The organism is Sphingomonas montana, from assembly GCF_001956315.1.
Classification (GTDB): domain Bacteria; phylum Pseudomonadota; class Alphaproteobacteria; order Sphingomonadales; family Sphingomonadaceae; genus Sphingomonas_R; species Sphingomonas_R montana.
Genome location: NZ_MOLY01000042.1, coordinates 1 through 220,781 on the forward strand (window position 1 = coordinate 1; position 220,781 = coordinate 220,781).

At 67.7% G+C, this 220,781-nt stretch carries 229 protein-coding genes, 3 tRNA genes, 1 pseudogene and 1 riboswitch (1 of these 234 running past the window's edge); of the genes and pseudogenes, 127 read left to right on the plus strand and 106 right to left on the minus strand.

What is annotated here, in order from left to right; genetic code table 11:
- Both BKY59_RS17785 and BKY59_RS12160 read left to right on the plus strand, forming a co-directional pair.
- A partial coding sequence (locus tag BKY59_RS17785; RefSeq protein WP_420822094.1) for a PIG-L deacetylase family protein occupies positions 1 to 501 on the plus strand: 501 nt, incomplete at its 5' end.
- Positions 491 to 1,087, plus strand: a complete 597-nt coding sequence (locus BKY59_RS12160; protein ID WP_076071881.1) for a class I SAM-dependent DNA methyltransferase — start codon at positions 491 to 493, stop codon at positions 1,085 to 1,087. The genes BKY59_RS17785 and BKY59_RS12160, both read left to right, overlap by 11 nt.
- Here BKY59_RS12160 and BKY59_RS12165 read toward each other — a convergent pair.
- Positions 1,013 to 2,056, minus strand: a complete 1,044-nt coding sequence (locus BKY59_RS12165; RefSeq protein ID WP_076071883.1) for a glycosyltransferase family 2 protein — start codon at positions 2,054 to 2,056, stop codon at positions 1,013 to 1,015. The two genes, BKY59_RS12160 and BKY59_RS12165, sit on opposite strands and share 75 nt — an antisense overlap.
- A 92-nt stretch (positions 2,057 to 2,148) precedes the next feature.
- On the opposite strand from BKY59_RS12165, the gene BKY59_RS12170 reads away from it, so the two are divergent.
- Entirely contained in the window at positions 2,149 to 3,249 is a 1,101-nt protein-coding gene (locus BKY59_RS12170; RefSeq protein ID WP_076071885.1) for a PAS domain-containing protein, read from the plus strand.
- A gap of 11 nt (positions 3,250 to 3,260) precedes the next feature.
- Entirely contained in the window at positions 3,261 to 3,716 is a 456-nt protein-coding gene (locus BKY59_RS12175; protein ID WP_240500090.1) for a response regulator, read from the plus strand.
- Between the two features lie 177 nt (positions 3,717 to 3,893).
- Here the strand turns inward: BKY59_RS12175 and BKY59_RS12180 are convergent, their stop codons facing one another.
- From BKY59_RS12180 to flgB, 13 genes are all read right to left on the minus strand, one after another.
- Positions 3,894 to 4,823: a flagellar motor protein MotB gene (locus BKY59_RS12180; RefSeq protein ID WP_076071888.1), complete on the minus strand. Its 930-nt coding sequence runs from the start codon at positions 4,821 to 4,823 to the stop codon at positions 3,894 to 3,896.
- Positions 4,824 to 4,827: 4 nt separating this feature from the next.
- The gene (motA, locus tag BKY59_RS12185; RefSeq protein WP_076071889.1) at positions 4,828 to 5,691 is read right to left on the minus strand and encodes a flagellar motor stator protein MotA; all 864 of its coding nucleotides are present in this window, start codon (positions 5,689 to 5,691) and stop codon (positions 4,828 to 4,830) included.
- Positions 5,692 to 5,962: 271 nt separating this feature from the next.
- Complete coding sequence (locus BKY59_RS12190; protein ID WP_076071891.1) at positions 5,963 to 6,805, minus strand: flagellin; 843 nt, start codon at positions 6,803 to 6,805, stop codon at positions 5,963 to 5,965.
- Between the two features lie 14 nt (positions 6,806 to 6,819).
- Entirely contained in the window at positions 6,820 to 8,163 is a 1,344-nt protein-coding gene (gene flgK, locus BKY59_RS12195) for a flagellar hook-associated protein FlgK (RefSeq protein WP_076071893.1), read from the minus strand.
- On the minus strand, positions 8,160 to 8,519 hold the full coding sequence (locus BKY59_RS12200) for a rod-binding protein (protein WP_083672108.1): 360 nt from the start codon (positions 8,517 to 8,519) through the stop codon (positions 8,160 to 8,162). Before BKY59_RS12200 ends, flgK begins: the two co-directional genes overlap by 4 nt.
- A complete protein-coding gene (locus BKY59_RS12205; protein WP_076071895.1) occupies positions 8,516 to 9,622 on the minus strand; it encodes a flagellar basal body P-ring protein FlgI in 1,107 nt (368 codons plus the stop codon). The genes BKY59_RS12200 and BKY59_RS12205 overlap by 4 nt, the downstream gene beginning before the upstream one ends.
- Positions 9,623 to 9,626: 4 nt before the next feature.
- Complete coding sequence (locus BKY59_RS12210; protein WP_076072361.1) at positions 9,627 to 10,277, minus strand: flagellar basal body L-ring protein FlgH; 651 nt, start codon at positions 10,275 to 10,277, stop codon at positions 9,627 to 9,629.
- A gap of 154 nt (positions 10,278 to 10,431) precedes the next feature.
- Positions 10,432 to 11,220, minus strand: coding sequence for a flagellar basal-body rod protein FlgG (gene flgG, locus BKY59_RS12215; protein WP_076071897.1), 789 nt, complete (start codon positions 11,218 to 11,220; stop codon positions 10,432 to 10,434).
- 28 nt (positions 11,221 to 11,248) lie between these two features.
- Positions 11,249 to 12,001, minus strand: a complete 753-nt coding sequence (locus tag BKY59_RS12220; protein WP_076071899.1) for a flagellar basal body rod protein FlgF — start codon at positions 11,999 to 12,001, stop codon at positions 11,249 to 11,251.
- 15 nt (positions 12,002 to 12,016) lie between these two features.
- Positions 12,017 to 13,321, minus strand: a complete 1,305-nt coding sequence (locus BKY59_RS12225; protein WP_076071900.1) for a flagellar hook protein FlgE — start codon at positions 13,319 to 13,321, stop codon at positions 12,017 to 12,019.
- 28 nt (positions 13,322 to 13,349) lie between these two features.
- On the minus strand, positions 13,350 to 14,018 hold the full coding sequence (locus BKY59_RS12230) for a flagellar hook assembly protein FlgD (protein WP_076071902.1): 669 nt from the start codon (positions 14,016 to 14,018) through the stop codon (positions 13,350 to 13,352).
- Positions 14,015 to 14,419, minus strand: a complete 405-nt coding sequence (gene flgC / locus BKY59_RS12235) for a flagellar basal body rod protein FlgC (RefSeq protein ID WP_083672109.1) — start codon at positions 14,417 to 14,419, stop codon at positions 14,015 to 14,017. Before flgC ends, BKY59_RS12230 begins: the two co-directional genes overlap by 4 nt.
- Before the next feature lie 2 nt (positions 14,420 to 14,421).
- Positions 14,422 to 14,775, minus strand: coding sequence for a flagellar basal body rod protein FlgB (gene flgB, locus BKY59_RS12240; protein WP_076071905.1), 354 nt, complete (start codon positions 14,773 to 14,775; stop codon positions 14,422 to 14,424).
- Between the two features lie 238 nt (positions 14,776 to 15,013).
- Between flgB and BKY59_RS12245 the strand changes: the two genes are divergently transcribed.
- From BKY59_RS12245 to BKY59_RS12275, 7 genes are all read left to right on the plus strand, one after another.
- Entirely contained in the window at positions 15,014 to 15,691 is a 678-nt protein-coding gene (locus BKY59_RS12245; protein ID WP_076071907.1) for a MotA/TolQ/ExbB proton channel family protein, read from the plus strand.
- Complete coding sequence (locus BKY59_RS12250) at positions 15,691 to 16,149, plus strand: flagellar motor protein MotB (protein ID WP_076071909.1); 459 nt, start codon at positions 15,691 to 15,693, stop codon at positions 16,147 to 16,149. Before BKY59_RS12245 ends, BKY59_RS12250 begins: the two co-directional genes overlap by 1 nt.
- Positions 16,150 to 16,249: 100 nt before the next feature.
- Positions 16,250 to 16,753, plus strand: coding sequence for a flagella basal body P-ring formation protein FlgA (locus BKY59_RS12255; protein WP_076071911.1), 504 nt, complete (start codon positions 16,250 to 16,252; stop codon positions 16,751 to 16,753).
- Between the two features lie 67 nt (positions 16,754 to 16,820).
- On the plus strand, positions 16,821 to 17,105 hold the full coding sequence (gene flgM, locus BKY59_RS12260) for a flagellar biosynthesis anti-sigma factor FlgM (RefSeq protein ID WP_076072363.1): 285 nt from the start codon (positions 16,821 to 16,823) through the stop codon (positions 17,103 to 17,105).
- Positions 17,102 to 17,431, plus strand: coding sequence for a hypothetical protein (locus tag BKY59_RS12265; RefSeq protein WP_076071913.1), 330 nt, complete (start codon positions 17,102 to 17,104; stop codon positions 17,429 to 17,431). The genes flgM and BKY59_RS12265 overlap by 4 nt, the downstream gene beginning before the upstream one ends.
- 163 nt (positions 17,432 to 17,594) lie before the next feature.
- Complete coding sequence (flhA, locus tag BKY59_RS12270; protein ID WP_076072365.1) at positions 17,595 to 19,718, plus strand: flagellar biosynthesis protein FlhA; 2,124 nt, start codon at positions 17,595 to 17,597, stop codon at positions 19,716 to 19,718.
- Between the two features lie 135 nt (positions 19,719 to 19,853).
- The gene (locus tag BKY59_RS12275) at positions 19,854 to 20,516 is read left to right on the plus strand and encodes a FliA/WhiG family RNA polymerase sigma factor (protein ID WP_276205519.1); all 663 of its coding nucleotides are present in this window, start codon (positions 19,854 to 19,856) and stop codon (positions 20,514 to 20,516) included.
- 319 nt (positions 20,517 to 20,835) lie between these two features.
- On the opposite strand, the gene BKY59_RS12280 is transcribed toward BKY59_RS12275, so the two are convergent.
- Together BKY59_RS12280 and BKY59_RS12285 are read right to left on the minus strand one after the other, a co-directional pair.
- Positions 20,836 to 21,855, minus strand: coding sequence for a flagellin N-terminal helical domain-containing protein (locus BKY59_RS12280; RefSeq protein WP_076071916.1), 1,020 nt, complete (start codon positions 21,853 to 21,855; stop codon positions 20,836 to 20,838).
- A gap of 183 nt (positions 21,856 to 22,038) precedes the next feature.
- The gene (locus BKY59_RS12285) at positions 22,039 to 23,004 is read right to left on the minus strand and encodes a flagellin N-terminal helical domain-containing protein (protein ID WP_076071918.1); all 966 of its coding nucleotides are present in this window, start codon (positions 23,002 to 23,004) and stop codon (positions 22,039 to 22,041) included.
- Positions 23,005 to 23,200: 196 nt separating this feature from the next.
- Between BKY59_RS12285 and BKY59_RS12290 the strand changes: the two genes are divergently transcribed.
- The 18 genes from BKY59_RS12290 (at position 23,201) to BKY59_RS12375 (ending at position 39,520) form a co-directional block, all read left to right on the plus strand.
- Complete coding sequence (locus tag BKY59_RS12290) at positions 23,201 to 24,463, plus strand: sigma-54 interaction domain-containing protein (protein ID WP_076072366.1); 1,263 nt, start codon at positions 23,201 to 23,203, stop codon at positions 24,461 to 24,463.
- A complete protein-coding gene (gene fliE / locus BKY59_RS12295; protein WP_076071920.1) occupies positions 24,460 to 24,828 on the plus strand; it encodes a flagellar hook-basal body complex protein FliE in 369 nt (122 codons plus the stop codon). The genes BKY59_RS12290 and fliE overlap by 4 nt, the downstream gene beginning before the upstream one ends.
- 1 nt (position 24,829) lies before the next feature.
- The gene (gene fliF / locus BKY59_RS12300) at positions 24,830 to 26,566 is read left to right on the plus strand and encodes a flagellar basal-body MS-ring/collar protein FliF (RefSeq protein ID WP_076071921.1); all 1,737 of its coding nucleotides are present in this window, start codon (positions 24,830 to 24,832) and stop codon (positions 26,564 to 26,566) included.
- Positions 26,559 to 27,590 carry a flagellar motor switch protein FliG gene (gene fliG, locus BKY59_RS12305; protein WP_076071923.1) on the plus strand — a complete coding sequence of 344 codons (1,032 nt, stop codon included), beginning with the start codon at positions 26,559 to 26,561 and terminating at the stop codon, positions 27,588 to 27,590. Before fliF ends, fliG begins: the two co-directional genes overlap by 8 nt.
- Positions 27,583 to 28,209 carry a FliH/SctL family protein gene (locus BKY59_RS12310; protein WP_083672112.1) on the plus strand — a complete coding sequence of 209 codons (627 nt, stop codon included), beginning with the start codon at positions 27,583 to 27,585 and terminating at the stop codon, positions 28,207 to 28,209. Before fliG ends, BKY59_RS12310 begins: the two co-directional genes overlap by 8 nt.
- A 119-nt stretch (positions 28,210 to 28,328) precedes the next feature.
- Positions 28,329 to 29,663, plus strand: a complete 1,335-nt coding sequence (locus BKY59_RS12315; protein WP_420822096.1) for a FliI/YscN family ATPase — start codon at positions 28,329 to 28,331, stop codon at positions 29,661 to 29,663.
- Positions 29,660 to 30,082, plus strand: a complete 423-nt coding sequence (locus tag BKY59_RS12320; RefSeq protein ID WP_076071926.1) for a hypothetical protein — start codon at positions 29,660 to 29,662, stop codon at positions 30,080 to 30,082. The genes BKY59_RS12315 and BKY59_RS12320 overlap by 4 nt, the downstream gene beginning before the upstream one ends.
- Positions 30,079 to 31,410 (plus strand): flagellar hook-length control protein FliK, encoded by a 1,332-nt coding sequence (fliK, locus tag BKY59_RS12325; RefSeq protein ID WP_076071928.1) that lies wholly within the window; start codon positions 30,079 to 30,081, stop codon positions 31,408 to 31,410. Before BKY59_RS12320 ends, fliK begins: the two co-directional genes overlap by 4 nt.
- 14 nt (positions 31,411 to 31,424) lie before the next feature.
- Positions 31,425 to 31,985 (plus strand): flagellar basal body-associated FliL family protein, encoded by a 561-nt coding sequence (locus BKY59_RS12330; protein WP_076072370.1) that lies wholly within the window; start codon positions 31,425 to 31,427, stop codon positions 31,983 to 31,985.
- A 7-nt stretch (positions 31,986 to 31,992) separates the two neighbouring features.
- Positions 31,993 to 32,946, plus strand: a complete 954-nt coding sequence (locus BKY59_RS12335; RefSeq protein WP_083672113.1) for a flagellar motor switch protein FliM — start codon at positions 31,993 to 31,995, stop codon at positions 32,944 to 32,946.
- A 5-nt stretch (positions 32,947 to 32,951) separates the two neighbouring features.
- On the plus strand, positions 32,952 to 33,266 hold the full coding sequence (gene fliN / locus BKY59_RS12340; RefSeq protein WP_206362068.1) for a flagellar motor switch protein FliN: 315 nt from the start codon (positions 32,952 to 32,954) through the stop codon (positions 33,264 to 33,266).
- Positions 33,263 to 33,553 (plus strand): flagellar biosynthetic protein FliO, encoded by a 291-nt coding sequence (locus tag BKY59_RS12345; protein WP_076071931.1) that lies wholly within the window; start codon positions 33,263 to 33,265, stop codon positions 33,551 to 33,553. The genes fliN and BKY59_RS12345 overlap by 4 nt, the downstream gene beginning before the upstream one ends.
- A 226-nt stretch (positions 33,554 to 33,779) precedes the next feature.
- Entirely contained in the window at positions 33,780 to 34,550 is a 771-nt protein-coding gene (fliP, locus tag BKY59_RS12350) for a flagellar type III secretion system pore protein FliP (RefSeq protein WP_083672142.1), read from the plus strand.
- Between the two features lie 222 nt (positions 34,551 to 34,772).
- Positions 34,773 to 35,045, plus strand: coding sequence for a flagellar biosynthesis protein FliQ (fliQ, locus tag BKY59_RS12355; RefSeq protein ID WP_076071933.1), 273 nt, complete (start codon positions 34,773 to 34,775; stop codon positions 35,043 to 35,045).
- Between the two features lie 190 nt (positions 35,046 to 35,235).
- Complete coding sequence (fliR, locus tag BKY59_RS12360; RefSeq protein WP_076071934.1) at positions 35,236 to 36,021, plus strand: flagellar biosynthetic protein FliR; 786 nt, start codon at positions 35,236 to 35,238, stop codon at positions 36,019 to 36,021.
- A 3-nt stretch (positions 36,022 to 36,024) separates the two neighbouring features.
- Positions 36,025 to 37,164 (plus strand): EscU/YscU/HrcU family type III secretion system export apparatus switch protein, encoded by a 1,140-nt coding sequence (locus BKY59_RS12365; protein WP_076071936.1) that lies wholly within the window; start codon positions 36,025 to 36,027, stop codon positions 37,162 to 37,164.
- 324 nt (positions 37,165 to 37,488) lie between these two features.
- Positions 37,489 to 39,081 (plus strand): flagellar filament capping protein FliD, encoded by a 1,593-nt coding sequence (fliD, locus tag BKY59_RS12370; RefSeq protein ID WP_076071938.1) that lies wholly within the window; start codon positions 37,489 to 37,491, stop codon positions 39,079 to 39,081.
- A gap of 25 nt (positions 39,082 to 39,106) precedes the next feature.
- Positions 39,107 to 39,520, plus strand: a complete 414-nt coding sequence (locus BKY59_RS12375; protein ID WP_083672114.1) for a flagellar export chaperone FliS — start codon at positions 39,107 to 39,109, stop codon at positions 39,518 to 39,520.
- Between the two features lie 141 nt (positions 39,521 to 39,661).
- On the opposite strand, the gene BKY59_RS12380 is transcribed toward BKY59_RS12375, so the two are convergent.
- Both BKY59_RS12380 and BKY59_RS12385 read right to left on the minus strand, forming a co-directional pair.
- Positions 39,662 to 40,369 carry a fatty acid desaturase CarF family protein gene (locus BKY59_RS12380; protein WP_076071940.1) on the minus strand — a complete coding sequence of 236 codons (708 nt, stop codon included), beginning with the start codon at positions 40,367 to 40,369 and terminating at the stop codon, positions 39,662 to 39,664.
- Positions 40,370 to 40,663: 294 nt separating this feature from the next.
- Positions 40,664 to 41,077, minus strand: coding sequence for a hypothetical protein (locus BKY59_RS12385; protein ID WP_076071942.1), 414 nt, complete (start codon positions 41,075 to 41,077; stop codon positions 40,664 to 40,666).
- Positions 41,078 to 41,420: 343 nt separating this feature from the next.
- On the opposite strand from BKY59_RS12385, the gene BKY59_RS12390 reads away from it, so the two are divergent.
- From BKY59_RS12390 to BKY59_RS12440, 11 genes are all read left to right on the plus strand, one after another.
- On the plus strand, positions 41,421 to 42,161 hold the full coding sequence (locus BKY59_RS12390) for a Sir2 family NAD-dependent protein deacetylase (protein ID WP_076071944.1): 741 nt from the start codon (positions 41,421 to 41,423) through the stop codon (positions 42,159 to 42,161).
- A 52-nt stretch (positions 42,162 to 42,213) separates the two neighbouring features.
- The gene (locus tag BKY59_RS12395) at positions 42,214 to 43,212 is read left to right on the plus strand and encodes an NADPH:quinone oxidoreductase family protein (protein ID WP_206362064.1); all 999 of its coding nucleotides are present in this window, start codon (positions 42,214 to 42,216) and stop codon (positions 43,210 to 43,212) included.
- Between the two features lie 105 nt (positions 43,213 to 43,317).
- Positions 43,318 to 43,641, plus strand: coding sequence for a DUF1476 domain-containing protein (locus tag BKY59_RS12400; RefSeq protein WP_076071946.1), 324 nt, complete (start codon positions 43,318 to 43,320; stop codon positions 43,639 to 43,641).
- Positions 43,642 to 43,643: 2 nt separating this feature from the next.
- The gene (locus BKY59_RS12405) at positions 43,644 to 43,880 is read left to right on the plus strand and encodes a BolA/IbaG family iron-sulfur metabolism protein (RefSeq protein WP_076071948.1); all 237 of its coding nucleotides are present in this window, start codon (positions 43,644 to 43,646) and stop codon (positions 43,878 to 43,880) included.
- 31 nt (positions 43,881 to 43,911) lie between these two features.
- Entirely contained in the window at positions 43,912 to 44,241 is a 330-nt protein-coding gene (grxD, locus tag BKY59_RS12410) for a Grx4 family monothiol glutaredoxin (protein WP_076071950.1), read from the plus strand.
- A 173-nt stretch (positions 44,242 to 44,414) separates the two neighbouring features.
- Positions 44,415 to 45,260 carry an MBL fold metallo-hydrolase gene (locus tag BKY59_RS12415; protein WP_076071951.1) on the plus strand — a complete coding sequence of 282 codons (846 nt, stop codon included), beginning with the start codon at positions 44,415 to 44,417 and terminating at the stop codon, positions 45,258 to 45,260.
- Positions 45,242 to 45,961, plus strand: a complete 720-nt coding sequence (locus BKY59_RS12420; RefSeq protein ID WP_083672115.1) for a DUF4230 domain-containing protein — start codon at positions 45,242 to 45,244, stop codon at positions 45,959 to 45,961. The genes BKY59_RS12415 and BKY59_RS12420 overlap by 19 nt, the downstream gene beginning before the upstream one ends.
- Positions 45,962 to 46,275: 314 nt before the next feature.
- Complete coding sequence (gene nadA / locus BKY59_RS12425; RefSeq protein ID WP_076071953.1) at positions 46,276 to 47,277, plus strand: quinolinate synthase NadA; 1,002 nt, start codon at positions 46,276 to 46,278, stop codon at positions 47,275 to 47,277.
- 144 nt (positions 47,278 to 47,421) lie between these two features.
- Entirely contained in the window at positions 47,422 to 48,264 is an 843-nt protein-coding gene (gene nadC / locus BKY59_RS12430; RefSeq protein ID WP_076072386.1) for a carboxylating nicotinate-nucleotide diphosphorylase, read from the plus strand.
- Between the two features lie 69 nt (positions 48,265 to 48,333).
- A complete protein-coding gene (locus BKY59_RS12435) occupies positions 48,334 to 48,735 on the plus strand; it encodes a hypothetical protein (RefSeq protein WP_076071954.1) in 402 nt (133 codons plus the stop codon).
- Positions 48,735 to 49,451, plus strand: a complete 717-nt coding sequence (locus BKY59_RS12440; RefSeq protein ID WP_076072388.1) for a ribonuclease T2 family protein — start codon at positions 48,735 to 48,737, stop codon at positions 49,449 to 49,451. The genes BKY59_RS12435 and BKY59_RS12440 overlap by 1 nt, the downstream gene beginning before the upstream one ends.
- 267 nt (positions 49,452 to 49,718) lie before the next feature.
- Here the strand turns inward: BKY59_RS12440 and BKY59_RS12445 are convergent, their stop codons facing one another.
- The 9 genes from BKY59_RS12445 to aroA all read right to left on the minus strand — a co-directional run bounded on the left by BKY59_RS12445 (position 49,719) and on the right by aroA (position 58,585).
- Positions 49,719 to 50,159 (minus strand): DUF4112 domain-containing protein, encoded by a 441-nt coding sequence (locus BKY59_RS12445; protein WP_076071956.1) that lies wholly within the window; start codon positions 50,157 to 50,159, stop codon positions 49,719 to 49,721.
- Positions 50,160 to 50,167: 8 nt separating this feature from the next.
- Positions 50,168 to 51,649, minus strand: coding sequence for an ABC transporter substrate-binding protein (locus BKY59_RS12450; RefSeq protein WP_076071957.1), 1,482 nt, complete (start codon positions 51,647 to 51,649; stop codon positions 50,168 to 50,170).
- A gap of 268 nt (positions 51,650 to 51,917) precedes the next feature.
- Positions 51,918 to 52,760 carry a ferredoxin--NADP reductase gene (locus tag BKY59_RS12455; RefSeq protein ID WP_076071959.1) on the minus strand — a complete coding sequence of 281 codons (843 nt, stop codon included), beginning with the start codon at positions 52,758 to 52,760 and terminating at the stop codon, positions 51,918 to 51,920.
- Between the two features lie 289 nt (positions 52,761 to 53,049).
- A tRNA-Leu gene (locus tag BKY59_RS12460) sits at positions 53,050 to 53,132 on the minus strand.
- A 61-nt stretch (positions 53,133 to 53,193) separates the two neighbouring features.
- Entirely contained in the window at positions 53,194 to 53,472 is a 279-nt protein-coding gene (locus tag BKY59_RS12465; RefSeq protein WP_076071960.1) for an integration host factor subunit beta, read from the minus strand.
- Between the two features lie 215 nt (positions 53,473 to 53,687).
- On the minus strand, positions 53,688 to 55,433 hold the full coding sequence (gene rpsA / locus BKY59_RS12470; protein ID WP_076071962.1) for a 30S ribosomal protein S1: 1,746 nt from the start codon (positions 55,431 to 55,433) through the stop codon (positions 53,688 to 53,690).
- 217 nt (positions 55,434 to 55,650) lie between these two features.
- Positions 55,651 to 56,277 carry a (d)CMP kinase gene (locus BKY59_RS12475; protein WP_076071965.1) on the minus strand — a complete coding sequence of 209 codons (627 nt, stop codon included), beginning with the start codon at positions 56,275 to 56,277 and terminating at the stop codon, positions 55,651 to 55,653.
- Positions 56,274 to 57,209, minus strand: a complete 936-nt coding sequence (locus tag BKY59_RS12480; RefSeq protein WP_076071967.1) for a proline iminopeptidase-family hydrolase — start codon at positions 57,207 to 57,209, stop codon at positions 56,274 to 56,276. Before BKY59_RS12480 ends, BKY59_RS12475 begins: the two co-directional genes overlap by 4 nt.
- Entirely contained in the window at positions 57,206 to 58,585 is a 1,380-nt protein-coding gene (gene aroA, locus BKY59_RS12485) for a 3-phosphoshikimate 1-carboxyvinyltransferase (protein ID WP_076071969.1), read from the minus strand. Before aroA ends, BKY59_RS12480 begins: the two co-directional genes overlap by 4 nt.
- Positions 58,586 to 58,691: 106 nt before the next feature.
- On the opposite strand from aroA, the gene BKY59_RS12490 reads away from it, so the two are divergent.
- On the plus strand, positions 58,692 to 59,003 hold the full coding sequence (locus tag BKY59_RS12490; RefSeq protein ID WP_076071971.1) for a TIGR02300 family protein: 312 nt from the start codon (positions 58,692 to 58,694) through the stop codon (positions 59,001 to 59,003).
- Between the two features lie 71 nt (positions 59,004 to 59,074).
- A tRNA-Ala gene (locus tag BKY59_RS12495) sits at positions 59,075 to 59,150 on the plus strand.
- 216 nt (positions 59,151 to 59,366) lie between these two features.
- Here the strand turns inward: BKY59_RS12495 and BKY59_RS12500 are convergent.
- The 6 genes from BKY59_RS12500 to BKY59_RS12525 all read right to left on the minus strand — a co-directional run bounded on the left by BKY59_RS12500 (position 59,367) and on the right by BKY59_RS12525 (position 64,736).
- Positions 59,367 to 60,248, minus strand: a complete 882-nt coding sequence (locus tag BKY59_RS12500; protein WP_076071974.1) for a 2-dehydropantoate 2-reductase — start codon at positions 60,246 to 60,248, stop codon at positions 59,367 to 59,369.
- Positions 60,249 to 60,287: 39 nt separating this feature from the next.
- Positions 60,288 to 61,553, minus strand: a complete 1,266-nt coding sequence (locus BKY59_RS12505) for a multidrug effflux MFS transporter (RefSeq protein ID WP_240500092.1) — start codon at positions 61,551 to 61,553, stop codon at positions 60,288 to 60,290.
- Between the two features lie 75 nt (positions 61,554 to 61,628).
- A complete protein-coding gene (locus BKY59_RS17790) occupies positions 61,629 to 62,090 on the minus strand; it encodes a hypothetical protein (protein ID WP_076071979.1) in 462 nt (153 codons plus the stop codon).
- Between the two features lie 74 nt (positions 62,091 to 62,164).
- A complete protein-coding gene (gene pgmG / locus BKY59_RS12515; protein ID WP_076071980.1) occupies positions 62,165 to 63,550 on the minus strand; it encodes a phosphoglucomutase/phosphomannomutase PgmG in 1,386 nt (461 codons plus the stop codon).
- Positions 63,547 to 63,954 carry a J domain-containing protein gene (locus tag BKY59_RS12520; protein ID WP_076071983.1) on the minus strand — a complete coding sequence of 136 codons (408 nt, stop codon included), beginning with the start codon at positions 63,952 to 63,954 and terminating at the stop codon, positions 63,547 to 63,549. Before BKY59_RS12520 ends, pgmG begins: the two co-directional genes overlap by 4 nt.
- Entirely contained in the window at positions 63,954 to 64,736 is a 783-nt protein-coding gene (locus BKY59_RS12525) for a division plane positioning ATPase MipZ (RefSeq protein ID WP_076072391.1), read from the minus strand. Before BKY59_RS12525 ends, BKY59_RS12520 begins: the two co-directional genes overlap by 1 nt.
- Positions 64,737 to 64,838: 102 nt before the next feature.
- On the opposite strand from BKY59_RS12525, the gene panC reads away from it, so the two are divergent.
- Both panC and BKY59_RS12535 read left to right on the plus strand, forming a co-directional pair.
- Entirely contained in the window at positions 64,839 to 65,687 is an 849-nt protein-coding gene (panC, locus tag BKY59_RS12530; RefSeq protein ID WP_076071985.1) for a pantoate--beta-alanine ligase, read from the plus strand.
- Between the two features lie 352 nt (positions 65,688 to 66,039).
- Positions 66,040 to 66,336, plus strand: a complete 297-nt coding sequence (locus BKY59_RS12535; RefSeq protein WP_076071988.1) for an SEL1-like repeat protein — start codon at positions 66,040 to 66,042, stop codon at positions 66,334 to 66,336.
- Between the two features lie 194 nt (positions 66,337 to 66,530).
- Here BKY59_RS12535 and BKY59_RS12540 read toward each other — a convergent pair whose 3' ends face one another.
- The 5 genes from BKY59_RS12540 to BKY59_RS12560 form a co-directional block, all read right to left on the minus strand.
- A complete protein-coding gene (locus BKY59_RS12540; protein ID WP_083672116.1) occupies positions 66,531 to 67,688 on the minus strand; it encodes a GNAT family N-acetyltransferase in 1,158 nt (385 codons plus the stop codon).
- Entirely contained in the window at positions 67,685 to 68,413 is a 729-nt protein-coding gene (locus BKY59_RS12545; RefSeq protein ID WP_076071990.1) for a glycerophosphodiester phosphodiesterase family protein, read from the minus strand. The genes BKY59_RS12540 and BKY59_RS12545 overlap by 4 nt, the downstream gene beginning before the upstream one ends.
- Before the next feature lie 12 nt (positions 68,414 to 68,425).
- Positions 68,426 to 68,887, minus strand: a complete 462-nt coding sequence (locus BKY59_RS12550; RefSeq protein ID WP_076071993.1) for a RidA family protein — start codon at positions 68,885 to 68,887, stop codon at positions 68,426 to 68,428.
- A 109-nt stretch (positions 68,888 to 68,996) separates the two neighbouring features.
- The gene (locus tag BKY59_RS12555) at positions 68,997 to 69,620 is read right to left on the minus strand and encodes a hypothetical protein (protein ID WP_076071996.1); all 624 of its coding nucleotides are present in this window, start codon (positions 69,618 to 69,620) and stop codon (positions 68,997 to 68,999) included.
- On the minus strand, positions 69,617 to 69,874 hold the full coding sequence (locus tag BKY59_RS12560) for a DUF3572 domain-containing protein (RefSeq protein ID WP_420822095.1): 258 nt from the start codon (positions 69,872 to 69,874) through the stop codon (positions 69,617 to 69,619). Before BKY59_RS12560 ends, BKY59_RS12555 begins: the two co-directional genes overlap by 4 nt.
- Positions 69,875 to 69,926: 52 nt before the next feature.
- Here BKY59_RS12560 and BKY59_RS12565 point away from each other — a divergent pair, with 52 nt between their 5' ends.
- A complete protein-coding gene (locus tag BKY59_RS12565) occupies positions 69,927 to 70,289 on the plus strand; it encodes a response regulator (RefSeq protein ID WP_076072001.1) in 363 nt (120 codons plus the stop codon).
- Between the two features lie 239 nt (positions 70,290 to 70,528).
- Here the strand turns inward: BKY59_RS12565 and rpmG are convergent, their stop codons facing one another.
- Positions 70,529 to 70,696, minus strand: a complete 168-nt coding sequence (gene rpmG / locus BKY59_RS12570; RefSeq protein ID WP_025560997.1) for a 50S ribosomal protein L33 — start codon at positions 70,694 to 70,696, stop codon at positions 70,529 to 70,531.
- Positions 70,697 to 70,894: 198 nt separating this feature from the next.
- On the opposite strand from rpmG, the gene BKY59_RS12575 reads away from it, so the two are divergent.
- From BKY59_RS12575 to BKY59_RS12610, 8 genes are all read left to right on the plus strand, one after another.
- Positions 70,895 to 71,230 carry a hypothetical protein gene (locus tag BKY59_RS12575; RefSeq protein ID WP_076072004.1) on the plus strand — a complete coding sequence of 112 codons (336 nt, stop codon included), beginning with the start codon at positions 70,895 to 70,897 and terminating at the stop codon, positions 71,228 to 71,230.
- Positions 71,231 to 71,250: 20 nt separating this feature from the next.
- A complete protein-coding gene (locus tag BKY59_RS12580) occupies positions 71,251 to 71,820 on the plus strand; it encodes a TMEM165/GDT1 family protein (protein WP_076072006.1) in 570 nt (189 codons plus the stop codon).
- A 101-nt stretch (positions 71,821 to 71,921) separates the two neighbouring features.
- Positions 71,922 to 72,422 (plus strand): Dps family protein, encoded by a 501-nt coding sequence (locus tag BKY59_RS12585; protein ID WP_076072010.1) that lies wholly within the window; start codon positions 71,922 to 71,924, stop codon positions 72,420 to 72,422.
- Between the two features lie 85 nt (positions 72,423 to 72,507).
- The gene (gene hisG / locus BKY59_RS12590; RefSeq protein ID WP_076072013.1) at positions 72,508 to 73,170 is read left to right on the plus strand and encodes an ATP phosphoribosyltransferase; all 663 of its coding nucleotides are present in this window, start codon (positions 72,508 to 72,510) and stop codon (positions 73,168 to 73,170) included.
- 21 nt (positions 73,171 to 73,191) lie between these two features.
- On the plus strand, positions 73,192 to 74,484 hold the full coding sequence (gene hisD, locus BKY59_RS12595) for a histidinol dehydrogenase (RefSeq protein WP_076072015.1): 1,293 nt from the start codon (positions 73,192 to 73,194) through the stop codon (positions 74,482 to 74,484).
- A gap of 1 nt (position 74,485) precedes the next feature.
- A complete protein-coding gene (gene nusB, locus BKY59_RS12600) occupies positions 74,486 to 74,941 on the plus strand; it encodes a transcription antitermination factor NusB (RefSeq protein ID WP_206362065.1) in 456 nt (151 codons plus the stop codon).
- A 50-nt stretch (positions 74,942 to 74,991) separates the two neighbouring features.
- A complete protein-coding gene (gene thiL, locus BKY59_RS12605) occupies positions 74,992 to 75,963 on the plus strand; it encodes a thiamine-phosphate kinase (RefSeq protein WP_076072018.1) in 972 nt (323 codons plus the stop codon).
- Between the two features lie 82 nt (positions 75,964 to 76,045).
- Positions 76,046 to 76,303: a GlsB/YeaQ/YmgE family stress response membrane protein gene (locus BKY59_RS12610; RefSeq protein ID WP_076072020.1), complete on the plus strand. Its 258-nt coding sequence runs from the start codon at positions 76,046 to 76,048 to the stop codon at positions 76,301 to 76,303.
- 105 nt (positions 76,304 to 76,408) lie between these two features.
- On the opposite strand, the gene BKY59_RS12615 is transcribed toward BKY59_RS12610, so the two are convergent.
- On the minus strand, positions 76,409 to 77,155 hold the full coding sequence (locus tag BKY59_RS12615; protein ID WP_076072023.1) for an SIMPL domain-containing protein: 747 nt from the start codon (positions 77,153 to 77,155) through the stop codon (positions 76,409 to 76,411).
- Positions 77,156 to 77,386: 231 nt separating this feature from the next.
- Between BKY59_RS12615 and BKY59_RS12620 the strand changes: the two genes are divergently transcribed.
- The 4 genes from BKY59_RS12620 (at position 77,387) to BKY59_RS12635 (ending at position 84,725) form a co-directional block, all read left to right on the plus strand.
- Positions 77,387 to 78,595: an efflux RND transporter periplasmic adaptor subunit gene (locus BKY59_RS12620; RefSeq protein ID WP_076072025.1), complete on the plus strand. Its 1,209-nt coding sequence runs from the start codon at positions 77,387 to 77,389 to the stop codon at positions 78,593 to 78,595.
- Positions 78,596 to 78,605: 10 nt separating this feature from the next.
- Complete coding sequence (locus tag BKY59_RS12625) at positions 78,606 to 81,749, plus strand: efflux RND transporter permease subunit (protein WP_076072028.1); 3,144 nt, start codon at positions 78,606 to 78,608, stop codon at positions 81,747 to 81,749.
- Positions 81,750 to 82,059: 310 nt separating this feature from the next.
- On the plus strand, positions 82,060 to 83,316 hold the full coding sequence (locus BKY59_RS12630) for a DUF445 domain-containing protein (protein ID WP_076072031.1): 1,257 nt from the start codon (positions 82,060 to 82,062) through the stop codon (positions 83,314 to 83,316).
- 95 nt (positions 83,317 to 83,411) lie between these two features.
- Entirely contained in the window at positions 83,412 to 84,725 is a 1,314-nt protein-coding gene (locus BKY59_RS12635) for a methyl-accepting chemotaxis protein (protein WP_083672117.1), read from the plus strand.
- A gap of 187 nt (positions 84,726 to 84,912) precedes the next feature.
- Here the strand turns inward: BKY59_RS12635 and BKY59_RS12640 are convergent, their stop codons facing one another.
- Both BKY59_RS12640 and BKY59_RS12645 read right to left on the minus strand, forming a co-directional pair.
- On the minus strand, positions 84,913 to 85,257 hold the full coding sequence (locus BKY59_RS12640) for a hypothetical protein (RefSeq protein WP_206362066.1): 345 nt from the start codon (positions 85,255 to 85,257) through the stop codon (positions 84,913 to 84,915).
- Positions 85,254 to 85,931 carry an acyloxyacyl hydrolase gene (locus tag BKY59_RS12645; protein WP_076072034.1) on the minus strand — a complete coding sequence of 226 codons (678 nt, stop codon included), beginning with the start codon at positions 85,929 to 85,931 and terminating at the stop codon, positions 85,254 to 85,256. Before BKY59_RS12645 ends, BKY59_RS12640 begins: the two co-directional genes overlap by 4 nt.
- Positions 85,932 to 86,086: 155 nt before the next feature.
- Between BKY59_RS12645 and BKY59_RS12650 the strand changes: the two genes are divergently transcribed.
- A complete protein-coding gene (locus tag BKY59_RS12650) occupies positions 86,087 to 86,641 on the plus strand; it encodes a hypothetical protein (RefSeq protein WP_240500094.1) in 555 nt (184 codons plus the stop codon).
- Positions 86,641 to 86,877: a helix-turn-helix domain-containing protein gene (locus BKY59_RS12655; protein ID WP_076072040.1), complete on the plus strand. Its 237-nt coding sequence runs from the start codon at positions 86,641 to 86,643 to the stop codon at positions 86,875 to 86,877. Before BKY59_RS12650 ends, BKY59_RS12655 begins: the two co-directional genes overlap by 1 nt.
- A gap of 134 nt (positions 86,878 to 87,011) precedes the next feature.
- Here BKY59_RS12655 and murA read toward each other — a convergent pair whose 3' ends face one another.
- From murA to BKY59_RS12670, 3 genes are all read right to left on the minus strand, one after another.
- Positions 87,012 to 88,295, minus strand: a complete 1,284-nt coding sequence (murA, locus tag BKY59_RS12660) for a UDP-N-acetylglucosamine 1-carboxyvinyltransferase (protein ID WP_076072044.1) — start codon at positions 88,293 to 88,295, stop codon at positions 87,012 to 87,014.
- A gap of 187 nt (positions 88,296 to 88,482) precedes the next feature.
- Positions 88,483 to 88,812 (minus strand): ATP-dependent Clp protease adapter ClpS, encoded by a 330-nt coding sequence (gene clpS / locus BKY59_RS12665; protein ID WP_076072405.1) that lies wholly within the window; start codon positions 88,810 to 88,812, stop codon positions 88,483 to 88,485.
- Positions 88,813 to 88,986: 174 nt separating this feature from the next.
- Positions 88,987 to 89,676, minus strand: a complete 690-nt coding sequence (locus BKY59_RS12670; RefSeq protein WP_240500095.1) for a phasin family protein — start codon at positions 89,674 to 89,676, stop codon at positions 88,987 to 88,989.
- Between BKY59_RS12670 and BKY59_RS18130 the strand changes: the two genes are divergently transcribed.
- A complete protein-coding gene (locus BKY59_RS18130) occupies positions 89,675 to 89,884 on the plus strand; it encodes a hypothetical protein (RefSeq protein ID WP_129586380.1) in 210 nt (69 codons plus the stop codon). The two genes, BKY59_RS12670 and BKY59_RS18130, sit on opposite strands and share 2 nt — an antisense overlap.
- A gap of 53 nt (positions 89,885 to 89,937) precedes the next feature.
- Here the strand turns inward: BKY59_RS18130 and BKY59_RS12675 are convergent, their stop codons facing one another.
- Positions 89,938 to 91,602 carry a PHA/PHB synthase family protein gene (locus BKY59_RS12675; protein WP_240500109.1) on the minus strand — a complete coding sequence of 555 codons (1,665 nt, stop codon included), beginning with the start codon at positions 91,600 to 91,602 and terminating at the stop codon, positions 89,938 to 89,940.
- A gap of 328 nt (positions 91,603 to 91,930) precedes the next feature.
- Between BKY59_RS12675 and BKY59_RS12680 the strand changes: the two genes are divergently transcribed.
- The 6 genes from BKY59_RS12680 (at position 91,931) to BKY59_RS12705 (ending at position 98,437) form a co-directional block, all read left to right on the plus strand.
- On the plus strand, positions 91,931 to 92,614 hold the full coding sequence (locus tag BKY59_RS12680) for a hypothetical protein (protein WP_129586381.1): 684 nt from the start codon (positions 91,931 to 91,933) through the stop codon (positions 92,612 to 92,614).
- A 399-nt stretch (positions 92,615 to 93,013) separates the two neighbouring features.
- Positions 93,014 to 93,268, plus strand: coding sequence for a hypothetical protein (locus tag BKY59_RS12685; RefSeq protein WP_076072052.1), 255 nt, complete (start codon positions 93,014 to 93,016; stop codon positions 93,266 to 93,268).
- A 135-nt stretch (positions 93,269 to 93,403) separates the two neighbouring features.
- The gene (locus BKY59_RS12690) at positions 93,404 to 94,816 is read left to right on the plus strand and encodes a calcium-binding protein (protein ID WP_076072055.1); all 1,413 of its coding nucleotides are present in this window, start codon (positions 93,404 to 93,406) and stop codon (positions 94,814 to 94,816) included.
- Positions 94,817 to 95,006: 190 nt separating this feature from the next.
- Positions 95,007 to 96,215 carry an LL-diaminopimelate aminotransferase gene (locus BKY59_RS12695; protein ID WP_076072410.1) on the plus strand — a complete coding sequence of 403 codons (1,209 nt, stop codon included), beginning with the start codon at positions 95,007 to 95,009 and terminating at the stop codon, positions 96,213 to 96,215.
- 226 nt (positions 96,216 to 96,441) lie between these two features.
- Entirely contained in the window at positions 96,442 to 97,842 is a 1,401-nt protein-coding gene (locus tag BKY59_RS12700) for a sugar transferase (RefSeq protein ID WP_129586382.1), read from the plus strand.
- A 112-nt stretch (positions 97,843 to 97,954) separates the two neighbouring features.
- Positions 97,955 to 98,437 (plus strand): PilZ domain-containing protein, encoded by a 483-nt coding sequence (locus tag BKY59_RS12705; protein ID WP_076072059.1) that lies wholly within the window; start codon positions 97,955 to 97,957, stop codon positions 98,435 to 98,437.
- A gap of 109 nt (positions 98,438 to 98,546) precedes the next feature.
- Here the strand turns inward: BKY59_RS12705 and BKY59_RS12710 are convergent, their stop codons facing one another.
- On the minus strand, positions 98,547 to 98,810 hold the full coding sequence (locus BKY59_RS12710) for a hypothetical protein (protein ID WP_076072061.1): 264 nt from the start codon (positions 98,808 to 98,810) through the stop codon (positions 98,547 to 98,549).
- A gap of 345 nt (positions 98,811 to 99,155) precedes the next feature.
- On the opposite strand from BKY59_RS12710, the gene murB reads away from it, so the two are divergent.
- Genes murB through BKY59_RS12735 form a run of 5 tightly spaced genes read left to right on the plus strand, consistent with a single transcriptional unit; the run spans position 99,156 to position 106,879 of the window.
- Positions 99,156 to 100,124: a UDP-N-acetylmuramate dehydrogenase gene (gene murB, locus BKY59_RS12715; RefSeq protein ID WP_076072064.1), complete on the plus strand. Its 969-nt coding sequence runs from the start codon at positions 99,156 to 99,158 to the stop codon at positions 100,122 to 100,124.
- Complete coding sequence (locus BKY59_RS12720) at positions 100,099 to 101,415, plus strand: UDP-N-acetylglucosamine 1-carboxyvinyltransferase (protein ID WP_083672119.1); 1,317 nt, start codon at positions 100,099 to 100,101, stop codon at positions 101,413 to 101,415. Before murB ends, BKY59_RS12720 begins: the two co-directional genes overlap by 26 nt.
- 40 nt (positions 101,416 to 101,455) lie before the next feature.
- Positions 101,456 to 103,324, plus strand: a complete 1,869-nt coding sequence (locus BKY59_RS12725) for a type I secretion system permease/ATPase (RefSeq protein WP_076072066.1) — start codon at positions 101,456 to 101,458, stop codon at positions 103,322 to 103,324.
- Positions 103,321 to 104,700: an HlyD family type I secretion periplasmic adaptor subunit gene (locus BKY59_RS12730; protein ID WP_076072069.1), complete on the plus strand. Its 1,380-nt coding sequence runs from the start codon at positions 103,321 to 103,323 to the stop codon at positions 104,698 to 104,700. The genes BKY59_RS12725 and BKY59_RS12730 overlap by 4 nt, the downstream gene beginning before the upstream one ends.
- Positions 104,701 to 104,743: 43 nt before the next feature.
- On the plus strand, positions 104,744 to 106,879 hold the full coding sequence (locus tag BKY59_RS12735; RefSeq protein WP_165374851.1) for a GumC family protein: 2,136 nt from the start codon (positions 104,744 to 104,746) through the stop codon (positions 106,877 to 106,879).
- A 676-nt stretch (positions 106,880 to 107,555) separates the two neighbouring features.
- On the opposite strand, the gene BKY59_RS12740 is transcribed toward BKY59_RS12735, so the two are convergent.
- Positions 107,556 to 108,965: an outer membrane beta-barrel protein gene (locus BKY59_RS12740; RefSeq protein ID WP_076072072.1), complete on the minus strand. Its 1,410-nt coding sequence runs from the start codon at positions 108,963 to 108,965 to the stop codon at positions 107,556 to 107,558.
- A 34-nt stretch (positions 108,966 to 108,999) separates the two neighbouring features.
- Positions 109,000 to 109,593: a polysaccharide biosynthesis/export family protein gene (locus BKY59_RS12745; protein WP_240500096.1), complete on the minus strand. Its 594-nt coding sequence runs from the start codon at positions 109,591 to 109,593 to the stop codon at positions 109,000 to 109,002.
- Positions 109,594 to 109,786: 193 nt separating this feature from the next.
- Here BKY59_RS12745 and BKY59_RS12750 point away from each other — a divergent pair, with 193 nt between their 5' ends.
- Genes BKY59_RS12750 through BKY59_RS12760 form a run of 3 tightly spaced genes read left to right on the plus strand, consistent with a single transcriptional unit; the run spans position 109,787 to position 113,527 of the window.
- Positions 109,787 to 110,908 (plus strand): glycosyltransferase, encoded by a 1,122-nt coding sequence (locus tag BKY59_RS12750; RefSeq protein ID WP_076072074.1) that lies wholly within the window; start codon positions 109,787 to 109,789, stop codon positions 110,906 to 110,908.
- Positions 110,908 to 111,852: an endonuclease/exonuclease/phosphatase family protein gene (locus BKY59_RS12755; RefSeq protein WP_076072077.1), complete on the plus strand. Its 945-nt coding sequence runs from the start codon at positions 110,908 to 110,910 to the stop codon at positions 111,850 to 111,852. The genes BKY59_RS12750 and BKY59_RS12755 overlap by 1 nt, the downstream gene beginning before the upstream one ends.
- Positions 111,853 to 111,904: 52 nt before the next feature.
- Positions 111,905 to 113,527, plus strand: coding sequence for a TolC family outer membrane protein (locus BKY59_RS12760; RefSeq protein WP_165374852.1), 1,623 nt, complete (start codon positions 111,905 to 111,907; stop codon positions 113,525 to 113,527).
- A gap of 30 nt (positions 113,528 to 113,557) precedes the next feature.
- Here BKY59_RS12760 and BKY59_RS12765 read toward each other — a convergent pair whose 3' ends face one another.
- Complete coding sequence (locus BKY59_RS12765; RefSeq protein ID WP_076072082.1) at positions 113,558 to 114,643, minus strand: acyltransferase family protein; 1,086 nt, start codon at positions 114,641 to 114,643, stop codon at positions 113,558 to 113,560.
- 378 nt (positions 114,644 to 115,021) lie between these two features.
- Here BKY59_RS12765 and BKY59_RS12770 point away from each other — a divergent pair, with 378 nt between their 5' ends.
- The 4 genes from BKY59_RS12770 to BKY59_RS12785 all read left to right on the plus strand — a co-directional run bounded on the left by BKY59_RS12770 (position 115,022) and on the right by BKY59_RS12785 (position 121,392).
- On the plus strand, positions 115,022 to 116,983 hold the full coding sequence (locus BKY59_RS12770; RefSeq protein WP_076072084.1) for an Ig-like domain-containing protein: 1,962 nt from the start codon (positions 115,022 to 115,024) through the stop codon (positions 116,981 to 116,983).
- A gap of 124 nt (positions 116,984 to 117,107) precedes the next feature.
- Positions 117,108 to 117,374: a spike base protein, RCAP_Rcc01079 family gene (locus BKY59_RS12775; RefSeq protein ID WP_076072087.1), complete on the plus strand. Its 267-nt coding sequence runs from the start codon at positions 117,108 to 117,110 to the stop codon at positions 117,372 to 117,374.
- On the plus strand, positions 117,374 to 118,975 hold the full coding sequence (locus tag BKY59_RS12780) for a hypothetical protein (RefSeq protein WP_076072089.1): 1,602 nt from the start codon (positions 117,374 to 117,376) through the stop codon (positions 118,973 to 118,975). Before BKY59_RS12775 ends, BKY59_RS12780 begins: the two co-directional genes overlap by 1 nt.
- 194 nt (positions 118,976 to 119,169) lie before the next feature.
- Positions 119,170 to 121,392: a cadherin-like domain-containing protein gene (locus BKY59_RS12785; RefSeq protein WP_076072092.1), complete on the plus strand. Its 2,223-nt coding sequence runs from the start codon at positions 119,170 to 119,172 to the stop codon at positions 121,390 to 121,392.
- Positions 121,393 to 121,489: 97 nt separating this feature from the next.
- Here BKY59_RS12785 and BKY59_RS12790 read toward each other — a convergent pair whose 3' ends face one another.
- From BKY59_RS12790 to BKY59_RS12800, 3 genes are all read right to left on the minus strand, one after another.
- On the minus strand, positions 121,490 to 122,323 hold the full coding sequence (locus BKY59_RS12790) for a hypothetical protein (protein ID WP_129586383.1): 834 nt from the start codon (positions 122,321 to 122,323) through the stop codon (positions 121,490 to 121,492).
- A 458-nt stretch (positions 122,324 to 122,781) separates the two neighbouring features.
- On the minus strand, positions 122,782 to 124,161 hold the full coding sequence (locus BKY59_RS12795) for an oligosaccharide flippase family protein (RefSeq protein WP_076072097.1): 1,380 nt from the start codon (positions 124,159 to 124,161) through the stop codon (positions 122,782 to 122,784).
- 36 nt (positions 124,162 to 124,197) lie between these two features.
- The gene (locus BKY59_RS12800) at positions 124,198 to 126,138 is read right to left on the minus strand and encodes an acyltransferase family protein (protein WP_076072100.1); all 1,941 of its coding nucleotides are present in this window, start codon (positions 126,136 to 126,138) and stop codon (positions 124,198 to 124,200) included.
- 189 nt (positions 126,139 to 126,327) lie between these two features.
- Here BKY59_RS12800 and BKY59_RS12805 point away from each other — a divergent pair, with 189 nt between their 5' ends.
- Complete coding sequence (locus BKY59_RS12805) at positions 126,328 to 127,323, plus strand: glycosyltransferase family 2 protein (RefSeq protein ID WP_165374853.1); 996 nt, start codon at positions 126,328 to 126,330, stop codon at positions 127,321 to 127,323.
- The gene (locus BKY59_RS12810) at positions 127,313 to 128,329 is read left to right on the plus strand and encodes a glycosyltransferase (protein WP_076072104.1); all 1,017 of its coding nucleotides are present in this window, start codon (positions 127,313 to 127,315) and stop codon (positions 128,327 to 128,329) included. Before BKY59_RS12805 ends, BKY59_RS12810 begins: the two co-directional genes overlap by 11 nt.
- A gap of 36 nt (positions 128,330 to 128,365) precedes the next feature.
- Here BKY59_RS12810 and BKY59_RS12815 read toward each other — a convergent pair whose 3' ends face one another.
- The gene (locus tag BKY59_RS12815) at positions 128,366 to 130,396 is read right to left on the minus strand and encodes an autotransporter outer membrane beta-barrel domain-containing protein (protein WP_076072105.1); all 2,031 of its coding nucleotides are present in this window, start codon (positions 130,394 to 130,396) and stop codon (positions 128,366 to 128,368) included.
- A 201-nt stretch (positions 130,397 to 130,597) separates the two neighbouring features.
- On the opposite strand from BKY59_RS12815, the gene BKY59_RS12820 reads away from it, so the two are divergent.
- Together BKY59_RS12820 and BKY59_RS12825 are read left to right on the plus strand one after the other, a co-directional pair.
- The gene (locus BKY59_RS12820) at positions 130,598 to 131,719 is read left to right on the plus strand and encodes a glycosyltransferase family 4 protein (RefSeq protein WP_076072107.1); all 1,122 of its coding nucleotides are present in this window, start codon (positions 130,598 to 130,600) and stop codon (positions 131,717 to 131,719) included.
- 83 nt (positions 131,720 to 131,802) lie between these two features.
- Positions 131,803 to 132,495, plus strand: a complete 693-nt coding sequence (locus BKY59_RS12825; protein ID WP_076072109.1) for an LbetaH domain-containing protein — start codon at positions 131,803 to 131,805, stop codon at positions 132,493 to 132,495.
- Here BKY59_RS12825 and BKY59_RS12830 read toward each other — a convergent pair.
- The 4 genes from BKY59_RS12830 to BKY59_RS12845 are packed head-to-tail and all read right to left on the minus strand — an operon-like array spanning position 132,492 to position 137,217.
- On the minus strand, positions 132,492 to 133,880 hold the full coding sequence (locus BKY59_RS12830) for an O-antigen ligase family protein (protein ID WP_076072111.1): 1,389 nt from the start codon (positions 133,878 to 133,880) through the stop codon (positions 132,492 to 132,494). The two genes, BKY59_RS12825 and BKY59_RS12830, sit on opposite strands and share 4 nt — an antisense overlap.
- A gap of 35 nt (positions 133,881 to 133,915) precedes the next feature.
- On the minus strand, positions 133,916 to 134,929 hold the full coding sequence (locus BKY59_RS12835; RefSeq protein ID WP_076072112.1) for an acyltransferase family protein: 1,014 nt from the start codon (positions 134,927 to 134,929) through the stop codon (positions 133,916 to 133,918).
- Positions 134,907 to 136,634, minus strand: coding sequence for an AMP-binding protein (locus BKY59_RS12840; protein ID WP_076072114.1), 1,728 nt, complete (start codon positions 136,632 to 136,634; stop codon positions 134,907 to 134,909). The genes BKY59_RS12835 and BKY59_RS12840 overlap by 23 nt, the downstream gene beginning before the upstream one ends.
- Positions 136,627 to 137,217: a serine acetyltransferase gene (locus tag BKY59_RS12845; RefSeq protein ID WP_129586384.1), complete on the minus strand. Its 591-nt coding sequence runs from the start codon at positions 137,215 to 137,217 to the stop codon at positions 136,627 to 136,629. Before BKY59_RS12845 ends, BKY59_RS12840 begins: the two co-directional genes overlap by 8 nt.
- 174 nt (positions 137,218 to 137,391) lie before the next feature.
- Between BKY59_RS12845 and BKY59_RS12850 the strand changes: the two genes are divergently transcribed.
- The 3 genes from BKY59_RS12850 to BKY59_RS12860 all read left to right on the plus strand — a co-directional run bounded on the left by BKY59_RS12850 (position 137,392) and on the right by BKY59_RS12860 (position 140,116).
- Positions 137,392 to 137,646, plus strand: a complete 255-nt coding sequence (locus tag BKY59_RS12850) for a hypothetical protein (protein ID WP_129586385.1) — start codon at positions 137,392 to 137,394, stop codon at positions 137,644 to 137,646.
- Positions 137,647 to 137,768: 122 nt separating this feature from the next.
- Positions 137,769 to 138,938, plus strand: coding sequence for a glycosyltransferase family 4 protein (locus tag BKY59_RS12855; RefSeq protein WP_165374854.1), 1,170 nt, complete (start codon positions 137,769 to 137,771; stop codon positions 138,936 to 138,938).
- Positions 138,935 to 140,116, plus strand: coding sequence for a glycosyltransferase family 4 protein (locus BKY59_RS12860; RefSeq protein WP_076072118.1), 1,182 nt, complete (start codon positions 138,935 to 138,937; stop codon positions 140,114 to 140,116). Before BKY59_RS12855 ends, BKY59_RS12860 begins: the two co-directional genes overlap by 4 nt.
- Here BKY59_RS12860 and BKY59_RS12865 read toward each other — a convergent pair.
- Complete coding sequence (locus tag BKY59_RS12865; protein WP_083672126.1) at positions 140,068 to 141,261, minus strand: glycosyltransferase; 1,194 nt, start codon at positions 141,259 to 141,261, stop codon at positions 140,068 to 140,070. The two genes, BKY59_RS12860 and BKY59_RS12865, sit on opposite strands and share 49 nt — an antisense overlap.
- Before the next feature lie 492 nt (positions 141,262 to 141,753).
- On the opposite strand from BKY59_RS12865, the gene BKY59_RS12870 reads away from it, so the two are divergent.
- The 4 genes from BKY59_RS12870 to BKY59_RS12885 all read left to right on the plus strand — a co-directional run bounded on the left by BKY59_RS12870 (position 141,754) and on the right by BKY59_RS12885 (position 146,002).
- Positions 141,754 to 143,055, plus strand: a complete 1,302-nt coding sequence (locus tag BKY59_RS12870; RefSeq protein WP_076072122.1) for a UDP-glucose dehydrogenase family protein — start codon at positions 141,754 to 141,756, stop codon at positions 143,053 to 143,055.
- Complete coding sequence (locus BKY59_RS12875; RefSeq protein ID WP_076072125.1) at positions 143,052 to 144,035, plus strand: SDR family NAD(P)-dependent oxidoreductase; 984 nt, start codon at positions 143,052 to 143,054, stop codon at positions 144,033 to 144,035. The genes BKY59_RS12870 and BKY59_RS12875 overlap by 4 nt, the downstream gene beginning before the upstream one ends.
- A 149-nt stretch (positions 144,036 to 144,184) precedes the next feature.
- Positions 144,185 to 144,982, plus strand: a complete 798-nt coding sequence (locus tag BKY59_RS12880) for an FkbM family methyltransferase (protein WP_083672127.1) — start codon at positions 144,185 to 144,187, stop codon at positions 144,980 to 144,982.
- 144 nt (positions 144,983 to 145,126) lie between these two features.
- Complete coding sequence (locus BKY59_RS12885) at positions 145,127 to 146,002, plus strand: hypothetical protein (protein ID WP_129586386.1); 876 nt, start codon at positions 145,127 to 145,129, stop codon at positions 146,000 to 146,002.
- A gap of 18 nt (positions 146,003 to 146,020) precedes the next feature.
- On the opposite strand, the gene BKY59_RS12890 is transcribed toward BKY59_RS12885, so the two are convergent.
- A complete protein-coding gene (locus BKY59_RS12890) occupies positions 146,021 to 146,347 on the minus strand; it encodes a hypothetical protein (RefSeq protein WP_076072130.1) in 327 nt (108 codons plus the stop codon).
- 168 nt (positions 146,348 to 146,515) lie between these two features.
- Between BKY59_RS12890 and BKY59_RS12895 the strand changes: the two genes are divergently transcribed.
- A complete protein-coding gene (locus BKY59_RS12895; protein WP_076072132.1) occupies positions 146,516 to 146,890 on the plus strand; it encodes a Lar family restriction alleviation protein in 375 nt (124 codons plus the stop codon).
- A 158-nt stretch (positions 146,891 to 147,048) separates the two neighbouring features.
- On the opposite strand, the gene galU is transcribed toward BKY59_RS12895, so the two are convergent.
- Together galU and BKY59_RS12905 are read right to left on the minus strand one after the other, a co-directional pair.
- The gene (gene galU, locus BKY59_RS12900) at positions 147,049 to 147,918 is read right to left on the minus strand and encodes a UTP--glucose-1-phosphate uridylyltransferase GalU (RefSeq protein ID WP_076072135.1); all 870 of its coding nucleotides are present in this window, start codon (positions 147,916 to 147,918) and stop codon (positions 147,049 to 147,051) included.
- Positions 147,919 to 148,917: 999 nt separating this feature from the next.
- Positions 148,918 to 149,748: a metallophosphoesterase family protein gene (locus BKY59_RS12905; RefSeq protein WP_240500097.1), complete on the minus strand. Its 831-nt coding sequence runs from the start codon at positions 149,746 to 149,748 to the stop codon at positions 148,918 to 148,920.
- 346 nt (positions 149,749 to 150,094) lie between these two features.
- Between BKY59_RS12905 and BKY59_RS12910 the strand changes: the two genes are divergently transcribed.
- Entirely contained in the window at positions 150,095 to 150,712 is a 618-nt protein-coding gene (locus BKY59_RS12910) for a hypothetical protein (RefSeq protein ID WP_076072138.1), read from the plus strand.
- Between the two features lie 58 nt (positions 150,713 to 150,770).
- Here the strand turns inward: BKY59_RS12910 and thiC are convergent, their stop codons facing one another.
- The 5 genes from thiC to BKY59_RS17125 form a co-directional block, all read right to left on the minus strand.
- A complete protein-coding gene (gene thiC / locus BKY59_RS12915; protein ID WP_076072431.1) occupies positions 150,771 to 152,651 on the minus strand; it encodes a phosphomethylpyrimidine synthase ThiC in 1,881 nt (626 codons plus the stop codon).
- A gap of 38 nt (positions 152,652 to 152,689) precedes the next feature.
- Positions 152,690 to 152,799, minus strand: a riboswitch (TPP riboswitch).
- A 26-nt stretch (positions 152,800 to 152,825) separates the two neighbouring features.
- Positions 152,826 to 153,350: a hypothetical protein gene (locus tag BKY59_RS12920; RefSeq protein ID WP_076072140.1), complete on the minus strand. Its 525-nt coding sequence runs from the start codon at positions 153,348 to 153,350 to the stop codon at positions 152,826 to 152,828.
- Positions 153,347 to 153,697, minus strand: coding sequence for a DUF2141 domain-containing protein (locus BKY59_RS12925; RefSeq protein WP_240500098.1), 351 nt, complete (start codon positions 153,695 to 153,697; stop codon positions 153,347 to 153,349). The genes BKY59_RS12920 and BKY59_RS12925 overlap by 4 nt, the downstream gene beginning before the upstream one ends.
- A 7-nt stretch (positions 153,698 to 153,704) precedes the next feature.
- Positions 153,705 to 154,505, minus strand: a complete 801-nt coding sequence (locus tag BKY59_RS12930; RefSeq protein ID WP_076072437.1) for a sterol desaturase family protein — start codon at positions 154,503 to 154,505, stop codon at positions 153,705 to 153,707.
- A 38-nt stretch (positions 154,506 to 154,543) separates the two neighbouring features.
- Positions 154,544 to 155,284 carry a hypothetical protein gene (locus tag BKY59_RS17125; protein ID WP_129586387.1) on the minus strand — a complete coding sequence of 247 codons (741 nt, stop codon included), beginning with the start codon at positions 155,282 to 155,284 and terminating at the stop codon, positions 154,544 to 154,546.
- A gap of 154 nt (positions 155,285 to 155,438) precedes the next feature.
- On the opposite strand from BKY59_RS17125, the gene BKY59_RS18245 reads away from it, so the two are divergent.
- Positions 155,439 to 155,564, plus strand: coding sequence for a hypothetical protein (locus tag BKY59_RS18245; protein WP_276205516.1), 126 nt, complete (start codon positions 155,439 to 155,441; stop codon positions 155,562 to 155,564).
- Between the two features lie 43 nt (positions 155,565 to 155,607).
- On the opposite strand, the gene BKY59_RS12940 is transcribed toward BKY59_RS18245, so the two are convergent.
- The 4 genes from BKY59_RS12940 to BKY59_RS12955 form a co-directional block, all read right to left on the minus strand.
- Complete coding sequence (locus BKY59_RS12940; RefSeq protein WP_083672130.1) at positions 155,608 to 156,996, minus strand: glycosyl transferase family protein; 1,389 nt, start codon at positions 156,994 to 156,996, stop codon at positions 155,608 to 155,610.
- A 161-nt stretch (positions 156,997 to 157,157) separates the two neighbouring features.
- Entirely contained in the window at positions 157,158 to 157,616 is a 459-nt protein-coding gene (locus tag BKY59_RS12945; RefSeq protein WP_076072143.1) for a nucleoside deaminase, read from the minus strand.
- Between the two features lie 50 nt (positions 157,617 to 157,666).
- On the minus strand, positions 157,667 to 157,852 hold the full coding sequence (locus BKY59_RS12950) for a YqaE/Pmp3 family membrane protein (RefSeq protein WP_076072144.1): 186 nt from the start codon (positions 157,850 to 157,852) through the stop codon (positions 157,667 to 157,669).
- A gap of 24 nt (positions 157,853 to 157,876) precedes the next feature.
- The gene (locus BKY59_RS12955) at positions 157,877 to 158,179 is read right to left on the minus strand and encodes a hypothetical protein (RefSeq protein WP_076072147.1); all 303 of its coding nucleotides are present in this window, start codon (positions 158,177 to 158,179) and stop codon (positions 157,877 to 157,879) included.
- A 176-nt stretch (positions 158,180 to 158,355) separates the two neighbouring features.
- On the opposite strand from BKY59_RS12955, the gene rpmB reads away from it, so the two are divergent.
- Positions 158,356 to 158,637, plus strand: a complete 282-nt coding sequence (gene rpmB / locus BKY59_RS12960; RefSeq protein ID WP_076072150.1) for a 50S ribosomal protein L28 — start codon at positions 158,356 to 158,358, stop codon at positions 158,635 to 158,637.
- A gap of 81 nt (positions 158,638 to 158,718) precedes the next feature.
- Here rpmB and BKY59_RS12965 read toward each other — a convergent pair whose 3' ends face one another.
- On the minus strand, positions 158,719 to 159,687 hold the full coding sequence (locus BKY59_RS12965; RefSeq protein ID WP_076072446.1) for an esterase-like activity of phytase family protein: 969 nt from the start codon (positions 159,685 to 159,687) through the stop codon (positions 158,719 to 158,721).
- Positions 159,688 to 159,809: 122 nt separating this feature from the next.
- On the opposite strand from BKY59_RS12965, the gene BKY59_RS12970 reads away from it, so the two are divergent.
- Positions 159,810 to 160,301, plus strand: coding sequence for a hypothetical protein (locus BKY59_RS12970; RefSeq protein ID WP_076072449.1), 492 nt, complete (start codon positions 159,810 to 159,812; stop codon positions 160,299 to 160,301).
- 315 nt (positions 160,302 to 160,616) lie between these two features.
- On the opposite strand, the gene cobT is transcribed toward BKY59_RS12970, so the two are convergent.
- The 3 genes from cobT to BKY59_RS12985 all read right to left on the minus strand — a co-directional run bounded on the left by cobT (position 160,617) and on the right by BKY59_RS12985 (position 164,214).
- Positions 160,617 to 162,440, minus strand: coding sequence for a cobaltochelatase subunit CobT (gene cobT / locus BKY59_RS12975; protein WP_076072152.1), 1,824 nt, complete (start codon positions 162,438 to 162,440; stop codon positions 160,617 to 160,619).
- Positions 162,441 to 162,448: 8 nt separating this feature from the next.
- On the minus strand, positions 162,449 to 163,453 hold the full coding sequence (gene cobS, locus BKY59_RS12980) for a cobaltochelatase subunit CobS (RefSeq protein ID WP_076072153.1): 1,005 nt from the start codon (positions 163,451 to 163,453) through the stop codon (positions 162,449 to 162,451).
- Between the two features lie 158 nt (positions 163,454 to 163,611).
- Positions 163,612 to 164,214 (minus strand): J domain-containing protein, encoded by a 603-nt coding sequence (locus BKY59_RS12985; protein WP_076072155.1) that lies wholly within the window; start codon positions 164,212 to 164,214, stop codon positions 163,612 to 163,614.
- Positions 164,215 to 164,253: 39 nt separating this feature from the next.
- Between BKY59_RS12985 and BKY59_RS12990 the strand changes: the two genes are divergently transcribed.
- The 3 genes from BKY59_RS12990 to BKY59_RS13000 are packed head-to-tail and all read left to right on the plus strand — an operon-like array spanning position 164,254 to position 166,638.
- Positions 164,254 to 164,541 carry a BolA family protein gene (locus BKY59_RS12990; protein ID WP_076072156.1) on the plus strand — a complete coding sequence of 96 codons (288 nt, stop codon included), beginning with the start codon at positions 164,254 to 164,256 and terminating at the stop codon, positions 164,539 to 164,541.
- Position 164,542: 1 nt separating this feature from the next.
- Complete coding sequence (locus tag BKY59_RS12995) at positions 164,543 to 165,265, plus strand: glutathione S-transferase (RefSeq protein ID WP_076072158.1); 723 nt, start codon at positions 164,543 to 164,545, stop codon at positions 165,263 to 165,265.
- A gap of 59 nt (positions 165,266 to 165,324) precedes the next feature.
- On the plus strand, positions 165,325 to 166,638 hold the full coding sequence (locus BKY59_RS13000; protein ID WP_076072159.1) for a lipopolysaccharide biosynthesis protein: 1,314 nt from the start codon (positions 165,325 to 165,327) through the stop codon (positions 166,636 to 166,638).
- Positions 166,639 to 166,742: 104 nt separating this feature from the next.
- Here the strand turns inward: BKY59_RS13000 and BKY59_RS13005 are convergent, their stop codons facing one another.
- Both BKY59_RS13005 and BKY59_RS13010 read right to left on the minus strand, forming a co-directional pair.
- Positions 166,743 to 167,048, minus strand: a complete 306-nt coding sequence (locus tag BKY59_RS13005; RefSeq protein WP_076072161.1) for a hypothetical protein — start codon at positions 167,046 to 167,048, stop codon at positions 166,743 to 166,745.
- A 119-nt stretch (positions 167,049 to 167,167) separates the two neighbouring features.
- On the minus strand, positions 167,168 to 167,353 hold the full coding sequence (locus tag BKY59_RS13010) for a hypothetical protein (protein ID WP_076072163.1): 186 nt from the start codon (positions 167,351 to 167,353) through the stop codon (positions 167,168 to 167,170).
- A 158-nt stretch (positions 167,354 to 167,511) separates the two neighbouring features.
- On the opposite strand from BKY59_RS13010, the gene BKY59_RS13015 reads away from it, so the two are divergent.
- On the plus strand, positions 167,512 to 167,841 hold the full coding sequence (locus BKY59_RS13015) for a polyhydroxyalkanoic acid system family protein (protein WP_076072164.1): 330 nt from the start codon (positions 167,512 to 167,514) through the stop codon (positions 167,839 to 167,841).
- 81 nt (positions 167,842 to 167,922) lie between these two features.
- Positions 167,923 to 168,870 (plus strand): cation diffusion facilitator family transporter, encoded by a 948-nt coding sequence (locus tag BKY59_RS13020; RefSeq protein ID WP_076072451.1) that lies wholly within the window; start codon positions 167,923 to 167,925, stop codon positions 168,868 to 168,870.
- A 159-nt stretch (positions 168,871 to 169,029) separates the two neighbouring features.
- Here BKY59_RS13020 and BKY59_RS13025 read toward each other — a convergent pair whose 3' ends face one another.
- The 5 genes from BKY59_RS13025 to BKY59_RS13045 all read right to left on the minus strand — a co-directional run bounded on the left by BKY59_RS13025 (position 169,030) and on the right by BKY59_RS13045 (position 175,762).
- Positions 169,030 to 169,896, minus strand: a complete 867-nt coding sequence (locus tag BKY59_RS13025) for an SDR family oxidoreductase (RefSeq protein WP_076072167.1) — start codon at positions 169,894 to 169,896, stop codon at positions 169,030 to 169,032.
- 11 nt (positions 169,897 to 169,907) lie between these two features.
- Positions 169,908 to 171,707 (minus strand): glycoside hydrolase family 15 protein, encoded by a 1,800-nt coding sequence (locus tag BKY59_RS13030; protein ID WP_076072170.1) that lies wholly within the window; start codon positions 171,705 to 171,707, stop codon positions 169,908 to 169,910.
- On the minus strand, positions 171,704 to 172,702 hold the full coding sequence (locus tag BKY59_RS13035) for an alpha/beta fold hydrolase (protein WP_076072172.1): 999 nt from the start codon (positions 172,700 to 172,702) through the stop codon (positions 171,704 to 171,706). Before BKY59_RS13035 ends, BKY59_RS13030 begins: the two co-directional genes overlap by 4 nt.
- 105 nt (positions 172,703 to 172,807) lie before the next feature.
- Entirely contained in the window at positions 172,808 to 175,216 is a 2,409-nt protein-coding gene (locus BKY59_RS13040) for a ligase-associated DNA damage response DEXH box helicase (RefSeq protein ID WP_076072175.1), read from the minus strand.
- 324 nt (positions 175,217 to 175,540) lie between these two features.
- Positions 175,541 to 175,762: a hypothetical protein gene (locus BKY59_RS13045; RefSeq protein ID WP_076072177.1), complete on the minus strand. Its 222-nt coding sequence runs from the start codon at positions 175,760 to 175,762 to the stop codon at positions 175,541 to 175,543.
- 106 nt (positions 175,763 to 175,868) lie between these two features.
- Here BKY59_RS13045 and BKY59_RS13050 point away from each other — a divergent pair, with 106 nt between their 5' ends.
- The gene (locus tag BKY59_RS13050; protein WP_076072179.1) at positions 175,869 to 176,867 is read left to right on the plus strand and encodes a ligase-associated DNA damage response exonuclease; all 999 of its coding nucleotides are present in this window, start codon (positions 175,869 to 175,871) and stop codon (positions 176,865 to 176,867) included.
- 406 nt (positions 176,868 to 177,273) lie between these two features.
- On the opposite strand, the gene glnA is transcribed toward BKY59_RS13050, so the two are convergent.
- Both glnA and BKY59_RS13060 read right to left on the minus strand, forming a co-directional pair.
- Positions 177,274 to 178,686: a type I glutamate--ammonia ligase gene (glnA, locus tag BKY59_RS13055; RefSeq protein ID WP_076072181.1), complete on the minus strand. Its 1,413-nt coding sequence runs from the start codon at positions 178,684 to 178,686 to the stop codon at positions 177,274 to 177,276.
- Positions 178,687 to 178,752: 66 nt separating this feature from the next.
- A complete protein-coding gene (locus tag BKY59_RS13060) occupies positions 178,753 to 179,091 on the minus strand; it encodes a P-II family nitrogen regulator (protein WP_076072183.1) in 339 nt (112 codons plus the stop codon).
- Positions 179,092 to 179,272: 181 nt separating this feature from the next.
- Between BKY59_RS13060 and BKY59_RS13065 the strand changes: the two genes are divergently transcribed.
- From BKY59_RS13065 to BKY59_RS13110, 10 genes are all read left to right on the plus strand, one after another.
- Positions 179,273 to 179,977 carry an endonuclease V gene (locus BKY59_RS13065; protein WP_076072185.1) on the plus strand — a complete coding sequence of 235 codons (705 nt, stop codon included), beginning with the start codon at positions 179,273 to 179,275 and terminating at the stop codon, positions 179,975 to 179,977.
- A gap of 60 nt (positions 179,978 to 180,037) precedes the next feature.
- A complete protein-coding gene (gene dxs / locus BKY59_RS13070; protein ID WP_076072188.1) occupies positions 180,038 to 181,975 on the plus strand; it encodes a 1-deoxy-D-xylulose-5-phosphate synthase in 1,938 nt (645 codons plus the stop codon).
- Positions 181,976 to 182,313: 338 nt separating this feature from the next.
- Positions 182,314 to 183,246 (plus strand): hypothetical protein, encoded by a 933-nt coding sequence (locus BKY59_RS13075; RefSeq protein WP_129586388.1) that lies wholly within the window; start codon positions 182,314 to 182,316, stop codon positions 183,244 to 183,246.
- Entirely contained in the window at positions 183,243 to 183,788 is a 546-nt protein-coding gene (locus BKY59_RS13080) for a TIGR02594 family protein (protein ID WP_076072193.1), read from the plus strand. The genes BKY59_RS13075 and BKY59_RS13080 overlap by 4 nt, the downstream gene beginning before the upstream one ends.
- Positions 183,789 to 183,856: 68 nt before the next feature.
- Positions 183,857 to 184,603: a TlyA family RNA methyltransferase gene (locus BKY59_RS13085; protein WP_076072196.1), complete on the plus strand. Its 747-nt coding sequence runs from the start codon at positions 183,857 to 183,859 to the stop codon at positions 184,601 to 184,603.
- Positions 184,604 to 184,691: 88 nt separating this feature from the next.
- Positions 184,692 to 185,246, plus strand: coding sequence for a TspO/MBR family protein (locus BKY59_RS13090; RefSeq protein WP_076072199.1), 555 nt, complete (start codon positions 184,692 to 184,694; stop codon positions 185,244 to 185,246).
- Between the two features lie 22 nt (positions 185,247 to 185,268).
- Complete coding sequence (locus BKY59_RS13095) at positions 185,269 to 185,637, plus strand: accessory factor UbiK family protein (protein ID WP_083672133.1); 369 nt, start codon at positions 185,269 to 185,271, stop codon at positions 185,635 to 185,637.
- A gap of 99 nt (positions 185,638 to 185,736) precedes the next feature.
- Positions 185,737 to 186,246, plus strand: coding sequence for a type III secretion system chaperone family protein (locus tag BKY59_RS13100; protein WP_076072201.1), 510 nt, complete (start codon positions 185,737 to 185,739; stop codon positions 186,244 to 186,246).
- Positions 186,243 to 187,052: a pyrroline-5-carboxylate reductase family protein gene (locus BKY59_RS13105; protein ID WP_076072204.1), complete on the plus strand. Its 810-nt coding sequence runs from the start codon at positions 186,243 to 186,245 to the stop codon at positions 187,050 to 187,052. Before BKY59_RS13100 ends, BKY59_RS13105 begins: the two co-directional genes overlap by 4 nt.
- Before the next feature lie 333 nt (positions 187,053 to 187,385).
- Positions 187,386 to 189,149: a M14 family metallopeptidase gene (locus BKY59_RS13110; RefSeq protein ID WP_076072207.1), complete on the plus strand. Its 1,764-nt coding sequence runs from the start codon at positions 187,386 to 187,388 to the stop codon at positions 189,147 to 189,149.
- Positions 189,150 to 189,252: 103 nt separating this feature from the next.
- Here the strand turns inward: BKY59_RS13110 and BKY59_RS13115 are convergent, their stop codons facing one another.
- Genes BKY59_RS13115 through pyrE form a run of 5 tightly spaced genes read right to left on the minus strand, consistent with a single transcriptional unit; the run spans position 189,253 to position 192,933 of the window.
- Positions 189,253 to 190,305 carry an AI-2E family transporter gene (locus BKY59_RS13115; protein ID WP_076072210.1) on the minus strand — a complete coding sequence of 351 codons (1,053 nt, stop codon included), beginning with the start codon at positions 190,303 to 190,305 and terminating at the stop codon, positions 189,253 to 189,255.
- A complete protein-coding gene (gene lepB / locus BKY59_RS13120) occupies positions 190,302 to 191,159 on the minus strand; it encodes a signal peptidase I (protein ID WP_076072454.1) in 858 nt (285 codons plus the stop codon). The genes BKY59_RS13115 and lepB overlap by 4 nt, the downstream gene beginning before the upstream one ends.
- A gap of 17 nt (positions 191,160 to 191,176) precedes the next feature.
- The gene (gene acpS / locus BKY59_RS13125; protein WP_076072212.1) at positions 191,177 to 191,596 is read right to left on the minus strand and encodes a holo-ACP synthase; all 420 of its coding nucleotides are present in this window, start codon (positions 191,594 to 191,596) and stop codon (positions 191,177 to 191,179) included.
- A gap of 24 nt (positions 191,597 to 191,620) precedes the next feature.
- On the minus strand, positions 191,621 to 192,349 hold the full coding sequence (locus tag BKY59_RS13130) for a pyridoxine 5'-phosphate synthase (RefSeq protein WP_129586400.1): 729 nt from the start codon (positions 192,347 to 192,349) through the stop codon (positions 191,621 to 191,623).
- 2 nt (positions 192,350 to 192,351) lie between these two features.
- On the minus strand, positions 192,352 to 192,933 hold the full coding sequence (gene pyrE, locus BKY59_RS13135) for an orotate phosphoribosyltransferase (RefSeq protein WP_076072218.1): 582 nt from the start codon (positions 192,931 to 192,933) through the stop codon (positions 192,352 to 192,354).
- Between the two features lie 190 nt (positions 192,934 to 193,123).
- On the opposite strand from pyrE, the gene coxB reads away from it, so the two are divergent.
- The 8 genes from coxB (at position 193,124) to BKY59_RS13170 (ending at position 199,912) form a co-directional block, all read left to right on the plus strand.
- Complete coding sequence (coxB, locus tag BKY59_RS13140) at positions 193,124 to 194,380, plus strand: cytochrome c oxidase subunit II (RefSeq protein WP_083672134.1); 1,257 nt, start codon at positions 193,124 to 193,126, stop codon at positions 194,378 to 194,380.
- Positions 194,377 to 196,023 (plus strand): cytochrome c oxidase subunit I, encoded by a 1,647-nt coding sequence (gene ctaD / locus BKY59_RS13145; protein WP_076072220.1) that lies wholly within the window; start codon positions 194,377 to 194,379, stop codon positions 196,021 to 196,023. Before coxB ends, ctaD begins: the two co-directional genes overlap by 4 nt.
- 58 nt (positions 196,024 to 196,081) lie before the next feature.
- A complete protein-coding gene (locus tag BKY59_RS13150) occupies positions 196,082 to 197,029 on the plus strand; it encodes a heme o synthase (RefSeq protein ID WP_076072223.1) in 948 nt (315 codons plus the stop codon).
- A complete protein-coding gene (locus BKY59_RS18250) occupies positions 197,026 to 197,160 on the plus strand; it encodes a hypothetical protein (protein ID WP_276205517.1) in 135 nt (44 codons plus the stop codon). The genes BKY59_RS13150 and BKY59_RS18250 overlap by 4 nt, the downstream gene beginning before the upstream one ends.
- Positions 197,157 to 197,726 (plus strand): cytochrome c oxidase assembly protein, encoded by a 570-nt coding sequence (locus BKY59_RS13155; RefSeq protein ID WP_076072226.1) that lies wholly within the window; start codon positions 197,157 to 197,159, stop codon positions 197,724 to 197,726. Before BKY59_RS18250 ends, BKY59_RS13155 begins: the two co-directional genes overlap by 4 nt.
- A 39-nt stretch (positions 197,727 to 197,765) precedes the next feature.
- Positions 197,766 to 198,587 (plus strand): cytochrome c oxidase subunit 3, encoded by an 822-nt coding sequence (locus tag BKY59_RS13160; RefSeq protein WP_076072229.1) that lies wholly within the window; start codon positions 197,766 to 197,768, stop codon positions 198,585 to 198,587.
- Positions 198,588 to 198,905: 318 nt separating this feature from the next.
- Positions 198,906 to 199,301 (plus strand): DUF983 domain-containing protein, encoded by a 396-nt coding sequence (locus tag BKY59_RS13165; RefSeq protein WP_076072231.1) that lies wholly within the window; start codon positions 198,906 to 198,908, stop codon positions 199,299 to 199,301.
- Positions 199,298 to 199,912, plus strand: coding sequence for an SURF1 family cytochrome oxidase biogenesis protein (locus BKY59_RS13170; protein WP_240500099.1), 615 nt, complete (start codon positions 199,298 to 199,300; stop codon positions 199,910 to 199,912). The genes BKY59_RS13165 and BKY59_RS13170 overlap by 4 nt, the downstream gene beginning before the upstream one ends.
- A gap of 285 nt (positions 199,913 to 200,197) precedes the next feature.
- Here the strand turns inward: BKY59_RS13170 and BKY59_RS13175 are convergent, their stop codons facing one another.
- Positions 200,198 to 200,950, minus strand: coding sequence for a ZIP family metal transporter (locus BKY59_RS13175; RefSeq protein WP_076072234.1), 753 nt, complete (start codon positions 200,948 to 200,950; stop codon positions 200,198 to 200,200).
- A gap of 316 nt (positions 200,951 to 201,266) precedes the next feature.
- On the opposite strand from BKY59_RS13175, the gene thrC reads away from it, so the two are divergent.
- The 3 genes from thrC to BKY59_RS13190 are packed head-to-tail and all read left to right on the plus strand — an operon-like array spanning position 201,267 to position 204,822.
- On the plus strand, positions 201,267 to 202,667 hold the full coding sequence (thrC, locus tag BKY59_RS13180; RefSeq protein ID WP_076072237.1) for a threonine synthase: 1,401 nt from the start codon (positions 201,267 to 201,269) through the stop codon (positions 202,665 to 202,667).
- Positions 202,664 to 203,911 (plus strand): M16 family metallopeptidase, encoded by a 1,248-nt coding sequence (locus BKY59_RS13185; RefSeq protein WP_076072240.1) that lies wholly within the window; start codon positions 202,664 to 202,666, stop codon positions 203,909 to 203,911. Before thrC ends, BKY59_RS13185 begins: the two co-directional genes overlap by 4 nt.
- Positions 203,908 to 204,822 carry a class I SAM-dependent methyltransferase gene (locus BKY59_RS13190; RefSeq protein ID WP_076072243.1) on the plus strand — a complete coding sequence of 305 codons (915 nt, stop codon included), beginning with the start codon at positions 203,908 to 203,910 and terminating at the stop codon, positions 204,820 to 204,822. The genes BKY59_RS13185 and BKY59_RS13190 overlap by 4 nt, the downstream gene beginning before the upstream one ends.
- A gap of 149 nt (positions 204,823 to 204,971) precedes the next feature.
- On the opposite strand, the gene BKY59_RS13195 is transcribed toward BKY59_RS13190, so the two are convergent.
- The 3 genes and pseudogenes from BKY59_RS13195 to BKY59_RS13205 all read right to left on the minus strand — a co-directional run bounded on the left by BKY59_RS13195 (position 204,972) and on the right by BKY59_RS13205 (position 206,743).
- Positions 204,972 to 205,622 carry a heme exporter protein CcmB gene (locus BKY59_RS13195; RefSeq protein WP_083672148.1) on the minus strand — a complete coding sequence of 217 codons (651 nt, stop codon included), beginning with the start codon at positions 205,620 to 205,622 and terminating at the stop codon, positions 204,972 to 204,974.
- A gap of 165 nt (positions 205,623 to 205,787) precedes the next feature.
- Positions 205,788 to 206,342 (minus strand): annotated as a pseudogene (gene ccmA, locus BKY59_RS18135) (heme ABC exporter ATP-binding protein CcmA); the annotation flags it as partial.
- Positions 206,339 to 206,743 (minus strand): metallopeptidase family protein, encoded by a 405-nt coding sequence (locus tag BKY59_RS13205; protein ID WP_076072245.1) that lies wholly within the window; start codon positions 206,741 to 206,743, stop codon positions 206,339 to 206,341. The pseudogene ccmA and the gene BKY59_RS13205, both read right to left, overlap by 4 nt.
- Positions 206,744 to 206,797: 54 nt before the next feature.
- Here BKY59_RS13205 and BKY59_RS13210 point away from each other — a divergent pair, with 54 nt between their 5' ends.
- From BKY59_RS13210 to BKY59_RS13220, 3 genes are read left to right on the plus strand one after another with little or no spacing between them, the layout of a single operon-like run.
- Positions 206,798 to 207,088 (plus strand): 4a-hydroxytetrahydrobiopterin dehydratase, encoded by a 291-nt coding sequence (locus tag BKY59_RS13210; protein ID WP_076072249.1) that lies wholly within the window; start codon positions 206,798 to 206,800, stop codon positions 207,086 to 207,088.
- A 24-nt stretch (positions 207,089 to 207,112) separates the two neighbouring features.
- The gene (locus BKY59_RS13215) at positions 207,113 to 207,871 is read left to right on the plus strand and encodes an ATP-binding cassette domain-containing protein (RefSeq protein ID WP_129586390.1); all 759 of its coding nucleotides are present in this window, start codon (positions 207,113 to 207,115) and stop codon (positions 207,869 to 207,871) included.
- Positions 207,868 to 209,409 carry an ABC transporter permease/substrate-binding protein gene (locus BKY59_RS13220; protein ID WP_076072254.1) on the plus strand — a complete coding sequence of 514 codons (1,542 nt, stop codon included), beginning with the start codon at positions 207,868 to 207,870 and terminating at the stop codon, positions 209,407 to 209,409. The genes BKY59_RS13215 and BKY59_RS13220 overlap by 4 nt, the downstream gene beginning before the upstream one ends.
- Here the strand turns inward: BKY59_RS13220 and BKY59_RS13225 are convergent.
- The 12 genes from BKY59_RS13225 to BKY59_RS13275 form a co-directional block, all read right to left on the minus strand.
- Entirely contained in the window at positions 209,367 to 209,558 is a 192-nt protein-coding gene (locus tag BKY59_RS13225; protein WP_076072257.1) for a PspC domain-containing protein, read from the minus strand. The two genes, BKY59_RS13220 and BKY59_RS13225, sit on opposite strands and share 43 nt — an antisense overlap.
- 151 nt (positions 209,559 to 209,709) lie before the next feature.
- The gene (locus BKY59_RS17795; RefSeq protein ID WP_165374855.1) at positions 209,710 to 209,847 is read right to left on the minus strand and encodes a hypothetical protein; all 138 of its coding nucleotides are present in this window, start codon (positions 209,845 to 209,847) and stop codon (positions 209,710 to 209,712) included.
- A 397-nt stretch (positions 209,848 to 210,244) separates the two neighbouring features.
- Complete coding sequence (locus tag BKY59_RS13230) at positions 210,245 to 211,036, minus strand: SDR family NAD(P)-dependent oxidoreductase (protein ID WP_076072259.1); 792 nt, start codon at positions 211,034 to 211,036, stop codon at positions 210,245 to 210,247.
- 5 nt (positions 211,037 to 211,041) lie between these two features.
- On the minus strand, positions 211,042 to 211,818 hold the full coding sequence (locus BKY59_RS13235; protein WP_076072261.1) for an SDR family NAD(P)-dependent oxidoreductase: 777 nt from the start codon (positions 211,816 to 211,818) through the stop codon (positions 211,042 to 211,044).
- 139 nt (positions 211,819 to 211,957) lie between these two features.
- Complete coding sequence (locus tag BKY59_RS13240) at positions 211,958 to 212,974, minus strand: phosphotransferase family protein (protein WP_076072264.1); 1,017 nt, start codon at positions 212,972 to 212,974, stop codon at positions 211,958 to 211,960.
- A gap of 117 nt (positions 212,975 to 213,091) precedes the next feature.
- On the minus strand, positions 213,092 to 214,336 hold the full coding sequence (locus BKY59_RS13245; protein ID WP_076072267.1) for an acyl-CoA dehydrogenase family protein: 1,245 nt from the start codon (positions 214,334 to 214,336) through the stop codon (positions 213,092 to 213,094).
- A 248-nt stretch (positions 214,337 to 214,584) separates the two neighbouring features.
- Positions 214,585 to 215,295, minus strand: coding sequence for an ATP12 family chaperone protein (locus BKY59_RS13250; RefSeq protein ID WP_076072269.1), 711 nt, complete (start codon positions 215,293 to 215,295; stop codon positions 214,585 to 214,587).
- Positions 215,296 to 215,305: 10 nt separating this feature from the next.
- On the minus strand, positions 215,306 to 215,539 hold the full coding sequence (locus BKY59_RS13255) for a hypothetical protein (protein WP_076072272.1): 234 nt from the start codon (positions 215,537 to 215,539) through the stop codon (positions 215,306 to 215,308).
- Positions 215,536 to 216,207 (minus strand): HAD-IA family hydrolase, encoded by a 672-nt coding sequence (locus BKY59_RS13260; protein ID WP_076072274.1) that lies wholly within the window; start codon positions 216,205 to 216,207, stop codon positions 215,536 to 215,538. The genes BKY59_RS13255 and BKY59_RS13260 overlap by 4 nt, the downstream gene beginning before the upstream one ends.
- Positions 216,208 to 216,283: 76 nt before the next feature.
- The gene (locus BKY59_RS13265) at positions 216,284 to 217,390 is read right to left on the minus strand and encodes an RluA family pseudouridine synthase (RefSeq protein ID WP_076072277.1); all 1,107 of its coding nucleotides are present in this window, start codon (positions 217,388 to 217,390) and stop codon (positions 216,284 to 216,286) included.
- Entirely contained in the window at positions 217,387 to 217,761 is a 375-nt protein-coding gene (gene crcB / locus BKY59_RS13270; protein WP_076072279.1) for a fluoride efflux transporter CrcB, read from the minus strand. Before crcB ends, BKY59_RS13265 begins: the two co-directional genes overlap by 4 nt.
- Positions 217,762 to 217,806: 45 nt before the next feature.
- On the minus strand, positions 217,807 to 218,202 hold the full coding sequence (locus tag BKY59_RS13275) for an MAPEG family protein (protein WP_076072282.1): 396 nt from the start codon (positions 218,200 to 218,202) through the stop codon (positions 217,807 to 217,809).
- A 154-nt stretch (positions 218,203 to 218,356) separates the two neighbouring features.
- On the opposite strand from BKY59_RS13275, the gene BKY59_RS13280 reads away from it, so the two are divergent.
- From BKY59_RS13280 to BKY59_RS13290, 3 genes are all read left to right on the plus strand, one after another.
- Positions 218,357 to 218,578 carry a hypothetical protein gene (locus BKY59_RS13280; protein WP_076072470.1) on the plus strand — a complete coding sequence of 74 codons (222 nt, stop codon included), beginning with the start codon at positions 218,357 to 218,359 and terminating at the stop codon, positions 218,576 to 218,578.
- A gap of 38 nt (positions 218,579 to 218,616) precedes the next feature.
- Positions 218,617 to 219,486 carry an EamA family transporter RarD gene (gene rarD, locus BKY59_RS13285; protein ID WP_276205521.1) on the plus strand — a complete coding sequence of 290 codons (870 nt, stop codon included), beginning with the start codon at positions 218,617 to 218,619 and terminating at the stop codon, positions 219,484 to 219,486.
- Between the two features lie 113 nt (positions 219,487 to 219,599).
- Positions 219,600 to 219,676, plus strand: a tRNA-Pro gene (locus BKY59_RS13290).
- A 14-nt stretch (positions 219,677 to 219,690) separates the two neighbouring features.
- Here the strand turns inward: BKY59_RS13290 and BKY59_RS13295 are convergent.
- A protein-coding gene (locus tag BKY59_RS13295) for a zinc-dependent alcohol dehydrogenase family protein (protein WP_338056544.1) crosses the window boundary here: on the minus strand, positions 219,691 to 220,781 show its 3' portion. It continues 37 nt past the right edge of the window; the window shows 1,091 of its 1,128 coding nt (coding positions 38–1,128); its start codon lies off the right edge, out of view; the stop codon is at positions 219,691 to 219,693.

Below are 220,781 nucleotides of genomic sequence, written 5' to 3' on the forward strand. Positions count from 1 at the left end.
GGGCGGGAGGCGGGGCATGCGGTGCGCGTGCTGGGCGTGCGGCCGGCGGAGCATCTGGGGTGGCGCGACGCGGCCCCGCCGGCGGTGGGTGACGCGACGTTCCGGGCGGGGGCGCGGCGGCTGGCGATCCTGGTCGCGCGGCACCGGATCCGCGCGCTGGCGGTCTGCTGGTCTGGCGAGGCGCATTGCGACCATGCCGCCGCCGCGGCTCTGGCCCGGGCGGTCGTGCGCGCAGCAAGGGGACGCGTGCGGCTTTACGAGTATCTGGTGTGGGGCTGGACCGATCCGGCGCTGGGGGCGAAGCTGGCCGGGCGACGGACGCTGTCGGTAGACGTGGCGAGGGTACGCGGCGCGCATCGCCGGGCGATCGATTGCCACCGCAGCCAGACGGGAACGCGGATCCGCGGGGCGACCGACCCCTTCCGCCTGCCGCGCGCGATGATCGCGCTGACCCGCCGGCCGCGAACGGTGTTGCTGGAAGGAACCGGACATGCGGCGTGAGACGACGATCGGCGCGGACTATTTCGAGCAGATGTACCGCGATGATGCCGATCCGTGGAAGTTCGCGACGAGCGACTATGAGGCGGCGAAATATGACCGCACGCTGGCGGCATTGCCGGCCGGGCGGTTCGCGCGCGTGCTGGAGGTGGGTTGTTCGATCGGCGTGCTGACGCAGCGCATCGCACCGCGGTGCGATGCGCTGGTCGCGGTGGACGTGTCGGCGACGGCGCTGGCGCAGGCGGCCGAACGGTGCGCCGACCTGCGGCAGGTGACGTTCGCGCAGATGGCGGTGCCGGACCGGGTGCCGGACGGCGTGTTCGACCTCGTCCTGCTGTCGGAGGTCGTCTATTATCTGGACAGCGCCGATATCGTCCGGCTGGCGGACTATCTGCGCGGGGCCATGGCGGCGGGCGCGCACCTGCTGCTGGTCCATTGGACGGGCGTCACCGATTATCCGAAGACGGCCGATGCGGCGACGGAGGAACTGCGCGCGGCGCTGGGACCGGCGGTGTCAGCCGTCCATGCCGAGCGCCACGACGCCTACCGGCTCGACCTGTGGCGCGGGACGGAGCGGGACGCCGGTTGAGGCGGCGTCCGCCGCGTGACGGCGGGCACGGACGATGCGGCGCGCGGTCGCCACCGCGGTGGGCAGGGTCGCGAAGGTCAGCGGCCGGCGGTCGTCATGATCCTGCGGCGCGATCATGACATGGACCGGGTAGGTTTCGTGGAGCGGCATCTGCGCATCCTGCGATATCCAGGTGCGCAGCGTATCGGCCATGCCGCCGGGCGCGCGGCCGTGCGTGCGGCATGAGGTGAAGACACGGACGTCGCGGGCGTGACGGATGCGCCCGCCGGCGGCGCGGACAGCGGCGAACAGCGCGCGATCCTCGCCGACCGGCGGTGTGGGCGCGCCGCCGATCCGGCGATAAAGGCCGCGGGTCAGCGCCATGCTGGCCCCGCCCTCATAGCCGTGACAGGGCCAGGGATCATGCGCGGCGGCGGGCGCACGGAGATAGTCGACGGCGGTGAAATAGCGCCCGAGCAGGTTCAGCCGCGCGGCCGCGGCGGGGCCGAGCGCCGCCCGTTCGGCGCGTAGCGTCAGCGCGAGACCCGCGACGGCGTCGTGCCCGCCATCGATATGCGCGACCGTCCGCACGATCCAGTCCGGCGCGACGAGCGTATCGGCATCCGTGCCGAGCAGCAGGTCGCGATCGTCGGTCAGCCGGTCCGCCGCGGCATCGAGCGCGAGCCGCCGGGCCCAGCCGGCATGTGCCGCGCCCGGCAACATCGATGCCGCGCGGGCGTCCAGCCGGAAATGGCGCGGGCGATAGCCGGCAAGGATGGCGACGCTGTCGTCCGTGCAGCCATTGGCGAAGGCGACGACGGTGACGTGGCCCCGATACCGGGCGGCGGCGCGATCGATCGCGTCGAGACAGGCGGCGATCGTCTCGGCCTCGTCCCGCAGCGGGATGGCGACGGCGACGTTGCGGATCGCGACCGGGGCCGATTCCATCATGCCGCGGAGAATGACCGGCGGCAGGGTTCGTTCCGGCATGTTGACCTATGTTGGAACCGAGCGGTTCATCATCGGGTTCTAGACCGTTCAGGTAGGGAAATGGGCCGGCCAGGGCACGGAAACGAGTATCGATGCAGCAGAAAGAAGACTGGCGCCTGACCGAGCGCATCCTGCACGAAGTGGGCCGGGGCGATCCGTTCGCCGCGGCGATCCGCGGCACCCGGATGCCGATGGTCATCACCGATCCCCGCCAGCGGGACAACCCGATCGTGTTCGCCAACGAGGCGTTCCAGGACCTGTGCGGTTATGCGCGCGACGAGATCATCGGGCGCAACTGCCGGTTTCTGCAGGGGCCTGACACCGACCGCGATGCCGTTGCCCGATTGAGGGACGCGATCCGCGCGGAGGAACCGATCAATGTCGACCTGCTGAATTACCGGCGCGACGGCAGCACGTTCTGGAACGCGCTGTACGTCAGCCCCGTGCGCAGCGAGGACGGCGAGATCCAGTTCTATTTCGCATCGCAGATGGACGTGACCCACCGGGTGGAAGCGCAGGACACCATCGCGGCGCAGAAGGCCGACATCGAGGAACAGGTCCGCCGCCGGACCGCGGACCTGGAAGCCGCGCTCGAGACCAAGACGCTGTTGCTGCACGAGGTGGACCACCGCGTGAAGAACAACCTGACGATGGTCGGGTCGCTGTTGCGGTTGCAGGCGCGGGCCATACCGGACCGGTCGCTCAGGACCACGCTGGAAACGATGCTGGAACGGGTGGACGCGCTGGCGACGGTCCACCGCCGGCTGTATCAGAACCGTGATATCCACCGGTTCGATGCCGGGGCGTTCGCGCATGATCTGACCAGCGACATACTGGCGGGCACCGGGCGCGACGACATCGTGCTGGAAACCGATGTCGCGTCGGTCGAGATCCGCGCGGCGGACGCGACTGCGCTGGGGCTGATCCTGAACGAACTGGTGGTGAACGCGGTGCGCCACGCCTTTGCGGACGATCGGCCGGGCACGCTGGCGTTGAAGGTGTACCGCGACGGCGAGACGGGCCGGATCGAGCTGCGTGACGACGGGCCGGGGTTCGACGTGGATGCCGCGGAAGGCGGCACGATCGGGCGGACACTGGTCGCGCGCCTGTCGCGCCAGTTGCGCGCCGAGACCGTGTGGCGGAACGCGAACCCCGGCACATGCGTATTGATGTCCTTCCCCGTCGCGACATGAAGGACAAACGGTTGCCCCATCCCCCGTTGCGCGTCCTGATCGTGGAGGACGAAGCGTTGCTCGCGATGGATATCGAGGCAATCGTTGCGGATTGCGGGCACGACGTGGTTGCGGAGGCGGCGAGCCTGGTCGAGGTCGGCGCGCTGCATGGGCTGGCCCCGCCCGACTTGGCATTCGTGGACATCCAGCTGGCCGAAGGGTCGAACGGGCTGGACGTGGCGGCACTCATCAGGCGGCAGTGGACCGACACGGCGGTGGTGTTTGTCACCGCAAACCCGAAGAAGGTGCCTGACGATTTCGCGGGGGCCTACGGGATCATCCCCAAGCCCTTCTCGCGATCCGGGCTGATGGCGGCGATGCGCTATATCGAGGAAGGTCTGTGCGACCCGCCGCCGGTGTCGCAGCCACCGCGCAGTTTCCTGACGTCGCCCGCGGTGCGTGCGGACTGGGCCGCGGCAGGCGGATAGGTTGGAGGCCTTGGTTTTGTCGAGGCTTGCCAACCCATCCCAGAGTTCGGTCCATGCCGAGCGCAGTCGAGACACCTTACCCCTGAGCTTAGCCAAGGGCGATTACAGCCGCCTCGGCTGTGCTCGACGGGTCCCTCGACTGCGCTCGGGATCGGCGGTTCAGGGTAAGCGTTGCGCCTAATGCGCTGCCGGTGCCGGCGTGGCGTCCGCCATGTGGATGGGTTCGTCGACGGGGGCGGCGCCCCTGGACCAGGCGAGAGTGATCGACATGCGGCGGTTGCGCGGGTCGTACAGGTTGCCGGGGACATAGGGTTCGCGTTCGGCGACCCCCTCGATCCGGGCAAAGCGGGCGGGGCCGACGCCGGAGTCCGCCAGCGCCTTGCGCGTCGCTTCCGCCCGCGCGCTCGACAGCGTCCAGTTGTTGACGGTGCGGCCCGCGGTATAGGGCAGCGCGTCGGTATGGCCGCGGACGATGACGTCGTTGGGCGTGGCCGCGATGACGGTGGCGACCTGCTGCATCAGCGCCTGCGCGGCAGGCAGCAGCGCCTGCGTGCCGAGCGCGAACATCGCGAAATCTGATTCGTCGACCAGGTCGATCCGCAACCCTTCGCGCGTGTCGGTAAAGCGGACGTTGCGCCGCAGCCGCGCGAGTTTCGGGTCGCGCTTCATCCGGTCGTCCAGCTGGCGTTTCAGCCGGGCGAAGCGCGCCTGGTCCTTCGCCTTGATTCCGTCGCCCTCCTTCGTGCCGCCGGTGGCACCCTTGGGGATGGTGATGCTCTTGGTGCCGCTCTGGTGTGCGCCGTGCGCGTATTTCTCCTTCGCGGTCAGCGAATCACCGCCGAACGGGCCGTTGGCACCGGCCGACTTCGACCGCAGTTCGACCAGCGTGGGGGCGAAATAGTCGGCGATGCCCTTGCGCTGTTTCTCCGTCGTGGCGCCCAGGATCCACATCAGCAGGAAGAACGCCATCATGGCGGTTACGAAATCGGCATAGGCGACCTTCCACGCGCCGCCGTGATGGCCGCCATGGTTCGCCTCGATGATCTTGCGGACGATGATCGGGCGGACGGGTTCCGGATCCCGGCTCCGCTTGGCGTGGGAGGCCACCGGCTCAGCGCCCGCGCATGCCGTCGAACACGTCGGCGAAGGCCGGCTGGTTCGAATGGGTGATGCCGGACCGCGCGGCCTCGATCACCAGCGGCAGCGGGTGGCCGTGAAGCGAGGCGATGATGATCTGCTTCACGACCTGATAGATCGCGGCGTCGCCCTCGACCACCTGGCGGCAGCGGCCGGCGAACGGCCCGACGATGCCGTAGGCGAGCAGGATGCCGAGGAAGGTGCCGACGAGCGCCGAACCGATCATCGCGCCCAGGATGGCCGGCGGCTGGTCGATCGAGCCCATCGTTTTCACCACGCCCAGCACGGCTGCGACGATGCCGAGCGCGGGGAGCGCGTCGGCCAGGTTCTGAAGCATGTCGGCCGGGCGGATGGCATCATGGTGGTGCGTCTTCAGCGCATTGTCCATCACGTCCTCGACCGCCATCGGATCGAGCGTGCCGGACGACACGACGATCAGCCGCAGCGTATCGCAGATGAGGTGGACGAGCGTATTGTCCTTCAGCAGGCGGGGATATTCCGCGAAGATGGCGGAGGATTTGGGATCCTCGACATGCGCCTCCAGCGCGACCGGCCCTTCGGTACGGAGCTTCTTCATCAGGCCCGACACCAGGAAGATGACGTCCAGATAATCCTTGCGGTTGAACCGGTTGCCCTTGAACACCGTGACGAAGCCGCCGCCGAACTGCTTCAGCTCCTTCATCGAATTGCCGGCCACGATCGCGCCGACCGCGGCCCCGCCGATGATGAGCATCTCGTGCGGCATGGCGTGCAGCACGGGGCCGAGATCGCCGCCGGTGAGCGCGAACCCCCCGAACACCATCAGCAGCAATATGACGAGGCCGATGCCTGCGAACATGCGATTCTACCCTTGGAACAGTATGCGGCCGACGGGTGCGATCATGGACCTGCACTTGCCTCAATCAGGTTAACGGCGCGGGGGTGGGGGGTTTATGATTGATGGCGCATTAGGGGTTATTGGGGGGGGCTCTCATCCCTGTCCGTCCGTCCCGAGCGCAGTCGAGGGGCTTCTTCGAGCGTAGTCGAGAAGCGCGAAGGAAGGAGACCTCGGCTGCGCCCGGTCGGTCCCTCGACTGCGCTCGGGATGGGCGGTTTTCAGGTGACTTCGATCAGCCCAGGACGTCGAACAGGCTTTTCGCGTTGATCTTGCCAAACACCTGGTTGGCGATATCGAGCGTGGTCATCTTCTGCTGGATCAGCGTGATGAGCGCGGCGGTGTCGACGCCCTCGACGCCGGCGCGGGCGTCGGTCAACGACAGGTCGGCTTCGGCGATCGTTTCGCGGGTCCGGTCGATCCGTGCGGCGTCCATGCCCTGTGCGGCGTGCGCGTCGATGACGTGGGCAGAGGCGGCGGCGACCGCGACGACGGCGGCGCTGCGGTCGGACGGCGATCCGCTTTCGGCGGCGACGGCAGCGGCCTCCAGGATGTCGGCGATGCTGGCCGGGCCGGCGGCGGTGGCGACGCCGGCAAAGACCGTGTCGCGCGAAACCGTGCCGCTGGCCAGCGTGCCGGCGGCGATCGGGAAGCGCGCCGGCGCGCCGGCGGGGAAGACGTCCTGCCCGCGGCTGTCCTTCTGCACGGTGGCGGCGGCGATGTCGGCCGCGATCCCGCGCAGTTCGGTGGCCATTCCGGCGCGCTGTTCGGGTGTGTAGGTATCGGTCGCGGCCTGCAGCGTCAGTTCACGCGCGCGGTCGAGCCGGGTGGTGACGTTGGCCAGGCCGGCATCGGCGCGGGTGGCGAGCGTGGCGGCGGTGTCGGCATTGGCGGCATAGGCGGCGTTGTTCGCCTGATCCCGCCGCAGGCCGGAGATCCGGACCGCGGCCTGCGGATCGTCCGAAGCGACCTGGACCGATTTCTGCGTCGCCAGCTGCGTCGACAGCCGGTCGATGGTCTGGCGGAGCTGGGCCGACCGGTTGAGGTCCGGGCTGAACCGGTTGCGCGGGGTTATCATGCAGGTTCTCCCGGTCAGAACAGCTGGAGGATGGTGGCGAGCGTATCGCGCGCCGTCTGGAGGACCTTGGCCGAGGCGCTGTACGCCTGCTGGTAGCGAAGCAGGTCGCTCGCCTCGCGGTCGAGGTCGACGCCGGACACGGCATCGCGTGCGGCGAAGGCGCTGTCGCTGCGCGTGGCGGTGGCGGCGGCTTCCGACCGGCTGGCGGACAGCGTCTGCGCGTTGAGGCCGATCAGCGATTCGATGCGCGCCTCCGCCCCGTCCGGGCCGCGGAAGCCGGCGAAGGCGACCGCATTGCCGTTGGCGATGCCGTCCTTGCCCGCGGCGATCGCGTTGCCGGTGACGCCCGCGATCAAAGTGAGCGAGGCGGCGTCAGTGCCGGCGAGCAGTGCGCCGCCCGCCGCGCCGGACGGCGTGGTGCCCGCGGCGTTCCAGCCGTTCACCTGGGCCGCGAACCCGGCGGCGATCCCGTCGAGGGCGGTGCGGCTGCCCGCGACCTGGCGTGCGGCATCGACCAGCCCGGCCATCGCGCCGCCGGTGGGGACGACCGCGACGACCGTATCGCCGCGGACCGAAAGCGCGAGGCGGCCGTCGGCGGCGCGTTCGACGGCGACTGCGTTGCGCGTGCCGCCGGACAGGAGGGGCGTGCCGGCATTGCCGGTGAGTGCGACGGTGACGGCACCCTTGGCATCGAAGCTGGTGTCTATGCCGATCCGTTCGGACAGCCCGTCGAGCAGCCGGTCGCGTTCGTCGGCCAGGCTGGCGGCGGCGCCGGTGCCGGGCGTGGCGCGGGCCAGCGCGAGATTGACCTTTCCGAGCGCGGTCAGATCGTCGTTGATCCCCTGCGCCATCGTGTCGGCCTGATCGCCGATGCCCTTGCCGACGCGGGTCAGCGCGTCCGCGGCGGTACGGATGCCGGTCGCCGCCTGGTCGAGCGTGGACACCATGGTCTGGCGCGCCAGCATGTCGTTCGGGCCGGCGGACAGCGCGGTGGCAGCGGAGAAGACCGCGGTGAGTTTCGCGCCGACGCCCCGATCGTCGTCCGGTAGCGCGGTTTCGGCAGCGGACAGCCATTCGGTGCGGGTGGCGGCGCGGGCGGCGTCGGACGACGACAGCCGGGCGTCGGCGGCCTTGAAATCATCCCACACCCGCGCGATCGCGCCGACCGCGACGCCGCCCTGCCGCGCGGACCCGGTGCCGTACGGATCGCCGCCGGTGGTCGCGCCGATATCCTTCAGCTGCGTCTGGCGGCGGGTGTAGCCGGGCGTGTCGACGTTGGCGGTGTTTTCCGCGACGGTCGACAGCGCGGTGCGGTACGCGCGGATGCCCGAGGCACCAATGCCGATCAGATCGTTCATTCGGGCAGCGCCGGGGTGGGCGGCACCGGTGCGGCCGGCGCGGGCGCGACGAGGCCGGCGGCGCTGGCGGGATTGGCGTCGAACTGTTTCAGCAGCATCTGCGCCACGCCGAAGCCGCCGGCGTCGGTCATGCTGTCGGCCAGCCGGCCGTCCTGCATGTCGCGAAATTGCGCGGAGGCCGAACTGTCCAGCGCCCCTTCGGCCAGCGATGCCTGGCGCATCGATCCGATGATCTGGCGGAGGAAGACCGCTTCGAACTGCTTGGCGACCTTGGCCAGCCCGTCCTTCTGCGCGGCGAGCGAGACGTTCGCGGCGCTGGTGCCGGCGGCGGGGGTGGTGTTCGATATGGTCGTCATAGCACCACCAGCTCTGCCTTCATGGCGCCGGCCTGTTTCAGCGCCTCCAGGATGGCGACGAGGTCGGCGGGGGAGGCGCCGATCGCGTTCACCGCCTTCACGATGTCGGCCAGCGACGCACCGGGGCGGAAATTGACCATCGGGTTGCGGCGTTCCTCGACCGTGATGGTGCTGGCCGGTTCGAGCGCGGTCTGGCCGCGCGAGAAGGGCGCGGGCTGGACGATGCGGGGGTCCTCGTCGACCTTCACCGTCAGCTTGCCGTGCGCGACCGCGGCGGGCGAGATGCGGACCGCGCCGTTGATGACGACCGTGCCGGTGCGCGCGTTGACGATGACGCGGGCGGCGGCGTCGGCCGGGTCGACCGGCAGGTTTTCGATCTGCCCCATCAGCAGCGTGCGGCCTTCCGCGCCGCGCGGCGCGTCGATCGCGACCGACACGGCGTCGATGGCGTGTGCGCGCTGGCCGGCGAAGGCCAGGTTGATCGCGGTCGCGACGCGGCCGGCGGTGGTGAGGTCGGCCTCCGACAGGTTGAACACCAGCGCGTTGGACGCGAAACCGGTGTCGACCGCGCGTTCGACCGAGGCCCCGCCGGGGATACGCCCGGCGGTGGGGACGTTGACGGTGAGTTTGGATCCGTCGGCGGCATCGATGCCGAGCCCGCCGACCGCGAGGTTGCCCTGCGCCATGGCGTAGAGCTGACCATCCGCACCCAGCAAGGGCGCGGCGATCAGCGCGCCGCCGCGCAGCGACTTGGCCTTGCCGAGCGCCGACACGGTGATGTCGAGCCGCTGGCCGGGCTTGGCAAAGGCGGGCAGTTCGGCGGTGATGAGGACGGCGGCGGCGTTCTTCAGCGACGGGTTGATGCCCGGCGGAAGGGTAAGGCCGAAGCGCTGGACGGCGCCCTTCATGCCCGCGACGGTATATTCGAGGCCGTCGTCGCCGGTGCCGGCGAGGCCCACCACGATGCCGTAGCCGGTCAGCTGGTTGGAACGGACGCCCTGGAAGGTGCCGAGATCCTTGATCCGGTCGGCCCGCGCGGGGGCGGCGAGCGCCCACGGACCGGCAAGGGCAGCAAGCAGCAGGATGAGTCGGCGGATCGTCATGCCGTCAGAATGGGCTGAGCATCGTGAAGAAGCGGTTAAGCCAGCCGGCGCGGCTGGCGCGTGCGATCTCGCCAGATCCGGAATAGGTGATGCGCGCATCGGCGACGCTGGTAGAGGCGACGCGGTTGTCGGGCAGGATGTCCGCCGGCCGGACGATGCCGGAGATGCGGATATATTCGTCGCCGCGGTTCAGCGTCACCTGCTTTTCGCCGCGGACCATGAGGTTGCCGTTGGGCAGCACGCGTTCGACGGTGACGGTGACCTCGCCGGTCAGCGCGTTCGCCTGCGTCGCGGAACCGGTGCCGGCAAAGGTGCTGCCGCCGCCCACGCTGGCCTCCGCCGCGCGGAAGAAGGACAGCGGGCCGACGGCGGGCGGGGTGAGGCCGATATTGCCGTTGCGGTCGGTGGAGGCCGAGTTGCTCTTCACCGCCTGCGTCCGTTCGACCAGCACGATCGACAACGTATCGCCGATGCGCGCGGCGCGGGCACCGGAGGTGAGCGCGGCATAGCCGGTCGATGCCTGGTAGATGCCGCCGTTCGCGACCGGGGCTGCGGCCTCGACCGGCATGCTGGCCGCGTAGCTGACCGGCGGCGTCTTCGGCCGGCGCGCGTCGACCGGATTGGCGTGGACCGCGAAGGCGAGGCCGGCCGCCATGGTGAGCGCCCAGAGGCCCGCGCCCTGCCGCGCGATGCGGAGCGACACGGCGTCGGGGTCCGACGGCATCGCGTGCGTCGAGGTCGACAAGCGTTCTCGACAGGCTCGAACCAAGCGGAGAGGGGCGGAATGAAACGGCGCGGTCATCACCGGGTCAGAGCTGCTGGTTGACATATTGCAGCATCTCGTCGGTTGCCTTGATCATCTTGGAATTGACCTCATAGGCACGTTGCGTCTCGATCATGTCGACCAGTTCCTCGACCACGTTGACGTTGGATGCCTCCAGGCTGTTCTGCTGGATGAGGCCGCGCCCTTCGAGGCCGGCATCGCCGACCTGCGGTGCGCCCGATGCGGCGGTTTCGGTGAGCAGGTTGTTGCCCGCGGCCTGGAGACCGGCGGCGTTGGTGAAGCGCGCGAGCTGGATCTTGCCGAGTTCGCTCGTCTCCGTCTGCCCGGCCAGCATCGCGGACACCGTGCCGTCGGTGCCGATCGTGATCGCCGTGGCGCCTTCCGGTATCGTGATTTCGGGCAGGACGGACATGCCGTCCGCGGTCACCAGCCTGCCATCGGCGGACTGGTTGAAATCGCCTGCGCGGGTGTAGCCGGTCTTGCCGTCGGGCATCTGGATCTGGAAATAGCCGCCGCCCTCGATCGCGAGATCGAGCGGGTTGCCGGTGACCTGTGTCGACCCCTGCGTGTCGATGCGCGCGGTGCCGTTGATCTGGACACCGGTGCCGAGGTTCGTGCCGATCGCATATTTGTCGTCGCCCGACGACGTGGCACCGGCGGCGGTGATCGCCTGGTAGGCAAGCGTTTCGAAGGAAGCGCGGTCGCGCTTGAACCCGGTGGTGTTCACGTTGGCCAGGTTGTTGGCGATGACGCGCATCCGGGTGGACTGCGCATCGAGCCCGGTGCGGGCGACGTGGAGGGCGGCGTTGGTCATGGGAGGCTACTCCGGAGAGAGAAGGGGATCAGTCGAGGCTCATCAGCTTGGTCGCGTCGGTGTCGATTTCCTTGGCGGAGGCCAGCATCTTCACCTGCGAATCCCAGGACCGGCTGGCGTCGATCATCTCGATCAGCGCGGTCGATGCGTTGACGTTCGACCCTTCGAGCGTTTCGGTGGCGAGCTTCGCTTCCGGATCGGACGGCAGCGTGCCGCCGCCGCGGACGCGGAACAGGTTGTCGGTGCCCTTCACGATCGTGGAGCCGGCGGGCGACACGAGTTTCAGCCGATCGACCTGGACCAGTACGGTGTTCGGCTGACCCGCGGGGACGATGCGGACGACGCCCTGGTCGTCGATCCGGACGTCGTCGTACGGGGGCAGCGTGATCGGGCCGCCTTCGCCCAGCACGGGCGTGCCGTCGCCATTGGTCAGCAGGCCGCTGTCCGACACCGCCAGATCGCCGCGGCGGGTGTAGGATTCCTCTCCGTCGGCGGCCTGCACCGCGAGCAGCGCATCGCCGTGCAACGCGACGTCGAGCGCGCGGCCGGTATGGTTGAACGCGCCCTGCGTCATGTCCGACGTCATCAGTTCCTCCGATGCCATCGCGCGCGCGGTGAGGCCGGGCGTGCTGCCCGTCGACTGGATGTAGAGCGCGGTCGACGCCGACCGATCGCCGCGGAAACCGACGGTGTTGGCGTTGGCCAGGTTGTTGGCGATCGTGGTCTGGCGGGCCATGGCGGCCCGCATGCCCGATGCGGCGGAATATCCGAGCCGGTCCATGGATCAGCGCCCCCCTTAGCTGCTGCGCAGATTGACGGCGATCGACGTCATCTGGTTCGCGGTGTCGATCGCCTTGGCGTTCGCCTGGAAATTGCGTTGCGCGGTGATGAGCGCGACCAGTTCCTCGGTGATGTCGACATTGGCGGTTTCGAGCTGGCCGGTGCTGATCGACCCCAGGCCGCCGGCGCCCGCCTCGCCCACGGTCGCGGCACCGGATTCACCGGTCTGCGTCCAGGCGGCGTCGCCCAGCTGACGCATGCCGGCCGGGTTGGCGAAGGTGGCGATGACCAGCTTGCCCAGTTTCCGGTCGTCGCCGTTGGAGTAGGTGGCGGTGACCAGGCCGTCCTTGCCGATCGACACATTGTCGAGCTTGCCGACCGGCACGCCGTCCTGCGTCAGGTTGGTGGTCGAGAAGGCGGCGGTCGACTGCCGCGTCGCGGTGCCGAAATCGACCGAGAGGTTTAGCGGGCCGGCGGCCCCCCGCGGCGTCGCCGCGCCGTAGCGGACCGCGGTGGTGGGGGCGGTCATCCGCCCTTCGGCATCGAAGGTCAGCCGCGCCGCGACGGCGGGCACGGTGGCGGCCCCGTCCGCGCTGAGTTCGGTATCGCCGACGAAGGTGCGCGCCGACCAGCTGCTCGACTTGTCCGTCTCGGTCGGTGCGGTGTCGCGGCTGTAATAGGTCGTCGCCTGGAACGCGGCACCGGCGCTGTCGTAGACGGTGGAGGTGGCCGAGAAATTATAGCTGTTCGGATCGAGCCGATCGAACGTGTAGCCATTTGCATATTGCGCGCGCGACGCGGGCACGATGGCGTCGGACGGCAGGTTGACGGTCTGGCTGACGCGTTCGGTGGCGCGTGCGGTGCCGCTGATCTGCGGAATCGTCAGGTTGCGGGTGGCGGACAGGCCGGTCGCGGTGACGGCGCCGGTGGTGTCGACCGGCAGGACCTGGAGATAGGCGCCGCGACTGTCGATGACGTTGTTGTCCTTGTCCGTGCCGAACGCGCCGTTGCGGGTGTAGCTGGTCTGGCCGCCCGACTGCTCCTGATGCGTGACGAAGAAGCCCTGGCCCGAGATCATAAGGTCGAGGCCGCGTTCCGACGTCTGGATGCCGCCCTGGCTGAATTCCTGGTCGATGCTCTGCAGCCGCGTGCCGCTGCCGGCCATGTTCGCGGACTGGAACGGCGAGGCGGACATGATGTCGCCGAAATCCGCCCGGCTCTTCTTGAATCCGGTCGAGCCGACGTTGGCGACGTTGTTGGACACGACCGACAGGTTGGTCTGCGCGGCCTTCAGGCCGGAAAGCGAGGTGTAGAAGGACATGGATTGCTCCGGATCTTGAAAAGGGGGCTCAGCCGAGTTTCAGCGCGGCGTCGGGCGCGATCAGCCCGAGCGGGGTGACGAGGCGGGTGGTGGCCCCGCCGGCGGGCGACTGGACCCCGCCGATCGCGGCCCAGCTGGCGGTGGTGGCGGCGATCGCGCCGTCCGGCCCGCGCGCCGAGACGCGGATCGTGAGCGGGCCGCCGGCCGCGGGGGTGCCGTCCGCGGCCTTGCCGTCCCACGAGAAGCCGACCGTACCGGCATTCTGTTCGCCCAGTGCGCGCGAATGGACGACGGTGCCGTTGCCGTCGATCAGGTCGAGCGTCACCGCCGACGCGTCGTCGGGCAGGGCGATCTCGCCGGCATAGCGACCGTCGGACAACGGCGTGGCGGTGTCGGTCGCGACGAGCGCGTTGCGGCCGATCCAGCTGGCGGCGTCGCCGATCCGCGAGGCGGACAGGCTTTCCTTGATCGCGCTGAGGCTTGTGTTCATCTCCGATATGCCGGCGACCGAGCTGAACTGCGCCATCTGGGCGACCATCTGGGTGTTGTCGACCGGGCTGAACGGGTCCTGCGTCTTCAGCTGGGTGGTCATCAGTTTCAGGAAGGACGACTGGTCGAGCGTGCTGCTCTTGGCCGTCTTGGCCGCGGCGGTGTTGGCGATCGACAGGGAATCGGTCGAAAGGGCGGTAACGGTCATTTGCCGATCCTCAACGTGTCTAGGGTGAGCGTCTTGGCGGTCTGCATGACCTGGACGTTGTTCTGGTACTGGCGGGCGGTTTCCATCATCTCGACCATCTCGGCCGCGCTATCGACGCCGGCATCCCACACATCGCCGTTCTGGTCGGCCAGCGGGCTGTCCGGTGCATGGCGGCGGGTGGGCTCGGTCGCGGCGGCGACGACCCGGTCGACGCGGACGGTGGCGACGCCGGCGCTGGCCGTCACCGCGCTGAACACCGGTTTCAGCGATCGGAACGCGCCTTCCTTCGTGGTCGACACGGTGCCGGCATTGGCCAGGTTGGACGCGGTGGTGTTGAGCCGCAGCATCTGCGCGGACATGGCGCGCCCGGCGATATCGTAGACGGACAGGGGGCCGGTCATTTTCATTCGCCTTTCAGGGCCTGCATCACGGTCTGGATGCGGCCTTCGAGGAAGGAGAGCGTCGTCCGGTACTGGACGGCGTTTTCGGCAAAGGCGGTCTGTTCGGTCGTGAGTTCGACCGTGTTGCCGTCGAGCGAGCTTTCGAGCGGCACGCGGTACTGGACCGCCGCATCGGCCGCGCCGTTGACGCTGGACCCGGCCGACGCGGCGGCGAGCGCCTTGCCGAAATCGATGTCGCGCGCCTTGTAGTTCGGCGTCGCGGCATTGGCGATGTTGGACGCCAGCATGGCAAGCCGCTGGCTGCGGAGCGCGAGCGCATTGCCGTGCATGCCGAACAGGGGGTCGATGCCGGCCATGAACTGCCTTTCCTTCTAAAGTTTGGTGCGGACCGGTCGTTCCCTTTGGTGAGGGGCGGCTGGTCCGGGTGCGATGGCGCTGTCTATGCACGGGCATATGCAGAGGTCGTGCCAAGTTGGACCCGGCGGTCGCCGAAACGCCGGACACTTAGGTGTTGCCGGCCGACCGGCAGGATTTTGCCGGGACCGGCAGAAATTTGCCGGTCGTTGCCGGTGGTGCGGCGGAACGTGGGGAAATATGGGCTTTCTGGACAGTATCGGCCGCTTCATCGATCTGCTCGCGATCCTGATCGTGTTCGGCGGCACGCTGGCGATCACGGCGTTGCGTTCGACGCGTGCCGATCTGGGCGCGGCGGGGGCGAGCCTGGCCGTGCTGTTCCGCGCGGACCCGGCGGCCGACGCACTGGCGGCGCGGGTGGCGGTGGGACGGATCGAGGCGCTGGCGCAGGTCCGCACGATCGCGTGCGTCGACCGGGTGACGACGGCGGGGCCGTTCCTGCGGCAGGCGGCGCTGGAACTGGCCAATGCGGCGAGCGCGCGCGGTTTCGCGCTGTGGGCCGAGGATGCGATCGCGGCGCGGCGGGCACGGCACGACCGGGTCGCGGCGGTGTGGCGCGCGGCGGCGGACGGTGCGCCGGCGATGGGGATGGTCGGGACGGTCGTGGCGCTGATCGCGATGTTCGGCGCGATGGACGATCCCGCCGCGATCGGCCCGGCGATGGCGGTGGCGATGCTGACCACGCTGTACGGGCTGGTGCTGGGCAATGTGGTGGCGGGGCCTATCGCGGCGCGGCTGGAACGATTGTCGGAGGAGGAAGCCGCGTGGCAGGACTGGGTGGTGCGGCGGCTGGCGCTGCTGGCGCAGGCCGAGCTGGACACGCCGTCGCGCGTGGTGCCGTTGCAGGCGGTGGCATAATGCGACCGGTCCGCCGAGCCGGCGGGCGGTGGCTAATGAGCTTTGCCGACCTGTGCCTGTTGCTGCTGGGGTTCTTCGTGCTGCTGCAGGCGCAGCGCGGGCAGGCGGGGGCGGTGAGCGCGGGCATGCGCGCGGCGTTCGGCGGCGTGACGGGTGCTTCGAACGCGTCAGACGCGGCGGCGGACTGGTTCGAGCCGGGCGAAGCGGTGTTTCGCGCCGGCGTGGCGGACCGGTTGCGGGTGCTGGGCGCGCAGGCCGGGACGCGGCGGGTGACCGTGGAAAGCCGCGGGGCCGACCGGTCGGGGCGGCGGTTCGACGCGTGGGAACTGGCCGCGGCGCGCGCGGCAGCGGTGGCGCGCGCCGTGGCGGCGGGCGGGGTGGATCCGGCGCGGGTGGATCTGGTGATGACTCCGTCGCACGAGGCCGGGGCGCAGGTGATCGTGGTGCGGATGCGGTGAAATTTCCCAGCCCCCGCGTTCAGGGAAGGGGCTTACTGGTGTGCGTTGCAACTGGCGCGGGGATTGCAACGTGCCTGCCGATACCATCGGAGTTGCCCCCATGACGCCCATCCTGTTCCTCGCGCTGCTGGTCGGTCCTGCGTTCCAGAATCTGGATGCGGTGGAGCGCGCGGTGGTGATCGCGGCGGGGGCCGATATCGGGGCGCCGGGCGGGCCTGTCGCGCCCATTGACCGGCGGCTGAAGCTGGCGGCATGCCCGCAGGTAACCGCCGATCCGCCGTATCAGAATGCCATCACGGTACGCTGCCCGGCGATCGGCTGGCGGTTGCGCGTGCCGTTGTCGCGGGGGCCGCAGGCGGCGGAGGATGCGCCGGTGCGCGGTGTCGCATACAGCCGGCCGGAGCGGGCCGAGCCGGTAATCCGGCGCGGCGATCCGGTCGACCTGGAGGCCGGATCGGGCGCGTTCGTGGTAAGTACGCAGGCGGTGGCGCAGGAAGACGGTGCACCGGGTGCGCGGATCCGCGTGAAATCCGACGGGAAAGCGGCGGTCATCCTGGCCGAGGTCGTTGAGTCGGGACGGGTCAGGATTCCCGGATTTAAATGATCCCGAAACCTGCCGTTATAGGGTTATGAAGCCGGCGGCCCTCACGGCCGGCGGCACGGGACCCAGGATGATGATCAACGGTATCGCACCCGCATCGAACGCACGGACGGAGACCGCCCGCACCAGCACCGCGCGCGCCGCGGCTTCGGCCAAGGTGGAGGCGAAGCTGGATCGGCCGGCCGGTCTGACGCCGCCGTCGCTGGCCGCCGACATGGTGAGCGCGATGGGCCCGCCGCTGGACCTGGCGAAGATCGAGGCGATCCGCAGCGCCATCGCCGAGGGGCGCTACGCGATCGACCCGACCGCGATCGCGGACCGGATGGTCGATACCGACCTGCCGGTGCAAGGGTGAGCGGCGCGGCGATCGACCGGCTGATCGAGACGCAGCGCGCATTGGTCGCGGCGCTGGACAGCGGCCATCCCGACGATATCGAGCGCGCGACCGCGCTGGTGCAGGCGGCGGTCGACGGTGTCCGCACGGTGGGCAGCTGGCATGCCGACGCGGACCTGCGCGAACGGTTGCGGACCGCGCTTGCCACCAGCGACGCCGCGCGGATGCGGACCGGATATCATGCGGACCGCACGCGGCGGCGGCTGGCGATGGTCGCCTCGCTCCGCCGCCCGGCGGCGGTGGCGAGCTATGGCCGCAACGGGGGGTTCCGGCTGGCGGGGCTTTGAGAGGCCTGCGGTCGGATTTGATCGGATGACGGGTTGGGGCGGCACCGTACCCCTTCCCCGTCATCCCAGCGTCCGCTGGAATGACGGTGGATCTGCCAGCACCTAAGTCCTCCAGAAGCTGGCATGACCTTTGCTTGTTTGCGTCCGTACAGGAGACGTGGACGTGGCGACCGGGGCGATCAACAAGGCGGTATGGCTGAACGCGGGGCGCGGGGCGATCCTGCCGTTCGCGACGCTGATGCTGGTGGGCCTGATGGTCGTGCCGGTGCCGGCCGCGCTGCTGGACGTCGGATTCATCGCCAACATCATGATCTCGCTGGCCGTGCTGATGGTCGCGTTGAACGTCACCAAGCCGCTGGATTTTTCCGCGTTCCCGACGGTGCTGTTGTTCACCACGCTTCTCCGGCTGGCGCTGAACGTCGCGTCGACGCGCGTCGTGCTGGTGAACGGGCATGAAGGCGAGGCGGCCGCCGGCCATGTGATCGAGGCGTTCGGATCGTTCCTGATCGGCGGCGACTATGCCGTCGGGCTGTTCGTGTTCATGATCCTGATGATCATCAACCTGGTCGTCATCACCAAGGGCGCGGGGCGCGTGTCAGAAGTGTCGGCGCGGTTTACGCTGGACGCGATGCCCGGCAAGCAGATGGCGATCGATGCCGACCTGTCCGCAGGCCTGCTGACCCCGGAAGACGCGAAGAACCGCCGGGCGGAAGTGGCGACCGAAGCCGATTTCTACGGATCGATGGACGGCGCGTCCAAGTTCGTGAAGGGCGATGCGGTCGCGGGCGTGATGATCCTGGTGGTCAATATCCTGGGTGGCCTCGTGCTGGGCGTCGTCAGCCATGGTCTGACCATCGGCGAGGCGGCGCAGACCTATATCCTGCTGGCGATCGGCGATGCGCTGGTGGCGCAGGTGCCGGCGCTGCTGCTGTCGATCGCGGCGGCCGCGATCGTGACGCGGGTGTCCAGCCCGCTGGACCTGTCGGGGCAGATCACGAGCCAGTTCGCGTCGATGAAGGCGTGGGTGCCGGTGGCGGTGATCCTGACGATCCTGGGCCTGACGCCGGGCATGCCGCACTTCATCATCCTGCCCGCCGCCGCCATCGCCGGGTTCATCGCCTGGAAGCTGCGCGCGCCGAAGGCGACCGCGCCGGAACCGAGCGCGGCGGAAGTGGCCGCCAAGACCGCCGCCCCCGCCGCGATCGGGTGGGACGAGGTGTCGGACGGCGCGGCGCTGAGCCTGGAGCTGGGCTACGGACTGGTCAGCCTGGTGGACGAACGCAAGGGCGCGCCGCTGATGGGGCGGATCACGGGCATCCGCCGGCAGTTGAGCCGCGACCTGGGGTTCGTCGTGCCGCTGGTGCGGGTGCGCGACAATCTGACGCTCGGCCCCAATGCATACCGCATTACGGTGGCGGGCGTCATCGTGGCGGAGGACGAGGCGTTTCCGGACGAGCTGCTGGCGCTGGACAGCGGATATCTGGACGGGACGGTCGAGGGGCGGATCGTGCGCGACCCGAGTTTCGGGCTGGAGGCGGTGTGGATTTCCGCGGACAAGCGCAATGCGGCGGTGATCGCGGGCTATACCGTGGTCGATCCCGCGACCGTGATCGCGACGCATCTGAACCAGATGATCGTGAACGGTGCGGCCGACCTGTTCGGGATGGACGAGGCGCAGAGCCTGCTCGACGCGCTGAAGGAGACGGCGCCCGCGCTGGTCGCGAACCTGACGCCCGCGCCGCTGCCGCTGGCGTCGATCGCGACTTTGTGCCGCGCGCTGCTGGCCGAAGGCGTGCCGTTGAAGGATTTCCGGCGGATCGCGGAGGCGATGGCGGACGCGGCGCGGACCGAGGCGACGGCCGACGGTCTGGTCGAGGCGGTGCGCGCGAAGATCGGCGCGATCATCATCCAGGCGCTGGTGCCGGTGAAGCTGCCGCTGCCGGTCATCACGCTGGACGCGCAGCTGGAACAGCTGCTGACCCAGGCGGTACGGACCGGGCCGGGGGCGGCGCATCCGTTCGAACCGGCGCTGGCCGCGCGGATCGTGCAGGCGGTGAGCGATGCGGCGGTGCCGCTGGCGGGCGAGGCGCGCAAGTTCGCGATCGTGACCAGCCCGATCGCGCGGCGGGCGCTGGCGCGGTTGCTGCGCCCGCATCTGGCCGATGCGCCGGTGCTGAGTTTCCTGGAAATCCCGGACGGCAAGCCCGTCGAGGTGGTCGCCGTCGTCGGTGGCGCGGCCCCCGTGCCGCGACCGGCGCATGCGCCGCAGCCGGAGATGGCGCTGTGACGACCCTGCTGAACCCCGCAAAGAAGGATATCGCCCGTGGCGCGTGACGATCCAGACCGTGGCCCGGACCGTGGCCCAGATGGCAACCCGGAACTCGGCCTCTACACGCGCAAGCCGGCGCGACCGGCGCCTGACGTGCTGGTGCGCGGGCACATGCCGTTGGTCCGGAAACTCGCCTGGCATGTCCATGGCCGGGTATCGACCGCGATCGATGTCGAGGATCTGGTCCAGATCGGGATGGTCGCGCTGGTCGAGGCGGCCAATGGCTATGACGACCGGGGTTTTGCGTTTGCGACCTATGCGTCGATGCGGATCCGCGGCGCGATGATCGATCATCTGCGCCGCCACGCCACGATCTGCCGGTCCGCGATGGTGCGCAAGCGCGAACTGGACGGCAAACGGCGTGCGCTGGAAGCGACGCTGGGTCGTGCGCCCACCGAGACGGAACTGGGCGAGGCGCTGGGCCTGACCCCGGCGGCGTACCGCGAACTGGTGGACGCCACGACGTCGGCCCGGACCGAGAGCCTGGACGAGGTGTATTCCGATCAGTCGCTGTGGTTCGCCGACGTCGAGGACGCGGCCGACACCGCGATCGAACGGACGCAGCTGAAGGCGGCACTGGCGGGCCGGATCGCGGAGTTGCCGGTGCGCGAGGCGACCGTGCTGCAGCTGTATTTCGTCGAGGAGATGAACCTGGAGGAGATCGGCCTGACGCTGGGCGTGGGTGCGGCGCGGGTGTGCCAGATCAAGAAGGCGGCACTGGACCGGTTGCGGGGGGCGTTGAGCGACTGGCGCTGAGCGCGGCGGGATTTGCTTGGGGGTGGGGGCTCGGTGGGGACACCGGGCCTTTTTTGTGTGTGTTCGGGGGGTGGTGGGGGCGGTTGCGCCAAGGCCCGGGCCTGCGCCGGAGTACGGGTCTTGGTTTTTGCCTGCTGCTTCCTCCCCCGGTGGGGGGGAGGACTTTGCTTGTGTCACGGTCGTGACCTGATGGTGCCGTTGCTCCCTTCTCCCACTCCTCTCCCGGGAGGGAAGATGGCTAGGACCGCCGGACGTGCGAAGGCCGCGGCGTCTGGGGAGACGCCGCGGCCCTGTCGGTCGCGTCAGTTCAGGGGAGAACTTAGCGCAGGAGGCTCATCACGCCCTGCGACGACTGGTTCGCCTGGGCGAGCATCGCCTGGCTGGCCTGGCTCAGTATCTGTGCCTTGGCGAGGTTGGTCGTTTCGATCGAATAGTCCGTGTCCTCGATCCGGCTGCGCGCATCGGAAAGGTTCGTCGCGTTGTTCGTCTGAACGTTGACGACCGATTCCAGCCGGCTCTGCGAGGCGCCAAGGTCTGCGCGGACCGTGTTGACCGTCCGCAATGCAGTATCGACGTTGGTCAGCGTCGTGCCGGCGTTCTTGATCGCGTCCTCGCTTTTGGAACTTTCGATCAGCGCGTTGGCAGCGGCAACCGCGGTTGCCTTGCTGGCCTTTTCCGTATCCGTGCCGGACGCCATGGCGTTTGCGGTGGTCATCGCCGTCGTCGCGGCGGCCGATGCGACGCCCGTCACGTTCATGCCGATGACCCGGCCCGCCTGGGGATCGGTCGCCGGTGCCGTCGCTGCGGTCACTTCATTCTTGAACGTCGTGCCGTCGATGCTCTTGATCTTGATTTCTACCGTGTCGAAGCCGTTCGCGCCCGTCTGGATCGTGAACTTCTTGTCGGCGGTGGAGACGCCGGTCTTGTCGAACATGGAGACGCCGTTGTACTTGGTGTTGTCCAGAACATCCGAAACCTGGGCGGTCAGCGCGGTAATTTCGGCCTGGATGTTGGTACGATCATCGTTCGAGTAGGTGCCGCTCTTCGCCTGCACCGCGAGTTCACGGACGCGCTGGAGGATGTTGGTGACTTCACCAAGGGCGCCCTCAGCGGTCTGCGCCAGCGAGATGCCGTCGTTCGCGTTGCGGATCCCCTGGTTCATGCCCTTGATCTGCGCGGTCATGGTGTTGGAGATGGCGAGGCCGGCGGCGTCGTCCTTGGCGCTGTTGATCCGCTTGCCCGAGGACAGGCGTTCCATCGCGGTCGCCTGTGCGGCGGAAGCCAGGCGGGAGGAGTTCTGGGCGCGCATGGCGCCGGAGTTGGTGTTGATGACGGCCATGCTTCTGGTCCCTTGGTTCGTTCTCAGCCGATGTTCGGCAGGCACGATCCAAGTAACGGCGGCGCCGGTCCGGCCTTAAGTCGATGGCGAAGGAACTTTTTGCGACCGCTCGATGCGGTCTGCGCCGGACATGAAACCGCCCGCCATGCGGGAATGCCGGGCGGTCGCGGGGGTGACGACGGATCACTGACGGAGAAGGTTCATCACCGCCTGCGTCGACTGGTTGGCCTGCGCCAGCATCGCCTGGCTCGCCTGGCTCAGGATCTGCGCCTTGGCGAGCGCGGTGGTTTCCTGCGAATAATCGGTATCCTCGATGCGGCTGCGCGCGTCGGCGAGGTTCGTGGCGTTCGACGTCTGGACGTTCATGACCGATTCGAGCCGGCTCTGCGACCCGCCGAGATCGGCACGCGCGGAGGAGACCGCGCCGATCGCGGTGTCGAGCGTGCCGAGCGCGGTCCGTGCCTTCGTGCCGTCGGGACCGGTGATGTCGAGGGGTGCGATGGCGGCCTCATAGGCCTGCTTCTTGACCGCGGGCGCGGTCGGCGTCGGCGCGGACCCGGCGTTCGCCGCGATTTCGGCACCGCCGGTGATCGCGCGCAGGTTGATCGCCTTGATCCGGACCGCGACCTTGTCGGCCGCATTGGCCCCGGTCTGCACATCGAGCGCGACGGCATTGCCGGGGATCGTCTGCGGCGGGGTGCCGGCGTCGAGGCTGTCGGCGGTCGGGCTCGCGTTGAGGAACAGTTTGACGCCGTTGAACGTGGTGTTGGCCATGATGTCGGACACCTGCGCCGTCAGCGCCGTCACCTCCGCCTGCATGCTGGTGCGGTCGGTTTGCGAATAGGTTTCGGACCCCGCCTGCACCGTCAGTTCGCGGACGCGTTGCAGGATGTTCGTCACCTCGCCCAGCGCGCCTTCCGCGCTCTGCAGCATCGACATGCCGTCATTGGCGTTGCGGATGCCCTGGTTCATGCCGCGGATCTGCGCGGTCATCGAATTGGCGATGGCGAGGCCGGCGGCATCGTCCTTGGCGGAATTGATCCGCTTGCCCGTCGACAGCCGTTCCATCGACGTGGCCTGCATGTTGGTGGCGATGCGCGAGGCGTTCTGGGCACGCAGCGCACCGGAATTGGTGTTGATGACGGCCATGGCCGGAGGTCCTTCTTCCAAAGAACTGCCGGTTCGGGGCAGTCGGAATCGGTATGAAGGAAACAGGTAAACAGACGTTTAAGCATGTCCGTGGGCGGCGTTGAACTGCGGTGGTCCGCCTCCTGCACGGCGTAACGATTGATTTACCAGACTCACGCTATTCGATCGGCAGCAAAAGGGGGGCCGGCGCGTGACGATGATTTCGACGATGGCAGCGATCGAGGATCCGGCCTTGGCCACATGGCTGGCCGGTGTCGGGATCGCGTGCCGGACGGGCGACGTCACCGGCTCTCGCCCCAAGACAGGCATCCGCGTGCTGCACATGTCGGAGATGACGCAGGCCACGCACCGCGACATCCTGGTCGAGCTGGCGGACGGTGCGCCGATGCTGGTGCGGGCGCGCGGCGGGATGCCGGCGCAGCTGCGGTTCGGCCTGGCCGACATGGCGTTCGGCCACGCGCTGATCGCCGAACTGCTGCGCCCGGCGATGCGGCCGGCGTGCGGGGAGCCGGAAAGTGCTGCGTTCCTGGGGCTGGCCGCGCGGGTCGCGCAAAGCGACGCGACCGTGCTGGTGCTAGGCGAGACAGGCACCGGCAAAGAAGGACTGTCGCGCTACCTGCACGATCGGTCGGCGCGCGCGGCCGGGCCGTTCGTGGCGGTCAATTGCGCGGCGTTGCCCGAAACGATGCTGGAGGCGATGCTGTTCGGCCACCAGAAGGGGAGCTTCACCGGTGCGGGCGCGGCGAGCGACGGGCTGTTCCGGGCGGCGGACGGCGGCACGCTGATGCTGGACGAGATCGCCGAGCTGCCGCTGGTGTTGCAGGCGAAACTGCTGCGCGCGATCCAGGAACGCGAAGTCCTGCCGGTGGGGGGCACGAAGCCGATCGCGGTGGACGTGCGGATCGTGGCGGCGGCCAACCGCGACCTGGCAGCCGAAGTGGCGGCCGGTCGGTTCCGCGCCGATCTGTACTGGCGGCTGAACGTGTTGCCGATGACGTGCCGGCCGCTGGCCGAACGCCGGCTGGACGTGCGCGCGATCACCGCGGCGCTGATGATCCGCCACGTGCGGGCGGACGAGGCGTTTCCATGGCCGACGACCACCGCGCTGGATCGGCTGATGGCGCATCGCTGGCCGGGCAATGTCCGCGAGCTGGAGAATGTCCTGCAACGCGGCATGCTGTTGCGCGCAGGTGAGCGGCTGGATGCAGGCGACCTGGTGCTGGGCGCGACGGTGCCGGCGGCGGTGGTTGCCGATGCGCCGGTCGTCGAACCGGTCGCGACGCGGCTGTACGGCGCGGCCGTACCTAAGCTGGCCGAAGTGGCACGCAATGTGCAGGCGCAGGCGATTGCGGACGCGCTGGCCACCACCGGCGGGCACCGCGTGCGCACGGCGGAACTGCTCGGAATATCCGAACGGACGCTGCGCTACCGGATGGCTGAAATGAGGACTGCGGCATGAAGATCGATGCATCCTCGCTTATGCAGATGCGGGCATCGATCCTGCAGCAGAACAGCGCCTTGCAGAAGGCATCGGCCGGCAGCAACGCCGTCGACGGCTTGGGCGGGGTCGCCGGCCCCGGCGGGAGCGTGGCCGGGACCGGGAAGCCCGATTTCGGCACGGCGATGAAGGACGCGATCGGCCAGGTCAATGCCATGCAGTCGCAGTCGGCGGCCGCGGCGGAATCGTATGACAAGGGCGAGACGACCGACATCGCCGCGGTGATGCTGGCGCGCGAAAAGGCGTCGGTTGGGTTCCAGGCGACGTTGCAGGTCCGGAACAAGCTGTTGTCCGCCTACAAGGATATCATGAGCATGCCGGTCTGACATGAGCGAACTGGTCGCCACCCCCACCGACGTCCGCACCCTGCCGGTGCCGGCCCGTCTTCCGAACGGCCCGGCGGGCGCCATGCTGGAGCGCATTCGCGCGTTCACGCGGCAACCGGCGGTCGCCAAGGCGATGCCGATGGTCGGGATGGTCGCCCTGCTGGGGCTGGCCTTCCTGATCTGGGCGGCGCTGAGTTCCGCCCCGCAGCGCGACCTGTTCCGGGGCCTGGGCGACAGCGACAAGGCGGCAGTGGCCGACGCGTTGCAGGCCGCCGCGATCCCGTACGAGATCGACCGCGACACCGGCGCGCTGACCGTGGCGGACGACAAATATTACGAGGCCAAGATGCTGATGGCGCAGCAGGGCCTGCCCAAGAGCGCGCCCGACGGCGACGCGACGATGGCGGCATTGCCGATGGGATCGAGCCGTGCGGTCGAGGGCGAGCGCCTGCGGTCCGCGCAGGAGGCGGACCTGGCCCGCACGATCGAGGCGATCGACGCGGTGCAGACCGCCAAGGTGCATATCGCGGTGGAGCAGGCGAGCGTGTTCCTGCGCGACCAGAAGCGCGCGGCGGCATCGGTGATGCTGAAGCTGAACGGCGGGCGCGCGCTGTCCGAATCACAGGTGCAGGCGATCGCCAACCTGGTCGCGTCGTCGGTGCCGGGGCTGACCCCCGACGCAGTGTCGATCGTCGACCAGTCGGGCCGGCTGCTGTCGAAGGCGGGCGGCGATCCTCAGGCGCAGGCCGCCGATCGCCAGCTGGCCATCCAGGAACAGGTGGAGCAGCGCTACGCCGATGCGCTGGACAAGCTGCTGACGCCGCTGGTGGGGGCGGGCAACTATACCGCGGAGGTCCATGCCGACCTCGATTTCGCCGAGGTGCAGGCGACGCGCGAAAGCTACCCCAAGGAATTGCAGGCGATCCGCGCCGAACAGGGCGGCTGGACCAAGGAAGGCGGGCCGGACGGCATCGCATCGGGTATTCCGGGGGCGCTGTCCAACACGCCGCCGCCCGCCGCGACGGTGACCGCGGCCCCGAACCAGACGATGGCCGCCCCGCCCGCACCGGGCACGACCGCAGCGGTGACGGGCGAGGCCGCGCGGACGACCGAGAACTACAACCGCACGTTCGAACTGGGGCGCGAAGTGTCCGTGACGCGCAACCCGGTGGGCACCGTCCGCCGGCTGTCGGTGGCGGTCGCGCTGAAGGACGAGAAGGGGGCCAAGCGGCCCGCCGTCGAGATCGCCGCGCTGGAGAAGCTGGTGCAGGGGGCCGTCGGCTATGATGCGCGGCGCGGCGACGTGATCGCCTTGTCCGCGCGCAAATTCGCGACGGTCACCGAGGAGGCTGCGCCGTGGTACGAGGCGAGCTGGATGCCGATGGTGACGCGCAACGGATCGGCGCTGCTGATCGCGCTGCTGGTGGTGTTCGGGGTGGCGCGACCGATCATGAAGCGCAAGCTGGCACCGATCGCGGCGCAGGTGGCGGCGACCGGGGCGGCGGACAAGTCCGCGACCGGCAAGGAGATCGCGACCGCGCTGGCGCAGCAGACCGCGCAGACCGCAGCGATCGGTGCGCCGATCACGCTGGAGATGATCGAGGGCGCGCCGGGCTATGCCGCGCGGGCCGAACTGATCCGCAATTTCGTGAAGCAGGATCCGGCGCGGGCCGCGCTGGTGATCCGCGACCTGATCCGGTCGGACGGCAAGGGTGCGGAGGCCCCGGCGCATGGTTGAGGGCCAGACCATCACCGCCGACCCGGGCGCGATGCTGAAGGGCGGGAGCGAGGCCGCGGCCATCCTGCTGATGCTGTTGTCGGAGGACGAGGCGGCCGAGGTGCTGAGCCGGCTGGAGCCCGACGAAGTCCAGCAGCTGGGCGGCGCGATGTTCAACGTCGCCGACGTGAGCGAGCAACAGGTGGACGGCGTGCTGGACCTGTTCGTGGAACGGGCGAGGGCGCGCACGACGATCGGGTTCGATAGCGACGTGCAGATCCGCGGGATGATGCAGCGCGCGCTGGGCCAGGACCGAGCGGACAACGTCATGGCGCGGATCACGCCGCCGGCACGCACCGTGTCGCTCGATTCGCTGAAATGGATGGATGCGCGCACGATCGCGCAGCTGGTGGCCAACGAACATCCGCAGGTGGCGGCGCTGGTGCTGGCGCATCTGGACGCGGGGATCGCGGCGGACGTGCTGCAGTTGCTGGACGAGGAGACGCAGGCGGACATCGTGTACCGCATCGCCACGCTGGGCGAGGTATCGTCCGATGCGCTGGAGGAGCTTGAGCGTACGCTGCTGAAGCAGGTCGCGCGATCGACCGGGGGCAGCAGTTCGAAGCGCGGCGGGGCGGCGGAGGCGGCCAAGATCGTGGGCGGCACGCGCACGAACGCGGAACAGCGGCTCATCAAGGCGCTGGCGAAGCTGGACAAGGCGCTGGCCCGCACGATCGAGGACGAGATGTTCGTGTTCGACGACCTGATGGCGGTCGACGACAAGTCGATGGGGACGATCCTGCGCGGCGTGGACAACGATACGCTGGTCATCGCACTGAAGGGTGCGGACCCGGCGCTGCGCACCAAGATATTCGGATGCATGTCGAGCAGGGCGGCGCAATCGATCCAGGATGAAATAGGGGAGCGCGGGCCGATGCGACTGGCCGACGTGACCGATGCGCAGAAGGCGGTGCTGCAAATCGCCCGCCAGCTGGCCGCGGACGGAACGATCATGCTGGGGGGCAAGGGCGATGATTATGTCTGACCCTTGGTCCACCGGCACGGTGGCGCGGATCGGGTCGCTGGTGGCGCCGGCACCGGGCGGGTTCACGGCCTGGGGCCGGGTGCCCAGCCTGGCGCCGGTGGCGGGGGAGCCGTTCCTGGACGACGTTGAGGATGACGCCGTCATCGACCCGGCGGCGATCCACGATGCGGCGTTCGCCGCCGGCTATGACGCGGGCACGGCGTTGCTGGAACGCGCGATCCTGGCGGAACGCGAGGCGGTGACCGCGCTGGCGGCATCGCTGGCCGCGCTGCACCCCGAACCGGCCGGGCCGCTGGCCGAATTGCTGGCGCGCACCGTTGAGCGGCTGGTGCGGCAGGTGGTGGGCGAAGTAACGATCGATCCCGACCGCCTGCTGGAACGGGCGCGGGGCGCCGCCGAGCTGATCGCGGAGGAGACCGCGCCGGCGCGGATGCGCGTGCATCCCGACGATCATGACCGGCTGGCGGGGGCGGACCTGCCCGTGGAACTGGTCGCCGATCCGGCGATCGCGCCGGGCGCGGTGTCGGTGGAAGGGGCGCTCGGCTGGATCGAGGACGGGCCGGCGGCGGCGCTCGAACGGTTGCGCCATGCGCTCGACCGAATGGGGGTGGTGGCCTGATGCCCGATCTTGGTCTTGCGGTCGACACGTTGCCGTACCCGCGCGCAGGCGGTGGGCCAGTTCCGGGCTCCGACCTGGCCCCGCGTCTGCGTGGGACTACGGAATGGGCCGGGCCAGGCATGCTCGCCACCTGCGCGGCGGCGATGCTGGATGCGATCGACCTGTCGGCGGAGGGGCCGCGGCGGATCGGGAAGCTGGCGGCGTATGACGGCATGATGCTGGAGGCGACCGGGTTCCGCCGGCCGATCGGTAGCGGGGCGCGGGTGATCGACGCCAATGGCGTGCCGAAGCGCGCGGAGGTCGTGGGGTTTCGCGGCGACCGGACGCTGATGGTCGCGCTGGACGGCGAGGCCCCGCATGCCTGCGGCGCGCGGGTGGAGCCGGACGGCGACGGCGGGATGGCCGATGTCGGCGATGCGCTGCTCGGTCGGGTGGTCGATGCGCTGGGCCATCCGCTCGACGGGCTGGGGCCGGTCGCGACGGCACAGACCTGGCCGCTGGCCGGCCGGCCGGGCAATCCGCTGGACCGCGGGCGCGTGACCGAGGCGTTCGACATGGGCGTGCGCGGCGTGAACGCGCTGCTGACCGCGGGCGTCGGACAGCGCATTGCGATCATGGCGGGGTCGGGCGTCGGCAAGTCGGTGCTGATGGGGCAGATGATCGCGGGGGCCGATGCCGACGTGATCGTCGTCGGGCTGGTCGGCGAGCGCAGCCGGGAGGTGTCGGATTTCCTGGCGACGAAGCTGAGCGGCGACGTGCGGCGCAAGAGCGTCGTGGTGGCGGTGCCGGCGGACCATCCGCCGATCCTGCGGTTGCGTGCCGCGATGCGCGCCACCGCGATCGCCGAATATTTCCGGGAACGGGGCTGCAAGGTCCTGCTGCTGATCGACAGCCTGACGCGCGTCGCGCATGCGCAGCGCGAGATCGGGCTGTCGCTGGGCGAGCCGCCGACGATGAAGGGCTATCCGCCGTCCGCGCTGGGGCTGGTGCCGCGGTTGTGCGAGCGGGCGGGGGCGTGCGCGCGGACCGGGGGGTCGATTACGGCGCTCTATACGGTGCTGGCGGACGGCGACGATGTGGACGATCCGATCGTCGATACGGCACGCGCGATCGTGGACGGGCATATCGTGCTGTCACGGTCGCTGGCCGAACAGGGTGTGTTCCCGGCGATCGACGTCGGCAAGTCGTTGAGCCGCGTGATGGCCGATGTCGTGCCGGACGATCATGCCCAGGCCGCGATGCGGCTGCGGCGGCTATGGTCGGTCTATGAGGAGAATCGCGACCTGATCCTGATGGGGGCGTACCGCGCCGGCAGCGATCCGACGGTGGACGAGGCGATTGCGCGGCATGACGATATCCTGCTGTTCCTGAAACAGGGGCAGAAGGAGCGGGTCGACTATGCGACGTCCGCTGCCACGCTGACCGCAGGCTTCGGCCATGGCGGCGGTCGATGAAGGGGCTGGTGCGCCGGCGGGAACGGATCGTGCGCGTGCGCCGGGTGCAGCATCTGCAGGTCGCGGCGGCGGCGGCGCAGGCCGAGGGGCGGGCGTTGCAGCTGGAGACGACATCGGACCGGTTGCGCGATCTGCGCGGAAGCCTGGCCGCGACGCCGGGCGTGACGTTCGGCGCGGCGCTGGCCAACGTCAACGAACTGGGCGCGCGGCTGGAAAAGGTGCGCGACGGGCTGACCGACGCGATCGTGGGCGCGCGCGCGACCGCGGCGGAACAGGCGGCGCTGCGGCTGGCGGCGCGCATCCGCGAGGAGAGCGCGGTTCGGCTGAAGGAACGGTCGGACGCGCTGTGGGCGGCGGACCGCGAGCGGCGGCTGTCGCGGATCGCGGGGCGGCGGCCGGTGCGGGGGGACGGGGCATGATGGTGACGACGGGGTTTGTGGCGGGCGTTGCCATGCGTGCCGTACTGCCGCGCGCTGCCGAGTGGGGCAGCGCGTTCGGGGCGGCACTGGAGGCGGCCGGGGCGGGCGTGTCGGACGGCAGTGATGCCGATATCGCCATAGAGTCCGACGGAGAAGCCGAAGTCTTCGCCGATCCGTCGATGGCGGGGGTGGCCATGCCTGATCCGGTAGCGCTGGTTGTGATGCCAGCACCCCCGCCCGCCATCGGGGGGTGGGTCGGGGATGAGGGTGTCGGCTTGGTGGTCGATCCTCCCATAAGCGATACCCTTTCCGGTTCGCTGGCGGGTGTTCGGGTTCCCGCCGGTCGCAGCGATGACGGGCGGGTTGCCGCTGGCCTCGGCCCCGCACCCCGGCCCTCCCCCCGGACAGCGGAGGGCGTGCGGTTCGATCCGGCTTTGGCGGTCGCGCCGGCCGCAGTCGCGATGCGGGATGTTTCGGCGTTGCTGGCCGGGCAGCCGGGGGTCGTCATGTCGCCGGTCGCGCAACTGATGACGACGCCGCCGGTCATCGGACCGACGTCGGCAACCGCACAACTGGCTGCGGTGGTGGCGCCCGTCGCGCAGGCGGACGCGCCAGCGCCGGTCGGGGTCGCGGAGGCGGCGATCCGGGAACAGGTGGCGGCGCTGATCGACGACCGGGGCGGGGATACCGACGTCGCCTTGCCGATGAAGGCAGGCGGCGATACCATCTTGGCGACGTCTGTCGTGCCTGGTTTGCCGCAGGTGCACGGGACGCCGTCTGCCGCGCCGTCCGCCGCGCCGGTACTGGCCGGCGATGCGGCGCTGGCGCTGCACGTGGATGCGGCGCGGCAGGGGGCGGCGCTGGATGCGATCGGCCGCGATATCGTGGCGGGCGGGGATGCGGCGGCGCCGATGCAATTCCGGATCGATACGGCGCGGATGGGGCCGGTCACGATCGACCTGTCGGGCGGGATCGCGGCACTGGCGGTGCGGATGACGACGCAGGGGCCGGAGGCGCGCGACCGGATCGCGGAGGCCGAGACGCGGCTGGTGAACGATGCACGCGCGGCCGGGGTGCAGATCGCCAGCGTGCAGGTGATCGACAAGCCGGCCGAGGCGCGGCGCGAAACGGCGCAGTCGGGCGGGCAGCCGGGCGGACAGCATGCGGAGGCAAGTGGCCATGGTGCGGGCGGGCAGGGCAGCCAGCCGGGTCAGGGCGGCGGTGCCGGTCGCCAGTCGCATGCACCGCCGCGCGGGCGGTTGATCGATCCGGTTGGTTCCGGTGCCGCATCGGCAAGGCCGTCCGCGGCCAGTGAACTCTACGCATGACACGGGGACAGACGATGAGCGACGACAAGACGGACGCGCCGGTCAAGAAGGGCGCGGGCAGGAAGAAGCTGATCCTGATCGGTTTGGGCGCGGTGCTGCTGGGTGGCGGCGGGGTCGGTGCGGGGATCTGGGCCGGCGGCGGCAAGGCGGCCGAGCATGAGACGGTCGACCGGCCGAAGCTGGTCGTGCGCGACGGCCTGCATGCCGACGAGGATGCCGGCGGGCCGAAGGGCACGGGCGGGATCGACAGGCTGAAATACAAGGTGTCCTATGCGCCGATCGAACAGCCGTTCACGTCGAACCTGCTGGACAGCGATTCGGTAGTGCAGATGGCGCTGGGCGTATCGACCTATTATGACGAGCGGGTGCTGGAAGCGGTGAAGACGGACGATACCCCCATCCGGTCCGAAATCCTGATGCTGCTGGCCGATCAGGATCCGGAGACGATCGCGACGCCGCAGGGCAAGAAGGCGCTGCAGAAGGCGTTGAAAAAGACTATCAACGACGTGCTGATCGACAAGGAAGGGTTTGGCGGGGTGGACGACGTGTACTTCACCAGTTTCATCATCCAGTGAGAAGCGCATGACGGATGCGCCCCCATCGCCATTTTCCGCCGGACTTGGCGCACGGGCGCAGCCCGGAGCGAAACCGGCGACGAAGGACGTCCAGCCGTTCGTGCTGGGGGGCGAGGCGTTTCACCCGACCGCGCGGCTGGCCGGGCTGGAACGGATTGCGGAACGGCTGACGCAGCCATTGCGCGCGATCGTCGAACCGTTTTCCCGGACGCGGACGGAGGTGATCGCGCAACCGATCGAGACGGTGCGGTTCGATGTCTGGAAGGACCGGATGCCGGGGTTCCAGAGCATCAGCCTGTTCCGGTTGCGGCCGATGAAGGCGGGGTTGCTGATCGCGGTGGAGCCGGGGTTCGTGGCACGGCTGGTGGACACATTCTACGGCGGGGCGGGCAAGGCCGGGCGAGCGGTGGCCCGCGAATTCACGCCGACCGAGGACCAGATGCTGACCCGCATTACCGACGAGCTGGTCGAGAAGCTGGTCGCGATCTGGGCGGACGTGGTGACGGTGTCGCCGTCGCTGGGGGGGCGCGAGACCAAGATCGACCATGTCAGCCTGGTGCGCGGTGACGAACCGGTGGTGGTGCAGCGGTTCGTGGTGACGCCGATGGGGCAGCCGGCCAGTACGGTGTCGCTGGTCTGGTCGTTGGCCGCGATCCGCCCGTTCGAGGCGCAGCTGGCGGCCAAGGTGCATGACGATGCCGGGCCGGCGGATGCGGACTGGCGCGCGCGGATGGCGCATGCACTCGAAAATGTTCGCCTGCCGGTACGCTCGGTGCTAGCGCGACCGGAGCTTTCGGTATCGCAGTTAATGCAGCTGAAGGTCGGGGACGTCATCCCGATCACGCTGGCGCAGAAGGCGCCGCTGATCGTCGCCAGTCGCAAGTTCGCCCATGGCACGATCGGCGAGCGCGACGGGCGGGCGGCCCTGATGATCGAACAGGTCGGGGGCGGGGACGAATGATGGACATGGGCGCAGAAGGGGTTGGGGATGACGCCGGCGGCGGGCTTGCCGGGCGCAACTACAAGATGCTGTCGGACATTCCGCTGCGGCTGTCGGTGGAAGTAGGGTCTACCTCGCTGAAACTGAGCGAGCTGCTCGATCTGGCAGAGGGTTCGGTGGTGGAACTGGACCGGCAGGCGAACGAACTGCTCGACATATTGGTGAACGGCACGCTGGTGGCGCGCGGCGAGGTGGTGACGGTGGGCGGCCGGTTCGGCATCCGCGTGGTTGACGTGGTGGCGACGGATGCGCGGATCGCCGGCCTTGAACGCCGGACATGATCGGTGCGGGCTATATTCTGCAGCTGATCCTGATGCTCGCGCTGGTCGCGGGCATGGCGGTGGGCGCGCTGTGGCTGTGGCGCAAGGCGCAGCCGGGACTGGGGTTCGGCGGGCGGCAGCGGTACGTCAAGGTGGTGGACGCGGTGCCAATGGGGGGCACGTCGCGGCTGGCGGTGGTGGAGTTCGACGAACGGCATCTGCTGATCGCGGTATCGCGCGGGCAGATCACGCTGCTGGCCGACGGGCCGGCCCCGTTGCTGGTGCCGGCGGACGATGCGGATGCGTGAGGGGGTGGGGGCTGGCCCCCACGGCCTCCGTTCGGTTCGAGCCTGTCGAGAACCCGGTCCGGCTGTTGCGCGAGGTTCTCGACTCCGCGTCTCGACTGCGCACGACGCTCGCTCGGACCGAACGGCTTTTGGGAAGCGGGGACTGCGTTTGCGCGCCGGCATATGGACCACGCTGCGCGCCTACGGGCCGGCTTTCTGGGCAAAGGCGGTGTTGCTTTCGGTCGTCATGACCGTGCTGCTGGCCTATGCCGCGCCGCTGTTGGCGCAGGGAGTGGCGCCTCCGCCCGGCACCACGCTGGCGGCGGGGGCGGCGCAGACGGGCGCGCTGGACCGCGCGCTGACGACGATATCGGGCGACGGGCGGCCGCTGTCGCTGTCGTTGCAGATCCTGGTGCTGATGAGCCTGCTGACGGTTCTGCCGTCGCTGGTGCTGATGATGACCAGTTTCACGCGGATCATCATCGTGCTGTCGATCCTGCGGCAGGCGCTGGGGTTGCAGCAGACGCCGCCGAACCAGGTGCTGGTGGGGCTGGCGCTGTTCCTGTCGCTGTTCGTCATGCGGCCGGCGGTGGACCAGATCAACGCCAACGCGTTCCGCCCCTATGGCGCAGGCCAGATCGGGATCGAGGAGGCGATCGGGCGGTCCGCGACCGTGCTGCACGGGTTCATGGAAGGGCAGGTGCGGCAGACCGACCTGAAACTGTTCGCGGACATGGCCAAGGTGCCGGCGTTCGCCAACCCGCGCGACATTCCGTTCACGATCCTGCTGCCCGCCTTCGTCACCTCGGAGCTGAAGACCGCGTTCCAGATCGGGTTCCTGATCTTCCTGCCGTTCCTCATCATCGACCTGGTGGTGGCGTCCACGCTGATGGCGCTGGGCATGATGATGCTGAGCCCCGCGATCATATCGATGCCGTTCAAGCTGCTGCTGTTCGTGCTGGTCGATGGCTGGGCGCTGACGATGGGGTCGCTGGCGGCCTCGTTCGGCACGGGGTGAGCATGGGTTGGATATCCGCCACGTCCGGCGTGGTGATCGAACACGGCGTTCGCTGGTATGACCAGCGTGAGGAGCGCTGTTCTTTTCCCCGTCATCCCAGCGAAGGCTGGGATCCATTATCACTACGGTCCGGGTTGGCTGCCGGCGGAGTGATAATGGATCCCGACTTTCGTCGGGATGACGGGGGAGGGGGCAGCGTTCGGACCGACAGGCGCGTCCGTCATGGCTGATGCGGATTATTTCGTCGGGATCGCGCAGCAGGCGTTGTGGGTGCTGGCGCTGGCGACTGCGCCGATCCTGGTGCCGGCGCTGGTGGCGGGACTGATCCTGGGGATGATCCAGGCGGCGACGTCGATCCAGGAACAGACGCTGAGTTTCGTGCCGAAGCTGATCGTTGTGGGGATGTGTCTGGCGCTGTTCGGCGGGGCGATCCTGATGCTGATCGCTGATTTCACGCGCGAGATGTTCGCGCGGATCCCGGAGCTGATGCGGTGAGGGTTGGCGCTGCGTGCGTCGGGACAGCGTATCCCTGCACAGGCGAAGGTCCAGTTTCGCGCTCCGATCTGGACCCCCGCCTGCGCGGGGGTACGGGCGCCTCGCGTCCGGGGTACGGTTCGGGGTTGGGGCACGATTCCAGCGTGGGGTGCGGTTCTGGGTCGCTGTACTGTTCGGGCGGTGTCCGGGCATGATCCCGACAGGCTTCGCCGGCGTCGAGGCGCAGTTGTGGATCTGGCTGATCGCGATGATCCGGCCGGGGGCGGCGTTTCTGGCGGCGCCGATCTTCGGCGCGCCGCAGGTGCCGGTGCAGGTGCGGCTGATCGTCAGCCTGGCGGTGGGGATTCCGGCGCTGGCGGCGGTGCCGTTCGTGCTGCCGGCGGACGGGCTGGCGAGCATCGCCGGGTTCGCGCTCATCATCGGCGAGGTGCTGGCCGGGCTGGCGCTGGGTTTTGCGGTGCAGATCGGTTTTTCGGCGGCGCTGCTGGCGGGCGAGACGATCGGCAATGCGATGGGGCTGGGTTTTGCCAGCATGATCGACCCGACGTCAGGCGCACAGAGCCAGGCGCTGGGGCAGTTCCTGAATATCCTCGGCACCTTCCTGTTCCTCGCGATGGGCGGCCATCTGCTGCTGGCGATGATCGTGTTCGAAAGTTACCGCGCGTTGCCGCCGGGGGAGGCGTGGCTGGGCTATGACGCGCTGGCCGGGCTGGTGCGGTTCGGGGGGACGGTGTTCGCGGCGGGGCTGGTCATCGCGCTGCCGGTGGGGTTTGCGGTGGTGCTGGTGCAACTGGTGATGGGGATGCTGGCGCGGTCGGCACCGGCGCTCAACCTGTTTTCGGTCGGGTTGCCCGCGGCGTTGCTGGCCGGGCTGGTGCTGATGGCGTTCGCGGCCCCGTCGATGGCGGATGCGATCACCCGCGCGCTGACCGCGGCGCTGGAATATTCGCGCACGCTGTCGCTGGGGCGCAGCTGAGCGATGTCGGACGCGCCCGACACCGACCAGAAGACCGAGGCGCCAACCGAGAAGCGGCGGCGCGATTCGGCGGAGAAGGGCGACGTCCTGCAATCGCGCGAGCTGGGCACCGCGCTGGTGGTGCTTGCGGGGGCGGGGTGGCTGGCGATGGCCGGGCCGTGGATGGTGCAGGCGTTGCGCGACATGCTTGTCCGGTCGCTGCGGTTCGGACGGGAGGACGTGATCGGGTTCGATCCGGGGGCGGCGTTTGCGAGCCAGCTGTCGGGCATCGTGGTGCCGCTGTTCTTGCTGCTGTTCCTGACGATGTTCGCGGCGGTGGTGACGCCGGCGCTGCTCGGGTCGCTGGGGTTCCGGATGAGTGCGGTCGGGTTCAAGGCATCGAAGCTCAATCCGCTGACCGGGATCAAGCGGATCTTCGGCACGCAGGGGCTGGTGGAACTGGGCAAGTCGCTGGCCAAGGTGGTCGTGCTGGGCGGGATCGGCTGGTGGCTGATCGCCGGCGAGGTGCGGTCGATCACCGGCTATGGCAGCGCGGAGGTCGGCCCCGCGATCGACGCGATGGGGCGGACGTTCGTCCATGCGGTGCTCATCATGGCGCTGGCGCTGCTGCTGATCGCGGGGGTCGACGTGCCCGCGCAGGTGATGCAGCGCGCCGGACGGATGCGGATGACCAAGCAGGAGGTGAAGGACGAGAACAAGGAGTCCGACGGCAACCCGGAGATGAAGGGCCAGCAGCGCCGGCGCGCGGCCGAGGTGTTGCGTGGGTCCGCGCGCGTGGCGGTGACCGAGGCGACGGTGGTACTGACCAACCCGACGCATTTCGCGATCGCGCTGCGCTACCGCCCCGGGGAGGATGCCGCGCCGACGGTGGTGGCCAAGGGCCGCGGCGAGACGGCCACCGCGATCCGCGAACTGGCCAAGGAGCAGGCGGTGCCGATGCTGAGCTATCCGCAGCTGGCGCGCGCCATCTATTTCACGTCGCGGTCGGGGCAGCTGGTGCGCGAGGACCTGTATATGGCGGTGGCGACCGTGCTGGCGTTCGTGTTCCGGCTGGACCAGGCGATGGCGGAGGGGCAGCCGCAGCCGGTGGTGGACGTGCCGGTGGACGCGCGGTTCGACGAGCAGGGCAAGCGCGGGGCGTGAGGGGGTGGCTCCGGAACCGTGGAGCGTTGGGGCATTCCCCGAACCTGGCAGAGCGGAGCGGCGTCGGCTTCTCGGCTGCGCTCGAAGGGCCCCTCGACTGCGCTCGGGATGGACGGGGGTGAGCACGAACTGCCGGACCGTCATGCCAACTCCGTTTGGTTCGAGCCTGTCGAAAACCCTGCGCGAAGTTCTCGACAAGCTCGAACCAAACGGATTTGGGGGGGAGTTTGGTGACGGCGTGGACATGGGCGTCATCCGTTCCGCGAAACGATCCGTTTAAGGTCTGTCCGCTACGGTCGTTACAGGGGTTGAAGAGGACGCGCCGTGGTTTCGATCGCAACATCGTTGGGGACCGGGTCGGGGATCGACACGCAGCAGCTGGTCAAGGACCTGGCGGCGGCGGCGAAGGCGCCGAAGGCGGCGCTGATCGCGCGGAAAGAGGCCGCCAATACCGCGCGTGTCTCCGCGCTGGGGGCGGCGTCGAGCGGGATCGAGACGTTCGCGACGTCGCTGAACGAGCTGCTGTCCGGCGGGACGCTCTATACCCAGCCGACGAGCAGCAATGCCGGCGCGGTGTCGGTGAGCGCGCTGGCCGGATCGCGGCTGGCGGGGCTGTCGGCCAGCATCCAGGTCAACCGGCTGGCGACGGCGCAGAGCCTGATGTCGGCACCCGTCGCACGCGATGCGACGTTCGGCGGGGCGCTGTCGATGAAGGTCGGCGGGGCGGCGGCGTTCGATGTGGACATTCCGGCCGGCGACCGGAGTCTGGCCGGCATCGCGCGAGCGATCAGCGGATCGGGCAGGGGCGTGACTGCAAGCGTGGTGACGCAGGGGACGACCGCCCGGCTGGTGGTGAAGGGCGCGAGCGGCACGGCGAGCGCGTTCACGATGACCGGAACCGGGGATCTGGCGCAGTTCGGGTTCCCGGCGACCGGCGAGGCCGACGGTGCGGCAGGCATGACCGCGACGCAGGCGGCACAGGATGCCGAGGTGGTGATCGACGGGGTCGCCACGACGCGCGCCACCAACAGCATCACCGATCTGGTCGACGGCGTGAAGATCGACCTGAAGACCGTCACCACCAGCGCGGTGGCGATCGGCGCGGAACCGCCGACCGCGGCGATCCGCACGGCGGTGCAGGACTTCGCCAACGCCTATAACGAATTGAAGACCACGCTGGACGCGTTGACGACCAGCGGGAGCGGCGGCAGCGGCGTGGGTGCGCTGCGGTCCGACACCGGCGTGCGGGAGATGCAGCGCCAGCTGGGGCGGCTGACCGCGACGGTGCTGGCGTCCGGCACCGGCCCGCGCACGCTGGCCGAAATCGGGATGCGGACCGCGCGCGACGGATCGCTGAGCGTCGACACCGCCGTGCTCGACAGGATGCTGGCGCAGGACCCGGACGGGGTCGAGGCGCTGTTCAACCCGGCGCAACGCAGTTCCGACCCGTTGCTGACGATCACCAGCGCGATGGGGCGGACGAAGCCGGGCACGTACCAGATCACCGATATCGTCACCGGCACGCCGCCGTCGGCCAAGATCAACGGCGTGCAGGCCGTGTCGATCGGCGGGGTGCTGTCCGCGTCCGGCGTGACGAGTGCAGCGGGCCTGTCGTTCACGGTGAAGGCGGGCGTGACCAGCGCCACGATCATCGTCGATTCGGGTCTTGGCGGCGCGTTGCAGACGATCCGCGACCAGTTGAAGGCAACCAACGGCCCGCTGTTCAACAGTTACAGCAGCGCGAGCGCAGAGGCCAAGGAACTGGCCAAGAGCCGTACCGCAATGGAGAGCCGCGACGCGCTCTATACCAAACAGCTTTCCACCAGTTTCACCAAGATGGACAGCCGGGTCGGCGCGCTGAAGGCGACGCAGGCCTATCTGAAGCAGCAGATCGCTGTGTGGACCAACGACGACTAAAGCCGACAGACCGGGACATTACAGCATGTATCAAGCACTTCGTACATCGCCGTCGGCAGGCGCCGGGGCGGCAGGGGTCGGCGATCATTACCGGTCGATCGACCTGACGTCGAAGATCGAGGCCGCGTCGCCGCACCGGCTGATCGCGATCCTGTACGACGAACTGATCCTGTCGCTTTCGATGGTGAAGGGCGCGATCCGCCGGCGCGAACCGATGCGGATCAATGAAGGCCGCGCGCGGGCGCAGTCGATCGTCCAGACGCTGAATGCGGGGCTGGACCACGCGAAGGGCGGCGATATCGCAACCGCGCTGGCATCGGTGTACCGCGAGGCGGACCGCCTGATCGCCAGCGGATGCCGCAGCCTGGACACCGCCGAGATCGACGCGGCGCAGAAGCTGATCGGCGAAATTTCGGAGGCCTGGAACCAGATCGGTTGAGGGCGGCGGCGGGGTTGAGCTGTTCCTCCTTCGCCCGTCATTCCGGCGCAGGCCGGGACCGCGCTCTGGCTTGGAGTGCAGGCTTTACCGGAGGGAGATGCCGGCCTTCGCCGGGATGGAGTGTGGGAACGGCGGCGCTTTTTACGCCCGTTCCGGTTCCAGTCCGTGCGGCGGCATGCGGCCGGTGCGTTGCAGCCAGGCGAAGACGCGGTTGAGCAGCGGGTTGGACCAGCCATTGTTCGTGCTGAAATCGCAGGTGAGCGTGGCGTGGTGGTGGGCATGGTCCTGCGGCCGCATGACGAGCCGGGTGGCGCGGAGCGCGCGCACGATCCACGGCACGTCGGTACGGTGGAGCGCACCGTGGAAATATTGCGCGAAGGTGGTGCCCAGCACGAAGGTGATCCCGGCCGCGATGACCCCGGCCGGCAACGGCAGCAGCAGGCAGGCCAGAGTCAGCAGCAGCGCGGCCGGCAGCGTGGCGAACAGCACGGTCGACCCGATCAGCCGCACGATGTTGCGCCGGCCCAGCGCATCGGGGCGCGGATGGTGGTTCTTGAAATCGAACACCAGCCGCTCGAACGGCCCGAGCTGCGCAAAGGTGGCGTCCCGCAGCCGGATATAGTCTTCGGATTCACGCGACCCCTCGTAGAAATAGATCGTGTCCAGCCCGATGCCCGTCCGGCACGGCTTATAGTCCATGTACATATGGACCGCGCCCGACATCATGTCGGCCAGATACCAGCCGAGCAGCGCGCCCGGCACGATCCACCAGTCCGCCCGCACGACGAGCATGGCAAGGTCGGCGGCCAGCAGGGAGGCGAGCAGGACGAGAGCGAGACGGATTTTCATGGCGGTTCCAGACGGTTCGCCTTCACTATAGCGCCTGACCCCGTTCGATGCGACCCGTCGCGGAAGGACGGCATCCATCGATGGGGTGATGCCCGGAGATGCGGCGGATCTCGATGGTAAGCGGTCCGGCGGCCTTCAGGGAGCGGGACGGCGAGGGCAGCGGTCTGGTGACGTCGCTTCCTTTCCGAGAAACATGGAGGAAACGGGAACGGCTCCGATGGGATCTGGCTCTGGCTGGGTCCATTTATGAAACGGAGCAGGAGCGTCGCGATGGTCGAAAACCATGGCACCCTTCTAGCGGGCTTTGGATGAGTCGCCGTTCTTGAACTCAAACCTTACCGCCAGAAATGGTGCCGATCCCCGGTTAAGCACGGCATGCAGGCCCTCCGGCTCGGCCCGGATGGTTTGCGAAACCTCGAGTGCGGGCGCATCCATTCGCTCCGTCTCCACCAGCCGCCCGTCAACCAGCTTGTACATGATGTAGGTGATCGGTTGCGGCTGTTCGAAATACATCACGCTCGGCCATCGGTGATCGTGGACCGGCTCGGTTGCTCCAGGGGCCACCTTGACCCGCAGCACCCGGATACTGTCATCCTCCATCAAGACCTGATGGCTATTCGGTGCAGCAGCGACTGCATCGAAGTTCGTGGTTTGCGCCGCGACCGGCGTGGTGGTCGCGATCATCATTGCCAGAAGCACCGGTCGCATCGAAATCTCCTGTGAAGATGCGCTGCATCGCCTGTATATGTAGATTCCAATGATCAACGTAACGAAACCGCCCGGCGTCTGCTATTGGAATCGCGGTAACAAAACTGGTTGCAGCTGAACGAATTTCCCTACATCGCATGTGGGACATGAAAAAACCGGAATAGTTCGGTTGGCCTAAAGGACCAATTCCGACATCGCAGACAAGTAATGATGACTGTGCGCCATTGACTGTTGGCGGCTGTTCCGATGAGCGGCCGTGATCGGATCCGAGGGAGGACGGGGTGTAGCGTCGTCAGCGCGACGGGCAGGTTTCGCGTTGCCCGCCGCATGCTAAGGCGGTGCCATGCGTGGCATCTGCAATATCGTCGTCCTGACCGGGGCGGGACTGTCGGCGGAGTCGGGGATACCGACCTTTCGGACGGTGGGGGGCGTGAATTACTGGGATACGGGGGACGGCACGGCATACACGATCGAGGAGGTCTGCACGCCCGAGGCGCTGGAGCGCGACGAACGACTGGTGCAGGCCTTTTACGACGGGCGGCGGGCGGCGCTGGACCATGTGGTGCCCAATGCGGCGCACCGGGCGCTGGCGCGGCTGGCGGCGGAGTGGAACGGCGGGCTGACGATCGTCACGCAGAATGTCGACGATCTGCTGGAGCGTGCGGGGCTGCCGGTGGACCGGGTGTGGCATATGCACGGGACGCTTCGGTCCGCATTGTGCCGCGCGTGCGGGGGGCGGATCGCGTGGGAGGGGGCGCTGGTGGACGGGCCGCCCTGTCCGGTGTGCGGCGCGGCTGCGCTGCGGCCGGACATCGTGTTCTTCGGCGAGATGCCGCATCATATGGACGCGATCGAGGCGGCGCTGGCCGATGCCGACCTGTTCGTGTCGATCGGAACGTCGGGCGCGGTCTATCCGGCCGCCGGGTTCGTGCAGACGGCACGGCATTATGGCGCGCGGACGCTGGAGCTGAACCTCGACCCGTCGGCGGGCAGCATATTCTTCGACGAGACGCGGCTGGGGCCGGCGGGGCTGCTGGTGCCGGACTGGGTCGATGCGATGCTGGCGGTCGGGGCTTTACGTTAACGGCAAGGTGGGGGACAAGGTTCGCAAATAGACCAGCGAGAGGATCCCAGCGATGAAAGCCCTGTTGTCGATTGCGCCCGGCGGCCCCGAAACCCTGACGCTGGGCGAGGTGGTGGCACCGGTGGCGAAGATCGGCGAGCTGCTGGTCGATGTTCGGGCGTGCGCGATCAACTATCCCGACGTGCTGATCATCGAGGACAAGTATCAGATGCGGCCCGAGCGGCCGTTTTCGCCGGGGTGCGAGGTGGCCGGCACGGTCGTGGCGGTGGGCGCGGGGGTCGAAGACTGGGCGGTGGGCGACCGGGTAGTCGCGACGACCGGCCATGGCGGGCTGGCCGAGCAGGTGGCGGTGCCGGCCGCGATGGCGTTTCCGCTGCCCCCGGGACGCGACTTCGCACAGGGTGCGGCGTTGCTGCTGACCTATGCCACCACGATCCATGCGCTGCTGGACCGCGGGCGGTTACGCAGCGGCGAGACGTTGCTGGTGCTGGGTGCGGCGGGCGGCGTGGGGCTGGCCGCGATCGAACTGGGCAAGGCATATGGCGCGCGCGTGATCGCCGCGGTATCGAGCGCGGCAAAGGCGGATGCCGCGCGGGCGGCGGGGGCGGACGACGTGGTCGTGTACCCGCGCGCGCCGTTCGACCGGGATCAGGCCAGGGCGGTGGGCGCGCTGTTCAAGGCGGCGGTCGGGCCGGGCGGGGCGGACGTGATCTATGATCCGGTCGGCGGCGATTATGCGGAACCCGCGTTGCGCGCGATCGCGTGGGGCGGGCGATATCTGGTGGTGGGGTTTCCGGCCGGCATCCCGAAGCTGCCGCTCAACCTGACGCTGCTGAAGAGTTGCGATGTGTGCGGCGTGTTCTGGGGGGCGTTCGCGATGCGCGACCCGGCGGCGAACCGTGCGCATGTCGACACGCTGTTCCAGCTGTGGGCCGAGGGGCGGATCGCGCCGGTGGTGACCGAGCGGTTCGCGCTGGCCGACGGGGGGGCGGCGATCGCGAAGCTGGGCGCGCGCGACGCAATCGGCAAGCTGGTGGTGGAGGTGGCCTGACCCCGCGCCGTACCCGCGCCGGACCCGGTCATGCGGCGGCGGGCATTGCGCGGGGCGGACGCGCACCCTATCCCCCTAGGGAACGACCGACCGGGGATATGAGCGATGACCACCTTCGACGAGCGCGAGCAGGCCTATGAGACGAAGTTCGCGCGCGACGACGAGATGCAGTTCCGCGTCGTGGCGCGGCGCAACCGGCTGCTCGGCGAATGGGCGGCCGGGTTGATGGGGCTGACGCCGGAGGAGACCGACGCCTATTCCAAGGCGGTGATCCAGGCCGAGTTCGAGGATGCGGGCGACGAGGATGTCGTGCGCAAGCTGCTGGGCGACCTGACGTCGGCGGGGGTCGAGATGGACGAGGGCCGCATCCGCGAGGCGTTGAGCGAGCGGGCCATCGCGGCGCGCCGGCAGTTGATGGAAGCGCAGTAATCATGGCGATGACGGCCGCCGATATCACCGCGATGATCGCCGCTGCGATCCCCGATGCGGTGGTGGAGATCACCGACCTGGCCGGCGACGGCGACCATTATGCCGCGACGGTGACCGCGGAAAGTTTCCGCGGGCAGACGCGCGTCGCGCAGCAACGCCGCGTATACGACGCGCTGGGCGGGCGGATGGGCGGCGTGCTGCACGCGTTGCAACTGAAGACGGGCGTTCCCACCTCCTAACCCTGCAATCGACGATTTCGAGGACCATGCCATGACCGACGACGCCCAGGGCCGTATTGCCACCGCCGTGCAATCCGCCGACGTATTGCTGTTCATGAAAGGCACGCCGCTGTTCCCGCAGTGCGGTTTTTCCAGCCGCGCGATCGCGATCCTCGATCATCTGGGCGTCGAATATGCGACGGTCGACGTTTTGCAGGACCAGGGCATCCGGCAGGGGATCAAGGAATTCTCCGACTGGCCGACGATCCCGCAGCTCTATGTGAAGGGCGAGTTCGTCGGCGGATCGGACATCATGATGGAAATGTACGAGGCGGGCGAACTGGCCGAGTTGCTGGACGAGAAGAAGGTGGTGCGGGGCTGAAGCGCGTTTCCCTCCCCCCCATTGGGAGGAGGGCTTGCTGGTCGGATCCTGCGTTGCCGTCGCCATCCCCGGCGGTGGTCGGGATTTCGTTCGGGCTTGGGGTGGCGCTTGGTCGAAGGGTAATCCCGGCCTGCGCCGGGATGACGTTTCGAGGATGTGAGGAGGCGTAGCGCATGTCCGACGTCACCATCCTCCATCCGCTGGTGCGGCGGCTGACCGCGCCCAATGCGTCGGCTTATACCCATACCGGTACACAGACCTATCTGGTCGGGCGCGGCGAAGTGGCGGTGGTCGATCCGGGGCCGGCGGATGCGGGCCATGCCGCGGCCATCCTGGCGGCGACCGCGGGAGAGCGGATCGTGGCGATCGTCTGCACCCATACGCACCGCGACCATAGCCCGGCGGCGGTATCGTTGAAGGCCGCGACCGGTGCGCGGATCGTCGGCTGTGCGGCGCTGGTGCCGGCGGCGGGCGCGGACGGCGGTGTCGATGCGGCCTACGACCTCGATTATGCGCCGGACCGGGTGCTGGCGGACGGGGAGGCGGTGTCGGGCGCGGGCTGGACGTTGCGCGCGGTGGCGACGCCGGGGCACACGTCGAACCATCTCTGTTATGCCCTGCCCGAGGCGGACGGGCTGTTCAGCGGCGACCATGTGATGGGGTGGTCGACCTCGATCGTGTCGCCGCCGGACGGCGACATGGGCGCCTATATGGCGAGCCTGGAACGGCTGGTCGGGCGCGACGAGGCCGTGTTCTGGCCGGGGCATGGCGATCCGGTCGACCGGCCGCAGCGGCTGGTGCGCGGGATGCTGGGCCATCGCCGGCAGCGCGAGGGACAGATCCTGCGGCGGCTGGCGGCGGGGCCGGCCGGCGTCGAGGCGCTGGTTGCGACGATGTACGCCGGACTGGCCGAGGCGCTGCATGGTGCGGCGGCGCGATCGGTGCTGGCGCATCTGATCGATCTGGAACGGCGTGGGCTGGTGATGCGGGAGGGCGCGGCATGGGCGAGCACGAACTGAAGACGCCGACGCGCGGGATCGTGCCGGGATGGGCGATCGGAATCGCGGTGATCGTGCTGGCCGTCGCCGCCAGCACGATCGGCTATCGCCATTATACCAGCCGCTACGAAGTGGGGACCGACGATGGCGGGCGTGCGGTGGCCGAAGCGGTGGTAACGTCGTTTCAGCCGATGGGCGACCTGCGCGTGGCGCGGATCGGCGGGATCGCGCAGAGCGTCGCGTCCGATACGCGGATGGGCGGGATGCTGGTGTCCAACCGCGTGATGAAGGCCCCATTCGAAGCGAGCTACTTCGTCGATCTGTCGCGGCTCGACCGGCGCGATTTCCGGTGGGATGCGCGCAGCCGCACGTTGATCGTGACGGTGCCCGACGTACGGGTCGATGCGGTGAACGTCGACGAGTCGCGCATGACGGTGGACCGGACGACGGGCGTTTTCGTGTCGCGTGCGGCGATGGCGGCGTTGCAGCAGAAGGCGTCGGCGGGGGCCATGACGGTGGCGCGTCGCACGGCGAACGCGCCGGAACGGATCGTGGCGGCGCGACGCAACGGGCGGGCGCAGATCGCGGCGCTGCTGGTGCGGCCGCTGCGCATCGCGGGCGTCGATGCGACGGTGCGGGTGCGGTACGAGGGCGAGCCGGGCGGCGACGATGCGCAGCTGGACCGCAGCCGGTCGATCGCGGAGATACTGGCGTTGCCTTGACGGGAAGTATCGCCTGAGACGCCGTCATCCTGACGGACGTCAGGATCCATTATTACTCCGTCGCCGGTCGGGTGGGCGCGTCGTGATGGGGCGGAACAGCCTTTGACGGACGGGTGGCCGTGACGGTTCGCCATGTTCTTGTCGCACGTCGCTCGGCGTTCGGTGCGCTGTCGTGAATGGACTGCGACCGTAGTGATAATGGATCCCAGCATCCGCTGGGATGACGGTTGTGGTGTTGGTTTTCGGGTCCGTGCATGCGGGCACCTGACAAGCGGGTCGCGACGCCCTATCTGCATTCCACGAGGAGAACGGGGATGAATGCACCGACCACCAGCTTGGCCGGACTGGACCTGCGGGCCGAGATCGATCGGTTGCGCAAGGATCGCAACGCCGTGATCCTGGCGCATTATTATCAGGACCCGGAGATCCAGGATCTGGCGGATTTCGTCGGGGACAGTCTGGACCTGTCGTCCAAGGCAGCGTCGACCGATGCGGACGTCATCGCATTCTGTGGCGTGCGGTTCATGGCGGAGGTCGCCAAGATCCTGAGCCCGCAGAAGACCGTGATCCTGCCCGACATGGATGCCGGGTGCAGCCTGGAGGACAGTTGCCCGCCCGAACAGTTCGCGGCGTTCCGCGCGGCGCATCCGGACCATATCGCGCTGACGTACATCAACTGTTCGGCGGCGGTGAAGGCGCACAGCGACATCATCGTGACGTCGTCGTCGGCCGAGAAGATCCTGGCGCAGCTGCCGATGGACCAGAAGATCATCTTCGCCCCCGACAAGAATCTGGGGGCCTATTTCAACCGCAAGACCGGGCGCGACATGCTGTTGTGGCCGGGCGCCTGCATCGTGCACGAGGCGTTTTCCGAGACCGAACTGCTGAAGCTGAAGGCGCTGCACCCGGATGCGCCGGTGGCGGCGCATCCGGAATGCCCGGCCTATATCCTCGACCATGCCGACCAGGTCGGATCGACGCGCGCGATCCTGGAATTCGCACTGTCGAGCCCGGCGCAGACGATCATCGTGGCGACCGAACCGCACATCATTCACCAGATGCAGAAGGCCGCGCCGCACAAGCTGTTCATCGGTGCGCCGGGCGCGGACGGGAACTGCAACTGCAACATGTGCCCGTACATGGCGCTGAACACGCTGGAGAAGCTGTACGTCGCGCTGCGCGATCTGGAGCCGCGGATCGAGATCGACGAGGCGACGCGGTTGCGGGCCAAGGCACCGCTCGACCGGATGCTGGCGATGGCGGCCGGGTCGGTCGGGCGTGGCGACCTGGGGTTCGCGCGGGTGACGGGGGATTAAGAGTGCCAAGCCGGTGCCGCAAACCCACGTCATCCCGGACCTGATCCGGGGTCCGGAGTCACAAGCGCTGCCCTTTGCGTCCCTGGATCCCGGATCAGGTCCGGGATGACGGTGGAGACGGGGGTGGCATTGAAAGAAGCGATCATGACCTTTTCCCTGCCCGGTTTCGATCTCGATGCGTTCGTCGCCGGTACGCTGGCGGAAGATGTCGGGACCGGCGACGTGACGTCGGCCGCGGTCATTCCGGCCGACGCGATGTTCGCAGGCGTGATGGCGAGCCGGGATCCGGTGACGGTTGCGGGGTTGCCGATCGCGGCGGCGTTCTTCCGCGCGCTCGATGCCGACGTTGCGGTCGAGATCGTCGCGGAAGAAGGCGCGCAGGTCGCCGCCGGCGCGGTGCTGATGCGGTTGCAGGGTTCGGCGCGCGCGCTGCTGACGGCGGAGCGGGCGGCGCTGAACACCGTGCAGCATCTGTCGGGCATTGCGACGATGACGCGCAGCTATGTCGATGCGATGGCGGGTACGGGCGCGACCCTGCTCGATACGCGCAAGACGATCCCCGGGCTTCGCGTGCTGGAGAAATATGCGACGCGGACGGGTGGGGCGACCAACCACCGCATGGGCCTGTGGGATGCAGCGATGATAAAGGACAATCATGTCGCCGTGGCGGGCGACATCGGTGCGGCGGTGCGGCGCGCGGTCGATGCCGGGATCGCACGGATCATCGTAGAGGTCGACCGCGCCGCGCAGATCGAACCCGCGCTGGCGGCGGGTGCGACGCATCTGCTGCTCGACAATATGGACGTGGCGACGCTGCGCGCGGCGGTGGCGCAGGTGGCCGGACGCGTGCCGACGGAGGCGTCGGGCGGCGTCCGGCTGGATACTATCGCGGCGATCGCAGGGACCGGCGTGGATTATGTGTCGGTCGGGCGGCTGACGCAGTCAGCACCGGCGGCGGATATCGGGCTGGATTTCACCACGGTCTGATCGACCGCCAGCAGTTGCGCGGGCCGGTGCTTGGGCTAAGCTGCGGCACGACCTTTGGGGGGGAATATCATGCGACCGAAATCGATCGTGCAGTTCGAATATGTCTATATCGGCTCGATGCTACTGGGCATCCTGGCCGCGTATCTGACCGCTGACAAGAATGCGGCGATGATGCGCAACAGCGGACTGCCGGTCAGCGATGCGACGCTGATCTTCGGCCAGTGGGCGCTGAGCGCGATCTTCGTCGCGATCGCGCTGCTGGCGTCGCGCAAGGCGAGCAACGTGGCGCGCTGGATCATCGTCGTGCTGGCGGCGTTCGCGGTGGTCAGCTTCCCGTTCTCGATCCCGCTGCTGCCGCTGATGGGGCCTGTCTCGATCCTGGCGGTGTCGCAGTTCGTGCTGGCGATCGTGGTGATCTACCTGCTGTTCCGGCGCGATGCGAAGGCCTGGTTCGCCGGGGTGCGCGGATGATGGTCGCGCGCGGCGCGGTCGCGGCACTGGCGCTGCTGATGCCCGGCGTGGCGGGCGCGCAGGCCCTGTCCTGTGCGGTGCCGGCGGTGGTCGACGCGCCGCGCCCGGACCTGCCGTCCGATAGCCAGCCGCGGCGCGTGCTGCCGATCGCGAGCTATACGCTGGCGATCACCTGGTCGCCGGAATATTGCCGGGCGCGCAAGGCCAGCGCGCGCGACGCGTTCCAATGTGCGGGCACGCGACCGAAGTTCGGTTTCACGCTGCACGGATTGTGGCCGGACGGGGCGGGCAGGGAATGGCCGCAATATTGCCGGGCGACTGCCGTCCTGCCGAAACCGGTGGTCCGCGCGAACCTGTGCGCGACGCCGTCCGCGCAACTGTTGCAGCATGAATGGGCGAAGCACGGGACGTGCATGACGGACCGGCCGGCGGACTATTTCGCGCAGTCGCGGCGGTTGTACGATACGCTGCGCTATCCGGACATGAACGCGCTGTCGCGCCGGACGCTGGATGCGGGCGGGTTCGCGCGGGCCTTTGCCGCCGTCAATCCTGGCATGCGCGCGGACATGATGCGGGTGACCGCAACGCGCAACGGCTGGCTGGACGAGGTCTGGATCTGCCTGTCGCGGACGTACAGGCCGGTGGCATGCCCGGCGCATCAGGGCGGGCTGCCGGCGGGTGCGCCGTTGCGGATCTGGCGCGGCGGGGGCCGTTAGGGCGCTTCCCCGGAGGTGGATGATCCCGGGGATGGATCGGCGCCTGATGCCGTTCCGTTCGAGCCTGTCTGGAACTTTGCGCAGGGTTCTCGACGGGCTCGAACCAAGTGGGGTTGGGGGAACGGACAAGCTTGATGGTTTGCCCTTCCACGAGCGTTATCCCGCGGAGGCGGGGATCTCGTTTCGGTGACGCGGGACGGTCAGGTTCAGGCAAGATCCCGGCTTTCGCCGCGATGACGGCGATGGGCGCTTTCCCGGATAGTGCGGTCAGGAATGCGGCGTGCGGACGCCTTCGACCACGACGGTTGCCGGGTGGTGCTTGTCGAGATGCCGGCGGATGATCGCCAGGTTGCGGCTGTTCGAGCGGAAGGCGAAATCGAACAGGTCGCCGACCAGCGGGATCGCGCCGATCGCGGTATCGAACCCGACATTGCCCATCATCCGTGCGAGCTGCCATTTGGACAGACCGAGATTGCGTCCTTCCCACACGATCCAGGCGCCCATGGCGGCGGTGGCGATGTCCCCCACGACGGGGACCAGGCCGAGCAGCGCGTCCATGCCGACCTTGCGGTTGATGCCGGGGATCGTGAAAGCGCGTTCGAGGAGATGTTCCATCGTTTCGACGCGGGCACGGACCGCTGCGGGGTCACGCCCAAGCCCGGGCAGGCCGGCGGCCATGCGGTCGATCTGTTCAGGGGAAATCCGCATGGCTGGTCCTAATCCGGGCTGCGCAGCTGATCCAGCGCGTGGATCGCGCGGGCATTGTCGCGATATCCCTTGAGGTTGGGGGCGACCAGCGCCCAGCGCAAGGGCGACGCAATGGCGATGAACACACCAATATCGGCAAGGCTGCGGTCGGCATCGGCCAGCCGCGCGGTGCGCGATACGGGATCAGGCGCGGTGCGGGCGGCGGCCAGCGCGGCATCGGCCCGTTCGCTGCAGAGCGGACTGCGGTCGCAAGTGAAGCGGTGGAGATACCAGGCGGCGCTGCCCGACGGAGCGACCCGATCGACCAGCCGGAGGTCGGCGGGGGCATCGGCCGCGACCGCGACGGTATCGACCCCGATCCGCCGCCAGTCCTGTGCGGCCAGCGCGTAGAGCATCCGCGCGCCCGGCCCGGCCGGCATCGCGATGCGCAGCGGGGTTGGCGGTACGGCCGGGTTCCGCGCGCGCCAGCCGGCGATCGTCGCGGCGGCGACCGCGATACGGCGGGGCAGCGGCGTGGCGGACCAGTCCGGCACCACCGGATCGGGCAAGTCGTCCCCGCCCGCCGGCACGATTCCGGTGCGGACCGCCCAGCCATCGGCGAACAGCCGGACGATCCTGTCCCGATCAAGCGCGAGCGCGAGCGCGAGACGGTTTTCGGGGGCGGACAACAGACCGTGATTGTCGACGATGGCAAAGCCGAACAGGCCGGTCGCAGGATCGATATGGAGCGTGGTGGCGGCGCCGCCATCGGCCCGCGCGATCGCGATGTCGGTAAAGCGGCCGGCCAGCACCACGCCGGCCGCCCCGGCCTTGAATCGCGCCACCGCCAGCGCCGCGCGTTCCCCGCGCAGGACGATATCGGCGGCGGGATCGGGCACGGCGTCCGGGACCGTCGGATCGTCGGTCGGGCGGGCGGGGGTCAGCCGCGCGGCACCGCGGGCGGCACCCTGCACGCCGGCGCGGTCACGCGACAGGATGCGGAACGGGCCGCTGCCGCCGGGCGGGCGGGTGCCGATCATCGCCAGTGCGGGTTGGGCGAGCAGCTGGAGCAGATCGGGGCGGGGGGCGGAGAGGCGGATTTCGACCACCGCATCGGTCACCGCGAGGACCTCCGCGATGGCGGTCAGTTCGGACGCGAGCGGGTTTTCGCTGCCCGGTGCGATCGCGGCGCGCAGCCGGCGGGCGACGGCGGCGGCATCGAGCGTCGCATCGGGCGCGATGCGGAACGTGTAGTAAAGACCGTCGTCGGACACGTCCCAGCGGATCGCCAGTCCCGGGTTGACCTGTCCGGCCGCGTCGAACCGCACCAGTCCCTGCGCCACCGCGCCGAGCAGGACCGCGTCGGGCGGGGTGTAGCCGCGCCGGGTGGGATCGACGATGCGCGGCCGCGGGCCGATGACGCTGACCACCACCGGCGCGTCGTCGGGCGCGTGACCACGCGTGTCGCAGGCGCCGGGCAGCAGCAGGAGGAGCAGGAGGAGATACCGCATTGCGGCTTAACCTAGAGCATAGTGTGTACGGGGTCAGGTTTCTTTTGCTTCGGCGCACGGGACGGTCCTGGGACGTGGCCGCAGCCGCCGGAGCAGGCTCGCTTTGCCGTCTTCCGGATACGTCATCCCGGCGCAGGCCGGGATCTCCCTTTGGCTGGAGCTGGCGCATGACCAGAGGGCGATCTGCGCCCGCGCGGGGACGACGCTGGTGGATGACAGGTAAAGCCGACCCGGCATCCTGACGTGAGACGCGGGACCGCCGAGGCCGTCACCCCACGAAGGCACGTTCGATGACATAGTGGCCGGGGGCGGCGTTCGAGCCTTCGCTGAAGCCCAGGCCATCGAGGAAGGCGGCGAAGTCCTTGATCATCGCCATGCTGCCGCAGAGCATGATCCGATCCTGTTCGGGATCGAATTCACGTCCGCCGGTCAGCGGGGGCACGAACAGTTCGCCCGACGCCACGAGCGCGTCGATCCGGCCGGTCGTGCGGAACTCCTCGCGCGTGACGGTGGGGACGTAGCCGAGCTGGTCCTGCGCCTGTTCGCCGATCAGCGGATCGTCGGCGAAAGCGGCCTCCAGTTCGGTGCGGTAGGCGAGGTCGGCGACGCGGCGCACGCTGTGGACGATCACGATTTCTTCGAACTGGTCGTAGATGTCGGGATCGCGCGCGACCGACAGGAACGGCGCGAGGCCGGTGCCGGTGGAAATCAGGAACAGCCGGCGGCCGGGCAGCAGCGCGTCGGACACGAGCGTGCCGGTGGGCTTCCGGCCGAGGAAGATCTGGTCGCCGGCCTGGACGAGGCGGAGCTGCGAGGTGAGCGGGCCGTCTTCCACCGCGATCGACAGGAATTCCAGTTCGTCGCTGTAGGACGGGCTGGCGATCGAATAGGCGCGCAGCAGCGGCTTGCCCTTGGGGCCGGGCAACCCGATCATCACGAATTCGCCGGACCGAAAGCGGAAGCTTGCTGGCCGCGTGATCGCGAAGCTGAACAGATGTTCGTTCCAGTGGCGGACCCACAGCACGGTTTCGACCGAAAGCGCGGTGGTGGGTTCGAGGCCGGTCGGGGCCGGGGCGGCGGTGGAGGCGGCGACTGCCACGGAATCGGTCATGTCGGTCCTTTTGCCGCAGCGGCGGCGGAGGGTGGGGTTGCGTGGTCCCTTAACGGACGATGCGCCGTTTTGCACCCGAGTTGCGGTTGGGGTGGGGAAAGCTGGGGCTGGGGGGGGAGCGATTCTCACCGTTCGTCCCGTCAAACAGCTTTCACGCCTGATTCCGTTTGGTTCGAGCCTGTCGAGAACCCGGCGCTGGGTTCTCGACAGGCTCGAACCAAACGGAACTGAGTGTTGAGATAAATACGTTTGGCGCGAGACGGAGGCCGCCTACAAACAACGGGAAGGGTGCGGACGGCGGGACTCGAACCCGCACTCTTTACAAGAAACGGATTTTAAGTCCGTCGCGGCTACCGGTTTCGCCACGTCCGCCGGTGCTGAACCCGGCCCCCACGCAGCGATGGCCGCATCGGGCCCCGTGGGTCAAGCCCGATCAGACGTTCAGGCGGATGCGCATTTCCTTGCCGGGCTTGAAATAGGGGACGCGTTTGGCGTCGACCGCGACGGCATCGCCGGTGCGCGGGTTGCGGCCCAGGCGGGCGGCGCGGGCGCGGGTGGAAAAAGTGCCGAACCCGCGGAGTTCGACGCGACCGCCGGCGGCCAGCCGCGACACGATTTCGTCGAAAACGAGCGTGACGATCCGTTCGATCTCCGCCGTCGAAAGGCCGGGATTGGCAGCGGCAAGGCTGGCGACGAGTTCGGACCTGATCATGCGATCTCCACGATCGCGACCGCATCCGGAAATGCGAGTCGGCGGGACGACGGTGCGGACCCCCTCCCCACCTGACGTGCCACGTAACGGACGATCCGGACGGCGGTCAACGTTGCCACCGGTGCGCGCGCTGTTCATTTTGTACGAAAAACACAAAAAAGGGGCGCGAACCTTTCGGTTCGCGCCCCCGGTTCGCCGTTTCAGGCAAGCCGGCTTCAGCTGTCTTCGTTGCGCGCCTTGAGGGCGGCGCCGAGGATGTCGCCGAGCGACGCGCCGGAGTCGGACGACCCGTACTGCGCCACGGCCTGCTTCTCTTCGGCCATCTGCATGGCCTTGATCGAGAAGTTGGGCTTCTTCGACCGGTCGAAGCCGATGACCATCGCATCGAACTTCTGGCCGACCTGGAACCGCTCCGGACGCTGTTCGTCGCGGTCGCGGCCGAGATCGATGCGCTTGATGAAGCCGGTGACGCCGTCGTCGCCCATCTGGACTTCGAGACCGCCGTCGCGAACCTCGAGCACCGTGACCGTGGTCACGACGTTCTTGTTCACGCCGCCCTGCGAGGACGCACCGCCCGAAGCGGCCGCCGCTGCACCGCCGCCGCCGCCGACCGCGACACCGCCGCGCTCGAGCTGCTTGATGCCGAGCGAGATGCGCTCCTTCTCCGGATCGATGTCGAGCACGACGGCCTGGATCGTCTCGCCCTTGTGATGAAGCGCGAGCGCCTCCTCGCCGGTGACGCCCCAGGCGATGTCGGACATGTGGACCATGCCATCGACGTCGCCGTCGAGGCCGACGAACAGACCGAATTCGGTCGCGTTCTTGACTTCACCCTCGACGGTCGAACCGACGGGGTGCTGTTCCATGAACGCATCCCACGGATTGTTGATCGCCTGCTTGAGGCCGAGCGAGATGCGGCGCTTGTCCTGATCGACCTCGAGGATGACCACGTCGACTTCCTGAGACGTCGAGACGATCTTGCCCGGATGGACGTTCTTCTTGGTCCAGGACATTTCGGACACGTGGACGAGGCCTTCGATGCCCGGCTCCAGCTCGACGAACGCACCATATTCGGTGATGTTCGTGACGCGGCCGGTGAACTTGCCCTCGATCGGGTATTTGGCGGAGGCACCCTCCCACGGATCGCTCTCGAGCTGCTTCATGCCGAGCGAGATGCGCTGCGTGTCCTTGTTGATGCGGATGATCTGGACCTTCAGCGTATCGCCGATGTTGATCATCTCGCTCGGGTGGCCGACGCGCTTGTAGCTGAGATCGGTGACGTGGAGCAGGCCGTCGATGCCGCCGAGGTCGACGAACGCACCATAGTCGGTGATGTTCTTCACGACGCCTTCGATCACCTGACCCTCGGCCAGCGACTGGATGAGGCCGGTGCGCTGTTCGGCGCGCGTCTCTTCCAGAATGGCGCGGCGCGACACGACGATGTTGCCGCGGCGACGATCCATCTTCAGGATCTGGAACGGCTGCGGAATGTCCATCAGCGGGGTGACGTCGCGCACGGGGCGGATATCGACCTGCGAACCGGGCAAGAAGGCCACGGCACCGGACAGGTCGACCGTGAAGCCGCCCTTGACCCGACCGAAGATGACGCCTTCGACGCGCGCGGTGGTGGAGAATTCGGCTTCCAGCTTGTCCCAGGCGGCTTCGCGGCGGGCGCGGTCGCGCGACAGCATCGCTTCGCCGTGGACGTTCTCGACGCGGTCGACATAGACCTCGACGGTGTCGCCGATCGCGAGTTCGGCCTTCTGGCCCGGCGCGGCGAATTCGCTGAGGCGGACGCGACCTTCGGACTTCAGCCCGACGTCGATGACGGCCATGTCGTTTTCGATGCCGGTGACGGTGCCCTTGACGACGCGGCCTTCGAAGCCTTCGTTCTCGCCGCCGAGCGTTTCGTTGAGCAGTGCCGCGAAATCATCGCGCGTCGGGTTTGCCGCAGTGGCCATAAAGAGGAATTTCCTGAGTCTAGGTTCGGCCGTCCGGGAAGAATCCGGAGGACTTTGGAAGGCCGTATTGCCGCGACGACCCCATGCCGGCACAGCATCCCGCGGCCAAGACACACGTGAATGCGGGGAGCCGGAGCGGGGTGGCTCCATGGCAAAAGGGCACGCCGGGCGCGCCGGTCCGTGGACCGGAGCCTGACGCGCCTGTCAGCCGGCGCGCTTAGCGCGCGGCCATCCGGGCATCCACGAGCGCGATCGCCCGCTGGACGGCCGTCTCTATACTCAAAAGGCTGGTATCCAGCAAGTCGGCATCCGCGGCCTGCACCAGCGGGGCGGTATCACGCGTGCTGTCGCGCCGGTCGCGCTCGCGGATCTCGGCGAGCAGCGTGTCGACCGAGACCTGCTGCCCCATGCCGGCCATCTCCGCATGGCGGCGTTGCGCGCGGACGGTGGGGCTGGCGCGGACGAACAATTTGGCGTCGGCATGCGGCGCGATGACGGTGCCGATGTCGCGCCCGTCAAGGATCGCGCCGCCGGGCCGCGCGGCGAAATCGCGCTGTCGTTCGACCAGCGCGGCGCGGACCGCCGGATGGGCGGAAACGATCGAGGCGGTGGCGCCGGCATCCTCGGAGCGCAGCTTCGGATCGCACAGCAGCAGGTCGTCGAACCGACAGCCGGCGAGCGCATCGTCCGGGTCGGACGGGTTGCCGCCGCCGCGCAGCACGTTGGTGCCGACCGCGCGGTAGAGCAGGCCGGTGTCGAGATAGGGCAGCCGGTAATGTGCGGCGAGCGCGCGGGCGATGGTGCCCTTGCCCGATGCGGCCGGACCGTCGACGGCGATAATCATGCTGGGTCTCCGTCGTGCAGCCGCATCCAGTCGCGCAGATGCGCCACGAACAGGTCGGGCCGGTCGTTCTGCAGCCGGTGGGCGGCACCGGGCACGACGATCGTTTCGGCCCCGCCCGGAACCATGGCGGCAAAGCGGCGCGCGGTCGGTTCGGTTATCTCGTCCGAGTCGCCGATCAGGAACAGCGTGGGGCAGCGCAGTTCGGCCAGCCGGGCGGTGCCGTCATGGTCGGCCAGCGTGCCGGTGGCGCGGAACTCGCTCGGCCCCCACATCGCCTCGTACAGCGCGGGCGTGAAGCAGTGCGGCATCGCTGCTTCGTAGGCGGTGACGACGGGATCGGGATCGCGCAGCCGCCAGTAGCGGTCATAATAGGCACGGGTGGCGGCGGCGCACGCGGCGGCCGGGGGCGGGGTCGGCCCTTCGCAGGCGGTCAGCACGGCCTGCACGTCGGCAGGCAGGCGGGCGCGCAACGTGGCGGCGTCGGCCAGCCAGGCGGCGGTCGAGACGAGCGGCCCCATCAGGACGAGACTGACGACGCCGGGTGCGCGGGCGGCATGTTCGAGCGCGAGCGTCGCACCCCAGCTATGCCCCAGCAGATGGAGCCGATCGAGCCCGAGCGCCGTGCGGATCGCCGCGATTTCCGCCACGAAGCGCGCGAGCGTCCAGTGCGCGGGGTCGCCGGGCCGGTCCGAACGGCCGCAATCGAGCTGGTCGTAGAAGATGATGGCGCGGTCGTGGCCGAGTGCCGCGGCCGGGATCAGCCCGGCATGCGACCCGCCGGGGCCACCATGGACGAGCAGCAGCGGTGGGCGGGCGGACGCGAGGTCGCCGTCGATCCGGACATGGAGCGACCCGCCCTCCACCGCGACGCGCAGGGCGCGGGTCGACGGCGCGGGCCGGTCGGCCGGACAGGCGGCGCCGGGCAGGCTCATCGCGCCGTGTCGCAACGCGCGCCGAGCGCGGCCAGCAGGGCAGGGAAGGTCGGGAAGCTGGTCGCGATCGGGCTGATATCGTCGACGACGACGGGACCGGTGGCGGCGAGACCGGCGACCGCGAAGCTCATTGCGATACGGTGGTCCAGATGCGTCTGAACGGCCGCTGCGCCGGGGGGGAGGCCGGGGAAGGGCGCGCCGTCGCGGCCGTCGATGATCAGGCCGTCGGGCAGTTCCTCGACCATGGCACCGATCGCGCGGAGGCCGGCGGCCATGGCGGCGATGCGGTCCGATTCCTTCACGCGCAGCTCCTCCAGCCCGCGCAGGGTGGTGCGGCCCTGCGCAAGCGCGGCAGCGACGAACAGGATGGGATATTCGTCGATCATCGACGGCGCGATATCGGCCGCGACGTCTGTGCCGGCGAGCGGGGAGGCGCGCACCACGATGTCGGCGACCGGTTCGCCGCCCACGGTGCGCATGTCGTGGAAGGTCAGGTCGGCACCCATCGCCTGCAACACGCCGAACAGGCCCGCGCGGGTCGGGTTGATCCCGACATTCTCGATCCGGACGTCGGAGCCGGGCACGATCAGCGCGGCCACGGCCAGGAAGGCGGCGGAGGAGGGGTCGCCGGGGACGACGATATGCTGCGGCTTCAGCTCGGCCTCGCCATGGACGGCGATGGTGCGGATGCCGTCCGGGTCGGTATGCAGATCGACGGTCGCGCCAAAGCCGGCGAGCATCCGTTCGCTATGGTCGCGGGTCGGCACGGGTTCGATCACGCGGGTGATGCCCGGGGTGTTGAGCCCCGCCAGCAGCACCGCGGACTTCACCTGCGCCGAGGCGACGGGGAGCCGGTAGTCGAGCGGGACGGCGGGGCTGAGTCCGCGGACCATGAGCGGGAGCCGGCCGCCGGGGCTGGCGGTGATGTCCGCGCCCATCGCCGACAGCGGATCGATGACGCGCCCCATCGGCCGCTTGCTGAGCGAAGCGTCGCCCACGAAGGTGGCGGTGATCGGGTGGCTGGCGACGAGGCCCATCAGCAGCCGGGTCGACGTACCGCTATTGCCCATGTCGAGCGCGGTGGCGGGTTGCAGCAGGCCGCCGACCCCGACGCCGTCGACGGTCCAGCGGACACCCTCTTCACCGTCGGTGCGCACGATGGTGGCGCCCATGGCGCGGAGTGCGCCGGCGGTGGCGTGGACGTCCTCGCCCTCCAGCAGGCCGTCGATCGTGCTGCGGCCGACCGCCAGCGCGCTGAGCATGAGCGCCCGGTGCGAGATCGACTTGTCGCCGGGCACGCGGACGCGGCCGGTGAGCGGGCCATCGGCGCTGAAGGCCGCAGGGGAGGGGACAGGCCGAAGGGCGGGAGCATGCATGGGGCGCGGCTTTGACAGGGGCATGGGGCTGTGGCAAGGCGCGCGGCAATTCGCGTCGACGGCTCTTCGCTTTCGGCGCGCTTCCCTTTTTGCGGAGCAACCATCCATGACGAAGCCTGAATGGGGCGCCAAGCGGACCTGCCCGAAGTGCGGGACGCGGTTCTACGACCTGGGCAAGGACGATCCCGTCACCTGCGTCGAATGCGCGACGCAGTTCGAACCCGAAAGCGTGCTGAAGTCCAAGCAGCCGCTGTCCTATGACGCGCCGAAGAAGGTCGTCGAGGAAAAGGACGATTCGGACCTGAGCGAGGACCTGGAAGTCGACGAGGATGCCGAGCCGAGCCCCGACGACGATGTCGACCTGGGCGGCGACGACGATATCGGTGTTGCAGCACCTGCGGACGAAGACGAGAATTAATGCTTGCAGGGGCGCGCCGGCTTTCGTAGAGCGCGCCCATCCCGCCGGTTCCCAGCCGGCGGACAGGATATGGGGCCGTAGCTCAGCTGGGAGAGCGTCGCGATGGCATTGCGAAGGTCTGGGGTTCGATCCCCCACGGCTCCACCATTCTTCCAGCAGGCCCGCAGTGATGCGGGCTTTTTGCTGTTCGGGGTTGGTGGGGCGGTTGCGATCCGGTTTGCAGCGCGACCGCATCGCATGGCTTCACTCCAGCCCCGATTCCATTTGATCCGGTGACGGGCCAACCAGTCGTCATCCCGGATCAAGTCCGGGATGCCGGAAGCCCTTATCGCGGGACAGAGGCTGGCCGCCCGTACGGCACGGTCAGGGCGCGCGGGTGGCGAGGAGGGCGGCGGCCATGGCGTTGAGGGGCGTCGCGATGCCGTGACGCGCGCCGAGCCGGGCGATGACGCCGTTGCGGGCGTCGGCCTCGGTCGGGCGGCCGGCGGCGCGGTCGGCGTGGATCGAGTTGATGCCGTCGGCCGGACCCGCAACAGTACCGGCGACGACGTCGTCGGGCAGCGTGTCGGGGAGGTTCGCGCCCTCCGCCCGGCCCACCGCAAGGCATTCGGCTACCAGCGCGCGCATCACACCGGCGACGGCGGGGTCCTGCGCGATCCCGGCGGGCAGCAGGGTGAGCGCGTTGACCGCCCCGGCACAGTTGATCGCCAGCTTGGCCCAGGCGGCGGTGGCGAAGTCATCGGTCAGGACAGTGGTGATCGGCGTGGCGGCGAACAACGCGGCGAAGGCGCGGCCGGCGGCGTCGTCCGCGACCGTCAGCGTGCCGGTGCGGCGCTGCCGGATGCGGCCGGGGGCGTCGCGTTCGGCCGGGATGTCCACGATGACCGGCACGAGCCGGTCGGCCGAGACGGCAGGGAAGCGGTCACGGTGCTCGACGCCGTTCTGGAGCACGGCGACGCGGGTGGCCGGACCAGCCAGCGCGTCGATCCAGCGGGCGGCACCGGCGGTGTCGTAGGTCTTGGTCGTGGTCAGGACCCAGTCGACCGGCGTCGCCTGCGCGGGGTCGGTCAGGACCTGTGGTCGTGCCGTGATCCGGCCACCGGGGGTATCGACCTGCAGATCGTTTAGCGGGGTGCGGACGCAGAGCGTGACGCGGTGCGCCGGCGACTGGGCGAGCCAGGCGGCGACGGTGCCGCCGATCGCGCCGGAGCCGATGACGGCGATGTGCAGGGGAATGTTCGGCATACAAGGCGGTATAGCGACGCGCCGGCGGGGGTGGAAGCGTCAGGCGGCGGGGGCCGGCACCGTGACCGGGGCATTGCGGGCCTGAAAAAGCCGGCCGCGTTCGACGATGAGCACGACGCCGAGCGAAGCGAGGCCGGCGAAGAAGAAACCGGCCGCGACCGGGATCGTGGTGCCGTTGAAACTCTGCCCGATCAGCAGGCCGACCAGCGCCCCGCCGGTGGTGGAGACGAAACCCTGGATCGAGGACGCCGTGCCAGCGATATGGCCGACCGGTTCCATCGCCATCGATCCGAAGTTGGAGGCCGCAAGCGAAAAACAGCCCATTGTGGCGGCAAGCAGCACCGCGAAGCTCAGGACCGTTTCATAGCCCGCGGCGGCGACCGCCAGATGCAGTGCGCTGAATGCGATGAAGCACAGGAGAGCCGTGTGTGACACCCGGCGCGTGCCGAGCCGTTCGACGATCCGCGAGTTGAAGAACGAACCGACCGCCATCGTGCCGGCGGTAGCCGCGAAGACGGTGGTGAAGATTGCCGGCCGCTGGAACACGTCGGCGAAGATCTGCTGCACCGAATTGATATAGCCCATGAGGCCGCCGAACAGCAGCGAGGTCGCCAGCGTGTAGCCCAGCGCATAGCGGTTGGTGACGACTTCGCGCGCGGCGGACAGGATGGACCGTGCCGAGATCGGCCGGCGATATTCCGGGTGCAGGGTCTCTGGCAGCTTGAACCAACCCCACAGGACGATGCCGATCGCGAAGGCGGCCAGGAAATAGAAGATCCAGGGCCATGGCCCGGCGAACAGGATGATCTGCCCGATACTGGGAGCCAGGATCGGGACGGCCAGGAACACGATGAAGCTGAGCGACATCACGCGCGCCATCTGGCGACCCGAATAGCAATCCCGCACGATCGATACCGCCAGAACGCGCGACGATGCGGCCACCACACCCTGGAGCAGCCGGGCAAGGACGATCGTCGTGAAGTCGGTGGCGAAGGTGGCGGCGACGCTGGCGACCGCGAACAGCGACAGGCTGACCAGCAGGACGGGCTTGCGCCCGACCCGGTCGGACAGCGGCCCGTAGACGAGCTGTGCCGCGCCGAAGCCCAGGACATAGGCCGCGATGATGAACTGCCGCTGATTCTCGATCGTGATACCGAGCGCGTCCGACATGGCGGGCAAAGCGGGCAGCATGATGTCGATGCCAAGCGCGTTGATCGCCATCATCCCCGCGACGAACGCGACGAATTGACGAAAGCCCATGCCGGGGTGGGCAGGGCCGCCATGGCGGGTAGAAGCTTCGATCATGTACGGGCCTTCGCTGCGTTGCAGCAAGATGGGGCGCGTGGAGGGACGAGACAAGTCTTCAGTGGTGGGACGCGATCAGTTGCCGGAGCCGAGCGGCGCGCCGGACGGCTGGCCGGCGTTCGATAGCGTCGTACCGGACGACAGCCCGGCAACCGCGTTGTTGCCGTTAGCGGCACCGCCGCTGCCGCCACCATAGCCCGCGCTGCCGGTGGCAAGGCGCGTGTTCAGCCGCGACGCGGTGCCGATGCCGGCGCGGGCATTGATGCGTGCGCTGAGCGAAGATTGCGACCCGATCGGGGTGCCGGGCTGTCCGAAACCGGTGCCGCCGACATTGGGAATGGCACTCGCCGCCCCGGTCGATGTGCTGCCCGACAACGATCCGCTGCCCAGGCCGATGCCGAGGCTGCTGCTCGAGGATCCCGAACCGGCGTTGGTCGCGGAGACGCTGCCGGTCGAGGCGGTGCCGCCGGAGAGCTGCGCGGCGGCGGGCGCGGCGGTCGCGGCGAGGATGAGTAGCGCGGTGGCGGGGCGGAACATGGCAGGTCTCCGGATCTGGTGAAGGGGTAACCCGGCGGGGCGGCCGGGGGTTCCGCCATCGGCCGGACGGCGGGTCAGGTAGCGGGAGATGCGCCGCTGGCCGCCAGTTGCCTGTTCAGTTCCGCGACCAGGCGGTCGCAGCCGGGCTGGTCGCGCCCCTCCGCCCGGGCGACGAGCAGATCCTGCGTGTTGGAGGCGCGCAGCAGCCACCAGCCGTCGGGCGTGGTGACGCGGACGCCGTCCGTCGTGTCAACCGCCGCGCCGGTCGCCGCCAGCCGCGCCGCCACCTCCGCCACCACCACGAACTTGCGATCTTCAGGGGAAGCGAAGCGCAGTTCGGGCGTGGCGACGCGGACGGGCAGCGCATCGACCAGATCGGCCAGCGGCCGGCGCGCGCGACCCAGCGTACGGATCAGCCGCAGCGCGGCGTAGAGCGCGTCGTCATAGCCGGGATGGTCGTCCGCGAAGAAGATGTGGCCGCTCTGTTCGCCGGCCAGCAGCGCGCCGGTTTCGCGCATCCGCTGCTTCATCGGGGCGTGGCCGGCGCGGCCCATGACGGGCACGCCGCCCAGTTCGGCAACCCGGTCGAACAGCGTCTGCGACATCTTGACGTCGCCGATCACGGTCGCGCCGGGATGGTCGGCCAGCAGCGGTTCGGCCAGGATGGCGAGCAGCCGGTCGGCCGGCAGCGTGCGGCCGCACGCGTCGATCACGCCGATCCGGTCCCCGTCGCCATCGAACGCAACGCCGAAATCGAGCCGTTCGGACAGGATGAGCGTCCGCAACGCATCGAGGTTCGCGTCGATCGTCGGATCGGGGTGATGGTTGGGGAAGGTGCCGTCGATGGCGGTGAAGAGCAGGCGGTGCGTGCCGGGCAGACGGGCGGCGAGCGATTCGACGATGGCGCCTGCGGCACCGTTGCCCGCGTCCCAGCCGATCCGGAATGTGGACGTATCGGCCCCGGCCAGCAGCCGATCGACATAGCGATCGGCGATATCGATGTCGGTCGCGGTGCCGGCCCCGCTTGTCCAGTCGCCGGTGGACGCCAGCGCGCCGAGTGCCTGGATATCGTCCGCGAAGAAGGGGCGGTGGCGCAGGACGAGCTTGAAACCGTTGTGCGAGGCCGGGTTGTGGCTGCCGGTGACCATGACCGCGGCATCGACGCCCAGCACGGTTTCGGCGAAGTACAGCATGGGCGTTGGGCCGACGCCGATCCGGACAACGTCGCAGCCGCTTGCCAGCAGGCCGGCGACGAGCGCGTCTTCCAGCATCGGGCTGTGCGTCCGGCCATCGCGGCCGACGGCGATGCGGGTTCCGCCGTCACGCGCGACGACGGTGCCGAAGCCGCGCCCCACCGCGACCGCGTCGGCGGCATGGAGCGTATCGCCCACGATGCCGCGAATGTCATATTCGCGCAGAATCGATGGCGCGAAGCGGTGGGTCGGCGGGCGGGGGGTCAGCGGGAGGACGGCCCGGCCGGGGTCACCGCGAGGAGCGTGTCGCGGGCGAGATTGACGCGACGTGCCAGATCGTTGGTGCCGCCGTGGTCGGGATGGACGCGGGCGATGAGCCGGCGATGGGCCGCACGGATCCGGTCCGCATCCGCGCCGATCGGCAGTTCGAGCAGGGCCAGCGCCTCCGTCTCGGTCATGGCGGCGCGGACAGGCGTTTGCTTGCGGAACCAGACCCAGCCGCCCGCGCCGCCGAGTGCCAGCAAGCCTAGCGCGGGGTTGCCCTTCAGCAGGCTGATCCCGACCAGTGCGGCAATGCCGGCGGCGACATCGGCATAGCGCAGCGTCTTGAGCGATCCGTCCTTGTACGCCCAGAAGGCGATGGCGGCCGCGGCCAGCAGCAGCAGGAGCATCAGGCCGCCGCCTGCACCCGGTCGGGAAGTGCCAGGGCAGCGATCATCTCGCGCAGTTCCTGGCGGGCGGCGACATGGGCGATCCCGGCGTCGGCGCCGATCGCCTTCAGATCGAGCAGCGTCAGCCCCTTGGGAAACAGTTCGCGGTAGATGACGCGTTCGGACAGGCCGGGGATGACGCGGAAGCCGACGCGCTTGCTGAGTTCGGCAAGGGCGGAGGCTACGCGTTTCATGTTGCGCGCCTCGATATGCTGCAACCGGTTGCGCAGCACGACCCAGTCGACCGTGCCGCCGTCGGTCTTGGCGCGGACCTTGCGCGCGTCCCACACGATTTCGGCGTAGAAGCTGGGGCGCTTGATCTTGTAGCTGTCGGGATCGACCTGCCCGATCAGGTCGAGGTCGATGAAACTGTCGTTGATCGGCGTGACCAGCGTGTCGGCCCGTTCGATCGCGGCGCGGGCGGCGGGGTCGTCGCGGCCGGGGGTGTCGACGACGATGATATCGACCTGCCCGCGCAGTTCGTCGATCCGTTCGCCGACCTGCGGCCCCTTGGCCGGATCGAGCGTCTCGACATGCGGCAGGGGCAGGTCGATTCCCGTCCGCTTGATGGTGGCGATGCGGTTTTCCAGGTAGCGGCCAAGCGTCCGCTGGCGATGATCCAGATCGAGCGTCGCCACCCGGCGACCAGCCGCGGCCAGCGCGACGGCGGTATGGACCGCGGTGGTGGACTTGCCCGACCCACCCTTTTCATTGGCGAAGACGATGAGATGCGCTGTCTGCAAAAGCCGTTCGCGGGTATGCCCCGCCCCCTTGATCTCGTCCGCCGCGGCCCCCAAAGGACGCGTATCAGCCCTGTCGTCAGCCCTATCGGAGGCCACCCCAAGGTGCAAATCATTCGTACCGTGCAAGGCCTGCGCGAAGTGACGGCCGGCTGGCGCATGGCTGGAAAGACCGTGGCGCTGGTGCCGACGATGGGCGCGCTGCATGCGGGGCACATGGCGCTGGTCGATGCGGGCCGGCGGCGCGCGGACCATGTGGTGGTGTCGATCTTCGTCAACCCGGCGCAGTTCGGACCGAACGAGGATCTGGCCGCCTATCCCCGGCGGGAGGCGGCCGATGCCGCGATGCTGGATGCGGGCGGGGTGGACGTGCTGTGGGCGCCCGACGTGGCGACGATGTACCCGGCCGGCTTCGCGAGCAGCCTGTCGGTGGGCGGGGTGAGCGAACGCCATGACGGCGCGGCGCGGCCGGGGCATTTCGACGGGGTGGCGACGGTGGTCGCGAAACTGCTGAACCAGGTGCGGCCGGACGTCGCGCTGTTCGGGGAGAAGGACTGGCAGCAGCTGGCCGTGATCCGGCGGATGGCGGCGGACATGGACGTGCCCGTCGAGATCGTCGGCGTGCCGACGCAGCGCGAGGATGACGGTTTGGCGCTGTCGTCGCGCAACGCGTATCTGGACGACGAACAGCGGGCGGCGGCGCGGGCGATGCCGCGCGCGCTGGGCGAGGCGGCGGCGGCGATCGCGCGGGGGGACGATGTGGCGCAGGCGATGGCGACGGCGGAGCGGCGCTTGCTGGACGGCGGGTTCGGCAGCGTGGATTATGTCACGCTGTGCGATGCGGAAACGCTGGTGCCGGTCGTGGCGGTCGACGGGCGCCCGCTGCGTTTGCTGGCCGCGGCGCGGATCGGGACGACGCGGCTGATCGACAATCTGGCGGTGGCAGTGGAGTAAGTAGGCTCTTCAAATGTTCAACCTCACGACCGTCCATGCCGAGCGCGGTCGAGGCACTTTCCCGAGCGTAGCCGGGGGAGCGCTGTCGACCGTCTTGGCTGCGCTCGACCGGTCCCTCGACTTCGCTCGGGGTGGACGGGTCTTGCCAACGTCATTGCGGACCTGATCCGGGATCCCGCCTGTTCTGTTGCGCTTGAAGGCAGCGGGACCCCGGATCAAGTCCGGGGTGACAGCGCATCTGTCCGGTTGACGCCGCCTGCGTTCGCAGCGGCCTTCGCCGTTAACCACTTGTTTGCGCGTGGGGCCTCATGTTTCCAGCCCTGACGACTCGCGTCACAACGGGGAACGGCACATGGGATATAGCCTGGAGACGGGGACTTTCGGGATGGAGCGCCGGATCGCGGATGCGACGCGGGGCGACATCGATGCCTATTTCGATCTGGGCATGGCCTATTCGTCCGGCGCGGGCGGGATCGACCTGGATCTGGTCGAGGCGCATAAATGGTTCAACCTGGCGGCACTGGGCGGCAGCCGGCGGGGGCAGGAATGCCGGGCGGAGATCGCCGAGGACATGACCGCGCGCGAGATCGCGAATGCGCAGAAAGCGGCGCGGGCCTGGCTGGGGCTGACGATGCGGGCGGCGGCTTGACGGCGTGCGGTCCGGTTCGGGCTTGTCGAGAGTGCTGGCCGGGCCGGGCAGGGTTTTCGACAGGGCCGAACCGGACGGGTGGGTGAAAGGGGAAGCTTCCCCAGAGCTTGGCCCTGTGGTGCTGGTGGCTTCTCGGCTTCGCTCGAAGGGTCCCTCGACTTCGCTCGGGATGAACGGTTAGTGGCGGTGCATCGTCAGCCCTTCTTGAACGGGGTCATCTCGTCCAATTCCTCGATATCCTCCGCCACCGCGGCGCGTTCCGCGTCGAGATAGGCGGCGACCGCGCGGCGGAAGCCGGGGTCGGGAATATAGTGGGCGGACCAGGTGACGGCTGGGGCGTAGCCGCGCGCCAGCTTGTGCGAGCCCTGCGCGCCCGCCTCGACCCGCGCCAGGCCGCGCGCGATGGCGGCATCGATCGCCTGATAATAGCAGAGTTCGAAGTGGAGGAAGGGGACGTCCTCGGTCGAGCCCCAATAGCGGCCGTAGAGCGTGTCGGCCCCCACCAGGTTGAGCGCCCCGGCGATCGGCACGCCATCGCGCAGTGCCAGCATCAGCAGGACACGGTCGCCCAGCCGTTCCGACAGAAGCGAGAAAAAGCGGCGGTTCAGATAGGGGCGGCCCCACTTCCTGGCCCCGGTATCCTGGTAGAAGAGCCAGAAGGCGTCCCAATGCGCCTCCGTGATTGCTGCGCCGGTCAGGTGGACGATGTCGAGGCCCTGCACTGCGGCGGCGCGTTCCTTGCGGATCGCCTTTCGCTTGCGGCTGGCCAGCGCGGCCAGGAAATCGTCGAAGCTGGCATAGCCGTCGTTGGTCCAGTGGAACTGGCGGTCGGCCCGGATCAGCCAGCCAGCGGCTTCGAACACGGCAACTTCGTCCTCCGCCACGAAGGTCGCGTGCGCGGACGACAGGCCGAGCCGGTCGACGACGGCGGCGATCGCGTTGACCAGCGGGACGCGGAGTGCGGGGTCGCGGGTGAGGAGGCGCGGGCCGGGGACGGGGCTGAACGGGACGGCGATCTGGAGCTTCGGATAATATTGACCGCCGGCCCGTTCGAACGCGTCGGCCCAGCCATGGTCGAACACATATTCGCCCTGGCTGTGGCTCTTGGCATAGGCGGGCGCGATGGCGGCGGGGCGGCCGTCCGGACCGTCGATGACGACGGGGACGGGCTGCCACCCGGTGCGCGGTTGCGCGCAGCCGGCATCTTCCAGCGCGGAGAGAAAGGCGTGGCCGACGAACGGGTTGTCGGTGCCGGCACAGGCGTCCCAGTCGGCGGCGCTGAAGTCGGCAAGACCACCCGCCATGCGTGCGACGAAACCGGTTTCGGGACCGGCCTGCTGCGTGCCGGTCATCGGTGGACGCCTTCGAAGATCACTTCGTCCGCATAAGCGGCGGCGGTGCGTTCGGCCGCCGCATCGCGTACCGTCCAGGTCAAGACGGGCATCCCGCGGGCGCGGGCACGTGCGGCGAACGGGCTGGGCAGGCTGCGGATATCATAAGCGAGGAAATCGGGTCGCGCATGCGCCAGCGCAAGGGCGCGGCGGATGTCGTGCGCCGGGCCGCGGCGCCCTTCTTCGGTGACCACCAGACCGCGGACGATGGCGGGCACGTTGCGCCGGAACCAGCGCGGGACGCCCGGGTGGAAGGACATGACCGCCACCGGGCCGCGATAGCCGTCGAGTTCACGCGCGACGGCACGGCAGATGGGCAGGATGTCGGATGCCGGCGTCTTGACCTCGATCAGCACGGGGACGCGGCCGAGCGTGCGGGCGAGGAGCTGGAACAGCGTGGGGATCGGCTCCGCGCTGCCGGACAGGCGGATGCCGTCGAGCACGGCGGCGGTGCGCGCGGCGAGCGGGCCGGACCGGTCGGTCAGCCGATCGAGATCGGTATCGTGGAAAACGAACGCCTCGCCATCGAGGCTGGCCTGCACGTCGCACTCGATACCGTATCCGGCAGCGATGGCCGCGGCGAAGGCGGCGCGGCTGTTCTCGATCCGTCCGTCGCCGTGCAGGCCACGATGCGCGAAGGGTTGCGCGCGGAGGAAGGCGGTGCGCGCCGGATCGGGAACGGGCACCGCCGGTAAGGATCAGGCCGGACGGATTGCGATGACCGCGTCGATTTCCACCACCGCGCCGAGCGGCAGGACGGGCACGCCGACCGCGGAGCGCGCATGGCGGCCGGCATCGCCGAACACCGACACCATCAGTTCGGACGCGCCGTTGGCGACCGCGGGCTGGCCGGTAAAGGCGGGGTCGGACGCGACGAACACGCCGAGCTTCACGATCCGTTCGACCCGATCGAGCGAGCCGAGCGCCTTCTTGACCTGGGCCAGCACCATGACGGCGCAGCGTTCGGCGGCTCTCTTGCCATATTCCGCATCGCGGTTGCCGCCGACATAGCCGGTCATCAGCTGGCCGTCCTCGAACGGCAGTTGGCCCGACAGATGCAGCAGGCCGGCGGCCTCGACCGCGGGGACATAGGCCGCGACGGGCGCGGCGGCTTCGGGGAGGGCGATGCCCAGTTCGGCGAGGCGGGTATCAATGGTCATGGGTAGCAGTCTTTCGGATGGGGGGACGGGTGGGTCAAGGGTGATTTGGGGGGGGGCTCTTAGCCTCTCCACTAAAGCAGAGGGGCTCGATGGCTTCCTGCTCCGTCCGCTACTTCCGATGCCCTTCTTCGAATCGCGCCAGGATCCAGTCCTTCGCTTCGCGCCAGTCGTCGATGCGGGCGTCGGCGGCCGGGGCGGGGGGGACGTCGGGGGCGAGCATGGGTTCGGACACCATGTGGAGCCGCCAGACCTGCGGCACATGTTCGGCGAGCGAGGCGTGGTGGACAGCGAGGTCGTCGACGAACACGGCGGCCGACGGCGCGAATTCATCGATCAGCGTGCGCGCCGGGGTGCCCTTGCCGCCCTGGTTGCAGACGACGCGGTGGCGGATGCCGTGCGCGGCGAGTTGCGCGACGCGGCCCGCATGCCAGTCGGGCAGGATGTTGGTCAGCACGACGATGTCGGCGACTTCGCCAATTGCGGCCAGCGCCTCGGCCGCATGGGGGACGAGCGTCTGGCGATGCATCTGCGTTTCGAAGAAGCCGTTGAGCAGCGGCCAGAGCTGTTCGTCGGGAAACGGCGTGCCGTCGCCTCGGCGGCGTGTGCTGGCGGTGAAGTGGCCGCCGCGCGGCTGGAAATCGAGCTGATGTTCCGCATCCAGCCAGGCCCCGAAATGGGTGACCATGTGGAGCAGCACCTCGTCGCAGTCGGTGATAAGCAGCGGGCGGCTCATGCGGACAGCAACGCGTTGGCGCGGACCAGCCGGTCGGGCGCGACGCCGAGGTCTTCGGCGCAGGCGATCAGGTCCGGCTCGTGCGATTCGAGGAAGCCCAGCACCGCGCCGAGCACGGCCGGATCGTTCGCGCGGGTGCGCAGATCGGTCGGGTCCAGCCCGGTGAGCGCGAGCAGTCGGTCCGCGCGTGACGGCTCCCCCAGCGTCCAGACCAGCGCGTTCAGCGCAAGCGCCGCCGCCCCGTCAGGGTTCATTGTATCCTTTGCCGCCATCCTCTAATCCCATCGTCGGAACGTGAGGGGTGCGGTGACGAAGAAAGTCCTGATTGTCGAGGACAACGAGCTGAACCTCAAGCTGTTCTGCGACCTTTTGCGTGCGCATGCCTATGATGCGCGCGGGGTGAGCGACGGGCGCGAGGCGCTGGCCGCAGCGCGCGACTTCGCACCCGACCTGGTCATCATGGACATCCAGCTGCCGCATGTCAGCGGGCTGGAACTGATCGGGCTGATGAAGGCGGACGCGGCGTTGCGCAGGATCCCGATCATGGCAGTGACCGCCTACGCCGCGCACGGCGACGAGGACCGGATCCGCAAGGCCGGCGCGCAGGCCTATGTGTCCAAACCGATATCGGTGATGCGATTCGTGGGGTCGGTGCAGGCCTTACTTTAGGCGGCACTCGGTGGTCGTTCCCGCCGTTCGCTCGTCGTCCCGGTGCAGGCCGAAGTGTCGTGGTGCCTGGTCGTCCTGCCACCGAAGAGAGATCCCGGCTTTCGTCGGATGACGTTCCAGGAGGAACACACGAAGCCCGCCCGACCTGTGCTTATGAAAGCGAATGCCGAGCGGGCTTTTCGTCTTGATCCCCGCCTGCGCGAGAATGATCTAGGGTCCGACGGGCGCCGGACCATGGATCACTTGATCTTGGCTTCCTTGAACTCGACATGCTTGCGCACGACGGGGTCGTACTTGCGGAAGGAGAACTTCTCGGTCTGCGTGCGCGGGTTCTTCTTCGTGACGTAGAAGAAGCCGGTGTCGGCGGTGCTGACGAGCTTGATCTTGACGGTGGTCGGCTTTGCCATGACCCGGAACCTTTGCGAACGCGAAAAAAAGAAGGCGACGTTGCCGCCGCCTGTATGCCGGGTCCTTTGGGCGAGACGCGTGGCAGAGTCAAGTCCGCGGCGTGCCGTCCGGAGCCGCCACATGGGCAATGTCGCGGGCGCGTCTTAATCGGACGCTAACCGGTGCGGGCGCACGAGGGGCGTCAAGGGGAGGACGCGATGGCGACCGCTTATAAGCAGATTGACGACGGCGACGTGCCGGTTTCGACGCGCCTGTGCGGGCGGATCGTGGCGCTGGAGGCGGACCTGTCGACCCTGTCGCTGGACCGGTTGATGCAGCGGCTGGGCGAGATCCGCGGGACGGCGCGGCTGCACGGGCTGTCCGCGGTGGTGGGGGTCGCGACCGAACTGGCGAACGCGATCGCGCGCGACGGGCGGGCCGCGCTGATCCGGCCCTACCTGGGTGGCCTGCGCGAGGCGTGCGGGTGCGCGCCGGGCGACGAGAATGCCGTCCATGCGTTGCTGGCGTCGATCAGCGTGCGATTCGCGGACTGACCCGGACGTTGATCCTCTAGATGGATGCGTTGCTGAGCGCCTTCGTGGCGTGCGGGCTGGCCGAGATCGGCGATCGCAGCCAGTTGCTCGTCATCCTGCTGTGCATGCGGTTTCCGGGAAGACAGGGCCGCGTGCTGGCGGCGGCCGGGCTTGCCGCGCTGGTCAGTACGGGCATCGGTGCCGCGGGCGGGGCCGTGGTGCATGACATGGTGCCGTTCCGGGCGCTGTCGCTGATGGCGGCGCTGGCGCTGCTGTCGGCGGGGATCGGATCACTGGCGCGGCCGAAGACGCCCAAACTCACCGTTTCGCCGCGGCTGGGCGCGTTCGCGGGCAGCCTCGCGGTGCTGCTGGCCGCGGGGATCGGCGACAAGACGCAGTTCCTGACCTTCGCCTTGTCCGCCCGCAGCGCGTCGCCGGTGCTGGCGGCGATCGGCGCGACACTGGGCGTGCTGGCGGCGGCGGTGCCCGCGGCGATGCTGGGCCGGCGGTTCGTCCATGTCGTGCCGTTGCGGGCGGTACGGATCGGGATCGGCGTCGTGCTGATCCTGGCCGGCCTGGGGTTCGGGCTGGATGCGCTGCGGCTGATCTGACCCTCGCCGATCAGGGCGATCGAAAATATTCGACCGGACGGGATGCGACCGCGGCGGGGTTCGATCGTTGGGGACCCGAACCGAACATCTGGAGACGCATCATGGCCGACACGCCCGAACCCAAACTGGCGACCCCGACCGATATCGCCACGACCAACGCGAAGACCGTGGCCGACGCACTGAACGGCGTGCTGGCGGACAGTTTCGCGCTGTACCTGAAGACCAAGAATTTTCACTGGCATGTGTCCGGCCCGCATTTCCGCGACTATCACCTGATGCTGGACGACCAGGCCGCACAGATCCTGGGCACGACCGATGCGATCGCGGAGCGGGTACGCAAGACCGGCAACGTGACGCTGCGGTCGATCGGTGACATTTCGCGCCGCCAGACGATCCAGGACAACGACAAGCCGTTCGTCAGCGCCGACGACATGCTGGCGGAGCTGCGCGAGGACAATCTCCAGCTGGTGCAGGCATTGCGCGAGGCCAAGGACATCGTCGACGAAGCCAAGGACAATGCGACCAGCGGCATTCTGGACGACTGGACCGACCAGGCCGAGGAGCGCGCCTGGTTCCTGTTCGAGACCAGCCGCAAGGCATGACGCCGCGCGGGGCCGGGCGACCGGCCCCGTAGGTAGGGCAAAGTGGTTTCTTGTGGGGCGCGGGTTGGGCGCGTAAGGCGCGCGAATGATCGAACCCGTCACCCTGGCCATTCCGAAGGGCCGTATCCTGGACGAAGTGCTGCCGATGCTGGCGCAGGTCGGGATCGTGCCGGAAGCGGCCTTTTCCGATCCATCCAGCCGCGCACTGATGTTCGCGACGAACGATCCCGGCGTGCGGATCATCCGGGTGCGCGCGTTCGACGTCGCGACGTTCGTGGCGCACGGCGCGGCGCAGATCGGCGTTGTCGGGTCCGACGTGCTGATGGAATTCGACTATTCCGAGCTTTATGCGCCGGTCGATCTGGACGTCGGGCATTGCCGGCTGTCGGTGGCGGAACCGGTCGCGCTGGCGGCCGGTGACGATCCGCGCGGCTGGAGCCATGTGCGGGTCGCGACCAAATATCCGAACATTACGCGGCGCCATTTCGAGGCGCGTGGCGTGCAGGCGGAATGCGTGAAGCTGAACGGTGCGATGGAGATCGCGCCCGTGCTGGGCCTCGCCGACCGGATCGTTGACCTGGTGTCGAGCGGACGGACGCTGGTGGAGAACGGGCTGGTCGAGGTCGAGGTGATCGCGCAGGTATCCGCCCGGCTGATCGTCAACCGCGCCGCGTTCAAGACGCGCAGCGGGCAGATCGCGGCGCTGATCGACGGGTTCCGGATGGCGGGGGCGCAGCGTGCGGCCTGATATGAAGAGCGGAGACGGGCGATGACCCAGCGGCTGGATGCGACCGACACGGGCTTTGCCGCGGCGTTCGAAACCCTGGTGAATGCGCGGCGGGAGTCGGATGCGGGTGTGCGCGAATCGGTGGCGGCGATCGTGGCGGACGTGCGGGCGCGCGGCGACGTGGCGGTGGCGGAACTGACCGCGCGGTATGACGGGCATGACCTGGCGACGACCGGATGGGAGGTGCCGCAGGCCGAGCGGCGCGCGGCGCTCGACGGGCTGGCGAGCGATCTGCGCAATGCGCTGGAACTGGCGGCGGAGCGGATCCGGACGTTCCATGCGGCGCAGGTGCCGGCCGATCGTGATTCCGTCGATGCGCAGGGCGTGCGGCTCGGATCGCGCTGGCGCGCGGTCGAGGCGGCCGGGCTGTATGTGCCCGGCGGGCGCGCGGCCTATCCGTCGTCGGTGCTGATGAACGCGTTGCCGGCGCGGGCGGCGGGTGTCGACCGGCTGACGATGGTAACGCCGACGCCGAATGGCGAGGTGAACCCGCTGGTGCTGGCCGCGGCCGAGATTGCCGGCGTCGACCAGGTGTATCGCATCGGCGGGGCGCAGGCGATCGCGGCGCTGGCATACGGAACGAAGCGGATCGCGGCGACCGACGTGATCGTGGGGCCGGGCAATGCCTGGGTCGCGGAGGCCAAGCGCCAGCTGTACGGCGTGGTCGGCATCGACATGGTCGCCGGGCCGTCCGAGATCGTGGTGGTGGCGGACGGCGCCAACGACCCGGACTGGATCGCGATCGACCTGCTGAGCCAGGCGGAGCACGACCCGGTCAGCCAGTCAATCCTGATCACCGACGATGCCGCGTTCGGCGACGCAGTGATGGCGGCGGTCGAGGCGCGGCTGACGACGCTGGCGACCGAGCGCGTGGCGCGGGCGAGCTGGGCCGATTACGGCGCGATCATCGTGGTGCCGACGCTGGATGCGGCGATCCCGCTGATCGACCGGCTGGCGCCCGAGCATCTGGAGATCGCGACGGACGATCCGGATGCGATTTTCGCGCGCGTGCGGCACGCCGGGTCGGTGTTCCTGGGGCGGCATACGCCGGAAGCGGTCGGCGACTATGTCGCGGGGCCGAACCATGTGTTGCCGACCGGGCGACGCGCACGTTTTTCATCGGGACTGTCGGTCCTGGATTTCATGAAGCGGACCAGTTTCCTGGCGCTGGACCCTGCATCGCTGCGTGCGATCGGGCCGGCGGCGGTGACGCTGGCGACGGCGGAGGGACTGCCGGCGCATGCGGCGTCGGTCGCGGTCCGGCTGGGGAGTTAAGATGGCCAAGATCAACGAACGTTCGCGGTCGCGCAGTGCCGCGCGGCTGGCGGCGGTACAGGCGCTGTACCAGCAGGAGATGGAGACGATCACGCTTCCGCGGCTGCTGGACGAATTCCACCGCCACCGGCTGGGTGCGACCGTCGACGATGTCGAATATGCCGATGCGGAAGTCGATTTCTTCGACGATCTGGTGCGCGGCGTGGATGCGCGGCGCGAGGAAGTGGACGCCGCGATTTCCGACAAGCTGGCGGCCGGCTGGTCGATGGCGCGGCTGGACAAGCCGATGCGGCAGATCCTGCGTGCCGGCACGTACGAGCTGATCGCGCGGCCGGACGTGCCGACCGGGAGCGTGATCTCCGAATATGTCGATGTGGCGGCGGCGTTTTACGACAAGCGGGAGAAGGGGTTCGTGAACGGGCTGCTGGACGCTGTCGCGAAGGCCGTGCGAGTCTGATCATTGTCTGAGCCCCTCCCCCTGAAGGAGAGGGGCCTAGTAAGGATACTATGTCCGACGAAGCCTTCTTCATCGATCTGCTGAAGGGCATCGCGACCGATCCGGCGGCGCGGGGATTGCTCGACGATGCGGCGCTGTTCGTGCCGCCGGCGGGGCGGGCGTTGGTGCTGACGCACGACATGCTGGTGGAGGGGGTGCATTATCTAACGGGCGATCCGCCGGCGGACGTTGCGTGGAAACTGGTTGCGGTGAACCTGTCCGACCTGGCCGCGAAGGGCGCGCGGCCGGAGGGGGTGCTGCTCGGCTATACGCTGGGGCCGGACCGCGCGTGGGACGCGGCGTTCGTGGACGGGCTTGGTGCGGCGACGCGGCATTATGCGGTGCCGTTGCTGGGCGGCGATACGGTGGGGGCACGCGGGCCGCGCACACTGGCGATGACGGCGATCGGATCGGTGATGCCGGACGGCGCACCCGCGCGCGGCGGCGCGCGGCCGGGCGATGCATTGTGGGTGACCGGGACGATCGGCGATGCGGGGCTGGGGCTGGCGATCGCGCGGGCGGGCGGAGCGGGGGCAGCGGAATTGCTGGCCGCCTATCGCCGACCGGTGGCGCAAGTCGCAGCGGGGCTGGCGCTGGTGCCTTGGGCGCGCGCGTCGGCGGACGTTTCGGACGGCGTGCTGATCGATGCGGCGCGGATCGCGGCCGCAAGCGGATGCGCCGTGTCGATCGCGGTCGATGCCGTGCCGCTGTCGGGCGCGTTGCTGGCGGCAGCGGGCGACACGCGGGCCGCACGGCTGGCCGCGGCGACCGCGGGCGACGATTACCAGCTGATGCTGGCCGTCGCGCCCGAAGCGGCCGACGGACTGAAGGCGGCAGCGGCGGCGATCGGCATGCGGATCAGCCGGATCGGAGTTTTCGCTACGGGATCGGGGCTGAGCCTGACCGACGGCGGCGCGCCGATCGCGGCGCCGGGGCGGATCGGCTATCAACATGATGCAACCCAAGACCCGATGTTTCCGTAGGAACCGGATCGTTTCCCACGCGTATCAACATCCTACTCGACGCAAGGGCTGCACGGGCCGTCGTCATAACAGGGAGGTCGTAATGGGTTTGATCATGTGGTTGATCGTGGGTGGTGTCATCGGCTGGCTGGCCAGCATCATCATGCGTACCGACGCGCAGCAGGGCATCCTGCTGAACATCGTCGTCGGCATCGTCGGCGCGTTCATCGGCGGCCTCATCATCAGCGGCGGTTCGATCAACAATGCGGGTCTCGATCTGCGGACCTTCCTCGTTTCGTTGGTAGGTGCCGTCATCCTGCTCGCGATCGTCAACCTGTTCCGTCGTGGTCGCGTTCGCTGAACATTACTTCGATAGACTGAGATCGAGGCCGTCCCGGGAAACCGGGGCGGCCTTTTTCTTGTGGATGCCGGCCGCTTTCCGTTAAGGAAGACGGCCGGTTTCGCGTCATTGCAGTTCGAAGGTGACGCGCAGGGTGATGGCGAGCGTCTGCTCACCGGCCTGGACCGGCGTGCTGTCCTTTTCCATGCGCGCCATGGCCATCATCATCGGGCGCGGCTGGGCGCTTTGTTCGCCGTCTTCCGCGATCGCGACGATCCGGCGGACGGTAAGGCCGGCGGCGCGGGCGTAGAGATCGGCGCGGGTCCGGGCGGCGGCGACGGCGGCGGTCCGCGCTTCGTCCAGCGCGGCGGCGGGCTTGTCGAGCGAGAAGGCGGGGCCGTTGATCTGGTTCGCGCCGGCCTGGACCAGCGCATCCAGAATCGCGCCGGCACGCTTGATATCGCGGAAGCGGATGCTGACCTGATTCGATGCCTGGTAGCCGGTTAGGACGGGCGGTACGTTTTCGCCGTAGCGATATTGCGGACTGAGGTTGATGGCGTTGCTCTGGATATCGCGGTCGGCGACGCCGGCGCGGCGCAACGCGGCGATGGTGGCGGTCATCCGCGTCGCATTTTCCGCAAGCGCGGCTGACGCGGTCGCCGCCTGCGTCACGACGCCGGCCGAGATGGTGGCAATGTCGGGCGCGCGGGCGACTTCGCCGGTGGCGACGATATCGAGCCGGGTGCCGCCCAGCGTGGCGACGGGCAGCGGGGCGACCTGGGCCGCCGCGATGGCGGGCAGGGCCGCGGCACACGCGGCGGCGGACAGGGCAATGGCGCAGTGGAATCCGGCGCGCGGACGGAGCGGGTTCATGAGGATCCTCCTATTATGGACGCGGTCCGTCTGAACCGGGCGGGCTGCATCCCGGCTGAACGGCAGGGCGCGGCTTCATCGAAGCGCAGGACGCTTTCGTCGCGGGATGCGCACCGGTCGCCTGCGAAACATGCTACGCACCGCAACGGAATCAGGCTTGAGCCAAGTGATTTAGTCGGATAACACAGCATCGCCGGACGGACCGGCCATGAACAGCGAGGCGAAGACCCGATGAACATCCAGTCCCCCGACACCGACCGATCGTTCGCGATGGCCGATGTGGCGGACGCACGGCCGCGCCGCAGGCGCTGGATCGTGATCGGGCTGCTGCTGATCGTCGCGGCGGTCGCGGTGTCGCTGTTCCTGACGAAGCGCGGCGGCGGCAAACCCGCCGGCGCGGATGCAGCGGCCGAGGCGGGAGGCAAGACCACCACGCAGCGCGTGACCGTGGTCGTACCGGGGCGCAGCGCGTCGTCCGCCACCATTTCGGCCACCGGCACGCTGGCCGCCCGGCGCGAGATGCCGGTCGGCGTCGCGGGCGAAGGCGGGCGGGTGACCGCGGTGCTGGCCGAACAGGGACAGTGGGTCGCCGCCGGCCAGACGCTGGTCGTGATCGACCGTTCCGTACAGACGCAGCAGGCGGCGCAGTTGCGCGCATCGATCACCGTCGCGCAGGCCGACGCCGCATTGGCGCAATCGAACCTGGACCGGGCGCGCAGCCTGGTGGGGCGTGGTTTCGTATCGAAGGCGGACCTGGACAGTCGGGTGGCAACGCGCGATGCGGCCGCGGCCCGGGTGGCGGTGGCGCGCGCGCAGCTGAACGAATCGCAGGCGCTGATCGGGCGGCTGAACGTGCGTGCGCCGGCCGCCGGGCTGGTCCTGTCGCGATCGGTGGAGGCCGGGCAGATCGTGAGCGGCGGTGGCGGGACCCCGCTGTTCCGCATCGCGCGCGACGGCGAGCTGGAATTGCAGGCAAGGCTGGCGGAGCAGGACCTGACCGGGTTGTCGGTCGGCCGCCCCGCGCAGGTGACACCGGTAGGCGGGACGCGGACCTTCAACGGCCGCATCTGGCAGCTGTCGCCGGTGATCGACCCGACGTCGCGCCAGGGTATCGCGCGGATCGCGCTGCCTTATGATCCCGCGCTTCGGCCCGGCGGGTTCGCCAGCGTCGTCATCACGAGCGGATCGGTGGACCAGCCGCTACTGCCGCAATCGGCGGTGCTGGCGGAAGGCAAGACGAACTTCGTCTATGTCGTGGGGCCGAACAATGTCGTGGCGCGGCGCACGGTGACGGTGGGCCAGGTGGGCGATACCGGCGTATCGATCGCAGCGGGGCTGGACGGGACCGAACAGGTCGTGGTGTCGGCCGGCGCGTTCCTGAACCCCGGCGACAAGGTCATTCCCGAACGGCGGTCCGCCGTCGCCGCGTCCGCGCGCTGAAGGAACGCACATGCGCAACATCTCCGCCTGGTCGATCCGCAACCCGATCCCGTCGCTGGTGCTGTTCGCGGCACTGACGATCGCGGGGATCCTGTCGTTCATGCGGATGGACGTGAACAACCAGCCGGACATCGCCTTCCCCGGCGCGAACATCACCGTGTCGCAGCCCGGCGCCGCGCCCAGCGAGATGGAAACGCAGGTCACCCAGCGGATCGAGGCGGCGGTGCGCGGCATCAACGGGATCGACGAGATCCAGTCGACCGTGACCGAAGGCAATTCCAACACGTTCGTCCAGTTCGTGCTGGGCACGCCGATCGACCGCGCGGTGACCGACGTGCGCGAAGCGGTGCAGCGCGTGCGCAGCGACCTGCCCGACGGGATTCAGGAACCGCAGGTGACACGGATCGACATCGATGGCGATGCGATCGTGTCCTATTCGGTCGCCGCGACGGACATGACGCTGGAACAGTTGAGCTGGTTCGTCGACAATCAGGTGACCAAGCGGCTGCTGGCCGTGTCCGGCGTGGCATCGGTGGAACGCGAAGGCGGCGTGACGCGCGAGATTCGCGTGATCCTGGATCCCGCGCGGATGCAGGCGCAGGGCGTGACCGCGAACCAGATCAACGCGCAGCTGCGATCGACCAACCTGAACGCCGCCGGCGGGCGCGCCGAGATTGCGGGCGCCGAACAGTCGGTCCGCATCCTGGGGAATGCGGCCGATGCCTATGCACTGGGCCAGAAGCAGATTTCGGTCGGCAACGGCCGCGCGGTGAAACTGGCCGACATCGCCCAGGTGGTGGACGGTTATGCCGAACAGCGCCGGCTGGCACGGATGAACGGCCGCGAAGTCGTGAGTTTCGACCTGTACAAGGCCAAGGGATTTTCCGACGTCACCGTCTATGCCGAAGTGCAGAAGGCGATCGAACGGCTGCGTACCGAAAATTCGGGGGTGACGTTCCGCCAGCTCTATACCAGCGTCGACTATACCGAAGCGCAGTATGAAGCCGCGATCGAGGCGATGATCCTGGGCGCCATATTGGCGGTGATCGTGGTGTTCCTGTTCCTGCGCGACTGGCGCGCGACGGTGATATCGGCGCTGGCCATCCCGCTGTCGGCGATCCCGACATTCTGGGCGATGGACCTGATCGGGTTCACGCTGAACAACATGACGCTGCTGGCGCTGAGCCTGGTGGCGGGCGTGCTGGTGGACGATGCGATCGTGGAGATCGAGAACATCGTGCGGCATATCCGGATGGGCAAATCCGTCTGGCAGGCATCGATCGATGCCGCCGACGAGATCGGGCTGGCGGTGGTCGCGACGACATTCTCGATCGTGGCGGTGTTCTTCCCGGTCAGCGTGATGCCGGGCATAGCCGGGCAGTTTTTCAAGAATTTCGGGTTCACCGTCGTGGTGGCGGTGCTGATGAGCCTGGCGGTCGCGCGGTTGGTGACGCCGATGATCGCCGCCTATTTCCTGCGCCCCCATGGCGGCGAGGAGCATCCCGACGGCAAGGCGATGGTCCTGTACCAGTCGCTCCTGCGCTGGACGCTGGACCGCACGGGGGCCGAGGCGGCCCGCGCGCGCGGCGGCGTGGCGCGGCGGTTCGCCTGGATCCGCGACCATCGCTGGTGGACGATGGGGTTCGGCCTGCTGGCGTTCCTGGGGACGATCGTCGCGTTCGCGACGTTGCCGCAGACCTTCTTCCCGACCGGTGATACCGACTACAGCCAGTTGCGGATCCAGCTGGTGCCGGGGTCCACCCTGCAGCAGACCGAAGCGGTGGCGGACCGCGCCGCACGGCTGCTCGATGCGCAGCCGGAGGTGCAGTCGGCCTATACCACCGTGCAGGTGGGCACCGCGCGCGTGCTGATCACGCTGCGCAAGGATCGCAAGCGGACCAGCACCGAGTTCGAACGGCAGTTGCAGCCACAGCTGAACCGCATTGCCGACGCGCGCATCAATTTCCAGGCGCAGAACGGTGGCGGCGGTGGCGGACGCGATATCGCGATCGTGCTGGCCAGCGACGATCCGGTGAAGCTGGATGCGGCGGCACAGACGGTGGTGGCCGCGATGGCGAAGATGCCCAACATCCGCGCGCCGCGGACCGAGGGCGATCTGCCGCGCCCCGAGATCGTGATCCGGCCGCGGATCGACCTGGCCGCCGACATGGGCGTGACGACGCAGGCGCTGTCTACCGCGATCCGCATCGCCACACTGGGCGACATCGATCAGAATGTGGCGAAATTCTCGCTGAGCGACAGGCAGATCCCGATCCGCGTGGCGATCGACGAGGGCGCGCGTCGCAACCTGTCGACGATCCGTAATTTGCCCGTGCCGACGACGTCCGGCGGATCGGTGCCGCTTTCGGTGATCGCCGACATCGGTTTCGGCGAAGGGCCGTCGCAGGTCCGCCGCCTGAATCAGGTCCGCCGCCTGCTGATCGGGGCCGACCTGGCACCGGGCGCGATCGACGGCGAGGAACGCGCCAAGATCCTGGCGCTGCCGGAAATGAAGAACCTGCCCGCCGGCGTGGAATATGTGACGTCCGGGCAGAGCAAGTCGCAGGAGGAGATGATTGCCAATTTCATCACCGCGGTGTTGGCGGGCGTGCTGCTGGTGCTGGCGGTGCTGATCCTGTTGTACAAGCGGGTCGTGCCGCCGTTCGTGAACCTAGGGTCGCTGATGCTGGCGCCGTTCGGCGGGCTGATCGCGCTCCATATCGCGGGCATGCCGGTGTCGATGCCGGTCTATATCGGGTTGCTGATGCTGCTGGGTATCGTGGCGAAGAACTCCATCCTGCTGATCGATTTCACGATCGAGGAGATCGACCGCGGCGTGCCGAAATATGAGGCGATCCTGGAGGCGGGTCACAAGCGTGCGCAGCCGATCGTCATGACGACGGTGGCGATGGTCGCGGGCATGATCCCGATCGCGCTGTCGATCGGCAGCGACGGCAGCTTCAACCAGCCCATGGCGGTGGTGGTGATCGGCGGGCTGATCGCATCGACGTTGCTGACGCTGCTGATCGTGCCGGCGGGGTTCAGTCTGGCCGACGGGTTCGAGGCCAGGGTGGGGCCGTTCCTGCGCCGCACGCTGACCAATGGCGGCGAGGTGAAGGGCGGCGGCACGGGCGTGGTGCATCCTGCGGAGTAAGGGGCGGCGCGGGATCCGATGGGATAGGCAAGATTTGGCGGTCCGCTGGCTCGAAGAGGCGACCGGGAGTCGACAAACGCTGTGCCCGCCCAGTTCGGTTCAGGCCTGCCGAGATCCTTATGCGAAGTTCTCGCCAAGGCTGGAACCAAACGGGGTCGGCGAGCGGTTCCGGCGTTCGCCCGCAACGAAGCGAGCGGGCGTCGGGCTCCCGGCTCTCTTCGATCGTGCGTCGGACGGGCGTCGGGTGACGGCTTGCGGCGATCTGCCGAAACGGGATTGAACCATCCGGGGTTGCGGTCATTCTAGCGGGATGATGCCCATCACCCGTTCCGCCGCCCCCGTCACCGGCGGCCCACGCACCATGCGGATCGTCGCGACCGGGTTGCTGGTGGCGATGGCCGCGTTGTACATCCTGTCGCGGGCGATGGAGCCGCGCCATGCGGGCTGGGGGTTCATCCGCGCCTTTGCCGAGGCGGCGATGGTCGGGGGGCTGGCGGACTGGTTCGCTGTGACCGCGCTGTTCCGCCATCCGCTGGGCCTGCCGATCCCGCATACTGCGATCATCCCGCGCAACAAGGACCGGATCGGCGCGACGCTGGCGATGTTCCTGAAGGATAATTTCCTCACCCCCCGCGTGGTGGCGCGACGGATGCGGCGGATGGACGTGGCGGGGGCGGCCGGTCGGTTCCTGGCAACGCCGACCGAGGGCGGGCGGTTGCGTGCCGGCGCATCGCGACTGGTGGCCAATGTGCTCGAGTCGCTCGATCAGGACCGGCTGGGCGGGATGGTGAAGGGCGCGATCGCAGCGCGACTGCGCGCGCTGAATGCCGCACCGCTGATCGGACAGGCGATCGCCGCCGCGATGCAGAACAAGCGCCATCTACCGGTGATGGATGCGCTGATCACGTGGGGCAGCCGCGTGCTGCTCCGGAATGAGGCGACAGTGCGGGCAATGGTCAGCCAACGATCCGGATCGATCCTGCGCTGGACCGGGCTGGACGAGCGGATCGGGCAGGCGGTGATCGACGGGCTGTACAAGCTGCTCGACGACATGGCGACCGATCCGGACCATCCGCTGCGGATCAAGGCGGAGGAGGGGCTGGCGCAACTGGCGTTCGACCTGCAGCGTGATCCGGCGATGCAGGCGCGGGTCGACCGGATCCGCGACGAACTGCTCGACAATCCGGCGGTCGCGCGGTGGATCGACGGGTTGTGGGAAAGCGCGCGGGCCGGCCTGTTGCGTGCGGCGCGCGATCCGCAGGCCGCGCTGGCGGGGAAGCTGGGCGAGATGCTGCGCCAACTGGGCGCGACGTTGCAGCAGGATGCCAGGCTCGCCAAGACGATCAACAGCTTTGTCCGGCGGACCGCGGTGGGCGCTGTCGCGACCTATGGCGACCAGATCGTGACGCTGGTGTCCGAGACGATCCGCGGATGGGATGCGCGCACGATCACCGGACGGCTGGAAAATGCGGTGGGCCGCGACCTGCAATATATCCGTGTCAACGGCACCGTCGTGGGTGGGCTGGTCGGCGTGCTGATCCATGTGGTGGACCGTTTCGTCGGCTGATCCGGTCAGTCCAGCCGCCGCGTCACTAGGGCTATGTCATTATAGTGTAACGAAATCCTTACGCGGCGTTTACCTAACCGCCCTAGCCCCGGCCCATGCCCGATACGCATCAGACCGATTTTTCGACAGCCGACCCGGACAGCTGGATCATTCCCGGCAGTGCGCAGCTATGCGTCGCCGGCGATGCGACGCTGGCGAGCGCGATCGACCAGTTTCGTGCGCAGCCGCGGACGCGGATCCTGCCGGTGGTGGATGCCGCGATGCGCGTGACGGGTGCGATCTACGAACAGGATGTGCGGCGCCTGCTGTTCAATCCGTTCGGGCATGCACTGCTGCAGAATCCGGCCTATGGCCGCCAACTGGGAACGTTGCCGCGCCCCTGCCCGATGGCGGAGGTTGATGCCGGGCCGGGGCCAATGCTGGAACGCTATGCCGCGGCGGCGATCCAGGACGGGATGATCCTGACCCGCGACGGGCGGCTGGCGGGCGTACTGTCCAACCGGACGCTTATGCAGATGGCGGCAGCGCGCGAGGCGGACCGCGCGGCGGAGCAGACGGCGCGGCTGGCCCGGCTGACCGCGGCGGGCGCGCGTTTCGAGGCTGTCGCGGGATCGCTGGCGGACCTGCTGACCAGCCTGGGTGGCGATATCCACGAGGCGGCGGGCACGGCGGCGACCCATGCGCGCCGCAGCACCGCGCGTGCGACCGCGATCGCCGGGAATGTCGCGCGGACGGACGGGGAGATCGACCGGCTGGCGGGCCAGACGCTGGTGCTGGCCGACGCGTTGCGCCGACTGCAGGGCGAGAGCGCGGACGCCCGCACGATCGCGGGGCGGGCGGTGGCGGTGGCGTCGACCGCATCGGACCGCACGACGCAGCTAGCGGCGGCGGCACGATCGATCGAACCGGCGACCGCGCTGATCGAGGCGGTGGCGCGGCGCGTCAACCTGCTCGCGCTGAATGCCACGATCGAGGCGGCGCGGGCTGGCGAGGCGGGCCGCGGCTTTGCGGTGGTGGCGAGCGAGGTGCGGCAACTGGCGGGCCAGACGCGGCGCGCCGCGGCCGAGATCGGCGGTCAGGTGACGCAGATCCTGACGCTGGTCGCCGAGGTGACCGCGGGCCAGGCGGCGATCCGCGACGTGGTGGCGACGGTCGACACGCTGACCGGATCGGTCGATGCGACGGTCACCGCGCAGCGCGGCGTGACCGACCATGCAGGCGAGAGCGCCGGGGCCGCGCGCGACGCGGCGCAGGCCGCCGCCGCGATCGTCGCGGCAGCCGAGGGCGACAGCCATATCTCCGTCGCACATGCCGGGCGGATGCGCGCAATGGCCGAGGACCTGACCGGCAATGCAGGCCGCCTGCGGCAGGCGGTGAGCATTTTCCTGACCGAATTGCATGCGGATTGATGTGACGGGGTCGCCCCGGGCACCCCTTGAGCCGTTCGTCTAGCCGGTGGTATCCGGCACGCGAAACCGTTCGCGAAGGAAGATGAGGCTGCCCGAACCGGGCGTTGTTCCATAGGCCAGGTGCGTAGGGCGCAACCGCATCCGATATATCCGCTCGGAGCCTGCGCGCATGCAACATGGCGACGTTCTAGTGTCGCTCCCCCGACCGGTTAGCCTGCCAGGGGATCCCCGGGACGAGCGTGTCCATCGCCGGTTTGACGCACGGGACGATCTCCGCCTCCGTCCGAACGTGGGCAGCGCAGGCGAGGACCGTCGCGCAGACGGCGGCATCCAGCCGCGGATCGCCGCTGCGCCGCTTGAACACGCAGCGCTGGGTGCCCGTTCTGCGATCGGCACGGGTGACGATCCGCAGGCGGTTCAGTTGCTTCAGTCGCCGGGCGGTGACGACGATGTCGTCGGAGGGCGGGAGCGGTGTCTGGGCCGGTGCGACCTGTACCGGGGCGGCAAGGCCGAGCAGGACCGCTACGATCATCGTCCCAGCCTTCGCACCAGTCGCAGCCCCAGATGGTCGATGCCGGGATTCTGTTTGGAAAACATCTGCCGGTGGCTGAAATGTTCCCACGCCAGCTCGGCGGCCCACCGCGCGTTCAGCCGGACGCCCAGCGATGCGTTGGGATTGAACAGGACCCGCGAGCCCCAGGACGTGTGATCGCGGTAGATGCCGTAGCGCCGCCGGGCCTCGCCCAGATCCAGCCCGGGTACGAACGGATCGGGCGTGAAGCGATACCCGTCATGGATGGTCAGCCCGATCCCGACCTGGCCATAGACCCGCCCATGCAGAACATGCTGGCGCCATTCCGCGCCGACGCTGGCGAAGCTGGTGCGGCCGGCTGTGTTGATCTGTCCCTTGGCGGTCAGCCGCGGCTTCAGCGCCCAGCGCAAGGGCGCGCTGCGGTAGGCGAGCTGGATGTCGACCGTCCCCTTCTCCTCTTCGCCCTCGAGAAGCTGACCCGCCGGCAATCGCGGAAATACCAGTTCTTCGCCAAGCGGGTGGAAGTTGGAGCCATGATCGAAAAGCCCGACCACGATCTCCGACCCGGTCCACCGCGACGGCGTGGCTGCCCCTTGGATACGGTCCTGCGCCGCCGCCGGAACCGAGACGAGCGCCATCGCCGTGCCAAGCACGATCTTCTTCCAGCCAACCATGTTCCCACCCTATCGAAACGACCGTCGCCCGGCCGATGATGATGGGGTAAGATCGCAATAAGTTTCTGTCAAACAGAAAGACAATAGTGAGAAACAGTGATTTGCTACCGCCGCCCAAGGCACGGATCTGTCGTTTCGCAGGCAATCTGTTCCTGATGTTCGCAGCGATCGTCGCGCTCGGCATTCCGAGCGGCGGCATCTGGCCCGGCGCGAGAAGCCATTGCGAAGACGGGGGCTGTGTCTGGACGATGAAGCCGGCCCTCCTGCTCGAGGAAGACGATCGCGCCTCCGTCATGGCGTCCGGCGATGCGGAGCGCGCGTTCGACGCCCATGTCGCCCGCCCGATCGTCCGGCTTGGACTGGTTGGAGTCGATCTGGTCGAGTCGGGGCCGTTCGCGATGCTGTTGCTGGGCGTGGGGCTGGCGCTGCGGCGACTGGGCGGGCGCGGCGAGGGGACGTTCGCGCGGGCGTTGCCATGGCTGCGCCGCGCCTCGATCGCGGCGATCCTGTGGGCGATCGCCAGGCCGGTGTCCGACAGCCTCATGGCCATGCTGCTCGCGCCGGGTACACCATCGGGCGCGCGCTGGCAGGTTTCGGTCGACCTGGTGGAGGTCGGCACCGCGCTGATGCTGGCGATCGCCGCCTATGCGACGGTGTGGGCGCTGGAGGCGGGCGTGCGCACGCAGCAGGATCTGGCAGAGATCGTCTGATGCCGGTCATCGTCAATCTCGACGTCATGCTGGCGCGTCGCAAGGTGCGGTCCAAGGAACTGGCCGAGGCCATCGGCATCACCGAATCGAACCTGTCGCTGCTCAAGTCCGGCAAGGTGAAAGGCGTGCGGTTCTCCACCCTTGCCGCCATCTGCCGCTATCTGGAATGCGCGCCGGGCGATATCCTCGCCTATGAGCTGTCGGATGACGATCTTCGTCCCGATGGCGGCGACTAGGGGCCGACCGCATCAAATCCGGTTGGTGCCCCGTGCCCGGTTCTCGACAGGCGCGAACCGGACGGGACGTGGGGCAGGTGAACCCGTTCGACGCGGTCGCGATCCGCGGCATTCCGCCAACGGCCGCCCCGCCGTCAGTCGCCGCCGGCGCGTTCGATCTCGGCGCCGACGGCGGCGAGCTTGTCTTCCAACCGTTCGTAGCCGCGGTCGAGATGGTAGATGCGGTGGACTCGGGTTTCGCCTTCGGCGGCAAGGCCGGCGAGGACCAGGCTCATCGAGGCGCGCAGGTCGGTCGCCATGACTTCGGCGCCAACCAGACGATCGACGCCCCGGACGATCGCGGTGCGGCCCTGCACCAATATGTCGGCCCCCATGCGGGCGAGTTCGGGAACATGCATGTAGCGGTTTTCGAAGATCGACTCGGTCAGCACGCTGGCCCCGTCGGCCAGCGCCAGCATCGCCATGAACTGCGCCTGCATGTCGGTGGGGAAGGCGGGGAAAGGGGCGGTCGAGACGGTCAGTGCGCGGAGTTTTGCCGGGGCCTCGACGCGGATCGCGTCCGCGGTTTCGGTGATCGTCACGCCGGCGTCGCGCAGGCCGTCGAGGATGGCCTCCATGTCCGCCGCGCGCGCACCGACCAGATCGAGCGCCCCGCCCGTGATGGCGGCGGCGCAGGCATAGCTGCCGGCCTCGATCCGGTCGGGCATGACCTCATGCGTCGCGCCGTGCAGGCGGGGCTTGCCCTGAATGGTCAGCCGTTCGGTGCCGATGCCGGCGATTTCCGCGCCCATCGCCACGAGGCAGCGGCAGAGATCGGCAATCTCGGGTTCGCGCGCCGCGTTGTCGATGATCGTTTCGCCGGTCGCGAGGACGGCCGCCATCACGACATTTTCGGTGGCGCCGACCGAGACGACCGGGAAGCGGTACTGCCCGCCGCGCAGGCCGCCGTCGGGCGCGGTCGCCTTCACATAGCCGGCGGCGATTTCGATATGCGCCCCGAGCGCCTCCAGTGCGCGCAGGTGGAGGTCGATCGGCCGGTTGCCGATCGCGCAGCCGCCGGGCAGCGATACGGTCGCCTCCCCCGCGCGGGCGAGCAGCGGCCCGAGCACCAGGATCGAGGCGCGCATCTTGCGGACGATATCGTAGGGCGCGACCGTGGAGGCGATGCGTTGCGCGTGCAGCGTCATGATGCGCCCGAATTCCGCGCCGCGCGCGCCCGCGACCTGCGTCGAGGTGCCGAGTTCGTTCAGGAGGTGGCCGAAACCGTCGACATCGGCCAGCCGTGGCAGGTTGCGCAGCATCAGCGGCTCGTCGGTCAGGAGCGCGCACGGCATGAGCGTGAGTGCTGCGTTCTTCGCACCGGAAATGGGCACGCGGCCCGAAAGGCGATTGCCGCCGCGGATGATGATCCTGTCCATGGGACAGCGCCTAACGCGGTTTGCGGGCGAGGGCTAGGTGGGAGGGGGCGGGCGGTGCCGATACATACGGCATCCCGGATCAATTCCTGGATGATTGTGAACCAGGTAAGCGCTTCGTCAAGCTGAGGCGCGGTCGCGTCTGGGCCCCGGCCTGCGCCGGGGTGCAGTCAACCCGTAGAGGCTCGGCTCAGGCTTTTTCCAGCGTGCATTGCAGGGGGTGCTGGTTTTCGCGGGCGAAGTCGGTCACCTGGCTGACCTTGGTTTCGGCGACTTCGTAGCTGAAGATGCCGCAGACGCCGACGCCGCGCTGGTGGACGTGGAGCATGACGCGGGTCGCATCTTCCATGCCCATGCGGAAGAAGCGTTGCAGGCACAGCACGACGAACTCCATCGGCGTATAGTCGTCGTTCAGCATCAAAACCTTGTAGGGCGACGGCTTTTTGGTGCGGGTCAGCGTACGGGTGGCGACGCCGGACCCGGTGTCGTCTTCGCCGTCCACATCCTTGCGGTTGGCCATCGCGGTGATCGCGTGGGGGCCTGCATCGGACATCGGGGAAATCCTGTCTGAACGCATCGGTTTCTGCATTACGGCAATATGGGAGAGCGGTGGGGCAGGGCAAGTCCCGTCATGCAAAACGGCCGCCCCCCGTTGCCGGGGAGCGGCCGTCGCCGGTTCGTCAGCGCAACGCGTTCAGAACGCGGCCGACTTCACCTTTTCCGAAGCCAGCGCATAGCGGTTGGACAGCGGCTGGGCGACGTCGCCCATGAACTTCATCATCTGTTCCGACGCCTTCGACGCATTGGCGACCAGCTGGTCGAACGCGGTCTTGGCATAGTCGGACTGGAGCTGGAACAGCTCGGTCGGCGACTTGACCTGCGTGAACGACTTCATCGCGGTCTGGGCCTGTTCGAAGCTGGACTTGGCAGTTTCGGCGGCGTCCTGCGCCATCGATTCCATGCCCTTGGCGGCGACCCGGCCGGAAGCGACGAGCGCCTCGACATTGCCCTTGGTGAACTCGGTCATGTCCTCGGCGAACTTGACGCCCTTTTCCATGGCGCCCTTGGCCTTGGTCGAAATGTCGCCCATCATGTCCTGGGTCTTGGTGGTGTCGAATGCGGTTGCCATGGTGAGCGGTCCTTTCGCGGGGGCGGAGACGAGGTCCTGGGAATGAGCGGCGACGGTCTCCACGGTCCGCTCGGCAAGGGTGGTGGCCGTCGCGGCGACGTCGGTCACCTGCGCGGCCAGCATTTCGGGGGCGTCCGCGATCGCATCGACCGCAGCCTGCGGCGCGACGGCGACCGGTTCGATCCGTTCGACCGGCGCGACGGTGATGCCGTCGATCGCGGCACTGGCGGCGGCGGGGTCGATCATCGCGGCCATGGCCGGTGCCATCGCGGGCTTTGCCACGGCCGGTGCGGGGGGCGAATCAGGGAAGGTTGCAGTGCCGGAGGTGAACGGTGCCGCTTCGGCAGCCGGGTTCGCGAAGATGGCCGGAACGGGCTTGGTGCGCTTCGCCTGCGGTTTGACCGGACTTGCCATCATCGCTCCTGAAACTCTGTTGCAATGCACCAATAGCCTTGGTTTCTGACGGTTTCAAGACAATTTGTGCAGTGCAGCATGAGCAGCAGGGTGTGACTTCGGTCAGCGGGTCCGTACGTAGCGCCCGGGTGCGTCCTCGATCGCGGGCAGTACGCCGCCGCCGGGGATGCGCGCACCGACGGCCGGCACCGTCTCCGGGTCCAGCGCGCCGATCCAGGCGCGCCAGTCCGGCCACCAGCTGCCCCGCGTTTCGACCGCGTCCGCCACGAACGCATCGAGCGTTTCGGCCCCCGCCTCGTTGACCCAATATTGGTATTTCTGCGCGGACGGCGGATTGACGACGCCGGCGATGTGGCCCGAACCGGCGAGGACGAACCGCACCGGCCCGCTGAGGTGCCGGGTGAGTTTGAACACGCTTTCGACCGGCGCGATATGATCTTCCTTGCCGGCCTGGACATAGGCGGGGGTGCGGATCACCGACAGGTCGATCGGTGTTCCATCCACGACATATTCGCCCGCGCGGGCCAGCTTGTTGTCGCGGTAGAGGTCGGTCAGATAGGCCTGATGCCATTTGGCGGGCAGGTTCGTGGTGTCGCCGTTCCAGTGGAGCAGATCGAACGGGGGGTAATCCTGCCCCAGCAGATAGTTGTTGACGACATAGTTCCAGATCAGGTCACGCCCGCGCAGCAGATTGAACGTCAGCGCCATGTAGCGCCCGTCGAGATAGCCGGTTTCGGCCGACAGCTTGCCGAGCATGGCGAGCTGTTCGTCGTCGATGAACATCGTGAGTTCGCCGGCCTGTTCGAAATCGACCTGGGCGGTGAAGAAGGTGGCCGAGGCGACGCTGTCCGCCCGGCCGCGTTCGGTGAGCAGCGCCAGCGTGCAGGCGAGCGCCGTGCCCGCGACGCAATAGCCGATCGTGTGGACCGCGGGCACGCCGAGAAGGTCGCGGACGGTGTCGATCGCATCGACCTGACCGCGCAGGACATAGTCGTCCATCGTGACGTCGACCATCGTCGCGTCCGCCGATTTCCACGACACGACGAAGACGGTCAGCCCCTGTTCGACCGCCCAGCGGATGAAGCTCTTTTCGGCATTCAGGTCGAGAATGTAGAAGCGGTTGATCCAGGGCGGGAAGATGAGGAGCGGGGTTGCGGCGACGGTGTCGGTCGTCGGGGTGTACTGGATCAGCTGGTAGAGCGGGGTCTCCTTCACCACCTTGCCCGGCGTCATCGCGATGTTGCGGCCGATTTCGAACGCGGTCGGATCGGTGTGGGTCAGCTGGCCGCGACCGATATCGGCCAGCATATGTTCGAGGCCCTTCACCAGGTTCTGGCCGCGGGTCTCGATCGTCTTTTCCAGCACGAGCGGGTTGGTAAGCGCGAAGTTGGTCGGGCTCATCGCATCGGCGAAGGCGGTGGTGGCGAAGCGCAGCTTGGCGCGCTGCCGATCGTCGAGCCCGGTGAGCTGGTCGACACCCTTCAGCAGATGATCGGTCGCCATGAGGTAGCTCTGCCGGATCAGGTCGAACACCGGATTGTCGCGCCATTGCGGGGCGGCGAAGCGACGGTCGCCGGATTTCGGGGCGGGCGTGTCGGTCGGGGCCGCGGCCGGCGCGGCGGGGGTCAGGAAACGCTGCCACAGCGCCATCCCGTCCTGCCAGAATTCGGCCTGCGCGCGGAGGAAGCGCGCGGGGTCCTGCATCGGGAACGGCGGCACGGACGGCGCATCGGTCGTGCCGGTCATCGCCGACAGATGTTCCATCATCAGTTGCTGGGCGTGGCCGACGATGCCGGTCCAGTGCTGGATATCGGCCAGCGACGGCGCGTCGCCGGGCGATGTCTCCGGATGCGCCGTTTCCGGGCCGGGCGTCGAGTCGGGCGTATCGGCCATGGCCATCCTCCTTCACCCACGGTCGCGATCGACGGATATCCGTGCCCGTCGGGGGCGCGGTTCCGGCCTATGGGGTGTGCGGGCCGACCATGCGACAGATGGCCGGCAACCCCAAGGCCCTTTACGAATAGCGACGTGCGGAGCAGGCGAAACGGATCGTTAAGCATGTTCGGGTATCGCGGCGTCATAGCGATTTCGGAGAATGCGCATGCGGTTGTCTATGTCCGTCGGAGCGGTAACGCTGGCCCTGCTTGGCGCGAGCCAAGGTCAGGCGCAGTTGTTGCGACCAAGCACAGGCATCACGCTGGGCGTGACCGGTGGGACGCTCGGTATCGGTCCGGAAGTTTCATACCGGATGAACCCGGTGTTTGCTTTGCGGGGATCGGCGACATTCTTCGGGCTCAGCCACAATGACGGGATCGGCGCCTATGATTATCGCGGCAAGCTGAGGCTTCGAAACTACGGAGCCGTGGTCGATCTCTATGTGCCGTTGACGGGCGTCCGGGCGTCGGTCGGCGCCCGCGTGACGGACAACAACAGGATCAGGTTCGTCGGACAGGCGAGCGGCAACGAGACGTTCGGCACCGTGACCCTGACCCCCGAGCAACAGGGTACCCTGAGCGGCGAGATCCGGACCCGGTCCGTGTCCCCGATCGCAACGATCGGCTATACGCGCAGCAGTATCACGGGGCTGACATTCGGCATCGATGCGGGCGCGATGTCTCATGGGGCGCCCAAGGTCCGCAATCTGGTTGCCACCGGTCGGCTGGCAAGCGACCCGCTGGTCCAGGCGCGCCGAAGGGAACAGGAGCAGAGGCTCCGGGATGAGGTGGACGGGTACAAGGTCTATCCGGTTCTGCAGCTGAGCATCGGATATCGATTCTAGGGCGGCCAACGCGCTTCGGGAGGCAGGCAAATATTCCGATGAAGGTGTAATTAATTGCTCGTAAAATTTTGTGGCAGGGTAGATTATAGCACCCCAGGATATGCGATCCGTCATTGATACGTATTTAGTCTTGAAGAGTCGATGTTTGGTCCATAATTCACGCAGCCTTCTGTCAGTCCTTTGTCATCGTACTGCGATAGTGTCTATTCAGTTTATTGCGCCAATCGTCGCTGTGTTACTGTGCGTAAGCATTTGTTGACGGTCCGCCCCTATCCTTCGGCAATCAGATGGATCTTCTCGGTTGACCTTCCCTTCAAGCGCGCTTGGGATGATCGCCGAAGCGACAGCGCCAAGGCTATCGATATTTCGCCAAACATTACCGGGGTCGGAGTCGCATCAATGTCCACGAACACCGACGGAAGCGAAGGCCAGCGACAGCGGGAGGAGGACCTGCTGCGGACGCGACATCTGCGCGCTTTCTCCGCAGCAGCAGGCCGCATCCGGCAGGAACGTGCCGCCGAAGCGCCGATCCTGACCAGCCAGCCGCCGTTGTCGGATGGGCTGCGTCGGATCGCGCGACAGGCCGAGGACGTGGACGGAGCGAACCGCAGCCCGTCCGATCCGAACGGCTGGAGAAGCCCGTTTCACCCGTAGGCATGAACTTTCGGCAATGGCGGATCGCGTCCAGCGCCGACCGGGACCGTCCGACTTCAAGGGTTCGGCCGTGCGCAAGGTGACGCCGGTGGGACATGCGACGACCCGACAAGCAAGAACGAACAAGGAAAGCGCATGCCGTCCATTCGCATCGAGGCCAAGAACGTCACGTATCAGGGGCAGGATACGGGGTATGATCATGCCTACCTGCTCCACGATCAGAACGATGTCCCGGACGACGGCGACCGCGTGATACGTGGCGGAAGCGGCGCTTCGGGATCGATCGAGATCCAGGCCGGCGTGGCGATCGAAAGTTCGCTCGACGCGCGCCGGGCGGTCCCGGCGGCGGATCGCGGCACGAGAGTGGTGACCGACGAGAATACCGGCAGCGCGTGGTCGTTGATGCTGCAGGCCGCCGGTCAGATCTCGGCGGCCGGGATCCGGTACACGCTCCCCGGCGACGCGGTAGCGGTTCGGAATTCCAATTCCGTCATCGCCACTTTGCTGCACGCCGTCGGCCGGGACATCGGCGACAGCCTTCCGTCGAACTCATCGCTTCCTCAATTGGCTGGTGCCGAGACGATCCTGGATTTCGCGCGGGACCTGGATGGCGGCGAAGATGCAGACGTCATCGTTGGCTGGAAGCAAGACGATAGCCTGAGCGGAGCCGGCGGCAACGACAGGCTGTTCGGTGGGGCCGGCAACGACATGCTGACCGGTGGGGCCGGCGACGACATGGTGTACGGCAATCAGGACGCCGACCACCTCTACGGCGAAGATGGAGCCGACCAGCTGTTCGGCGGGCAGGGCGACGACCGGTTGTCGGGTGGCGCCGGTGACGATGTGCTGGAAGGCGGCAAAGGCACCAACATGGCCGACGGCGGCGCGGGGTTCGACCTCGCAAGCTACGCCAATGCCGGCCAGGGGGTCGCCGTGTCCCTGCTTCTGCAGGGTCAGGCGCAGGCAACCGGCGTGAGCAGCGACGTGCTGACCGGCGTCGAGGGCCTGCTCGGCAGTGCCTTTGCCGATGCGTTGAACGGGAATGGCGATGCGAACCGCCTGATCGGCGGGGGTGGCGATGATGGCCTCACCGCCGGCTTCGGCATGGATATGCTGGACGGGGGCGAAGGGAACGACATCCTTTTCGGGAACCAGGATGCCGACGTCCTGGCGGGGGGGCTGGGCAACGACAGTCTCTACGGCGGACAGGACGACGATACGCTTTCCGGCGGTGGTGGGGCCGACCTGCTTCAGGGTGGGCGGGGCGTCGACTGGATGACCGGCGGGGCCGACGCAGACAGTTTCCGCTATGTCACGAGCGCGGACTCGACGGTCGCGGCGTTCGACCTGGTCACCGATTTCGAGATGGGCCTCGATCACGTCGATCTGACTGCCGTGCGGACCGGTGCAGCCGATACGCTCCATATCAGCAGCAGCAGCGGATACACCTTCCTCGATGTCGATCTGGGCGGCGACGGAACGACGGACATGCGGATCGGCTTCGTGGGCGAAGACAGGATCGCCCATACCGACATTCTGTTCGGATAGGAGCACATGCAAGCGGTCGTGAACGCCGTGCATGCGGGCCGGACCTGGAAGAATGCGGCGTCCATCGTTCGGTCGGACCGCCGACATGGTTTTGTCGTCGCGGCGCGCGATTCCTGGCTGTAAGGTCGTCGATACGATCATCCGACAGATGATCGGCGACCTTGCAGACTTTGATGAAAGACCGGACCCGATGAACGACGACTTCTACCGCATCCGCCGGCTGCCGCCCTATGTCATCAGCGAAGTCAACGCGATGCGGGCAGCGGCGCGCGCGCGGGGCGAGGATGTCATCGACCTGGGCATGGGCAACCCGGACCTGCCGCCGCCTGCCCATGTGATCGCCAAGCTGGCGGAGGTCGCCGCCAATCCCGGATCGCACGGCTATTCCGCATCGAAGGGGATACCGGGGCTGCGAAAGGCGCAGGCGGGTTATTACCAGCGGCGGTTCGGGGTCGAGGTGGATCCCGAGACGGAGGTGGTGGTGACGCTGGGATCCAAGGAAGGGCTGGCCAACCTGGCGCAGGCGATCACCGCGCCGGGCGACGTGGTGCTGGCGCCCAACCCGTCCTATCCGATCCATACCTTCGGATTCATCATCGCGGGGGCGACGATCCGGTCGATCCCGACGACACCGGACGAACGCTTCTTCGAGGCACTGGAACGCGCGGTGAAGTTCACCGTGCCCAAGCCCGGCGTGATGGTGATCGGATATCCGTCCAACCCGACGGCGGAGGTGGTGGACCTGGCATTTTATGAACGCGTGGTGGCGTTTGCGAAGGAACACAGCATCTGGGTGCTGTCCGACCTGGCCTATTCCGAGCTTTATTACGACGACCAGCCGACGCCGTCGATCCTGCAGGTGCCGGGTGGGAAGGACGTGGCGGTGGAGTTCACGTCGCTCAGCAAGACGTACAGCATGGCAGGGTGGCGGATCGGCTTCGCCGTCGGCAATCCCACGCTGATCGCGGCGCTGACGCGGGTGAAGAGCTACCTCGATTACGGTGCGTTCACGCCGATCCAGGCGGCGGCGGTGGCCGCGATCAACGGGCCGCAGGACATCGTCGAGCAGAACCGCCAATTGTACAAGCGCCGCCGCGACGTGATGGTCGAGAGTTTCGGTCGCGCGGGCTGGGATATCCCCAGCCCGCGCGCGAGCATGTTCGCATGGGCCCCGCTGCCGCCGGCGCTGGCGCATCTGGGCAGTCTGGAATTTTCCAAGCAGTTGCTGACCCATGCCGGCGTCGCGGTGGCGCCGGGCGTGGGGTATGGCGAGGAAGGCGAGGGGTTCGTCCGGATCGCGATGGTGGAGAATGAGCAGCGCATCCGCCAGGCGGCGCGGCAGGTGAAGCGGTATCTGCAGTCGATGGGCGTAAATGCGGCAGGTCCCCGTGGCAGCTGAGGCATGGACCGGAACGGCGTCCTGCCGTCCGGCCCGTTCGCAAGGTGCCACGACCCGCGAGACGTCCGTTCGCGACGTGCGTTCAGAAATTTTAAACCAGTTCTCGTCAGGTGCTATGGTGTGGTGGGGGAGCGTCCGTGCCACAGACGTGCCGACATACAGGCAGTACCCGCGGACCCATTGCGACACGCGCAGTTTTGCCGAGCTAATATAAAGGGCATACACGGTGAACGGACCGACGGAGCCGTCCGCACCGGACGACGATTGGGGCGGGTTCGCGCGCCCGGCCATGCCCGAGCGCAAGGAGCGGTTGCGCCTGCAACTGTTCTTCTGGATGCTGTGCATCGACCTGGCCGCGATCCTGTTCGCATTCCTGTGCGCAAACACGATCCGGTTCGGATCGCCGTCCGCGGTCCACGGGCTGGAACTGGTCAAGGTGGTCGTGCCTGTATTCCTGCTCATCGCGGGCAACAACGAGGCCTATTCGCTGAAGGCGCTGACCCGCTATCGGTACGGTCTGGGCCGTGCGCTGACCGCGTTCGCGATGGCGATCGTGGTCGTGCTGTTCACGGTGTTCTACATGCGGTCGGGCATCGAATTTTCCCGCGCGACGTTCAGCATGGGAATCATCGGCAGCATCGTGACGCTGTCCGCCGGGCGCAAGCTGTTCGACGTGACCATACGCCGGTTCCATGCCGCGCCACTGGTATCCGTCGTGATGATCCACGATGGACAGACCGCGCCGGCCCAACCCGACGCGGTCATCGTCGATGCCGAAGCCGCCGGACTGGTGCCGGACGATACCGATCCGCTCATGCTCGACCGGCTCGGGCGCCTGCTGCGGGATGCCGACCGCGTGATCGTCGCCTGCCCCGAGGACCGGCGCCTGCGGTGGGCGATGGCGCTGAAGGGCGCGAACATTCGCGGCGAGATCGTCGATCCCGAGATCGCGCGGCTCGGCGCGCTGGGCACCAGCAGCTATGCCGGGGAGGGCACGCTGAAGGTGTCGACGGGTGCGCTGGGGTTGCGGAAGCGTATCATGAAGCGGCTGCTGGACCTTGCGCTGAGCGGCGTGGGCCTGGTGCTCGTCCTGCCCGTGCTGATTGTCACGATGATCGCGATCCGGCTGGACGACGGTGGCCCGATCCTGTTCGTCCAGAAGCGGTCGGGCCGCGGCAACCAGTTGTTCGACATGTACAAGTTCCGCAGCATGAAGGCGACGCAGCTCGACCATGCCGGCAATCGGTCCGCATCGCGTGACGATGACCGCATCACGCGCGTCGGCCGGATCATCCGCAAGACCAGCATCGACGAACTGCCGCAGCTGCTCAATATCCTGAAGGGCGACATGAGCTTCGTCGGGCCGCGCCCGCACGCGCTGGGATCGCTGGCGGGAAACCAGCTGTTCTGGGAAGTGGACCAGCGTTACTGGCATCGTCACGCCTGCAAGCCGGGACTGACCGGGCTGGCCCAGGTCCGCGGGTTTCGAGGGGCGACAACGCAGCCCGAGGATCTCATCAACCGGTTGCAGGCGGATCTGGAATATCTCGGCGGGTGGTCGATGGCCCGCGACATCCGGATCATCCTGGCGACGCTGCGCGTGCTGGTTCACCGCAACGCGTTCTGACACCACGCGCGTCGTGCCGACTTCCCCGAAGCATCACGCGCATCCGATTTGTAAAGACATTCGCAGGTAAGGCTTTTTCGGAAGTGCAAGGGCCTGCCGGGAGTGACTTGACGTGAGTATCGCTGCAAAAAAGGAAAAGGCGCCAAGTGCGGACCGGCGACAGGCTGCGCGCTCCGACTACGGGCGGACGGGGACGCTGCGCATAGCGGACGCCCCGCCGGTCGAAGTGATCGTCCAGGATCTGAACCGCGACGGCTGCCGCATCGAGACGTCGCAGCGACTCGTCCCGAACCTGGGCGTGGCGATCGGTCTTGCCGGCGTGGGCATCGTGGAAGGCAAGATCCTCTGGCACGGGTCCCAGGGCTATGGCTGTGCCTTTGTCAACCGTCTGCCGGCAGGCAGCATCACCGCCGCCTTTTCGCCGACCAATATCCGGCACCTCGCCTTGTCGCCAAGCTTTCCTGAACCGGGCGATACCTATTTTCCCGGAGCCGCCGTGAAATGGCCGATCGGGCACCGCGTGTCCGCCATCCTGCTGTTCTCGCTGGGATGCTGGACGATCGTCGTCGGCACGCTGCTCGCGATCATGCGGTAGGTCGCGACCGAACTGTACGGGCCGAATGGGTGAAGGCGCAATCCGCAGGAGGATGCGGGCGATCAGGCCCGTACCGCGACGCCGCCGGCCGTCCGGATGCGGCGCCGGTTCAAAGCCGCAGCAGCCGGCGCCAGCGTGGGCGGGGTCTGGGAAAAAGCTCAAGTCCGCGTTCCTCGGCGGCACGCGCGAGATCGCGGGCAAAGGAGCGAAGTTGACGCTCGTTCAGAGCGAGCTGGACGATCTGCCAATGCTGGCCCGTCGCATGTTCGACACCATCGGCGACCTGGATCGTCAGAAGGATTCCGTGTTGACTCCGCTCCCGCTTCCAACCGACCAGCGCGCCTCGGGCAGCAAGCGTTTTCTGAATCTTCATTGTCCATCTATAATATGAATGGATCGTGGCGGAAGCATGTTGGCGTTGTTCAATGGCACATAAGGCTATCTCCTTGGATTGCAGTGCCGGACCGCCCAAACAGTACAACCAGGCCGGTACCATCGGGGCATTCCCGGTCGGCGGAACGGGTTCGGCAACCCGGGCGGCAGGGCATTTGCCGGGCACCTGTTGTTGCATCGCAGCGAGCGAAAGCGTAGACTTCAGTATTGGTCGTGCGATACACGTGACCATCGATCTCAGCGCCCCGAGCTGACTAGGAGCAAGAAGCTGGACCATCGCACCGAAACGAGCCTTGCAGGATTGCAACGGCTATGGCCCGGTGCCGTGCAGTATGATGCTTCGCTGGCCGGGCTGTCGCGGTGGCGGATCGGCGGGCCGGCGGATGCGGTGGTTACGCCGCGCACCCGCCGCGAACTGGTCGAAACCGTTGCGTATCTGCGGTCCAGAGACGTCCGGCACGTCGTCATCGGGGACGGGTCGAACCTGCTGTTCGACGATGCGGGGTTTCGTGGCGTCGTCGTCCGGACGGGGCAGGCGCTGGATGGCTTCGAGATCGTCGGTGGCGGCGTCGTCCGCGCCGGCGCGGGACTGTGGGTCCCGTGTTTCGTGCGGAACGTCATCGACAACGCCTTGTCCGGCGCGGTCCATGCCATCGGCATTCCCGGCCGGCTCGGCGGGCTGGTCGTGATGAACGGCGGCAGTCAGCGGCGCGGGATCGGCGACAATGTCGTGTCGGTCGACGTGCTGGACCATGACGGGGTCGAGCGGCGTATTCCCCGCGATGCGCTCGACTTTTCATACCGTGCTTCCCGACTGCAGACATCGGGCGCGGTCGTGCTCGCCGCCGAATTCGCATTCGAACCCGGCGATCGGACCGCGATGCAGCAGGAGGCGATCGCCATCCTGCGCAGCCGGCGTGCAAAGTTTCCGCGCGTGCGCCAGAACTGCGGATCGGTTTTCGTCAGCGATCCGGCCCTTTATGCCATGATCGGGCCGCCCGGGCTTGCGATCGAGCGGGCGGGTCTGAAGGGGCTGCGGCGCGGCGGCGCGCAGATTTCACCCGACCATGCCAATTTCATCGTCAACAATGGCGACGCCCTTTCCGCCGACGTGCTTGCATTGATCGCGATCGCGCGCGATCGCGTCGCGGCGTTGACCGGAATCCGGATGCTTGCCGAGGTGCGCCACCTCGATCCCTTCGGCGGCCTCCGCCCAGCCCATGAAGTATGCGGCAGCGCAGATGCCGCGTCACAGGAGCCAGACAACCATGAACGCCTTGTCCGAAATAGCTGATTCGACACTGCTGGACGACGGCGATGCCGTGTCGGCCACGGAAGCGCGGTTCCTCGAGGTGCGCCGTTCGCGCCTGGAGGGGCGGGTCCAGGTGAGCGGCGCGAAGAACAGCGTGCTGCGCCTGCTGGCGGCGTCGCTGCTGACGCCGGGGCGGATCGTTCTGGACAATTATCCGGACCAGTTGCTGGACGCGATCGTGCATGTCGGCATGCTGGAAACGCTCGGCAAGCAGTGCCGGATGGAAGGTTCGGCGCTTGTGATCGAGGAGGCGGCGGCGCCCGTCAGCGATCTCGTCTGGACCGGCCGGTCGATTCGCAACACGCTGCTGATCCTGGGCGCCCTGGTCGCGCGGACGGGGGCGGGGAGCGTTCCGCTGCCGGGCGGGTGCAATCTGGGTGACCGGAAATACGACCTGCACGAACTGGTCCTGACCAGCCTCGGCGCGCGGGTGTGGGCGGAAGGCGACCGGCTCCATGCCGAAGCGCCGAACGGGCTGACGGGTGCGGAGATCACGCTGCCGTTGCGGTCGACCGGTGCGACCGAGAATGCGTTGATCGCCGGATCGCTGGCCAAGGGGCGGACGACCCTGTGGAACCCCCATGTGCGCCCCGAGATCCTCGACCTTGCGGCGTTCCTGCGCAAAATGGGCGCGCGGATCGTGGTGAACGGCCAGGAGAGCATCGTCATCGACGGCGTCGAGGGGCTGGACGGTGTCAGCCACCGCGTGATGCCTGACAATATGGAAGCGATGACCTGGCTGGTCGGCGCGGTCATCACGGGCGGCGACGTGGAGATCGTGGATTTCCCCGCGGACGATCTGGAAGTGCCGTTGATCTTCCTGCGCGAAAGCGGTGCCAAGATCTATCGCGACGGCAACACGGCGATCATCCGTTCGGGGCGGGCGTTTCCGATCGAGATTTCCACCGGTCCCTATCCGGGCATCAATTCGGACATGCAGCCGCTGTTCGCGGCGTACGGCGTCTGCGCACGCGGCGAATCGCGGATCGTCGATCTGCGGTTCGCGGACCGGTTCGCCTATCTGGACGAATTCGCAAAGATGGGCGTGCAGAGCCGCGTGCTGAACAGCACCGCCCGCATTGCCGGCGGTGCCCCGTTGCAGGGTGCCGATGTCCGCGCGCTCGATCTGCGGGCCGGCGCGGCGCTTGCCCTTCTGGGGTTCGTTGCCGATGGCACGACGCGGATCGCCGAAGCGTGGCAGATCGAACGCGGCTACGACAAGTTCCTGTCGAAGGCGCGGGCACTCGGCGCTAACGCCACGTACATGAAATAGCTGTAGGTGAAGACTCAGCCGTTCCGGACCGAGGTGTCGCTTGACTGAGATTCATCAGCCCAACAATCCGCTGCGCGAGGCACTTCGCGCATGTAGGGGGCATTTCCTCTGGGCCGGGCTGTTCAGCGGCCTCATCAACCTACTCTATCTCGTCCCCTCGATCTTCATGCTGCAGGTCTATGACCGCGTCGTGCCGACGCGCGGTGGTGCGACCCTGCTGGTGCTGACGCTGATCCTGGTCGTTTCGCTTGGCGTCTTCGCCCTGCTCGACGCGGTGCGGATGCGCCTGCTGCTGCGCGCGAGCGTGCGGCTGGAGAAGATGGCGGCGTCGAACATCCTTCACCGCATTCTGGGCACCGCAGGCGCGACGACCACGCAGCGCGCGCAGGCGATGCGCGATTTCGACACGCTGCGCGGGACGCTGACCGGGCCGGCGATCATCGCGATCTTCGACGCACCGTGGGCGCCGATCTACATCATCATCTCCTACCTGCTGCATCCGATGATCGGCCTGCTGGCACTGGTGGCATCGGTGCTGCTGACCGCGGTCGCGCTCGGCAGCGACTATGCCACGCGCAAGGGCGTCTCCGACGCACAGGATCGCCAGACCCGCGCGTATCGCGGTCAGGATTTCTCGATCCAGTCGTCGGAAGTCGCCCGCGCCCTGGGCATGCGCGATGCGCTGGTGATGCGGCACATGATCGAGCGCGCGGAGATCGTGCGACGGCAGGGCACGATCGCCGGCACGTCCGGCATATTCCTGGCGGCGACCAAGTTCCTGCGCCTGCTGTTCCAGTCGCTGGCGCTGGCGCTGGGTGCGTGGCTGGCGATCAACCAGAGCATCTCTGCGGGCGCAATCTTCGCGGCCTCGCTCATCCTCGGCCGTGCGCTGCAGCCCGTGGAGCAGATTCTCGGTGCGTTGAAGAACGTGATGGGTGCGCGCAAGGCGTACCGTGATCTCGATGCGTTCTGCAAATTGCCGGACGTCACGGTCCCGCGGACCCAGTTGCCGAGCCCGAAGGGCGTGGTCGAAGTGGAGAACCTGTCCGTCACCGTGCCGGGCAGCGATCGACCGATTCTGTCGAACATCGGTTTCCGGATCGAGGCGGGCGAGATCGTCGCGCTGGTCGGCCCGAGCGGTGCCGGCAAGTCCACGCTGCTGCGCGTCCTGTCCGGCGCGCTGGAAGCGAGCGATGGCGAGGTCCGGATCGATGGCGCGCGGCTTGCCGAGTGGGACCGGGAAGCGCTCGGCCGGCATGTCGGCTACATGCCGCAGACCCCGACGCTGTTCCCCGCCAACGTTCATACCAACATCTCGCGGTTCCGCGCGTTCGAGGACGAAGCCCCGGACGTGCTCGACCGGCTGGTGATCGAAGCCGCGACGCAGGCCGGGGCGCATGACCTGATCCTGCGTTTCCCGCAAGGGTATGAGACGCAACTGCATCAGCGGGAGGGCGGTGGCCTCTCCGCCGGTCAGCGGCAGGTGGTCGCGTTGGCGCGGGCACTGTTCGGTCATCCGACCGTGCTGTTTCTGGATGAACCAAACGCCCATCTCGACGTCAACGGCGAGTCGCGGCTGATGGCTACCCTGGTCGAGTTGCGCAAACGGGGCGCGACAGTGGTCCTGTCGACCCACCGTACCGGCATTCTGCAGGCGGTCGACAAGATCATGTTGTTGCGGGACGGGACGATCCAGGCGTTCGGACAGCGCGACGAATTCATGCGGTCCGCGTCGCAGATGGCAGTGCAGCCGACGCCCGTTGCGTCGTCCGAGCGCGACGCTGCGCCGGATACCCGCGTGCTGGGGCCGGATGGCGGCCGTTCGAACGACGGCGAACGCGATAACAATACGGACGAACCGCCGGCCGGCCCGGACGACAAGCGCAGCAGTCAGGAAGGTGGACGATGAGTGGCGAGATCATCCAGCGTCCGACCGACGTCGTCATCAGCGCGCGGCCGCGTTTCGCCGAGCGGCTGGCGCTGCAGGATTCGAGCCGGGACGCGAAATGGATCGGGATCGTGGTCGCGGTTCTATTCTTCGTCGTCGCGATCGGTTGGGCGGCCTTCGCCCGGCTTGACGCCGCTGCGGCGGGCGACGGGCAGGTCTCCGTATCCGGCAACCGTCAGACGGTGCAGCATCGCGATGGTGGAATCGTCGAGGCGCTCGATGTACGCGAAGGTCAGCATGTCCGCGCGGGTCAGGTGCTGATCCGCCTGTCGGGTTCGGAGGTTGCGGCAACCGAACGTGCCCTGTCGGGCGGGGTCATCGACCTCCAGGCACAGAGAGCGCGGCTGGAGGCGGAGATTTCGGGTCGACCCATCGTGTGGCCGGAGTCGTTCGCAAAGCTGACCGGTGATGATCTTGAACTGGCCCGGCGGGCAATGACGCTGCAACGGGCGCAGATCAATGCACGGGCGAATTCGCTCGCGTCCAACCGCGCCGTGCTGCGTCAGCAGGAGGCGGAAGTCGTCAAACAGGGGGCCGGTTTCAGCGCACAGTCGCGCGCCACCGCCCAGCAGCGCGCATCGTTGCAACAGCAGCTCGAAAGCACCCGACGGCTTGCCGACGGCGGGTATGTGTCGCGCAATTCGGTCCGCGCGCTGGAACGTGCGGTCCAGCAGCTTGAAGGATCGGATGCCGAATATTCGTCGCGGGCGGCCGCTGCGCGCGAACAGGTCGGCCAGTCCCGCGAACAGGCGGTGGCGACATCCCGCAAATATGTGGAGGACAGCGCCAGCCTGCTGCGCGACACGCAGTTTCAGTTGAACGAGGCCATGCCCAAGCTGATAGCGGCGAAGGAGCAGCTGGAACGAACCGTGATCCGTGCACCGGTGAGCGGCAGAGTGGTGGGGCTTCGAATCTTCTCGCGCGGCGGTGTCGTGCAGGCGGGGCAACCCTTGCTGGATATCGTGCCGGACAGTGCGCCGCTGATCGTGAAGGCCAATTTTCAGCCGGGGGATATCGACGGCGTGTTCGAAGGCCGCGAGGCGGAGGTGAAATTCCTCTCCATGCACGAACGCGATCTGCCGATCCTGCTCGGGACGGTACGCAATGTCTCGGCGGACAGCCTGCGCGACGAACAGAGCGGTCGCAATTATTTCAGCGCCGAGGTCGTCGTGCCGAAAAGCCAGCTGGCTCTGCTGAGTGCGGTGCGGGGCGCCGACAGCGGCATACGGCCGGGTGTCCCCGTGCAGGTCCTGGTCAAGCTGCGGAGCCGGACCGCCTTGCAGTATCTGCTGGAACCGCTCACCGAAGCCTTCTCGCGTTCGATGCACGAACGATGATAGCGGGGGCTCCAATGCTTTTCGGAAGTCGAACGTCATGGACATGAGCGCATACAAGCGGACCGAAGGGGCGGGACCCGCCCCCGAGGCGCACATGATCGATCTGCGTCAGATCTTTTCCGTCATCCGGCGACGCTGGGTGTGGGTGCTGGCCACGATGGCGATCATCCTGGGGCTGACGGCGATCGCTTATGTTCGCGCCCCGCGCGTGTTCATGGCCAGCGCCAGCCTCGCCCTCGACCGGCGGGTCGACCAGCTGGTCAACGACAGCAGCGAGCCGTCGCTGACGACGGACAGCCCTACGGTCGACACCGGAGTGCAAGTGCTGACCTCGCCGACGCTGGCGGCCGAAGTCGTCGATCGTCTGGGGCTGGCCGCCCGCCCCGGTTTCGGTCAACCGCTCGACGGCGGCCGCGTCGACGCGGCGCTGGCCCGGCGGCGCGCCATCGGCGCGGTGCAGCGCGGCCTGCAGGTCCAGCGTGCCGGCACGTCCTATGCGATCACCGTCAGCCACAGTTCGACCGATCGGGTGATGTCGACGGCCATCGCGAACGCGATCGTCGATCAGTATGTCGAGGATCAGCTGTCCGGTCGGACGGGGCAGCGGACGCGCGAGACCGATCTGCTGCGCGAGCGGATCGTCGCATTGCGCGCGGATGTACGGAACGCGGAAAGTGCGGCCGCCCGGTTCCGCGCGGCCACCGGCCTGATCGACGTGCAGAAGGACAGTACGTCAACGCAGCAGGAAATTTCGGCCCTGAACGGCCAGCTGGCGGCGGCCGAAGCCGACCGGGCGGCGATGGAAGCGCGGCGTAACGCCGTCGTGAACAGCGGTGCCGGCGCGGAAGCAGGCGGTTCCGGCCTCATCCAGGGGCTTCGTTCGCAGCAGGCCACGCTGAGCGCACAGCGCGCCGATCTTGCCGGCCGCTACGGACCGCTCCATCCCGATCTTGCGCGGATCGATCGGCAGCTGGCCGATCTCAACAACAGCATTCGGCAGGAAACCGGGCGTATCCGTGCGCAGGCCAATGCCGATGCGCGGGTTGCCGATGGACGGGCTGCGTCGATCCGCTCGTCACTTGGCCGCGCGACCGGTGGGCTGACCGCGGGAAACAACGCGTCGGTTCAGCTTAACGATCTCGAGCGGAACGCGGAATCGGCGCGGACGCTGTATCAGTCGCTGCTTGATCGGTACAACAAGGCTGTCGCCGGACAGGGGACCGACAAGTCCAACGCCTATGTCATCGCGCATGCGCTCGTCCCGGGTGCGCCGATCTCGCCGAGCCTGCCGGTGTATGTGGCCGGCGGACTGATCGCCGCGCTCCTGTCTGCGGCGGCCCTGGTGCTTGTTCTGGAGTTGCTGGAGAGCGGTTTCCAGTCGCGGCAGGAAGTCGAGCAGCAGCTGGGAATTCCGGTTGTCGGCATGATCCCCGACCTGGCAACCGTACCGGGCGTACGTGCGGCGGCGGGCGATCCGATGGGGCCACCGGATTATCTGGTCGCGAACGAGGGATCTTTGTTCGGGGAGGCGTTTCGCAGCATCCGGACCGCGTATCAGCTGGGACAGGCGGATCACAGCGTGCGGGTGATCTCCGTCAGTTCGGCACTCCCCAACGAAGGCAAGACGACGACATCGATCTCGCTCGCACGGTCGGCGGCGCTGGCCGGGCTGCGCGTCGTACTGGTGGATTGCGACATGCGGCGGCGCGCGTCGACGAAGTCGGTTGGCGGTCAGGCCGACGCCGGACTGATCGAGGTGTTGAAGGGCGCAGTTCCACTCGAGCAGGCCCTTGTTCGGGATGTCCCGAGCGGCGCCTGGGTTCTGCCGCAGTCCGCGGCAGGCGCAACGAGCTATGACCTCATCACGTCGCAGGCCATGGTGACCTTGCTGAGCCGGTTGCGCGCGGATTTCGATCTGGTCGTACTCGACACGGCGCCTGTTCTGCCGCTTGCCGAGGCGCGCGCGCTGGCGGGAATGGCGGACTCCGTTCTGCTGGTCGTACGCTGGCGCAAGACCCCGATCCGGGCGGCGAAGATGGCGCTCGAGCTTCTTGGACGGGCCGGGGCGCGCGTCGATGGGGCGGCGTTGACGCTGGTCAACATCCGGCAGCATAGTCGTTCGGGCCACGGCGATGAGATGGCCTATTACAAACAGTTTCAAAACTACTACGCGAACTGATCTGACTGGCGAACTGCGGGTAACCGGAGGGTCGCGGCCGGCATGGTGGCAAACCTGATTTGGGTCTTGTGCGCCAAATTCCGGTCTTGATAACCTTCGTCGTGCCGATCGAAGGCGGATCGGTGCGGCGTCCGGTAAGGATAGGCCGCCTGGCGGGGGCCTCCTATCCTCGGACCGCTCCCTTCCGTTCGGCTATGGGTTGTGCCGCGCTGGCGTCTCGCATGCCGGCGCTAGAGCGGGATGGGATCAAGTTCGCAGACTTGCTCTGTCTGTTCCCGGACACAACATCGCGGCGAAAGCGGGATCTCCCTTCGGCTGAAGAGGGGCGCTTCATCGGAGGAAAATCCCCGCCTGCGCCGGGGTGATGATGATGGATTAGCAGAATTGCTGAATCCTCAACCCTGATGCGCCAGTATCGTTCGGGCACTTGGCAGGTGACCGCTGCGTCAGGATTGCGCATCTTTCACCAGAGTTACGTTCGTTTTCCGTCGGGTTTCGGCCAGGAGCCGTCGTGAGCTTGTCGAGGGGCAGGTCGTGACGTCAGCGCCCAGCATCACGCGTTTTCAAAATTCGTCCAAGAGGGCCGGGCGACGCTGTGGAGGTCTCCCGACCATGCCTTCGCATTCAGACAGGCGATCGGCCTGCTGCGGATCGTTCAGTCGAGTATCACCCCGCGCTAGAGATGATAGCGGACGCCGACCGAGGCACGGAATGCGTCGATCTTCTGGTTCCCGATCAGGATGCGATCGCTCTTGCGCGCAGTATAGTCGAGCGCAGCATCCATGCGGATGCGGCGGTTCACCAGCCAAAGCCCGCCAACGCCGACATTCCACCGATTCACCGCGGCGTCCTCGTCGACATATTTGCCGTGGACGTAGCGGGCGTTGGCGGAGAGGATGACGTTCCGCAACAGTTCGTGATCGACGCGGAGCTGGACTTCGGTGTTGAGCGTGGCGGGGGCAGTGATGAGGCCGACATTCTGGAAATAGCGTCGCGCGGACAACCGGAAGGTCGTCAGTTCGGAGAAGAGATAATCCAGATTGGCATCGATCGCGAGTGCGCCTTGCGACGGGATCGTAGGATCCTTGAAATTGGCATGAAGGTAGCCGACGCCGAGTCGACCGCGGATGAGCGGCGTGATCTCGCTGCGGATGCCGACGAGCCCTTCGACAATATCGGCGTCGCGCGTGATGGGCGGCGCCTGGACACGGTAACGCCGGAGTTCGCCATTCACTGCCGCATACAGGCGAGGCCCCGAGCCGAACCCGTATGATCCCTCGACCCCGCCGCTGTAGCGGGTGTAATCCCGAAACTGCTGATCGCTGACGTCACCGGACTGCGTCCGTGCATTCAGGAAATCGAAGCGATCGACAGCCCCCGTCACACCGACCGCGAGCCGCCCGAAATCCTTGCTGAACCCGGCCGAGGCGCCTGTCAGATCATATCGTACCGGCCGCCGGGTCGTGAGAATTTCGCCGACCGCGCTCCGGTCGACCACCTGACGCGAGTGGGAGACACCGCCGGTGAGGCTGGCAGTGCGATCGATATCGAACTTGCCAGAGGCGCTCGCGCCATAGGTGAAGGCATCTTCGGTGTCATATTTGGCGTAGGAACGCTGATCGACATAGCCGTCGACCGCCAGCGCGTGGACCCCCCAGGTGGAACGCAGTGCGCCGCTGGCCCGCAACCGGCCATAGATGTCGCCCCTGCCGTTCGGTTCCGAATAGACATTGTCTTCATAGCCGACACCAGCCGTCAGTTCAGGGAAGAACAGGAAGCTGCCCGTTCGGACACCGGCCGGATCATATTGCGGACGCCGTCGCGCCGACACCGTCGTGCCGCGGTCGATACCGTTGGGATCGCCGACGGCGGGAAGTGCCGTCACGTCGCCGGTGGTCGTGCCTGGCAGCCGCAGCGTGGGATCCTGACGAACCGAGGCGCCGGGTGTTTCCCTGGCGATGCCGAGCCGGTCGTCCAGAAGCCCGCCCGGCAAGGGATCTATGGACTGCGCGCCCAGCGGCGACGACAGCAGCGTGGCGCCCATAAGCGACAGCCAGCGCAACTCCGCCCGTCCGATCCGCATCATCGATCCATTCCCCCTCGTCACTGCGTCGTCGCGATCAGAAATGCCGTTCACCGACACGAACGACATCGCCGGGCAGGATCGGAATGTTCGCGTTGGCCGAGACGGACCGCTCGACCGGATCGCCCACACGCTGGATGAAGACGGTCTTCTTGTTGGCGCGATAGGTGAACCCGCCGGCGGCGGCGATCGCACTGATCAGCGTCATGCCTTCGGTCGTGGGATAGCCGCCGGGCTTCTGGATCTCGCCCGTGATGTAATAGGGGCGGAAGCCGAAAACCTCGACCGCGATCCGGGGGTTGCGAAGATAGCCCGCGCCGTAGCGCTGGACCAGCAGCGCCTCGAGCTCGCGTGCGGTCTTCCCGGTGACGGCGACGTCGCCGATCAGTGGCATCGCCACGGAACCGGCACCGGAAACCTGATATTCGCCGCTGAGTGCGGCTTCGCCGAAGACGTTGATCCGCAGCTTGTCGCCAAGCCCCAGCCGGTAGACATTGTCCTGCCGGGCCGATGCGCGCGCGTCCACCGGCAGCGGCGGGGGGGTGGGGCCGGCGCAACCGGCGGTCGCGAGCGCAACGAGCAGTGCCAGACTGACGATGCCGGACGGTTTCGTGCGAAGCATATCGAGCATCTTCCCTGAGCCTCTGAATGGATCTTTCGATCGGCATACCGTTCCGCAGGAACGATGGCTAGCGCGGACAATCGTCCGCAGCAATCGCCCGGTTCGCGATCGACGGGGCCATGCCGTGCTTGGGGCGTGCGGCGGCGTTGCAGCCGGAAGACGGGTGGGATACTGCCCCCCGGGATAGACGGGGGGCGACCTGATGCGACGCAAGGTCATGTTCGTCATCAATTCGCTGACCGGTGGCGGGGCCGAGCGGGTGATGGCGACGCTGATGCACGGATCCGCGGCGCTGGCCGAGCGCCACGATATCGTGCTGGTGCTGCTCGATCGTGACGAGGATGCCTATGCTCTGCCCGGCTGGCTTCGGACGATCCGGCTCGACTGCCGGCACTCGCTGGCGCGCAGTCTGACGCAGTTGTGGCGCACCGTCGCGGTGGAGCGGCCGGACGTCGCCGTGGGGTTCCTGACCCGCGCCAACGTCGTCACGGCCGCGGTGATGGCTGCGCGGCGGCGGCCGTTCCTGTTGAGCGAGCGCGTCAATACCAGCGCGCATCTGGGCGCGGGCCGTGCGGCGGCGGCCAGCCGGCTGCTGGTGCGTGCGACCTATCGCCACGCGACGGAAATATTGGCGGTATCGGAAGGGGTGGCCGATACGCTGGTCAGCGATTTCGGCGTGTCGCGCACGCGGGTGACCGCGATCCCCAACCCGATCGATACCGACATCATCGAGGCGCGGGCCGCGGAACCGTCCGCCGTCCCGGTGACCGGTCCGTATATCGCCGCGATGGGGCGGCTGGTGCCGAACAAGAATTTCGCTCTGGCGATCGAGGCGTTCGCGGTGTCGGGCATCGCCGGACGGCTGGTTATCATGGGGCAGGGGCCGGAAGAGGCGGCGTTGCGCGCGCTGGGCCAGCGGCTCGGGCTGGGCGACCGGCTCGTCCTGCCGGGATTCGTGGCGAATCCGCATGCCGTCATCGCCCGGGCCGACGCGGTGGTCCTGAGTTCGAACGCGGAAGGGTTTCCCAACGCGCTCGTCGAATCGCTCGCGGCCGGAACGCCCGTGGTCGCGACCGATTGCCCGTCCGGCCCCGCCGAGGTGCTGGACGTGCGGATCGGCGCGGACGGCGGACCCGTGGCGGGCCGCGGCGGATATCTGGTCCCGATGAACGCGGTGACGCCGATGGCCGAGGCGTTGCGCGCCGTCGTCGAACCCGCCCGGCGCGCGGCGCTGATCGAAGCGGGGCGGGCCCGGGTCCGAGACTATTCCGTCGCCCGCGGTGTCGAGCGGTACTGGGCGCGAATCGAGGCGGCGTTGCGCTGATGCGCCGCGGATTGGGGTGGCTGTTTGCGATCACGGCGCTGACCATCGCGCTGGGACCGTGGATCGGCGTGGCCGTTCCGTCCCTGGACCGTCTTGCCGTGGCCCTGCCGGCGGCACCGCTGCTGGCGATCGCGGCGCTTCTGTGCCGCCGCACCGTGAAACTGGTGCTGATCGCCGGTGCGGCGTTGTGCGTTTCCGGCGTGCCGCTGGTCCGCGAAGCCTGGCCGGCGACGGTCGGGGACGAAGCGCCGGCGGGCAGCGCACGGCTGGTCGTGGTGAGCCATAATGTGGCGGATGCGAATGTCGATCCGGCCCGGACGTCGCGAAGCCTGATCGCCACCGACGCCGACATCCTGTTGCTGCAGGAGGTCGACGGACGGTTTCGCCCGGAACTCCAGCGCCTGCGGCGGCGGTTCCCGTTCGGCAGCGATTGCCGGAAACGCTGTTCGGTCGCCATCCTGTCGCGGCTGCCGATGGGGCGGGTACGCTACCGGTTCCGCGACGCCGCCAATAGGCCGGTCGGGCCGCCGCTGGTGCAGGGCGTCGTCACGATCGCCGGCCGGCGGGTGACGATCGTCTCGATCCATCTCACCCGCGGGAGCGACGCCGCGACCCGCGCGGGCCAACGCGCCGCGCTGGCCGACGCGGTGCGCGGCGTGCCCGATCCCGCGCTCATTCTCGGCGGGGACTTCAACCTGGTCCCGTATCAGGCAAGCTTCCGTCGGCTCGGCGACGACCTGCAACCGCTGGTGCGCGCGGATCGTGGCCTGTTCACGTTTCCGGCCCGTTGGGACACGCGACCGGTCCCGTGGCCGCTGGTCGATATCGACCATGTGTTCGCCGGTCCCGCATGGATCGTTGCAGCGGCGCGACGGCTTCCGAAAACCGGATCCGATCATTATCCAATTCGTGTAGATTTGGTATTGCGCCCCTCTGCGCTGTGATAGCGAAACAGGCCATGGGCTGCCGCTGGTCGGCATGGGGGGCGAATCGATCATGAGGAAGTTCGGAACAGTGCGCGCGTCGGTCGCGCTGGGGTACATCCTGGCGGGCGGGTGCGGACCGGCGGGCGCCGAAACGCTCGGCGCGGCGATCGCCGATGCCTATCGCAACAATCCGCGGTTGCAGGCGCAACGGGCGCAGTTGCGCGTGCTGGACGAAAGTGTGATCCAGGCAGGCGCACCGTACCGGCTGGCGATGAACATTTCGGGCAATCTTTCCTACACGGAACAGCGCCAGCGCGATGCGCTCGACCGGTTCGTATCGATCGACAACAAGAATTTCGGGATCGCCCTGACCGCGTCGCAGATCCTGTTCAACGGCGGGCGGACCGCATCGCAGGTGTCCGCCGCGGAAGCCGATGTCCTGGCCGGGCGCGAGCAGTTGCGCGAGGCGGAGAACCAGATCCTGCTGGAGGTCGTTGACAGCTATGTCTCGGTGCGGCGCGACGCCGAACTGATCGCGATCCAGCGCCGGTCGGTCGCGTCCTACGAGCGGCAGGTCGAGCAGGCGCGTGTGCGCGAGCGCGGCGGCGACCTGACGCGGACCGACATCGCGCAGGCGGAGGCGCAGCTCCAGATCATCCGGACGCAGCTGGCGCAGGCCGAGGCTAATCTAGAGCAGAGCCGGGCGCGGTTCGCGACGGTGGTCGGGCGCAACCCGACCGTGCTGGAACAGGAGCCGCCGCTGCCCGGCATGCCGGTCAGCATCAACGCCGCCTATCTGGCGGCCGAGACGGAAAGCCCGACGCTGTTCCAGGCCATCCTGTCGGAACGCGCCGGACGGTCCCGCGTGGCGGCCGCCCGTGCGGAGCGGCGGCCGATCGTGACGGCGCAGGGCAGCTACGGCTATGTCAGCCCCTTTTCCTACCGCACGCGCGATCTTGGTCGCGGATATAGCGGCGACCTGACGCTGACGGTTCCGCTGCTGACGCGGGGCGTGGTCGATTCGCAGGTCCGGCAGGCGATCGCGAATCGGCAGTCGCTGACGTTCCAGATCGAGGATACGCGGCGAGTTGTCGATCAGACATTGCTGAACGCCTGGAACCAGTCGATCGCGGCGCGTGACCAGCTGGCGGCGGGCGAGGCGGGCGTTCTGGCGGCGCAGGCGGCGCTCGACGGCGTGCGGCGCGGATTTTCCGAGGGGTTCCGCTCGAACTTCGAGGTGCTCGATTCCGAGCAGCGGCTGCTGACGGCGCAGCTGATCGTCGCGAATGCGCGCTACAACCGCTATGCCGGGCAGGCGAACCTGTTGGCGACGCTGGGTCGCCTGGAAGCGGCGGCGGTGCAGCAGGCGGTCGCCGCCTATGACGCGACCGCCAATCTGGACCGTCAGCGGCGCCGGCAATTCGGACCGTTCCAGGTGGTGCTGCAACCGCTCGACAAGCTGGGCCATCCGAGCGGGCGGAGCGACGCTGCACCCGACACGGCGCGCGTGACGGACAGCACCTTCAAGCCGGCGATCGTGCCCGCTCCGGAAGGTCCGCTGGCGCGCGGGGTTCCGGCCAGCGGCGCGGCACCGGGCGCTACGCCGCCGCTCGATACGCGCGACGGGTTGACCGTGCTGCCGCCGGCATCCCGCGCGGCGCGACCGGCGGACGCCGTCATTCCGAACAGCTGACCCCGCCGCGCCGGACGGGACCGCGCCGGATCAGGGCATCAGGTGCGGTTTCGCGCGGTCGCGCCGGCGGGTTTCGACCCGCATCAGCGGCTGTTCCACATATCGGTAGGACAACTGCGCGACGACCAGCGAAACGCCGAAGATGCCGACGATCGCCAGTGCGCCCAGCACCGAATCCACGCCGATCGACAGCCGGTTCAGCACGGCCCACGCGGTGCCGACGACGAACATGTGGCTGAGATATAGCGAGTAGGAGATGTCGCCCAGCCATTGCGGCACGCGGAAGCGCGCCAGCATGTCCTCGAACAACAGCACCGCCGCGCCGATCAGGGTGGCCGCGACCGACATCAGCAGATGGCCGTCCAGTCGGCGTACCGTCCAGAACTCGATCCGATAGAAGGCCAGCGTCGCGACGATCGCAGCCGTCAGAACCAGCCAGGCGGCAGGACGCGGCACCCGTGCGATCAGGCCCGTCTGCCACAGGACGGCCAGCCAGACGCCGGAGATGAACGGCAGCAGGTTGAGGTTCGCGTAGAAGGCGAGGATGCCGGACGACGGCGCCACGAAGACGGACAGCAGAACCAGCAGGCCCATCACGACGCTGAGCACGATGGCGCGCTGCAGCATGGATCGGCACCAGAAGAGCGCCGCGACGACGAGATAGAAGAACATCTCGTAGTTCAGCGTCCAGCCCAGCTTGAACAGCGGGCGCCAGTCGATCGTGCCTGGTAGCGCCGCCGGGATGAACAGCAGCGACTTCACGAAATAATCGAAAGCGAACGCCGTCGTCTTGAACGCGCCCGGGGTCGCCAGCGCGGCGGCCGCGACGATCAGCGTGAGGCCCCAGTAGAGCGGGGCAACGCGCCAGATGCGGCGCATCATGAAGCGCCCCGGCCGAAACGGCCGGTCGCCCGCGACATAGGCGATCACGAAGCCGCTGATGACGAAGAAGATGTCCACACCGAACCGCCCGGTCAGCGTGATCGGATCAGCCGAACGCCCGGGTGCATGCTCGATCGCGTGCGCCAGGACGACCATTGCGGCCGCCAGACCGCGCAGCGCCTGCAGCGAACGAACCCGTCCCGTGGGTGGAGCATGCGCTGTCCGAATCGTCATCACGGCTAACTCCCGGCGGATGGGACCATTCCGCCCTCCATCGTTCCCCCGTATCGTTCAGTCGGGTTGCGATGCAATATCCGCAACCGTGATTCAGCAAGCCAGCGTGACCGGGCGTCGGTCCGTCGCGAATATGCGCCCGCAGCATCGGGAGTGCTTGACCAAAAACATGATTAACAGCAGGCAAATTTTGCGGGAGCGCAGAACGATCTCCGATCGGTCAGGTTCCGCAGGCAACGACGAGGTGGCGAAAAGTCCGGAGCGGGTGGAGGCGTTGGAAGAAGAGCCACCGCGCTTTTCCCGTATCCGTCGCGGTCCGCCGCGGCGCGCCACATAGCCCAGCAACGGCGTTCGCTCCGGTCTCACGGGAGTGGATGAATGAGCGTCGTCGGCAGTCAGATCGGGAACGAGATGTTCCTGCAAGGCAAATTCATGAATATCGGCCTGAACGGCAGCGGGTCGCTGGGTACGCGCGCGGTCGCGCCATCCGGCATCTTCACCAACATCGACATCGGTTTCAACCGGCTCGGCATGTGGGCCGATTTCGACGGGTTCGGCACCGGCAAGGCATCGACCGTGCAGGAAGCCATGCTGAAGGGAACGCCCGTCGAGGGATTCTCGATCGGATACCAGAGCCGCGGTACGCAATATGTGCAGAGCAATGTGGAGCGGCTGGGCACCGCCGAGATCAGCGGGACCACGACCAATGTCTCGACGAGCGACGTCGCGGCAGCGCGCTGGGCAGGGAAGACGACCGAGCAGGTCGCCGTCAGCCAGACGATGTCGCTGACCGACGACGCGAAGTTCGTGAAGGTCACGGTGGCGCTCACGAACCAGTCGGGTGCAGCGGTCACCGATCTGCGGTATCTGCGCACGATCGATCCGGACCAGGGCGGCACGTTCAACACCAACAACAAGATCGTCCAGCAGGACGGTGCGGCCGGGGCACTCGTGGCAGCCTATGCCGGATCGTCCAGCCCGGTATTCTTCTACGCCAAGGACGCCCGCGCGGTGGTGTCGACGTTCGGTTTCGCCAATCTTGATCCCTATGCAACGGCGGCCTGGTCGAGACCACAGACCACCGGCTACGCGCTGAACGGCGACTATGCGATCAACATCAACTTCGTTCTGGGCAGCCTGGCGAACGGCCAGACGACGACGTTGACCTATTATATGGGCCTTACGGACGATCTGACCGCCACCGTCGCCGCGATCGACGGCACCGCCCCCAAGCCAGTCCCCGTCAACACCGCGCCGGACGCCGTCAACGACGCGTTCACGGTGGCAGCGGCCGGAAAACTGACGGGCAATGTCCTGGCGAACGACAAGGATGCCGATGGAAACGCGCTGGTCGCCAGGCTCGGCACCGGGCCGGCCAACGGGACGCTGACATTGTCGAGCGACGGCACTTTCGGCTACACCGCCAAGGCCGGTTTCTCCGGCGTCGACAGCTTCAGCTATGTGGCCAGCGACGGGCAGGCCACCGACGTCGCGACCGTGCGGATCACCGTGCAGGCCCCGGTCGTGACGCCGACGCCTACCCCCACACCGACACCGACACCAAGCCCAACGCTGCCGAACGACCCCATCCTGACGCGCGCCGGGACAGTGGATGGTTCGGGCACCAGCAACCAGGTTCTGACCGGTCCGGCCTATCATAACAGCTTCTACGTCAACGGTGACGCAGCCAGCGGGAACGACCGGGTCACCAACTTCGCGCATGACGACGTGCTCGTCACGACGTCCGAGCTTTACGATTTCAACAATGACGGTCTTATCGCGCTGACCAAGACGCGGGTGATGCTGGGCGGATCGGATGTCATCCGGCTGACCGACGTCAAGGAGATCCGGGCGCTCGGCCAGACGGCGACGGGGCTGTACGTCTATGGCGATGCCGACGTGCGTCCCGACGGTGCGATCGAGGGAAAGCTGGGCGACGACCGGCTGATCGGGGATATGGGGGACCGCATCAGCCAGCAGTTCTTCTTCGATACCGCGCTGGATCTCGATCTTGGATCCGACACGATCGTCAATTTCGGCCGATCCGACCTGCTGGTGACGACGAGCGCGCTCAGCGACGGCAACGGCGACGGGCTGATCGACTTCGGTTCCGACCGACGGCTCGACCTGATCGGCGGCAGCGGTGCGCCGGGCGACGCGTCGGCCGCGGGTGAGGCCGGGCATGTTGCGATCACAGAGGGCGACGGCACGGTAGTCACGCGGCTCGAATATGACGGCAGCTACACGAGGGACGGCACGAGCTACTTCGTGTACAGCCTGGTGGGCTCCGCGGCGGGGAATGGCAGCGGTGCGTTCGCCCTGCAGGGTGACCATATCTGACGTGCAGCCGCGGCGAATCTTGCCGCGGCGGTGCAACGACCTCGGGCTCGCTTGCAATGTAGGAACCCATTTGGTTCAAAACCCGGGGCGGGCGACATAGCGTCGCCCGCCCCGGGAGATTCTTATGAACGACGGTTTTGCCGACCGCGCGGACACCCTGTCCGCGCCGTCGCGGTCCGCCACGGCCGTGGTGCCGAGCGATAGCATGGCCTTGGCGCGACTGCCCAAGGCGCTTTATGTCGGGACCGGCGGGCATGTGACCCTGCGCTGCGTCGACGACGCCACGGACGTGACGTTCCGCAACGTGCCATCGGGCGCGATAATTCGCGCCCGGGCCAGTCACGTCCGTGCAGCCGGCACCACCGCCGCCGACATCGTGGCGCACTACTGATGTTCGGCTGCGGCTTCGATCCGTTCGATCCGGACGTCGGCATTCCGGTACCCGTCATGCCGCGCCATCCCGCCACCGTCGCGCTGCTCGCCCGGATGACCACGCCGCCCGCACCGTCCCGGGCCGCTGCGATCGACCGGCTGATCGTCGGTCTGCATGTCGCCGGTATCTGGGACCGGCTGGAGGCGTTGTACGTGCCGGCCGCGCATCATCCCCAGGCGGCGTTGCTCGACTGGACCGGACGTCACGGCACGGCGGCGGTGGCCGGCGGATCGCCGACGTTCGTCGCCGATCGCGGTTGTCATGTCGACGGCATCGACGACTGGATCGACCTCGGCTTCGGGCCGGCGCAGGGACAGCGTTTCCAGCAGAACAGCGCGATGGTGGCCATGTGGGTGCGCAATGCCAATACCGGGCAGACGGCGAGCGGTTTCGGCCTGCTCGGCAGCAACCAGACCGGCCTGAACCCCCGTGGGGCGGGCGGCGTACCCGCGTCGCGCCTCAACAGCAGCGCCGCGACGGTCGGGGCATCGGTGCCGACCGGTCATGGACTGATCGCGGTCGACCGCGCCGGCGCTACGGCCGTGCAGCATTACAAGAACGGCCTGGCCAACGGAATCGTGGGCACGGCCGCCAGCAGTACGCCGGCATCCGCCAATTTCGTGATGGGGCGGGCGGGGGGCAGCCACGCCGCCAACCAGTTCTGCGCCGTCGCGATCGGTGGTCATCTGACCGCCGCGGAACATGGCGGCCTCCATGCCGCGCTTGACGGCTATATGACCGCGGTGGGCGTAACCGAACTGGCGATCGGCGGCACGACACGCACGCTCGCTGCGGCGCGGACACTGCCCGACGGCGGCAGCGGTGCGGCCGCGGGCAAGGGCTGGACCTGTACGGGGCTTGCCCGCCTGCCGGACGGCAGCTGGCTGGTGGGCAATGACGGACGCGGCAGCAGCGCAAGCGACCCCAATCTGGCGTCGATCGTCCATCTGTCCGCCGACATGACGACGATCCTCCATCAGTGGACGACCGCCGCGATGGGGTTTTCGGCAGGCAGCGTCCAGGGCGTGGCCTGGGAACCGCTTGCGCCCGGTCAGGGACGCGGGCGGATCTGGTTCATGATCGTCGGGGCGGGGCAACCGCTCTGCCATGCGACCCTATCGGAAGACTGGTCGATCACCGCCACGGGCACGCTGGCCGGTGTGACCAGCGGCAACGGGGTGGTCCATGACGCGATCCGCGACAGGATCGTCGTCCTGAACGGATCGACGCTGACATGGCGGGACAAGGACACCGGCGCGCCGACGGGACTTTCGGCGACGGTCCATGTCACCGAACCGGACCATCTGTGTCACGACGTCGCAAGCGACACGATGCTGGTGAGCTTCGGGGCAAACGGTCAGCCCGGCGGCGTGGCCCGATTGTCGATGGCGGCGGTCGCCGATTACGGAGCGCCGGCGGTGACGGCGATCGACACCTTGCCCGGGTGCGACGCGATCGAGGGGATCGCCATTGCAGGCGACGCCTGGACGCTGTGCAACGATGCCTATTTCCATCCGGGCACGCCCGCGCTGAACCGGCTGCTGACCTTTACGGCCTGATACAGGCCGGGGCCGTCGTGCCCGGACCGGTCAATGCCGGTAAAGAATGGTCAACACCTCTTAAACCGCGATCCGTTACCAGCCCGTAAAGATGTTCCGCCAGAACGACATCACGGATCAGGCCTGACTGGCTGAGATCGATCCGGGGGCGAGTTTCGTTCGATCCACTGCCTACGGGCGCGTCAGGAGGCGGCATGACTTTGATCAGCTCTGTGGTTGGTGAGGAAATTTTTCTTCAGGGCCAGTTTCTCAACGTGGGGTTCAATAGCGGCGGCGGTCTGGGAACCCGTTCGACCGCGACCACCGGCATCGTGACTGATGCCGTCAACGGCTATATCCGACTCGGCATGGTCGCCGATTTCGATGGCTTCGGCAAAGGCGCTGCCGCGACTCGCGACGCGATGCTGGCCGGCACGCCCGTCGAAGGCTTTTCGGTCGGGTACGATATCGGATCGAAGCATTATGTGAAAACCAACAACGAACGGCTGGGCACCACGCAGATCACCGGTGGCGACACCACCAACCTGTCCACCGCGACGTCCGCCAAGGCGGGATGGGTCGGCACCACGACCGAGAATGTAAAGGTCAGCCAGACCGTCACGCTGGCCGACGACGCCAAATATCTGAAGTTCGAAGTGACGATGACCAACCAGTCGACCGCGACGTTGGACGACCTGCGCTACATGCGCACGATCGACCCCGATCATGGCGCCGATTTCAAGACGATCAACACGATCGTCGAGCAGGGTGGCGACGACAAGGGCGGCGCGCTGGCCGCCGCCTACATGACGAACGGCAAGAACCCGCTATTCTACTACACGCAGGATGAGCGGGCGAAGGTGTCGACGTTCGGCCTCGCCAATCTCGATCCCTATGCGAAGGCGGCATGGGACGACGCCGCGAAGATCGGTACGTCCGTCAAGGCGGATCAGGCGATCAACCTGGACTTCTCGCTGGGCAAGCTGGCCGCCGGCGAATCGACGACGGTGACCTTCTATCTGGGGATCACGGACGACCTGGCCACGACGGTGGCGCGGATCGATTCGGAAAGCCGGAGCGTGCGGCCGGCACCGACGCCGGAACCGGTGAACGCCGTGCCGGTGGCGGTTGCCGATACGCTGACCGTCAAGGCCGGGACGGAGGGCACCGGCAACGTCCTGGCGAACGACAGGGATGCGGACGGGACGACATTGACGGCCAAGCTGGTCAGCGGCCCGGCGCACGGCACTTTGAAGCTGAATGCGGATGGCGGCTACAGCTACACCGGCAACGCGGGCTGGTCGGGCACGGACAGTTTCGTCTATGCCGCGTCGGACGGCAAGGCATCCGCGCAGGCCACCGCGACGATCACCGTTACGCCGGCGCCCAATACGGCACCGACCGCGGTGGCGGATGCGGTTCGCACGACCGGTACGGCCGTGGCGACCGGCAACGTGCTGTTCAACGACCGTGACGACGATGGCGACGCGCTGACCGCGGCCGTGCACAGCGGCCCGGCCAACGGCACGGTGACCATGAGTGCCGACGGCGCTTTCCAATATGTCGCGCGGGATGGCTTTTCGGGCACCGACAGCTTCAGCTACGCCGCGTCGGACGGCAAGACCGGCAGTGTCGCCACGGTCAGCGTAACGGTCGACGCCCCGCCGCCGCCCACGCCACCTGCATCGGCCCCGCCCGCCCCGCCGCCGCCGGTATCGGCACCACCTGTCGGTGTCCTGGGCGGTCCGGGCGTGCAGTATGGATCGGCTGCGGAAAGCCAGACGCTGACCGCGACCAAGGGTCATGATGTCTTCTTCTTCGACGTCGCGAGCGGCAAGGTCGGGGCCGACACGGTCGTCGGTTTCGGCGCGGACGACCTGCTGGTGACGTCGAAGGCGATCATGGACGGGAATGGCGACGGTATCATCACCTGGAACAAGGCCCGGGTGACACTCGATACCGGCAGCACGGTGGGTCTTGCCGGCGTGAAGTCGCTGCGCCTGATGGGCAGCGATGACGAGGGGCATTTCATCTACGCCAATGGCGGTGCCAAGCCGAAGAATGCCCTGGAAAGTCGGATGGGGAACGATCTGCTGAGCGGCGACGCGACGGACAAGAAGGCGCAGACCTTTTTCTTCGACACCAATCTCGAGCTGAAGACCGGTTCCGACAAGGTCGTCAACTTCGGCGCGAAGGACGTACTCGTTACCACGTCCGCGCTCGATGTCGACGGCAGCGGTCATATCGGCCTGGGGACGGGTGGGCTGCTGTCGCTCGATACCGACGGACTGCATCTGGGCGATGTGTCGATCACCGGCATCGGCGGCCGGACGATATCGACGCTGGAGTTTGACGGGAGCGTCCAGCGCGATGGCATGACCTATTATGTCTACAGCATGGACGGTTCAGCCGTGGGCGCGGCGGCGCTGGCATTCTGACCGGATATCGGAACGCCTGACACAAGAAGGGGAGGCACTTTCGCAAGTGCCTCCCCGACCATGTCCCGTTCCGGCCCTAGGGCCGGAGGTGGAAGAATTACGCGCCCAGCAGGCCGTAATGATAGTAGGTCGCGCCGTTCGCGCCTTCTTCGGTGGCCAGCAGCGACAGCCGCAGGTTCGCACCGAACTCGATCTGGCCGCCTTCGACCGGGCCAATGTCGCCCTTGATGCCGTTCGTGTCGCCCGGCAGGTCGAGCACGCCGTTGCGGCCGAAGGTCACGAGCGCGCCGGCATCGGGACCGTTGTGGATCGCCGTGGTGGTGACCAGTTCATCGCCAACACCGAAGTCGGTGATCGTGTCGGCACCCAGGTTCAGGCCGAGCGCGGTGTCGAACAGGAACACCTTGTCGCCGTCCCCGGCAGAGAACGTGTCGTTGTTGACCGTGCTCTCGGCGAGCGTCTTGGACGTGGTCGCGTCGAGCTGCGTGTAGGTGCGGTAGTCGGCATAGACGAAGCCGCCGTCCTTGCTGCCCAGGAAGCGCAGGTTCTGGATTTCCTGGTTCGAACCGACGGTGATCTGGTCGGCACCGGCCTGGCGGCGGTTGACGCGGTCGATGTCGAGCACGCCGTTGGCGCCGAAGTTGATGATGCCGTCGTTGTTGCCGTCGAAGATCGCCTGATAGTTGACGACCGAGTCGTTGTGGTTGAAGCTCTCGAGACGGTCGTCGCCGGTGTTGCCTGCCGAGAAGACATAGGCAACAGCCTGGTCCGCCGAAGTGCCAGTCTCGACGTCGCTGTAGACGTCATTAACGCCGTTGTTGGCGACGGCGAACTTGGTCGCCGTGGTGATCAGCGTGCTGTTTTCTGCAAGTGCCATGATAAATCTCCCGTTAGGACGTTTTGGTGTCACGAGGGCTGCCCGCCCCAACATGCAGGCCCTCGGCTGCGATGTCGTGCCGCGATATGAAAGACCCTTAACGTTTCGTCAATCATTCTTCGACGCAGCGGGCGGCAATTTTGTACTAAAACGGGAAGGTTTATTTATGGAACCGTTTTGGATGTGCGCATTCGGGACAAATGGCGGTGGTTTGACCGTCCGCCATACCGAAACGCCCCCCGCCATTGTGGGCCGGACGTGGGCTTCTGCTGGCAGGTGAAAGCAGACTCCCTGGGGGCCGCGCAAGGATCACTCCGCAAACTGTTAAGATATATTAATAATCGTAGTTAAATATCGGCGCTTGCATCGAAACCAGTGTCGTCAGCGGGGACGCGATCTCGCATCCGGCGTCGCGCGCAGCCGCTTTTCAAGTTTTCGGGAAAGGGCCTGTTCTTGCGTGTCGGGGCTCAATACCACCATGACAGAGGCGAAACGACGCCTGCCAATATGGTTCAATCCCGGCGCTTGCCCAGTTTCGGCGCGAACGGCAGTTTCGACCAGAACAGGGCGAAATCGGTCCTGCGGTAACGCAGCATCTCGATCACGGAAAAGCCGGTCATCTTCGCGTAGAGGAAGGTGTAAAGAAGCGTCGCCAGAACGTAGGTGGCGCTGGACGCGACCGCGGCGCCGAACGCGCCGTAATGCGTAATCGCCCACCAGCCGAGCAGGACGTTGCACACCAGCACCGGGGACATCACCAGCATGGATGCCCAGGGCTTGCCACGTCCGGCCAGATCGCTGTTCAGCACCTTGAAGAAGATGAACGCCACGACGCCCGGAAGCAGCGCGTTGCAGATCGCCGCACTGCCGGCGAAGCTCCGCCCGAACATGATCGGGAAAATCAGCCAGCTGCCGATCGCGATGCCGATGCTGGCGACGACCGCGATCAGGAAAGACATGCGGGCCAGGACGAGCACCTTGACCGAAAACGCCTTCTGTTCCTTTGCGTTGACGCTGCGCGAGAGGAGGAGGGCGCTGACCGCGGTCGGGATTTCCCAGACCAGTTCGGCAACGACGGTGGCCTGCGCGTAAATGCCGACCTCGCTCAACGTGCTGAACCGGGTCAGCAGCAGGATCATGATCTTGTAGTTGAGCATCAGCATGAACAGCGAGGCGGCGTAGCTCAGACCGCGACGTTGCAGCTTCGTCGCAACCTCGCGGTCGAAGCCGAGTCGCAGCTTGCCTTCCTTGCGGAGCAGGATGAGCGCATAGCCGGCGCCCATGCAGGACGCCCCGAGATTCGCGAGCATGACGCCGTCGACGCCCATCCCGATGCCCCAGCCGAGCAGGATGATGAGCAGCATGCGCACCAGTGCCGGCCGCCAGCTGGTCTTGCGGAACGCCGCGATCCGTTGCCGGCCGAGAAACACGCCACTGGCATAGGACGAGGTCAACGACGTGGGGATCGCCGCGATCGCGAGAAGCCGCAACGTCCAGTCCCCCTCGGCAACCCGCGCATAGTCGAGATAGAGCAGGGTCGCGGCCGCGGCGAACCCGGTCGCGATCGGCACCAGCATCAGCAAGGTCGGCAGGAGGCGTTCAAGCGGGAAGATCCCGCGACCCAGATGATAGGCGGTCGACTGCCGAATGCCCATTTCGGAGAAGTTCTGCGCCAGTTGCGACGGGACGAGCAGTGCGCTGACGAGTCCGCGTCCCTCCGGCCCGAGCAACCGGGCGAGGATGATGCTGGTTATGAAATAGGTGCCCTTCTGGAAGAAGCGGCTCAGCGCGACGGACAGTGCATCCCAGCCAAACCCGCTGCGCGCGCTTTTCCCATCTTTGGTGGTCGCGGCGTGGATGACGGGTTGGTCGTCGGGCGCTTCAGTCGCCATGCGACACTCCGGATGGGCTTGGGGCCGGGATGGGCTTCAGCTTCGGCGCCCTATCACAGCCTTCCGGGGTGCGAAAGCGGCGTGCCATGCCGTCCGTTCCGGGCGGTGCGGCGCCACTGTGACGGACGGCATGGACAATGGCATGCGATCCACCACCCAGCGCGCGGCCGCCAGCGTCAGATGACCGTAATCGAACTGCATCGGCGCGCCGGACGGCGTCGTCAGACGGCACCGTTTCGCGGGGCACAGGATCCGGTAGACCGAGATATAGTCCCCGCCGGCGGCCGGGACGGACCGCGCCATCCGCGCATCGAGCGCCACCCGGTCCGCCTGACGGTTCCGGTGGATTGCCTGCGGCGTGCCCCGCGCGATCTGCCGTGCCAGCAGGAGCGGGAAGATCGCGTCATATTCGACCGTGGGGCCGATCACGATGGGTCGTGCGCCGGATGCCCGAATATGTGCGATCGTCGCGCCGAGCACGGAAAGATCGGTCGCGGTCCAGCGCCCGGCCAGAACCACGGTGGAAACCCGGCGGGTGGCGAGCAGCGGGCCGAGCACATAGTCCATTACTTCCCGACACCGCGCCGCGCCGCGCCCGCCCAGCGTCGGGCGGCAACCGGACGCATTGGCCTGCATCACGTTCAGCGACGGATAGCGCAGAGCGATCGCGCGCCAATATTGTGCGGCATGGCTGTCCCCCAGCACGACGACGTTGGGGCGATCCGCCGATAGTGCCAGGCACCGTTCGGGGCGGAACGGTTCGCCCTCCCCGCGGAAACATTCGCCGCGCCGGAACTGATAGGGATATTCGGGGCGATCGCGGTAATCGGCATAGCCGGCCATCTGCAACGCCGCCGGTGGCCAGCTCCGCCAGCGGTCGGACATCAGCGTCACGACCAGCGCCGCCGCAAGCATCGCCGCCAGCCCGGCGGTGCCGACCAGCAGGATCGGGCGCGTCGCGCCGTGGCGGAACCGGTCGAGTACGGGCCGTTCGACCAGAAAATAGGACGCGAACGCCGCACCCACGGACAGTGCGATGAGAAAGATACTTTCGCCGCGGCCGAGCGCGAAGCCAGTTTCCAGCCGGTAGAAGGTGATGATCGGCCAGTGCCAGAGATAGAGCGAATAGGAGATGCGCCCGATCCAGCGCGCCGGCGCGACCGACAGCAGCCGCCCGACCATGCTGTCCTGGCCGTAGGCGATCATCAGCGCCGCCCCGAGACACGGCAACACGGCCCACGGCACCGGGAAAGCCATGCTTTCGCGAATCGCGACTAGCCCGATCAGGACGAGGGCAAGGCCGATGGCTGCCATCACGCCCCGAATCCGCGGCCGCGCGATCGTGGGGAAGCCACCGGCGGCGACAAGGCCGCCCAGCGCCAGTTCCCAGGTGCGTGCGGGCAGCAGATAGAAAGCGGCGGCGGGCGACCGCGTCACCATGACCGCGCCGATCACGAACGACAGTGCCACGACACCCCACAATATCTGGCGGAGGCGCCCCGCCATGTGGCGTGCGACGAAGATCAGCAGCAGTGGATAGAGGATGTAGAATTGCTCCTCCACCGCGAGCGACCAGGTGTGGAGCAGCGGCTTGGCATCGGCCGCCGCATCGAAATAGTCCGTTTCGAACCAGAAGAAGATGTTGGACACGAAGCCCGTCGCCGCGAGCGCGCTTCCGCCCAGTGCGGCGAGTTCGCCCGGCAGCATCGTCGCGCATCCGACCGCCAGCGTGACCAGCAGGAGGACGAACAGCGCCGGGAAGATGCGCGTGATGCGCCGCTGGTAGAAGGTGGCGATCGAGAATTGTCCGGCGGCCAGTTCGCGCGTGATGATCGTCGTGATGAGGAAGCCCGAGATCACGAAGAAGATGTCGACGCCGACGAACCCGCCCGCCAGCCGTGAAATGCCGGCATGGAACATCACGATCGGCACGACGGCAAGCGCGCGCAATCCTTCGATGTCCTGCCTGAACTTCATCCCCCGCATCCCGTTTCCGCCCGTCCCCGCATCGGGCGTAATCCGCCGACGGGGAACGTGCAAGAAGATGCTGCGCTGCGGAACGGCAGGGACCCGCAAGGTGGACCCCGACGATTGCAGCCTTGGCCGCAGCGGCACAGTTGCTCTATGCGTACCGTCGGGCGGGGCATCCGCGGGGGAAACAACAGCATGGCCCAGACGCGTTTCGCGGTAATCGTACCGGTCCACAACAAGGAGCGGCATGCCGCCAGGTCGCTCGAGTCGATCCTGGCGCAGACGCTGTCACCCGCCGAGATCATCGTCATCGACGACGCATCCACCGATGGGTCGATCGCCGCGTTGCGCGCGGTCGATCGCGACCGCGTCACCTATCTGCGCCGCGACGAGCCGGGGCCGGGGGGCTATGCCGCGCGCAACCTGGGTATCCAGGCGGCGACCGCGGAGTGGATCGCGTTTCTCGACGCGGACGACAGCTGGGCACCCGATCATCTGGCGAAGATCGCGGCCGCGATCGACCAGGCGGGTCCGGAGCCGGGCTGCGTGTTCACCGGCTACGAGTTTCTGGAACCGGCCGGTTACCGGGCAAAGGACTGGTTCAGCCGGAACCACCCCGGTTTCGCGGTGTACGACCGCCACGCGATGCTGGACTTCTGGCTGGAGGGCGGCTGTCCGCTCTGGACAGGGGCGGTCGCGATTCGCCGGCAGTTGTTGCTCGACCTCGAAGGTTTCCCGGCCGGCAAGGCGCGACGCGGGGGCGACCGCGACCTCTGGCTGCGGACGATGGTGACGACCCGGTGCATCCACAGCGGCGCGATCACGGCGACCTACCACCGCGACGCGGACAATATGCTGACCCGTGCCGAAAGTTTCTCGGTGCGGCAGCGGGTGCAGGATACCGTCGCCGAGCTGCTCCCCACCGTCGATGCGCGGACCGCGGAACAGCTGCGCCGGTTGTCCAATCGCGAGGTATTTCAATATGCGTTCAAGGCCTGGAAGGGCGGAGCGCCCATTACCGATCCGATGCTCGACGGTTTCGCGGTCGGCGCGAACCCGGGTCGCTATGCGCTGATCCGGCTGATGCGCGCGGTGCGGTTGCCGATCAGCCAGGATGCCCGTGCCAAGGTGCGCGGCGTGTTCACGTCCGTGCGCAAGCGGCGGCACGGAAAGGCCGGGCATGTCGGTTGAGTCCGGACCGGACCGGCCGGCCCCGGACGCGGGGAGTCCGCTGGTGTCGGTGGTCAGCGCCTTCTACAATCGCGGATATGCGCTGCCGGCCACGCTCGACTGCCTGCTCGGCCAGACGTTGCGCGACATCGAGGTGATCGTGATCGACGACGGATCGCGCGACGACACCGCGGCCATCCTGCGCGCCTGCCCCGATCCTCGGCTGCGGCCGATCATCCAGGCGAATGCCGGGTTCGTCGTGTCGATGAACCGCGCGATACGGTCGGCACGCGGCAAGTATATCGCGATCCATGGATCCGGCGACGTCAGCTACCCCGAGCGGCTGGCGAAACAGGCCGCCTATCTGGAGGCCAATCCCGAGGTGGGCGCGGTGGGCTGCGTCCGCCGGTCCGGCCCGTTCGTGGTCGGGCCGAAGGATGCGGTGTTGCGCGGACCGATGCTGGAACGGATGATGCGGAAGAACCCGTTCACGCACGGCGAGGTGATGTATCGCCGCGACCTGTGGGAACGGGTGGGGGGCTACCGCGAGATCTTCCGGTTCGCGCAGGACCGCGACCTCTGGCTGCGCATGGGCCATACCGGTTGCGACTATGCTGTCCTGCCCGAACTGCTCTATGACCGGGAATATCAGCCGGACGGGGTCAGCAAGACGCCGCAGGCCCTGTTCCTGCAGACCAAGCTGTCGCAGTTCGCGGTGCAGAATGCCGGTCGGCTCGACGACAAGGGGCGCGACCTGATCGACCGGTTCGGCCCGTCCGCCTTCTTCCTGATCGCGCCCGAACGTGCGCTGGCCAAGAAATACACCCTGTGGGGGCTCCGCGCGCTGCGCGACGGCGACCGGACCAGCGCGGCGATCTTCCTGCCGGCGGGCTGGCGCGAATGGCGCGGTCTGTACAGTTTCGCCGGGATCACGGCCTGGCGGCTGGCGCAGCATCGCTGGCTGGAGCGTCCGCTGCGCGCTGTGCTGAAGGCCGGAACGCCGGATCACGGTCCGGGCGAGGGCTGAACTGGGCGCGACGAACCGATCGCGCCCGGCACCGGTTCAGACGGTCAGCGCGTCGACCCCGACCGTGCTGCCGACACTGCTGTAGACATAGTAGTGGACGTCGCCGACGACGCGTTCGCCGTCATATTCGAGCGACGTCACCGCCTTGCCGGCGATGTCGGTCAGCGTCACGCTGCCGACGTCATGATCGCGACCGGTCAGCGTGAAGCCGTCGCCCGTGCCGGACACCGTGCCACCCGGGGCGACGTCGGCCAGCTTGACCGTCGTCACGACAAGATCCTTCGCGCCGAAATTGACTACCTTGTCCGCGCCAAGGTCGCGGTCCAGATCGGTGTCGAAGAAGAACACCGTCTTCGCCTTGTCCTTCGCATCGCCGGTCAGCGTGTCAACGATGCCGAACCGACCTTCGAGCGCCTTGACGGGGCGCACGGCGGCATCGCCGTACACAAAGCCCTCGTCGGTCTGACCGAGCAGCCGCACGCCCTTGTCAAGATCCGCCAGCGCGATGGTGCCCGCCTTGGTGCCGATATCGAGCAGGCCGTTCTTGCCGAAGGTGATGATGCCGTCACGGTTGCCGTCGTTCAGCATCGTCTTGAAGATCAGGACGTCGTCATGGCCGAAGCCGACGATCTTGTCCGCGCCCTGCTTCGTTCCCTGATCGAACAGGAAGGTGGTGGCGGCACCGGCGGCGTCGCGGGTTTCGGACGCGGCGGTTGACACGAACCGGACGATTGCCGGCTCGGCTTGCGGAGCCGGAGCCGGAGCCGGAGCCGGAGCCGGAGCCGGAGCCGGAGCCGGAGCCGGAGCTGCGGGCGGCGGTGCGATATCGACCGGGGCGGAAACCGGTGCGATCGGTGCCGGTGCGACGGGCAGCCGTTCGAGCAGTTCGGCCAGCAGCCCGCCATTGCTGGAATAGGTGCCGGTGACCGCGACCCGGGTGACGTCCGCGAGGTCGAGCCCGGTCGGCAGGTTCGTTCCGCCGAGCCGCGCGCCGTCCGCCATGACGATCTCTGTGCCGCCGGTCAGCGTCAGGTTCGCCCCGGCTGCGAAGACGGTCGTCCGCGATCCCGAGTCGGCGAAGGTCCCGCCGCTGACGGTCAACGACCCTTCGGCCTTGACCCACACCTGATACTGCCCGCCGGTGCCGCCCTGCGCGTGAGGGTTCAGGCCGACCGAATCGACCATCGTCGCCTCGCCCCAGATGCGGTAATTATGCGCATTGTCGTCGGACACGGCGCGTACCAGCCGGGTCGCGGTGGATTTCAGATCGTAGCCGGCATCCGCATTTCCGCTTGCCCGGGTGTCCTCGAACAGGACGTTCTTCACGCCGACCTCAGTCGCGAAACCGTCGCCGTTCCAATATCCCGAGCCGGTGAACTTGGCGTTCATCATGGTCGTCTTGCGGATCACGACGTCATGCGTCTGGCCGTGAAGGTGGACGCCGATCGCGAATTCGCCGTCCTGGCCCTCGCTGTCGCCGAGCACATTTTCGATCAGGATGTTCTCGCTGCCATATTGCAGGCGGACGACACCTTCGGAAAAGCCGTGGACCGCGACGTCCCGGATGACGAGGTCGGTGACCTTCGCCGTCTTGTTGCCGGTGCCGGCATAATCCTCGAAGAAGCGCGAGACATTGTCCGCGTCGACATGCTGGATCGTGATGTTGTCGATATCCGCCGCCGCGCGGAAGACGGTGCCGGTGTTGTTGACCTGGAGATGTTCGAAGACGAGGTTCGCGGCACCTTTCTGGAACTTGAACAGCTCGTTGCCGCTGGCGGCGCCGTTCGCCCAGTCCGCGGGACGGTTCCCTTCGAAGACTGCTTCCGCCGCCTGACCGGTCTTGGTGGACACGCCCCGGACCGTTACCGCCGCGCCGTCGGACCCGGCGGCCGAGATGTTGATCGGGCCGGTGACCTTGTAGGTGCCCGCGTCCGCGGCAAGCAGGACATCGCCGCCGGGCCCGGCCTTCTTGATCGCGACGTTCAGGCTGCCGATCGCGAGCGCATTGGCCCAGTCGGACCCGCTCTTGTTTCCCGAACCGGTAGGAGAGACATAGATGGAAGACATGGCTGGCGGATCCACTTGACGGCGGGCCACTCCGAGCGGGCGCCCTTCGGTGCCGATATCCACCGCGGCCCAAGTATTTTCCGTATCCGGAACGGGTTTATCGGGCTTTAACCGCGTTGTGCACGCCCGGCCCGTATCGACGGTTGCGGTTCGTCAGCCGACCCGCCAAAGACATTCCGTCTTGAACAGGATCGCGGCCCCATGAAAATCGAACGCGTGGTTATGCCCTATACCGGCAGCGAACTTGGCGGCAGTCACATATCGTCGTTCACGCTGGGGCAGGCGCTGCAACGCGATCATGGCATCGAAGCGGTCGTCTACGCGAACGCCGGCACCCTGATCGCCGAGGAAGCGACGCGGCGGGGGCTGACGGTGCGGACGTTGAACGAGACACTGACCGCGCGGCACAACCCGCTTTACGATGTGATGCGGATGCCCGCGCGGATTGCGATGCTGCGACGCGAGGGGCCGAACATCCTCGTCCACTCGAACGGCATGGGTTCGTTGCAGAGCTGGGGCCCGGCGGCCAAGCTGCTGGGGCGGCCGCTGATCTATCACAATCGCGCGTTCAATCGCGCGATCCTCTACAACCGCCTCCTCTGGCAGATGCCCGACATGGTGCTGTGCGTATCGCAGTCGATCAAGGGCGTGATGAGCTTCCTTCCGCAGGACCGGGTACGGGTCATCGACAATCCGTTCGAACTGACTGCGACGCCGGACCGCATGGAGGAACGGGCGCGGCTGGCGCGCGAACTGGATCTTCCCGAAGATGCGCTGCTGATCGGGTACGCGGCGAATTTCTGGAAGCGGAAGCGGCCGATCTTCTTCCTCGACGTCTGCAAGCGGATCGGCGAGGTGCATCCCAATGCGCGGTTCGTGGTGTTCGGCCGAAAGGGGGACCAGAGCGAGGACATGTTGCGGGCCCATGCCGCGGCGATCGGCATTGCGGATCGGACGCGGTTCGCGGGTTTCCGCCTGCCGGGGGAGGCGAACATCATTGCGATGGACGTGCATCTGATCCCGGCGCTGGAGGAACCGTTCGGGCGTACGCCGATCGAGTCGCTGCTGCTGGGCACGCCCTATGTCGCCATCAACGATGCCGGCAACGAGGAGATCGGCCGGCGTTTCGGGGGCGGTCGCATGCTGGCACCCGATGCCAGCGTGGAACAGTTCGCCGCGGCTTCGCTGGAAGTGATCGCGGATCCGGTGGGCACGCGGCTCAGCACCGAACGGCGCCGGATCGTCACCGGTCAGCTGTCGGCGCACAACCATGTCACGAATATTCTGGAAGTGTACAACGAACTGGCCGCAGCCCGGCCGTAGCGGCAGGCATGCAGCCTATGCTGCACATGCGTTGACCGTTGCCGGCGCACCACCTAGCATTCGAAACCAGACGGGGGGCCGCCATGAGCGACGAGATTACGCTTGATACCATGGGCAGGCCGCACAAACGCGGATGTATCCGGCGGTTCGCCGCGCTGCGTGCGGTACTGGCCGCGGACCTGTTCCGATATGACGGACGCACCGACGCCCGGAACTTCATCCGGCATTATGTCTTCACGCCGGGCTATAAATATACCGTGCTGATGCGGACGGCCGGCTGGCTTTCGCTCAAACCGTTCAAGGCATTCGGACTGCATCCGCTGTTCAAGCTGCTGCTGCTGCGGGCGCGGTACAAATACGGCTTTGCGATTCCAGAGTATATGGTCGTGGGACCCGGCCTGTTCATCAACCGGTTCGGCGGCGTCTACATGAACGGCGATGCGGTCATCGGCTGCAACGCCAACATCACGCATGGCACGATGCTGGGACAGGCCAATCGCGGCCGCCAGATGGGCAGCCCGATCGTGGGCGACCGGGTGTTCATCGGCGCGGGGGCGAAGATCGTGGGGCGGATCGTCGTCGGCAACGACTCGTCGATCGGTTCCAATGCGGTCGTCACCAAGGACGTGCCCGATGGCGGCGTGGTCGGCGGTGTTCCCGCCAAGCTGCTGTCGATGGGCGGCTCGGAAGGCTATATCAACCGGCAGGTGCCTGCCGAGCTGATGCGGCGGTGCGCCGGTGCGTTCGTAGGCCCCGTGCCGGACAGCTTCGCCTAGAGCGGAGTGCCGGACGAGGCCGCAAGGCCGGGACGGGCCCGCGGCCGGAACCGCAACGGGGGCGGCGCAGGCGATGCCGCGGACACGCCGCGGCTGGACCGCCAGGCATGGATACTCGCCCCGCACAACAGACCGTAGAAGATCATGCCTTCGATCATCCACATCGGCATCGTCGCCATGTTAAGGATGAAAAAACTGACATGGGCCGCGATCAGGGACGGCCGCAGTTCCGTCCGCGCGCAGGACAGGGCAAGCATCCACGCCCACAGGAACGCGGTGGCGAACATGCCGGCGACGCCCAGTTCGTAAAGCGACGAGAGCAGCGTGTTGTGCGCGTAGACGTTGAACTGCCCCTCCCACGCGTTCGGACCGAGACCGAACAGCTTCTGGATCGATGTGCCGTTGGCGTAGCCGTAGAGATACTGGCTCCAGATCAGCGGGCGCCCGGACATGATGTGCCGATCCGCCTCGGGATACTGGTCCGGCTGCTGGATGAGGTCGGTATTGCGCGTGATGACCGTACCGATGTCGGCGAAGCGTTCCGCATTCGTTGTGGCAAATACGCCCGCGACCATCAGCACCATGATGCTGATGAGACCGACGACCAGGATGCGCTGCCGCGGCAGGACCAGACGACTGGCGCCGATGAGCACGGCCGCCCCGATCAGCGGGGCAAGCGCCACGATCGCCGTGCGGTAGTTGGCGAGTACGATGCCGGCGAAGCACAGGCCGACCAGCCCGATCTTGAGCCCGACCTTCATATGGCGGCGGAGGCAGACGAGCAGCAGACCGCCCGCCAGCGACACCGAGAAACCGGCCTCGTGCTTGAAGCCGCCGATATAGCTGATCGAATTGTCGAGTTCGGTTACCTTTGAGACGCCGAGCAGGACCGAGAGCGCCTGGAAGCCGAACGGCACGAGAAAGGGTACGAACAACCGGCCCAGCGTATATTCCCAACCATTTTCCTCGAACGCATCGGCGGTCGTGAGAGCCAGGACCATCAGGTAGACATATTTGATCATCATATCGAGCGTATCAGGCGCGCGATGGTTGACGATCCCGCTGAGCAATATCACCAGGAAAAGCAGATAGAAGGGCACCAGTCCCACGTCGAACAACGGCCGGGGGCGGAGCATCAGAAGCCCCATGCCGCAGACGAACAGCGATCCCAGCGCGTTCCACGACGGGCCGAGCGGAGACTGTTCGAAGGTGATCGGATGGAAGGCGGACAGGATGAACCGCAACCAGATCGCGAACATGACGAAGCGCGTTGCTCGCCCATTTGTGCCCCGCAGGACGATCAAGATCATCACAAGCGAGGCCGCCGTCGCCGGAAGCGCGGCATAAGCGGGGAGGGCGCGCCCTTCGGCGATCAGACTGTCCATGGCTGCCTTCTACGCGATCAGAGATGAAGACGCTATCAACCGGCCGTCCGTGCGGGTGACAGACCCGCACCCGGAACTGCTGCGGCCATCCCTGCCGCGGCTAGCTTATGATAGGCGCGAAGCGTCGCGGCGCCCACCACCCAGGCCAGCGTGCAGGCGGCAAGGCCGAGCGCCCACATCAGCAGACCCGCCGGCAGGATCCGGCCGACCGTGCCTGTGTAGACGACGAAGAAGAACCGATGGAGCAGGAAGATCGTGAAGGTCGCCTGACTGACCAGACCAACGACGCGTGCCACAATCATCGGCAGTTTCATGCGTGTTTTCCAGACCAGCAGGAGCCCGCCGACCACAAGTGCGAGGAACTGGTAGGAAAGCGGTCCCCATACCATCGCGCCGGACGCGAGGATCGCCAGCGAGGCGAGCGTCAGTGCACCCGGCGTACGGCGATCGTGGAGAAAGTAGACCAGCCAGCCGAGCGTGAAGTTCCAGAGATACAAATGCGGCAGATGGTGGAGCAGCGGTTTGGTATCGATGAAGACGGGCAGGATCATCCGGGTGGCGAGTGCGGCTGCAAAAACCACGAGAGACCCGCGCAGGGGCTGTGCGACGAACCAGCGCGCAAAGGGCGGAATCGCGAACAGCCCAAGCAGCAGCACCATCATCTGCAGAATGACCTGGACGTACCAGACAGGAAAAATGGCGATGCGGTAGGTGGTGAACCAGTTGCTGACGAACAGCAGTTCGGTGAGGCTCACCTTGCGTTTGATGAGCATGAAGAACAGCACTGCGGCAAGGCTGGGCAGCAGGATGCGTTTTGCAAACAGCATCAGGCCGTGGCGGACCTCGACCGGCGTCGCGTCGGTCAGGACGAACCGGGCGAAACTATATCCGGACATCATCATCAGCAGCGTCATGCCGCCGGCGAAGTCGGGCAGGCCGAGCGATTTCGTACCGGACGGGATCGCATGGTTCCAGGCGACCAGCGCGATGGCGATCGCCCGCAGGACGACGTCGGTATCGACCGATTTAGAATGCAGCAGGTTGCTCACGAAGCGCCTCCAGCTCGGCCTGGGGGAGATGCTCCCACGCTTCGGGCAATTGGCCAAGATATTCCTCGAGCGCAAGCGACACCGACACGTAGGACATCGAGTCGCCATCCGAGTCGGCGAAGCTGCCGCCGCTCGCGGCCGCAGCACCGAGGAAGCCGCCATAGATGTGCGCGACGCTGTCCCAGCTCTGTGTATGGAGGCCGAGTATGCCCGCTGCCTCGTCCCATATCGTGCGGTAGAAGCGTGGCGAGGTGACGATGCTCCGGAAGTTCGCCGGTCCGTCTGCCGCCGCGTGCGCCACCGGATCGGTCGTGGCAGTCAGCAACGCGCGATAGTCGATCTTGCCATTGGCAAGGCGCGGCAGCGGATCGACCACCTGCGCGACGAAGATATGCGGCGGAAGTCCGTAACGCGCGGCCAACCGCTGGACGAGTTCCGCCTTCTGCCCGTCGGTGCCGGCCGGAAGCGCAACGACAATCCGCGTGTCGTCGCCGGTGCAGACCGCGCCCGGTGCCGTTTCGCCAGCGTCCTGCTCGACTTCGTCTAGGTTCACGCGGATGCCGAAGGGTTTGACGAAGCGTGCCTTGCGTCCGACGATCGAGAACAGGCCGTCCGCATGGCGGACGGCAAGGTCGCCCGTGCGGAGCACCGGCGGTGTCTCGTCGCCGGCAAGCGCATCGGGTGATTCGGCATAGCCCATCATGACGTTCGGGCCGGCGTAGGTCAGTTCACCCGGCGTTTCGTCGGCGGCAATTACCGTCCCGGCATCGTCGTACAGCATGATCGTGCCGCCCGGCACGGGGACGCCGATCGCGCCGGGCCGTTCCGCGGCATGTTCGGGCGGCAGCCACGCGATGCGGGGTGCAGCCTCCGTCTGGCCGTACATGACGTAGAAGCGCCAGCCCTGTGCGGCGGATTGCAGGGCAAGTCGGCGGACATCGTCGGCCGGCAGACGCCCTCCGGCCTGCGTGGCGTAGCGCAGCGTATCGAGCTGCCCCAGGTCGAAACCCGATTTCCGGATCATTTCGAACGTGTAGGGGACGCCGGCAAAGCTGGTGCAGCGATTTTCCCGGAACATGTCCCAGAAGCCGCGATCGGTGACGGAGGCGTCCGTGAGAAGGAGGGCCGCACCGCAGGCCAGATGGGAGTGCAGCACCGACAGGCCGTATGAATAGCTGGGCTTCAGCGTCGTGATCGCTCGTTCGTCGGAGCCGAGCCGGAGATAGTCCACGATGGCATCGGCATTGCTCTGGATATTGCGGTGCGACAGCTTGACGAATTTGGGCGACCCGGTGGATCCCGACGTCGACAGCAGGAGACGCAGGTCGGGATGCAAGCCGACCGATGTGTTACCCAGATCCTCGACTGCCGCGTCAGAGCCGGTGAGGTGCCGGACGACGAGGTTCGGACGATAGGTCGCGACCAGGCGGTCGAACTTCGCGCCGCCGCCCGTTGCGACCGGGTGGACGACATGACCGGCAATCAGACAGCCGAGATAGGCCGTGATCGAAGCGACATCGTTTTCCAGTTCAAGGAAGACCAGTTTTCGCCCGAGCCCGACCTGTTCCGCAAATGCCCGCGCGGCTGCATCGAGTGCCCGATAGGACAAGGTCGCGCCGCCGGACACGATGAGCGCTGGAGCATCGCCATGACGCGCCAGATCCCCATAGAAGCTTCGTTCCGGCGTGTTGTGCGTGTCAGGCATCGTGCCGGGCTTCCTCATGCCGGGCGTCTGCGCGAACCGGTTTGTCCGTGGCGATCGGCACCATGACCGCCGGAATGCCGTACGCCGTGTGAAAAGCGGGGACATCCTTGGTCACGACGGCATTCGCGCCGACCACGGCCCCGTTGCCGACGGTCACCGCGCCGATAAGCTTGGCGCCGGGATAGATGACGACGTCATCCCCAAGGGTGGGATATTCGCCATTGGCCCGCTCCCCGGACCGAGCGCCCAGCGTCACCTGCTGGTAGATCCTGCAGCGCGCACCGATGCGCACGCCAGCCCCCACTACGATGCCGTTGGGATGCGGCAGGTTGAGGCCCGGACCAATCGATGCCCCGCAATGCACGAAACATCCGAAATCCCGCCGCAACCGCATCAACCGGCGTCGGGCGCGACCATTGCGGTCGCGGGCATGCCAATGCTGTGAAAGGCGGATCAGAATAACCGCACCCCGATGGCTCCGCTCGATCCAGAGGATACGCCATATGGCCGTCCAGAACCGGATCGGACGGACCTTCTTGCCGAAAAGATCAATCTCAAGTGCAGCGAGCGCTTCCGATCTCATGCAGGCATCATTGAGCAGTTGCAGCAATTGTGCAAGCGCGACGTGTCGACCGGCGATCCGACAATCCGGCGGCCGTTCGAAGACATGCTTAGCGCCGGATTAGCCAATCCCGGTAACAATGCGGAAGGATGCCGGGGCTAAGGCGGGCGTCGAGGAGACCGTGCGATGTTACCCATGCCCAAGGCCCAGCCGCAAACGCGGCCTCGCGATGCTGCCGAGGCGTCGTCGTCCAGACTGTCTATTCCGGAGGACGCCCGCTCGCCGGCGCTCGACCTGCAGCGCAGGGTCGAGTCGCAGGTATTGCGTGGCTTCTACGCGCATTCCGCACCCAAGTCCGTGGGCCGGGTCCGTCGCCTGATGCTTGCGACGGGCATCGCCTGTACCGGCTGGGTCCTGGTGTTCGCGACGGGCGCCCTGTTGCTGAAATAGGGCGCGCCCGAACGAAACAGGTTGTGATACGGGGGGGGTGAAGTCTGCAACGGCGCCGCCGCGTTCCGTCGCAGGATGCGATGCGAGCGGTCATGACGTCCGCGGCAAGATGGAGGGGTTCGATGCCGACACCGATCGCGCCCGCGACCGCGCACAACGAGCGCGCCGCGCGGTCGGTAGCACCCGGTGACACGGCAAGGACCGTCGGGGTGACCGGGTTGCGCGGGATCCCGGGCATCATGGGCGGTGTGGAGACGCACTGCGAGGAATTGCTGCCGCGGCTGGTCGCGCTCGATCCGTCGCTGAACGTCGTCGTGCTGGCGCGGCGTCCCTATACCGGCCCGGACGATCGCATGGTGCGCGGCGTACGGATCGTCCCGCTGCCCGCCCCGCAGCGCCAGAGCCTGGAGGCGATCGTGTCGACGCTGAACGGCGTGCTGCACGCGCGGCGGCATCGGTTCCGGACGCTTCACATCCACGCCGTCGGACCGGGGTTGCTGGCTCCGCTGGCGCGGCTGCTGGGATTGTCGGTGATCGTCACCCATCATGGTGCGGATTACGACCGGGCCAAATGGGGCGTGGTCGCAAAGTCGATGCTGCGGCTGGGCGAACGCGCGAGCATGATGTTCGCAGACAGCGTGATCTGCGTATCGCCGTCACTGGCCGATACGATGCGGGCGCGCTTTCCGCGTCACGCCGCCAAGGTGCGCTACATCCCCAACGGCGCCCCCGGCGCAGGCGGGGACGAGACGCATCCGGACACCGCGCTTGCCGCGCTGGGCCTGACGCCGGGCGGCTATGTGCTGGCGGTCGGCCGGCTCGTCCCGGAAAAGGGGTTCGATTATCTGATCGAGGCGTTCCTGCGATCCGGCAGCACCGCCAAGCTCGTCATCGCCGGCGCCAGCGACCATGAAACCCCCTACTCACGCGCGCTGCTGGCCCGGGCGAGCGACCGGGTACGACTGATCGGGCGGCAGCCACGCGGCGTGCTGCGCCATCTTTACGAACAGGCGGCGCTGTTCGTGCTGCCATCCTTTCACGAAGGCCTGCCGATCGTGGCGCTGGAGGCGGCGCGGGCCGGCACGCCGATGCTCATGAGCGATATCCAGCCGAACATCGATGTCGGACTGCCTGCCGGTAATTATTTTCCGGTCGGCGATATCGACGCGCTGGCCACCGCGCTGCGTGCGGAGACCGGACGCTATGCGGTCGACGCGGAGGCGATCAGCCGCCGGTTCGACTGGGACGTTATCGCTAGACAGACGATGGACGTCTACCGGAACGCGTTGTGAGCACGGGCGGTGGAAGGCCGCTGATCGCGGTGATCGGGCTGCGCGGCGTGCCCGACGTGATCGGCGGGATCGAAACCCATTGCGAGCAGCTGTACCCTGCGCTGGCGGACCTGACGGGGTTCCGGTTCGTCCTGCTGGCGCGCAGGGCCTATCTGCATGCGCCGCGTGGCTGGCTTGGCCGCGCCGAAATCGTGGGCCTGCACGCCCCACGCGGCATGGGGCTGGAAGCGTTCTCGCACACGCTGGTGGCGCTGTTCTATGCATGGTGGCGGATCGAAGCCGATATCGTGCATCTGCACGGGATCGGACCGGCGATATTCGCACCGCTGGCGCGGCTGCTGGGCTTGCGCGTGATCGTGACGCACCATGCCGCCGATTTCCGCAGGCCGAAATGGGGCGTGATTGCGCGCGGCCTGCTGTTGTTCGGCGAAGCGATGGCCGCGCGCTTCGCCCACCGGGTGATCTGCGTCAGCCATGCCCTGCAGGCCGATTTCCTGGGGCGGCATCCGTGCGCCGCGGCCCGCACGCTGACGATCCGGCACGGTGCGATGCTGACGACAGGTGCGGCAGGCAGCGACCGCCTCGTGCTCGATGCGATAGGCCTTGCGGACGGCGGCTACATGCTGGCGGTCGGGCGGCTGGAACAGACCAAGCGGTTCGAGGACCTGATCGCCGCGCATGCCCGGCTGGGCGACCAGGCGATGCCGCTGGTGATCGTCGGCACGTCGCTCGACGACGAAGGCTATGGCGAGAGACTGCGGGCCATGGCGGGCGGCAATGTCCGTTTCGTCGGTTTTCGCCATGGGCTCGAACTGGCCGCGTTGTATCGCGGGACGGCCCTGTTCCTGCATGCGTCCGCCATGGAGGGGTTTGGGCTCGTCGTGCTGGAGGCACTGGCGGGGGGCGCGCGGATCGCACTTTCGGACATTCCCGTACACCGCGAGTTCGGGCTGCCCGACGCCTGCTATTTTCCGGTCGGTGAACTGGACCGGATTGCCGGAATAATGACGCGGTCGTCCAGACGGACATCGAGCTGGGGACCCGGCACCGCAATCGCCCGCGAGCACGGTTTGTCCGCGACGGTCGGGCAGCATGCGGCAGTGATGCGGTCGCTGGCCATCGGCGCAAGTCAGTCCGAGCCGTCACCCGCAACCAATCGGTCGAACAACGCCCAATAATCGGCGGCGATCCGGTCGGCGCGAAAATCTTCCATCCGTGCGCGGGCGGCGGTGCCAAGCCGGGCGCGAAGCGCCGCATCGTCGGCCAGCCGGCGCAACCCTGCCGCCAGCCCGGCGCGGTCGCCGTCACCGACGATCAACCCGAACGGCGCATCGACGACCATGCCCGACGAACCTGCCCGCCCGCCCAGCAACTCGCCCGGCCCGGACGGGCAATCGGTCGCCAGGACGGCGCGGCCCAGCGCCATCGCTTCCGCCATGCCGTTCGGAAAGCCTTCGTTGCGGGACGCCGAAACGAGGAATGCGGCCCGGCCGACGATCGCGAACGGATTGTCGAGGAAGCCGGGGAGCAGGATGCGCGTTTGCAGCCCGGCGGCGGCGATCTGCGCTTCGAGCGCGGGGCGGGCGGGGCCGTCGCCCAGGATCACGAGCGGCAGCGCGATGCCGGCGGTGCGATAGGCATCGATCAGCAGGTCGAACCCCTTGGCGTCGACCAGTCGGCCGACGGCGACCGCGAACGATGCCGGTAACGCAATGGCGGGCGGTTGCAGCGCGTCGGCCGCGATGCGTTCGAGGTCATAGGGGTTGTTGATCGTGGCGATGCGCCCCGGGGCCAGCCCGAAATCATCGATCAGGTCGCGACGGACGCCTTCGGACACCGCCAGGATGCAGGTCGCCCGCGGATAGAGCAGCCGCGGGAGCGCGCGCAGCAGCCGCAACCGCCAGCCATGGTAGCGGCCCGCCAGATGCGACCCCAGGTGCATCCGTTCGCACAACAGGCGTCGCTGGCCGGCGGGCAGCGCGGCGGTCGCGATATTGGCACGGACCAGCAGGCTGACGACCAGGTCCGGGCGCAGGGTGCGGACCACCCGTCGCAACCCGATCGCACTGCGCCACAGGCCGCCACGCGCATCCAGGACATGCTTGCCCGTCAGCGCAGGCAGGACCCGCATTTCCGGTTCCCGATCGAGCAGCACCAGGTGCAGCGCGTAATCCGCATGGCGCGCCCCCGCGGCGCGGAGCAGGTTGTCCAGGACGCGTTCCGCGCCGCCGCTGCCGATCGAGTTGATGACGAACAGGATGGTGGGGCGGCGTGCGCGCGTCGGCGCGGTGTCCGTGCGATCCGACAGAATGGCTCTCCTCACGCCGATGGCAGGACAGGTGGCAGGTCACGCTGTCATGATCGAAACGGGCGCATGGCGACACCCGATTCGCGGGTCAGACGCATCTACCGGTGTTTACGGCTTGCCGGCGTTGCAAGGCGCGCCCGGTCAGTGCCTTCATCCTTGGTCGACGGCTGCCGCGAATCGTTATCGGCGGTACGCGACGGGCGATCCGTCGACCGCCGCCGCCGGGTAACCATGGTTCGGGCGCCAGGCGCCGATTCGGCCCGACCGGGTAGCCGTCATAACCGGGTTGCCATAACGGGTGGCGCCGGCGCGATCCGTTCCGAGCGCGGGGCCGTTTCCGGCGCGCCGCCCCGCCGGACTGGCGAAGTTCGGCGCCGCCCCGGCGCAAGTCCCGATATGGGCGCGGCTTTGTACTTGCTTCCGGGCGGCAGTCGCAGGTAGCGCAGGAAGTGTCGCTGCGTGGGGCGGTCAAAATCGGTCGCGACGACGCTAAAGAAGGAATTCCCAGTGCGTATCACCATGATCGGTTCAGGCTATGTTGGCCTCGTCTCCGGCGCATGCTTCGCCGATTTCGGCCATGACATCGTGTGCGTCGACAAGGACGCGAGCAAGATCGGTCGGTTGCTGGACGGCAAGATGCCGATCTACGAACCCGGTCTCGAAGATCTGGTGGCGCGCAACGTCGCCAACGGCCGGCTTCGGTTCACCACCGATCTGGCCGACGGGCTGAAGGGTGCCGATGCCGTGTTCATCGCGGTCGGCACGCCGTCGCGTCGCGGCGACGGCCATGCGGATCTGAGCTACGTCTATGCCGCCGCCAAGGAGATCGGCGAGCTGATCGAAGGCTATACCGTGATCGTCACCAAATCGACGGTTCCGGTGGGCACCGGCGACGAGGTCGAACGGATCATCCGCGCCGCCAATCCCTCGGCCGAGTTCGGCGTGGTTTCCAACCCCGAATTCCTGCGCGAAGGCGCGGCGATCGACGATTTCAAGCGACCTGACCGGATCGTCATCGGTTCCGAGGACGAGCGCGCGACGGACGTCATGCGGCTGGTCTATCGCCCGCTGTATCTGAATGCCGCACCGATCCTGGTGACCGGTCGCCGGACCGCGGAACTCATCAAATATGCCGGCAACGCCTTCCTTGCGACCAAGATCACCTTCATCAACGAGATCGCCGATCTGTGCGAGAAGGTCGGTGCGAACGTCCAGGATGTGTCCCGCGGCATCGGCCTGGACAACCGGATCGGCAAGAAGTTCCTGCACGCCGGCCCGGGCTATGGCGGATCCTGCTTCCCCAAGGACACGCTGGCTTTGCTCAAGACCAGCCAGGACTATGATGCGCCACAGCGTATCGTCGAGGCGGTGGTGGCCGTGAACGACACGCGCAAGCGCGCGATGGGCCGCAAGATCATCCACGCGATGGGTGGCGAAGTGCGCGACAAGACCGTCGCGGTCCTGGGCCTGACGTTCAAGCCGAACACCGACGACATGCGCGATTCACCGGCAATCTCGGTCATCCAGACGTTGCAGGATGCCGGTGCGATCGTGAAGGCATATGATCCCGAGGGACGCGAGCAGGCCGAACCGTTGTTGCCGAAGGTTATCTTCTGCGACAATTCCTTCGAGGCGATCGAGGGTGCCGACGCGCTGGCGATCGTGACGGAATGGGACGAGTTCCGCGCGCTCGACCTGTCGCGGGTCAAAACGATGCTCAAGTCGCCCGTGCTGGTCGACCTGCGCAATATCTACGACTCAAAGGAAGTCGAGGCGGCCGGGCTCGTCTACACCGGCATCGGTCGATGACGCGCACCGATCCGGTCCTGGTCACGGGGGCCGCCGGCTTCATCGGGCATGCGGTTTCACACCGCCTGCTCGAACGGGGCGAGCGGGTCATCGGCATCGACAACCTCAACGACTATTATGATCCCGCATTGAAGGATGCGCGGCTGTCGACCTTCAACGGCCGTGCAGAATTCGAATTCCACAAAATGGACATATCGGACGCGGCCGAAGTGGCGACGCTGGTGCGCGACGCGGGAGTCGTCCGCATCGTTCATCTGGCGGCGCAGGCGGGTGTCCGGTACAGCATCGACAATCCGTTCGCCTACGAAAAGTCCAACCTCGCCGGCCATCTGTCGCTGCTCGAAGCGAGCCGTAACGCCCCCGGCTTCGAGCATCTGGTCTATGCCTCGTCCAGTTCGGTCTACGGTAATCGACCAATGGGCGGGGCGGGGTTCAGCGAGGACGAACCGGCGACCAGCCCGGTTTCGCTGTACGCTGCCACCAAGCGTTCGTGCGAACTGATGAGCGAGGCCTATGCCGGGCTGTACGGTTTTCCCCAGACCGGCCTGCGGTTCTTCACCGTCTACGGACCATGGGGCCGGCCCGACATGGCGTATTTCGGGTTCACGCAGAAGATCTTCGCTGGCACCCCGATCGAGGTGTTCGGCGAAGGCCGGATGGCACGGGACTTTACCTATATCGACGACATCGTCGACGGGATCATCGGTGCGCTCGACCATCCGCCGGAGGCGAAGGAGCATCGCGTCCTGAACATCGGCAACACCCATCCGGTTGGGCTGATGGAGATGATCTCCACGCTGGAAGCCGCGATCGGCCGGAACGCGGAGAAGGTGATGCGTCCGATGCAGCCCGGAGACGTGACCGCCACCTTCGCCGACGTGTCGAAGCTGCAGGCGATCTGCGGATATGAGCCGAAAGTCATGTTGCCGGAGGGACTGGAACGTTTCGCCCGCTGGTATCGCGAATATTACCGGGTCTGACGCCGGATGGCTGGCCGTCAGCCGTTTCGCGCCATGTGACCCCGTCCGATCGACATTCGAACGGACTTCGGTAAACGAGGACTCGGTTTCCTGATGCGAATGGCCGGTATCGTGTTCCTGCGGCGGCCTTGACCGGTAGGGGGCGTAGGATGAACAAGAAAAGTCTGCGCCGGGTGGTGGCCAATGTCGCGCCGTCCCTCCACCGGATCGGCGCATCGCGACTTATCGACAACGCTGCGGTCGGGTGCCTGTTCCTGGGCGGCCAGGGGGCGGGGGCCGGTTGGGACCACGAAAACGAGGTCGCAACCGCCGCCACGTTCGTGAACGGACCCGATCCGGTCATCCTCGATATCGGCGCCAACAAGGGTGAATGGTCGGCGTCGATCGATCGACGGCTGCGCGGGGCGACCTATCATCTGTTCGAAATCGCGCCTTACTGTTTCGATCCGATCGCCGAGCGCATGGTCCGCCTGGAAAGGGCCACGCATCACCGGCTGGCGGTCAGCGATCGGAACGGGGAAGCGCTGTTCCACCTTCCCCGGGTGTTTTCCGGACTGGGATCGCTGCATCGCCGCGTCGACGCCGGCATTCGCCAGCTCGATTATGATGACGTCGTGGTCCGCACCGTCACGCTCGACAGTTTCGCGGAAACGGCGGGCATAGGCGAGATCGCGCTGGCGAAAATGGATATCGAGGGCCATGAACTCTTCGCGTTGCAGGGCGCGAGCGGCTTGTTGCAAGCGCAGCGCATCCGTGCCCTGACGTTCGAGTTCGGGTCGGTAAACGTGAACAGTCGGACGTTCTTCCGGGATATCTGGGAGTATCTGACGGGATATGGATATCAGATCGCACGCATGGTTCCGGGCGGCGGAACCTTGCCGATCCGATCCTATTCGGAACGTCTCGAATATTTCAGGGGTGCCACGAACTATGTCGCATTCGTCTGAGGTGACCCATGGTCGGTCGGAGCGTGTAGTGGTTTCCGATAGCGCACAGGCATGGCCGCACGCGGCGACGATCCCTTCCCCGTCTTCGCAGGAGAACCTATGAGCAAGCACAGCCTGCTGCGTTTGACAGTCGTCAGCTTAGTCATGGCGACGACATCCCTGTCGGCGGCCCCGGGAACCGCCGTGCGAAGCGGGCGAAGCATCACCGGCACGCCCGCCAAGCCATGCCGGGTCGATTATGCCTATAAGTGGCTGGACGGCATGCGAGGCGATGCGTCCGGCATGGAGGTGAACCATTGCGACATCCGTGTATCCTTTCGCGGTGTCGAACTCACGCGCAAGGCGGGGCCGGTTTTGGGGGTCGCCCGGGATGTCCGCATCCGGAACAGCAGCTTTGCACTGGTCGCACCCTCGCGCATCGGCACGATCCCGACGGGCATCCAGTGCAAGTGGGGCGAGAACATCCTAGTCGAGAACGTCACCGTCACCGGGTTCCGGACCACCCCCGACCCAGCCGGCAAAGTCTATCCGAACGGTGACGGCCTGGGTTCCGAATTCTGCGTCGGTCTGACGTATCGCGGGGTGACCAGCACCGACAACGGGAATGGCGGTTTCGACGACAAGGCCCGGCAGGTCCTGTACGATCATACCGTGTCGGAACGGAACGACTATGGTTACCGCATGTGGTGGCGCGGCGCGGGCAATTTCACCGGCACGACGATGACGTGCATCGACAACCGCAAATCCTGCCTCCACCTGATGGACGGTGGCGACAGGGCCACGACGATCGGCAACGCGCATCTTACCGTGGATACGCTGATCGTACGGTTTACCGGGGCCGTCACGCCGATCCTGATCGCGGAGCCGGGGACCGGACTGAGGGTGACGCGCAAATGCATCATCACGGCGGTGACGCCCCCGGCCGGCCCCGTCGCATTCGGCGGCACCAAGGCGACCCGTATCCTCCCTGCCTCCTGCATGGACGCGGCCGGCAATATCGTTTTCGCACGGCGCAGCTAGGGCGCGGCTGCGACTGCGCTAGTAGCGCAAACCCGGGCCGCTTTCGTCGTCGTCCGACGGCGGTGTATAGCGGGCAGGGCGCCGTGGCTGTCCCAGCGTATCCTGCGCGATCGCCTGCAGTTCGGCGACGATCCGTTTCCATGCGTTCATTTCGAGCAGGAGAGATGCGGATCGGATATCGAGGTCGGCGATGCGCTGAAGCGCCCGTTCGTGCCGGTTCTCGCCCGGCTTCCTGTCAACGACCTCGTTCGACAGGCGTTCGAGCAAAGCCGAAATGTCGACGAACAGTGCGATCGGCATTTCCGCGTTGACGTTCTCGTCGCGGCCGCGCGCGGCTTCGGTCATTCTTCCCGCTATAGCGCGCGCACGGTCGACTGTTTCGGCCAGGGAGCGTTCTTGTACAGCAGACATGGCAATCATCCTATCCAGTGCCACATTGTCGCCAGGCAGGGTTAACAATCTCTTGACCAACTTGGGATAGGAGGTGGTCCACGGCATTGCGATGGAGGCTCTATGACGACGACGGCACGATCCGAGATCACGCCCTGTCCGTGGTGTACGTCATCCGACGGCTTGAAACTGAGCACCGACGGGTTCGGTGCGACCATGGTCCATTGTTCGCTTTGCGGATGCAAGGGGCCGCCGGTCCCGATCGACGGCGACTTCGACCAGACCGATCGGGTCGCCCTGCGCCGCTGGTCGTCGCGTGATCTGGTCGCGCCGCTCGATCCCGGTCTGATCGGCGCCGTACAGGCCGCTGTGGGATTGCATATGGTCCTGGGGTCACAACTGGACGAGCATTCGGGCGTCGTTGTTCCGTATTCCGTTCTGCAACAGATCATCAACAGCAGCGACGGAACCGGGATCAGGGGGCGGGCCCATGACTGACGATGCACCGGCTATCGCCGTCCGGGAACGGCATAGCGGCGCAGGTGCGCCGGTTTTGGGCATCGTCAGGCGGCTACCCGCCGCATTCGGGGCGAATGCCCTGTTCCGCGCAACCGGAACAGAACGTCAGGCTAGGTATCGGGCAGTGCCGACAGGCATCAGGCCACGGTGGCAAGATACTCCCGCACGGCATCGCCAATCTCCGCATTCTCCAGCGCCAGCGCGATGTTGGCCTGGATGAAGCCTGCCTTGTCGCCGCAGTCGTGGCGCTGGCCGACGAAGGTCTGGGCGTGGAACGGCTGGACGCCGATCAGTTTCGCCATCGCGTCGGTCAGCTGGATCTCGCCGCCGGCCCCCGCTTCCTGCGCGCCGAGCAGGTCCATGATCTCGGGCTGCAGGATGTAGCGCCCGATCGCCGCCAGCCGCGACGGCGCGTCCTCGGGCTTCGGCTTTTCGACCAGTCCCAGCACTTGCGTCACGTCGCCCTCGACCGTGCCGGGCGACACGATGCCGTAGCGGCTCGTATGGGCCTGCGGCACCTCCAGCACGGCGATCACGTTGCCGCCCCTGGCGTCCTGCGTCTCCGCCATCTGCTTCAGGCAGGGATTGCCCGGGTTCCACAGCAGTTCGTCGGCCAGCAGCACGGCGAACGGCTGGTTCTCGATGAAATGCCGCGCGCACCACACCGCGTGGCCGAGCCCAAGCGGCTCCTGCTGCCGCACGAACGCCACGTTGCCGGGGGCCAGCCGCGTACCTTCCAGCGTTTTGAGGATCGCATGCTTGGCGCGCGCGTGCAGCGTGGTCTCAAGCTCGAAGGCGATGTCGAAATAGTCCTCGATCGCATTCTTGCCGCGACCGGTCACGAACACCATCGTCTCGATCCCGGCGGCCAGCGCCTCGTCCACCGCATATTGGATCAGCGGCTTGTCGACGACGGGCAGCATCTCCTTGGGCACAGCCTTGGTCGCGGGCAGGAACCGCGTGCCGAGGCCGGCGACGGGGAAGACTGCGGTGCGGACTTGGGTCATATGTTATCCTGCAATTTGTGAGCTTGGACGAGGTAGGCGATCCCCGTTGCAATCGGAAGAACTCCTGCAGCGAAAGGGGGTCTTGCTGTGGAATATGCCGTGCAGGCTGCTGGCCTTAGTTGACGTCGATTTACGAAGTTTTCGTTACCGAACCGGTCTGTTGCAATGAAGCGAGTCCGGCAGGGCTACCTTGTGCCAAGAAAGTTGTCGCCAGTTCGGCGAATCGATGTTGCTGCAGTATCTTGCACATGCAGCCCGCGCAGCCGGTCAGGCCCGTAGAACGCGACGCGGGTGGGTGACGGTCCGGCTGGCCCGGCGGATGATATTCGGGACGTCCGTTACGACGGTCGCGGCGCGGATCGCCATCCAGCAGATCGTCCCCGCCAGCCCTGCGCGGCAAGGGCGGTCTGGCGAGGACTGCGTGGAAGACCGACTCAACCACGGTTTCACCATGCTACGCCGGGTCCGTTACAGTTCGCAACAGAGATTGACCTCCGCCGGCCGGACTGCCGTTGCCGGCGGAGGGTGCAGCAAGTCGGTTACTGCACCGCACGACGACTCGTTAACGACATTCCTGTTCCCGTCAGTTCCTTACAACGCGCCAGGCTGGCCGATCCGAACGACCGTCACCCACACAGACCGCAGCGCTTCTCAAATTGGAAGGTAAGCGGAAGCATCATGCTCCGGATACATTCCGGCGTGTTTCGTCGGCGTACGTCCGGATTTGCTCCTTGCCGATGCCAGCTGTCCGGCCCCGGTCCGAGACTGCGGACAAGTCGCCGGGAGCGGCCTGTCGAGAGCAGGCAGATCCGCGCTGGATAACCCCTCGATCCCGGCCATTGCCCACGGTGAGCCACAAAGGCTTACACAGCGGCTGCATCGTGACGGCACGCAGGCGGTGCTGCTCTGTCGCTTGGCGGAGTCCATGATGTCGCTATCGAACCGATCAATCGTGCCGCACGACGCATACGCGGCCGGCAAGGGGGTCCCGGTGGCGCCTCACGGTGTTTCGCTTCGGGTCGACAGTAACCACCGCTCGGTGCCCTCCAGCCCCAGCGCCGTGAGCCGGCCCGAACGATATGCCCCGGTATCGATGCCAATGCGGTTGTGATGAACCTCCACCGCAGGTGAGATCGTATGGCCATGAACCACGACGACGCCATGATCACGGTTGCTGGTGAGGAACGGCTTGCGGATCCATAGCGCATCGCGTTCCGTCTGGCGGTCGATCGCTACGCCCGGGCGGATGCCCGCGTGGACAAAGTAATAATCACCGAAACCAATGTTGATCGGCAGCTGACCGATCCAGCTCCGGTGAGCGGCCGGAATGGCTGCATCCGCCGCGGCCAGCAGATCCTCCGGAGAAGCCCGCGCAACAACTGCAGGATCAACGCCCCAGCTTTCCAGCGTGGCGTCGCCACCGGCGGACAACCACAGGTCGAGCATCGGGTAAGTCCTGTTCAACGCATCGAGCAACATCTGTTCGTGATTGCCGCGCAGCGTGGTCATGGTTGCCCAGTCGAGGCCCTGCATCGCGCGTTGCACTACGGCTGCGGACTCCGGACCACGATCAACGAGGTCACCGAGCAGAACGACATGCGTCTGCGCCGGAGCGCGGGCCGCATCGTCCGCGCGGATCTTGTCCAGCAGTGTGTCGAGCAAGTCGCGCCGGCCGTGAATGTCGCCGATCGCATAGAGCCTGACCCCGGCTGGTACGGACGATGGTGGTCTCGCCTTGCGGCGCAGGCCCGGAAACGTCCAACGCCGCGCGGAAGGTGCCGGCGACGCTAGCGGGCCATCATCGTCGTTTCCTACGGCGCCATCGATCAACGCGGGTTCCAATATGCTTGTCCAGTACTCATGCAGGGCATGGTTACCCCTTATGACGCCGTTCCGCCCCTCGTAAGTTGCCCGCCAGCGGCCGTCGGTCCAGCGCGGGTGTCGCGGGATCGATACGGGCAACGGCTATCCAGGCCATATCGACTAGCCGTAAATTCAATCGAAGCCGTGGCATGTGCCGCCGGCCTTGCCGCAGGTGCAGTACTGCACTGCCCAAGTTCGTCAGTGTCTCGATCCTGTCAAGCATGGAGCACATATTGTAGTCCGGCCGATCGTCTGTCCACATGGACCCGTTTACGAAACACCGCGTTGAATGGCCCGCATACAGGAGAGACATATGACCACCACCATCACACGACTGTTCGACAATCATGCCGATGCGAAGCGGGCCGTCACCGAGCTGGAAGCGTTGGGCGTCTCGCATGACGATATCAGCATCTTGGGCAATGATCCGGATTATGACGACGATCGCGGCGAAGGCGTCGATCATGCCGGCGACGTGGATCGTGGCGTGAAGACGGGGGCGGCGGTCGGCGGGATCGGCGGCCTGCTGGCGGGTGTCGGCCTGCTCGCGATCCCAGGCATCGGGCCGGTCGTCGCCGCGGGCTGGCTCGCGACCACGCTGGCGGGTGCCGGCCTGGGTGCGATCGGCGGTGCCGCGACCGGTACGATCGTCGGCGCGCTGACCGATGCGGGTCACAGCCGCGACGACGCCGGTGTATATGCAGAGGGCGTTCGCCGTGGCGGAACGCTGGTCAGCGCACGCGTCAACGATGCGCATGCCGATGAAGCCGAAGTGGTGCTGAACAAGTACGGCGCCGTGAACGCGACCGACCGCGGCCGCGATTACGCGTCGAACGGCTGGGCGGGTTATGACGAGTCGGCACCGGCCTACACGATCGAGGAGATGCAGGCAGAGCGTTCGCGCTATGGCCGTCGCACTGACGAGATCTGATCTTCGGACGATCCGATCCAAGGGACGGGGGGCGGCCGGCAGGTCGCCCCCCGTTTTTTTACGTCGTCGGCAGATAAAGTTCGCTGCCGCTGAGCCGGAACTTGTCCTTCATCTCGGCCATGCCGCGTTCGGCATCCGCCTCCGATGTGGCGGCGATAAACGTATCGGCCGGGGCATTCTGCTTGGCGGCGAAGTCGCGAACCTCCTGCGTGATCTTCATCGAGCAGAATTTGGGGCCGCACATCGAGCAGAAATGCGCGGTCTTGGCGCCTTCGGCGGGCAATGTCTGATCGTGATACGACTCCGCCGTATCGGGATCGAGCGACAGATTGAACTGGTCGCGCCAGCGGAATTCGAAGCGGGCGCGGCTGAGCGCGTCGTCGCGAAGCTGGGCGGCGGGGTGGCCCTTGGCAAGGTCCGCCGCGTGGGCGGCCAGCTTGTAGGTCACCACGCCGACCTTGACGTCGTCACGGTCGGGCAGGCCCAGATGCTCCTTCGGCGTGACGTAGCAGAGCATCGCGCAGCCGAACCAGCCGATCATCGCGGCACCGATGCCGCTTGTGATGTGATCGTAACCGGGCGCGATATCGGTGGTCAAAGGCCCGAGCGTGTAGAACGGCGCTTCGCCGCACGCCTCGAGCTGCTTTTCCATGTTCAGCTTGATCTTGTGCATCGGCACGTGGCCGGGGCCCTCGATCATGACCTGGATGTCGTGCTTCCACGCGATCTGGGTCAGCTCGCCGAGGGTCGCGAGTTCGCTGAACTGCGCTTCGTCGTTGGCGTCGGCGATTGAACCGGGGCGCAGGCCGTCGCCGAGCGAGAAGGCGACGTCATAGGCCTTCATGATCTCGCAGATTTCCTCGAACCGTTCGTAGAGGAAGCTCTCCTTATGGTGGCTGAGGCACCATTTCGCCATGATCGAGCCGCCGCGCGACACGATGCCGGTGACGCGCTTGGCGGTCATCGGGATATAGGCGAGCCGGACGCCGGCGTGGATCGTGAAATAGTCGACGCCCTGTTCGGCCTGTTCGATCAGCGTGTCGCGGAAGATCTCCCACGTCAGGTCCTCGGCGATGCCGTTCACCTTTTCGAGTGCCTGGTAGATGGGCACGGTGCCGATCGGGACGGGCGAGTTGCGCATGATCCATTCACGCGTGTCGTGGATGTTGCGACCGGTGCTGAGGTCCATGACGGTGTCCGCGCCCCAGCGGATCGACCAGACGAGCTTGTCGACCTCCGCCGCGACGTCGGATGCCACCGCACTGTTGCCGATGTTGGCGTTGATCTTGACCAGGAAGTTGCGGCCGATCGCCATCGGTTCGGATTCGGGGTGGTTGATGTTGTTCGGGATGATCGCGCGACCGCGGGCGACCTCGTCCCGCACGAATTCGGGCGTGACATAGTCGGGGATCGACGCGCCGAAATCCTGCCCGTCGCGCGCGGCCTTCTCGCGCAGTTCGGCGCGGCCGACATTTTCGCGGATGGCGACATATTCCATCTCGGGCGTGATGATGCCGCGGCGGGCATAGTGCATCTGGCTGACGTTCGCGCCGGGCTTTGCGCGCAGCACGCGGCGGCGGACGTTGGGGAAGGGTTCGACGCCGCCGGAGCGGTCCGGGCCCTTGAGGCCATTATCTTCCGGTCGGACCTCGCGCTGATCGACCTCTTCCACGTCGCCGCGTGCGCGGATCCAGTCGCTGCGGATTTCGGGCAGGCCAGCCTGGATGTCGATCGTTGCGGCGGCATCGGTATAGGGGCCGGACGGGTCGTAGACGCGCAGCGGCGGTTCGGCGCAGGACGGGTCGAGCATGATCTCGCGCATCGCGACCTTGAGCGGGCCGACATGGATCTTGCGGCTGCCGCGGATCGGGCCGGTGGTGACCGTCATGCCGGAGCCGCGGGGGCCGTCGGTTTCGGTGCGGGCGTTGATATCGGCCATGGGCATTCTCCGTTTGGCTGGACGGAGAAGGGGCGCGGAATGGTAATCCGCTCCCTCCCTACGCCGGTGTCAGCCGGATCAGGTTCAGCGGGTCGTGGCCGGACAGCCACCTCTCAACCGCTGACGTGCGGTCCCCCGGGGAATTTGGAAAGCTTAGAACCTTACCGTTTTCTGTCAATCGGACAGTGTACCGAACAGCCGGTGCGCCAGCAGCGGTATCGAATCGACCTTGGCGAACAGGCCGATCGGCAAGACCCGGTGACCGGGCCGTTCCTTCTTTACGCCCGTCGAGTCACCCTTGGTGTGACGCGTGGCCTTGTCGCCGAGGGGAGGCATCGGTGCCCCAGGTTCACTACCGAACCATAAGGAATGATCGAAGAGCAAATTCGACGGATCATAGACCATCCACACGATGCAACCGGAAGGCTTGGCCAAGAGGCGAAGATTGGCGCTGGTGCGTGCCGTGGCACTTGCCCGCGCCTTCGATTTAAGTTGAATTTGGCGGATGACGGATCCGACCTCCACGATCAGGTCGTAACCATATTGATCGACTTCGCTTTTCGACACCGCAAAGTCGTACACGCCCCGGCACCAGAGGAAGGCGGAAAGATCGGCTAGGAATCGATGTTCGAGCGTCCGTTCCAGAACTGTCGAGTACAGCGAAGCAGGACTGGCGAATGGATCGGAAGCGGTCTTCAAAGCAGATATTTGACCTTCACCTGTTCGGCGACCACGCCGCCACCGACCGCGAAGCGGGCCGAGGCGAAGCGGGGCGGGCCGAAGCGGATGGCGGGGTTGCGCGAGAAGCCGAACCCTTCGCGCGGCATGCCGACGAACGTGTCGAGCTTGCCGTTGCCATTCTCGTCATGGACCAGCGCCACGGCATAGTCGGCCGAGGGCAGCCAGTCGAACCGCATTGTGGCGGCCGTCGTGGCGCGGACGGTTGCCTTGCGGGCGGCGGGATCGTCCTGGCAATCGGGGAAATGGTCGGGTGCGGTGGTCAGGCAGACCATGACGTTGCCCTTCGTCGACCGGAGCCCTGCCACGCCGAGATCAACCCGCCCGGCCGGGCTCGCCCCGGGCAGCAATGCCAGCGTCGCCAGCAGCAGCGCGGGCTTTTGCAGATTTCGCGGGTTTCGCCGCGAAATCGCCGAGTCCCCGGTCGGTGCCGCACAGCCTGTCCCAGAAGCGGAAATAGAGACCATAGTTGCACCTATATTGCGCATGATGCCGTTCGTGGTGGCTGGCGGTGATCAGCCAGCGACCGGCAGGCCCGTTGACGAGGCGGCGCGGGAACATCTCCCACCCCATGTGATTGGTCACACCCATAAGCGTCATGACCGACAGCACAACGCCGAGTGCGATGGGATGCAGGGGAATGACGAAGACCAGTGTCGGAATTACCACGGCCCCGGACAGCGCCTCGATCGGGTGGAAGCTCATCGCGGCCCAAGCGGTGGGCGGGCGGCTGGCATGGTGGACGGCGTGGGCGAGCTTGAACGGCTTCGGCCGGTGCATCCAGCGATGCGTCCAGTAGAACCACGCATCGTGCGCGACCAGGCAGAGCAGGATCGACAAGGGCAGCCACCAGAGCGGGTAGGCATGGAGATCGGTATAGACCAGCGTCCAGCCATGTTCGCGCCAGCCCCAGGCGAGAATGCCGGCCGGCACGCCGTAGATCGCCGCGGACACGAGCGACCAGAAGAGTTCGCTGCGGATCTGGGTGGCCTGCCCCGCATAGAGGCCGGGCACACGCGCGCGGGTCGCCAGGGCGAACCCGCCCGATACGATGAGGTAACGGACCGCGACGATCAGCGTCATCGCCAGAGCGGACAGGAACAGGCCGAGCAGCATCGTCATGTCCGATGCCCTAGCACGGATCTGCGGCGAAGTCAGAAATCGCTGGCAAGCGTGAAGGCGATGCCGGTGCCGGGGCGGGCGCGGCCGGCGATGCGGATCCGCCCCTCTACCGCGACCGTGACCGGCAGCCGCGCGGTGCGCAGCGTGGCGGCGGCGCGCGGGCCGATATCGATTCGCGCGGCACCGGGTTGCGCGGCGCCCCAGCCGCCGACGCCGACCCGCAGGTCGGCCGTCGGGCCGATCGGGGTACGATGATGCAGGCGGACCGCGCCATCGACGAACGGATCGCGGCGCTGCGCACCCACCAGCCCCGTCTGGCCATAGCCGTCCAGTTCGAGCCGCGGGCCTATCGCGTGGTACAGGCCGCCCGCGGCGTAGGCGGCGAACGCATCGCGCCCGTCACGGCCCAGCGCGACCCGGCGTTCCAGCCCGACGCGCAGGCCGGGGAGCGGCAGGATGTCGACGGCGGCGGCCGCCTCCGCCCCTCGCGTACCGCGCAGGGGCGTGGCGAGCCGGGCGGCAAGCGCGAGGCGGGTGTCACCGAGCCGGTAGGCGATCCGCGCGGCGGCCTGCGATCCGCCGATCTGGCCGGCGGGGGCCAGCGTGGCGGTGGTCCCTCGATCGGCGCGGTGGAAGACATAGGCATAGCCCGACCAGCGCGAGGGGGCGGACGGGGTGACCGGGGCGGGCGGGTTTGGCTCCGGTTGGATCGGGGTCGCCGGATCGGCTGTGGGAAGGGGGCCCGACCCGGCCGGGGCGCCGGGGCCCTCCAACGATTCGGCCCGAAGTGTGCGCGGACCGGCGGCGCTAACGAATAACCGTATCGGTGCCGCCGGGGGGGTCGAAAGGACGGCGAAATGTCGTGCGGGGTCGCCCGTGAAACCACCCGAATCCCCGAGTGCCTCCGAAAATGGGCCGGCAGGGTGGTTGGCAATGGTTGCGGTGGCGGATGCGGCCGGCGTGATGGGGGGCAGCGTCGGGACGGCTCTGGCGACCGGCGGAGTGGGGCGGAAGTCCGGTGTCCAGACGATCATCGTCCGCACGCCGGCGTAGCAGAGCAACGCCAGGACGAACCCGCGTACCGACCGCGAACCGATCACTGCGCCACATCGTCCGGCAAGGTGTGGACCGTCGCGTCCCAGCGCGGTGGACCATCGGCGACGTAGCGCCACAGCGCGCGCGCCGATGCGGCGATCGCGACGAGATTGCTGACCACCATCCGCGGCAGCGACCGGAGCGCTTCACCCGGCCCATAGAGCCGGCCGACCAGCAGCGCGCGCATCGCCAGCCGCCAGGCGAGCAGCAGCAGCAGCAGCCAGGCGATCGGCGTGTCGATATCCGCCAGCAGCGGGCCGGGGCGCCCCGTGCGCCACGCAATCGCGCATTCCGCCAGCGTCAGCAGGATCGTGGCGTAGCCCGCCGCCAGGACCGCTGCGGCAAGCGGTGCCGACCGGTCGCGCAGCCGCATCCAGCGTTCCAGCGGACCACCCTGCCAACCCATCCGGTCCCACCCCGCCAGTGCGATGCCGGTGACCCAGCGCGCCTTCTGGCGGACGGCGGCGAACCCGTGATGCGGGAAATAGGCCTCTACCGCGACCAGTTCGCCATATGGCTTGTCGCGGAGGCGGGCCAGAATGCCCTGGCCGCCCAGCCGATCGATCCGCAGGCCGAGTTCATAATCCTCCGTCAGCGATTCACCGTCGAACGGTACGCCGTCGCGTTCGGCGGACAGCGCGTCGAGCATGTCGCGCGCGATGGCGCAGCCGGTGCCGGCGGACGGCACGCTGGCCCCAATCGCCTCTCGCACCACGAGCTGCTTTCCGTGGGCTTCGGCGAACTCATCGAGATAGTGCCCGGCGACGCCCGCCAGCCCGGCGCGCTTCAGTGGGCGGACCGGGATCTGGACGAGCGCGAACCGTTCGACGAGCGTATCGAACAGCCGTAGTTCGTGGGTGGAGACATAATCTTCCGCATCGTGGAGGATCGCCGCCTTGTAGCGGATGCCCTCCGCCTGTTCATCGGCCCGTAGCGCATCCCAAGCGCGGTTCAATGCTTCCGCCTTGGTCACCGGGCCGGGGCGGTCGCCGGGGACGATCCGGATGCGGCGGCGCGCGTCCGGATCGGTGCGGACGGCCTCGATCGCGGCATGGGTGGCGGGATCGTTGGGGTAGGTCGCGACGTAGATGCGGTAATCGCCGCCGGCCCAGCGCGTCAATGCCGTGGACAGCGTGGTGCCGATCACCGCCGATTCGTCCCAGGCGCCGATCAGGACGGCGAAACGCCCCGGTGCCGTGGGCGCAGCCAGCGTGGCCATCGTGACGCGATCGAAGCGGCGATAGACGGTCGCGGCGCGCCACCCCGCACGCAGCAGCCAGATCAGGTCGAACAGGAGTTGCTCGATACCGAAGGCCAGGAACCCGGCCTGTGCGAAGACGCCAAGTTCGTGGCGTGCGCCCGACATGAGCCAGAACGCGAAACCGTCCATAATTCCCCCCGGAACGAACCCGGTTGATCCGGAACGGAGGGGATCGGCGCAAGGGGTAACCGTGACGACACATCAATTTCGGGCATGCGCGTTGCGAAATTACAGCGGTTTGTGACGATGGCGGGCGTTTATCGTCATGGTTCGCCCGGTCAGCGCATCCGTTATCGCCGCCCCGCGAAAAAGGTGCGGAGTTGTGCCGCGGCTTCGGCTTCGCCAATGCCGTCGTGAATTTCGGGTCGATGATGGCAGGTCGGCTGGCCGAACAGGCGCGGTCCGGACAGGACGGCACCGCCCTTCGGGTCGGGGGCCGCGAAATAGAGCCGCGCGATGCGGGACAGGGCGATCGCGCCGGCACACATCGCGCAGGGTTCCAGCGTGACCCAGAGATCGCATCCGTCTAGGCGGCTTGTGCCCAGCACGGTGGCTGCCGCGCGGATCGCCAAGATTTCCGCATGGGCGGTGGGATCGTGGAGGGTGCGCATCGCATTGGCGGAGGTGGCGATCACGTCCGTCGTGCCACTCCGGGTCATGACCGCGCCCACCGGGACTTCGCCCACAGCGGCGCAGGCGGCGGCGAGGTCGAGTGCGAGGCGCATGGGCGGGGGCAGCGGGAACGGCATGGCCGACTGGATCTAGTCGGCCGGCGCAGTTGCGTCACTGCACACAGTGATCAGGTCGTGATGACGGCGGGACGACGATGGTCGCTAATTACGACATAGAGTGCGAACAGCATACCGGGGACGAAGGCGATCAGCGTGAGCAGCACGCCGATCCAGAAATCCCGGCCCAGCCCGCGGGCCAGGAAGATGCCTAGCGGCGGCAGCAGGATCGCGGCGACGATATGCAACAATGCCATGATCCTGCTCCCAACCTGTCTGGCTTAGTTGGCCTTCTCGACCTTCAGGGTCGGCACCGACACCGTCTCGGTCTCGGTCTTCACCTTGGGCACTTCGATCGTGGTGTTGCTGGTGCCCACGTCGATCGAGCCGACGTCCGCATTCACGCTGGGCAATGCCCCGCCTTCGACCTTGACCTCGGGCAGTGCGCCGCCCTTGGAGCTGAAGTCGAGGAAGCCGGTGGCGACCGCCGCGATCACGGCCAGCACGGCAACGACCAGGATGATGATGATCGTGCGACCGGCACCGCTGCTGCGCGGCGTTTCGGTCCTGTAGTTGTCGGCCATGATTGTTCCTCCTGTTGGTACGATTACGGGCTGGAAACGACCCTTGCCTGAATCGGTTGCATGAACGAAACGACCTGCGGCGATCGATTGCGATCGCCATATCGGTTGACGGAAGCGGGGTTCCCGGTTATCCGCCGCCACTTTCCGGGCAACCCCGATCACCGTAGGATCAAACCATGTCGCGCATCTGCGAACTGACCGGCAAGGGCCGTCAGGTGGGACACAATGTGTCGCACGCCAACAACAAGACCAAGCGTACCTTTCTGCCGAACCTGCAGAACGTCACGCTGCTGTCGGATTCGCTGGGTGAGAGCGTCAAGCTGCGCGTGTCCACGCACGGCCTGCGTTCCGTCGAGCATGTCGGCGGGCTGGACAACTGGCTGCTGAAGACCGCGGAGGACAAGTTGTCGCTGCGCGCCCGCCGGCTGAAGCGTCAGATCGCCAAGAAGGCGGCCTGATCGCTCAGCGGCCTGCCCGAGGCAGGCCGACGGAATTTGCGCGAAACCCCGGGGGCCTGATGTCCTCGGGGTTTTGCATGTCTATGCGTCCAGTGCGAATTTCAGCAGCAGCGTCTGCTGGAACAGCCAGAAATTATCGTCCGACGCGATCCAGATCATGGTGCGGCCCTGTTCGCGCGTGATGGCCAAAGCCTCCATATTGTCTATCGCGAGGGGTTGGCGGAGGCGCGCCACCTCCCGCGACGTGATCGTGACGCCGGCGCGGATCGCGCGCGGATCGAACACCGCCAGCATCGCGCCAAAGCCATCGCGCACCGACAGCCGGCGGTGCAGGACCAACAGGCGGCCATCGGGTAGCCGGCGTATGTCCGTCGGCCAATAGCCCTGCACCGGCGCGCGATAGGCGAAGCGCGTGACGCGGCTGCGCGGGTCGGTCGGGTCGCCGGAGAAGAGCAGCGCCTGTTTCGCGCGGTCGGTGCCGGGGGCGGGGCTGTTTTCGGACAGGATGACGAAACGCCCGTCGGGCAGCCGTTCCATCGCCTCCGGCCCGGTGACGAGCGACCAGTCCGCCATCGCGGCGGGTGCCAGCCCGGCGGTGATTCGGGTGAGGCCGGGATCGAACCGCCGGACGCCGTTGCGCACTTCGTAGCCGACCCAGACTTGGCCTGTCGCTGGATCGACGGCCATCGACTCGGTATCGCTCAGCGACTTGCGCGCGCCGGCACCAGGCAGGGGATTGATCGCGGACGGCCCGACGATGCCTGCCGGCCCCATCCGAAACCGAAAGACGGTGCCGGCATCGCTCAGCGCCGTGAACCGGCCGGCATCGTCGGCGACCATCGTGGAGAGCCCGCCGAACGCCATGTTGGGCGACCGCAACCGCCAGCCCTGCACGAAGCGGAGTGCGCCGATTCGCAACGGCCCTGGACGATCGCGGTTGAGCGGGATGGCGGTGGCGACGATCGGCCCGGCCGGGTCATATATGACCCGGCTCGTTGCGGTGCGCGCGAACAACGCCAGCGGCAGGAGCAGGAAGGGGCCGGGGCGCATGCGCGCCTTCTGGCGGCTTGCGCGGCCCATTGCAAAGCTGAACGCGCGCTAACGGTATCGTTCAGCGAAGATGCACGGGCGAATCGGCATATCCCCGGTTACGGATGGTCCAGGAGGCTGAAATGTTCGGGAAGTTGTTCACTTTGAGTGCTGTTGCAGTCGCAACACTGGCCGTCGCCCCTTCGTCGGCAAGCGCGCAATATTATAGTCCGGGCTATTACGCGCCGGCCCCGGTGCAATATTATGACGGCGGCCGGGGCTACGACCGCGGCGGGTACGACCGGCGCGGGTATGATCGGCGGGACTATGGCCGTGGGTATCGCGGCTATGGCGGTGGGCGTGGTTATTATGACGGTCGCGGCTATGGCGGCGGTTATGCGCCACGCTATGTCGGGCGCGGTTATGCCGGCGGATACGGCCGGCGCTATCGCGGATATCGCTGCGACCGGGGCACCGGCGGGACGATCGTCGGCGCGATCGCCGGTGGCCTGCTGGGCAATGCGATCGGACGCGGCAGCGGCGGCTATTACGGCCGAGGCGACGGCACGGCGGGCGCGATCATCGGTGGCGGCCTCGGCGCACTGGCCGGCCGGTCGATCGACCGGAACTGCTGAGTCTGTTCGGCGGATAGTATTGGTTGAGGGGAGGGTCGGAGCCGCGAGGTTCCGGCCCTTTTCTTGTGTGGTGCGGCTGCAAATCAGCGGCAGCGTCGAGCAGGTTCCGTTTGGTTCGGGTCAGTCGAGGACCTGGCGCAGAGTTCTCGACAGGCTTGAACCAAACGGGTTGGGGAACCGGTCGGGTCGGGAAATGATGGCGCGTGTCCGTGATCTGCCGCGGTGCCGCTGTCCGGTGGGCGCCGGCTTCTCGACGACCGTAGAAGGGTCCCCTCGACTCCGCTCGCGACAGGCGGGTGCGTGATGCTTCCGCCTTTAGGCGTCGAACAGTCCTGCCAGCTGCTCCACCAGCGTGCCGCCGAGCTGTTCGGCGTCCATGATCGTGACGGCCTTTTGATAATAGCGCGTGACATCATGGCCGATGCCGATCGCGACCAGTTCGACGGGAGACTTCGTCTCGATCCAGCCGATGACCTGACGGAGATGCTTTTCGAGATAGCTGCCGGAATTGACCGACAGCGTCGAATCATCGACCGGCGCGCCGTCGGAGATCACCATGAGAATACGGCGATCCTCGTTGCGGGCGACGAGGCGGGCATGCGCCCACATCAGCGCCTCGCCGTCGATATTTTCCTTCAGCAGTCCTTCGCGCATCATGAGGCCGAGCGACTTGCGCGCGCGACGCCAGGGTTCGTCGGCGCGCTTGTAGACGATGTGACGCAGGTCGTTCAGGCGACCGGCCAGCGCGGGACGGCTGTCGGCCAGCCATTTCTCGCGGCTCTGCCCACCCTTCCAGGCGCGGGTGGTGAAGCCCAGAATTTCGGTCTTCACGCCGCAGCGTTCCAGCGTGCGTGCCATGATGTCCGCGCTGATCGCCGCGATCGAGATCGGGCGGCCGCGCATCGATCCGCTATTGTCGATCAGCAGCGTGACGACGGTGTCGCGGAAATCGGTCTCGCGTTCATTCTTGTAGCTGAGCGACAGGCCGGGGTTGATGACGACGCGGGCGAGCCGCGCGGCGTCGAGCAGCCCTTCCTCCTGATCGAAGTCCCAGCTGCGATTCTGCTGCGCCATGAGCCGGCGTTGCAGGCGATTGGCCAGCTTGGTGACGGCCCCCTGGAGGTGGACGAGCTGCTGATCGAGATAGGCGCGCAGCCGGGTCAGTTCCTCCTCGTCGCACAGGTCGTCGGCGGCGATCACCTCGTCATAGGCGGTGGTGTAGGCGAGGTAATCGAACTGCCCGGCCATGTCGGAGAAGGGCCGGTTCGGGCGGACGGGCATCATGCCTTCGCCCTCCTCGCCCATGTCGCCGTCCATGTCGGAATCGGACGAGTCGTCTGTCTGGTCGCTTTCGCCTTCCTCCTCACCGGACTCGGACGATTCGGCGCGGGCGTCGACCTGCGAGTCGCTGCCGCCCTGATCGTCGCCCTTGTCCTGCTCGTCGCCGGCCTCGGCCTGATCCTCGCCCTCGTCCTCGCCGCCTTCGTCCGGATCGACGTCCGGCTGGGACTGGCCCTCGACCAGGTCGAGATCCTCCAGCAGGCGGGTCGCCATGCGCGCGAACGCCCCCTGATCGTCGAGCACCAGTTCGAGCGCGTCGAGATCGGCGCCGGCCTTCTGCTCGATCCAGTCGCGAACGAGGTTCAGGCCGGGCAGCGTGGCGGGCGGCGGGGCCTGGCCGGTCAGCCGTTCGCGGACGAGCAGCTGGACGGCGGTCGCCAGCGGAACCTCGTCGCGCCCCTTGGCGCGGACGATCGGGTCCGACCGCATCCGCATTTCGAAGGCGGTATCGAGATTCTGCGCGACGCCGGCCATGGCACGCGCGCCGATCGCCTCGACCCGCGCCTGTTCGGCCGCGTCGAACACCGACCGCGCGACGGCTTCGGCCGGGGCCTGCCGCGTGTGGAGGCCGATGTCGTGATGGCGCAGGCGGAGTGCGGCAGCATCCGCGAACCCGCGCGCCTCCGCCACCGCCTGCGCGGGCAGAGTGCGCGCGGGCATCGGCACGCGCGCCTGCTTGCCCAGCAGGCCGGGATTGTCGCCGGTATAGTTGACCTCGGCCAACGGATCGTGCGCCAGCGCGCGCGCCGTGCCGCCGAGCACCTGGCGGAACAGGTCGAGAGGGGACGTTTCGGCCATCTAGACGATCACGCCTTGCCCACCACGCTTTCGGGCAGGTCCTTGCCGAACACGCGCTGATAATATTCGGCGACCAGCGCGCGTTCCGCCTCGTCGCACTTGTTCAGGAACGACAGCCGGAACGCGAAGCCGACATCGCCGAAGATCAGTGCGTTCTGGGCCCAGCTGATGACGGTGCGTGGCGACATGACCGTAGAGATATCGCCGGCGATGAAGCCCTGGCGCGTCATGTCGGCGACCTTGACCATCTGCGTCACGATTTTCTTGCCGTCCGGCTTGTCATATTCGCCGGACTTGGCGAGCACGATCTGCGCTTCGACCGCGGCGGGCAGATAGTTCAGCGTCACGACGATGTTCCAGCGGTCCATCTGGCCCTGGTTGATCTGCTGCGTGCCGTGATACAACCCGGTGGTGTCGCCGAGGCCGACCGTGTTCGACGTCGCGAACAGCCGGAACCACGGGTTCGGGCGGATGACGCGGTTCTGGTCGAGCAGCGTCAGCTTGCCTTCTGTCTCCAGCACGCGCTGGATCACGAACATCACGTCCGGGCGGCCGGCGTCATATTCGTCGAACACAATCGCGGTCGGCGTCTGGAGCGCCCAGGGGAGCAGGCCTTCCTTGAATTCGGTGACCTGCTTGCCGTCCTTCAGCACGATCGCGTCGCGGCCGACAAGGTCGATGCGGCTGATGTGTGCATCGAGATTGATGCGGATGCACGGCCAGTTGAGGCGGGCCGCGACCTGTTCGACATGGGTCGACTTGCCGGTGCCGTGATAGCCCTGGACCATGACGCGGCGGTTGTGCGCGAAGCCGGCACAGATCGCGAGCGTGGTATCCGGATCGAACACATAGGCCGGATCGAGATCGGGCACGCGTTCGTCGGCGACCGAGAAGGCGGGCACTTCCATGTCGCTGTCGACGCCGAACGCCTCGCGGATCTTCACCATCTTGTCGGGCGCGTCCATGATCGTGTCGGCGCGCGTGTCCGGCTGTACGTTCGAAATCTCGGTCATCTTGGGCGGTCCTGGTCGGGCGCGAAGGCGGCGCCGGGTCGGGTTAGGGGGTAGAGGGATGGTTCGTATTGGGCAACGCCCTGGACGTGCCAAAATGTCCGAGCGTTCGGGATATCGTTGCGTGGTGCGATGATGCGACCGGCGCCGGCCCGGCCCCGTCAGGCGAATGCGGCGGCACCCTTCAGGTGGGTGTAGGCGGTGATGACCGCCTGCAACGCGGTTTCATGGCTGCGGTCGCCGCCGTTGCGATCGGGATGATAGCGCCTGACGAGTTCGGCATAGCGCGCGCGGAGGGCGCGGCGGTCGCTGTCGACGTCGAGTTCCAGCGTCTTCAGTGCGCGGCGGTCGGTATCGCTCAAGGCGCGACCGTCGGCGCGGGCGCGGGGCATGCGGGCGGCGAACTTCGCGCCGATCGCGTCGAGCGGATCGACGAAGTCGGCCCATTTGGGCGTGCCGGCGGGCGTGGCGGAGAAGGCGCGGGTTTCGCGCTCCCAGCCTGCCAGCGGACGCTGCGCCGCCTCGATCTCGTCCGTCGTCATGCCGGCGAAGAAATTGTAGCCGCCGTTGAATGCGCGGATATGATCGAGGCAGTACCAGCGCCAGTCGCCGGGACCGTCGAAACCGGGCCGCCGGCCGTCCGTATTGGGCGCGCGGAATTCACCATCGCCGAAGCAGCCTTCCGCGTCGCACAGCCGGCCGCTGTTTTCGACGCGGCCGTGGAACCGGGGGCTGCGTTTCGGGGCCGGACCGTCATTCGTCAATGTCTGCCAACTCCTGGGAAAGCAGGCTATATAGGCAGCATGATGCAGGACACCACCGGGCCGGTCGCGGCCGAAATGACGGAGCGGCTGACGGCCGCGCTGAACCCCACGGCGCTGACCGTGACCGACGACAGCGAGGCGCACCGCGGGCATGGCGGCCACGATGCGCGCGGAGAAAGCCATTTGACCGTCGATATCGTGTCGGCCGCGTTCGCCGGGCAAAGCCGCGTGGCACGGCAGCGGATGGTGAACCATGCGCTGGCGGACCTGCTGCGCGAGCGGGTGCACGCGCTGGTCATCAAGGCGCGGGCACCGGGGGAGGCGTGACGTGAACCGATACGAACTCTGGTACTGGCCCGATATTCCGGGGCGCGGCGAGTTCGTGCGGCTGGCGCTGGAGGCGGGCGGCATCCCGTATCGCGACGTCGTGATGGACGCCCCCGACGCGGACAGCGGCATGTCCGCGATGCTGGACGACATGGAGCGGCCGGACCCGGCGCCCCCGTTCGCGCCGCCCTATCTGGTGGCGGAAGGAATGCGGATCGCGCAGGTGGCGAACATTCTGTCCTGGCTGGGCGAACGGCACGGGCTGGCCCCCGCCGATCCGGCCGGGCGGATCTGGGCCAACCAGATGCAGCTGACGATCGCCGACATGGTTGCCGAAGCGCATGACGTGCATCATCCGGTGTCGGTCGCGCTGCGTTACGAGGACCAGATGCCGGAGGCGGCGCGCCGGGCGGCGGCTTTCCGGGCCGAGCGGATGCCGAAATATCTGCGCTATTTCGAACAGGTGCTGATAGCGCGCGGCGACTGGCTGGGCGGCGTGGACCGGAGCTATGCCGACCTGTCGCTGTTCCAGCTTGTGGAAGGGCTGCGGTTCGCGTTGCCGATCCGGTTCGCGCGGATCGCGCCCGAATATCCGCGGGTGATGGCGCTGCACGCGCGTGTCGCGAGCCTGCCGGCATTGCGCGCATATCTGGCCAGCCCGCGGCGGCAGGCGTTTTCCGACGGGATCTTCCGCCATTATCCTGAACTGGACGGTGCGGACTGAAGCCGACCAGGCCGGTGAAAGATGGTCGACTTGATCGTAGCGTGGCTTAGGGAGCGCGTATGACCCCCGATGCCGCCGACCAATCGCCCCCGACCGAAGGACCGATCCGCCGGGCGTTGCGCAATGCCGCCTGGTTGCTGGGCGGCAAGGGCGTGGGGGGGCTGTTCAGCCTGGTCTATCTGGCGCTGGCCGCCCGGACGCTGGGGGTGGCGGGGTTCGGGCTGTTCGCGATGATCCTGGCTTACGGCCAGGCGCTGGCGAATGTCGTGGGGTTTCAGTCGTGGCAGACGGTGATCCGCTACGGCGCGCGGCACCGGGCGGATGCGCGGCCGGACCTGTTCGCGCAGGTGCTGCTGTTCGCGACGCTGCTGGACCTGGGGGCCGCGGTGGCGGGCGGGGCGATCGCGGTGGCGGGCGCGCTGACGATCGGGCCGGCGATCGGCTGGTCGCGCGAGACGCAGGTGCTGGCGGCGTGGTTCGGCCTGTCGCTGATCTTCGCGCAGCGCGGAGCGCCGACGGGCGTGCTCCGGCTGTTCGACCGGTTCGATCTGGCAGCCTATGCGGAGCTGACGCTGCCGACGATCCGGCTGGTCGGCACGCTGGTGGCGTGGGGCCTGGGCGGCGGGCTGGCCGGGTATCTGATCGCCTGGGCGCTGGCCGACCTGATCACCACCGCGTCGATGTGGTGGCAGGCGTGGCGTGAACTGGCGCGGCAGGACATGGCACGTGGCGCGCGACTGCGCGGGCTGACAACCGGCAATCCAGGCATCTGGCGCTTTTCGATCACGACCAACCTGACCGCGTCGATCGGGCTGGTGTGGCAGCAGGTGCCGGTGCTGGCGGTCGGCTGGATCGCGGGGCCGGCGGGGGCGGGCGGATACCGCATGGCGACGCAGCTGGGCACCGCACTGACCAAGCCGGTGACGTCGCTGGCGCGGTCCATCTATCCGGAATTCGCGCGCATGTCGGTCGGCGGCAGTGCGCGGGCGCTGGTGCCCGTGTTGCGCCGGACGGCGTGGCTCAGCGCGGCGCTGGGGCTGGCGTCCGTCCTGCTGATCGCGGCGGCGGGGCGGCACATCCTGCTGTTCGTCGGCGGGCCGGACTATGTGTTCGCCTATCCCGTGCTGGTCGTGCTCACGCTGGCGTCGGCGTTGAGCCTCGTCGGGTTCGGGCTGGAGCCGGCGCTGGTCGCGATCGGCCGGCCGGGAATAGCGCTGGTCGCGCGCGGATTGGCGACGATCGTCTATATCGCGCTGCTGGCCGCGATGCTGCCGTGGCTAGGGCCGATCGGGGCCGCATGGGCCACGCTGATCGCGACGGGGCTGTCGACGGTGCTGCTGGTCGTGGCATTCTGGCGCGCGGGTCGGGACTGACGCGGCGTTTTGCGTTCAGGATGGTGTGATCGCACCGTGTACAAGACGTCGCGATCGCTGTTGGCCCTGCCCCTTCGCTGAAGAGGAAGGGCCAAAGTACGACGTCAGCCGCGCGCGACCTTTGTTGCGCCGGCGTCGTTGAACGCCTGCGTCACGGCATCGACCTCGTCCGCATGCATCTCGACCGTCACGGTCAGTGCGCCGGCCAGTGCGGGGGCGGCGTCCGTGTCGACACCGGTATGGCCGCTTTCAACGTCCGCACCGGCGGCCTTGGTTCCGACACTGTTCTCGTCGGCGACGGGGGCGACCAGGATCGCCGCGCGGTCCAGCCCATATTCCTGGACGAGATGTTCGACCGCGATATCGGCGGCGCGGCGCGTGTCGAACGTGCCGACGATGGTGCTGGACATGACGGCAGGCCTTTTCACATGGAATTCGGGGTCGCCGGCTCGGGGAGCGCGCCCACCGGGGCAGGCGCGGCCCCGTGGCCGTCAGGCTGGAAAACCCCGCCGCCCCCGGGATCGTTCCGTCATTTCCGGCGGGCGTCCTGGAATTCCTGACGCAACTGGCGGCGGATCTGGCTGCCGGCCATATGGGCGTCGACCTGGTCGTAATTTTCGGACTTCAGCTTGCGCACGACATCGTCGATGTTCGTGCAGCCGCCACTACGCGCCAGTTCGAACGCACGTTCCATCAGGTTGGGGGTGGTGGCCATCGGCGATATCCTGTGCTTGGCCGGCGGGGGCGGCCGCAACCGGTCGGGCGACGCCATGCGACCCCCCGCCGCATACAATTCTACCTTACACAATACTGACAGATATACCAACGTCGCCGCGGCTGGCGCGACCGCGCCGCCGTACCTAGATACCGTATATGGCAAATCCAACGATCATCGACCTTCCCCACAGCCTTGGCCGCGAAGAGGCGCGCCGTCGTATTCGATCGCGGATCGGCGAGCTGCCCGGCCATATCCCCGGTGGCGTGGCGACGGTGAAGTCATCGTGGGAGGGGGAGGACCGCATGACGATGCAGGTCGCCGCGATGGGGCAGGAGGTGACCGCGACGCTGGACGTGCAGGACAGCCTGGTGCGGGTCAGCCTGATCCTGCCGGGCATGCTGTCCTTCTTCACGGGCGCGATTGCATCGGGCGTGAAAGCCAAGGGCGCCGACCTGTTGCTGGGCGACGACAGCAAGAAGGGCTGATACCGTGTTCTGCAGAACCTGACTGCGGATCGTGCGATCCGGAACAGGATGGGCATGACGGGGACGGCCGGGACCACAGATATGCACGACCATAGCACGCACGCCCAAGGTCATGGTCACAGCCAAGGTCATGGGGGCGGTCATCACGATCACACCGCGGGTGCCGATGTGCGGAGCCTGCGCTGGGCGCTGGCGCTGACGGCCTTCTACCTGTTGGCGGAGGTTGCAGGGGCGTTCTGGTTCAACAGCCTGGCGCTGCTGTCCGACGCAGCGCACATGATGACCGATGTCGCCGCGCTGGCGATCGCGCTGGCGGCGATATCGATCGGGGCGCGGCCGGCCGATGATCGCCGGACGTTCGGGTATAAGCGGTTCGAGATCCTGGCGGCGGCATTCAACGCGCTGCTGTTGTTCGCGGTCGCCATCTATGTGCTGGTCGAGGCGGTGCAGCGGTTCCGCACGCCACAGCCGATCGAATCGACAGGCATGCTGGCGATCGCAGTGCTGGGGCTGGTCGTAAACATCGCGTCGATGCGGCTGCTCTCCGCCGGGCGTGAGGGCAGCCTGAACATGAAGGGCGCATATCTGGAAGTCTGGGCCGACGCGGTCGGATCGGTCGGCGTGATCGCGGGCGCGCTGGCGATCCGCTATACCGGCCGGGCATGGATCGACCCGGTGGTGGCGATCGGCATCGGACTTTGGGTGGTGCCGCGGACCTGGGTGCTGCTGCGTGATACGGTCAACGTGTTGCTGGAAGGCGTGCCGGGGGGCATGAACCTGCCCGATATCCGCGCGGGGATCGGCGGGATCGCAGGCGTCGGCGGAGTGCATGACCTGCATGTCTGGTCCGTGTCGTCGGATGCGGTGAACTGTACGGTGCATGTGGAACTGGCCGGCGGGGCGGATGCGGACGGGGTGCGGCATGCGGTCGCCGCATGGTTGGCGGCGCGGCACGGGATCGGCCACAGCACGATCCAGACGGAAACCGCGGCTCAGGCGTGCGGGCACCGGGATCATCTGCATCCGTGAGTGGCTGAGTCCCCACGCCCCAAGCCCTGTCCATGCCGAGCGCAGTCGAGGCACGCTCCCCCCTAGCGTAGCCGAGGGGCGATGTTGGCGTCTCGACTACGCTCGAAGGCTCCCTCGACTTCGCTCGGGATGGACGGGGGGTGGTGAGGTCTTATTCCATCACATGATCGGCATGCCACCTGCCACGGTGATGAGCGCACCCGAGGTGTAGCTCGATTTGTCCGAAGCCAGCATGACGTAGGCCGAGGCCAGTTCGGCGGGCTGGCCGGGGCGGCCGGAGGGGTTCTTTTCGCCGAAGCTGGCAACCGAGTCCGCGTCCATGCCGGCGGGGATGAACGGCGTCCAGATCGGGCCGGGCAGGACGGCGTTCACGCGGATCCGGCGTTTCGCCAGGAACTGCGCCAGGCCGACGGTCAGGTTGCTGATCGCACCCTTCGTGGTCGAATAGGGCAGCAGGTTGGGCGTCGGATCCTTGGAGTTGACCGAGGATGTGTTGATGATGTTGGACCCGGCTTCCATGTGCGCGACGGCCAGCTTGGTCAGGTGGAAGACGGCGTGGACATTGGTGTCGAACGTCTTCTTCCACTCGTCCAGCGTGATGTCGTCGAAGTCCTGGAAATAGGTCTGGTAGGCGGCGTTGTTGACCAGCACGTCGATGCCGCCGAATTCCGCCACGACGCGCTCCATCATCGCGACGGCGTGCGCCTCGTCCGTGATGTCGCCGGGGATCAGCAGCGCGCGGACCCCGGCAGCCTCGATCAGCGCGCCGATCTCTTCCGCATCCGCCTGCTCGTCGGGCAGATAGGCGATCGCGACATCGGCTCCTTCGCGGGCGAAGGCGATCGCGACAGCGGCGCCGATGCCGCTGTCGCCGCCGGTGATGAGCGTGCGCTTGCCCTTCAGCTGGCCGGAGCCTTCGTAGCTGGTTTCGCCGTGGTCGGGCTTGGGTTCCATCTTGGCGGTCTTGCCGGGGAAGGCCTGCTGCTGCGTCGGGAAGGGCGGTGTCGGATAGTCTGGGATGGCCATGGGGGGCTCCTTTAGCGGGCGGGGTCCGTGCCGTAGAGACGCATGACTTCGTGGATCAGCGCCATGTGGCTGAGGCCTTGCGGGAAATTTCCCAGATGGGTGCCGGTGTCGGGGTCGGTCTCCTCGCCATAGAGGCCGAGGTCGCTGGCGGCGGCGAGGATTGGCGCGAGCGTGCGCGCGGCGGCGGCGGTGTCGCCCGCGGCGGCATGCGCGCCGACCATCCAGAAGCTGGTCGCGACGAACGCCCCCTCACGCCCTGCCAGTCCGTCGTAGAACCGGTAGCGATCATGCAGGTCGCCGCGGCCGAGTGCCGCCTGATGCGCGGCGATGGTGCGGGCGAAGCGTTCGGACGTCGGATCCAGGACGTCCATCAACCCGAGCCGGAGCGTCGACATGTCGAGATCCGTGCCGCCATATTCCATGACATAACTGCCGACCGCTTCGTTCCAGCCGCGGTCGCACAGGTCGACCAGCATCGCGTCGGCGCGCGCTTGCCAGTCCGGATCGGGCGCAAAGCCGAGACTGTCCGCGATCCGCCGCGCGCGATCGACCGCAGCCCAGCACATCGCCTTGCTGTGGAGCAGGTGACGTGGGGGGCCGCGCAATTCCCAGATGCCCTGGTCGGGTACGTCGAACCGGTCGATCGCCGCGCGGGCGCAGCGCCGGACGAAATCCTCCAGATTGTCGACCAGTTCGCGGCAGAGGCCGGCGGTGCCGTGTCGGGTGATGTAGAGATTCAGCGCGGCCAGATATTCGCCGTAGATCTCGTGCTGCGCCTGGTCGTTCGCGCCATTTCCGGAGCGGACCGGGGCGGAGCCGGACCAGCCGGTGAGTGCGGGGTGTTCGACCTCGTCGGGGACGTCGCCGTCGAGCGCGTACATGACGCGGAGCGGACCATCGCCGCCATCCCCGTCGCGGTGGTGGAGGAAGCGCAGGAACTCGGCCGCCTCGCGCCGGAAACCGAGGACGAGGAAGGCGGAGACGCAGAAGACCGCATCGCGCGTCCATACGAAGCGATAGTCCCAGTTGCGCGCGTGGCCGATCGCTTCGGGCAGGCTGGTCGTCACCGCGGCGATCAGCCCGCCGCTGGGCGCGTGGGTGAGTAGCTTCATGGCGATCGCACTTCGCAGGACGAGTGCGCTGTGGTCGCGGTCGTAGCGGCAGGCGGCGGACCAGCCGGTCCAGTAGGCGGCGGTGGCGTCCAGCGCGTCGGTGCCGGTCGCCGGGGCCACGGGTGCGTCGTGCGCCAGGATGAGGACGAGCGTTTCGCCGTCCTGCAACGTCGCGGTGACGCGGGCGTCCGGGCCGTCCATCATGATCGGATGCGAGGCGGTGGCGACGATCGGGCGGCCGGGCCAGCGGACTGCTTCGCCATTCCGCTCGGCCGGCACCCGGGTTTCGCCCCAGTCGAAGCGCGGAGCGATGCGGATCGCGACGTCCGCCGGGCCGCCGGTACAGGTGACGATGCGGACGAGCGTGCCGGGCGCGTCGGCATCCGGGCCGGTGTTGCCCGGGTCGGCGATCGCGACGAGCGGCATACAGTCGGTGACGGTGATCGTGGCGGCACCGGCGGCGAGATGCGTGTCGAGGATCGCGGTGCCGGTGCGGTAGGCGCGGCCGGCGGGTTGCCAGTCGCCCTCCAGCACGCATGCGCCGCCGGCCGCCCCGAGCAGGCCCGCGAAGACCGGCGGACTGTCGAACCGCGGCCAGCAGAGCCAGTCGATCGCGGCGGTGCGGGTGACGAGTGCTGCGCTGCGCAGGTCGCCGATGACGCCGTGGTCTTCGATCGGGGTCTGGCTGAGGTCGGTCACCGTGTGAGTGCCACGAGCAAGGCGGCCTGGAACGTCGCCGGGTCCTCGACCTGCGGGCTGTGGCCGAGCGCGTCGAACTTCACCAGGCGGGCACCGGGGATGCGGCGGGTGGCCATCTCGGCCAGCGCGGGAATGGCTGGGATCGACGCGCGGATCGCGGCGGGGGCGCGGGCGCGGCCGAAGGCGGTCGTGTCGCGCATGCCGATCATCAGCGTGGTGGGGACGCGGAGCCGGTCCAGTTCGTAGGCGATCGGCTGCGTCTGGATCATGTCGCTGGTGCGCGCCTGTGCGTTGGCGACGATGGCGCGGCCGGGGCCGGCGGACATGCCGGCGGACATCGCGACCCACTTGTCATATTCGGGACGCCAGGTGCCGTGATAATAGTTGGCCAGTTGGTAACCCTTGATGCTGGCCGCACTGCTCTTGTTTTCCTCGGCGATAAGCTGGGTCAGCATGGCGGGGGGCACGCCCTGCGCGACACGGTCGGCGAGGCCGAGCGGGTTGACGAGGACAAGCCGGTCGACGCGGTCCGGGTGGAGCAGCGCGAACCGGACGGCGAGCATGCCGCCCATCGAGTGGCCGACGACATCGACCTTTTTCAGGCCGCGGTCGGCGAGGAGCGCGTCGGTGAGGCCGGCGAGGGTTGCGAAGCTGTACTGGAAGCCCGCCGGCTTGGACGATTTGCAGAAGCCGATCTGGTCCGGCGCGATGACGCGGTAGCCCTTTGCCGCAAGCGTATCCGCAGTGGTGCCCCAGGTGGCGGCGCAGAAGTTCTTGCCGTGGAGGAGGAGCACGGTGCGGCCGTTGGCAGGCGCGGTAGGGGCGATGTCCATATAGGCCATCGCCACGGGCTCGCCCTGCGGCGTGGCCGTGAAGCGCTTGACCGGGTGGGGGTAGGCGAACCGTTCCAGGTTGGGGCCAAGGTCTGGGGTGGCGGGCGCGGCGGCGGGGGCCGCGGCGGCGAGCGCGGCGGTGGCGAGCAGGGTGGAGAGCATGCGGGGGTAACGGGCGAGGGGAGATGTTTCTCCCTGAGGGTTTGGTGCCAAGAATGGTGGGACTTTAGCCCTCCACCCACCGGGGGGAGGGGGAAGGTAGAACCCTTAATCCAACCGCATTGCCTCCGCGGCCAGCGCTTCGGCTTCGATCAGGAGGTCGTCTTCGCCGTCCGATTGCAGCACGCGTTCGCGGCCGATCAGGACCAGCACGGGGACGGCGAGTGGGGAGACGCGGTCGAGATCGACGTGGAGCATGGTGCCGGCGGCGCGGTCGAGGAGGAGGGCGAGGCGGCCGACGTCGGTCATGCGGGCGCGGGCGTCTTCCCAGGCGGCCTCGAGCAGGAGATGCGACGGTTCGTAGCGGCGCAGCACGTCGTAGATGAGGTCTGTCGAGAAGGTGACCTGCTTGCCGGTCTTGCGCTTGCCGGGATGCTGGCGTTCGACGAGGCCGCCGATCACCGCGACTTCGCGGAATGCGCGTTTCAGGAGCGCGGACTGCTGCACCCAGTCGACGAACTCGTCCTCCAGAATGTCGGCGGAGAACAGGCTGGCCGGGTCGGTGACCGGCATCGAACTGAACGTCGCGAGCGCATAGTCGTTCGACACGAAACCGATCGGTTTCAGGCCCTGCGCCTCCATCCGTTTCGTGATGAGCATGCCGAGCGACTGATGCGCGTTCCAGCCTTCGAAGCTGTAGGCGACCATGTAGTAGCGCCCGTCGCGCGGGAAGGTTTCGACCAGCAGCTGCGACGGATCGGGAAGCTGCGAGCGGGCCTGCTGGATCTGGAGCCAGTCGCGGACGTCGTCGGGGAAGCGGTGCCATTCGGCCGGTTCGTGCAGGAAATGGCGGACGCGCGCGGCCAGGTTGGTCGACAGCGGCATCCGCGACCCGCCATATTTCGGGATGCGCGCGGGCTTCGACGTGGCGCGGACGAGCAGGTCCTCGGTGTCGATCTTGTCCACCTCCAGCGACATGCCGGCGAAGAAGAAGGTATCGCCTTTGGTCAGAGAGGAGGCGAACCCTTCCTCGACCTTGCCGAGACTGCGGCCGTTCTTGAAGCGGACGTTGAGCATCGTCGCCTCGACGATGATGCCGGCGTTCAGGCGGTGCTGCGCGATGAAGCGCGGGTGGGTGATGTGCCACAGGCCGTCGGGGTGGAGCGTCAGCCGCTTGAAGCGGTCATACGCCTTCAGCGCATAGCCACCCGATTCGATGAAGCCGAGCACGCGGTCGAACGTGTCGCGTGTCAGCGCCGCATAGGGCGCGCTGGTGCGCAGTTCGGCGAACAGATTGTCGGCTGCGAAGGGCGCGGCGCAGGCGCAGGCGGTGATATGCTGGGCCAGCACGTCGAGCGCGCCGCGGCGGAAGATGTCGGGGTCGAGCTCGCCGGCCTCCACCGCGTCGAGGGCGGCGCGCGCCTCGAGATACTCGAAGCGGTTGCCGGGGACGACGATGGCCTTGGAGGGCTCGTCGAGCCGGTGGTTGGCGCGGCCGATCCGCTGCGTCAGGCGCGACGAGCCCTTGGGGGCGCCCATCTGGATGACGAGATCCACATCGCCCCAGTCGACGCCGAGATCGAGGCTGGCGGTGGCGACGAGACCGCGGAGCTTGCCGTCGGCCATCGCCTGTTCGACCTTGCGGCGCGCCTCACGACTGAGCGAGCCGTGGTGGACGCCGATCGGCAGCTGGTTCTCGTTCTCGTGCCAAAGGTCCTGGAAGATGAGTTCGGCGAGGCTGCGCGTGTTGCAGAACACGATGGTGGTGCGGTGCGCCTCGATCGCAGCCATGACCTGCTTCGCGGCATAGCGGCCGGAGTGGCCGGACCAGGGGATGCGATCGTGCGGTAGCAGGATGTCGATCGTGGCGGGCGCGCCGGGGGCGCCCTGGACAAGTGCCACGGAGTCGATGTCGCCGTCGGGCGTCAGCCAGCCGCGATAGCCGTCCGGATCGTCGACGGTGGCGGAGAGTGCCACGCGGCGGAGCGTGGGGCTGAGTTTCTGCAGGCGCGCCATGCAGAGCGAGAGCAGGTCGCCGCGCTTGCCGGTGGCGAAGGCATGGACCTCGTCGATCACGATGGTGCGGAGCGTGCCGAACATGGTGGGCGCATCGGGGTAGCTGAGCAGCAGGCTGAGCGATTCAGGGGTGGTCAGCAGCATCTGCGGCGGGCGGGTGCGCTGGCGCAGCTTGCGGTCGGACGGGGTGTCGCCGGTGCGCGTTTCGACGCGGATCGGCAGGCCCATCTCGGCGATCGGATCGAGCAGGTTGCGCTGCACGTCGACCGCGAGCGCCTTCAGCGGTGAGACGTAAAGCGTGTGGAGCGCGTTGATCGGCTCCTCGATCAGCTCGACTAGGCTGGGCAGGAAGCCGGCGAGCGTCTTGCCCGCGCCGGTCGGGGCGACGAGCAGTGCGGATCGCCCTTCGCGGGCGGCGGCGAGCATTTCGAGCTGGTGCCGGCGGGGCGACCAGCCCTTGTCCGCGAACCAGGTGGCGAGGGGGGCGGGGAGGGTGGTCACCCGGGCCAGATAGGGTGGGGTGGGGGGAAATGCTTCATGCCGTCCTATTCGCACTCGCCGGGTGCAATTGCGCTGCCCGCTCCACCGTCATCCTGACGGAAGTCAGGATCCATTATCACGACGGTCATGGCAGTCCCCGGCGGAGTGATAATGGATCCCAGCGTCCGCCGGGATGACGGGGGAACGGTTTGCGGCTGACGGGCTGGACTGCGCCTGCCGTGGACGTTCACCCCTCGCCCCGGTCGCGGCGGCGGACGATGGACCAGAGCATGAGCATGCCGATGCAGAACGGGATGATGATCGATGCAGCGATGGCGAGATTGCTCATGGGCGCGTGCCTCCCGCGGGCGGGTCGAGCGGGGTCGTGTCGACGGCGCGGTCGCGGTGCGCGATGCGGTCTTCCTCGACGTACAGGTCATGCGTTGCGCGTTCGGTCTCGGCTTTTTTTGCACGGCTTTGCTGGCGGTTACGGAGCAGCGACCAGAGCATGACCGCGCCGAGCAGGACGGGGCCGAGGATTGTGATCGCGATCCAGAGTTTGCCCATGCGGTGCGTTCCTTCTGACGGGGAGTTTCTCAGCCGACCAACGCGGGGTCGTGCAAATCGTGCCGCGTGGCATGGCGGGCAGGTACGGAGGCCCCATATCGGACGAATGGCACGTCTGGCATCCTGGGTCGAACCGCATCCGACCGGCATCTACATCCCCGCTGCGGACGCGTGGATCGACCCGTCCGAGCCTGTGCCGCGGGCCTGGGTGACGCATGGCCATGCGGATCACGCGCGCGGCGGACATGGCGCGGTGCTGGCGACGCCGGAGACGCTGGCGATCATGGACGTGCGCTATGGCCCGCAGAACGGCCAGCCGATCGGTTACGGCGAGAGCGTGACGGTGAACGGCGTTTCGGTGCGTTATGTGCCGGCCGGGCATGTGCTGGGGTCGGCGCAGATCGTGATGGAGTATCAGGGCGAGCGGGTGGTGGTGTCGGGCGACTACAAGCGCCGGCCGGACCCGACCTGCGCACGGTTCGAGCCGGTGCCGTGCGACGTGTTCGTGACCGAGGCGACGTTCGGGTTGCCGGTGTTCCGCCACCCCGATACGGGCGCGGAGATCGACAAGCTGCTTCACGCGCTGCACGCCAATCCGGAACGGTGCGTGCTGGTCGGCGCCTATGCGCTGGGCAAGGCGCAGCGCGTGATCCGCGAGGCGCGCGACCGCGGGCATCACGCGCCGATCTTCATCCATGGGGCCATGCAGAAGCTATGCGACCTGTATGTGGCGCACGGGATCGACCTGGGCGAACTGGTGCCGGCGGCGGGGTTGAAGGCGGCGGACATGAAGGGCGCGATCGTGGTCGCGCCGCCGGGGGCGATGAACGACCGCTGGTCGCGGCGGCTGCCCGATCCGATCACCGCGATGGCGTCCGGCTGGATGCGGGTGCGCGGGCGTGCGCGGCAGAAGAATGTTGAGCTGCCGCTTATTCTGTCGGACCATGCGGATTGGGACGAACTGACGAGCACGCTGACCGAGATCGCGCCGAGCGAGGTGTGGGTGACGCATGGACGCGAGGATGCGCTGGTTCACTGGTGCATGACGCGGCAGATCAAGGCGAAGGCGCTGGATCTGGTGGGGTACGAGGATGAGGATGATTGAGGCCGGGGGGGTGGCGCTTGATTTGGCCTTCGGTCTGACGTCGGCGTTGCCCCCACCCCAACCCAGTTTCATTGTCCAGCAGGTAAAACATGCCCCCGGCATGTTTTAGGGAGTGCCAGTGGCACTCCCGGCCTGCTGGGCAATGAAACTCCTGAAGGAGAGGGGCTAAGGCTTCTCGCTGCCGATGTTCCCGCGTCGTCATCCCGGCGGAGGCCGGGATCTTCCTTGGGCTGGGGGTGGGCGCTTTACCGGAGGGAGATCCCGGCTTTCACCGGGATGGCGGTTTGGGGTGGGGCTTGTTCGATGCTTCTGCTCCCTCCACCCATCGGGGGGAGGGCTCCAGAAAGAGAAACGCCCCCGGCCTTGCGGTCGGGGGCGTACGTCTTCCGGGACGTGATCGGTAAGTTCAGGCCGAGTAGTACATGTCGAATTCGACCGGGCTGGGGGTCATTTCCCAGCGGGTGACCTCGTGGAACTTCAGTTCGATGTAGCTGTCGATCTGCTCGTCGGTGAAGACGCCGCCCTTGGTGAGGAAGGCGCGGTTCTTGTCGAGCGTTTCGAGGGCTTCGCGGAGCGAGGCGCAGACGGTCGGGACCTGGGCGAGTTCTGCCGGCGGCAGGTCATACAGGTTCTTGTCCATCGCCTCACCTGGGTGGATCTTGTTCTCGATCCCGTCGAGGCCGGCCATCAGCAGCGCGGCGTAGCAGAGATAGGGGTTGGCGGTCGCATCCGGGAAGCGGACCTCGACGCGCTTGGACTTGGCGCCGGTGCCGTAGGGGATGCGGCATGAGGCCGAGCGGTTGCGCGCGGAATAGGCGAGCAGCACGGGCGCCTCGTAGCCCGGGACCAGCCGCTTGTAGCTGTTGGTCGACGGGTTGGTGAAGGCGTTGAGCGCCTTGGCGTGCTTGATGATGCCACCGATGAAGTAGAGCGCCAGATCGGAAAGGCCGGCATAGCCATTGCCGGCGAACAGCGGCGTGCCCTTGTCCCAGATCGACAGATGGGTGTGCATGCCCGATCCGTTGTCTTCCTTGATCGGCTTCGGCATGAACGTCGCGGTCTTGCCGTAAGCCTGCGCGACCTGGTGGACGACATACTTGTAGACCTGCATGCGGTCGGCCGTCTGGGTCAGCGTGCCATAGGTGAGGCCGAGTTCATGCTGCGCGGCGGCGACCTCGTGATGGTGCTTGTCCATCGGCAGGCCCATTTCGAGCATGGTCGAGACCATTTCGCCGCGGATGTCGACGGCGCTGTCGACCGGCGCGACCGGGAAATAGCCGCCCTTGGCGCGCGGACGGTGCGCCATGTTGCCGCCCTCATATTCGCGGCCCGTGTTGGTCGGCAGTTCGATGTCGTCGATCTTATAGTAGGACGTCGCGTAGCTCGTTTCGAAGCGCACGTCGTCGAACAGGAAGAATTCGGCCTCGGGGCCGATATAGACCGTGTCGCCGATGCCGAGCGAGGCGGTGTAGGCCTCGGCCCGCTTGGCGCAGGAGCGCGGATCGCGTTCGTAGAGCGCGCCCGAGACCGGGTCGACGATGTCGCAGATCAGGATGAGCATCGGGGTGGCCGAGAAAGGATCGATGTAGATCGCGTCCAGATCCGGCTTCAGGATCATGTCGGATTCGTTGATCGCCTTCCAGCCCTCGATCGAGGAACCGTCGAACATGAAGCCGTCGTTCAGTTCGTCGTCGGTGACGACGTTCTGGCACATGGTCAGATGCTGCCACTTGCCCTTGGGATCGGTAAAGCGGAGGTCGACCCACTCGATCTCCTGATCCTTGATCATCTTCAGAACGTCGGATGCCGTATTGGCCATGTGCTGCTTTCCTCGCTCGTATAGCTTCCGCACGGACCGTAGCGGTGCCGTGCGTATCTCGTAAATTCAGATCGCGTCCGACCCGCGTTCGCCGGTGCGGATGCGGAGCGCGGTTTCGACGGGCATGACGAAGATCTTGCCGTCGCCGATCCGGCCGGTCTGGGCGGCCTGCGCGATCGCTTCCACCACGCGGTCGGCCATGGCGTCGTCCACCACGACCTCCAGCTTCACCTTCGGCAGGAAATCGACGACATATTCCGCGCCGCGATACAGCTCTGTATGCCCCTTCTGCCGGCCGAATCCCTTGGCCTCCGTCACGGTGATGCCGGACACGCCGACCTCGTGCAGCGCCTCCTTCACCTCGTCGAGCTTGAAGGGTTTGATGATCGCTTCGATCTTTTTCATGGGCGTCCCTCCCTAGAACGCGAACCCGCGTCCCTTCACATATCGTGCCAGCCGCAAGACCCTTGCGTTTCGCGGGCCCAGCCTAGCCGAACAGGCCGAGGAGTGCCACAAAAGCAGGCAGGTCAGGACCAGTTGCCGATAATTTGGGCAACCCGCGACGGGCCACGCGTTACCTGCCATCATGAACGAACATCCGCCCGAGTGGCTCCATCCGCCCGACCTGAAGCGTGCGACCGCCATCCAGCGCGCGATCGCCGATGCGGTGGAGCTGGCGGACCGCATCGGGCCGGTCGTGCGGGTGGCCGGCGCGGACACATCGATGAAGTGGCGCGACAGCCGGGGGCCGATCCATGCCGCCATCGCGTGCGACGACGGGACGGTTGGCCAAGCGACGCGAATCCCGCCCTTTCCCTATGTGCCGGGGTATCTGGGGTTTCGCGAATGTCCGGCGCTGGTCGCGGCGTGGGAGACGCTGGTGGTCAAGCCGGACCTGGTGCTGATGGACGGGCAGGGGCGGTCCCACCCGCGGCGGTGCGGTGTGGCGTGCCAATTGGGGGTGCTGCTGGACGTGCCGGTGATCGGGGTGGCCAAGTCGTTGCTGTGCGGCGTCGTGGACGGGGTGCTGGGCGCGGATGCCGGATCGACCGCGCCGCTGGTGGACCGGGGCGAGGTGGTGGCGATGGCGGTGCGGCTGCGCGCGCAGGCGGCACCGGTCTATGTCAGCATCGGGCACCGCGTGACGCTGGACACCGCGGTCGACTGGGTCCGGCGCCTGTCGGACGGTCGCCGCGTGCCGCCCCCGGTGCGGGGGGCGCACGAGGCCGCCAATGCGGTGCGGATCGCGCATGGCTTGGCCATGGAGGCCGAAAACGTGGACATTTTGTGACGGTTTCCCCCGCCCGCATGATGCGTTAGGGTGGGACGCAGAAGAGGAAATCCGCGTTCCATGCCTGCCATCCCGTCCGACCGCCCGACGACACCGCTGCTGGACCTGGCCGCGACGCCCGAAGACCTGCGCCGGCTGAAACCCGAACAGCTGCGCCAGGTGGCGGACGAACTGCGGCAGGAGATGATTTCCGCAGTGGGAACCACGGGCGGCCATCTGGGATCCGGGCTGGGCGTGGTCGAGCTGACCGTCGCGCTGCATTATGTGTTCGACACGCCGACCGATGCGCTGATCTGGGACGTGGGCCACCAGGCCTATCCGCACAAGATCCTGACCGGCCGGCGCGACCGCATCCGGACGTTGCGCATGGGGGGCGGGCTGTCCGGCTTCACCAAGCGTAGCGAGAGCGAATATGACCCGTTCGGCGCGGCGCATTCGTCGACGTCGATCTCCGCCGCGCTGGGCTTTGCGATCGCCAACAAGCTGGCGGATCGACCGGGGCGCGGAATCGCGGTGATCGGCGACGGCGCGATGTCGGCGGGCATGGCCTATGAGGCGATGAACAATGCGGCGCAGGCGGGCAACCGGCTGGTCGTCATCCTGAACGACAACGACATGTCGATCGCGCCTCCGGTGGGGGCGCTCAGCGCGTATCTGGCCAAGACGATCTCGTCCGGCAGTTTCATGTCGATGCGCGACGTGCTGCGAAAGCTCGCCCGCCGGATGCCGCGGCCGTTGCACAGCGCGGCGAAGAAGGCCGAGGAGTTCGCCCGCGGCATGGCGACCGGCGGCACGTTGTTCGAGGAACTGGGCTTCTATTATGTCGGCCCGGTGGACGGGCATAACCTCGACCAGCTGCTGCCCGTACTCGAAAATGTCCGCGATGCGGAGACGGGGCCGATCCTGGTGCATGTCGTGACGAAGAAGGGCAAGGGCTATGCCCCGGCCGAGGCGGCGTCGGACAAATATCACGGCGTGCAGACGTTCGACGTGGTGTCCGGCGTGCAGGCCAAGGCACCGCCCGGTCCGCCGGCGTACCAGAATGTGTTCGGCGCGGCGCTGGCCAAGGCCGCGGCGACGGACAAGCGGATCTGCGCGATCACCGCAGCGATGCCTTCGGGCACCGGGCTGGACGGGTTCGCGGCGGCGCATCCCGACCGGTTCTTCGACGTCGGGATTGCGGAGCAGCATGCGGTGACGTTCGCGGCGGGCCTCGCGGCGCAGGGGATGCGGCCGTTCTGCGCGATCTACTCGACCTTCCTCCAGCGCGCCTACGACCAGGTGGTGCACGACGTCGCGATCCAGAACCTGCCGGTGCGGTTCGCGATCGACCGGGCCGGGCTGGTGGGTGCCGACGGGGCGACGCATGCCGGCAGTTTCGACGTGACGTACCTCGCGACGCTGCCCAATTTCGTGGTGATGGCGGCGGCGGACGAGGCCGAGCTGACCCACATGGTGCATACCATGACGCTGCACGACGACGGGCCGATCGCGGTCCGCTATCCGCGTGGCAATGGCACCGGCGTCACGATCCCCGTTGTGCCGGAACGGCTGGCGATCGGGCAGGGGCGCGTGGTGCGCGACGGCAAGAAGGTCGCGATCCTGTCGCTGGGTACCCGGCTGGGCGAGGCCTGCAAGGCGGCGGACCAGCTGGACGCGATGGGGCTGTCGACGACGGTGGCGGACATGCGGTTCGCCAAGCCGCTGGACGAGGCGCTGATCCGGCGGCTGCTGTCCACGCACGACGTGGCGGTGACCGTGGAGGAAGGTGCGGTCGGCGGGCTGGGCGCGCATGTCCTGACGCTGGCATCGGACGAGGGGCTGATCGACGGCGGGCTGAAGCTGCGCACGCTGCGCCTGCCCGACCTGTTCCAGGATCATGACAAGCCGGACCGGCAATATGCCGAGGCGGGGCTGGATGCGGATGCGATCGTCGCGACGGTGACGGCGGCGTTGCAGCGCAATTCCGGCGGGATTGCAGAGGGCGCGCGGGCTTAAGGACCGGGGTTGGGGTGAGCTTCCGGGACTTGTAGTGCCGATGAATCGGCAGCCTTCTTGGCTGCGCTCGAAGGGTCCCCCCACTTCGCTCGGAATAGACGGGGTTGGAAGCGTCGTGCAGCTGTACGGCGCTGCCTGCTTCGCCGCTATGCCGGCGGAGGCCGATCCATTTTCATTACGGTTTCGGTCACGCTTTCCGGCGGAGTGATAATGAATCCTGACTTTCGTCAGGATGATGATGAACCGGGTCGCCCTCTGCTGACCACGAAACCGCTGTCCTACTAGGATTTCATGCCGTCAGGCTCGCCATGCGGACGCTCTTTTGGGGGGAGTTCGGTATGGATCGGGGTTGGGTGCGGATGGCGGCGATGGTTGGCGCAGGGCTTGCGTTTGCGATCGCGGTGCTCGCGGTGGCGGGATGGGTGCGCGCGGAGCGGCGCCGGCGGGTCGCGTGGCTGGGCACGCGGATCGCGGCGGCGGGGGCATATGTACAGGCGCGGGGCCGCTACGCCGGGGGCGATGGCGGGTTGGGCCGCGTCGCGCCGGCGTTGCCCTATCTGCTGCTCTGCACGGCGGGGTTCGGGCTGTTGCTGGTGCCCGCCGGCGCGGTGGCGGGGGCGGCGTTTCTCGGCGGGTATCTGGTGACCGCGCGGATGCTGGTGCGGGCGGTGCAGAATGACGAGCTGACCGCTTTGCTGTGGCTGCGGTGCGCCGCGCATCTGGTACAGGGGGCGGTCGTGGCGCTGGTGGCAGCGCGGGTGCTGGGAATCTCCGGGATTGAGGGTGCCGCCACCGGGCTGGCATTCGTGGCCGGCTATGCGCCGGACCTGGGGCTGGCGGGCATCGGGCGGCGGTTGCGCGTGCGGTTCGCAAAGCCGGTGGACGCCGCCGCGCTGGCCGGTACGATCGTGCAGCCGCTGGAGATGATCGACGGGATCGACGGGGACATCGCCCGCCGGCTGGAACAGGGCGGGTGGTACGACGTGCAGAACCTGGCGACTGCAAACCCGGTGCTGGTGCATCTGGCGACGCCCTACGGCCTGCATCAGGTGATCGACTGGGTGGGACAGGCGCAGCTGTGCCTGCGCGTCGGCAGTGCGGCGGCGCGGGCGTTGCGGCAGGTGCATGTCCGGACGCTGTTCGACCTGGAACGGATGGGGGCGGGCGTGCTGGCCGCGCCGCTCGGGCTTCAGGAGGAGGTGGTGGCGATGCTGGTGGACGATCCACATGTCGTGCGGTTGCGGACGTTGCGCGCGGTGCTGGCGGCATGAGCGGGTGGAAGGCGAGCACGCTGCCGCCGGCCTATCGCTGGCTGGGGTCAGTCGGCACGCTGCCGCGGATGCTGGCGGAAGGGCTGGAACTGTACGGCGTGCGGGAGACGGCCGGAGCGGCGGACAACCCCGTGATCCTGCAATGGGCGCGGGAGGCGGGGGTGGCGGGATACCGCGCCGATGCGACGGCGTGGTGCGGGCTGTTCCTCGCGGTGGCGGCGAAGCGGGCGGGCTGGACCGTGCCGGACGGGCCGCTGTGGGCGCTGAACTGGGGCAAGTTCGGGGTGGCGACGGCGCGGCCGATGCTGGGCGACGTGATGACGTTCGTGCGGCCGGGCGGCGGGCATGTCGGCCTGTATGTCGGCGAGGATGCGGCGGCATGGCATGTGCTGGGCGGCAACCAGGACGACCGGGTCGGCTTCGCGCGGATCGCCCGGGGCCGGATGCGCGCCGTGCGGCGGCCGCCCTATCGGCGCGCACCCGCCACGGTGGCGGCGCACCGGCTGGCGGCGACGGGGAAATTGTCGGTGGACGAGGCCTGAGGTTCGCGGGCGACACGGCGTGTGCCACCGGGGCTGTTCCGCCCGTTCGGTATGGGCCATGAAGGATCATGGCCAAGACGTTGCGTGCGGACCGGATACTGGTGGAACGGGGGCTGGCCGAGAGTCAGGCGCGGGCGCAGGCGCTGATCCTGGCAGGGCTGGTGTCGTCCGACACGCGACGGATCGACAAGGCGGGGCAGCTGCTGCCCGTGGACGCGCCGATCGCGGTGAAGGGGCGCGACCATCCCTGGGTCTCGCGCGGGGGCGTGAAGCTGGCCCATGGACTTGCGCATTTCGGGTGGGACGTGGCCGGCGCGATGGCGATCGACGTCGGATCGTCGACCGGTGGTTTTACCGACGTGCTGCTGACCGGCGGGGCGGCGCGCGTCTATGCGGTCGATTCGGGGACCAACCAGCTGGCATGGAAGCTGCGGCAGGATGCGCGGGTGGTGGTGATGGAAAAGACCAATGCCCGCCACCTGACCGCCGCGCAGGTGGCGAACCCGATCGACATCGTGGTGTGCGACGCCAGTTTCATCGCCCTGGCCGCGGTGCTGGACAGCGCGATCGATCTGGTGCGGCCCGGCGGGCGGTTGCTGGCGCTGGTGAAGCCGCAGTTCGAGGCGGCGCGCGACGAGGTGGAGAAGGGCGGCGTGGTGCGCGACCCGGCCGTCCATGCGCGGGTGTGCGCGGCGGCGGCGGACTGGATCGCGGGGCGCGGATGGACCGTCACGGGCATCGCGACCAGCCCGATCACCGGACCGGAGGGCAATGTCGAATTTCTGCTGGGGGCGGTGAAGACGGCGACGGCATGACGATATGCGCGGTGCCCGCCACCATTTTCCTCATATCTTCGTTGTACGGGTCAAACGGTAAGAACCGATCGGGAGCATGAGGACGGGCATGGGTGAGATCGCATCGCAGGGACAGATCCGGATGGCCGGCCTCCGTTGGGGCATCGTGCTGGTCCCGCTGGTCCTGCTGCTGGGGCTGGCATCGGGGCGGCTGTCTAATTCCGGCTATGGCAATGGCTGGTTCGCGGCGCTGGCCAAGCCGGGATTCACGCCGCCGGGCTGGATGTTCGGCGTGGCGTGGAGCCTGTTATACCTGATGATGGGCGTTGCGCTGGTCATGATCGTGTCGGCGCGCGGTGCCCGCGGACGGGGACGGGCGATCGGCCTGTTCGCGGTGCAGCTGGCGCTGAACCTGGCATGGTCGCCGCTGTTCTTTGCCGCGCACCGGATCTGGCCAGCGTTCGTGCTGATCCTGTTGATCCTGGGGTTCGCGGCGGCGACGGCGTGGGCGTTCTGGAACATCCGGCGGGCGGCGGGCCTGCTGATGCTGCCCTATCTGGCGTGGCTGTGCCTGGCGGCGGCGCTGAATTTCGAGATCGGGCGGATGAACCCGGCGGCGGCGGAGGTTGCACAAATGTCACGGAACCCCCACGTCACAGCCTGACCAGACGGGGCGGAGACAGACCATGCAGACCGAGAACCGGTTCATCGACGATATCGTGAAGATGATGAATGGCGCCGCCGGCACGCTGGCCGGCGTCGGACGAGAGGCCGAATCCTCCGCGCGCAGCCGGGCACGCGAATGGATCGGCGGACTGGATTTCGTATCGCGCGACGAATTCGAAGCGGTGAAGGCGATGGCGGCGGCGGCGCGCGACGAGGCCGACGTGCTGCGCGCGCGGCTCGATGCGCTGGAGGCGAAGTCGGCCGCGTCGGCGCCCGTGACGCCGGCCGCACCGACGACCGATACCGTTGCGCCGCATGGCACGGTGCAGGGTCAGTCGCAGACGCAGTCCTTCGGCGGGACGGACGGCGGGCCGGTGGCGCAGTCCTGAGCCGGCTTATCCACAGAATATCGCCGACACCCGTTCGACGCCGGCTTGCCGCCGCGCATCCCTGCGTCCAAGCAGGGCATCATGGGTGGATTTAGGCGTATGACGCTGGACGACGAGGAAGCCGCCGCGGATCCGAGTGCGCCGATCGACATGCTCGAGGAGTATTTCGAGGCGCATGGCTGGTCGAGCGAGCGGCAGGGCGACGAGGAGATCGTCGCCCATTTCCAGGGCAGCTGGACGCTGTACGAACTACGCGCGGTGTGGCGCGAGGAGGATCAGGTCCTGCAGTTCCTGGCCTTGCCCGACGTGCGGGTCGCCGCGGACAAGCGGGCCGTGATGTACGAAACGATCGGGCTGATCAACGAACAGTTGTGGATCGGCCATTTCGAGCTTTGGGCGTCGTCCGGCATCCTGCTGTTCCGGCATGCCGCGTTGCTGGACGGGGAGGGGGACAGCGTGCTGACGCTGGACCAGGCCGAAACGCTGATCGAGGCGGCGATCGACGAGTGCGAGCGCTTCTACCCCGTATTCCAGTTCGTGTTGTGGGCGGACAAGACGCCCGCCGAGGCGATCGCCGCCGCGTTGATCGAGACACAGGGCGAGGCATGACGTTCGATTCCGTCTGGGCCGTGGGCGCGGGCAACATGGCCGGCGCGATGCTGCACCGCTGGCTGGCGACCGGCATGGACCCGGCGCGGCTGACCGTGATCCGCAAGTCCGGTGCCGCATTTGCGGATGGGGTGGCGACGTTCTCCGCCGTTCCGCCAGGCGCGGCTGCGGCCGACATGGTCATGCTGGGCGTCAAGCCGCAGATGCTGGATCTGGTGGCCGGACCGCTGGCCGCCGCGATGCGGCCGGGCACGGTGCTGGTCTCGATCCTGGCTGGGGTGGAGATTGCGGCATTGCGTGCGCGGTTCCCCACGGCGCGGATCGTGCGGGCGATGCCGAACCTGCCGGTGGCGATCGGGCGCGGGGTGGTGGCGTTGTACGCGGCGGAACCGGAACCGGATGCGGTGCTGCGCGCGGCAATGGACCGGTTGATGGCGCCGCTGGGGCTGGTCGAATGGCTGGACGACGAGGCGGCGATGGACGTGGCGGCGGCGGTGGCAGGTTCCGGGCCGGCATTCCTGTACCGGTTCGTCGATGCGTTGGCCGCGGCGGGCGTAGCGGCGGGGTTCGGCCAGGATCAGGCGGCGCGGCTGGCGCTGGCGACGGTCGCGGGCGCGGCGGAACAGGCGCGCGGCGGAGAAGCGTCGCCGGCGGCGATGGCGGAGCGGGTGGCGAGTCCGGGCGGAAGCACGCGCAAGGGGCTGGACGTGCTGGACGCGGATGGCGCGCTGGTGTCGCTGATGACGCGGATGATCGCGGCGGCGGTCGCGCGGAACCGCGAAATGGCGGCAGCGGCGCGGGGCTGAGACTCCGTTCGGTTCGCGCCGCCGAACGCAGCGGGTTCTGGGCAGGCTCGAACCGAACGGACCTTGGGGGCTCGTGTTCACCTCCGCACCACCCGGACCTTCGTCCCGGCGTTGGCACGACAAGAGACTGGCCGAAGTCGGTTTTGCCGGGGTCTGACTGTCACGGTCGTCATCCCGGACTTGATCCGGGATCCAGGGCCTCACACAGCGTCTGAAATTCCGGATACCAGATCAGGTCCGGGACGACGATTGATCGATGGTACGAAGATCGACCAAAACTGATCGATACCGACTCGTCACATCTTGCCCGAGCCGACGAAGGATTGCCTGTCTATGATCCCCTTCCTGACCATGCTGGCCGCCGCATTCCCGCAAGCGCCGTTGCCGCCGGTGCAGCCATGGGCGGGCGGCAGCATCGCGCTGGTGGCGCGGCCCGGCGATCCGTGGATCACGCCGTCCGAAACGACCGGGTTCGCGAAGACGCCGTCTTATGCCGAGACGCGGGCGTGGATCGACCGGCTGGTGGCGGCGTCGCCCCTGTTGCGGATCGAGCCGTTCGGCCGGTCGCCGGAAGGGCGGGTGCTGTACGCCGTCGTCGCGTCGAAGCCGGGCCTGATGGGGACGGGAACGAACAAGCCGGTGATGCTGGTGCAGGCCGGGATCCACGCGGGCGAGATCGACGGCAAGGATGCCGGCCTGATGCTGCTGCGCGACATCGCGTTGCGCGGCAAGGACGGGCTGCTCGACCGGGCGACATTGGTGTTCGTGCCGATCTTCAACGTGGACGGGCATGAGCGGGCGGGCGACTACAACCGGCCGAACCAGCGGGGACCAAACGGGCAGGGGTGGCGTACGACCGCGCAGAACCTGAACCTGAACCGCGATTATCTGAAGGCCGACACGCCCGAGATGCAGGCGATGATCGGGCTGATCCGGAGATGGGATCCGGCGCTATACCTGGATATTCATGTGACCGACGGCATCGATTACCAATATGACATCACCACCGACTTCAACGGGTATGGCGGGCGCTATGCCCAGTCGCCCGCGGTCGGGCGCTGGCTCGACCGGACGTACCGGCCGGCGGTGGAGGCGGCGCTGACCGCGGCGGGACACCGGCCCTATCAATATATTTCCGCGATCGACCCCAATCCGGACAAGGGGATCGAGGATACGGCCAGCACCGGGCGCTACTCCGACGGCTATGGCGACCTGCGCCATGTGCCGACAGTGCTGGTCGAGACGCATTCGCTGAAGCCGTATCGCCAGCGCGTGCTGGGCAGCTATGTGCTGATGGAGGCGTCGCTACGACTGATCGGGGCGCAGGCGGCGGGTGCGCGGACCGCGATCGCGGCCGACCGGCGGGCGCGGCCGGCCGAGCAGGTGCTGGAATGGAAACGCAGCGCCGCACCGATCGCGTCGCGGATGTTCGACGGGATCTCGCACGAAATGGCACCATCCGCGGCGGCAGGCGGCGACGTCATCCGCTGGACCGGGCGGCCGACGCGGATCCGGATGCCGATCTGGGGCGAGGAGGCGGCCGTCACGACGCGGCTGCCGCGTGCCTGGTGGGTCCCGGCGAGCAGGCCCGACGTGATCGCGCGGTTGCGGCTGCACGGCGTGACGATGGAGACGATCACGGCCGCGCGCAGCGTCGCGGTCGATCGGGTGCGGCTGGTCGATCCGGTGCTGGGTGCGGCGAACGAGGGACGGGTGCCGTTGAAGTCCGCCAGCTATGTCCATGCGGCGGGCCGGGAAAGCTGGCCGGCCGGATCGGTGCGGGTGCCCGCGGACCAGCCGCTGGGGCAGCTTGCCGCGGCCATGCTCGAACCGGAAAGTCCCGACGGGCTGCTGGCCTGGGGGCTCTTCCCGGAAATCCTGCAGCGGACCGAATATATGGAGCCTTATGTGGTCGCGCCGATGGCGGACGCGATGCTGGCGCGCGACCCGGCGCTGAAGGCGGCGTTCGACGCGAAGGTGAAGGCGGACCCGGCCTTCGCAGCCGACCGCCAGGCGCGGCTGGCGTGGTTCTACGAACGGTCGCCCTATCATGACGCGCGATACCTGCTGTATCCGGTCGCGCGCGAGGTTCGGTAAGGGGGCGGCGCCAAGCTCGTCACCCCGGCGCAGGTTGGGGTCTCGTTTTGACTGGCGGGGGGCGCTCGACCGGATGAAGGTCCCGGTTTTCGCGGGACGGCGGTTACGCGGCCTCTTCGGCGGCGGTCTTAGAGCGTTGTTCGAGCATGACCTTTATCATCGCGATGATCGGGTCGGCCAGCGCGAGGCCGAGGATGCCGAACAGCGCGCCAAACAGGAGTTGCGCGCCAAGGACGAGCGCGGGGGCGAGATCGACGGAGCGCTTCGCCACCATCGGCACGATGATGTAGCCGTCGATCACCTGCACCACGCAATAGACGCCGACCGCCCACAGGCCGGTATCGACCCCCTGGCTGAACCCGACCAGGATGATGAGCACGCCCGAGACGATCGCGCCGATATTGGGGAGGAAGGCGAGCAGGCCCGTGAGGATGCCCAGCAGCCCGGCCATCGGCACCCCGCCGACCCAGAGCAGCGCCCAGGTGCCGACCCCTTCGACCGCCATGCCGATCAATCGGCCGAACATCAGCATGCGCAGCGTATGGCCCATCTTCGCGGCGGTCCTGTAGAAGGTCTCGCGCCGGTCGAGCGGGAGCATCCAGGCAATGCCGCGTTCGTACAGCTTGGGTTCGATTGCGAAGAACAGTCCGAGGACCACGATCATCGCCAGCGACGAAAGCGCGCCGAAGGCAGTGCCGACCGCGGAGGTGAGCTTGCCGATCGAGCCCATCAGCTGTTGCCCGATCTGGTCCATCTGCGCACCATTGGATGCAAGGCCCAGGGACTGGCCCCAGGCAAGGACGCGGGCGCTCTGTTGCGTCACAGTGGCGCGAAGCATGTCGAACTGCCCCATGATCGATGCGCCGGCGAAGTAGACGACCCAGATCAGGAAGGCCAGGACCGCCAGGCAGACGATCAGCAGCCGCCACGCCCGCCCGATCGGCAGGATTCGGCCGAGCAGGCGCGTACCGCCGTCGAGCATCTGGCAGATCACGAACGCGCCGATGATGACGAGGATCGTCTGCGACAAGGTCCAGACGAGGAAGATCGCGGAGGCAAGGCCGAGCCAGACCGCAGCGCGGACCAGTTCGCGCCCGACCAGCGGGCCGTTATTGTCGGCCGGGCCGGGCGTTTCGGTCCGTTCCTCGCCGCTCATCTGGCAGGTGCGGCGGCGGCGCTGCGATCCGGATGCAAACTGGTGCCGGCACGGTCGCCGCGCATCGCGGTGAACCAGCTGATCGGGTTGAACAGCGTGGACGTGCCATCCAGCGAGAAGGTGATGAATTCGGCACGCCCGCCAAGATTCTCATAGGGCACCGGGCCGTTCAGCCCTTCCTGGTCGGCGGGGACGCGGCTGTCGGCGGACTGATCACGATTGTCGCCCATCAGGAAGACGTGGTTGGCCGGGATCGTGACCTCCGGATAATCGTCGACCGCGGGATAGTCACCCAGATCGATGGTGTTGAAGGTCGCGCCACCGGGCAGCGTTTCGCGGACCACCGGCAGGGCGCAGTAGAGCCGGCCGTCGGCGCCGGTGACGCGGTACTGGACGACTTGCGGCTGATCGCACGGCACGTTGGCGTCGACCGGGATCTTCGCCGTGCCGACCGAGCGGCGCCGGACCGCCACGCCATTCAGGATGACGGTGCCGCCGCGCACCGCAAGCCGATCGCCCGGCAGGCCGATGACGCGCTTGATATAATCCGAGGTCTTGCCCGGCGGGGTGACGATGACGATGTCGCCGCGTTCCGGGAGGCGGCCGAACAGCCGGCCCTGCATGAACGGCAGGATATGGAAACTGGGCGAGACATAGGACCAGCCATAGGGATATTTCGTCACCACCAGCCGGTCGCCCTTCACCAGCGAGGGCATCATCGATTCGCTGGGGATGTAGAAGGGCTTGGCCAGCAGGCTGTGGAAGGCGAGGACGGCCAGCACGAGCCAGAAGATGCCCTTGGCCTCGCCCCACCAGTCGGTCGTCTTCGCAGCCGGTTGGGTGGGGGTGGCCATCGCGGCCTTCGTATCGCTCACAGCTTGGGTCTTTCTGGTATCGATCGCGCGAACAGGATGACGAAGGCCTGCGCGAACGGGTGATCGTCGGTCATGGTCAGGTGGATGTCGATGGCGTGGCCCGGCGGGGTGATGGCGTCAAGCCTGGCCATGGCACCGCCCGTCAGCGCCAGGGTCGGCGCGCCGGACGGCAGGTTGACCACGCCGATATCGCTCATGAACACGCCCTGGCGGAACCCGGTTCCAACCGCCTTGGAAAACGCCTCCTTAGCAGCGAAGCGCTTGGCATATGTGCCGGCGCGGGTGAAGGGTCGCTTTTCCGCCTTAGCCCGTTCGGCGGCGGTGAAGACGCGGTCGATGAAGCGCTCACCGAATCGATCGAGCGATGCCTGGATGCGATCGATGTTGCACAGGTCCGACCCGATCCCGACGATCATCTTGGCTGCCTCATCGCACAGCGCTCACCGCGCGGAATCCATCAGCGCGCGCATCCGGCGGACGGTGGCGTCCAGTCCGGTGAACAGCGCCTCGCCCACCAGGAAATGACCGATGTTCAGTTCCGCGACCTGCGGGATCGCCGCGATGGGGATGACATTGTCAAAGGTGAGCCCGTGGCCGGCATGGACCTCCATCCCGTTGCGCGCGGCGAGTGCGGCGGCATCCGACAGGCGGCGCAGTTCGGCGGCACGGTCGGCGTCGTCGAGATCGGCATAATGACCGGTATGCAGTTCTACGACGGGCGCACCAAGCCGGATCGCGGCATCGATCTGCCGCGCGTCCGGCGCGATGAACAGCGATACGCGGATCCCGGCATCGCGTAGCGCAGCGACCAGTGGCTGCAGGCGGTCATGCTGGCCCGCGGCATCCAGCCCGCCTTCGGTCGTGCGTTCCTCGCGTCGTTCGGGCACGATGCAGGCGGCGTGCGGACGGTGGCGGAGCGCGATGCCCAGCATCTCGTCCGTGGCGGCCATTTCGAAATTCAGCGGGACGGTGAGGGCCGCGGTCAAGCCAGCGATATCGTCGTCGGTGATGTGCCGGCGATCCTCGCGCAGATGGGCGGTGATGCCGTCGGCGCCCGCCTGTTCCGCGAGCAGCCCCGCGCGGACGGGATCGGGATAGGCGACGCCGCGCGCGTTGCGGATCGTGGCGACATGATCAATGTTCACGCCGAGGCGCAGCTTGCGCGCCACGGTCATGCCGCCCGACTGCCGGGCTTCACCGCAGGGGTGGCGGCCAGTTCGGGCGGCAATGCGTCCGCAGCGTAGCTCGGCACGTCGAGCCGGATCAGCGGATAATAAGGCACGCCCAGGTCGACGGTGCCGTTCGAACGATCGACCAGCGAGGCCGCGGCGATCACCTCGCCACCCTCCGCCGCGATGGCGCGAATTGCCTCGCGCGAGCTGAGCCCGGTGGTGACGACATCCTCGACCATCAGCACCTTCTGGCCGGGTGTCAGGCGGAAACCGCGGCGCAGTTCGAATGTGCCGGTCGGCCGTTCGACGAACATCGCCTCCAGCCCCAGCGCGCGACCCATTTCGTGGCCGACGATGATGCCGCCCATCGCGGGGCTGACGACCGCGCCCAGCTGAATCTTTATCTTGTCGGGGATTGCCAGGGCGAGTGCCGTGGCGAGTCGCGCCGCGCGGGCGGGGTCCATCAGCACGCGGGCGCACTGCAGATACCGGTTGCTGTGCCGGCCGGAGGATAGGACGAAATGTCCCTCCAGCAGCGCGCCGGCACTACGGAATTCCGCCAGGACCTCGTCTTCGTTCACTTGAGCGGCCCCCGGCAATACGCGATCGTTACGGGCGCAGATAGGCCCGCATGTGGCCCCCCGCAACCGCACGCTGGCGCTTTTCAGGCGGACCGGCTTGAGGCGGACCGTGGCGATGGGTATAGGTGCAGGATTGGACAGGTGCGCTAAAGGGACGCAGAGGCGTTTCGCCGCCCGAAACGGGGGATGAATGAACGGCTTCAAGACGATGATCGCGACGATGGCGCTGGTGGTTAGCCCTGCACTGGCGCTTGCGCAGAGCGCGGCACCGCCGTCCGCCGTCGCTAACCCGGCCGCGGCGCAAACGGCCGCCCCCACCGGCGCGCCGGCCCCGGCAATCGTCACCGATGCCACGCAAGGCCCCGCCGTTGCGGCGGTCCCGGGCCCGGTGCCACCGAAGGGCGTGGGCACCGATCCGGTCGCCCCCGCGATCGGCCAGGCGAGCGCGAACGTGCCGTCGAGCAACGATCCCGCCGCCGCGGCTATCCCCCAGGCACTGCCGACTCCCGGCATCGGCCTGCCCGACGGGCGCGCGGGCCTGCAGGATCAGGTGACCGAGGTCGGCCAGGACGCGGCCTGGATGCATGACATCGTGCTGATGCCGGTCATCACGATCATCACGCTGTTCGTGCTCGCACTGCTGGTCTGGGTCGTGTTCCGTTATCGCCGCGCCGCCAATCCGACGCCGTCGCGCACGTCGCACAACACGTGGCTCGAAGTGTTCTGGACGCTGGCGCCGGTCGTGATCCTGCTCATCATCGCGGTGCCGTCGATCCGGCTGCTGGCCAAGCAATATAGCCCGCCGCCAGCCGACCTGACGGTCAAGGTGATCGGCAACCAGTGGTACTGGACCTATCAATATCCCGACAATGGCGATTTCGAACTGGTTTCGAATATGCTGAAGGAGCCGGGGCAGGTCACCGGCGGGCAGCGTGCCCGCACCGACGCAGACGGTCCGCGCCTGCTGGCGGTGGACGAGCGGATGGTCGTCCCGGCCGGCGCGGTCGTGAAGCTGATCGTCACGTCGGCCGACGTGATCCACAGCTTTGCCGTTCCCGCATTCTGGACCAAGATGGACGCCGTGCCCGGCCGGTTGAACGAGACCTGGTTCAAGGTTGATCGCCCGGGCGTCTATTACGGCCAATGTTCGGAACTGTGCGGCGCGCGCCACGCGTTCATGCCGATCGCCGTCGAGGTGGTGACCCGCCCGCAGTTCGCGGCGTGGATCGCGTCGAAGGGCGGCACGATGCCGGGTGCCCGGGGTGCCGCAAACCCGGACGCGACCAGCGCCACCAGCCCGGCGACCGCCGCCGTGCCGACGCCCACTGCGGATGCCGCAATCGCCGGCCGCGGTGCCGGCGGCAGCGACACGCCGATCGATGCGACCGTAACCGCCCAGCCCGTCGCGCAGGCCGCGACCGCAAATGAAGGCACGCAGGCCAAATGACCGACAGCACAGCCAACGCGCTGCATTTCCAGGCGCACGAAGCGCCGGGCCATGCCCATGACGCGGACCATAAGCCGGCGTTCTTCCAGCGCTGGTTCATGTCGACGAACCACAAAGACATCGGCACGCTCTACCTGATCTTTGCGATCCTGGCGGGCGTCATCGGCGGGGCGATCTCCGGCCTGATGCGGGCCGAGCTTGCCGCGCCGGGCATCCAGTATCTGGAAGCTTGGTCCGGGCAGGAGGGTGATGCCGCGCTCCAGTTCTGGAACGTGCTCATCACCGCCCACGGCCTGATCATGGTGTTCTTCATGGTGATGCCGGCGATGATCGGCGGGTTCGGGAACTGGTTCATCCCGATCATGATCGGCGCGCCGGACATGGCGTTCCCGCGGATGAACAACGTGTCGTTCTGGCTGATCGTGCCGGCGTTCATCCTGCTGCTCGGGTCCGCCTTCGTGGGCGGGGCCGGCACCGGCTGGACGGTCTATCCGCCGCTGTCGACGATCGGATCGTCGGGCGCGGCGGTCGATATGGCGATCCTTTCGCTCCACCTGGCGGGCGCATCGTCGATCCTGGGGGCGATCAATTTCATCACCACGATCTTCAACATGCGCGCGCCGGGCATGACGCTGCACAAGATGCCGCTGTTCGTGTGGTCGGTGCTGGTCACCGCGTTCCTGCTGCTGCTGGCGCTGCCGGTACTGGCGGCGGCGATCACGATGCTGCTGACCGATCGCAATTTCGGCACCGCGTTCTTCGATGCGAGCGGGGGCGGCAACCCGATCCTGTACCAGCATCTGTTCTGGTTCTTCGGCCACCCCGAAGTGTACATCATGATCCTGCCGGGCTTCGGCATCGTCAGCCAGATCATCGCGACGTTCAGCCGCAAGCCGGTGTTCGGTTATCTCGGCATGGCCTACGCCATGGTCGCGATCGGCGTGGTCGGTTTCATCGTGTGGGCGCACCACATGTTCACGACCGGGCTGGACGTGAACACCAAGATGTACTTCACCGCCGCCACGATGGTGATCGCGGTGCCGACCGGCATCAAGATCTTCTCCTGGATCGCGACGATGTGGGGCGGCTCGCTCAGCTTCAAGACGCCGATGCTGTGGGCGATCGGGTTCATCTTCATGTTCACGGTCGGCGGTGTGACCGGCGTGGTGCTGGCGAATGGCGGCATCGACAACTACATGCACGACACCTATTACGTGGTGGCGCATTTCCATTATGTGCTGTCGCTGGGTGCGGTGTTCGGGCTGTTCGCCGGCTTCTACTATTGGTTCCCGAAGATGTCGGGCAAGATGTACAACGAGTTCCTCGGCCAGCTGCACTTCTGGGTATTCTTCGTCGGCGTGAACCTGTTGTTCTTCCCGATGCATTTCCTGGGGTTGGACGGTATGCCGCGGCGTATTCCGGATTATCCGGATGCGTTCGCCTGGTACAATCATCTCGCAACCCTGGGTTACGGGGTCATGGCACTCGGCATGCTGTTCTTCTTCGTCAACCTGGTCGTGTCGCTGATCGGCGGCAAGCCGGCGGGTGACAACCCCTGGGGCGAGGGCGCAACGACGCTGGAATGGACCCTGTCCAGCCCGCCGCCGTACCACCAGTTCGAAACCCTGCCGAAGATCGACTGATCTCGGACACCCTGCGCGCCGTCCCGATTATGGGGCGGCGCCGATATGATCGAGTGACATGGCATCCAGCGCCTATCCTGACCTGACCAGAGCCGATGCGCCCGCGGACGCCGCGCATGCCGCCGTCGCGATGCCGGCGGAATGGCGTGATTTCGTCGCGCTGTGCAAACCGCGCGTGCTGACGCTGGTCGTGTTCACGGGTCTGTGCGGGATGCTGGCCGCACCCGGATCGATCAATCCGGTGCTGGGCTTTACCGCGATCCTGTGCATTGCGCTGGGCGCGGGTGCCGCCGGCACGCTGAACCAGTGGTATGAGGCGGATCTCGATGCGCTGATGAAGCGGACGCGCAACCGCCCATTGCCCGCCGGGCGGATGGAGCGGCAGTCGGCGCTGCATTTCGGGGTCGGGCTCGCCTGTTTTTCCGTCCTGCTTATGGGGCTGGCGGTGAACCTGCTGGCGGCGGTCATATTGACCGTGTCGATCCTTTTCTACGTTCTGATCTACACCGTATGGCTGAAGCGCCGGACGCCGCAGAACATCGTGATCGGCGGCGCGGCGGGCGCGTTCCCCGCGCTGATCGGCTGGGCTGCAGCGACGGGGCAGGTCGATCTGTTACCGGTGCTGCTGTTCGCGTTGGTGTTCCTGTGGACGCCACCGCATTTCTGGGCGCTGTCGCTCTATATCAAGACGGATTACGGGGCGGCGGGCGTGCCGATGCTGCCGGTGGTCGCCGGACTGACCGTCACGCGGACCCATGTGCTGCTCTACACCGTGCCGATGGCGATCACGGCAGTGGCGCCCTGGCCGCTCGGGTTGACCGGTGCGGTCTACGGCATCGTCGCCAGCCTATTTACCGCACTATTCCTGGTGCTGGCCGTACGGGTGGGCACCAGCCGCGAGACCGATCAGGCGGCGATGAAGCCGGAACGGCAACTGTTCGGCTTTTCGATCCTGTATTTGTTCGTGCTCTTCGGCGCGCTGGTCGTCGATCGGTTCGTGGCATGATGCCGGACCTGACGCCGGCTCAAGAAGCCGAACTGCGCCGTCGGCAGAAGAGCCGGTCGATCGCGATGGGGCTGTGCCTGGGCGCGGTGGCGGTGCTGTTCTTCGCAATCAGCATGGCGAAGATGCTGTGAGCACGGCGGCGACCGTCACGCTGGCGGGGCGAAACCGGCGGGTCCGCAACCTCATGCTGCTGCTCGTCGCGGCGATGGTCGGTCTCGGTTTCGCCAGCGTTCCACTGTACCGGATATTTTGCGAATATACCGGGTTCGACGGCACGACGCAGCGCGCGACGCTGGCGGACGCACCGGGCGCCGTGGTCGGCAAGGTCATTTCGGTCCGGTTCGATGCCAATGTCAGTTCGCGGCTGCCCTGGACATTCACGCCGGAACAGCAGACCGCCCGCGTGGCGATCGGCGCGCGTCAGCTGGCGTTCTTCAACGCCACGAACGCCGCGGATCACCCGATCACCGGCAGCGCGTCGTTCAACGTCACGCCGTCGCAGGTCGGCAAATATTTCACCAAGATCCAGTGTTTTTGCTTCACCAACCAGACGCTGGAGGCGGGGGCGACGATGCGGATGCCTGTGACCTATTATGTCGACCCCAAGATCCTTGACGATCCGGATGCCCGCGATGTGAGCGAGATCACGCTCAGCTATACATTCTATCCGGTGGATTCGGCCGACACGGCGGGCTAAGCCGGGGTCAAGCAACGACAAGACAGGGGAAGACCGCAGATGGCCGGTGCCAAGAACCATGATTATCATATCCTCCCGCCGAGCATCTGGCCGTTCTTCGGGTCGATGTCGTCGCTGGTCATGGCGTCGGGCGGCATCATGTGGATGCACAGCGTCGCGCACGGCGGACTGGTGTTCTTCCTGGGCCTGATCGGCATTCTCTACACCTTCTACAGCTGGTGGTCGGACGTGATCCGCGAGGCCAATGCCGGCGACCATACCCCGGTCGTGTCGCTGCACCTTCGATACGGGATGATCCTGTTCATCGCATCCGAAGTGATGTTCTTCGTCGGCTGGTTCTGGGCGTGGTTCGATTTCTCGCTGTTTCCTTCGACGGTCGATGCGGTCGGGGGCGTGTGGCCGCCAACGGGCATCGAGGTGATCGATCCGTTCCACCTGCCGCTGCTGAACACGCTGATCCTGCTGTGTTCGGGCACCACGGTGACCTGGGCGCATCATGCGCTGCTGCAGGGCGACCGCGAGGGACTGAAGACCGGACTGTGGTGCACGATCGCGCTGGGCGCGCTGTTCTCGACGATCCAGGCCTATGAGTACATGCACGCGCCGTTCGCGTTCAAGGGCCTGAACTACGGTGCGGCCTTCTTCATGGCGACCGGCTTCCACGGTTTCCACGTGCTGGTCGGCACCATCTTCCTGGCCGTCTGCCTGTTCCGGACGTACAAGGGCGACTTCACGCCGAAGCAGCATTTCGGGTTCGAAGCAGCGGCCTGGTACTGGCATTTCGTCGACGTCGTGTGGCTGTTCCTGTTCATTTCGATCTATGTCTGGGGCGGTTGGGGTGCGACGATCCATGCGGGCTGAGGCAACGTAGGTTCCGTCCGCGAAATTTCCGTCCGGCCTACACCGTGCCGGACATAGTTCGGCGGCACGACATAAGCGACCGCCGGTCGCTCGTGAGGGGCCCCGCCAACTGGCGGGGCCTTTTTCGTATCTCGCTTCCTTGGAACAGGAGCGGCCGGGAAACGGAGTATCGCTGCCGTCCGGCAGAGGCGTTGCATCGTTTCGGCAGAAAGCTGGCAAACGCCGAACTGGACGGCCCGGTTCTCCGGCGATGCATATCCCGGCTGGAATGACGGTTAGACCGCTACGCGCGGGCGGGTTCATGCTATTCCCTGCCCCATGACCGAGCCCGTCCATATCTCGCCCGAATATATCGCAGCCGGCCTGAAGGGGCTTTGCCCGCGATGCGGGGCGCGGACCTTGTTCGCGGGGGTTGCGCGGTTTGCGCCCGTCTGCCCCAACTGTGGCCTGGAGTTCGCGAAGTTCCATGTCGACGACGGGCCGGCGGCGTTCCTGACGCTGGGCATCGGCACGCTCGTCACGATCGCGGCGATCACGCTGGAACTGACGGTATCGCCGCCCTTCTGGGTGCACTTCGCGATCTGGACGCCGGTGACGCTGCTGTCGGTGGTGGCGTCGCTGCGCGTCGCCAAGGGCATGCTGATCCTGGCGGAATATCGTAACGACGCGCGTGAGGGGCGGATACGCGACGAGCCTCCGGAGGCGCGGCCGTGACGGCAGCGGCGGACCCGGTCGCGCCGCCGGACAAGCCCGCGCGACGCATCCCGATCGTGGCGACGCTGGTCGTGCTGGCGGCGGTGGTCGGGATGGTGATGCTGGGCCTGTGGCAGGTGCGGCGGATGGACGAGAAGGCGGCGCTGCTGGCGCACTATGCCGCGGCCCCGGGGCAGCCGTCGGTCGCGTGGCCGGTGGTTCCGTTGCGCGACGGGGCGCTGCTGTACCGGCGGAGCGGCGGGATGTGCGTCGAGCCGACGACGTGGAGCGCGCGGGCCGGGCGTAACCTGGCGGGCGAGAGCGGGTGGCGGCACATCGTGCTGTGCCGGACCGGCGCGGAGGGGCCGGGCATGGCGGTGGACATGGGCTGGTCCCGCGATCCGAAGAACCCGGTCGGCTGGACCGGCGGGCGGGTGACCGGCACGATCGATGCGGACCGCGACCATGTGCTGCTGCTGGTATCGGACGCGGCCGCGCCGGGGCTGGTGCCGAGCCTGCGACCGAGCCCGGCGGATATTCCGAACAACCATTTCGCCTACGCGGTACAATGGTTCGCGTTCGCGGCGATCGCGCTGGTCATCTACGCGATCGCGCTCAGGCGGCGGGGGTGAAGCTGACGGCTTGAGGTCGAGCCGTTTCAAGATCCATCCATGCAGAACGCATTCGAAGCCGGCTTCTCGACACTGCGAGATGGGTGGTTCCGCTTGAAATCGGCGCCACTTCAAGAATGGCGTGCTTGGGGGCGAAAGCGATCACCTTTGCCAGTCGTCATTCCGGACTTGATCCGGGATTGAATGTATCGAGCACGGCGTCAGTGGCTCTGGATTCCTGATCAAGTCCGGGATGGCGGGGTGCTGGCGGGACGCCGTCGTGATCGAACATATGGGAAAACCGTATCAGCCGCCCGATTTTGTCAGGACGAAGGCGATCAGGAAGCCGACGACGGCGATGAGGCCGGTATAGTCGTGAGTCGCCTCGGTCGCTTCCGGAATCATGGTGTCGACCAGCATGGCAAGGATCGCGCCGGCCGCCACCGCGGTGACCGCGGCGATGACGTCCGGCTCCGCCCCCGCCAGTGCGACGTTGCCGACCATCGCCGCGAGGCCGGACGCCAGCGCGATGCCGATCCACACGCCGAAGACGTAGGCGGCGCTGCGACCGGCCTTCTTCATGCCCGCCGCGCTCGACAGGCCTTCCGGCACGTTGGAGAGGAAGACGGCCGCGACCGTGACGACGCTGACGCCGCCGCCGGCGATCAGCCCGACGCCGATGACAACCGATTCGGGGATGCCGTCGAGCAGCGCGCCGACCGCGATGGCGAGGCCGCCGCCAGTGTCGGCAGCTTGCTGGCTTTCGTCGCCGTTCGACCCCGAACGCTTGCGGTGGCGGGCGCCGCGGCGGGATATCGCGATGTTGGCGACGGTATAGACCAGCGCGCCACCGAGAAAACCGGCGGCGGTCGAGTCGAACCCGCCCTGGCGGAACGCCTCGTCCATCAGGTCGAACGCGACGGCGGAGATGAGGACGCCCGCGCCGACCGCCATCACACCGGCGATCAGGCGTTGCGGCAGCGTCGCAAACCACGCGATGACGGCCCCGAGCACGAGGGCCGATCCCCCCACGAGGCCCCAGAAACCGGCTTCCCACATGAATATGTTTCCCCCCGTCGCGACTGGCGCCGGCATGGGACGCGTGTCGCGACCTAGCGGTTCGCGATGGCTGTGTCCCGGCTACACGCAATATCGCTGGAGGACGATGACCTTGCCTTTATCCACTCTGGATCCGTATCTGATCGAGCCGGAAACCATCCGGCTCTCGACTTCGACGGGGCAAGTTTTGGGGTGGTCGGGGGATACGCCGCGCAGGCCGAGCCGAGGGTCGGGATTGATCGCGGCCCATTGCGTGTCCGGTCCGAAGGGTCGCGACGGTTGCTCCCTGCCACGCGCGGGGCTAAGCGGCGGGGTCATGCAGTATGTCAGTACGCGCGGGACCGCGCCCATCCTTGGCTTCGAGGCCGTGACCCTGGCGGGGCTTGCCGCCGATGGCGGGTTATACGTGCCGGAGACGTGGCCGACATTCGATCACGATGCGATCGCGGCGCTGCGCGGCAAATCCTATGCCGAGACCGCGGCGATCGTGATGGCGCCGTTCGTCGGCGACACATTGTCGCGCGAGGACCTGCACGCGCTGTGCGTCGCGGCGTACGGGCGGTTCGAACATGATGCGGTGACGCCGCTGGTCCAGCTCGACGCGCAGCATTGGCTACTTGAACTGTTCCACGGGCCGACGCTGGCGTTCAAGGACGTGGCGTTGCAACTGCTGGGGTTGCTGTTCGAACGGTTCCTGTCGGGGCGGGACAGCCACCTGACGGTTATCGGGGCGACGTCGGGCGACACCGGATCGGCCGCGATCGATGCGCTGGCGGGGCGGGCGAAGGTCGACATCTTCATGCTGCACCCGGAAGGGCGCGTGTCGGAGGTGCAGCGCCGGCAGATGACGACGGTGCTGGCGCCCAACGTCCACAACATCGCGATCGATGGCAGTTTCGACGATGCGCAGGCGCTGGTTAAGGCGATGTTCGCCGACCGGCCGTTCGCGGAGCGGTTCGAACTGTCGGCGGTCAACTCGATCAACTGGGCGCGGCTGATGGCGCAGATCGTCTATTATTTCTACGCCGCGGTGCGGCTGGGCGGGCCGGAGCGGCCGGTGGCGTTTTCGGTGCCGACGGGGAATTTCGGCGATGTGTTCGCGGGATATTGCGCCGCGCGGATGGGCTTGCCGATCGCCAAGCTGATCGTCGCCACCAACGTCAACGACATCCTGCACCGGGCGCTGTCCGCCGGCGACTATTCGGCCGGCACGGTGACCGCGACGGCGGCCCCGTCGATGGACATCCAGGTGAGTTCCAATTTCGAGCGGCTGCTGTTCGACCTGCACGGGCGGGACGCGGGGGCGCTGTGCGCCGCGATGGGCGGGTTCGACCGCGACCGCCGCATGACGCTGACCCCCGCGATGCAGGCCGAGGCCGGCAATATCTTCGTCAGCGCGCGCGTCGATGCAGCAGCGATGATGGGCGCGATGCAGACCGCGGCGACGCGGATGGGGCAGGTGATCGACCCGCATACCGCGATCGGGCTGGCCGCCGCGCGCGCGATCGGCCTGCCCGCCGACGTGCCGGTCGTCACGCTGGCGACCGCGCACCCGGCAAAGTTCGGCGACGCGGTGGAGCAGGCGATCGGCCGGCGACCTGCGTTGCCTTCACGCATCGCGGGGTTGTTCGACCGGACGGAACGCTATGCGACGCTGCCTGCCACGCTGGAGGCGATCGAGGGACATATCGCCGCGCATGCGCGGCCGCGCGCATGACGACGGCGCGGGTGCACCGGCTGGCCAACGGCCTGACCATCGCGGTGGAGCCGATGGACGGGGTCGAGACGCTGGCGGTGGGCGTCTATGCCGATGTCGGATCGCGGTCCGAGGCGGCGGGGCAGGGCGGGCTTGCCCATCTGGTCGAGCATATGGTGTTCAAGGGCGCGGGTGCGCGTGACGCGCGCGCGATCGCCGAGGATATCGAGGATGTCGGCGGGAGCCTGAACGCGTGGACCGCGCGCGACCACACCGTCTATCACGCGCGGCTGCTGGCTGGTGACCTCGCGCTGGGCGTCGACATGATTGCCGACCTGGTGCGCGCGCCGAAGTTCGACCCGGACGAGCTGGAGCGCGAGAAGAAGGTCGTGCTGTCCGAACTGGGCGAGGCGAACGATACGCCCGACGACATCGTGTTCGATCACCTGCAATCAGCCTGCTATCCGGGGCAGGCGATCGGCGTGCCGGTGCTGGGCGACGAGCGCACGCTGGCGACGCTGACCGCGGGCGACCTGCGCCGCTGGACCGAGGTGCAGTACCGGCCGGGCAGCCTGGTGCTGGCGGCGGCGGGCAAGGTGGATGAGGACGCGTTGCTGGCGCTGGCCGAGGCGCGGTTCGGCGACATGCCAGCGGGGGTCGCGCCGACAGCGGTGGCGGCAGCGTTCGGCGGCGGCACGCATCACGACCGGCGGCGGTTCGATCAGATCCACGTCGCGGCGGCGTGGCCGGGCACGGGCCATCACGATGCGGACCTGCACGCGCTGTCGCTGTTCTCGTCCGCGGCGGGCGGGGGCATGTCTTCGCGGCTGTTCCAGCAGCTGCGCGAGGAACGCGGGCTGGCGTACAGCATCTACAGCTGGACGCAGGCCTATGCCGAGACGGGGCTGTTCGGGCTGTATTGCGCGGCGGAGCAGCCGCGGGCGGCAGAAGCGCTGGCGCTGGCGCGGGTCGTGCTGGCGCAGACCGCGGACGATCTGAGCGAGGCGGAACTGGCGCGGGCGCAGGCGCAGGCGAAGGCCGGCTGGCTGATGGGGCTGGAGTCGGTGGCCGCACGCTGCGACCGGCTGGCGCGCGACCTGCAGGTGCATGGCCGGATCGTACCCGTGCCGGAGACGGTCGCGGCGATCGACGCGGTGACGGTGGCCCAGGCGCGCGCGGCGGGTGCGAAGGCCATTGGCGGCGCGGAGGCGCTGGCGACGGTGGGCGGGACATTGTCCGCCGGTTCGGGGAAAGTGGCCGCATGAGCGACGTGACGATTTCTGCCCCGACCGCGCCGGCCCTGGCATCGCCCGCGCTGACGACGATCGTCGCGGAACCGTGGGACGATTATGCGCTGGTCGATTCCGGGCATGGCCGGAAGCTGGAGCGTTATGGCCGGTTCCGGTTCATTCGGCCCGAACCGCAGGCGATGTGGGCGCCCGCGACGACCGCGTGGGAGGCGGACGGCGATTTCATCGGTGCATCGGACGAGGATGGCGGGGGGCGTTGGCATCTGTCGCGCGATGTGCCGCGCGGGGGCTGGCACATCCGCTGGGACGACCTGCGCTTCACCGCGCAGAACACGCCATTCCGCCATCTTGGGTTCTTCCCGGACATGGCGCCGGTTTGGTCGTGGATGCGCGCGCGGGTGGGCGAGCGGTCCGAGGTGCTGAACCTGTTCGGTTATACAGGCATCGGATCGCTGGCGCTGGCGTCGAAGGGCGTGTCGGTGACGCATGTCGACGCGTCGAAGAAATCGGTCGAGGCGGGGAAGGCGAACGCGTTCCTGTCCGACCTGGGCGACCGGCCGATCCGCTGGATGGTGGACGACGCGGTGAAGTTCGCGGCGCGCGAGGTGCGGCGTGGCAAACGGTACGACGGCATCCTGCTCGACCCGCCGAAGTTCGGGCGCGGGCCGGACGGCGAGGTCTGGCGGCTGGAGGAACATCTGCCGGGACTGATCATGCATTGCCGCAATCTGCTCGATGCGGATTCGAAGTTCCTGGTGCTGACGGTGTACGCGATCCGGATGTCGGCGCTGGCGATCGCCGAGTTGTTGCGGCAGGCGACGGCGGATCTGGGCGGGCGCGTGGAGTGCGGCGAAATGGCGGTGCGCGAAGAGACGCGTGGGCTGTTGCTGCCGACCGCGATCTTCGCGCGGTGGGTGAAGGATTGAGGGTTTGAGCACGGCCTTCTGACCCCGCTCGCACCCCGTATAACCCCGTTTGGTTCGAGCCTGTCGAGAACTCTGCGCAGGGTTCTCGACAGGCTCGAACCAAACGGGGCTGGGTTTGGGGCTGGCGTGGCTGCGTTCGTTTAGGCTGGTCAGTTCTTCCCTGCCCGAAGCGCCGCGCCGCCGGCAAAGGGAGTGATTGCTATCAGCAGCAGGCTGGTAGCGGCGAGGAGTTTGAGCGCGCCGGTGCCAGTGTCGCCGAGTGCGCCCGCGCCGAAGATGAGCAGCGGGATCGCGAGCGGGAGCATGACAAGGCCGGCAAGCGCGCTGGCCCCACGCAGGCCTGCGGTGAGCGCGGCGGTCAGCAGACCGAGTGCGGCCAGACCGGGGGTGCCGAGCAGGAGACCGGCCTCGATCCGGGCGACGGTGGTCGCATCCAGTTTCAGCAGGGCGGCGGCGGGCAGGACCGCGATCATCAGCGGGGGCGCGAAGCCGAGCCAGTGGGCGAGCAGTTTCGACGCAACGGCAAGTTCTGCGCTGATCCCGCGGACCGCATATTGGTCGAGCACGCCTGCGGCGCGGTCGGGTTCGATCAGGCGATCGACCGGGAGCAGGGCCGCGAGCAGCGCCGCCATCCAGAGCGCGCCGCCACCGGTGCGGGCGAGCAGCGTGCCGTCCGGGCCGATGGCGAACGGGAAGAGCGTGGCAACGAGGAGGAAGAAGAGAATGGGGAGGAGGGCTGCACCGCTTGTGTAGTGTTGGGTGATGTCGCGGAGGAGGAGGGGGGTTTTGCTTCCCGCCAATCTGGCCTGCTTGCGCCGTTGAGGTGCGGCCTTGCGCTCTCTTCTCACCGGGGGGAGGGCTGGGGTGGGGGGTTCTTGGTGGAACGGTCGTGATGTTGCGTCCGGTGACGCCCCCCACCCAACCCTCTCCCCGGAGGGGAGAGGGCTTTGCAGCACGAGTTGTTGCGCGTCTTGGAGGCCGAGCGGTTGGTGAGAGGCGGCTATGATGATGCCGCCGTTTGCGCGGTGGTGCGCCATTGCTTCGGCCAGGGCGGTCAGGCCGTTCGTGTCGAGACCGTTCGCGGGTTCGTCCAGCAACCACGTGCCGGCCCCGCTGGCCAGCGTGCGGGCGAGGACGGCGCGCCTGCGTTGGCCGGTGGAGAGCATGCGGACGGGGACGGCGGCGAGGTGGGGGATCGCCATGGCGGCCATGGCGGGGGCGACTTGGGTTGGGGTGCCGTCGAGCCGTGCCCAGAAGCCGAGCGCACGTGACAGCGGCAGGCGCGGGTCGAGTGCGTCGCCGTCGGTGGTGGCGAGTGCAAGGCCGCCTGTGTGGGTGACGGTGCCGGAGAGTGGGGTCAGCAGACCGGCGATGATGCTCAGCAGCGTCGACTTGCCTGCGCCGTTCGGGCCGGTGACGAGCAGCGCCTCGCCGGGGGCGAGGATGATGTCGATCTGCTCGAACAGGAGCCGGTCGCCGCGCCAGGCGGCGATGCCGTCGAGCCGCAGGGAGGGCGTCATCCGGCGGCGGCTTCTAGCGCGTGCATGTCGGCGTCGGACAGGCCGAAATGATGGCCGACCTCATGCACCAGCACATGGGTGACGAGGGCTTCCAAGGTGACGCCGGTTTCGCACCATTCGTCGAGCAGCGGGCGGCGGAAGAGGTGGATCATGTCGGGCATGGCTGCTGTGTCGGTGACCGACTTCTCGCCGACGGGGCGGCCGGTGTAGAGGCCGGTCAGGTCGAACGGATCTTCGATCTCGAGCGCGTCGAGGACCTCTTCGTCCGCGAACTCCTCGACGCGGAGCGCGATGTCGCCGAGGTGCGCTCGGAACTGTTCGGGCAGGGCGGCCAGTGCGCGGCGGGCGATCGCTTCGATATCGTCGGCGGTGGGGGCGAGGCCGGTGATTGCTTTATCCATGGCCGCGACCCTATCGTCGCGGTGACGACGATACCAGCCGGGAGCCCTGCGCGCATGATCGAACCCTTGTCCGAAGCCGAGCGGATCGACGCGCTCGACGGCCTGCCCGACTGGGACCATGACGACGGGCGCGACGCGATCACGCGGCGCTTCGTGTTCGCGGATTTCAGCGAGGCGTTCGGGTTCATGACGCGTGTCGCGTTGCTCGCGGAGAAGGCGGATCATCATCCGGAATGGTCCAATGTCTGGAACCGTGTGGACGTGACGCTGACCACGCATGACGCGGGCGGCCTGTCGGTGCGCGATGTCGCGATGGCGCAGGCGATCGACGCAGTGTTGGGGTGATTTGCCGTTAGGCGGGGGGTGGATGTGACGACGACGGCGATCGCGTTCGACGGGGTGATCAAGCGTTATGGCGACGCGACCGTCGTCGATGCGGTGACGCTGGACATTACCGCGGGCAGTTTCGTGGCGCTGGTCGGGACGTCGGGGTCGGGGAAGTCGACGTTGCTGAAGATGGTGAACCGGTTGGTGGAGCCTGACGCCGGGGCGGTGCGCGTGGCAGGGGCGGCGGTCGCGGGCGGGGATGCGCCGGCGCTCAGGCGGTCGATCGGCTATGTGTTCCAGAATGTCGGGCTGTTTCCGCATCTGTCGGTGGCGGACAATATCGCGATCCGCGCGCGGTTGGGGGAGGGGGTGCCGGATGTCGGCGCGCTTCTGACGCAGGTCGGGTTGGAGCGAGACGTCGCCGGGCGGTCGCCGCGGGCGTTGTCGGGCGGGCAGCAGCAGCGCGTCGGGATCGCGCGGGCGCTGGCGGGGGATGCGAAGATCCTGCTTATGGACGAGCCGTTCGGCGCGCTCGATCCGGTGACGCGCGAGCGGATCGGGCAGACGGTGCGTGATTTGCACATCGCGCGCGGGCTGACGACGATCATGGTGACGCACGACATGGGCGAGGCGTTGCTGCTGGCGGACCGCGTGCTGATGATGGTCGCGGGGCGGATCGTGGCGGATGCGACGCCGGCCGAGATGCTGCGCGCCGAGGACGGGCCGGCGGCGGCGCTGGTGGCGGTGCCGCGCGGGCAGGCGGCGCGGATGCAGGCTTTGGCCGAGGGGGGCGCGGCGTGATCGCGGCATTCGGGCAGGTGCCGGGGCTGGCGGCGTCGCATATCCTGCTGGCCGCGGCGGCGCTGGTGCTGGCGCTGGTCGTCAGCCTGCCGCTCGGGGTATTCGCGGCGCGGCGGCCGGTGTTGCGGCAGGCGGCGCTGGGGTTCGCGTCGCTGGTGCAGACGGTGCCGGGGCTGGCGTTGCTGGCTTTGTTCTATCCGGTGCTGGTCGGGCTGTCGGCGCTGGTCGGGGGCGGGATCCCGGCGTTGGGATTCCTGCCGTCGCTGCTCGCGCTGACGCTGTATGCGCTGCTGCCAATCCTGCGCAACGTGATCGCGGGGCTGGGCGGGATCGACCCGGCGGTGATCGAGGCGGCGGACGGGATCGGCATGACGCCGGCGCAGCGGTTGCGGCTGGTGGAGGCGCCACTGGCCGCCCCGGTGGCGATGGCGGGAATCCGGACCGCGGCGGTGTGGACGATCGGTGCGGCGACGCTGTCAACGACGGTGGGCTATCCGTCGCTCGGCAATCTGATCTTTGCGGGCTTGCAGACCGAGACGACCGCCTTGGTGCTGGCGGGGTGCGTGGCGAGCGCGGCGCTCGCGCTGGCGGTGGACGGGTTGCTGGCGCTGGTCGAGCGCGGCGTGGCGACCGGGCGGCGCTGGCTGATGGCGGGGCCGGCCTTGCTGTTGCTGGCGGTGGTGGGCGGGGCGGCGGCCTATACCTGGTGGCCCGCCAAGCCCGCGATCGTGATCGGGGCGAAGAACTTTTCGGAGCAGTATATTCTGGCGCGGCTGATCGGCGAGCGGCTGGAGCAGGCCGGTTTCGACGTGCGGTACCGCGAGGGGCTGGGCTCTGCGGTGGCGTTGCGCGCGCTGGAGGGCGGCGATGTCGACGTCTATGTCGATTATGCCGGCACGATCTGGACCAATGCGATGCAGCGGAGCGACACGCCGGCGGCGCCCGCGATGGCGGCGGGGATCGACGGCTGGCTGCGGGCGCGGCCGGGGCAGGCGCGGGTGATCGGGCCGCTGGGCTTCGAGAATGCCTATGCGCTGGCCATGAAGCCGCGCGCTGGCATCTCGTCGATCGCGGACCTGGCGCGGGTGGCGCCGGGGTTGCGGCTGGCGGCGGACCTGGAGTTTCTCGATCGGCCGGAGTGGCGGACGATCCGTGACGCCTATGGGCTGCGGTTCGCGGATCAGCGCGCGTACAGCCCGACGTTCATGTACCGCGCGTTGTCGGGTGGGCAGGCGGATGTGATCTCGGCATTCTCGTCCGATGGGCGGATCGCGGCGGACGGGCTGGTGGTGCTGGCCGATCCGAAGCGGGCGGTGCCGTCCTATGACGCGCTGTTGCTGGTCGGTGGGGCGCGGGCGGGCGATGCGCGGGTGCGGGCGGCGTTGCAGCCGCTGGTCGGGCAGGTGCCGGTGGCGGCGATGCGGCAGGCGAACTACATGGTCGACCGCGATACCGACAAGGCGACGCCGGACGTGGCGGCGCGCTGGTTGTCGGGTCAGCTTGAGCGGACGGGGGCGCAGAAGCCGGCGATCAGGTAGGCGGCGACGCCCCAGCTGCCGGCCCAGGCGAGCGTGAGCAGCACCGCGGCGATCCGGACGAGGAGTGGGTCGAGGCCAGTGCTGTCGGCGATGCCGGCGCAGACGCCCATGATGCGGGCGCGGGACTTGTCCAGGGCGAAGGTCTTCATGGCGGCGGGTCCTTGTCGGTTCAGGCGATGCGGGTCGCGGCGGCGCCGGGGGCGGGTGCGACGGCGGCCAGGACGCAGGTGGTGGAGAGCAGCAGTGCTGCTGCGGCGGAGAGGGTGCGGATCATCTGGATCGTCCGGTCTGGCGTGCGGGTCAGGCGACGATGACGCTGTGGCGCGTTGGGGCGGCGGCGGTGCCGACGGGGCCGACCGCGGCGATGACGCAGGTGGCGGACAGTGCGGCTGCGATGGCGGCGGTGGCGATCTTGCGGGCGATGGTGGTGGCGGACATTGCTTGGGTTTCCCTGACTTTGGAGTGCGTCGCTGGCCGGGTGGCTGGCGATGTCAGGATGTTTGCAATGGGCGTGCCAGATTGGATTTTGGCGGGTTCAGTGGCATTTTTTGTCCACGGCAGACGAGAGGTTCGCAGGTGTTCGCGGAGAGTTGGTGTTCTGCGCTGACGGTTGGCGCAGAAGGCTGACATTGCCTTAGCTGTGGTGTCCGCGGAGCTGTTGCACCCCACCCCAACCCCTCCCCTGAAGGAGAGGGGCTTAAAAGTTATTGCGTCGCCCGTTTACGAAGGTTTCGTATCCCGGACCTGATCCGGGATCCAGGGACGCACGCGCAGCGCTTGAAAGTCTGGATCCCGGATCAAATCCGGGATGCGCGCAAGTGGGAGCAGGCCATGGTCAGATCGCGACCTGGCCGTAGTTCTGTTGGGTGAAGGGGTGGCTGCTGGCGAGGCCGCCATCGACGACGAGGGCGTGGCCGTTGACGTAGGAGGAGGCGTCGGACGCGAGGAAGAGCGCGGCTTGCGCGAGTTCGTCGGGTTCGCCGCCGCGGCGCAGGGGGTTCAGGCGGCCGATGCGGTCGGCCTTGCCGGCGGCGGTGGCCCAATCGTAGATCATCTGCGTCATGCCGGTCTGGATCAGGCCGGGGCAGATCGCGTTGACGCGAACCTTGCTGCCGACGAGCTGCTGCGCGGCGGTCTGGACCAGGTTGATGACGCCGGCCTTCGACGCGGAATAGGCGACGCCGCCGGCGCCCGACCGGAGCCCTGCGACCGATGCGGTGCAGAGAATGGAGCCGCCGCCGCGTTTCGCGATGGCTGGGGCGGCATGCTGGATGGCGAGGAACGGGCCGATCAGGTTGATGCGCAGGATCTCGGCAAAGTCCTCCGCGCTCTGGTCGAACAGCCCGGCGAGGCCGCCCGAGATGCCCGCGTTGGCGAACATGATGTCGAGCCCGCCGAAGCGCTCTTCCGCCGCCTGGACGAGAGCGGCGACATCGTCTGCGCGGCCGGCGTCGCCGACGATGGCGTATGCGGCGTCGCCGATGGCGCGGGCGGTGTCGTGGATCGCATCCGAGACGTCGGAGACGATGACGCGTGCGCCTTCGGCTGCGAACAGGTGGGCGGTGGCGCGGCCGATGCCGCTGGCCCCGCCGGTGACGATCGCGACCTTGCCGTCGAGGCGCCCCATTTCGCTCACAGGCCGACGCCGATGGTGGAGCCGCCGTCGACGACGATCGTCTGGCCGGTCATGAAGGTGGAGGCGGGGCTGGCGAGGAACACCGCGGCCCCGGCGATCTCGTGCGGTTCGCCGATGCGGCGCATGGGGGTGGAGCGCGTGACGGCCTTCAGCGTGTCCGGGTTCTCCCACAGCGCACGGGCGAAATCGGTGCGGACGAGGCCCGGGGCGATGCAGTTCACCCGCACGCCGGCCGGGCCATATTCGGCGGCCAGGTTGCGCGCGAGCTGGAAGTCCGCGGCCTTCGACACGTTGTATGCGCCGATGACGGTGGAGGAGGTGAGCCCGCCGATCGAGGAGACGATGACGATCGACCCTTCCTTTCGCGCGACCATGCCGGGGGCGGCCATCGCGATCAGCCAGTGATTGGCGAGCACGTTGTTTTCGAAGATCTTGCGGAACTGGTCGTCCTCGATTTCTGCCATCGGGCCGTAATAGGGGTTGGACGCGGCGTTGCAGACCAGCACGTCGATCCGGCCAAAGTGGCGCTCGGTTTCGGTCACGAGGTTGCGGAGCGCGTCCTTGGACGAGAGCGAGGCGGCAATCGCTATGGCGGTGCCGTCGCCATGCGCGGCGTTCAGTTCGGCCGCGACGGTGTCGCAGATGTCCTGGTTGCGGCTGGAGATGACCACCTTTGCGCCCTGTTCGGCCATGGCGGTGGCGATCGCCTTGCCGATGCCACGCGAGGAGCCGGTGACGATGGCGACCTTGTCGGTCAGGTCGAAGAGGGACATGCGGTGCTCCGGGTTGCGGTGGTTTCAGGTGGCGCGGCGCGTGCCTTGAGGACAGCGCGAGGTTCTCGACTCCGCGTCTCGACTGCGCTCGACGCTCGCTCGAACCAAACGGGTTTTGCGTGGTTCGGAGCCGGGTGCGTCATGCACCGGCTTTCTGGGCGAAGGACCAGGCGGCGTCGGCGAGCGGCACGACCCGGGCGGCGGTTTCGGCGGCCTGCGCGCTGGAGGCGGTGCCGTCGGCGACGCGTTTTTTGATGCCCTGGACGATGCCGGTCAGGCGGAAGAGATTGTAGGCGAAATACCAGTCGAGGTCGGGCAGGCCGTCGCGGCCGGTCGCGGCGCAGTAGCGTGCGACGGCTTCATCGAGCGTCGGGATGCCGAGCGCGGGGAGGTCGAGCCCGAGCAGGCCCGAGCGCCCCTCCGGTTCGGTGACCCAGTTCATGAGCAGGTAGGAGACGTCGGCGAGCGGATCGCCGAGCGTGGAGAGTTCCCAGTCGAGCACGGCGATGACGCGCGGGGCGTCGGGCGCGTAGATGAGATTGTCGATCCGGTAGTCGCCGTGGACGATGGCGGTGCGGTCCTGCCGCGGCAGCGTGCGGGGCAACCAGTCGATCAGCCGTTCGACGCTGTCGATCCGGTCGGTTTCGGACGCGCGATACTGTTTCGTCCAGCGTGCGACCTGGCGTTCGAAATAGTTGCCGGGGCGGCCATAGTCGCCCAGCCCGACCGCGTCCGGATCGACCGCGTGGAGCGCGGCCAGCGTGTCGATCATCGCGTCGTAGGTGGCGCGGCGTTCGGCCGGCGCGAGGCCGGGAAGGCTGCCGTCCCAGTAGGTGCGGCCGGCGACGTGGCTCATGACGTAGAAGGTTGCGCCGATCACGCTGTCGTCGGTGCAGAGCGCGTGCGGGTGCGCGACGGGGAAGCCGGTGGGGGCGAGGGCGGCGATCAGGCGATGTTCGCGGTCGACCGCGTGGGCGGAGGGGAGCAGCGGGCCAAAGGGCTTGCGGCGCAGGACATAGTCGCCGGAGGCGGCGGCGATGCGGTAGGTCGGGTTGGACTGGCCGCCGGGGAATTTCTCGATTGTGAAGGGGCCGCGGAAGTCTTCGACATGGGTGTCGAGCCAGGGGGCGAGGCGGGTGGTGTCTGGGTCGGTCATTGCGCAGCGCCTGACGTCTGAGCGCTATCGCGATGATGTTCCGTACCGCCGCGTAGGCGGGGGTCTAGTTCGGAGCGTGGAGCTGGACCCCCGCCTTCGCGGGGGTACGGCGTGCGATCAGCGAACACGGTATTTGCCGAATTCGGCGCGGGCGATGGCGCGGTTGTGGACCTCGTCCGGGCCGTCGGCGAGGCGGAGGGTGCGGATGCCGGCATAGGCCTTGGCGAGGCCGTAGCCGCTGGTGACGCCGGCGCCGCCATGCGCCTGGATCGCGTCGTCGATGATGCGGAGCGCCATGCGGGGGGCGGCGACCTTGATCATCGCGATCTCGTTCTGCGCGACCTTGTTGCCGACCTTGTCCATCATGTCGGCCGCCTTGAGGCAGAGCAGCCGGCAGAGTTCGATATCGATCCGCGCCTCGGCGATCCGCTGTTCCCAGACCGACTGTTCGGCCAGCGTCTTGCCGAACGCGGTGCGGGTGAGCAGACGGCGCGTCATCTTTTCGAGCGCCTCCTCCGCCACGCCGATGGTGCGCATGCAATGGTGGATGCGGCCCGGCCCGAGGCGGCCCTGCGCGATTTCGAACCCACGGCCTTCGCCGAGCAGCATCGCGTCCTCCGCATTCACGCGGACGTCGTTGAGCTGAATTTCCATATGCCCGTGGGGCGCGTCGTCATAACCGAAGACGGGGAGGTGACGCAGGATCTCGACCCCAGGGGTGTCGAGCGGCATCAGGACCATCGACTGCTGCTGATGCCTGGCCGCACCGAAATCGGACTTGCCCATGACGATCGCGACCTTGCAGCGCGGATCGCCGGCGCCCGACGACCACCATTTGCGGCCGTTCAGCACATAGTCGTCGCCATCGCGGTCGATGCGCGTTTCGATGTTGGTGGCGTCGGACGAGGCGACGTCGGGTTCGGTCATGAGGAAGGCGGAGCGGATCTCCCCGCGCATCAGCGGGACCATCCAGCGCGTCTTCTGCGCCGCGGTGCCGTAACGGTGGAACACCTCCATGTTGCCGGTGTCGGGGGCGGAGCAGTTGAAGACCTCGGACGCCCATTCGAGATGGCCCATCTCCTCTGCGCACAGCGCATATTCGAGGTTGGTGAGGCCGGGGCCGTCGAACGCGACGCTGTCGTCGACCGGAACGCGCCCGGAGGAAGGCGGCATGAAGAGGTTCCAGAGGCCCTGGACGCGGGCCTTTTCCTTCAGATCCTCGATCACGGGGAGAACTTTCCAGCGATCGCCTTCCGCCTGTTGCGCATGATAGTCGGGGTCGCGTGGGCGGATCTCGGTCTCGATGAAGGCACGGACGCGGTCGCGCCAGTGCGTTTCCCGATCGTTCAGGGTGAAATCCATCCGGCATCCTCTCGGCGTCTTGTTCTTGACGTGAACGTAAACGTGAGGTGGGGGTGGCGTCCAGTGCCTTTAGTGCCTGGGTAGGTCGGCCGGGAAACCAGTGCCAGCTCCGTCCATGCCAAGCGCAGTCGAGCTACTTCCCCGAGCGCAGCCCAAGGGTGCTGTTGGCCGTCTCGGCTACGCTCGACGGGTCCCTCGACTTCGCTCGGGATGGACGGTTTTGTCGGAGGCATCGGCGCGCGGGAGCGTCAGTCCGGCGAAGGGCGTGACAGCATGAGGAACCGGGCGGCGGCCATGAAGTCGGCCTTGCGCAGGATGCGGGCTTCGGTTGCCAGTGCGTCTTCGCCCCAGCGTTCGGCCTGCCAGAGTTCATCGAGATGGGTGAGGTCGAACGCCGGGTCGGCATCGATATGGCGTTCGGCGACGGCGAGGGCGGCGAGGAGCGAGCCGCCGATGGTGGTGAGCGGCGACAGCGCGGCGAGCGCATGCGCGTCATGGGCGGCGACGGCGGCGCGCAACCGGGCGAGCGTTTCGGGCGGTTGCGCGACATGGACGATGCCCGTGGTGACGCGGAACGCGACGTCGTAGCGGGCGCGGCCCCAGGCAAGGAGCGGTTCCCAGGCCGCAGCCTGGCGCGCGACCAGCGTGTCGGGCGCGTCGGCGCGGTAACAGAGCAGGTCGGTTTCGGCGTAGGCGGCGATCTGGTTCACGAACAGGGCGCGGTCCGGCATGACCCGGTCGATCGCGGCATTGGACAGGCCGGTCATCGGCATGGTGCGCGGATCGACCTCGCCGTCCTGCGCGGCCCATTCGGCGGCGACCGCATCGGCAAGCGCCCGGGTAGGCAGGACCAGCGGCAGGCGCGCCGGCGTGCGGACCGGGCGCGCGTCCAGCGTGATGGCGTAGCCCTGCGCGGCGTCGGCGGCGGCGACCGCGACGTCGGTCCAGAAGCGTTTCACGGGTGCCGGATCATGCGCGCGGCGGGGTCCGCCACTGGCGGATCAGGTAGCGCGGCAGGAGCATCGATTCGGCCATGCCGAGCAGGAACAGCGGCAGGCCGACGGTCGCGTTGCCGCCGGCGTCGAGCAGGTCGCCCCACCAGATCCACATGCCGAACAGCATCATGACGACGCCCGATGCGCGCGCCGCGCTGATGATCGCGAAGCGCGTCATGGCGAGTTTATCGCTATCTTCGGGTGTCATGCGGTCTCCGGCGTCAGGGCGGCGAGCAGCGCCGGCAGGTCCCGCGCGTGCGTCGCGATATGGGTGGCACCGGCCGCGATCAACAGGTCGGTATGATGATAGCCCCAGCTGACCCCGATCGTCGCGACGCCGGCCGCGCGGCCCATCGCAATGTCATATCCGGTATCGCCGATCATCACCGTGTCGGCCGGCGACGCGCCGGCATCGGCCATGGCGCGGTCCAGCATCGACGGATGCGGTTTCGACGGATGGCGGTCCGCGGTCTGGAGCGTCACGAAATGATCGGTCAGGCCGTGATGCGCGAGGCAGAGCGCGAGGCCGCGGTCCGACTTGCCGGTGGCGACGCCCAGTTGCCAGCCGTCCGCCGCCAGCGTGTCGAGCGTGGCGCGGATGCCGTCGTAGAGCGGTTCGTGGATCTCGCCGCGCGCGCGCTGCGCATGGAAGGCGGCCTTGTACGCCTGCGCGATGCGGTGGTGCGCGGCGGCGTCGTGACGGGGCAGGAGGGCGGCGACCGCCTCGAAGATGCTGAGCCCGACGATGCCGAGCACGGTGGCGCGGGGCAGCGGCGGCAGACCCTCGGTTTCGAGCGCGGCCGTCATCGCGTTCACGATGTTGGACTGCGAATCGACGAGCGTGCCGTCGCAGTCGAATACCGCGAGGCGGGTCATCGGCAGGTTTCGCCCGTGTTCGCGCGGGTCCCTTCACCCTCCGCCAAGCGGGAGAGGAGCCCAGCCAAAGGACGCATCATGTGCGTTCGCCGCGTTCACTGCCACGGCCGCGGCGTTCGCCCTTGCGGTCCTTGCGGCGCGCCTTGGCGATGTTGAGTGCGGCGCGCTTCTTGCCCTCCAGCGTCTCGCTGAACTTCACTTCATCGAGCGGCAGGTCGGCGCGGAGCGGATCGAAGCCGAGCATCTCGACACTTTCGGCAAAATGGGTCGGCAGCGGCGCCGTGACGTCGAGCACGCCGCCGTCGGGCAGGTCGACCTTCAGCCGGCGGGCGTGGAGGTGCATCTTGCGGCTGATCCCGCCGGTCAGGAAACTGTCCTGTCCGCCATATTTGCCGTCGCCCACGATCGGGTGGCCGATCGCCGCCATATGGACACGCAACTGGTGCGTGCGGCCGGTGAAGGGTTGCAGTTCGATCCAGCAGGCGCGGTTGCCGGCCCGTTCGATGACGCGGTAGCGCGTGCGGGCGGGGCTGCCCTCCTTCATGTCGACATGCATCTTCTCGCCGCCGGTGCCGGGCTGTTTCCCGATCGGCAGTTCGATCATGCCGTCATAGACATCCGGCACGCCGGTCACGAGCGCCCAGTAGACCTTGCGCGCGGTGCGGCTGCTGAACGCCTTGGCGAAATGGCCGGCCGCGTTGGCGGAGCGCGCGACGAGCAGGACGCCCGACGTGTCCTTGTCGAGCCGGTGGACCAGTTTCGGCCGGCCTTCGGCATCGAACATCAGCGCGTCAAGCATGCCGTCGACATGCCGGTCCGTCTTGGTGCCGCCCTGCGTGGCGAGGCCGGGCGGCTTGTTGATGACGATGGCATGCTTGTCGCGGTGCAGGACCAGCGACTGCATCAGTTCGATGTCTTCGGGTGGAAGATCGGCGATGATGCGGGCGGGCTTGGGCTGCGTGGTCGGCGCCTCGGCGGGGGGGACGCGGATCGACTGGCCCGCCTCGACCCGGTCGCCCGGGCCGACGCGCTTGCCGTCGACGCGCAGCTGACCGGTGCGCGCCCAGCGCGACACGATGTTGAAGCTGGCGTCGGGCAGGTTGCGCTTGAACCAGCGATCCAGCCGGATGCCGTCGTCGTCCGGCTTTACCGTGAAAGTGCGGACGTCGTCCGACGCGCTCATGCCAGCAGCCGCGCGGCCTGGAGCCCGACGAACAGCGCGGCGAGCGCACCCAGCACCGACAGCAGCACGTAACCGGTCGCGGTGAGGACTTCGCCCCGTTGCAGCATCAGCGCCGTTTCCAGGCTGAACGCGGAAAAGGTGGTGAAGCCGCCCATGACCCCGACGCCGAGGAGCAGCCGTGCGGGTTCGCCCGCGACCCCGCGCGCCAGCACCCCGGCGAGCAGGCCCATGCAGGCCCCGCCGATCAGGTTGACCGCAAGCGTGCCGAAGGGGAAACCGGGACCGAACTGCGCAAGGGCGAGGCGACCGACGATATAGCGGAGGCCCGACCCGATCGCGCCGCCACCCATGACGAGGAGAAGAGAAGGCATGGCGTCCCTTAGCCGCTGAGCCGGCGGAACGCCACCTGCCGCGGATCAGCCGAACAACAGCGCCGCGACGACCAGCACGAAGCCGAGGAAGGACACGCCGAAGATGGCGGTCCGCAGCTTCGGGATGCCGGCGGCATAGACCGGCAGATAGGCGACCCGCGCCCAGAAATAGAGATGCGCGCCGACCTCCGTCTTCCACCCCAACCGCCCGGCGACGACCGCGCCGAGCAGCGCCACGGCGAACAGCGGGAAGGTTTCGAAGAAATTCGCCTGCGCACGTGCCAGCCGGCCGACCAGCGGGGCGGGTTCCGGCATCGCCGCGTCGCGCGCCCCCATGTTCCAGGCCACGCCATATTGTTTGGTACGGACATGGGCGGTCGCCAGGATGTGGACCGCGCCCAGCAGGACGGTCAGCGCGAGCAGCGTCAGTTCGATCGGCATGGTTGGATCCTCGGATCGGATGGGGTCGGCGGGTCAACGCATCGGCGACAGTTGCGACGCACGTCTCGCGTCTTGTCCGGAACCGCAGAGGTGTGTTGCCGGAACAGGACGCTTTTGTCTTGAAGCCGTTATCGATCGGTCGCATATCACCGGTATGCTCAACATCGCCTCGCTCGGCATCGGTGCCGTCACCTTCGTCCTCGCGCTGTTCGCGTTCATCCCGTTCCTGGGGTGGGCGAACTGGTTCCTGATCCCGATGGCGCTGGTCGGGCTGGTGCTGGGCGTCCTGTCGCGGTCGACCATGGGGCGGAACGTCAATATCTTCGTCCTGATCGTCTGCTTCGTCCGGCTGTCGCTGGGCGGCGGGATCTTCTGATCCCGGACACGGCCGGGCGGCAGGCGCGGATCGGTGCGCTGTGCGGTATCGGGGCGTATGTCGCCTGGGGGCTGCTGCCGCTTTTCCTGAAACTACTGGTGGGCGTGCCGCCGTTGCAGATTCTGGCGCACCGCGTGCTGTGGTCACTGCTGCTGCTGGCAGGGATCGTCACCCTGCTGCGCGGTTGGGGTGCGGTGCGGACCGCATGCCGATCGCGGCGCACGCTGCTGCTGCTCTGCGCCAGCGCGCTGCTAATCGCGGTGAACTGGCTCGTCTATATCTGGGCGGTGGTGCACGGCCATGTGATCGAGGCGAGCCTTGGCTATTTCATCAACCCGTTGCTGAACGTCGCGATCGGCGTGGCGGTGCTGGGCGAACGGTTGCGTCCGGTGCAGCTGGCGGCGGTTGCGATCGCGGCGGTGGGCGTGGCGGTGCTCGCGCTGTCGGGCACCGGCGCGCTGTGGATATCGATCCTGCTGGCAATCAGTTTCGGCATATACGGCCTGGTGCGCAAGGTGGTGGCGGTGGACGCGCTGGCTGGGTTGACGATCGAGACCGCGATTCTGGCCCCGATCGCGATCGGCGTGCTGACGCTGGCGGCGGCGGGGGGCACCGCCGCGTTCGGCACGTCGCCGCGCCTCGACCTGTTGCTGGTGACCGCGGGCGTGGTGACCGCTCTCCCGCTGCTGATGTTCGCCGCGGCGGCCCGGCGGATGCGCTATGCGACGCTGGGGCTGTTCCAGTATCTCGCGCCCAGCCTGCAGTTCGGCGAAGCGGTGTGGCTGTTCGGGGAACCGCTGCGCACCGTCCATCTGGTGACGTTCGGCTGTATCTGGACCGGTTGCGCGCTGTACGCGCTGGACACGGTACGGGCGTCGCGGGCGGGCCCCGCGGTTCCTGCCGAATAGGGCTTGCCGGAGGGCAGATTAGGGCTTGCCGCCGGCTGGGGCGTTCCGTATAGGCGCGCCTTGGCTCCGCCGATTGCGTCCTTCCCGGGACACCAAAACGATCGGCACTCCGTCGGGGGGTAGCTCAGCCTGGTAGAGCACTGCCTTCGGGAGGCAGGGGCCGGAGGTTCGAATCCTCTCTCCCCGACCATATTCTTCGATCCATCAGAACGTGATGACCTGTCGCACCGCCGCGCCTGCGCGGAGCCGGTCGAACCCCAGGTTGATCTGGTCGAGCGGCAGCGTGCCCGTGACCAGCCGATCGACGGGCAGGCGGCCGGCGCGGTACAGCGCGACGTAGCGCGGCAGATCGCGGGCGGGCACGCAGGTGCCGATATAGCTGCCCTTCAGCGTCCGTTCCTCCCCCACCAGTTGCACGACGGGCAGCGGCAGCGTGGCCGTGGCGGGAGGGAGCCCGGCGGTGACGGTGGTGCCGCCGCGGCGAGTGACCGCGAATGCGGTTTCGAGCGCGCGGATCGACCCGGCCATTTCGAACGCGACATCGACGCCGCCGCCGGTCAGCGCGCGGACCCGGGCCACGGCGTCGGGATCGCGCGCGTCGATCAGGTCGGTCGCGCCAAGTTCGGATGCCAGCGCCAGCTTGTCGGGTGCCAGGTCGATCGCGACGATGCGCGCGGCACCCGAGGCCGCCGCACCCAGCAGCGCGGCCAGCCCGACGCCGCCGAGCCCCACGACGGCGACGCTCTGCCCCGCGCGGACAGCGGCGGTGTTGACGACCGCGCCGACCCCTGTCAGCACCGCGCAGCCGAACAGCGCGGCGTCGGCCAGCGGCAGATCGGCATCGACCCGGACCAGCGAGCGGCGCGACACGACCGCATGATCGGCAAACGCCGAACAGCCCAGATGATGGTGGATCGGCCCGTGCCCGTCGTGCAGCCGGATGCCGCCGCCGAGCAGCGTGCCGTGGCCGTTGGCGGCGGCACCGGGTTCGCACAGCGCGGGGCGCCCTTCGGCGCAGGGTATGCAGTGGCCGCAGCTGGGCATGAAGACCATGACCACCGGATCGCCGATCGCAAGATCGTCGACCCCCGCGCCCAGCCCGGCGACGGTGCCGGCCGCCTCATGCCCCAGCGCCATCGGCACGGGGCGGGCGCGATCGCCGTTGATGACCGACAGGTCCGAATGGCACAGCCCCGCCGCGGCGATCCGCACCAGTACCTCGCCCGGGCCGGGTGGATCGAGGTCGATCGTCTCGATCGTCAGCGGCCGGCTGTCGACATAGGGCGGTGCCGCAC

What these genes read in the sequence shown, in the direction of transcription:
- BKY59_RS12385 (WP_076071942.1), bottom strand. Translation starts at nt 41,077, where the DNA reads ATGCGACCGGTGCTTCTGGCAATGATGATCGCGACCACCACGCCGGTC.
- BKY59_RS12830 (WP_076072111.1), bottom strand. Translation starts at nt 133,880, where the DNA reads ATGGACAGTCTGATCGCCGAAGGGCGCGCCCTCCCCGCTTATGCCGCG.
- BKY59_RS12780 (WP_076072089.1), top strand. Translation starts at nt 117,374, where the DNA reads ATGTTCGGCTGCGGCTTCGATCCGTTCGATCCGGACGTCGGCATTCCG.
- BKY59_RS12445 (WP_076071956.1), bottom strand. Translation starts at nt 50,159, where the DNA reads ATGCGGATTTCCCCTGAACAGATCGACCGCATGGCCGCCGGCCTGCCC.
- BKY59_RS12375 (WP_083672114.1), top strand. Translation starts at nt 39,107, where the DNA reads ATGTATCAAGCACTTCGTACATCGCCGTCGGCAGGCGCCGGGGCGGCA.
- acpS (WP_076072212.1), bottom strand. Translation starts at nt 191,596, where the DNA reads ATGATCGTCGGGATCGGGTCGGACCTGTGCAACATCGATCGCATCCAG.
- BKY59_RS13185 (WP_076072240.1), top strand. Translation starts at nt 202,664, where the DNA reads ATGACGACGGCGCGGGTGCACCGGCTGGCCAACGGCCTGACCATCGCG.
- BKY59_RS12755 (WP_076072077.1), top strand. Translation starts at nt 110,908, where the DNA reads ATGCGCCGCGGATTGGGGTGGCTGTTTGCGATCACGGCGCTGACCATC.
- BKY59_RS13015 (WP_076072164.1), top strand. Translation starts at nt 167,512, where the DNA reads ATGGCAAATCCAACGATCATCGACCTTCCCCACAGCCTTGGCCGCGAA.
- BKY59_RS12200 (WP_083672108.1), bottom strand. Translation starts at nt 8,519, where the DNA reads ATGACGACCATATCGAACACCACCCCCGCCGCCGGCACCAGCGCCGCG.
- BKY59_RS13115 (WP_076072210.1), bottom strand. Translation starts at nt 190,305, where the DNA reads ATGAGCGGCGAGGAACGGACCGAAACGCCCGGCCCGGCCGACAATAAC.
- BKY59_RS12205 (WP_076071895.1), bottom strand. Translation starts at nt 9,622, where the DNA reads ATGACGATCCGCCGACTCATCCTGCTGCTTGCTGCCCTTGCCGGTCCG.
- BKY59_RS13235 (WP_076072261.1), bottom strand. Translation starts at nt 211,818, where the DNA reads ATGTCCCTCTTCGACCTGACCGACAAGGTCGCCATCGTCACCGGCTCC.
- fliF (WP_076071921.1), top strand. Translation starts at nt 24,830, where the DNA reads ATGAGCGAACTGGTCGCCACCCCCACCGACGTCCGCACCCTGCCGGTG.
- thiL (WP_076072018.1), top strand. Translation starts at nt 74,992, where the DNA reads ATGTCCGACGAAGCCTTCTTCATCGATCTGCTGAAGGGCATCGCGACC.
- BKY59_RS17795 (WP_165374855.1), bottom strand. Translation starts at nt 209,847, where the DNA reads ATGTCCGCCACCACCATCGCCCGCAAGATCGCCACCGCCGCCATCGCA.
- BKY59_RS12575 (WP_076072004.1), top strand. Translation starts at nt 70,895, where the DNA reads ATGGCGACCGCTTATAAGCAGATTGACGACGGCGACGTGCCGGTTTCG.
- BKY59_RS12365 (WP_076071936.1), top strand. Translation starts at nt 36,025, where the DNA reads ATGTCGGACGCGCCCGACACCGACCAGAAGACCGAGGCGCCAACCGAG.
- BKY59_RS12940 (WP_083672130.1), bottom strand. Translation starts at nt 156,996, where the DNA reads ATGGACGGTTTCGCGTTCTGGCTCATGTCGGGCGCACGCCACGAACTT.
- BKY59_RS12555 (WP_076071996.1), bottom strand. Translation starts at nt 69,620, where the DNA reads ATGAGCCGCCCGCTGCTTATCACCGACTGCGACGAGGTGCTGCTCCAC.
- rpsA (WP_076071962.1), bottom strand. Translation starts at nt 55,433, where the DNA reads ATGGCCACTGCGGCAAACCCGACGCGCGATGATTTCGCGGCACTGCTC.
- glnA (WP_076072181.1), bottom strand. Translation starts at nt 178,686, where the DNA reads ATGGCCAATACGGCATCCGACGTTCTGAAGATGATCAAGGATCAGGAG.
- fliG (WP_076071923.1), top strand. Translation starts at nt 26,559, where the DNA reads ATGGTTGAGGGCCAGACCATCACCGCCGACCCGGGCGCGATGCTGAAG.
- BKY59_RS12890 (WP_076072130.1), bottom strand. Translation starts at nt 146,347, where the DNA reads ATGACCGAAGCCGCGCGCGGCCGCGACGAGAACGTCAACGCGGAAATG.
- BKY59_RS12345 (WP_076071931.1), top strand. Translation starts at nt 33,263, where the DNA reads ATGATCGGTGCGGGCTATATTCTGCAGCTGATCCTGATGCTCGCGCTG.
- BKY59_RS13280 (WP_076072470.1), top strand. Translation starts at nt 218,357, where the DNA reads ATGCTCAACATCGCCTCGCTCGGCATCGGTGCCGTCACCTTCGTCCTC.
- flgC (WP_083672109.1), bottom strand. Translation starts at nt 14,419, where the DNA reads ATGACCGGCCCCCTGTCCGTCTACGATATCGCCGGGCGCGCCATGTCC.
- clpS (WP_076072405.1), bottom strand. Translation starts at nt 88,812, where the DNA reads ATGGCCAACCGCAAGGATGTGGACGGCGAAGACGACACCGGGTCCGGC.
- BKY59_RS12390 (WP_076071944.1), top strand. Translation starts at nt 41,421, where the DNA reads ATGCGTGGCATCTGCAATATCGTCGTCCTGACCGGGGCGGGACTGTCG.
- BKY59_RS12745 (WP_240500096.1), bottom strand. Translation starts at nt 109,593, where the DNA reads ATGCTCGATATGCTTCGCACGAAACCGTCCGGCATCGTCAGTCTGGCA.
- dxs (WP_076072188.1), top strand. Translation starts at nt 180,038, where the DNA reads ATGCCTGCCATCCCGTCCGACCGCCCGACGACACCGCTGCTGGACCTG.
- BKY59_RS18130 (WP_129586380.1), top strand. Translation starts at nt 89,675, where the DNA reads ATGGCCGGTGCCATCGCGGGCTTTGCCACGGCCGGTGCGGGGGGCGAA.
- BKY59_RS12245 (WP_076071907.1), top strand. Translation starts at nt 15,014, where the DNA reads ATGGGCTTTCTGGACAGTATCGGCCGCTTCATCGATCTGCTCGCGATC.
- BKY59_RS17790 (WP_076071979.1), bottom strand. Translation starts at nt 62,090, where the DNA reads ATGTTCCGCCCCGCCACCGCGCTACTCATCCTCGCCGCGACCGCCGCG.
- BKY59_RS12500 (WP_076071974.1), bottom strand. Translation starts at nt 60,248, where the DNA reads ATGCCGAACATTCCCCTGCACATCGCCGTCATCGGCTCCGGCGCGATC.
- flgK (WP_076071893.1), bottom strand. Translation starts at nt 8,163, where the DNA reads ATGAACGATCTGATCGGCATTGGTGCCTCGGGCATCCGCGCGTACCGC.
- BKY59_RS13230 (WP_076072259.1), bottom strand. Translation starts at nt 211,036, where the DNA reads ATGGGGCGCCTCGACGGCAAGGTCGCGATCGTCACCGGCGGGGCCAGC.
- BKY59_RS13065 (WP_076072185.1), top strand. Translation starts at nt 179,273, where the DNA reads ATGAACGAACATCCGCCCGAGTGGCTCCATCCGCCCGACCTGAAGCGT.
- BKY59_RS12815 (WP_076072105.1), bottom strand. Translation starts at nt 130,396, where the DNA reads ATGTCTTCCATCTATGTCTCTCCTACCGGTTCGGGAAACAAGAGCGGG.
- hisD (WP_076072015.1), top strand. Translation starts at nt 73,192, where the DNA reads ATGACCCAGCGGCTGGATGCGACCGACACGGGCTTTGCCGCGGCGTTC.
- BKY59_RS12465 (WP_076071960.1), bottom strand. Translation starts at nt 53,472, where the DNA reads ATGATCAGGTCCGAACTCGTCGCCAGCCTTGCCGCTGCCAATCCCGGC.
- BKY59_RS12540 (WP_083672116.1), bottom strand. Translation starts at nt 67,688, where the DNA reads ATGACCGGCACGCAGCAGGCCGGTCCCGAAACCGGTTTCGTCGCACGC.
- BKY59_RS12520 (WP_076071983.1), bottom strand. Translation starts at nt 63,954, where the DNA reads ATGCTCCTGCTGCTGCTGGCCGCGGCCGCCATCGCCTTCTGGGCGTAC.
- BKY59_RS13095 (WP_083672133.1), top strand. Translation starts at nt 185,269, where the DNA reads ATGCAGACCGAGAACCGGTTCATCGACGATATCGTGAAGATGATGAAT.
- BKY59_RS13210 (WP_076072249.1), top strand. Translation starts at nt 206,798, where the DNA reads ATGATCGAACCCTTGTCCGAAGCCGAGCGGATCGACGCGCTCGACGGC.
- BKY59_RS12840 (WP_076072114.1), bottom strand. Translation starts at nt 136,634, where the DNA reads ATGCCTGACACGCACAACACGCCGGAACGAAGCTTCTATGGGGATCTG.
- BKY59_RS12420 (WP_083672115.1), top strand. Translation starts at nt 45,242, where the DNA reads ATGGGCGAGCACGAACTGAAGACGCCGACGCGCGGGATCGTGCCGGGA.
- BKY59_RS13080 (WP_076072193.1), top strand. Translation starts at nt 183,243, where the DNA reads ATGAGCGGGTGGAAGGCGAGCACGCTGCCGCCGGCCTATCGCTGGCTG.
- BKY59_RS12855 (WP_165374854.1), top strand. Translation starts at nt 137,769, where the DNA reads ATGCCGACACCGATCGCGCCCGCGACCGCGCACAACGAGCGCGCCGCG.
- cobT (WP_076072152.1), bottom strand. Translation starts at nt 162,440, where the DNA reads ATGGCCGAAACGTCCCCTCTCGACCTGTTCCGCCAGGTGCTCGGCGGC.
- BKY59_RS12210 (WP_076072361.1), bottom strand. Translation starts at nt 10,277, where the DNA reads ATGGCGGCCGGCCTCGCCTTCGCGGTCCACGCCAATCCGGTCGACGCG.
- BKY59_RS13265 (WP_076072277.1), bottom strand. Translation starts at nt 217,390, where the DNA reads ATGAGCGCGTCGGACGACGTCCGCACTTTCACGGTAAAGCCGGACGAC.
- rpmB (WP_076072150.1), top strand. Translation starts at nt 158,356, where the DNA reads ATGTCGCGCATCTGCGAACTGACCGGCAAGGGCCGTCAGGTGGGACAC.
- BKY59_RS12455 (WP_076071959.1), bottom strand. Translation starts at nt 52,760, where the DNA reads ATGACCGATTCCGTGGCAGTCGCCGCCTCCACCGCCGCCCCGGCCCCG.
- BKY59_RS12910 (WP_076072138.1), top strand. Translation starts at nt 150,095, where the DNA reads ATGACCACCACCATCACACGACTGTTCGACAATCATGCCGATGCGAAG.
- BKY59_RS12250 (WP_076071909.1), top strand. Translation starts at nt 15,691, where the DNA reads ATGCGACCGGTCCGCCGAGCCGGCGGGCGGTGGCTAATGAGCTTTGCC.
- BKY59_RS12795 (WP_076072097.1), bottom strand. Translation starts at nt 124,161, where the DNA reads ATGGCGACTGAAGCGCCCGACGACCAACCCGTCATCCACGCCGCGACC.
- BKY59_RS12675 (WP_240500109.1), bottom strand. Translation starts at nt 91,602, where the DNA reads ATGATGGAACATCTGTCGGCGATGACCGGCACGACCGATGCGCCGTCC.
- BKY59_RS13275 (WP_076072282.1), bottom strand. Translation starts at nt 218,202, where the DNA reads ATGCCGATCGAACTGACGCTGCTCGCGCTGACCGTCCTGCTGGGCGCG.
- BKY59_RS12680 (WP_129586381.1), top strand. Translation starts at nt 91,931, where the DNA reads ATGCGCATGCGGTTGTCTATGTCCGTCGGAGCGGTAACGCTGGCCCTG.
- grxD (WP_076071950.1), top strand. Translation starts at nt 43,912, where the DNA reads ATGACCGACGACGCCCAGGGCCGTATTGCCACCGCCGTGCAATCCGCC.
- BKY59_RS12475 (WP_076071965.1), bottom strand. Translation starts at nt 56,277, where the DNA reads ATGATTATCGCCGTCGACGGTCCGGCCGCATCGGGCAAGGGCACCATC.
- BKY59_RS12735 (WP_165374851.1), top strand. Translation starts at nt 104,744, where the DNA reads ATGAGCGCATACAAGCGGACCGAAGGGGCGGGACCCGCCCCCGAGGCG.
- BKY59_RS12845 (WP_129586384.1), bottom strand. Translation starts at nt 137,217, where the DNA reads ATGAGATCGGAAGCGCTCGCTGCACTTGAGATTGATCTTTTCGGCAAG.
- BKY59_RS12765 (WP_076072082.1), bottom strand. Translation starts at nt 114,643, where the DNA reads ATGACGATTCGGACAGCGCATGCTCCACCCACGGGACGGGTTCGTTCG.
- BKY59_RS12630 (WP_076072031.1), top strand. Translation starts at nt 82,060, where the DNA reads ATGATGCCCATCACCCGTTCCGCCGCCCCCGTCACCGGCGGCCCACGC.
- BKY59_RS13085 (WP_076072196.1), top strand. Translation starts at nt 183,857, where the DNA reads ATGGCCAAGACGTTGCGTGCGGACCGGATACTGGTGGAACGGGGGCTG.
- BKY59_RS12850 (WP_129586385.1), top strand. Translation starts at nt 137,392, where the DNA reads ATGCCCAAGGCCCAGCCGCAAACGCGGCCTCGCGATGCTGCCGAGGCG.
- nadC (WP_076072386.1), top strand. Translation starts at nt 47,422, where the DNA reads ATGACCTTTTCCCTGCCCGGTTTCGATCTCGATGCGTTCGTCGCCGGT.
- fliP (WP_083672142.1), top strand. Translation starts at nt 33,780, where the DNA reads ATGACCGTGCTGCTGGCCTATGCCGCGCCGCTGTTGGCGCAGGGAGTG.
- BKY59_RS12820 (WP_076072107.1), top strand. Translation starts at nt 130,598, where the DNA reads ATGAAAATCGAACGCGTGGTTATGCCCTATACCGGCAGCGAACTTGGC.
- BKY59_RS12550 (WP_076071993.1), bottom strand. Translation starts at nt 68,887, where the DNA reads ATGACCATTGATACCCGCCTCGCCGAACTGGGCATCGCCCTCCCCGAA.
- nusB (WP_206362065.1), top strand. Translation starts at nt 74,486, where the DNA reads ATGGCCAAGATCAACGAACGTTCGCGGTCGCGCAGTGCCGCGCGGCTG.
- ctaD (WP_076072220.1), top strand. Translation starts at nt 194,377, where the DNA reads ATGACCGACAGCACAGCCAACGCGCTGCATTTCCAGGCGCACGAAGCG.
- BKY59_RS12685 (WP_076072052.1), top strand. Translation starts at nt 93,014, where the DNA reads ATGTCCACGAACACCGACGGAAGCGAAGGCCAGCGACAGCGGGAGGAG.
- BKY59_RS13035 (WP_076072172.1), bottom strand. Translation starts at nt 172,702, where the DNA reads ATGCTCTCCACCCTGCTCGCCACCGCCGCGCTCGCCGCCGCGGCCCCC.
- BKY59_RS12255 (WP_076071911.1), top strand. Translation starts at nt 16,250, where the DNA reads ATGACGCCCATCCTGTTCCTCGCGCTGCTGGTCGGTCCTGCGTTCCAG.
- BKY59_RS12580 (WP_076072006.1), top strand. Translation starts at nt 71,251, where the DNA reads ATGGATGCGTTGCTGAGCGCCTTCGTGGCGTGCGGGCTGGCCGAGATC.
- BKY59_RS12730 (WP_076072069.1), top strand. Translation starts at nt 103,321, where the DNA reads ATGAGTGGCGAGATCATCCAGCGTCCGACCGACGTCGTCATCAGCGCG.
- BKY59_RS12650 (WP_240500094.1), top strand. Translation starts at nt 86,087, where the DNA reads ATGTTCGCAGCGATCGTCGCGCTCGGCATTCCGAGCGGCGGCATCTGG.
- crcB (WP_076072279.1), bottom strand. Translation starts at nt 217,761, where the DNA reads ATGCCTTCTCTTCTCCTCGTCATGGGTGGCGGCGCGATCGGGTCGGGC.
- BKY59_RS13020 (WP_076072451.1), top strand. Translation starts at nt 167,923, where the DNA reads ATGCACGACCATAGCACGCACGCCCAAGGTCATGGTCACAGCCAAGGT.
- fliE (WP_076071920.1), top strand. Translation starts at nt 24,460, where the DNA reads ATGAAGATCGATGCATCCTCGCTTATGCAGATGCGGGCATCGATCCTG.
- BKY59_RS13255 (WP_076072272.1), bottom strand. Translation starts at nt 215,539, where the DNA reads ATGACACCCGAAGATAGCGATAAACTCGCCATGACGCGCTTCGCGATC.
- cobS (WP_076072153.1), bottom strand. Translation starts at nt 163,453, where the DNA reads ATGACCGAGATTTCGAACGTACAGCCGGACACGCGCGCCGACACGATC.
- flgG (WP_076071897.1), bottom strand. Translation starts at nt 11,220, where the DNA reads ATGACCAACGCCGCCCTCCACGTCGCCCGCACCGGGCTCGATGCGCAG.
- BKY59_RS12320 (WP_076071926.1), top strand. Translation starts at nt 29,660, where the DNA reads ATGAAGGGGCTGGTGCGCCGGCGGGAACGGATCGTGCGCGTGCGCCGG.
- BKY59_RS12930 (WP_076072437.1), bottom strand. Translation starts at nt 154,505, where the DNA reads ATGCTGCTCGGCCTGTTCCTGTCCGCTCTGGCGATGACGCTGATCGTC.
- fliR (WP_076071934.1), top strand. Translation starts at nt 35,236, where the DNA reads ATGATCCCGACAGGCTTCGCCGGCGTCGAGGCGCAGTTGTGGATCTGG.
- BKY59_RS12435 (WP_076071954.1), top strand. Translation starts at nt 48,334, where the DNA reads ATGCGACCGAAATCGATCGTGCAGTTCGAATATGTCTATATCGGCTCG.
- BKY59_RS13190 (WP_076072243.1), top strand. Translation starts at nt 203,908, where the DNA reads ATGAGCGACGTGACGATTTCTGCCCCGACCGCGCCGGCCCTGGCATCG.
- BKY59_RS13100 (WP_076072201.1), top strand. Translation starts at nt 185,737, where the DNA reads ATGACGCTGGACGACGAGGAAGCCGCCGCGGATCCGAGTGCGCCGATC.
- BKY59_RS12395 (WP_206362064.1), top strand. Translation starts at nt 42,214, where the DNA reads ATGAAAGCCCTGTTGTCGATTGCGCCCGGCGGCCCCGAAACCCTGACG.
- BKY59_RS12810 (WP_076072104.1), top strand. Translation starts at nt 127,313, where the DNA reads ATGTCGGTTGAGTCCGGACCGGACCGGCCGGCCCCGGACGCGGGGAGT.
- BKY59_RS12895 (WP_076072132.1), top strand. Translation starts at nt 146,516, where the DNA reads ATGACGACGACGGCACGATCCGAGATCACGCCCTGTCCGTGGTGTACG.
- BKY59_RS12695 (WP_076072410.1), top strand. Translation starts at nt 95,007, where the DNA reads ATGAACGACGACTTCTACCGCATCCGCCGGCTGCCGCCCTATGTCATC.
- BKY59_RS12315 (WP_420822096.1), top strand. Translation starts at nt 28,329, where the DNA reads ATGCTCGCCACCTGCGCGGCGGCGATGCTGGATGCGATCGACCTGTCG.
- BKY59_RS12415 (WP_076071951.1), top strand. Translation starts at nt 44,415, where the DNA reads ATGTCCGACGTCACCATCCTCCATCCGCTGGTGCGGCGGCTGACCGCG.
- BKY59_RS12945 (WP_076072143.1), bottom strand. Translation starts at nt 157,616, where the DNA reads ATGCCGTTCCCGCTGCCCCCGCCCATGCGCCTCGCACTCGACCTCGCC.
- BKY59_RS13245 (WP_076072267.1), bottom strand. Translation starts at nt 214,336, where the DNA reads ATGGATTTCACCCTGAACGATCGGGAAACGCACTGGCGCGACCGCGTC.
- BKY59_RS13160 (WP_076072229.1), top strand. Translation starts at nt 197,766, where the DNA reads ATGGCCGGTGCCAAGAACCATGATTATCATATCCTCCCGCCGAGCATC.
- murA (WP_076072044.1), bottom strand. Translation starts at nt 88,295, where the DNA reads ATGGACAGGATCATCATCCGCGGCGGCAATCGCCTTTCGGGCCGCGTG.
- galU (WP_076072135.1), bottom strand. Translation starts at nt 147,918, where the DNA reads ATGACCCAAGTCCGCACCGCAGTCTTCCCCGTCGCCGGCCTCGGCACG.
- BKY59_RS12625 (WP_076072028.1), top strand. Translation starts at nt 78,606, where the DNA reads ATGCGCAACATCTCCGCCTGGTCGATCCGCAACCCGATCCCGTCGCTG.
- motA (WP_076071889.1), bottom strand. Translation starts at nt 5,691, where the DNA reads ATGTTCGCAGGCATCGGCCTCGTCATATTGCTGCTGATGGTGTTCGGG.
- BKY59_RS13060 (WP_076072183.1), bottom strand. Translation starts at nt 179,091, where the DNA reads ATGAAAAAGATCGAAGCGATCATCAAACCCTTCAAGCTCGACGAGGTG.
- BKY59_RS12635 (WP_083672117.1), top strand. Translation starts at nt 83,412, where the DNA reads ATGCCCGATACGCATCAGACCGATTTTTCGACAGCCGACCCGGACAGC.
- BKY59_RS12720 (WP_083672119.1), top strand. Translation starts at nt 100,099, where the DNA reads ATGAACGCCTTGTCCGAAATAGCTGATTCGACACTGCTGGACGACGGC.
- BKY59_RS12800 (WP_076072100.1), bottom strand. Translation starts at nt 126,138, where the DNA reads ATGAAGTTCAGGCAGGACATCGAAGGATTGCGCGCGCTTGCCGTCGTG.
- BKY59_RS12450 (WP_076071957.1), bottom strand. Translation starts at nt 51,649, where the DNA reads ATGCGGTATCTCCTCCTGCTCCTCCTGCTGCTGCCCGGCGCCTGCGAC.
- BKY59_RS13110 (WP_076072207.1), top strand. Translation starts at nt 187,386, where the DNA reads ATGATCCCCTTCCTGACCATGCTGGCCGCCGCATTCCCGCAAGCGCCG.
- BKY59_RS12615 (WP_076072023.1), bottom strand. Translation starts at nt 77,155, where the DNA reads ATGAACCCGCTCCGTCCGCGCGCCGGATTCCACTGCGCCATTGCCCTG.
- BKY59_RS13105 (WP_076072204.1), top strand. Translation starts at nt 186,243, where the DNA reads ATGACGTTCGATTCCGTCTGGGCCGTGGGCGCGGGCAACATGGCCGGC.
- BKY59_RS12160 (WP_076071881.1), top strand. Translation starts at nt 491, where the DNA reads ATGCGGCGTGAGACGACGATCGGCGCGGACTATTTCGAGCAGATGTAC.
- BKY59_RS13175 (WP_076072234.1), bottom strand. Translation starts at nt 200,950, where the DNA reads ATGTGGGAAGCCGGTTTCTGGGGCCTCGTGGGGGGATCGGCCCTCGTG.
- BKY59_RS12170 (WP_076071885.1), top strand. Translation starts at nt 2,149, where the DNA reads ATGCAGCAGAAAGAAGACTGGCGCCTGACCGAGCGCATCCTGCACGAA.
- BKY59_RS13050 (WP_076072179.1), top strand. Translation starts at nt 175,869, where the DNA reads ATGGCACGTCTGGCATCCTGGGTCGAACCGCATCCGACCGGCATCTAC.
- BKY59_RS12750 (WP_076072074.1), top strand. Translation starts at nt 109,787, where the DNA reads ATGCGACGCAAGGTCATGTTCGTCATCAATTCGCTGACCGGTGGCGGG.
- BKY59_RS13000 (WP_076072159.1), top strand. Translation starts at nt 165,325, where the DNA reads ATGACCCCCGATGCCGCCGACCAATCGCCCCCGACCGAAGGACCGATC.
- BKY59_RS12885 (WP_129586386.1), top strand. Translation starts at nt 145,127, where the DNA reads ATGGCGACGACATCCCTGTCGGCGGCCCCGGGAACCGCCGTGCGAAGC.
- BKY59_RS12880 (WP_083672127.1), top strand. Translation starts at nt 144,185, where the DNA reads ATGAACAAGAAAAGTCTGCGCCGGGTGGTGGCCAATGTCGCGCCGTCC.
- BKY59_RS12505 (WP_240500092.1), bottom strand. Translation starts at nt 61,553, where the DNA reads ATGATCGAAGCTTCTACCCGCCATGGCGGCCCTGCCCACCCCGGCATG.
- BKY59_RS12165 (WP_076071883.1), bottom strand. Translation starts at nt 2,056, where the DNA reads ATGCCGGAACGAACCCTGCCGCCGGTCATTCTCCGCGGCATGATGGAA.
- thiC (WP_076072431.1), bottom strand. Translation starts at nt 152,651, where the DNA reads ATGGCCGATATCAACGCCCGCACCGAAACCGACGGCCCCCGCGGCTCC.
- BKY59_RS12645 (WP_076072034.1), bottom strand. Translation starts at nt 85,931, where the DNA reads ATGGTTGGCTGGAAGAAGATCGTGCTTGGCACGGCGATGGCGCTCGTC.
- BKY59_RS13025 (WP_076072167.1), bottom strand. Translation starts at nt 169,896, where the DNA reads ATGGCCATCCCAGACTATCCGACACCGCCCTTCCCGACGCAGCAGCAG.
- BKY59_RS12610 (WP_076072020.1), top strand. Translation starts at nt 76,046, where the DNA reads ATGGGTTTGATCATGTGGTTGATCGTGGGTGGTGTCATCGGCTGGCTG.
- BKY59_RS12790 (WP_129586383.1), bottom strand. Translation starts at nt 122,323, where the DNA reads ATGTTGGGGCGGGCAGCCCTCGTGACACCAAAACGTCCTAACGGGAGA.
- BKY59_RS13045 (WP_076072177.1), bottom strand. Translation starts at nt 175,762, where the DNA reads ATGGGCAAACTCTGGATCGCGATCACAATCCTCGGCCCCGTCCTGCTC.
- BKY59_RS12740 (WP_076072072.1), bottom strand. Translation starts at nt 108,965, where the DNA reads ATGATGCGGATCGGACGGGCGGAGTTGCGCTGGCTGTCGCTTATGGGC.
- BKY59_RS13225 (WP_076072257.1), bottom strand. Translation starts at nt 209,558, where the DNA reads ATGAAGACCTTCGCCCTGGACAAGTCCCGCGCCCGCATCATGGGCGTC.
- flgM (WP_076072363.1), top strand. Translation starts at nt 16,821, where the DNA reads ATGATGATCAACGGTATCGCACCCGCATCGAACGCACGGACGGAGACC.
- thrC (WP_076072237.1), top strand. Translation starts at nt 201,267, where the DNA reads ATGCAGTATGTCAGTACGCGCGGGACCGCGCCCATCCTTGGCTTCGAG.
- BKY59_RS12285 (WP_076071918.1), bottom strand. Translation starts at nt 23,004, where the DNA reads ATGGCCGTCATCAACACCAATTCCGGTGCGCTGCGTGCCCAGAACGCC.
- BKY59_RS12405 (WP_076071948.1), top strand. Translation starts at nt 43,644, where the DNA reads ATGGCGATGACGGCCGCCGATATCACCGCGATGATCGCCGCTGCGATC.
- BKY59_RS12785 (WP_076072092.1), top strand. Translation starts at nt 119,170, where the DNA reads ATGACTTTGATCAGCTCTGTGGTTGGTGAGGAAATTTTTCTTCAGGGC.
- BKY59_RS12400 (WP_076071946.1), top strand. Translation starts at nt 43,318, where the DNA reads ATGACCACCTTCGACGAGCGCGAGCAGGCCTATGAGACGAAGTTCGCG.
- fliQ (WP_076071933.1), top strand. Translation starts at nt 34,773, where the DNA reads ATGGCTGATGCGGATTATTTCGTCGGGATCGCGCAGCAGGCGTTGTGG.
- BKY59_RS12670 (WP_240500095.1), bottom strand. Translation starts at nt 89,676, where the DNA reads ATGGCCGCGATGATCGACCCCGCCGCCGCCAGTGCCGCGATCGACGGC.
- BKY59_RS12440 (WP_076072388.1), top strand. Translation starts at nt 48,735, where the DNA reads ATGGTCGCGCGCGGCGCGGTCGCGGCACTGGCGCTGCTGATGCCCGGC.
- fliN (WP_206362068.1), top strand. Translation starts at nt 32,952, where the DNA reads ATGGGCGCAGAAGGGGTTGGGGATGACGCCGGCGGCGGGCTTGCCGGG.
- BKY59_RS12190 (WP_076071891.1), bottom strand. Translation starts at nt 6,805, where the DNA reads ATGATAACCCCGCGCAACCGGTTCAGCCCGGACCTCAACCGGTCGGCC.
- coxB (WP_083672134.1), top strand. Translation starts at nt 193,124, where the DNA reads ATGAACGGCTTCAAGACGATGATCGCGACGATGGCGCTGGTGGTTAGC.
- BKY59_RS13150 (WP_076072223.1), top strand. Translation starts at nt 196,082, where the DNA reads ATGGCATCCAGCGCCTATCCTGACCTGACCAGAGCCGATGCGCCCGCG.
- BKY59_RS12775 (WP_076072087.1), top strand. Translation starts at nt 117,108, where the DNA reads ATGAACGACGGTTTTGCCGACCGCGCGGACACCCTGTCCGCGCCGTCG.
- BKY59_RS12290 (WP_076072366.1), top strand. Translation starts at nt 23,201, where the DNA reads ATGATTTCGACGATGGCAGCGATCGAGGATCCGGCCTTGGCCACATGG.
- BKY59_RS12330 (WP_076072370.1), top strand. Translation starts at nt 31,425, where the DNA reads ATGAGCGACGACAAGACGGACGCGCCGGTCAAGAAGGGCGCGGGCAGG.
- BKY59_RS12335 (WP_083672113.1), top strand. Translation starts at nt 31,993, where the DNA reads ATGACGGATGCGCCCCCATCGCCATTTTCCGCCGGACTTGGCGCACGG.
- BKY59_RS12760 (WP_165374852.1), top strand. Translation starts at nt 111,905, where the DNA reads ATGAGGAAGTTCGGAACAGTGCGCGCGTCGGTCGCGCTGGGGTACATC.
- BKY59_RS18250 (WP_276205517.1), top strand. Translation starts at nt 197,026, where the DNA reads ATGATGCCGGACCTGACGCCGGCTCAAGAAGCCGAACTGCGCCGTCGG.
- BKY59_RS12805 (WP_165374853.1), top strand. Translation starts at nt 126,328, where the DNA reads ATGGCCCAGACGCGTTTCGCGGTAATCGTACCGGTCCACAACAAGGAG.
- BKY59_RS12965 (WP_076072446.1), bottom strand. Translation starts at nt 159,687, where the DNA reads ATGCGCCCCGGCCCCTTCCTGCTCCTGCCGCTGGCGTTGTTCGCGCGC.
- BKY59_RS13205 (WP_076072245.1), bottom strand. Translation starts at nt 206,743, where the DNA reads ATGGATAAAGCAATCACCGGCCTCGCCCCCACCGCCGACGATATCGAA.
- BKY59_RS12280 (WP_076071916.1), bottom strand. Translation starts at nt 21,855, where the DNA reads ATGGCCGTCATCAACACCAACTCCGGCGCCATGCGCGCCCAGAACTCC.
- fliK (WP_076071928.1), top strand. Translation starts at nt 30,079, where the DNA reads ATGATGGTGACGACGGGGTTTGTGGCGGGCGTTGCCATGCGTGCCGTA.
- BKY59_RS13005 (WP_076072161.1), bottom strand. Translation starts at nt 167,048, where the DNA reads ATGTCCAGCACCATCGTCGGCACGTTCGACACGCGCCGCGCCGCCGAT.
- BKY59_RS12310 (WP_083672112.1), top strand. Translation starts at nt 27,583, where the DNA reads ATGTCTGACCCTTGGTCCACCGGCACGGTGGCGCGGATCGGGTCGCTG.
- BKY59_RS13240 (WP_076072264.1), bottom strand. Translation starts at nt 212,974, where the DNA reads ATGACCGACCCAGACACCACCCGCCTCGCCCCCTGGCTCGACACCCAT.
- BKY59_RS12875 (WP_076072125.1), top strand. Translation starts at nt 143,052, where the DNA reads ATGACGCGCACCGATCCGGTCCTGGTCACGGGGGCCGCCGGCTTCATC.
- rpmG (WP_025560997.1), bottom strand. Translation starts at nt 70,696, where the DNA reads ATGGCAAAGCCGACCACCGTCAAGATCAAGCTCGTCAGCACCGCCGAC.
- BKY59_RS12220 (WP_076071899.1), bottom strand. Translation starts at nt 12,001, where the DNA reads ATGGACCGGCTCGGATATTCCGCCGCATCGGGCATGCGGGCCGCCATG.
- BKY59_RS13165 (WP_076072231.1), top strand. Translation starts at nt 198,906, where the DNA reads ATGACCGAGCCCGTCCATATCTCGCCCGAATATATCGCAGCCGGCCTG.
- BKY59_RS12990 (WP_076072156.1), top strand. Translation starts at nt 164,254, where the DNA reads ATGATGCAGGACACCACCGGGCCGGTCGCGGCCGAAATGACGGAGCGG.
- BKY59_RS12655 (WP_076072040.1), top strand. Translation starts at nt 86,641, where the DNA reads ATGCCGGTCATCGTCAATCTCGACGTCATGCTGGCGCGTCGCAAGGTG.
- BKY59_RS12230 (WP_076071902.1), bottom strand. Translation starts at nt 14,018, where the DNA reads ATGACCGTTACCGCCCTTTCGACCGATTCCCTGTCGATCGCCAACACC.
- hisG (WP_076072013.1), top strand. Translation starts at nt 72,508, where the DNA reads ATGATCGAACCCGTCACCCTGGCCATTCCGAAGGGCCGTATCCTGGAC.
- flgB (WP_076071905.1), bottom strand. Translation starts at nt 14,775, where the DNA reads ATGGCCGGCATCGACCCCCTGTTCGGCATGCACGGCAATGCGCTCGCG.
- BKY59_RS13010 (WP_076072163.1), bottom strand. Translation starts at nt 167,353, where the DNA reads ATGGCCACCACCCCCAACCTGATGGAACGTGCGTTCGAACTGGCGCGT.
- BKY59_RS13260 (WP_076072274.1), bottom strand. Translation starts at nt 216,207, where the DNA reads ATGACCCGCCTCGCGGTATTCGACTGCGACGGCACGCTCGTCGATTCG.
- BKY59_RS13075 (WP_129586388.1), top strand. Translation starts at nt 182,314, where the DNA reads ATGGATCGGGGTTGGGTGCGGATGGCGGCGATGGTTGGCGCAGGGCTT.
- BKY59_RS12955 (WP_076072147.1), bottom strand. Translation starts at nt 158,179, where the DNA reads ATGGCCGACAACTACAGGACCGAAACGCCGCGCAGCAGCGGTGCCGGT.
- BKY59_RS12620 (WP_076072025.1), top strand. Translation starts at nt 77,387, where the DNA reads ATGAACATCCAGTCCCCCGACACCGACCGATCGTTCGCGATGGCCGAT.
- BKY59_RS12970 (WP_076072449.1), top strand. Translation starts at nt 159,810, where the DNA reads ATGTTCGGGAAGTTGTTCACTTTGAGTGCTGTTGCAGTCGCAACACTG.
- aroA (WP_076071969.1), bottom strand. Translation starts at nt 58,585, where the DNA reads ATGCATGCTCCCGCCCTTCGGCCTGTCCCCTCCCCTGCGGCCTTCAGC.
- BKY59_RS12380 (WP_076071940.1), bottom strand. Translation starts at nt 40,369, where the DNA reads ATGAAAATCCGTCTCGCTCTCGTCCTGCTCGCCTCCCTGCTGGCCGCC.
- BKY59_RS12560 (WP_420822095.1), bottom strand. Translation starts at nt 69,874, where the DNA reads ATGAACCCTGACGGGGCGGCGGCGCTTGCGCTGAACGCGCTGGTCTGG.
- BKY59_RS12950 (WP_076072144.1), bottom strand. Translation starts at nt 157,852, where the DNA reads ATGGCATTGTTGCATATCGTCGCCGCGATCCTGCTGCCGCCGCTAGGC.
- BKY59_RS12770 (WP_076072084.1), top strand. Translation starts at nt 115,022, where the DNA reads ATGAGCGTCGTCGGCAGTCAGATCGGGAACGAGATGTTCCTGCAAGGC.
- BKY59_RS12825 (WP_076072109.1), top strand. Translation starts at nt 131,803, where the DNA reads ATGAGCGACGAGATTACGCTTGATACCATGGGCAGGCCGCACAAACGC.
- BKY59_RS12225 (WP_076071900.1), bottom strand. Translation starts at nt 13,321, where the DNA reads ATGTCCTTCTACACCTCGCTTTCCGGCCTGAAGGCCGCGCAGACCAAC.
- BKY59_RS12640 (WP_206362066.1), bottom strand. Translation starts at nt 85,257, where the DNA reads ATGATCGTAGCGGTCCTGCTCGGCCTTGCCGCCCCGGTACAGGTCGCA.
- BKY59_RS12480 (WP_076071967.1), bottom strand. Translation starts at nt 57,209, where the DNA reads ATGAGCCTGCCCGGCGCCGCCTGTCCGGCCGACCGGCCCGCGCCGTCG.
- BKY59_RS12490 (WP_076071971.1), top strand. Translation starts at nt 58,692, where the DNA reads ATGACGAAGCCTGAATGGGGCGCCAAGCGGACCTGCCCGAAGTGCGGG.
- BKY59_RS12690 (WP_076072055.1), top strand. Translation starts at nt 93,404, where the DNA reads ATGCCGTCCATTCGCATCGAGGCCAAGAACGTCACGTATCAGGGGCAG.
- BKY59_RS12585 (WP_076072010.1), top strand. Translation starts at nt 71,922, where the DNA reads ATGGCCGACACGCCCGAACCCAAACTGGCGACCCCGACCGATATCGCC.
- BKY59_RS12710 (WP_076072061.1), bottom strand. Translation starts at nt 98,810, where the DNA reads ATGAAGATTCAGAAAACGCTTGCTGCCCGAGGCGCGCTGGTCGGTTGG.
- lepB (WP_076072454.1), bottom strand. Translation starts at nt 191,159, where the DNA reads ATGGCCACCCCCACCCAACCGGCTGCGAAGACGACCGACTGGTGGGGC.
- BKY59_RS12535 (WP_076071988.1), top strand. Translation starts at nt 66,040, where the DNA reads ATGGGATATAGCCTGGAGACGGGGACTTTCGGGATGGAGCGCCGGATC.
- BKY59_RS13090 (WP_076072199.1), top strand. Translation starts at nt 184,692, where the DNA reads ATGGGTGAGATCGCATCGCAGGGACAGATCCGGATGGCCGGCCTCCGT.
- nadA (WP_076071953.1), top strand. Translation starts at nt 46,276, where the DNA reads ATGAATGCACCGACCACCAGCTTGGCCGGACTGGACCTGCGGGCCGAG.